This is a genomic window from Ruegeria sp. CDSC054, assembly GCF_059610645.1.
The window spans coordinates 1-212,550 of sequence record NZ_JBXWOA010000007.1 but is presented as its reverse complement, the minus strand read 5'-3'; the positions used below and the strand labels follow the sequence as shown (position 1 = coordinate 212,550).

Here is a 212,550-nt window from a genome sequence, read left to right as displayed (position 1 = left end):
GGTCGCTCAAGCTGGGCTACAATCAGGCCGAGGTGACCAAGGGCATGACACATCAGGTCATTTGCGCCGGGCAGACATCTGTGGACGAGAACGGCGCGCCCCAGCACCCAAATGATATGCGCGCGCAGATCGCCTTGGCCCTGGACAATCTGGAAGCCGTAATCAAAGGCGCCGGCATGGATCTAAGCAATGTCATTAAGTAGTCACCAATAAGGAGGGCCTATGTCCGCTATGCGGACTTAGTTGCCGTTCGCATTTTGCCTCTGCGAGACCCAGATACATAGGCCTCCAACTATCAAAGTGAATGTCATTAACACCCACATCGCAGAGAAGAACACCTCATTCCCGCTTTCCTGGAATGGCATTCCTTCCAAAAAAGTACAGGCCGTCTGACCATTCACCAGTAGGGAAACACTGAGTTGATACGTGAAAACGGTTTGCCAAACCCATATCGGCCAGAGTGGTAGAGTTCCTAGCAACACAACGCGCCTTTGAGTGGTGAAATATAAGCTAATCAACGCGATACAGTACAGCCCGGCTGAGACAGCCGCACCAGCCAATCGGTCCGCATCACCCTGAGTACACGTACCCGCAAATCTCGCAAGAATAGCGTTCAATCCGCCAAGGTAGAAGGCAAATATCGAAGACAGTTTCCAGAAATGTTTTATGCTTCACCTGCCAATGGTAGATATTGAATTGCCGCATTGGAGCCTGCGCTGATCGTTCGATCTTAGACGGTTGCAGGGGTTTATGTCACGCCCGCTTCGGGCTCACAGCAGACGTTCGATAGTCAACAATGAGGAGCACCGATGTCCGCTGAGCCGGGCAAACCTCTTGTTCACGAGGTGTTTTCTTATGTTCGAATTGAATAAAATGTACAAATCGAGATGTCGCTTCTTTCCCTTGCACACGTCGTCAAAGATCGTCTCTACTTTCTTTTACGACCTCAACAAAAGCGACCGCCGCAGGGGATGGCGTTGCGTGCGGATGCATCGCGAGACCAATCTTTCGTGTCCTGACTGAATTCAGCGGTTTGCTGACCCAGCCCTCTTTTCCGTTCGTTGGCGGCAAGGCCATCTCGGCCACCACCGAGACGCCTTGATTGCGTGCCACCATGGTCAAAGTACTTAGCATCTGCGATGTCCGATACCGAACATTTGGACTAAGACGGGACTGCGTGAACAAACGGCGAATGATCCGGGAAGAACCAGATTCCGGCATGATGAAAGGCATTTCGCAAAGCTCTTCCAATCGGATTGAAGATTGCCTGGCCAAAGTACTGTCAGCTGCAACCAAGGCGACAAACTGGTCCTGTGCCACAGGCCAGGTCCGGAAGCGTTCATCTGGTAACACGACAAAACCAAGATCAATGCGCCGGTCTTCGATCCAACGGATAATCTCATCGTCCGCAGCTTCTTCAATCAGCACTTCGATACCGGGATAGGCTGCGTGAAATGCCTCGAGAAGGCGCGGCAATATCTGCAATGATGATGTCGCACCAAAAGACCCGATGCGCAGTCTGCCGGTCTGCACTCCACGATACTCCGAGGCCTCCTGATGCATAGCATCGGCCAGCCCAAGAATTTCACGTGCGCGGGATAGAAGTCGTTCGCCCAACGGGGTCAGTTCGATTGGGGAGACGGTGCGATTAAAAAGCGTGATGCCAAGCTCATCCTCAAGACTCTTGAGGGCATGAGACACTGCGGGCTGACTTATCCCAAGTCGCAATGCAGCAGCCGTAAACCCGCGCGTTTCGGCAAGAGTGACAAAAATATCAAGCTGACCAAAAGTCATAAGTAAATACTCATTTGACTATAACATAGTATAACTGAAATTCGGCATGGGCAATCCGATGTTTTGGGTGTTTCCATGTCCCAAGCCCTGTCATATCCCATAGCGTCGCAGAGCGCTTTGCTTTACGTCCGGCTCTCAATGGTGGCCTTCCTGTGGGGCGGCACATTTGTTGCCGGCCGCGTAGTTTCGGGTGAAATGCCCCCTCTGGTCGCGGCAACTGCGCGGTTTGGCCTGGCGTCTCTGGTATTGCTTTATCTTGTCTCGAAAGCGGAAGGTGGTTTGCCCCGCCTCAACTGGCGGCAGAGTGTATTGATTGTGCTTCTGGGACTGTCCGGCGTCTGCCTTTACAACCTGTTCTTCTTTGCCGCTCTGGCTGAGATGCCAGCTTCGCGAACGGCACTGTTTGTTGCCTTCAATCCGATAGCCGTGGCTCTAGCCGGGGGGCTGATTACGCGACGGCTCCTACCGATTGCGCAAGTTGCCGGGATTTGTGTGGCACTAGCCGGGGCCGTGATCGTGATTAGCGGAGGGGACGTTGCCGGACTGATGACTGACGTCCGGCAGAGTTTTGGGCAGGGAGAACTGTTCATGCTGGCAGCGGTGGGTAGTTGGGTGGGCTATACGCTTCTTGGACGCAAAGCCTTAGGAAGCCTCTCGCCACTGGCGGCAACTACCTGGGCTGCACTAATTGGGTTTGTGTTTCTGGTATTGGGGTTGCCGCTCGCCGGTCCCGTGCAACTGTCGCATTTGCCCACGTTCACCTGCACTTTGGCCATCATCTATCTGGCCATTGGTGGAACAGTCGTGCCATTTGTTTGGTACTATCGGGGGGTACACTCGCTTGGACCTGAGCGTACGGCAGTATTCACCAATCTCGTCCCCGTCTTCGGGGTAGCCCTTGGGGCGGTTATCTTGCGCGAACCGGTTGAGGTTTCCATGCTGGTGGGCGGTGCGCTGGTGATCGCCGGAGTTTCACTCACCAACCGAGGATGACATTATATATGCCAAGAAACAGGCGGCAAGACAGTTTTTCGTAGATTGATTGCTGGCTGTCGCAGCGGACCTCAACGTGTTCAAACATCCGGGGCAATAACGGCAGATCGTTGCTTGGCCGAGGGCCGAAATCTCCCAAAGGGTAATTGGCAGAAGAAACGATCAGATTTGTGTCGCTTCAAAGGGCAGCTTAAATCCCGACGCTTCTCTATGACGAAAGCAATCCCGATAATTTGTTTGCTCCAAACTGCAAGAGCGATAGAAACTGCACTAAACTTTGCATTTCGTGACGCTGGGTTGGCGCGTGAACAGACAGTGTTGCCACAAGCCGATTGTGTTTATCCAGGACGGGGACAGCTATTGCGGTCATCCCGGGCATGAATTCCTCGTCGTCCGTTGAGTATCCTTTTTGGGCGATACCCAAGATTTCTGCGCGCAATGCTTCCGGGTCAGTTATTGTTTTTTGGGTGTTCGGGTTCAGCTTACGGGCGGAAAGAAACCCATCCAGCGTGTTTTGACGAAGCGTGGACAGGTACATCTTTCCGCTGGCAGTGCAATGAAACGGAACCTGAGTGCCAATCGGCAATTGAATCCTCAAGGGCCATTCCGTTTCCACCCGGTCCAGATAAATCATTCCTTCCCGATCCGGGATGGCGAGGTTGCAGGTTTCGCCAATTTCGTCGGCGACGCCCCGAAGGATCGCGAGACGAGCCGTTCGAATGTGCTCCGATGACACCGTATTTACTGAAAGCTCTCGCAACCGTGGTCCTGGTCCATACGATCGGCCATCGAGGTCTCGTTGAAGGAACCCTTCGGCCTCGGCCGTTTGAAGCAACCGATGGACCGTTGGTTTTGCCAGACCCAATGATTCAATCAGGTCTGACGGTTTGACTGCGACACCGCGCCTTGCAACCTCTTCAAGGAGAAGTAGCAAACGCAGGTTCGTCGGGATTTGGGTTTCTTTCTCTCGTGTATCTGCGTTTGCCATTCCGCTAAACTCTAGTTGTTTGGCAGAAGTATCAAGGCCAGATCAGGCACTAGAGAAACCAAAATCCATACAGAGAGCAGAGCCACAAGGTACGGAACGGTGTAGCGCAGCAGCCGGAAGTACGGCACACCTGTCACACCTGACGCAACATAGAGGTTCAGACCATATGGCGGCGTGATGAACCCAATCGAGGCACCCACAAGGAAAATCACCGAAAAATGGATCGGGTCGACCCCTACGGACGCAGCAATCGGTGCGAGGATCGGCGCAAGGATGATCGTCACCGGTAAGCTTTCCAGAACCATGCCTGAGAAAAAGACGATGACCATCGATGTGAACAGAACCGCGTAATACCCACCCATCGAGGTCACGAAATCTCCGATCGTTTGTTGTGCGCCAAGCAAAGACAAGATCTGTTGCATGACAACCGAGATCGCAATCAGAGGGGCCAGAATGCCGGTAATCTGGGCTGAGCGGATCACGATCGAGGGGATCTCAGGAATCGTGAAGCCTTCGACAACCAGCATTTCGGCAAAGCTTTTGTCTGTGGGAGATACATCATCCCGCGCGCCCATGATCCGGTTGATCGGATAGCTGACCAAGCCCGCGATGACACAGAAACCAACGGTGACCCCCGCCGCCTCAGTTGGTGAGAATTTGCCTGTATAGATGCCCCAAAGCACGAGACCAATGGCGAAAAAGCCGAGCCATGCACCAAATGCCGTTTTGAGAACCCGGTTCAGTTGCAGCGGGATCAGGTGCCCCCACCCGTTGATCCGACAGATGATCCAGCACGCAAATTGCATACCAAAGACCATAAGCGCGCCGGGTAGAATACCGGCCACGAACAACTCGGAAATGGGAAGGTTCATCAAGAACCCGTAGACGATGAAGATGATGGATGGAGGAATGATGATCCCAACCGTACCGCCCGCCGCCGCCGTGGCCGCGCTAAAGCGTTCGTCATAGCCGCCTTTGACCATCTCAGGGTGCAGCATTGAACCGATGGTTGCGGTCGTTGCAGAGTTCGACCCAGAAATCGCGGCAAACAATCCACATGCCCCAAGGGATGCCATAGCCAGCCCGCCGCGTATCCAGCCTAAACAGGAATAGGCAAAATCACTCAGCCGCCGCGCGATCCCCGACTTGTTGATTAGGTCCCCGGTCAGGATGAACAGCGGCATCGCCAACAGGGCGAAGCCTTTGTTGAACACGTTCAGCAGCTCTGCACCCATGTTGTCGAGTGTCAGGCCCAGAACGAATGAGCATCCGATCACCCAGTATCCGATGACAAGCAGTACCGGTACGCCCAACATGAACAGAAACGTCACGCCCAGCGAAATTAGTGTAACCAAAGTTCCGTCTGTCATCAGTCTGCCCCTATCACGGCCTGCTTGATCAGCGGCTCTCCGGTTTTCCAGTTGTGCAAGTCGTCAGCAAGGTTTTGAAACACTCGGCCAACCATCAGAAAGAAGGACACGGGCGCGGCCAACAGAAACCACCACTGCATGATGTTGTCTGTCCCAAGCACGATCTGGAAGTTCGAGGCTGACAGCGCCACGAGGCGTGTTGTGGTCACGATGACGATTACTGCAAAGATGAACCACAAAATGGCATCCAAAAACAAACACGCCAGTTGACCGCCGCGCGGCATCGCGGTGCGAAACTCGCTGAAGCTAAGGTGCGTGCGCAGGCGGACATTATAGGACGCACCAAACCAGGCCATTATCATGAACAAAAGCGGAGGAATGGTGGTGGACCAGGGTTCCTGATCGTTGAAGACAAAGCGGTCAATCACACCCCAGAAGATGATCAGCGCAATGGCAAGGTAGGAATAGACCATGATCGACCGTTCGAAGTGGCGTTCAACAAAGGGCACTTTGCGATAGATCAGCATTACAAGAAAACCGCCGAGCGCGGCGGCAACAGTGCCGACAACCCAGGCGGCGTCAGATTCCAATGCGGATTGGATTTCGAATGAATCGCGAGTGAGCAAGGCGCTGAATATTGCCCCGATATCTGCCCAAAATGACATGAACCCCGTCCTCCCAGTCGGTGTTTAGAGAAACCGGCCCACGAGGGGCCGGTTCGAAATGTTAGATCAGGCCGCGCCTTTCCACCAACGGCGGGGCTCGACGTTTTCTGGCAGTGTGTCTGCCGGAATTTCGCGCGCGATGTCGTAGATTTCCTGATAGGTGTCGATGCCACCTGCCCATTTGTTCAGTCGCTCACGCCACTGCGCCCATGGTTCAGGATTGAAGTTCGGCGCGCACATCTCTTCGGCCAGTTTGATCTGGTCGTCAGCCAGGAACGCCGCACGTACACCGTTTTCGGCAAAGATCGTGTTGGGCAGCTGCGGATCCGAGAAACCGACCGTGTTCAGTAGTGCAGCTTCGTTCGCACCCTGAATAAGGGCCTGCGTGAAATAGGACGATTCCATAACGGCGTCCTGCAGCTCTCCACCTAGTCCGTCGAACACCTTGGCTGACATCGACGTGTGTTCGGTTCCGCAGAAGAACTTGAGGTTCACAGATTGGGAAACGACCGGAGCCATGTTCGCGTATGCAACGGCTGATGCCCAGGTCTCCGCCCCGTCAATCAGGCCGGTTTTTAGGGCATCCAGGGTTTCTTCCCACGCCACCGGTACCGGATTCAGGTTCAGTAGCTGCATGGCGATCCGGCCAAGCTGTGTCCCAGTCACACGGTTCTTTGTCCCGAACAGTTCTTCCAGTTTGGTGACTGTAGGTTTGTCAGAGAAGGTCGAGCCCATTTGCAGGCCGCGCAGTTCACAATGGGTGAACAGGAACTTCAGCCCGTGGCGCTTTTCGAGGGGGTCTCGCAGAATGCGCTGGCTTTCGGGACTGTAGAAGAAATGATATTGGGCCGCCCTGCTGGGGAACATATAGGCATAGTCCAGCACGTTCAGATATGGCGCACCGCCCGCAGAGTTCTGGGTCGACGCCGCATAGATGTCGACGATTCCCTGCTGCGTCTTCTCAACACAACTCAGCTGTCCGCAGATCTGGTTGTCGCCAATGAACTCGATCCGAATCTCACCGTCAGTGCGTTCTTCCAGATCTCGGGCGAATTCGATGGCCCCTGCCCGTTCGATCAGCAGGTTGCGCGTATTGAAACCTGATGCACCGAATTTCAGCGTGTGCTTGGGTTCTTTCGAGAACCTTTTTTCATAAGTTGATTCTGCGGCTTGCGCCAAATTGGCCAAACTCATCGCGCCGCCAAATCCACCTGCCGCCAGCAGCGTTGAACTCATGCCATAGCGCCCGGCTACGCGGAAAAAATCCCGCCGTGAGACACCGCTTAGTTTCTTACCGATCTCCATTGCTTACCTCCCTGATCGCAACTATTGAGACGTTTTGTATCAAAAAATGCTAGTATAGTTCCGGCAATTTGCATAGTGTTTTTTTCAGTTACCTTGGGAGGAGACCATCATGGAGGTGGATTATGCAGTCGTCGGAGCAGGCTCTTCGGGCTGCGTCATTGCCAATCGGCTAAGCGCTGACCCCAGCACAACAGTGGCATTGTTGGAAGCTGGCGGACCTGACACAAACCCGTGGATTCACATACCGGTTGGATACTTCAAAACCATGCATAACCCCTCATTGGATTGGTGTTACCGCACTGAACCAGATCCAGGTTTGAATGGACGCTCGATTGATTGGCCGCGCGGAAAGGTCCTTGGCGGATCTTCCTCGTTGAACGGGCTTTTGTATGTTCGTGGTCAGAAAGAGGACTACGACCGCTGGCGTCAGATGGGTAACGTCGGCTGGGGTTGGGATGACGTCTTGCCTCTGTTCAAACGCAGCGAGGATCAAGAGCGCGGCGAAGACGCATTTCATGGTACAGGCGGCCCGCTGTCGGTGTCCAACATGCGCATTCAGCGACCGATCTGCGACGCCTGGGTAGCCGCCGCCCAAGAGGCGGGTTACCCGTTTAATCCTGACTACAACGGGGTCGATCAGGAAGGCGTTGGCTACTTTCAACTGACCACTCGGAATGGTCGTCGTTGCAGTGCGGCCGTTGCATACCTCAAACCGATCAGGAACAGGCCGAACCTGAACATCATCACCCGTGCATTGGTAACCAAGGTCGAACTGGACGGCAAAAAAGCAACCGGGCTTCTTTATCGCGACCGATCGGGTGAAGTGAAGTCGGTCAAAGTGCGCCGCGAAATCATCTTGTCCGGTGGTGCCATCAACTCACCTCAGATTTTGATGTTGTCAGGCATCGGAGACCCGGATCACTTGAAGGCCAACGGCATTGAACCCGTTCATTCGCTGCCCGGCGTCGGCAAAGGGCTGCAGGATCACTTGCAGGCACGCCTGGTCTTCAAATGCAACGAGCCAACGCTGAATGATGAAGTGCGCAGCCTGTTCAATCAGGCACGGATCGCGCTGAAATACGCGCTATTCCGGGCCGGACCTATGACAATGGCAGCCAGCCTGGCCACCGGATTTCTGAAAACCCGCCCCGAGGTTCAGACTCCTGACATTCAATTCCACGTTCAACCCTGGTCTGCCGACAGCCCCGGAGAGGGCGTGCACCCGTTTTCTGCCTTCACAATGTCCGTCTGTCAGCTGAGGCCGGAAAGCCGCGGAGAACTGCGTCTGGATGGCCCCGATCCGGCCAGTTACGTCAAGATCATTCCAAACTATTTGTCGACGGAAACTGATTGCAGAACGATCGTCGACGGCGTGAACATCGCGCGGGACATCGCCCGGCATAATCCACTGGCTTCTAAGATTTCAGAAGAGTTCCGGCCAACCTCTGATCTGTCCCGCGATGACTACAAAGGCACTTTGGATTGGGCGCGCTCGAATTCCGTCTCGATCTATCACCCGACAGGAACCTGCGCGATGGGTACCTCGGAAAGCTCTGTTGTGGACCCAAACCTGAAGGTCAAAGGAATCGAAAATCTGCGCGTTGCCGACTGTTCAATCATGCCGGAAATCGTCAGCGGCAATACCAATGCGCCAGCGATTATGATCGGAGAAAAAGCCAGTGAGTTGCTAAGCGCAAACAAGTGAGTTTTGGGCTTTTCGTATCATTTTGCCGGTCCGACATAGGTAAGTTCCGCAAGTTGGGACACGTCGCAGAAATTGGCCCAAACACGCACATTGATCGCGGTACAACGAAAGTCTGCTTTGAATCGTTTAGCTATACGGATCAAAAAGCGGCTTACTTGTTAGACAGAAATACAGAGATGACATTGAGAATGCCAAGGTCGGCCTTTTGACCAATATGGTTGGAAAGTTAGTCACGCTGTACTGCTCAAGATCGACGACAATGGGTAATGGCTGTCTGCAACCGGCTGAGACTTATTTCTTTGGGCCGCAACCGTAGGAAAAGAGCGCGGTTGGAATGTAACAGTTTTTGAAACAAAAGCTGGTGAAACCGAATTGCGGAATTTCGAGTTTCCTTAACAAGATCAGTATCTGAAATGAGTGAGTTATCGCTGAAGTCAGATTGCAAAATTGATATCGCACAAACTTTACGGTAGTGAAGACTACAATAATTGAATGAGGTCTGCAGGTGTCGGGAACCCATCCATCTCCGACTGGTCTCATAAAAAAATTTCCAACAGTCCGGACTATCGAGGGCTGAGGCTTCCGTAAACGTTGCACTTATTTTGACGACGATCCGCAAACATCGTTCAGCTTTGCTTTACTTGGTTTTTTGAAGCCCAGTACCCAACCAGCATCAGATTGAGTGCCGGAACCAATGGGACATTTGACCTTTGGATATGGCTCCGCTCTCACCGGTTTTTCGCCTCGTTGATAGGTCCGGAGGCAATAAGAAGTAGAGTATTGTCATGTCTGGCATGGTTCGTGTTCTCGGCCGCGTAGAGATACAAGCTCAAGGTGGTGAAAACCTACCAATTACCAGTATCCGCTCGAAAGAGCTGATCGCGGCCTTGGGGAACCGCCCGGGGCATCCGGTTGAGCGCCGTCAGGTGATGTCCTGGATTTGGCCGGACAAGGATCCAGACAAAGCACGGCGCGCGTTGAACACCGAGGTCTGGCGCCTGAAGAAAGTAGTGGAAACGGCAGGAACTGACCCTTCTGCGCTTATTGATTCAACACCTCGAACACTGACTTTGCGCAATGATGCCGGCTATATCGTTGATATCGACATGCTGGCCCAGGGCGGAAACACTGCGCTTGAGAGTCTTCTTGCAGGTGAAATCCAGATCGGGCGTTTTGCAGAAGGGGTGGAAGCTGAGTGGATAGAAGAGTTGCGCCACGAGACGCAGGCGCGGATTTTCAGGTTTCTGGAAAAGACGATCGAGGCCGCGTTGGAAACCAACCGACTGGCAGAGGCTCGATGGGTCGCTGAAAAGTTCCAGCGCGACAATCCCTATGACGAGGCCGCGACGCGCTGGCTGATGAAGATTGACATGATGACTGGCCAGAATGGCAACGCGATCCAGCATTTCAACATACTCAAAACCGTTCTGAGCGATGAGCTTGGTGTCGTCCCGTCGCCGGATACGGTAGCTTTGGCGCAAAAGCTTCAATCGGAAGATCTGCCGGCGCCCAGACCGGGTTTCAGGTTTGAGCCGGCAACTGATCCGCGCATCAGAGCGGCCTTGCGGCGCGTTGATGCGCTCCATGGGTTGGTGGGCGAGTTACGGCAAGAGTTGTCAGCGTTGACAGACGAGTTAGACCGCCTGGACGAGTGAAACTGCCCTGGCATACTTTCCAAACCTCTTTTGCTGCGAGATATCGACCCCCACTCACAAATTAAACAACGTCGTCTCGAAGTCGCCAGTGTTGAGGCGATGCAGGCCAGTCCCGAAAAGGCTGATCTACCTGCTCTGAATGCCTGTGCTAGCGGCCGTGTCCTTTTTTCCGCCCAGCTCCTTCGCTCCCACTGAGGTTTTTTCCCAAACCTCCTTTTGTGATCGTTCGCTTGATTGCGTCGTGATTGGCCTGTGATTGCGCCATGCAATGTCTGGAAAGAACGGCAAACGCTGCGCAAGAGAGCAAGGGTGATCAACATGTCCCGCGATGCACGAAACCGGTTTTGGAATGCACCGGCTGAAGACGATTTTGAAGACTTCTTTGACGAAGAGTTCGCGCCAGAGTTTATCGATGCTGATAGCGCGTTCCCGGAGGAAATGGAAAGCGACGCCGAGTGGGGCGCGATTTTCGACGCAGGCTTCTCGCCGGAAGATGTCGCGCGCGAGGCTTTTGCCGAGATTGCTGATGCCGACGACACCGAGGTCAACGAGTTTCTTTTTCAGATGACCGAAGGCATGAGCCCCGAAGAACTGGAGAGCTTTTGGCGGGGTCTGGCCCGGTTCGGGCGCAAGGCGCTCAAGGTTGCGGCACCAGTCGTACGCACCGTCGCCCCGGTGGTTGGCACAGCGATCGGCGGCCCGATCGGCGGTGCTGTTGGTGGATTGCTTGGTCAGGGCGTAGGCGCACTTGCCGGGCAGCTCGGATCGCGTGGGCGGTCCAGACGTGGGCGAAGACGGCCTTTGCGGCGTGGACGTTCGGTGATGACGCGCAGACCTGCGCGTGGTCGAGTCCGTCGCGCACGTCCTAGAAGACGCGGACGCCGCAGAGCAGGGTTGGCCTCGATTGGTCAGCAGGCAGGAGCCATTCTACGCAATCCACAGATTCAGTCGATTTTGGCGGGCCTCATTGGCGGGCGCTCGCGCGAAGTCGTAGGCCGTTCGGGCGAGACGATGTCTGGGCCCGTTGCAATCGCAGGGCTTATTGAAGGGTTGACCGAGGCGCTAAGCGAAGCAGAAGCCGCTGGAATCGACCTTGATGATTTTTCCGCAGATTTCGAAGCGGAGGATTTCGAAAGCGCTGCAGATGCATTTGCGCTTTTGGTGGAAATGATTGGAATTGACGAGGACGCCGGCGAGCGTGCCGGCCCCTGCCCCGAGACCGGTGAAGCCATTTGCCGGTGCAACACATGACCGCGCTTAACGAAATACTGCTGAAGGCGCTGACGAGTTCGGGTGAGATCGACCAGGCAGAAATTCTGGCGCATCTCACCGGGGCTGCTCAGGCAGAACAGCCTCACGAAACGCCTGCAGCTATTGATCTTGATGCTTGGCGCGAAGAGGCTGCCCGATCCGAGAAGGTGATCGAAAGCATGAGTGCACAGCTCGACATGCTGGCCTGTGCCTTAGGCGCGTGCCCGTCATGTTGGGGCGACAGCGAAGACTGCGAAGACTGTGGCGGGCAAGGTGCCGGAAGCCCCGGCACATTCCTACCCGACCCTGATTGTTTCAGGGCTTTGATTGTCCCGGTTCTCGAAGTGATGGTGGACCAAGGAAACCGTCGCCGCCGTCCCAGACGGCGTGCGAGGCGGCGTCCTTCGCCTCACGTCTCCGACAAGGTGGCGCATCCATTGACCATAGACGCCACGGTCATTCAACAGAAGGAAAGGTCTGACCCATGAGCTCATCAGGATTGATGGAACAGGACGATCTTTTGCGATTTGCGCTCGCTCAGAGCCAAGTCGCGGAGTTCGACGACGATGATGATGAAGATTTCGATGACGATGACGAAATGTTCGAGTTCGACGACGACGATGATGAAGATTTCGACGACGATGACGAAATGTTCGAGTTCGACGACGACGATGATGAAGACACCGACATGCTGGACATGGCTGATGACTTCGAAAGCGACGGCGAGGACTTTCCTGAACGCCGTCGCCGCCGTCGCCGCCGCCGTCGCTCCTTCCGTCGCCCGCGATTTCGCAGGTTCAGCCGCCGGCGTCGCATGGGCAAGGTCAAGGGGTCACGCTCGACCACAATGCGTGGGCGAAATGGCCGCCGCATGCGGGTGCGCTTTGGCAAGAGCTTTGCCACATCGGCAGAGGTCAATAAGCTGATCGCTTCTACCAACAAACGGTTTGCAGCCGCCATGAAGGAGCGAAAGGCGAACCACAACGCTCTGTCCAAGCGAATTGCATCGGCCACGAAGAACTTAGACGGCAAGGTTTCGTCGCTGCGCAAGTCGGTCAAGACACTTGAGCGGCAAGCCCAGACTTCCAGCCTCTTGGGGCTGTTAGGTGGTGCACCAAAGGCCGAAAAGATCAAGCTTTCGGGTGCAGCGGCAGGGACTCTTGCTGGTCAGGAGATTGATGCCGAGATCACGTTCAAGAAGCAGGACATCCTGCTGCCGATCCTGGCTTCTGGCGCGTTTGGCAAGTCAGGCGGCGGGGATGACACGCTGATGTACGCCCTTCTCTTGGGCCGGAACTAAGGGGGGGCGAACAAATGCGACAGAAAGCACTACTGAATATCGTAGCCACACGCGATCTGATCCCGGATCTAACGACCGAGGCATTTCTGGCCTCCCGTGATGGAGTGCTCGGTGTCATGGGGCTCCAGCGTATCGCAGAAAGCCACGCCGAAGTGACCAAAGCACGCGACACGGCCATTGGAGAGGCTTCCAAATGGTACAAGGCATTGGAGAATGGCGTGAGGCTGCTTGAGCAGATGCCCGGTGGCACAGCGGTCACGCCAGCTCAGGTAGATGCGCTTGTTCAGCGGCTCGCTGAAACAGTGGCGCTGGATCCCGATAAACGGCCTGACGGTGTTGGAGATCCAGACGACGACAATCCTCAAAACCCACCTGCTGGTGGCCCCGGAGATTTATCCAATCCCGATCCTGATTGATTATCAAATGCTTTCAGACAGGGCGGCGCTGTCGCCCTGTCTTTCTTTTACGCAGGAGGACCGGCCATGTGCGGGTGTCAGTTGATACGTCTGGAGGATGTTAAACCGGTTGCACGGCACAAGCCCCTGAAACCTGGTGACTTCGGCGGGCCTTTGAAATCGTCGCCGCCAGTGCCCAAACCGCTTCCAAAAGGTCGGTTTTTTAGCTCGGGAAAATTGCCCAGGCCGCGCGCGACAATCGAGGCCGTGGCCACCGCTTTTCGTGCGCGAGAGGCCTTCGCGCGGGTGATGCAGCTTTTTCGTCAGGACAAGATCGAAAACGATGATGTTGACCAGGTGGCCCGCGCCATTTTGGCGGTGCCCGAGATGAGCCGCGACGAGATTGCAAAGACTCTTGGTGTTTCGGTCGATCAGATCGAAGAACTAAGCGCGGGCCTGAAAGCCCACGAGACAGCACTTCATGACGCATTAAAGAGTTTGCGAGCGTCAGAGAATCAGTTGACGACGATTAAAGGGATAGGCCCGAAAATTGCCAAACGGCTTCAGGAACAAGGCGTCAAAGATTTGCGCCATCTCGCAGGCATGGACGATGCCGCTGTCGAGGCATTGGATCGGGATATCGATGCGCCCACTCAGGCCAAAAGTTGGCGCAACGAAGCGCAGCAGATCCTCGAGGAACCCTAGCCATGGACCCGGCGCTGCGTGAACTTCTGGGCAGCGGGCGGCGGCGCGACAGCGTCGAGGCGATCCTCCGCCTGCACCCTGGAGCCAAAGTGCCAGAGAAATGGGTCAGACCGGTGACACGGTTCGGCGACATTCTGACGGTTCGGCTCAGGCGCGGCGACATTTTCCAAGTTTGGTCGCACCCATCGGTAAAATCACTGAAAGCAGCGCGTGTCTTTGGGCAAAGTCGAGAGACACCTCCAACGCCTGAGGTGTTTTCGCGTACGCGCGCGCCCACCCGTCAGGCCCACCCGCGCCACCGTGGGCAAGGTGTTGTGCTTGGAGTGATCGATTGGGGGTTTGATATTGCTCATCCGGCCTTTCGAGACGCCGCAGGTCAAAGTCGGGTACTGGCATTGTGGGATCAACGTGAACCGTCGCGCGGCGTGCAGCCAAAGCCATACGGATACGGTCGCGTCATTACCCGGCGAGAGATCGACCGAGCACTTACAACGTCTCGGCCCTATGAACGCCTTGACTACCATCCCGGTGACGCGGATCGGGGGCGGGGCGCGCATGGAACGCACGTTGCGGATATTGCTGGTGGTTCGCCGCGTTCAGACGGTGAAGGCGGATTGGCCCCAGAGGCTGATCTGGTGTTCGTACATCTCTCGGCGGCGCGTCTGGGCGGGCTTTCAGATCTTGGAAATTCTGCGCGGATCATCGAAGCGGTGGATTTCATTCGTCGTTTGAGCCGGGGGAGAGGTTGCGTCATTAACATGAGCCTCGGTCGACAGGGAGGAGCAAAGAACGGCACCAGCTTGGTGGAACGCGCACTTGATGCCTTTGTTACTGAGCGGGACGATGCAGTTATTGTGCAATCGGCAGGCAATTACTTCCTGGCCAATTGCCATGCCGCAGGAGTGCTGCCTCCGGGTCATATGCGCCGGATCGGGTGGGATATTTCCCGTCACGACCCAACCGACAATGAGATGGAGATTTTTTATTCGGCGCGCGACCGGATGCGTGTAAGTCTGCGGCCGCCAGGACAAGAGACGATTACGGTCCCCTTGGGTGACACACGCAGCCTTCGCGATGTATTTGGGCGCGAAATTGCGCGGGTTTATCATCGCGCGCTTGAGCCGAACTCGGGTGATCATCACTGCGATATTTTTGTCTACGCGAATGCACCCGGCGGGCGCTGGACAGTGGAAATCAGCGCGGATGTCGTAACCGACGGGCGCTATGATGTTTGGATCGAGCGGGACGGCTCTGGCCCGCGCCGTCAGTCCCGATTGGCCCCCGGCGAGGCCGATCAGACCTGCACCATCGGGTCGATCGCTTCGGGCTACCACTCAATCGTAGTCGGCGCCGCGCAGCAAGGCCGGGTGGGCGCTCGGCCTGCGCGTTTTGCCTCGGCTGGTCCCACCCGCGATGGCCGGACAAAGCCGGACGTTGTGGCACCTGGTGTGGCGGTGCGGGCCGCCCGCAATACACCGCTTGGCGAATCCCACCCGCGACCACGTCATACCCATATGTCTGGCGCAAGCCAGGCTGCCCCGTTTGTCGCGGGTCTTTTGGCAGCCTGTTTATCGGCTGCTGGCCCGGGGCAAGGCATTCACGATTTACGCAGAATGATCATTGGTACCGCCCGCCCGCAAGCGGCGCACAAGCTGGTTGACCGTCTGCGTCTGGGTGCGGGTCTGGTCGATCCGCAAACCGCGCTTCGTGTTGCTGAGCACAGTTCCTCACACCCCATAAGAGACAGAGGATTGGTACGATGAAATATGACAGAAGTTCATTCGGACATCGCAGACGCACCTATCGGCGCGGACGAATGGGAACTGCTGAGGCCGGTGGCCATGCTCATCATGGGGGGCACTCCATGACCTTTTGGGTTGATCCCAATCTTATGCGAGACAGGCCAGCGGAAGTGCGTGGATTTGAAGAATCCGGGCCACGCCAATTTACCCATTCGCGATTCAGAAACGATAGCTTTCTGACCCAGGTCCTGAATGGTCGACGTACCATGCGACGTGGGGCACGAGGCGCGTCTGTGCGCAAGGTACAGCAAGCGCTGATCGATCTTGGTTTCCAACTTAGGTTCGGCGCAGATGGTGATTTCGGGCGCGAAACAGATCGAACTGTCCGGGCTTTCCAGACAAATGTCAGAGCGCACAATTCCAGCTTCCTTGTCGATGGAATCGTGGGCGAGAATACCATTGCGGCCCTTGATGCGGCAATCAATCGCTTGCGGTTGCGAAAGGATGTCACTGCGCTGACCGCGACGGAGCAGGCCGCACTTGCTGGAGCGCTTCAGGCGCTGAATGCTGCGGATGAACGCAGGCAGTTCGTCGTTGACCATGCAAGGAGGGCTATCCATGGAAACGCAGGGTTCCTGCCCTGGCACAGGCAGTTCATCCTGAATTTTGAAAGCCGTCTGCGCCGCCATGATGACCGCGTGTCGCTGCCTTACTGGAACTGGTTCACTGACCCCGGGCAACGCGGAGGTGTGCGTATGTGGAACCGCGCGATGGAGCGCATATTGGGTGGCGATGGAGATCGGACCAGACCGGGGAATCGCCGCATCGGCTTTCCTGTCGTGTCAGGACCAATTGGGAGTGGATGGTCAAGCTTCACCGCGACTGGATCAGTCGATGAACCTTTTCTGCGAAGGGTATTTGGGGAACATCGCGGACGACCAAGCGGAGGCGTAACCCGCACCCGTGTGATGCGGGAAAGAGTGTACGACGTGACGCCATTCGACTCGAGCGACCGACGCGGCTTTCGGCATGTTCTTGAATTTGGCCCGCATGGTGCCGGGCATATGTGGACCGGTGGGCAAATGGCCGATATCACACTGTCGCCAAATGACCCGGCATTCTTCTTCCATCACTGCATGGTGGACAAAGTCTGGGCGGACTGGCAGGCAGGGAAACCGGCGGCTGCGGGCTATTTGCCCAATACTCCTGTGGGTTCGGTGCCGGGGCGGAACACTTCTATGGAGGTGTTTGAAACCAATCGGCCAAGCCCTGGCAGCGTGACGCCTGCAGCGACACTGGATCTCACCAACCAAAGCGATAATCTGGGAAATACAGGGCTCATGGTTCGGTACGTGTGAAAGCAGCATTGAGTTCTTGGATTATGTATTGGAGGCGAATGGCAACCCGCTATGCCCGGTGCACCAAAACCTTCTTTTCTGCTATCGCTCTCGCGGCAACCGTCATCTATTGGGCATGAATATTGACTGTAGTACGTCGAATGTGTCTTGAGTTCAGGATGCTGCACCGTGGGCCAACGTTCGACATGGAAACAAAAGAATGGGTCCAAGCATCCAGTTGAAACCTGCCGCCTGTTCGGACACGCCCCACAGCTATGTGAAGACCGCTTATTCGTCAGCGTGGGGATGCAGAGTGCCTTTACCGCTTTAAAATCAAGCCGGAAAACGATGCGGTGCGATTTAGCTTTTTTGATTTCGTTGCATATTCAGTGACCGATGAAATGTTTGCTCAACATTGCGATCATGAAGATTCTGAGGGTGATTGGCTTCAAATCTTTTCGAAGTCGTTCTTCATAACATTTGTGGAACGAAGTACTAAAGCGACGCCAGAATTCCCCGGCAAATTGACACACTATCAGATCACTACACTTGATCACACGATTAACATCACACGATTAACAGCACAACGCCCTGCTCTCCTAAAATTCTCAAGTTTGCACATTGAGGCAAGGTAAGTTCGGACCCGGTGCAGACGTTCACCAAATTTCGCTCACCATCTGATTTGCGGGCAACGTTGTTTGGGGTACCAGCGGCGCGGTTACCAGATCGACCGTCGCCTATTACAATCCAATTTTGGCTGTACAAATTCGGGCGGGCCGAATTCCTAGGACAGTTTGGAGTTTTTTTGCTACCCTAGCTTATTGTCACTGCACTTGGCTTTGCGTGGGGGCGCTGGTCTATTGAAAAAACCAATTTTTACAGCAGCGGTCATTTTGAGTACATTTTGTCCGCTTAGTTCAGATGATGTAGCGGCGGAAACCGCAGAAGAAGTTGAGACGGGCAACCGACTAGCAGCGGTGTTGCGAGCCGGTAGAAGTGTCGTGTCGAACAGTCAGGACCTAATCAACAATCCGGATGTCACGGACAAAGGGCTGTCCGGTGAAGTGTTTTACGAGAAAGTTATTGAGGCCTACTCGGAGGCTAACGGTGAACCACCGCTGCATGATGGGCTGGACCCACTAGAGCGTAAACTTACAGAAACGCAGCTGGACGCTATGGTCACGGTAATCGACGCAAACCAAGAGATAATAAATGCCGAGGGAGTGGCATTTAAAGGATTTATTCCAGCCGTATTTGCGCGGCTGGTAAATGAACAGTTCGCAGATGAAATTGGCACGTCTGCTGTGGTCAAGGTAACGGCGCCCTCGGAACTTGTCCGCAATCGCATGGCCCGTCCGGATTCCTGGGAAAACGCGATCATCGAGGAAAAGTTCAAGGACTCCTCTTGGGCCGAAGGGCAGCCATTTTTCGAAGAAACTGACGTTTCAGGAACACCCGCTTTCCGTATGCTGATCCCCGAATACTACTCTGAGTCCTGTCTTTCATGCCACGGATCGCCAGCGGGTGAAACGGATGTGACCGGTTTCCCAAAGGAAGGTGGGCAACTTGGGGATCTGGCAGGTGCAATCAGCATAACCCTTTTTAGATGAAACAAGATTCTGTTTTGAGTAACAATTGGAAGTGGGTGTCCGAAAACACTATTCCGGTGCGCATTGGGTCACTGTCAGCGCTATTGTTAACCGCTTTGGTCGTGAGCACCATTGTGATGGTCTACGATCTGGCGCGTAACCAAGCCCGCATACAAGACGCAAATACTGAGTTTCACCGGCTGGAAGTAGCTGGCCAGGCCGACCGTCATTTTGGCGAGATGAGGTATTGGCTGACGGATCTTTCTGTCAGTTTACTGACCCTTTCGGAGCGGCGCGCCAACGAAGCAAGGACGATGCTCAATAGCAGCCTCGAACAGCTCGCCGCTTTTGCACCAGAGTCCGCAGCCAGTGTACAAGAGCAGGCAAACTCCTACTACGAAACTTCTATGCAAGCAGCCGATGCTTACACAGATGGTAACAGGGTGCTGGGAAATACTTTGCTTGCACAGGCCCGAGTGGCCAGTGATGCAGTCGACAAGACGCTTACGCAATTGGTCGATGACCTATCTGAAAGCGCCGACCGAACCAGAAATGAAGCAACGGTTGCCGCCAAGGCTGCAATGAACCGAGCGATCATTGCATGTGTTGTCATCGTGATATTGGGAGCGCTTCTTACGTGGCGCGCTCTGAGGTCGATCGTTGTGCCGCTGCATGCAATCAACATCGCGATTTCAGGACTGATCCGGGGTGAACGGGATGTTACTCTGCCGCCCGAAGGCCCTGATGAGCTGGGCCGGATGTCCCAAGCGCTAAGAGCGCTTCGCGACAGCCAGGACAAACGGCGCGAACTAGAAGAAGAAGCGCGTGCGCAGCGCAATACGATTCTGACAGCAATTGAAACAATTCCAGACGGATTTGCGTTGTTCGACAACGAAGACCAACTCATACTCTTCAATGACCGGTTCCGCAGCATTTTTGCACATGTAGACGACATACTTGGGCCGGGCACGCGGTTCGAGGATATCTTGCGGCTGCAACTGGAACGAAAATCGGTTGATACCGATGGTGTGCCTGACGAAGAGTGGATTAGCAGCCGGCTTGCACGACATCGCAGGCCTGACGGAGATCGCCAAGAAGTCTTGCTGGGTGGCGCATGGATTCAGGTGTCAAAACGCCAGACCCCCGACGGGGGCACGGTCGCTGTTTACAGCGATATTTCTGACCTTAAGTCCAAACAGGAACAACTTGAAGAAGCCAACGCGCAGGCGATCGCTGCCAGCTCTGCAAAAAGCCAGTTCCTGGCTTCCATGAGCCACGAGTTGCGCACTCCTTTGAACGCGATCATCGGTTATAGCGAAATGCTGTCCGAGGATGCGCAGGACATGGGATTCGAGACTGCGACGGATGACCTGGAGAAGATCATGGCATCCGGGCGACATCTGCTCTCGCTCATCAATGACGTTCTTGATCTGTCCAAGATCGAAGCGGGCAAAATGGAAATGTACCCGGAACGCTTCGCACTGCGGCCCTTGTTGGACGAAGTCGCGTCGACCGTGGTTCCCTTGGTGAGCAAGAACAGAAATGAACTGGTTCTCTCTTGTGATCTCGCAGACACTGACGAGATCGAAACTGATAAAACCAAGCTCCGGCAGAACCTTTTCAACCTGTTGTCCAACGCGGCGAAGTTCACCGAAGGTGGTAAGATTGAGCTTCTCGTCTCTAAACTCCGGAAAAATGATACAGATTTCTTTCGATTTGCGGTGCGAGATGAAGGTATCGGAATGACGCCGCAGCAACGCGACAAGCTGTTCCAAGCGTTCGTGCAAGCTGATCAGTCTACTACGCGGAATTTCGGAGGCACAGGGCTAGGGCTCGCCATTGCGCAGGAATTTACGCGTATGATGGGCGGGCATATTACTGTCGATAGCAAAGAGGGTGTTGGATCGACCTTCTCTTTCGAAATCCCAGCCCGCTACGATACCATTTCTACGTCGACTAACGAATACAGCGAAACGTCACCGGACACTGCTTTGGGCCGCGTTCTGATAGTGGATGATGAAGAAGACGCACGGAACGCGGTGGCAAAAATCGTGCGCGAGGAAGGGTATGATGTCTTGCTGGCATCGAACGCAGCGGCGGGCATGGAAATCGCGCGCTCGCAAAAGCCTGACGTCATTCTTCTGGACGTTATCATGCCTGAACGCGACGGCTGGTCTATGTTGAAGGAACTCAAGGCAGACTCGAAGCTGTGCGAAACGCCCGTTGTCCTAGCCACGATTGTCGCGGATCGCGACATGGGCCTTGCCTTCGGAGCGATCGAACACCTAATTAAACCAATTGATCCAGCGCGGCTGATCGCAACGTTGGATGCTATCGCCTCCGGACGCGACAAGGACGTGCTGATCGTTGACGACGATATGTCAACGCGAAACCTGTTTCGCCGCATCCTAACGCGCAACGGATGGACGGTACGCGAGGCGGCAGACGGTCACGGCGCGCTCAGCCAATTGAAATCCAAAAGACCGACACTGATGGTATTGGACATTATGATGCCGAATGTGGACGGTTTCGATGTTCTCAAAACGGTTCGCACAACTGATGAGCTTGCAGATTTGCCGGTTATCGTAGCCACGTCCAAGGACCTGACGCGGGACGAACTGGATTGGTTGAAAGCCCATTCAGATGAGGTCATCCGCAAAGGAGATACCGGTCGAGGTGATCTGATTGCGGCACTGAAACGCCAGTTACAAGATTATTCATAAGTCGGAAAGATTAAGGCGATGGCAAAGATACTTATTGTGGAAGACAACGATATGAACCTCGATATGCTGTCGCGCCGGCTGCAGAGAAAAGGCTACGAAACCGTATCTGCCCGCGATGGTCAGGCCGGCGTTGAACAAGCCCTATCGGATAAACCGGATCTGATTTTAATGGACATGAGCCTGCCCGTAATCGACGGGTGGGAGGCGACCAGACAGATAAAAGCAAACCCAGATACAAACGCTATCCCAGTTGTCGCTTTGACCGCCCATGCGATGCAGAGTGATCGTGACAAGGCCATGGATGCCGGTTGCGACGAATTCTATACCAAACCGATCGAACTGCCCGGGTTGCTGGAAATTATTGAAAAACTGCTGGACGGGTAGCGCGGCATGGTTTCAGAGACCCGAAAAGACAAGTTGGCATTAGCCACCCGCATTTCCCAGAACCTCAATGGGCCGTCAGAAGCGATTGTTGGGTTTCATAATCTGCTGATCGAGGAAGTACGCAGATCAGGACCAGAGGCTGCGCTAGAGGATTTGCAAAAGATTGGCGCCGCCGCCAGCAACCTTGTTCAGTTGGTCGAACTGTTAGGGAAAAGTGCGCACCAAGTCACCGCCGACAAAGACGCGCAGGCAAAATTACGGCATGATTTACGCTCTCCGATCAATGCGATCATTGGGTATTCGGAAATGGTTCTGGATGATTTCGAGGCAGATCTGAAGCCTTCCGCTTGCAGCGACATAAACGCGATCCTGAGCGAAGCGCGCAAGCTGGCGCTACAGATCGACAGCACCATCAGTGATGCAGACATTCAGAATAACGCTGAGGACAGTGAACGGGATCAGGAAATTGCGGCCAACCTTGAACGCAGCCTTGCGAACTCTGATGCCGGTCGCGAAGCCCTGACCGGACGTATCTTGGTGATTGATGACGAGGCGGCCAATCGGGAAATCCTGACCAGGTTACTAGAGCGCAGAGGGCATAGTGTGCGGTCCGTCGGCTCGGCCAGGGAAACTTTTGAGGCACTAAACCGCGAGGGATTCGACCTTGTTCTGTTGGATATTCTTATGCCAGAGGTGAATGGCATCGATGTCCTCGAAAATATGAAAAAAGATCCGTCTTGGCGCGAAATGCCCGTGGTCATGGTTTCTGGTCTTAACGAGACCGACGCAATCGCCAAGTGCATTAGTGTCGGCGCCGAGGACTATTTGCCAAAACCTATCGATCCGGTGTTGCTGCATGCGCGCGTCGATGCCTGCATGGAACGCAGCCGTTGGCGCGCTAAGGAATTGGCGCTCGCAAATGAGATAAAATACGAACGTGACAGGGCAGACAAATTGCTACACTCGATGTTGCCCGCGCCAGTTATCAAACGCCTAAACGATGGTGAGACAAACATCGCTGATCGCTTCGCTGGCGCAACCATAATATTCGCGGATATCGTAGAATTCACTCCGCTGGTTGCCCGCATGGACGCTGGTGACTTAATCCTGGAATTGTCAAAACTGTTTACTGCATTTGATGACCTGGCCACCCTGCACGGCATCGAAAAAATCAAGACAATTGGAGACGCCTATATGGCGGCATCGGGGATCCCCGTGCGACGCGAAGACCACGCGCTGGCGGCAGTAAGCTTTGCACGTGACATCCTAAGGACGATGTCTGACAGCACAGTAAGCAGCGCGGGGCTGCATATCCGCATAGGTATCCATTCCGGTCCAGTCATTGCCGGTCTGATCGGGCGAAAACGGTCAATTTATGATGTTTGGGGGGAAACCGTAAACCTTGCCAGCCGTCTCGAGGCCACAGGCAGGTCGGGGCACATTCACATCTCTGCCCAAACCAAAGATGCGCTGGGTGACCATTTGCCCAACGCGGAAGCACAAACTCATTTTGTCAAAGGAGTGGGTGAGATAACATCCTACTTCGTATCCTAAGGCTTGTGATGCAGCATTGCGTCCTAATCGTTTCGGCGGTTTGATAGCCGAAAACGTCGAATTGGAACTTCGCCGTTCGGCCCAATTTGTGCTGCTAAAATGGGATGATTGCGGTCCAAAACCCTATGCTCAGGATCCACTGAATACCGTTAGGCTTCATTATCCCCGCTTCGAATTTCGAGCGGTGAACATGACTGATCCTGCGATCCGCCATACCCGCCCACAATGACAACCCGACAGTGACGCGAGACACTTTCACTGAATGTTTCCTCACCCCTGAGGCCCGCTTTGAGCCCAAACTAACGGCTTCTGCGGTGTGAACGAATTGGCGCAAACCATTACGATTCAGACATTCAAACCTTTAGCCCTGGCCGGGAGAACACCCACTGTTAAAATGTCACAGTTCCATTTATTCGCCGCATTTCTGCGCGTCAGTTCAGGGCGCTCCAGGTACCCCAAGTTTTTGTACTTTTCAGCGATGTATTGCCATCCATTCACCCGAATTTTTCGACCTCTATTATCCGTTCTTATTAGTTCCATTTGTTGCGCCGACGACCCCGGTATTCTGACGTACATCTTGCGCAACGAAATTTTTCGTCTACTCGATCGTCAGTTTCCCACTGTCGGGAGTTGTAGATGTTGGGCAAGACGCTGCCATGCCCGTTCAGCATGCTCGGACTGCGCCTCGCGGAGACGTACCAGGCGAATGATCAGAAGTTGCGACGGTAAGACGTCGTCGATCCGCACCAACCGCCCTTGTGAAAGGTGTTCGACAATCAAGGAGTGCGGCAGCCAGGCAACCCCAATATCCGTTAGCACCAGTTGCAACACCGCCAGTGTCAGGGCGGTTTCTGCGACCATTGACACGGTGGTGTCCTTGGGCAGGCGCGGATTGATCATTCGGGCGAAAACCTGCCCCAAAAAGACCTCTGACGGGTAGCTAATCGTTGGAAGAACCGCTGAATTGGCCTTGTTGCGGCCGTTCGGCGTTGCGACCGGGATCAAAAGGTCCGTTCCAAGATCCACCGTTTCAAAGGCATTAACTGGTACGGGTGCATCATCACCCGGAAGCGCATACATGATCGCAAAATCGACCTCTCTGGAGATCAAATGCATCAGACATTCATCCTGGTTGCCCGAACGCACCCGTGTCAAAACGTTACCATCCGTACTCAACGCCAGAACCACCTGTGGCGACACTGTGGTGGTCAGCGCATGCTGGCAGACAAAACCCAGTGATTTCGAAGCCTGATCGCTTGCGGTCTGCATGGTTTGGCGCAATTTGTGCATTCTTGCACTGAGATCACGTAACTCGGGCTCAAGCGCCCGTACGCCGGGCAACAGGGTAACCGGTTTGCGGCGGCGATCAAACAGTGCCGCGCCTATGCTGTCTTCAATGAGCCGCACCCGGCGAGTAAAGGCCGACTGCGTCAGAAACCGTTTTTCTGCCGCACGCGCCAAGGAGCCGCCATCAAGCACAGCTAAGATATCGTCTATCCATTCAAGCCGCATGGAACACAGATAGAGCAACCCACAATAACTTGCAATTCTTGCAATATATGGTCGGTATTTCGCATTAGGAACCGCAATATTAGGCAGATAAGTTGAGGAAAGCCAAAATTAGGAGTCTTCTTATGCATCTCGCCCGCTTTCCCCGGCTGCATCTTGCCCATCTGCCCACACCGCTTGAGCCGATGAAACGGCTTTCCAAAGAGTTGGGTTGTGAAATCTGGATCAAACGCGACGATTGCACCGGCATGTCAACGGGCGGCAACAAGACCCGAAAGCTTGAATTCCTCATGGCCGAGGCCGAGAAACAGGGCGCCGACATGGTGATGACGCAAGGCGCGACCCAGACAAATCATGGCCGGCAGACCGCTGCTTTCGCGGCCAAACTGGGTTTTGATTGTCATATCCTACTCGAGGACAGGACTGGCTATCAGGACGGGAACTACAACACCAACGGCAACGTCCTGTTGGATCACCTGCATGGTGCCACAACCGAGAAGTTTCCCGGTGGTCACAACATGGTTGAAGAAATGCAGAAGGCCGCCGAGAAGAAGCGTGCCGAAGGACGCAACGTTTACGTTATCCCTGGCGGTGGCTCAAACCCGACTGGTGCGCTTGGTTACGTAAATGCAGCCTTCGAACTTTTGTCTCAGGCTAATGAGCGGAGTCTTCGGATTGATCGGCTGGTACATGCGACAGGGTCTTCAGGCACTCAGGCCGGGCTGGTCACGGGCATGTGCGCGATGAATTCCATGGTCCCTGTTCTGGGCATAGGCACGCGGGCACCGCAAGCCAAACAGGAACAGATGGTTTATGATCTTGCCTGCAAAACAGCAGAAAAGCTGAGCTGCGCCGGCATCGTCAAGCGTGAAGACGTGATGGCCAATACCGATTATGTTGGCGAAGGCTACGGGTTGCCGACGGAAAGCGGCATTGAGGCGATCCGGATGTTCGCCGAGTTGGAAGGCATACTGCTTGACCCCTGCTATTCGGCTAAGGGCGCAGCGGGCCTAATCGACCTTGCTCGCAAGGGAGAATTCAAGGATCAGCGGGTTGTATTCCTTCATACCGGTGGCGCGGCGGCCCTGGGCGGCTACGAATTTGCCTTCGACCACGCAAATCGCTGGGTTCATATCTAAGCCATGGGCGCGCTACGTCCTGTAGGCATACTTGGCGGCATGGGCCCCGAGGCGACAATCCTCCTCCAACGCAAGTTGGTGGAGGCCGTCCCGGCGCGGGATGACAACGACCACATTCCCCTTTTGATCGATATGAATCCGCAGGTCCCGTCACGGATTGCCCACCTGATCGAGGGGACAGGCATTGATCCAGGGGACACTCTGGCAACTATGGCGCGTCGGCTTCAAACCGCCGGGGCCGAGGCTCTGGCGATGCCCTGTAACACTGCGCACCACTATGCCGGGGCAATCACAGAAGCAGTGGACATCCCCTTGCTAAACATGGTCGAGCTGGCGGCGGATCACGCCGCACAAAAGCTTGGAGCCGGAGGTTGTGTCGGCATGCTTGCCTCACCAGCGGTACGCCACACCCGACTTTTCGATACCGCTCTTTCAGAACGCGGGCTGTCTGTTGTCTGGCCTGCGAAAGACGATGCCCTGCTGGCGGCCATCCGTACGATCAAGGCCAAGGGTCCCTGCACATGTGCCCGTGACTCGGTGTTCGCAGCTTCGAAAGATCTTGTCAGCGCCGGAGCGGACCTGCAAATCATCGCCTGCTCAGAATTTTCGCTTGTTTCCGACAGTGTCGCTTGGGATGCCAACGTCAGCGATACAGTCGACCTCTTGGTCCAGGCTATCATCGAGGCGGCAACGGCCGACAGCTCCAAAGACATTGGGTAGCGAACGAATGCCTGCTTGATTCCAACCGTTCACCGGGCGCCGAATTCGCCTGCGTCGAAGCTGCATGAGCGCGTCATGGGCGCAATGTTGAAATTCTCATCACTGCTGCCCGCCGAAACAACAGCGCGTAATATGCAGTTCCGCTAAAGCAGGTCCCACAATTTGCGTGCGGTCGCATCAAAGGCGTCAGGGTTAGACAGGGCAGATATGGTTAAAGAGGTGCACCACGTATCGTCGCCAATCGGCACCAGTACTCCATCGGCAAGTTCGGTCGAAATCGCAGTTTCTGGCATCCAGGCAAATCCACTGCCTTTCAAAAGCCGCCGCTTGATCGTTTCGACCAATCCATCGACATAGATCGTCTCGGCATTCAGCATTTGCCGTTCGACTGTGTTCTCAACCACCATTCCTAGAAACGATGATCGCTCATACGCCAGATGTGGAATGGGCGGGCCGTCTGTCTTGCCAAGATCCCACCCGTTGGCCCGGGTTGTTTCAGCGGCGGCGACAGGGACAAGGCGGTCTATTAGTAGGTCTTTTTTTTCGAATGCCGCCTCATCGATCAATGGCGAGACTGAATGGTGATAGTAGCACAGCAAAACGTCGACCGCCCCTTCAACAAGAAGCTCGCAGCAAGTGCTGAGGGAATCAGACACCACACGTGTGCGCAATTCGGGGATTTGCTGCTGCAGTTCTTCAATTCGCGTTGCGAGATAATTGACCGAAATTGTGTGAAGTACCGAAAACCGGATGAACCGGCTGTCCCCGCGATCCGCATCCCGTAACAATTGACGGGTCTCGGACAGTTGTGAAATCGCAGCCAAGGCCACCGGCAGAAACTGTTCTCCGGCGTCGGTCAGACGCACAGGATAGGTGGCACGATTAACCAAAGGAAGTCCAACCCAGTTTTCCAAGGCTCTGATTCTTCGGCTGAAAGCCGATTGCGTGATGTTTCTCTCGTCCGACGCCCGGGTAAAATTCAGGGTTCGGGCAAGGCATTCAAAGTCACGGAGCCAATTCAAATCCATTGTGCGTCCCAGTCTGTCTGCTGTGGTTGACGAGTGTAATCATAACTATGCAATGTTGGAATAGTTTGATGAAATGTTCGAATTGGCCTGCGGAATTCGCTTTGCTCTAGACTTTCAAGCAGGAATCGAAGGCCCGGCCTTGCATCGGACCACTGTCCAACAGCCATGAGGAGGTAATTGCTTTCCGGTCAAAGCCATGAGTTGGAGGCACAAAGAGATCAAAAAACTGACGTCGGAACACGGCGCATCTCAACAGAGGAGACTACCATGAGAACCAAACTGAAAACACTGGGTCTGGCGGCTGCAGTCGGCGCGTTTGCGATACCTGCTCTCGCCGCCGAAGAGGTCAAAATCGGCGTGCCCTCCTGGACTGGCGCACAGGCGATTGCTCATCTTCTGGGTGCTGTGGTTGAAACGCGCATCGGTGGTCAGGTTGAATACGTACCGGGCAACAACGCGACGATTTTCCAGGCGATGGATCAGGGCAAGGGAGACATTGATGTGCACCCCGATGTCTGGCTGCCGAACCAGGAAAGTTTCACCAAGAAATACGTTGACGAAGCGGGTACCGTAACCTTGTCGTCCAACCCCTATGAAGGAAACCAGGGCTTCTGCGTTTCGCAGGACTTCGGCAATAAGATGAACATCACCGATATTGCTGATCTGGGCCGCCCGGACGTCGCCTCAGCGATGGATAGCGATGGCAACGGCAAGGGTGAGATGTGGATTGGCGCCCCCGGTTGGGCTTCGGCCAATGTCAACGAGGTTAAGACCCGTGACTATGGCCTTCTTGATTTCATCGATCCGATCCGTGCCGAAGAAAGCGTCAAGACCGCGCGCATCAAGGACAGTATCGCCAAAGGCGAAGGTTATGCTTTCTACTGCTATAAACCACACGCGGTTTGGTACATGTTCGACGTCCAGATGCTGACCGAGCCGACCTTTGATCCGGCCAAATACGTGATGGTACAGCCGTCGGATGACCCTGATTGGTACAGCAAATCCTCGGTTGCCACCAAGGACGCTCTGAAGAACGTTCAGATTGCATGGTCAAATTCGCTTGAAGATCGCTCGCCTGCGATTGCGGAATTCTTTGCCAACTTTGCTCTGACTGCTGATGACGTCAGCGGTTTCGCCTATGAAATCAGTGGCAAGGGCCGTGATCCAGCAGAGGTTGCCCGTGAGTGGGTTGAAGCCAATCCCGACCGGGTCGACGCTTGGTTGGGCCTCTGATCCGGCGTCTGTTAATCATGCCGACACCGTTGATACCATTCGGTGTCGGCTTCTTTCCCCTTTCGCTTTTGCCCCTCAAACTTTGAGATGTCTCGCATGTCCTCTGAACCTGCCGATACCGTTGTCGAAATTTCGAATGTCTGGAAGATTTTCGGCGCGAACCCTCAAGTCGCTTTGCAGGCGATCCATGACCGAGGCCTCAGCAAGGCCGAGATTCTGGCAGAGTTGGGCGCGGTGGTTGGCGTCGCCGATGTCAGCTTGTCGGTGAACCGTGGCGAAATCTTTTGCATTATGGGACTGTCGGGCAGTGGCAAATCCACGCTGGTCCGCCATTTCAACCGCCTTTTGGAGCCTACGGCAGGTAAAATCGAAATCGAGGGCACCGATGTCATGGCCCTTGGCCCGAAAGAGCTTCAGGAATTTCGTAACCGAAAGATCGGAATGGTGTTCCAGAACTTTGCCCTGATGCCGCACCGTTCGGTTTTGGACAATGTGGCGATGCCTCTGGAAATCCGCCAGATTGCCAAGAACGAGCGTATGCGACAGGCGGCAGCCATTCTCGATATCGTTGAGCTGGGCGCTTGGGGATCAAAATTTGCTCATGAATTATCAGGCGGCATGCAACAGCGTGTCGGCTTGGCGCGCGCCCTGGCAGCAAACCCAGATGTTCTATTGATGGACGAGCCATTTTCGGCTCTTGACCCTCTGATCCGACGCCAGTTGCAGGACGAGTTTATTCGCCTGTCCAAAATTTTGAAAAAGACCACGATCTTCATCACCCATGATTTGGATGAAGCGGTTCGTATCGGTGACCGGATAGCAATCATGCGCGACGGCAAGATGGTGCAGATAGGCACCGCTGAAGATATCGTTATGAATCCTGCAGATGACTACGTTGCCGATTTTGTCGCCGGGATTTCGCGGCTTAAAGTCGTGCATGCCCACGCCGTAATGCAACCGCTTGAACAATATACCGCCGCCAACGGACCGGTTCACAGAGATGCTCCACGGGTCGAAGAAGGCGAAACCCTTAGCAATCTGATCAACATGGCGATTGACGACCAAAAACCCATACTCGTGCAGGACGGCGACAGGGACGTTGGCATCATCACACGCGCCGACTTGCTGCGCACCGTGATCGAAGGGACAGAAGTATCATGAGCGAACTCAATGATCTTGGCGTCAACCCACTTGAAGACACGGAAAGCGAAGCTGCCCTTGCCTATGCCGAGGAACGCCGCGACAACATCCATGCCTTTGTCCGCACCAGCCCGGATTACTATATACGGAATTTTGATAAGATCGGTGCCTCGTCCCGCTTCACACCGACCTTCAACATTATGGCCGGATTATTCGGTCCTATCTGGTTCGGCGCGCGTGGGTTGTGGAGCTGGGCGCTGCCGTTCCTGATCCTTGAAACCCTGGGCTTTGTTCAAATCGCGCGTGGTTTGTTTGGGGAACTGGCCGCCGACGCCATGCAGCGTATAGCATCCATTGAAGGCACACTTGAACTGCGCCGCAAACAGCTTGCCGCAGCAATCGAAAGCGGCTCGGACAAGATCGACGTCTATCAGCGCACGGTCGAGTCCCTTGAACAAAACATCGGTGGCATTCGGGCCGAAGCCGATGCGCTTGCCGCCCAAGGCCCTATGATCGTTCTAACCGGGATCGTGATCTTGTTGCTGGTTAAAGCAGTGCAATCCATAGTGGCCAATTGGGCGCTTGAGGCGCGGTTTTCCGATTGGCTGTCGGATCGTTCGATCCGGTCGGCAATGCCAATCACTCATATTGTGTTTAGCGCGGTTTTCATGTTTCTGATCGTCACCGCCGCAATGCTGCACTACAGCTTTCCGGGCCGTTTTTCCCTGCTCAGCCATTTTCCCACCGATCCGGCAATTCGCCTGACCAGCATCCAAGGGGTCGAAGACTTCATCGCTTGGTGTGTACGCAACAGCGAGGCGTTTTTCGACGGGTTGACCTTTGGCATTCGCGCGCTTCTTGACGCGCTTGAGGTCATCCTGGTTCAGACGCCGTGGATCGTGATTGCCAGCCTGATCGTGCTTTTGACATGGCTCACGGCAGGCATCCGCACGGCCATCTATTCAGGGGCTTTTCTGGCGTATATGGGGCTTTTGGGGTTTTGGGAGGGGGCGATGACAACGCTGGCCCTATTGGGTACGGCGGCCTGTCTGTCCATTGTCATAGGGATTCCCTTGGGCATGTTCGCCGCACGCCGCCCACGTTTTTACGCCTTTATCCAGCCGATCATGGATTTTATGCAGACTATGCCTGCCTTTGTCTTCATGGTCCCGGTAATCGCATTTTTTGGTGTCGGCAAACCGGCAGCGGTGGTTGTCACCATGATTTTTGGTGGCACCCCAGTAGTGCGTTTAACCGTCCTGGGCTTGCGGGGTGTGCCCGAAAGCGTGCGTGAGGCGGCAATCAGCTTTGGTGCTAACAAATGGTATCTGTTGACCAAGGTTGATCTTCCTCTGGCGTCCCCATCAATCCGCGCCGGGATCAATCAGACAATTATGCTGTCACTGGCAATGGTCGTCGTGGCTTCGTTGATCGGGGCCAAGGGATTGGGTGAAGATGTCCTAGAAGCATTGCAATATGCCAATGTCGGACAGGGTATACTCGCTGGCTTCTCGATCCTGTTCTGCGCTATGATCCTTGATCGTATCGTGCAGGGCGGGCGCAAATGACACCGGTCGTTTTTGTGCATGGCTTCATGGGCGGAAGCCGACAATGGCAGGGGCAGGCCGATTCAGCAGTCGGGCACGAGATCATCAGCTTAGATTTGCCGGGATTTGGCGAAAATGCTTGTTGGAAAGCGCTGGACAGTATTGGCGACTATGCTGAATGGGTCCTAGGCCAACTGAGCACGCGCGGCATCGGGCGTTTTAACCTGGTCGGCCATTCGATGGGCGGGATGGTCGTGCAAGAAATGGAGGCGCGCGCGCCAGAGAGAATAGGGCGATTAGTGCTCTACGGTACCGGCGCCACAGGAGTCCTTCCGGGCAGGTTCGAGACCATCGGTACATCCAAACGCCGCGCTCAATTGGACGGACCGCAGGCCACCGCCAGACGGATCGCAGCGACCTGGTTTCTAAATCGGGAATATGCCGATGGCTACAAAGACTGTGCCGCCATCGCCGAGCAATGCAGATTGCCGACCATGCTAAATGGGCTAGACGCGATGGAGAACTGGAGTGGTGTCAAGCACCTGGAGAATATCGAGGCCAGAACACTGGTAGTCTGGGGTGACCGTGATCGAACCTACTCATGGAGCCAGACCGAACAATTGTGGCAATCCATTCCCAACGCCAACCTTCTGGTTATGCCGGAATGCGCCCATGCTGCGCATCTGGAAAAGCCTTGGCTCTTTAACAGTGTATTAAAGGATTTCTTTTCGATCTGATGTGGTGTCGATGTGGACGCTGTGTGTAATCAAGCTGTCATTGACGCAATCACGGCGAAAGTCTGTTTCGTCTGCATCGAGTGTTCGACCTTTCTGGCTGTTACGCCTGCAGCCAATGTTCGGTTTGACCGGCCGCAGCGCGTCGTGGGTTTGGTGTGGCAAAGGTATGAAAAGGGCCGCATGTTCAACAGTGCGAAGCGTCTGGCAAATTTACTAAGGTTAGATACGGCATTTAGTGTTAAGGCGCTCGCTTCAACAGAGTCCTTTGCTTCCGCCTAACAGTTGCGTGAGATTTCGGGTCTGGGTTTAAGAAAACTTTGCTCTCTTAGCTGTCTCAATTCAATACTGAAACAAGTAGCTTTTCGGCGGAGATTTAATTGCGATTTAGTGTAGGCATTGCGGTGTCAATTCTGGTGGCTGTGTCTATCGGAGTGTCGACGTTTATTGTCCATTCCCTGTGGTGGACGACCGCGCGCGACAATAGCCGCATGCTTGCGGCAGAAATCAACGGCCAGATCGCAAACACTGTCCGTATCGAGGTGGGCGTGACACTCAGGTCAGCCGAAGCCGCCTGGGCGGCCGTTCGTACGATCTTTGTTCAGAACGTCATCGCGACGCGACAGGCCGACAAGCGGGAGTTTGTTTTTCTGTCACAATTGCAGGCACAGCCGAATATCTCATGGATGTTCTTCGGTTGGCCTGACGGGAATTTTTTTGCGTCACATCGCCTGGGTGACGGTGGGCTTGAGATGATTGAAATCGATGAGGGAATCCGCGACCGAATGCTGCGGAAAGACCGCTACATCTTCATTCCCGGTGACATACAGTTCGAAGAGCGGACTTTTACCGAAACATCCTATGATCCGCGCGAACATGCCTGGTTTAAAAACTTCATGGGCCTCAACTCCTCTGGGTGGATCGAAGCGCGCGACCTCCCGGATAGTGACAGAACCGTTTACGCCTATGCCGGTCCGATAGACGTCAATAGAACGCGGCAAGGCGTTCTGGCCGTTGCGATCGAAACGGATCGTTTGTCACGGTTTCTTGCCACGCTTGCGCCCGGCGAATTTGGCGCGGCGTTTATTCTGAACGCCGACGGAGAAGTTATTGCGGTCCCCGATGCCGAAGCAGATGAGGTTACTCCGGCGCGCATGGGCGAGGGCAAGCTTTATGAAGTCGCCATGATCTCGGGCGAAAGGTTGTTGGCGGACCCACAGGAAAATGCCTCTGGCACATTGACGCAACGTGTCGTCATTGACGGCGTGCCTTATGCGGTGGCGCTGACTCCCCTGGGGTTTTACGGCTGGCGCGTTGCCACAGTCATACCCGAAGCAGCCTTTCTTTCGGGCATCGACGAGACGCTGATCAATCTGATCTACGTTTTGATCATTGTGGTGATAGTGGCAACCGGATTAGCGATCTGGCTGATCCGCAAAGTTGTGGCGAATCCGCTGGCACGCATTGCCGAAGACCTCGGCAAAATTGAGCGCTTTGACGTCGAGCAGATTGAACGCAGACCGTCCAAACTGTCTGAGCTTTCCAATCTTTCTGCGGCCACCGCCAGCATGGCTGCTGGTTTGTCGGCATTCCGAAAATACGTACCCACAGATCTCGTGCGCATGCTGCTTGCTGAGGGTATCAAGATACAGCCAGGTGGAGAGGTGAAGCAGATCTCTGTATTGTTCTGCGACGTCACGGGTTTCACTGGGCTGTCCGAGAAACTTGGCCCCAAGATTACCCAACTGATGGAGCCCTTCTTTAGCGCGGCCTCCACGGCTATCGCCAAAAATGGTGGGACGATCGACAAATTCATGGGTGATGCTGTGATGGCGTTTTGGGGGGCGCCGCGCAAGGATGTGAATCACGCTGAAAACGCCTGCCGCGCAGCATTGGACCTTGTCGCTGCAGTGGGCGCGTCCGGAATTGAAGATGATGACGGCAATCCCTTGCGTGTCAGGATCGGGCTGAACAGCGGCGAGGCTTTGGTCGGAAACATCGGATCAGAGCAGCGGTTGAACTACACCGCGATTGGCGATGTTGTGAACGTTGCCAGCCGGTTGGAAGGAGCAAACAAAGACTATGGCACGCTGATCCTCATTGGGCCGGAAACGAGACAACAGGCGGCCGGCACAATTGTGGTGCGCGAACTGGACACGCTTACCGTATTCGGACGCATTGAAGAGCTGGTGGTCTACGAACTGATAGCGATGGCAGATGGGTGTGAGGGAGCATTTGCCTGGATAGAGACCTATGAACAAGGCCTTGCGCACTACCGGGCAGGGCGATTTGAAAAAGCTGTTGCCGCATTTGAGGTTGCGGATCGAACACGAAACGGAGATCCCGCCTCAGTCGCCATGATGGCCCGAGCCCAAAGCCTGTTAGACAGGCCTCCACCGGAAGACTGGCGCGCAATTACAAGCACCAAAAAATAGTAGTAGTAATATCCGATCAAATTAAGATGTTTAGGTCCTGGTCTTTTTCGCGGACAAGATACCAACTGATTGCGCGCATGAGTGACGGCGATTTGGGCCGCGTTTCGGGAAAGTCCGACAAGCCGCGTGTTTTATTTGCTCAGCACGCCGCGGTCTGCACAGTTGCAGCGAATGTCCAAAAAAACGGGACGCGACCGCAACATAGTCAAACTTGGCCGAGTGGCCGGTATGGGCCGAAAGTGAATTACAACACGTTAATCAGCGTGCACTCGGCAATTAGGCTTAAACCACCGAAAGCGCGTCATCCTCAAGCCTGGTTACGTTGACCACGACATCCTCGAAATCGGAGTCGCCCCCTCCCGTCAAGTCCTCGAAACCGATGGTCATTGACTGGCCACCCGACACGACACCCGAAAGCGCGTGTTGCTGATCGTCACTGTTCAAGGCCGCCTTTTCGGCATGAAACGTGGTCACGCCAGCAGAGTTTCCGTTCACCGTCAAAACAAAATCAAATTCGTCGTCCACGTCTGCCATGCCACCGTTGCTGGCAACAAAATTCAAGTCATCGCTGTCTGAAAGTGAATTAGCCCAATCTGCACCATCCTGAACGATGAAGAACCCTAGACGGTTTCCGTCCGCCAAATTACTTAGCTCTACCGCGCCATTCGCTTCATTGGTGTTTTCAAACAGCAGGCGCACATTCGCGATTTCGCCGTTACTTAGAATATCATAAACGCCAAGGACATTGTTGAAGTCAGCGGTTCCGAGGTCGACCATCTGTATCCGAAAATCCGTCGCGCCATCGCCTTCGAGAAAGGATTTGTTCACGATGCCATTGATCACGCTGCTGTCAACGCGGACCCCGGGCGCAAGGTCAGGCAGAAATTTAGCATAGCTGACCACGGTGTTTCCATCCTTGGTGATGGCAAAAAAGTCACCGCCCGACTGCCCGCCGTCCAACGAAATCGTCAGATCCGCCCTACCGTCACCATCAACATCGAATTCAACGTTCGAGTTATCGGTCAGGCGAATGTTGGATCGACTAAGCTCGACACCTTCGATAACGAGGGACTTGCCCACACCAAACCCGCTGATAACACTTTGATCCAGTTCTTCCGGCGTCACTCTAAGGGTATCCCCGTCGCCAAATGACAGATTCTCTTGCGAAGATGTCGAAACCGGATCTGCCGGTTCGCCCGGATCGGGAACGACCGGTATCGGATCTGCTGGCGTATCGGAACCACCGGCATCCGAACCGGCGCCGGTATCCAACTGGACACTCGCCGTGGTGCGGGCAAAATTCTGAGTCACAATGACGGCAGGAACGCCGCCGAATGATCCAATTTCAATTCCGATTCCGATGTATGCCAAGTTCGGGTTCAGGATGTTGGCGCGGTGATTGGGGCTGTTCATAAGCGCATTGTGCAAATCGACGACATCGTCTGAAAATCCCGGCTCTCCGCCCTGACTTTGCCAGGCTATGTTCTCGGCAGTCGCCCAAGATCCGGACAATACAAAACCCGCGTCTCGCATGCGCTGGGTGGCCGAGCTGCCACCCTCACCCGTGTGCGAGAAATTGCCGGATTCCAGCATCCACTGGCTGTGCTCTTCGGCCGAAGCGTTCAAGCGGAGTTCCAGCTGAACGGAGTCAAGGCCGCGCGATGCACGTTCTGCATTGATCAAATTAAGCATTTCACGCTCAAGCGTGCTGGCCTGCGACATCGTCCATCCCCTGATTCAGCGCAATCGTCGAAGCAATCTCGTTCAGATTTCGACAAACTGCAGTCGAAAAAGCGCGCGCAAGCTTTAAACGGCAGAGTTTCGCTCGACGGGCTGGTGCGAACGGCGATATTTTGCGGAACACGTGTCCGTTGGATGTAATAGGTTCCCACGTTTACTTTGATAGCTGCCCACTAAAGGCGGCTTAGATCAGGCGATCGATGCGACGATGGTGCCGGGAATGGGGATAATGGTTGGCGATCCCGGAAGGACTCGAACCCTCAACCTGCTGATTAGAAGTCAGCTGCTCTATCCAGTTGAGCTACGGGACCGCTGGGCCCTTCTTGCAGTTTTTAGTTCCCGGGTTCAAGAGCCAAGCGCATAAAGGCGCTGTTCGGGTCGCTTTCATATCCGAAAATCGGACCGCAATAGGAATACCCAAGCCGTTCATATAGCTTACGGGCAGCCGCATATTCCGGCAGATGTTCAGCACCAGTTTCCAGAACCAAAGCCGCCACCCCTTGGATACGGGCCTCAGCTGTCAGGTGGTTCATCATCTGACGCGCCAGACCGCGTCCACGCACCTCCGAGATGATGTGAACGGACTTCACCTCGGCCGTTCCGTCCGGCAACGCCTTTAACGCTCCGCAGCCGACGGGCTGTCCGTCGTCAAACATGGCCCAGAACCTGATGCCCTCGGCAGCCAGAGCCTGGGCATCCATGGTATGGTTGCTTTCCGCAGGTCCGGCAGTTTCGCTATGGGCGAAATGCGCCTCGATCAATGGGCGTAGCGCGTCCGAGGTCGGGTCGGCCTCATGGATTTCGATCATTCAGTGGGTCCAAGGCGCGCGCCGATCGGTGGCGAAATTCTCACCATAGCCGCGCGAACGCAGGTTGGGTTTGCGCTTGTGCGGTTCGCTGACCTGGACTTCGATGCCATTGTCTTTGGCATAATCCAGGGCCTCTTCTTTGGTGTCGAACTTCAGGCGCACTTGAGTTTGCGTATCGTCGGAAGACGTCCAGCCCATCAGCGGATCAACCTCACGCGACGACGCGGGCGCGTATTCCAGAACCCACTTGCGGGTCTTGGCCATCCCCGAAGTCATTGCGTTCCTGGCAGGCTTGTAAATCCGTGCGCGCATGTCGCCCCTCCGTCCTCACTTGGCTGAGATTGTTTATGCGTCAGAGTACAGGCTGGGACAAGATGGGAATTGTCGCGGCTGGTCGCGCCCTGATGTCAGAAACTGTCATCAGGGCCTTTTATAAATCGTGCAACGCCATCAAGAGGACACCAACATGATCCACCATAGAAAAAGCCTGGAAATCGACGCCCGGCCCGAATCCCTTTGGGCCATTCTAAGCCGTTTCATGCAAATCGACGAATTCGCACCACAAGTCGCCTCGGTGGATGCGCTGACGACTGGGCCAGACGGCGTCGGGTCGAAACGGCGTTGCCACTTTGAAAACGGCACCTCGCTGGTCGAGGAAGTGACGGATTGGCAAGTCAACAAAGGCTATCGCGTACGCTTGTCCGAGATGCCGGCGATGCCTTTGACCCAAGCACATGCGGCCATCACCATCGAACCCCTCGCGAATGGCCATTCGCGAGTCGTCTGGAGCATGGATTACCAGATGAAATATGGCCTGCTGGGCTGGCTGATGGGTCAAACGCTGATGAAGGCGATGATGGGCCGGGTTCTGGAGAGCAATCTGAAAGCGCTGGCCGACAAGGTGCAATCGGTTCAAATCCCCGATGCACAGTATGCCTATTACTGAAACTGAGTTTCTGAACCGGATCAGGCCTTGCAGTTGGACAAAATAAGAACAAATGTAAGGGCCTGACCCGGAGCCTGCCTATGCCCTATGCCCATTCCGACAAGACACAGCTGACCGCTGATGACGTTCGCGCGCGCCTGAAACTCGAAGGCGGCAAGCAGTTCGTCATGCATACCGAGTTCGCGCCTGCTGGTGATCAGCCAACTGCGATCAAGGAACTGACCAGCGGTATCTTTGACGGCGAAAGAGAACAGGTTCTGCTGGGCGCGACGGGGACCGGTAAGACGTTCACTATGGCCAAAGTGATCGAAGAAACCCAACGCCCTGCGATCATCCTTGCGCCCAACAAGACGCTGGCGGCCCAGCTTTATGGCGAATTCAAAGGCTTCTTCCCGGAAAACTCGGTCGAATACTTCGTCTCCTACTACGACTATTACCAGCCCGAGGCCTATGTCGCGCGGTCGGATACCTATATCGAGAAAGAATCCCAGATCAACGAACAGATCGACCGGATGCGCCACTCGGCCACCCGAGCGCTTTTGGAACGCGATGACGTCATCATCGTCGCCTCGGTGTCTTGCATTTACGGTATCGGTTCGGTCGAAACCTACGGGGCGATGACGCAGGACCTGAAGGTCGGCAATGAATACGACCAGCGGCAGGTGATGGCCGATTTGGTGGCTCAGCAATACCGCCGCAACGATCAGGCGTTTCAACGCGGCTCGTTTCGGGTGCGGGGCGATTCACTGGAAATCTGGCCTGCCCACCTAGAGGACCGGGCGTGGAAGTTCTCGTTTTTTGGTGAGGAGTTGGAAACCATCACCGAATTCGACCCGCTGACCGGCGAGCGTGCCGCGTCGATGGAACAGGTGCGGGTCTATGCGAACTCGCACTACGTGACGCCGAAACCGACGATGAATCAGGCAATCATCGGGATCAAAAAGGAACTGCGCATCCGGCTGGACCAGCTCGTCGGTGAGGGCAAGCTACTGGAGGCCCAACGTCTGGAACAGCGCACCAACTTCGATCTGGAAATGCTTGAGGCCACTGGCGTCTGCAACGGGATCGAAAACTACTCGCGCTATCTGACGGGCCGCGCACCGGGTGAGCCGCCGCCAACCCTGTTCGAATTCATCCCCGACAATGCTATCGTTTTCGCGGACGAAAGCCATGTCAGCGTGCCCCAAATTGGCGGCATGTACCGGGGCGACTACCGCCGCAAATTCACGCTAGCCGAACACGGGTTCCGCCTGCCGTCTTGCATGGACAACCGCCCCCTCAAGTTCGAGGAATGGGACGCCATGCGCCCGCAATCCGTCTTCGTCTCGGCAACCCCGGCCAAGTGGGAGATCGAACAGACCGGCGGTGTCTTCACCGAACAGGTGATCCGCCCCACAGGCCTGCTGGACCCCGAGGTCGAAATCCGCCCTGTCGGCATGCAGGTCGACGATCTGCTGGACGAGGTGCGCAAGGTCGCCGCCGATGGCTATCGCACGCTGGTCACCACCCTGACCAAACGCATGGCCGAGGATCTGACCGAATACATGCACGAACAGGGAATAAAAGTCCGCTACATGCACTCGGACATCGACACGCTGGAGCGCATCGAAATCCTGCGCGACCTGCGGCTGGGGGCCTTCGACGTGCTGATCGGCATCAACCTGCTGCGCGAGGGGCTCGACATCCCTGAATGCGGGTTGGTCGCCATTCTGGACGCGGATAAAGAGGGCTTCCTGCGATCTGAAACTTCCCTGATCCAGACCATCGGCCGCGCCGCGCGGAACGCCGATGGCCGGGTGATCATGTATGCCGACAAGATCACCGGCAGCATGGAGCGGGCACTGAACGAAACAAACCGCCGCCGGGCAAGGCAGATCGCCTATAACGAGGAAAATGGCATCACGCCTGCGACGGTGAAGAAAAATGTCGAGGACGTTCTGGCCGGTCTCTATCAGGGCGACGTCGACATGAACCGCGTCACCGCCACCATCGACAAACCAATGCACGGCGCGAACCTCGAGGCGCATCTGGACGGTCTGCGCGACAAGATGCGCAAGGCAGCCGAGAATCTGGAATTCGAAGAGGCCGCCAACATCCGGGATGAGATCAAACGTCTGGAAGCAGTCGATCTCGCCATCGCCGACGACCCCATGGCGCGCCAATGGGCGGTCGAGAAAGCCTCGGAAGACGCAGTAAAATCACGTGGACGGTCAACGGCCGGCAGGCCGGGGCAGCGGGGTGGGAATGTGAAGCGGCGGAAGCGGTGAGTAACCACCGCCATATTCTTGCCTAAGGTGCATGCTGGAGTATAACGCTCACAGTTATTGCAACCATAGGCATTGAAATGAACTGGGCTCTTTTTTAAGTGATTTAGCTGGCCGAGCATTCGGCCTAATTGGTCTCGTAGCCACTGCTGTCGTTGTCAATGCCTCGTCGGTACATTGGGAGATCGGCAGCGAGGACTTTGTTCTCGTCGCAGGCATCAGCTTGTTTATGTTTGCAATTACAGCGGTGTATCTCGTCCCCTCGCTCTATAATCGGATGCTGAGAAGGTGCGTGTCAGTCGGCCCAAAAGTGGCTTTTGTTATCGCCACTGGAATATGGGTTATCTTGTTGCTTATCGCTGTGAATCAAGGCTTCAAACCACCACGCGGTCTGTACTCGCAGTATTTCCCTCAATCGATTGCATTGTACATAATGGCGTCCTTGTGCTTGCTGTTTGTCGTTTCTATATGTCCATTTGGCCTTACGTTTCGCTCATCTCGTAGGTTTTTCATTGATTCCGGCGACTACGTTGAGCCCCAAAGAGCAGCGGAAATACCTAATGAGCAACTCCGGAAGCGAGATGTTTGGGACCATTTGGTCGAACTCCCATTTTACGTTTTCCTAGTTTTGCCCGGCTTGGCAATGTTCTTCGGAAACGCTGTGCCCACGGCGGAATGGAACGATTGGGTTGGTTCATACTTTTGGATTGCATTCGCTGCGGTTGGCGCAATGACAGTATTGCCCGCGTTCTTGCGAACTCAGCTTAGGCCCCCGCATAATAAACAAAGGCAACAGAGCACTACAAAACGGATCCTGATTTTGATCCTTGGCGGCCCGATAGTTTCATTCTTGGCGCTATGGGCGCTTTGGCATCATGGTGTTCCGTTCGCATGGAATTACCTAACGCAGAATCCTGTAAAGACGATCGAGTACGAAGTTGTGAGTGTTTCTACCAGCCGCAGAACTCGTGGCTGCGTGGACTTCAAGCCCGTACATGCACCCGACCTTGAAGTGTTGAACTGCGGCGTTGACAGTTACTGGGCTTCCAGATTGCAGCCCGGTGACACTGTTAATATTTCGGGTGAACTCAGTTGGTTTGGGCACAGCTTTGATCACATTGAATTGGAAAGCAAACAGTTGGATTGATGTCGCATCATGCCCGCCACACTTCAACCTTGCAGCCCAGCACGGGCTGCGTCACCTTTGAAATCACAAATTGTGATTCCAAACGGTTGCCATGACGAACCCCAAAAACCTGCCCAGCACGCATGAGGTCCAAAGCGCCATTCACCGAGTGCGCGGCACCCGTGTGGTGCTGGCCGAGGATCTGGCACAGTTCTACGGAAAATCCGTCAGCGCGTTCAATCAGGCCGTATCGCGCAACAAGGATCTGTTCGAGGGCTACCGCTTTCAGCTGACCGATGCCGAGGTCGGTGATTTGCAATCACAGAATGTGATCTCTAAGCCCAAGGGTCGCGGTGGGCGGCGGGTCAATCCGTGGGTCTATACGGATTACGGCGTGGCCATCGCCTCGGCCCTGTTCAAGGACCCGCGCGCCATCAAGATCACGCGGATGATTACCGAGGCCTTTGTCGACGGCGCAAACGCTCTGGCCGAGACCCCGCGCAGCGTGCCGGAAATCCTACCGCCCGCGGACGCCCTCGCCCCGCTGCTGCCCAATGGCGATCAGCTGCGCGATCTGGCCGAAAACATCCTCGATTCCGGGCAACAGAGCCTTGTCGACTATATCGCCAACCCCACCACCAAGCGTCAACAAGCGGTGGCGATGATCATGAAAACTCTGGCTGAGACCGCAGGCGAAGAGGTGCGCACCCAGCAAGAACGCCTGCGCCTGCGCATTGCCGAGCGTCTGGCCACCGGTGACTACACGGATGACGGCGACCGAAAACAACTGCTGGAATTGCTGCAGGCGATGAAGGGCTAAACACCCAATTCCGCCCGCAATTTCTTGGTCAGCTTGGCCACGACCAGATCATAGGACGTCACGATATGCTCGCGCAGCGACGCATCGCTCATGCCGCGTTCGTCATAGACCTGTAGCCATTTCATACCCCGCGACGCCAGATAGGGCGCTGGGCGGATGCCGGGTTCGCCCCCCAGCACTTCAAAGGCCAGATCGGTTGCTTTGAAGGTGAAGGCATCCTTGCCGTCATTCCAGCCACAGAGCGCAAAGACCTTGCCACCCACTTTCCATACATCCGCATTGCCCCATTGCACTACATGGGTGGTGGCCTTGAGGTTGGCACAAAAGCTGTTGAATTCATCGCGGGTCATCAGCCCAATTTTGGCGATTGCGTGTCTTTTGGCAAGCGCTGGGCGAGGTATTATCCCTTGTCCCAGTGGACCACGACGTCATACCCTGCAGGCGACGGCGGACCTTCGAGAAACTCGGCAAAATGTCCCCAAAGTTTGGCCACTTTGGACGCGTTCGCGTTTGATGTTTCCTCGCTTTGGACAACTGCGACGACAAATCCGGTACCGTCTTCATTCATGACATTGGTAAAGCTGTGCATGCCTTCCATGCCCATAATCTGATCTTTCAATTCATTCATTTTGGCCTCGGCAGCATCCCGCATGCCAGGCTTCATTTTAAACTGCGTAATACGTGCAAACATGACTTTCCTCCCTTTCAGGGCGAAATCCCCCACAGACGGCCGAAGCGGCGCGTCACGCGCACTATAGCATAGATTCGAATGTTTCGGATCGAGGTGATCAGGGCCGGACGAACTTGGCCGAACCCACCTGCCGTTGAGGCGCCGTCGCAGCCGGTTGAGGGTCCGCAGCCGGTTGGGGGATTGCGAACTGAGGAGCCGTCGCCCCGCAGGCCACACCATCTCCATCCGTATCGTTGCGCGTGTGGTATCCCGGCTCACCGTCCCAGTACGGCCCCGGCACCAAGGCTTCGGCGGCCTGGCAGCCAGCCAAGGCCACCAGATGCAACAGGGCATCGGGGCCTTCGAATTCTGATGTCCGCAAAAAAACACCCACCGCGATCGCCGCAGTGGTCGCGGGCAACATAAGGATCATGATAATAATACGAAAAGGCGACAGCGCCCGTCTGCGCTGCGCATCCGCGCGCCGATGTCGCGCTGCGGCTCTTGAGTTTTTCTTATTCGAGCCTTGCTCGGAATCATTGAGCGCCATACCGGACACCTAACCCGGATTTGTGGCAAAACCGAGACCCGAATGTCCCTCTCGCGTATAGGTCGCTATGCGGATAATGTTGCATCCGGATGTACCTCCAGGGCTAAAATACCGATGACCAAAACCGACCCGTATCGCCCGGTTGATGAAACAGCCTGCCAAATGGCCCGCGACCTGATCGAAAACGCGACGTTCGGCGCGCTGGCCGTGTTGCACCCTGATACGGCTTTACCTTCTGTGTCGCGCGTAGCCCTTGCAACGGATGATCGGGGGCGGCCGGTCACGTTGATCTCAACCCTGGCCGACCATACCCGGGCACTGACCACCAATCCGGCCTGTGCACTGTTGATTGGTGAACCCGGTGATACAGGCGATCCGTTGACGCACCCAAGGCTGACGCTGCATGCCAACGCGCAGCTCGTCGCCAGAAAGACAGAGAAACACGCCGCGCTGCGCGCCCGGTATCTGAGCCTGAGGCCCAAAGCCAAGCTTTATGCGGACTTCACCGATTTCGGGTTTGTCACGTTCACCATTTCCGATGCCGTTTTGAACGGCGGCTTTGGCAAGGCATGGCGCCTTGCCCCAACCGATATCTGGACCGATCAGCGCACCACATGAACGGCGCAGGCCGCATGGCGCACCACATGGTTGGTCGTAGAACCCAGCAACAAATCCTGCATCCCGGGACGGTGAGACGCCATGATGATCAGGTCGGGCTTATGTTCGACCGCCCAATCAAGAATTGTCCGGCCCGAATGACCCTCGACCAGAACACCATTGGCGTTGGGCAGTTTTTCGGCAAGCGCGTCCAGTTCCATCTGCAGCGCCTTACGTGCCTCGGCCAGATACTCTGGCGGCATGTAGGAAATGGCGTAACTCGGGATGTGTTCGACCACGTGCAGCAACGTGACCTGCGCATCCGATGTCGCCAGTATTTCGGCCAGCTTCAACGGCCCCGAGATATCCCTTTCGGCATCAAAGGAAATGGGGACAAGAATATTGTGATACATGACGCGCACCTCCGTTTTCACGCCTGAATCCTGCACCATCTCAGGCTGTTAGGCATTGATTCAGATCAGGCTCCACCAAAAGTCCCGGCCACCTCATACATCACCGGCTCAAAACTTTTGCACAGCTCGTTAATCTGCCGATTGCGGTTTCGCATTTCCGTGGTGCGCAGCATGGCCAGAAAATCCTCGCGGCGTTCCCATTGCGAATAGTTGGCGATCCGCGTCTGCGCGTCATTCACGTGCAGTCCCGCAGCGACAAATCCGGGCTGTTTCGAGATGAATTCCGCATAAGCGTCCGTCAGAGCTTCCAGCAAGTCCTGGCAGGTGCCGGGCGTCATCTCAAAGGTCGTGATAACTGTCTGGACGCTGGCGTCTTTGGCAATCTTCGGCATCTGGATTCTCCTCTATCTGTTTCAAACTTAACATAGGTTTTGAAAAGGTCTTGTGTTTCCTTTGTCATTTAGCGGCATCAAGTTCCTGCGGATTTGGGTCAAATCCTAACGATCTGTTAACCATGCTGGCGGATGCTGCGCGCATGCGCCGGGTTTCAATCCTTCTGATTTTGTTGTTGGCAGCCTCACCAGCCTGGTCTGGCGCTTGGTTGCGGGACAAGGGCGCAGCTTTTGTATCGACTGCCGTAACGGCGTTTAAGGATCCGGATTACGGATACGACTACAAAGGGTCATTTTATGCCGAGTACGGGTTGCGGGAGAAGCTAACGCTTGGCCTGGACGTTGAAGAGCACCGCGACATTTATGGGCATGCTCTGGTGTTTGCCCGCTTGCCTGTCGCCGAATTCGAAAAGTCAGGGCGCTTTGCTGCCGAGATTGCAATCGGAGCCCATCATCGCCAGATGCGAGCCTGGGCCTTGTACAAAGCCACGCTTTCGTACGGCAAGGGGTTTCAGACCGGCTGGGGCAATGGCTGGATTGCCATTGACGCTGCGCTGGAATTTCGAACGCATGATGCGGTATATCGCAAGTTGGACCTTACTGCAGGCCTGTCATCCCCGCGCCTTATTAACCCCCTGCTGCAAATCGAAACCGCGTACCAAAAAGACCAACCCCTGCACTGGAGGATCAAGCCCTCGATCATGATCCGCACCAAGGACAGCCCCACCACATGGGTTCTGGGCTTAGAGCGCAATGATGCCCGCAAAAATACGGGCATCAGGCTGGCTATCTGGAATACATTCTAAAACGCCCGTGATCGGTGCCGTTTAGTATTCCATACGCATGATGGCCGACACCGACCCACTGACGGGCAAAGGCCAGCGCATTTGGATAGTGTCTTGAATTGCGCCCTGCTCTAGCTCGACATAGGGCGTGGCGTGAACGATCTGCCCGCCCGCATTTCTGAGCGGCCCCAACACCGTAACCGCATCGCACCCGCGTGCCTTGCCGCCAAAGGGCAACCGGCCGTCAGCAGGAATGGTCCAAACCGAGGATGCCGATTGCTGCGAGCGTCGGATTCGCAACGGGTTTTCCACCTTTGCGTTGATGCCATTGAACGTGTTGTCTTCGAAAATCACGTTCAGATGCGCGGAATGGTTCAGATCGGCAAAGCTGGTATCAACGCGGTCGGCCCGGTCGATACGACCGCTGCTTGACCTGAATTTGTTCCCGGTCACGACCACTCCGTTCAGATAGTGCCCGGCCCCATGCGGGCGAATGACGATCTGACTGAACCACGGCGCGACTTCGCTTGCATAAAAGATGTTGTCCGAAATTGTCATCGAACTGAAGGAATATCCGCTTGTGTAGACCGGGTTTGCATCCCGCTCGTTGGTCCACTCGACAAAGCAGTTGTCGACATAATTTTCGGAAATGGTCGAGCTGTTATAAGTCCCGGTCATGATCAGCCCGGCACTGCGGATACCCTGCGGAATGCTGTCTCCTTGGAAAAAGTGGTTGCCTAAAATCAGGTTGTTGGATCCGGCCAACACAGCAAAATGCAGGAACCGCACGGCGCGATTGTGCCGTAGTTTGATATCGTTTGCATTGGCATTCAACGCAATGGATTTGCGGTCGGACACGTTGAAGGATTCTTCGGTCGACAGGAACTGGCAATTGTCGATCAACATCCCCTGACATCCGGTCCCGTGCGAGCTGATGCCGCGATCTTTGGGCCGGCTGATAAAGCAATTCGTCACCGCGAAGGTACTGCCGGACGGCGCAAGCCGGATCGCGCTGCTGCGGCCGTTGCACTGAAATTCGATCTCTTCCATACCAAATTTGCGCAACGTACTGAAACCGCTGAAATCCAACAGGTATTTGAACGACTGGAACGTGAAGGTTTGCGTCCCCGCCGCATCAAAGAGCGGGTCATTCAGCCTGATCTCTCCGGCACCGACATCCTTGGAGCGCACATAGATTTCACGCCCAACACCATTGCCCTGCACCAGCGCGCCAACCGGAATATTGGCGATGTTCTCCACATTGGTCAGCTTGGTCGAATCCGCCGGGTTGTAGGTTGCGACCGAGGTGAACGTCTCGGTATCCCAGGCCGCACTGCTTTTGACATCGAACTGCCCGTTACGGATGATGCGCCGGGTCGAAAAACCGCCCTGCCGGTTCGGAACGGCGGCGGCCATGTTAATCGGCGCCGTAACCGAGATTTTACGCCCGCCCATATCCAGCGATTCATGGTCCGAATTGTTCAGCAACGCCTGAAACGCTTTTTTGAACGCCAGTTCTTCATCCCCAAATGCCGCGATATACGCTGGAAGGTCGAAGTTCTTTGTCAACAATAACATCTTGTCGTCAGGCATGGTGATGGTGCCTTCAAAATCCATCTCGGACGACATCGATGTGTTCTGCGCCAGCAAATACGTCCCCTTCGGAACATAGATCCGGCGACCGCCGGCCGCCTGATCCGCTGCTTCGAACGCTACGGAATCGTCGACGACGCCATCGCCGATTGCACCATAATCACGCACGTCGACAGTGCTGATCATTTCGCGCAGGAAGATGCTGGTGACATCGGTGATCTCGATATCATCGACCCGAACGAGCGAACCGTTGGCACCATCGATATTCAGGCCGAAATGCCCATAAAGCGCAGCAACGCCCCAGGGCATGTCGACGCCCGAGCGTTGACCATTGCCAACGATAGCTGTGATTTCATGGACGGTGCCATAGCCCGATAGCTGCGTGACCGGCCCCTGATCAACGACGCCGTTTACCTGCTGGTCACCTGCCCCGCCAGCCCAGGCCGCAATACGAACCTGGGGCAAAGGACCGCTGATGGCTTTGACACGTGCTTTGATTTGCAAATAGCACCCCGGGATCAGGGGCGTCTGTCCCATGTAGCGAAGCTGCTGGGTTGCCTGCACCTTCAGGATTTCAAGGCAACCGCCGAAATCCGGGTCTGCCGGAACGAATGCCCCATTCGGTGCCCCATTATAGGTTGGCGAACCCGGTGTCCCGTCGCCTCTGGACCAGACGCTCAGACCATTCGCGAAAGCAGGCGGCATGAAGACGATGCCGTCGGTGATTGCCTTGTTCATAGAAATCCCTTTCCCAATCGCCCGCAGCAGGTCGCCGCGCGCACAAACCCAGTGTCCGGGGCTGCCCGAACGCAAAAGTCTGAGTACCGAATAGGGATTAACCGCCGCTCATATCACCGTGACGGTGGTGTTGCATCATGCAGCTGGATCTGAATTTCCCAAAAGCTGCACACCATTGATCTTCCAGCCGTTTTCCTGCCGAACCATCTGATAATCCAAAACGTGCACTTGTCCATTGCCATCCGTGACCATAACCTTCTGCCACAATGCGCCAGCAACCTCTCGCAGTTCCAGAAAGCGAACATCTGCAGGTCTCCAGACCATGGGATAGCCATTGCGAACCATCGCTCCGAAATTCTCAGGCGTTCCGAAAAAGCTCTGGATGTTGGGGCTTGCGAAGGTAAAGGCAGTGGCAAAATCATCCGCCTTAAACGCCTGTATTTGCGCCGCAATATTTGCCTCGATCTCGGCACTTTGGGCAAACGCGCCCGTAGCCAGTCCGGCACTGAGTGATACAGCAAGTAGTAAACGACGCATGGGGTCACCTCCTGATGAAAGGGTAGCCCCATGCGGTATTAGGTCAAATCAGACCAGCTCTCCGACCAATGCTTTTTCGATCAGTGCGATGGTTTCGGGCACGCCGTACAGGGCGATGAAACCACCAAAGCGTGGACCCTGCGAGGCACCAAGCAGCACCTCATAAAGCGCAGTGAACCAACCGCGCATCGGGTCGAACCGTTCGCGTCCGATGGAATAAACCACGGATTGTAGCGCCTCGTCCTCAATCGGACCATCATAAGCCTCAAGCGCGGCTTTCAGTGCTTCCAGCGCTTCGCGTTCCTGATCGGTCGGCGCGCGGTGCTGGCGGGTGGGTTTGACGAAATCGTTGAAGTAGCGCACCGCAAACCCCGCAGCCTGATCCAGATCAGGATGGGTGTCGGGCGTGGCCTCGGGTGCATAGCGACGGATAAAGCCCCACAGCGCCTCTTTGTCCTCGGCCCCGGAAACCGACGCCAGATTCAACAACATCGCAAACGGAACGATCAGAGTGGATTCCGGAACGTCCCCACCGTGAATATGCCAGACGGGATTGTTCAGCTGCGCTTTCAGCTCCTGCCCTGGATAGGCTCGCAATTGCTGGTGGTATTCGTCGTAAGCTTTCGGGATCACGTCAAAATGCATACGCTTCGCCGTCTTGGGCTTTTGATACATGAAGTATGCCAGCGACTCCGTCGGCGCATAGGTCAGCCATTCATCAATCGACACACCATTGCCCGACGATTTGGAAATCTTCTGACCGTTTTCGTCCAGGAACAGCTCATACGAGAAATGCTCGGGCGCACGCCCGCCCAACGCACGGCAAATCGCGTCATAGATCTTTTCGTTCGTGGCGTGTTCCTTGCCGTACATCTCGAAATCAACGCCCAGCGCAGCCCAGCGCGCGCCGAAATCCGGCTTCCACTGCAGCTTGACGTGGCCGCCTGTGACAGGAACCGTCCATTCTTTACCGGTCTCATCGTCAAAGGTCACGGTGTAGGTCTCAGCACAGACCTTTTTCATCGGCACATACATGACCCGCCCGCTTTCGGGGTGCAGCGGCAGGAAGATCGAATAGGTCTGCTTACGTTCGTCCCGCAGGCTTTTGAGCATGATCGCCATGATCTCGTCATAACGCTCAACCGCACGCTTCAGGATCTCGTCAAACCGTCCGGACTCGTAGAATTCCTTGGCCGAGTAGAATTCATACTCGAAACCAAACGTATCCAGAAAACGGCGCAGCATCGCGTTGTTATGTTCGCCAAAGCTGTCATGCGTGCCGAAGGGATCTGGCACCGAGGTCAGCGGGCGCTGCAAGTGCTGTTCCAGAATCTCGGGGTTTGGCACATTGGTTGGCACCTTGCGCATGCCGTCCAAATCATCCGAGAAACAGATCAGCTTCGTCGGGATGTCCGACAGCGCCTCGAACGCGCGTTTGACCATCGTCGTTCGCGCCACTTCGCCAAACGTGCCGATATGCGGCAGACCTGAGGGACCATAGCCCGTTTCAAACAGCACGTATCCCTTTTCCGGAGCACCTTTCTGATAGCGTTTGAGCAACCGGCGCGCCTCTTCAAAAGGCCAGGCCTTGGACGACATCGCGGTTTCACGCAGTTCAGACATCAGATTTGCTCCATCGGGAAAAACAGTGTCGGTCGCCCGATGCAACCGACCGACCCCTCCTATTGTGCCGGTGCAGCATGAGTCAATAAAGCGCGCTGTTTTTCCTGATGGAAAGGACGATTTAAGCTGTCAACTGGTCCAGTTTCGCAGCCCAGATAAAGTCATTTTCGCTGAGGCCGCCGATTTCGTGGGTCGTCAGTTTGACATCCACATATCCCCACCCGAAGCAGACATCCGGATGGTGCCCCTGCTGATCGGCCAACCAAGCGCAGAGATTTGCAAGATAGGTCGCCTTGGCAAAGCCTTTGAACTTGAAGTGCCGGCTCAGCATCTTTGCATCCACGTCCAGTTGCCAGTCGGACGAGAGCTCCGCAAAATGGGTGTTGGCCTCATCGCGAGTCAAAGCCGGGACGCCGCCGGAACAGGGCACACAAGTACGGTCCGACAGACTGCAGGTTTCTCCTGATGTGGTCATGATCCGTTTACTCCGCTGCGGTTGCTTTTTCCGGAAACTTGTTCGGCAGCAATCCAAGGGATTGAGCTTTGCGCACGTCCTGCAATAGGTCGCGCTCGGCAGCTGCAAACAACTCCTCAGGTGAGTTTAACACGAAATAGCCCATTTGGTGCATGTCGATCCGATAGGGCGTGCGCAGGATTGCCATAATGTCGAACGGGCCCCGATCGGGGATATCGCTCTCGACAGCATAGACAAGCTCGGTCGGCGAAGACGCAAGCCCTGAGCCCAGTGCCCTGATCTCACCATCCTGACGACGCAGACCAAATTCGATTGAGAACCAGTACAGTCGGATCAGCCAAGAGTAATCCTTGTCGTTGGCCTGTACCCCGGCCTTCCCAATGGCATGGCTGAAAGCCGCAAAGCGGGGATCGCTCAGCAGGGGCGTATGACCGAATATCTCGTGAAAGATGTCAGGCTCTTCGATATAGTCGAAATCTTCGCGCGAGCGGATAAAGGATGCGGCGGGAAAGACCCTGTCCGCTAGCATGCCGAAAAAAGTCTTGAACCCGATCAGCGCAGGCACCGGTTGGACCCGCCAGCCAGTCATATCCAGAAGCCGTTCAGAGATATCGGCACAAGACGGCACGGTGGTTTTTGGCAGGTCCAGTCTTTTCAACCCGTCCAGATAGTCCTGCGCCATATAGCGCTGAACGTTTTCCTCTTGGGCCGCGTAAAGGTCGGCCCAAACAGCATCCTCTTCCGGCGTATACGCGATATGGCCGCGCGCATCGGCAACCTTTGCGGCGTATTTGGTCGACTTGGGCATCACTTTTCCTCCCTTATGAAAAGAATACGCCCTCTGATTGAAAAATTTGGTTTGGATTAACGGTGAAACTCCAGTAATTTGGCAAATACATATCATTGAGTCATGATTTATGAGACAAACACTTCAATCCGCCGATATCGCCATATTGCAAGAACTTCAGAAGGATGGCCGTCAATCCATGCAGGACCTTGCGGATCGCACGGGGTTATCCGCTTCGCAGTGCTGGCGGCGTGTGCGTGACCTTGAGGCCGCTGGTATCATTTCCGGCTATACCGCGCAGATACGCGCCAAGTCTGTTGGGTTGAACGCCATAGCCTACGTTCACGTAGCTTTGCGCGAGCATCAGGAGGAAAGCATCAACGCGTTCCTGCGCCTGATTGAAACCGAACCTCAGATCGTCGAGTGCGCCTCAATCACCGGGGATCACGATTTCATACTGAAAGTCTATGCCAAGACACCGGAAGAGCTTGAGCACTTCATTATGCAGCGACTTTTGAAATCCGGCCTTGTGCGCGACACGCGCAGCAATTTTGTATTGCGGCAAACCAAAACGCGCGGTCCTTTGCCCATTCTCTAGCCTCGCCGAAGCGAAACTCGTTGAACCTGCCCGCTTGCCCACCTATCGTGCTGACGCAGAAAGCCTAATCAGGACGACACCATGACCGAACAAGTACCCCACCCAATGTCCCCTCAGGATTGCCTTGTTGCGATCATGGTTGCGATCTCTGCGTCTGATGAAACCATCCGTACAGCTGAGCTGGTCAAGATCGAAGGCGCGGTCAATATGCTGCCGGTTTTTGCCGAGTATGACATCGACCGAACCCGCCGCGTTTCGCAAACTGTGTTTGACCTGTTTGAACAAGAAGACGGGCTGGATGCGCTGTTCGGCCTGATCCGCGACAATCTGCCCGAACGGCTGAACGAAACCGCCTATGCACTGGCCTGTGATGTGGCCGCCGCCGACGGCTCGCTGGCGGAATCCGAGCTGCGCTTGCTTGAAGAAATTCGTTACGAGCTGAGCATTGATCGCCTGCATGCCGCCGCGATCGAACGCGGCGCGCGGGCACGTCACACCACCTGATCTTAGCTTCCGGCCATAGACCCCCAGCGCTCGATCAGTGCGCGTTGGAGTTTGCGCGAGCGATTGTTCCAGCTTCGCGCGCCTTGCGGTCGTTCGCGCTGCGCGCGCGGGATCGTGGCCCGATGGTCGACATCGGCGGTGAAAATGGCAAAGGCCAATTCGGAGCCGTCCGGCGTTGTGATGAAGCCGCCAAGACCAGAAACAAAATTCAGCGTACCGGTCTTGGCATCGACCTTGATCGGGTGATCTTTGACCGGCCGCCCCTGACTGTCCGCAAGGGTGAATTTTTTCAGCAATGGTTTCAATGAGTCCGCTTGTTTCGCCGCGACCAGTGCTGTCACCAAAGCGCCCGGTGCCATTCGGGACGCATCGCTTAGACCCGAGTGGTCCACCATCGCGATCCCCGTTACGCCATATGTCTCGGTCGCCCAACGGTTCATTTCGGCCGCAGAATCCGCCAAGGTTTGCAGATTTGCACCGCGCGCTTGCGAGGCCGCCATACCAACCATCTCAGCCGTCAGGTTGGTCGAGTACTTCAACATGCCGCGCAAGATACTGTCCAGCGGATCACTGTGATGCACCACAAGCAAGGTTCCCTTCGGCGCTTCGCGCATGACCTGTACGCGACCCAACTGGATCCCATTCGCGCGCGCCAGCGTCCTGAACACATCCCCCGCATAAAGCGCAGGCTTGCGCACCGGCAACCACCGCGCCCCACCAGTCCCAAGCGCCCCTTGCGCCACGGTCCAGCGGTCCTGCCGCGCGCTGGATTCATAGGTGTAGATAGGCGCTTTTCGTTTCTCAATCTGCATAGAGGCCACATCGACCGACGGTTTGTACCGCGCGCTGCGCGCATCCATGGACACGTCATAACGGGTACCATCACGTTTCCACTCAAAATGCACCCGGTTGAAATTCAACGATATGCCGCTGATGGAAGGGCTATAGCCCAAATGATCCGGCTGCCCCGGATCGATGCTGAACACATAAGGCAGCGCCCCCTCGTATACTTTGAACGCACCCTGAACCTCGGAAATCCCAGCCTCGCGCAGATTGGCTGCCATATTGGCCAACGCATCGGTGTCCAGCAGCGGGTCGCCACCTCCCACAAGGATCAAGTCACCTTTCAGGATACCATTTTCGATCGGTCCATCCGCCATCAGGGCGGTCTCGAACCGGTAGTCCGATCCCAAGACATCCAACGCATAAAGAGCTGTCAGCGCCTTGGCCACGCTTGCTGGCGGCAGCCCCTGATCGCCGCTGAACTCTTCCAGCTGCGTGCCCGTTGTTACATCCGCCACCGCGAACACCACCTCACCACGCAGCCCGGCCGCTTGGACAAGTCGCTCGACCCCGGTCGGTACGTCGCCGCGCAATTGAGGGCGCAACGAGACCAAAGGCGCCTCGGCCAGCACAGCAGAAGGGATCAAAGCTGCCCCCAGCCCCGCTAAAAATCCACGTCGAGAAAATCGGTCAGTCATAAGTCGAATAAAATCTCACAGATTAAATACGCACAACCACAGATATGGATTATGCGCGCATGTGGCTATTCCGGCAACACCTCAGCGCCCCAACCTCCCCGCTCCCGGATTTGGCTGGAACTTACATCGACCATCGGTACGTTCACGAAACACCACGCGGGCGCATCGGCGCGCCCCAACAGACGCCGCGCCTGCCCATCTATGCGGTACTTGGCATAAAGCCGCGCAGCCGGGGACATCCGCGCAGAAATCCGGTCGCCGGGGCGCGCAATCACACCCACAGGCACGCTGTCCATGATCAACCGCCAATCTTTCCACTTATGGAACTGCGCCAGATTATCCGCGCCCATGATCCAGACAAACCGCACTTTGGGATAAAGACGCCGCAGTTCGGCCAACGTATCCGCCGTTGCCCTTGTCCCCGTTAACGCCTCAATGTCCGTCACTTCGACCCCGGGGTGCTGCATCAGAGTCCGCGCCGCCGCCATTCGCTGCTCAAGAGGCGCAGGACCTCGTTCCTTCAATGGGTTGCCCGGAGACACCAGCCACCACACCCGATCCAGCCCAAACGCCTTCATCGCCTCGAGCGTGACATGCACATGCCCCTGGTGCGGCGGGTCAAACGACCCACCGAACAGCCCGATGACCTGCCCGGGCCGCGCGTATGGAATGCTAAAACGATCCATGCCTTGCTGATGTTCAGAACTGGACAACGTTGTCAATCAACCGGTTGAACCTCATCGCCCAACGTGACTCGCCCCGGCCGCACCACCTCTGCGCACCACCCACCATGCCCCCGCACGGCGGAATAGCCGCCTTTGCCCAGCGCCTCCTCCATCCGGCTGCACGGCGCGCAGATAATGGTAAAACGCAGAACGGCCTCACCTACCTGCACCTCACGCCCCTTGAGCGCCGCCAGATTGATCCCTGACACCACCAGATTGCGACGCAGGATGTCCGGATTAACCGGCCCCTGCCCAAGATATGACCCAATCGCCACCAGATGCTCTTGCTGGATCAGCGTCACCGCCCGCTTGCCTGCGCGGCCCCGGTCGCCTTCAAGCCCATTGGTGGAGATCATGCCTTCCTCAACCGCGACCATCTCCGCACGACGCTCAGGTCGCAGACCGATCCAGCCAATACGGCCAGGTTTGCACCAGTTGGATATCAATACACTCAGGGACAAATAACCTCCGGTTTATCCGTTCATACATGTTTTGAATTCGGCGGATTCAGCAATCTCTTTCAGCGGCAAAAACGGAACGTCACTTTCGACAATACACTTAATATGAAGCTTGGAATCCGCTGACTGCTGCTTCCATTTAATCTGAGGATAATTAACGCTCTTTGGCAATTCCACCTTCGGTTCGATGAAAAATTCAAAGTATGCCAAATAGACTTGAGCTCTGATCTCATCACCAGTCAAAGCTACATATTTAAGCATCTGGTGCAAAAGTGACTTTTTGAGCTGTCGGTAGTCTTCGGTCAGTGCGAACTCTTCCTCGATATTTGCAAGTGATTTAATGAACTTAAAGGTAACGTAGTACCTGATATCGTGCTCTGACTTATTCGAAACCCTAAGCATAGTCAGAATACTTGCAGAAGCAAAATCACCCCCTTCGATTTGAGACGTCGACATCTGCGCCACATTGTATGTTGAGCAATAAGTTGCGTCTTTGTACGCCTTGCAGTCCGGCAAATTTTCAGCACGAGCCGCCATTGAACTGATCGCCCCGAAAGCAAAAAAAGCCATCGAAATTATCACATAACTGCTCATCTTCATTTACCAATCTCCCGTTTGGGTTGTGTGTATACAGCAAACCTTGCAGAGGGAATCCCCAACATCTTGACCCCGCTGGTCTTAACCACTCGGCGTTTCGTCCTTGCAAACTGCGCAAACAGCTTCATCCGGCCTTATTGTTCTTGATTGCCCCTAATCGAACCATCCGCTATCACCCCGCCCAACCTGATTTCCCCGACCCAGAGGACGCGACATGGCCGCCTATCAATATGTCTACCACATGCAGGGTGTCTCCAAGACCTATCCCGGTGGCAAGAAGTGCTTTGAAAACATCCACCTGAGCTTTCTGCCCGGCGTGAAAATCGGTGTTGTCGGCGTCAACGGCGCCGGCAAATCGACGCTGATGAAGATCATGGCGGGCCTCGACAAGGACTTCACAGGCGAGGCCTGGGCCGCCGAGGGCGCCAAGGTCGGCTATCTGCCGCAGGAACCGAAACTGGATGAAACCCTCAGCGTTCGTGAAAACGTCATGCTGGGCGTGGCCGAAAAGAAGGCGATCCTTGATCGCTATAACGAACTGGCGATGAACTACAGCGACGAAACTGCTGATGAGATGGCGAAGCTGCAGGACGAGATCGACAGCCAGAACCTGTGGGACCTCGACAGCCAGATCGACGTCTCGATGGAGGCGCTGCGCTGCCCGGCCGACGACGCCAACATCGCCAACCTTTCGGGCGGTGAGAAACGCCGCGTCGCGCTCTGCAAATTGCTGCTGCAGGCCCCCGACATGCTGCTGCTCGATGAACCGACCAACCACCTGGACGCCGAAACCATCGCCTGGCTGCAGCAGCACCTGATCGACTACAAGGGCACCATCCTGATCGTCACCCACGACCGCTATTTCCTGGACAGCATCACCGGCTGGATCCTTGAACTCGACCGTGGCCGGGGCCTGCCCTACGAGGGCAACTACTCCGCATGGCTGGAACAAAAGGCCAAACGGCTGGAGCAAGAGGCACGCGAGGACAAGTCCAAGCAGAAAACTCTGCAGCGAGAACTGGATTGGATGCGTCAGGGCCAAAAGGCCCGTCAGGCCAAATCCAAGGCCCGGATCAACGCCTATAACGAGCTGGCAGACCAGTCCGAACGCGAAAAGCTGACCCGCGCCCAGATCGTCATCCCCAACGGCCAGCGCCTTGGCGGCAAGGTGATCGAGGTCGAGGGCCTGTCGAAGCACATGGGCGACAAGCAACTGATCGAAGGGCTGGATTTCGCCCTGCCCCCCGGCGGAATCGTAGGCGTTATCGGCCCCAACGGTGCTGGTAAATCGACCCTGTTCAAGATGCTCACCGGTCAGGAACAGCCCGACAACGGCACCATCACGCTGGGCGACACGGTCGAGCTGTCTTATGTCGATCAGTCCCGCGACGACCTCAAGGACAACGACACCGTGTGGGAGGCGATCACCGGCGGTGCCGAGATCATCCAACTGGGTGACGCGCAGGTCAATTCCCGCGCCTACTGCTCGTCCTTCAACTTCAAGGGCGGCGACCAGCAGAAGAAGGTCTCACTGCTGTCAGGCGGTGAGCGCAACCGCGTCCACATGGCGCGCCTGCTGAAAGAGGGCGGCAACGTCCTGCTGCTCGACGAACCGACCAACGATCTGGACGTTGAAACCCTGCGTGCGTTGGAAGACGCGCTGGTCGATTTCGCCGGCTGCGCCGTGGTCATCTCACACGACCGCTTTTTCCTGGACCGTATTTGTACGCATATTCTGGCGTTCGAGGGCGATGCCCATGTGGAATGGTTCGAGGGCAACTTCGAAGACTACGAAGAGGACAAAAAGCGCCGCCTTGGACCGGATGCGCTGGAGCCCAAGCGGTTGAAACATAAGAAGTTTGCGCGATAAAAACTATGTTTGAAGCCCGGAACCAACGGATATGATTTCGGGCCTCAAATAGCCTACTTGGAGTGAGTACCGGCGTAGATATCGGTAATACGGTTTGACTGGTGTGTGCGGCTATCTTTCTTAGCTTCTCAAGACCATTTGTGAGCCTTATGCAGCCGGTCGGAGTTCTGCCTCTCACAACTAAAGTCACGTTGTCAGCGCATTCTCGATCTGTGCCTTACAACAGCCCGCGGAAATCAGTTACTTTTGCGACTGGCCGACTGGCTGTTGGTTTTCACCACTCCGTACCTGCTTCTCGTTCAGAACATCTCCAAAAAGCACAGTCAGTTCTTTTTTGTTAACCGCTCCAGAATTTCCAATTTGCGTTTTCCCGGCAAGCTCTTTGGGCACCGAATTTGCCTGCTCCGCTGATTTGAGAATATGGTCTAGGATCGACTTGAAAAACATATCTTTCACCGTGCGTGTTGGGTTTCTGGAAATTGTTTGAAACTGAACATTCGTTGCAATGTTCCGCTGCGGGCCGATCCGAGCGTGCGGTGGACGTCGGCTCAAGGACCGTATTTCCGTGAGTGGCCACCCGCAGCGGTGCAGCGTACATATGAAAGAAAGATCAAGCGCCAACGGGGAAGAAAACCGCGTTCCGCGTCATTTTTGAACAGCCAGTCAAAAAGTCTTTTTGTGATGCGGCATTGCGAACTAAAGCTCATGCCACTGCCCCTATCGTGACGTTACGGCACTATTTTTTTGATGACAATTTTGGGTGCTTCTTTTGCGGATTGTCGGGGTTCTAAACTGAGGTTCTGCAGAGGAGTGATGGGTGAAATCACCCATCCTTCGGTTCCCCAAGCTTCCCTTCGCTGACGCTGCCACTCCATTCCGGATCAACGCGACCTGCACCAATATCGCGGTGTATGGACGAATTCGGCCAATGGGTAGGGGGCTCTACAAACCCGTGTTTGACAGGATTACCCCAGCAATGTGCCATGAGATTACGATAATCTCGCTCATCACGGATCCAGTGCTCCAAAAACCTGCGTTGCCAATTCCCACGTTTCTATTCGACAATTTTCGACCCGCCCCGCGGACCGAATGCGCCGACACCCCGTACAAACCGAATTTTGGTCAACCGCCACCGTGTCGAATAATCCACATCTCCCGGCGGCAAGGTTCAATCCGCGTGCCGATGATCCGGCAATACAACAAACGCGTCACCACAAAGGCCGCGCGCAATTGCTACAACTCGCGCACTAACAAATCCGATAATCAATCGGCCAGAGACACGGTAAAAAAAGTACTTGGCTCCGGGAATGCGGATGCGGCAGCAATTGCTCATGCCGCAACCTGATCACAGACTTGGTTAGAGTTTTCTAGATGCCCACTCAGCGCACAGATCGCATGGCCTTTCCTTTTCAAAGGCCGCTGAACCAATAACCAAACCCGTCGGCGGATTCTTGTGCAAATCGGGAAACTGGCCCTCAAACCCTTGTACGAAACGCACAAAATCCCTTGTCACGCGCCCACCCCGATGCCATATCAATGGGGCTTACGTTTTTCTATTTCGACCCACTGTCACCGTTTCCGGCGCTCAGTCTATCGATACAGACAACGACGCCGGGCTGCCGCAACTCCGTGGGCAGCACAAAACAGGAGACAACGGATATGCCCACAGGCACCGTAAAATGGTTCAACACCACCAAAGGTTTTGGCTTTATCGCACCTGAAGATGGCGGCAAAGACATCTTCGTTCACATCTCGGCTGTCGAGCGTTCGGGCCTGACCGGTCTGGCCGACAACCAGAAAGTCACGTACGAGCTGCGCGCTGGTCGTGACGGCCGCGAAAGCGCCGACGATATCGCACTGGCCTAAGGCCATGAAAGGGCAGAGGTTACCTCTGCCCTTTTCACATCACGCGGGACAAAACTGCAACAGAAGTGTGTCTCTGCGATTACATCACAATACGGTTACTCTTGGCAGATGATTGACCAGATCGGTTATCATTCCGACACTGGTTTACGATTTTCCTGTTGTCCTTAAGAGAACCGATATGTTCACACGTCGCACTTTCCTTGCAGCATCTGCTGCCGCTGGCCTGACACCCGGTATTGCTTCGGCCAAGAAAAAAGCCGTTGAATACGACCCCACGCCCCAGTTCGTTCGGGTCAAGAAACAATTTCTGCCGGGGCAGCTTCTGGTCGCGCCACGGTCCTTCTACCTGTATCTCATCACCGAACCGCGCAAGGCGATCCGCTATGGGTGCGGCGTTGGCAAGGCAGGCTTGGAATTCACCGGCACAGCCACGATCGACGTCAAGAAAGAGTGGCCGACATGGCGCCCCACGAACGAGATGATCGAACGTGAACCGCTGACTTACGCCAAGTTCAAGGACAATGATTATGTTCAACCGGGCGGAGATGGAAACCCGCTGGGGGCACGCGCGCTCTACCTGTTTCAGAATGGGGTCGACACCTATTTCCGTATCCACGGCACGACGCAACCGCAAACCATCGGGCGCGCGGCCTCAAACGGATGCATTCGGATGCTGAACGCCCATGTCATCGACTTGTATGAGCGTGTACCGGTGGGAACTGTGGTCACGGTTGTCTGAGGCGGTCACGACCCGGACCAGTCGACGTCCGTCGCCTCTTCGATCTGCAACAACCCGTCCGGCCAAGGTTGCGCCAGCGCTTTGGCGTCATCCTCGGCTCCTGTGACCCATGTCTGAATGTCGGCAGGTTGTAGCAGGACGCCCATTCGATGGTGTATCGGCTCCAGATCAGCATTAGGTGGGCAGGTCACAGCTGCAAACTGGTCAACCCGCAGACCGCCCGGAGCCTGCCAACTGTCGGTGATCGCGGCGAAGAACAGAGGTGAGCCATCCGCCGAGGCGATGCGCCATGCGGTTTTTCGACGTTTTTCGCCTGTCCACTCGTACCACCCGTCGACTGGAACAACGGCTCGGCCAACGCCATCGAAGGCGGTTTTGTCAAAGACGGTTTCGGACCGGGCGTTGATTATAGTTTCCATCACAGGCCGACCGCGCGCATTGACGCGCCCAACCGGGATCATGCCCCATCGCATGGGTGTCAGGCCGTGGGCAGTCAGAACGATCAGTTCCTGACCCGGTTGAATGTTCCTTCGCGGCGGCTGTGGGTCCACGTCACACCGGACATTCAAAAACTGGGCGATCTCAGACATTGGCCGTGTCAGAAAAAATCGCCCGGGCATCTTCTCAATCCTGCTTGGTCGAGGTTTCGACCAGCTCCAGCACGTAAGGCCCAAGCGCTGCTACAATCCGCGCCACGCCTTCTTTGTTGGGGTGAATTCCGTCCGGTTGCATGAACTGCCGGACTGCGCTCGGGTCGCCGTTTGGCTGCAACCCTTCAAAAAAGCTTTCCGCAAACACAAGCTGATATGCCTTGGCCAGATCCGGGTACATCGCATCAAAGGCCTGCTTGTAATCGACCCCGTAATTCCCCGGTGCCTGCATTCCGATCAGCAACACCTCAACCTCCGCCGCCCGGGCGGAGGTTACGATTGTCTCAAGGTGCGCGCGCGAGACAGCCGGGTCGATACCGCGCAGCAGATCGTTGCCGCCCAGCGCTACGATCATCGCGTCCACGTCAGGTGTAAGCGTCCAATCCACACGGGCCGCGCCGCCGGCTGTCGTATCCCCGGAAACTCCGGCATTGATCAATTGCACGTCTGCGCCCTGATCCTTCAGCCATTGATCCAACTGTGGTACGAACCCGTCCTGTTCCGGCAGCCCGTATCCTTGTGTCAGCGAGTCCCCGAGGGCCGCGATGACCAACGGTTCCGCTGTGGCGGCAAAGCCGCAACACGCAAACAGTAAAGCCATCAGAGCCTTGCGCATTTTTTGAACAACTCCATATCCCAAAATGACCGTCTCCTTTTGGAAGTACTTATGACGACACCAGTTCTTTCGCTCCAAAATGCCACCTTGTCGCTGGATGGCAATGCCGGCCGGGTCAATATCCTGCACGATATTACCCTGACCGTCGCCAAAGGCGAAACGCTTGGGCTTGTCGGACCGTCCGGGTCCGGCAAATCCTCGCTGTTGATGCTGATGGGCGGGTTGGAACAGGCAAGCGCGGGCAAGATCACAGCCCTTGGCCAGGATCTGACTGGCATGGATGAGGATTCTCTGGCCCGTTTCAGACGCAATGCGATGGGGGTCGTCTTTCAGAACTTTCATCTGATCCCAACAATGACCGCCCTGGAAAATGTGGCCACGCCGCTGGAATTGGCCGGACACAAGGATGCGTTTCAACGCGCTGCGGCAGAACTTGACGCGGTTGGCCTGTCGCACCGCCGCGATCATTATCCGGCGCAATTGTCGGGCGGCGAACAACAACGCGTTGCGCTGGCCCGGGCCGCCGCGCCGCGTCCGCAAATTTTGCTGGCGGATGAACCGACAGGAAATCTGGACGAAACGAACGGCGCGGCTATCGTCGATTTGTTGTTCGGCCTGCGCGACAAACACGGCGCCACTCTGGTGCTTGTAACCCACAGTCATAGTCTGGCGCGCAAGTGCGATCGGGTTGTACGCTTGCGCGACGGGCGAATTTCGGAAGACAGCCAGCAAAAGGCTGCGGAATGAGCTTTCGGCTGGCCGGGCGTCTGGCACGCCGTGAACTTCGGGGCGGGCTGCATGGGTTTCGCGTTTTCCTCGCGTGTCTTGCGCTGGGTGTCGCCGCAATCGCAGCAGTTGGATCGGTGCGCCACGCGATCCAAGCTGGCTTGGCCGAAGAAGGCGCGGCCCTGTTGGGCGGGGATGCGCAACTGGAATTCACCTACCGATTTGCCACAGATGACGAACGCGCCTGGATGGACCAGACCGGGACAGCTGTCTCTGAAGTGGTCGATTTTCGTTCAATGGCCGTTGCTTATCAGGGCGCTGAAACGCAACGCGCGCTGACACAGGTTAAATCAGTCGACGACACCTACCCGTTATTGGGGTCTCCGGTTTTGAAGCCTGCAATGCCGCTGTCGGCGGCTTTAGGGACACATCAAGGTCTTCCCGGCGCGGTAATGGATCCGTCGCTGATTGACCGGTTGGATCTTTCCGTCGGAGATCGCTTTGCACTGGGGACGCAAGAATTCATCCTGACCGCCGCATTGATCCATGAACCGGACGGGGCGGCAGATGGCTTTGGTCTGGGCCCTCGCACGCTGGTGCGGACCGAAGATTTGCAAGCATCCGGCCTGTTGGCCCCGGGAACCCTGTTTTCCACCAAATACCGCCTGGCCCTGCCATCAGGAACCGAGCTGCAAGATCTAGCGGTAGAAGCGCGCCAGAATTTTGAGGGCACCGGTATGCGATGGACTGATGCTCGCAACGGTGCGCCCGGTATTGCCGAGTTTGTCGGGCGGCTCAGCGCATTTCTGGTTCTGGTCGGGTTATCAGGCCTTGCAGTCGGCGGCATCGGAGTTTCCGCAGCCGTGCGCGCCTATCTGTCCCAAAAGACAGAGACCATCGCGACACTGCGCACACTGGGCGCTGACAAGGCGACAATATTCCAAACTTATATGATCCAGATCGGTGTCCTGTCCGGGATCGGCATCTTGCTGGGCCTTGCCTTGGGCGGGTTGCTGCCGCTGCTGCTGGCCCCCTTGATTGAAGCCCGGTTGCCTGTACCCGCGGTTTTCTCATTTTATCCGGCACCGCTTGCCGAAGCAGCGTTGTACGGTTTACTGACGGCCTTTCTGTTCACGCTCTGGCCCCTTGCCCGCACCGAAGACGTCCGCGCAGCGACCCTGTTTCGGGATGCTCTGACCTCGGCACGTGCGGTTCCACGAGGGGTGTACCTCATCGCAACTGGTTCCGGCCTCGCGCTGCTGATCGCGTCAGCTGCCTGGTTCAGCGGCTCGGCGCGCCTGACGTTCTGGACCGCCGGAGGGTTGGTGGGCGCGTTGCTGCTGCTGTCCGCTGCGGCCTATGCGGTGCGCCGGCTGGCTCGGCTTAGCGCCCCATCAGCGCGCAGGCGTCCGGCCCTTCGGTGGGCCTTGTCGGCCATTTCCGACCCTCGCGAGGGCGCTGCATCCGTTGTACTGTCTCTGGGTCTTGGGCTTTCGGTTCTGGCGGCCGTTGGGCAGATCGACGGCACCTTGCGCAATGCAATTTCCGGCAACTTGCCGGACGTTGCCCCGTCTTACTTTTTCGTCGACATCCAGAAGGACCAAATGCCGGGTTTTAACGACAGGTTAACCACCGACCCCGGCGTCAGCCGGATCGAAAGCGCACCGATGCTGCGCGGGATCATGACGCAGATCAACGACAAGCCCGCCCGCGAAGTGGCAGGCGATCATTGGGTACTGGATGGCGACCGGGGCATCACCTATTCCGTCCGGCCACCTGATAACGCGCGCATAACCTCGGGCGAATGGTGGGCCGAAGACTATACCGGTACCCCGCAGGTGAGTTTCGCAGCTGAAGAGGCGGAAGAAATGGGCCTTAAACTCGGCGACCAATTGACCGTGAATATTTTGGGCCGGGACATTACCGCAGAACTTACATCAACGCGCGAGGTTGATTTCTCAAACGCAGGTATGGGCTTTATCATGTCCATGAATCCATCGGCCCTTGCAGGTGCCCCGCACAGCTTTATCGCGACGGTCTACGCCGAAGAACAGGCCGAAACTGCAATTCTGCGCGATTTGGCCGGGACGTTCCCCAACATAACGGCGATCCGCGTTCGCGATGCGATTGATCGGGTCTCGGGCCTGCTGGCAGGCATCGCAGCGGCGACGTCTTACGGCGCAGGGATTTCCCTTCTGACCGGTTTTTTGGTCCTCATCGGTGCTGCCGCGGCTGGGGAACCCGCGCGCCGATATGAGGCCGCGATCCTCAAAACACTGGGCGCGGACCGGCGGCGCATCCTGTTCAGCTTTGCCCTGCGCGCCGCGCTGTTGGGCGCGGCTGCTGGTGGCGTTGCGCTACTGACCGGCATCCTAGGTGGGTGGGCCGTTGCCACCTATATTTTCGACACGAAATTCTCGGTGATCTGGCCGTCTGCAATCGGAATTGTTCTGGCTGGCATCATCGTGACACTTGGCGCGGGGCTGATCTTTGCCCTGCGTCCTCTGGCCGTCCGCCCGGCCCGCATCCTGCGTGCCAGCGATTAACCTGCGCGCGCGCAGGCAACCGGTTGCAGAATCTGCAGCAAAGGATCGTTGTCGCAGATCAGGGCGTCCAGCGTAATCTCGTCCAGTGAGGCATAGAAGACCTCAGCCGCGTCCTGAAGCGCCATCCGCAATCGACATGCATCCGTCAATGGGCAGGTGTTGTCGGCATCCGCAAAACACTCGGCCAGCGGCAGGTTGCCTTCGACATCACGAAACACCGATCCGATCCGAATCTGTTCGGCCGGCCGAGCTAGTACCATACCGCCGTTACGACCGCGCTGAGTGCTTAGATAGTCCAACTGGCTGAGCTGATTGATGACCTGTGCCAGATGGTTCTCCGAGATATTGCACACTTCGGCAATCTCGGACTTGGTGACCAGCCTGTCCTGATGCGCTGCACAATACATCAGCAGCCGCACCGCAATGTTCGTCCGTTTGGTTATCCGCATCGTGACCTCCCAAATTTCAAGATGCAGACTTATTGCATGTCCGGCATAAAAGCGGTTTGACATACATCAATCGTCAGGAAAGGACACGCAGGCCCATGGCAGATCCCTATTTCTTTGGCTACGGCAGCCTTGTGAATCTGTCGACTCATGACTTTCCCGATCCGCATCCTGCCCGTCTCAAAGGCTGGCGGCGCGCTTGGCGGCATACTGACCTGCGACCGGTCGCCTTTCTGACTGCGGTACCAGACCGCGCGTCCGAGATCGAAGGCATGATTGCGCATGTGCCGAAAAATGATTGGATCGCGCTAGACGAACGGGAGTGGGCCTATAGCCGAATTCCCGCTACACAATCCGTCACGCACCCGATAAAGCACGAGGTCGAGATTGCCGTCTACGCTGTGTCTCCTGACCGGCACAGCGCTCCAAGCAATCACCACCCATTGCTACTGAGTTACATTGATGTGGTCGTGCAGGGATACCTGCGCGCATTTGGTGAAGAGGGTGCAGATCGTTTCTTTGCCACCACAGATGGATGGGATGCACCAATCCTGAACGACCGGGCCGAGCCCCGATACCCGCGCCATCAGCAATTGAAATCGGTTGAGACAAAATTCGTGGATGACCGTCTCAGCCGTCTTTCAGCCCGAATTGTGCAGAACGCATAGAAAAAGGCGGGATCGAATGATCCCGCCTCTCTTCATTCTATTACAAAACGCTCAGGCTTTTGCGCGAATAACCTGCAGTAGCGGCAGCAGCGTGGCCATCTCAGGCCCACGCTCCATGCCGGTCAGCGCTTTTCGCAATGGCATGAACAGGCCTTTGCCCTTACGCCCGGTCGCCTCTTTTACTGTGCTGGTCCATTTGCCCCAGGTTTCGCCATCGAACGAACCTTCGGGCAGCAGCGCCATAGCCTCGGCGATAAACTCACGGTCCTCATCCGCGATCAGCGGCTCAGCCCCATCGCGACACAGTTCCCACCAGCCCTTGAGATCAGCCAAAGTGGTGATGTTCTCGCGTGCCATCGCCCAGAAGGGTTCGGCCAGATCGGCTGGAACACCAGCATCAGCCACGGCCTCGGCCACGTCGGCCAAAGGCAGGGACTGCAGATGCTTTGCCGTCAGCGGGAACAGGTCCTGCACATCGAACTTGGTCGACGCGGCCCCAAAACGGTTCACATCGAAACCTTCAATCAATTCCGCCATTTCAGAGCGCAGCTCAACCGGGTCGGAGGAGCCCAGACGCGCCATCAGGCTCAGCAACGCCATCGGCTGCACGCCCTGTTCACGCAGATCACGCAGAGCAAGCGTGCCAAGTCGCTTCGACAGGGCCTCTCCTTGCGGACCGGTCAACAGCGAATGGTGCGCAAAACGCGGGCAGGTGCCGCCTAGCGCCTCGATGATCTGAATCTGGGTCGCGGTGTTGGTCACATGGTCCGAGCCACGCACCACATCGGTGACGCCCATTTCGGTGTCATCCACCACAGACGCAATCGTGTAGAGAACCTGACCGTCGCCACGGATCAGAACCGGATCGGACACCGATGCCGCATCGATCGAGATGTCGCCCAGAATGCCGTCATTCCACTCGATCCGCTCGTGATCCAGCTTGAAGCGCCAGACGCCGCTGCCGCGCTCGGCCCGCAGCGCTTCTTTCTCAGCATCGCTGAGGTTCAGCGCCGCGCGGTCATAGACCGGCGGCTTGCCCATGTTCAGTTGCTTCTTACGCTTGAGGTCCAGCTCGGTGGGCGTCTCGAATGCCTCATAGAACCGGCCCATCTCGCGCAACTTGTCTGCGGCTTCGGCATAACGGTCCAGACGATCCGACTGACGCTCAACCCGGTCCCAGTGCAGGCCCAGCCACTCCATATCCTGCTTGATCGCATCGACATATTCTTCCTTCGACCGCTCAGGATCGGTGTCATCGATGCGCAGGATGAACGTACCGCCGACCTTGCGTGCGATCAGATAGTTCATCAGGGCGGTGCGCAGGTTGCCCACGTGGATGTAACCGGTGGGCGACGGGGCAAAACGGGTGGTTGTCATAGGTGTCTCCTGTTGGCGCGGCTCATGTCACAGGATTGGTCGATTGTCCAGCAAAGGCGTTCAGGTCGGTTGGACCGGCCAGTGCTGATTCAAGTCCTTTAGCCCGGCGCAGATCAGTTCAGACAGAACATTCGTGTTAATATCCGCCAGCTTGTTCACATAGAGACAGGACTTGCCCAGCTTGTGTTTACCCAGTCTGGATAGAATATCCCCGAAATCCGCGTAGCCGGGCATGATGTAGATCGACAGAGCCGTTTTGCGCGGGGAAAACCCGGTTGCCAGAAACTCTCCTTCGCGCCCGGACTTGTAGCGATAATGGTAACGACCATAGCCCACAATCGACGCCCCCCACATAACGGGTTCAAACCCGGTCGCGTGCCGAAAGAGGGCATCCAACGCCCGGGCATCATCTGCCTTCTTCGCCGGTTGAACAGCCGCCAAAAAGCCCTCGACGCTTTGCCCTGTGGGGGCAGTTTTATTCCCAGATCGCGCCATAAACAAAAATTAACACGTAATGTTCATCCACGCAGCCCATTTGAAAAGGGTATACACTGGCAAGAGACTCGCGCCGATCTAATTCACCTATTGGTGTTCTGACAGGGAGAACCAACATGACCATCAAATTGACACGCCGCGCAGCACTGGGATCAGCGGCAGCTTTACCTTTTGCCGCAGCCGCCGCACCGGTTCTGGCAGCCGGAGCCGAGACCAAGGCAAATTCTACCATCGCCAAATCGTTCACTTTGGGCGATTTCACCGTCACGACGTTGCTGGACGGCAGCCTGCCCCGTGACGGAGCGCAAGAGATATTTGGCGGCGGGGCATCTGATGAAGACTTTGCAAAGGTCTCAGCAGACAATTTCATCTCACCAGATGTCGCGCAATTCTTCTTTACCCCGACTTTGGTCAATACCGGGTCAGAGTTGGTCTTGTTCGACACAGGGCTGGGCCAAGGTGGTATTCAAGCGGCACTGGCTGATGCGGGTGTTACCCCGGATCAAATCAATGTCGTCGTCATCACCCATATGCATCCCGACCATATCGGCGGCATGACAACAAATGACGCGCCGACATTCCCGAACGCGCGCTATGTTACATCCTCTCCGGAATATGACTTCTGGGCGGCGCAGGACGCAGGCAATCGTGTCGGGGATCTGGTCGCTGCCAAGGTCACGCCATTGGTCGAGAAGATGACCTTTGTTGAAAATGGCGGCGAAGTCTCGTCGGGCATCACTGCTGTTGCAGCTTATGGCCATACGCCTGGTCATACGGTCTATCATCTGGAAAGCAATGGGCAGCGTCTGGTTCTGACGGCCGATCTGGCCAACCACTACGTCTGGTCCTTTGCCCACCCCGAGTGGGAGGTTCGCTTTGACATGGATAAGGCCGCAGCCACGGCGTCGCGCCGCGACGTGCTGGGCATGCTGGCCGCCGACAAAGTTCCGATGATCGGCTATCACATGCCATTTCCGGCGGCTGGCTTCGTTGAACCCCGTGGCGATGGGTTCCGCTTTGTGCCGGTCAGCTATCAGATGATGGGATAGTACCCTAGTATCCCGGGTCCGGCCGCACCTTTGAACCATCCGTAAATCGGGACAGGCGAAAGGCGGCCGGATCAACGCATGGCGTGGTTTCACAAACCAGATCAGCCATTAAACGCCCCGCTCCGGGGCCGATCCCAAATCCATGACCTGAAAACCCCGTGGCGATGAACATCCCTGGCATGGTATCGACTGAGGATATTACCGGAATGGCGTCCGGGGTGACGTCGATCAAACCTGCCCAGCTTTGAATGATCTCTGCCTGCTCCAATACCGGGAACCCTTTACGCGCGCGTGCCCATGTCTGCCTGAGGACCTTGGCAGAGGGCTCAGGGTCTAGCACCCGGCAATGTTCGAATGGCGTGACGTCGGTGTGCAACCATGATCGGTCCTCGCCCGCCTCTGCCGCCCAGCGCTTGGAAAGCCTGAACCGCAGGGATCGCCACTCCTGCCGGAACGCCGGAACAAACTGCATTGCAAGCCGAAAACTGTCCGGGACAATATCCACGGTGTTCTCGTGCCCGGACGCAATTGTATAGCCGCCATCGGCCCTTTTTCGCATCGCAAAGTCATCTGACCATATTGCCGTTTCCGGCCCATCCACCGGGGATGTGCGTAAGACCGTGTTGAGAACCTTAAGCTGTGGCAGGTCAATCCCCGCATTTCCCGCAAAAAGGCGCGACCACGCACCCCCGGCCAGAACCACTCGCGCACAGGCCACCCGACCACGCTCAGTAAACACACCCGAGACATGACCGTTCTCAACATCCACGCTGCGCACAGCGCAGTTGGTCATCAGGCACGCCCCTTTGTCACGTGCGCCTTCAGCGATCGCAGGGGCGGCCCATTGCGGCTCGGCTCGTCCATCCCTTGGCATGTGCAGGGCAACTTTCAGGCCCGATTGATTGTCGGGCAGTAAGCCATCCAGTTCAGCACCCGAAACCATCTGAGCGCCAGTTTGCAAACCTTCAACATGGCGCATCCAGCGTCCAAGATTTGCATGATCCCGTTTCCCCGATGCGCCAAAAAGGATGCCGGAACACGTAAAACCGGTTTGGCGTCCGGTGCGTTGATCCAGGCCCTGCCAGATCTGCTGCGCCTCTAACATGAGCGGGATTTCCCGGGGGTCTCGCAGCCCCAATCGCACCCATCCCCAGTTTCGCGAACTTTGTTCGCCCGCGATATGGCCTTTTTCGCACAGCAAAACCGACGCGCCCCGCTCTGATAGCTCTAGAGCCGTTGATGCGCCGATGATTCCGCCGCCTATGACCACAACGTCAACAGACTTGGGCAGATGCAGATCGGGTTCTACAGGAGTTGGTTTTGGACCGGGCATCCGCCGCTCTTACTTCATTGCTCGGACCGCAATGAATGCGCGGTATCAGACAATAGGCAACATGTCGCCTGACGCGCCGATCACAATTTTCAGAAGCTGTGGTTATAGTGCCAGAATGATCTCTGGCACTGTTCAGTTCAGCGGGCTCGGGCCGTCAAGCAGCGCCGCAGAGTTCCGCCCATTTCTGACGCAATGTGGCTGTAAGCCCAGCATCGTTGTCGGCAGAGTCTTCGGACATGCTTTCTTGTGAAAGCAGTTCAGGAAGAATCGAAAAAGCCACTGATTGCCCTGGTGCCGTTTTCTGCTCTGGCGGCGTCTCAGCCCCCAAGAGGTCGGCAATGGCAGAATCGACCTGATCTTCGTCTATTTCATGACCCTCAGATTCCATCGAACGCCAAGGAAGCGGCGAGTGGAGTGGTCTATCGTATTGCTCACGCATTTTCACACCAAATCGTTAACACAGACACGCAATTCACGATGCGTAACAAACAAACCTCGATCATAAACATCGAGACACTTAAGAATGCGCCGCATCTACCCCACATGAGGCGGCAATTAAGCTAAAATGTGTCAGAAAAATGTCCTGATTTCAAGCGTGTTAAACGGCCTAAGCCGAATCTAGATATGCACTGTCCCCACCACAGGGACAATGAATAAAAGCGTGCCCTCAAGCACCCTTTTTGGGAAACGATCGGAGACTTAAGAAAATACGCGTGGTTTCAGCTCAAGACCGGTCACGCCAACGATTCACAATCGGGTATCTGCGGTCCAGCCAGAAGGCTCGCTTGGTCAAGCGCGTACCTGGCGCGGACTGAAACCGCTTGTATTCGCTGATATAGATCAGATGCTCTACGCGGCGGGCCACACCTGCTTCGAATCCTGCCGCTTCGCAATCAGCGATCGAGCCATCGCGGTCGACCAGGATTTCCAGGATCGCGTCCAGTTCCGGGTAGTCCGGCAGGCTGTCACTGTCTTTCTGGTCTTCGCGCAGCTCAGCACTGGGGGGTTTATCAATGACCGACGGTCGGATCACCTCACCTTCGGGGCCCATCATCCAGTCACGGTGATTGGCATTGCGCCAGCGGCATGTTTCGAACACGCGCGTTTTATACAGATCCTTGATCGGGTTATAACCGCCATTCATGTCGCCATAGATGGTCGCATAACCCACTGCTACCTCGGACTTGTTGCCCGTGGTTAGCAGCATTTCACCAAACTTGTTTGAGATCGCCATCAGCAGCAAACCGCGCAGGCGGGATTGGACGTTTTCCTCGGTCAAATCCGCCTCGCGCCCTGCAAACAACGGGGCCAGAGTGTCTGTTACCGCCGCCCGACTGTCCGAAATCGGAACATAGTCGTAATGCACGCCCAGCGCCTTGGCGACGGCTTCGGCGTCATCCAGCGAGGCCTGGCTGGTGTATTCCGACGGCAGCATCACGCAACGGACGTTTTCCGCACCGATTGCGTCAACGGCAATTGCCGCGACCAACGCCGAGTCCACTCCACCCGACAGCCCCAACAACGCCTTTTTGAACCCGGTCTTGCCCATGTAATCGCGCAGGGATTGGACCATAGCGCGATAGTCCTGCTCCCATTCATCCGGCTGCGGCACAACTTCAGCAGGCACAATACGCCAACCTTCATCACCGCGCTCCAAATCGACATGTGTTACGGCCTCATCGAAGACCGGCATTCGAAAGGCCAGTTCTCCGCCCGGATTCAGGCCGAAAGTCGCGCCATCAAAGACCTGATCGTCCTGACCGCCCACCATGTTCAGATAGATCAGCGGTAAACCGGTCTCGACCACACGGGCGACCATATGGTTCAGGCGCACATCATATTTGTTGCGGAAGTAAGGTGAACCATTGGGGATCAGCAGAAACTCGGCCCCGGTCTCTTCCAGTGTTTCCGAAACATCCGGGTGCCAGCTGTCTTCGCAAATCGGGCTACCGATCCGCGAGTTGCCAACCGAGTACGGCCCCCCCAACGGGCCCGCGTCGTACAGGCGTACCTCGTCGAACACGGTTTCATTCGGCAGGTGATGTTTCAGCACCTTGCTGCCGATGCGACCCCCTTTGAGGATCAAGTAGGCGTTGAAAAGTTTACCGTTTTCCGTCCACGGACCACCGATTGCTATGGCGGGTCCATCGGCACATTGCGCAGCCAGCGACTGAACCGCCGCCATGGCCGCTTGATGGAACACCGGCTTCATCACCAGGTCCTGGGTGTTGTAACCGGTAATGAACATTTCGGGGAAAGCCACAAGGTCGGCACCAGCTTCGCGCCCCTGCTCCCACGCCGCAAGCGCTTTGTCCAAATTGCCTTGGATGTCCCCAACAACGGGATTGAGTTGTGCCAGAGTAATGCGGAAACGGTTGGCCATGCTGCCCTCTTGCCCTCGTCAGTCCTAATGCCATTTAGCAGATCGCACCGCGAGTGAAAGTCAAATGCGGCAAAACACGTTGCTCTGTCCGCACGGGTATCTTAGTTTTGCTTTAAAACGTGACAACCGGGCAAGGCAGGAAAAACCATGAACGCTATCCGCATTTCTTTGGCCGCCACGGCGATGGCTTTGCTGGCCGCATCCGCCTTTGCGCAGGACGGGCAGGTCATCGTTGCGGATGATGATGTTGGCGGCGTGTACGAGGGCACATTCCTGAACGGCCTGCGCCATGGCGAAGGCACTTACCGCCTGCCAAACGGGTTCGAATATGTCGGCGAATGGGTCGAAGGCGAAATTCAGGGCAAAGGCATAGCGCGCTATGTCAACGGCTCGGTCTACGAGGGGATGTTCGCGAAGGGGCAACCCGAGGGGCAGGGCAAGATCATCTACCCCGACGGAGGCAGCTATGAGGGGGATTGGGCCGAAGGGTCGATCAACGGAACCGGAGTTGCAATATACACCAACGGCGTCCGATACGAAGGCAGCTTCAGCGACGCCCGCTATCACGGCAAAGGCGTTCTGACCGACCCCAGCGGTTACGTCTACGATGGCGACTGGAAGGATGGCGTCAAGCACGGCGAGGGCAAGATCACCTCGACGCAAGGCAGCGTCTATGAAGGGCAAATCAACAACGGATTGCGCGATGGCCAGGGTACTCTGACCGTTCCGGATGGCATGACATATACCGGTGATTGGTCTCAGGACCGCATGACCGGCAAGGGCCGCTTGTTGCAGGCCAATGGCGACCTTTACGAGGGCGATCTGGTTGATGGCCGCCGTCAGGGCAATGGCAAGGCCACCTATGCCAACGGTGCGACTTATGAGGGCGAATATGCCGATGACCGCCGCCACGGAAAAGGACGCTTTCTTGGGACCGACGGGTTTGATTACACCGGCGAATGGGTGGACGGCCAGATCGAAGGACTGGGTGAGGTCACCTATCCTGATGGCGCGACCTATACCGGTGATTTCAGCGCAGATCTGCCGCATGGCAAAGGCGTTCAGACTTATCCGGATGGCACCGTCTATGACGGCGAATGGACGGCTGGCATCTTTGAGGGCAACGGCAAGGCCACGTATCCCAACGGTGTTGTTTACCAGGGACAGTTCAAGAATGGCCTGAGCCATGGCACGGGCGTTCTGACATTCGCAAACGGGTATCGCTACGAAGGCGACTGGGTAGATGGCGCGCGTCAGGGCAAAGGCAAGGCGACATTTCCGGACGGAACGTCCTATGAAGGCGATTTCCAAGACGGTCAGCGTCACGGCGAGGGAACTATAAAAACCCCACGCGGTTTCAGCTATACCGGCGGCTGGGCCGAAGGCAAAATCAGTGGCCAGGGTGTGGCAACCTATGCCACCGGCGACGTGTACGAAGGCACCTTTCTGGATAACAAACGCCACGGCAATGGCACGATGCGTTATGCCAACGGCCTGGAAGAAACCGGCGTTTGGGAAAACGGCGTCCTACCCAGTGAGAACGTAAGCGCGCCCGACGCGACGGATACCGAAACCGAGCCTGATACATCCGCCTCTGACGGGTAATCAATCTACCAGGGCACTGGCTTTCCCGCCCAGTCAAAAAAACCACCCGTATCAGCCGCATTTAACGCGGCTGATACGGATAGCAGGTTCCGGGCGGCCTCATCAGGCGTAACCGCAGGGTGCCGCCCAACATATTTCCGGGTGAATGCTGTCGTGACCGTACCGGGGTGCAAGGCGACACAGATCGCCTGTTTATGGCTCCGGGCAAGCTCGATCGCGGATGTGCGGACAATCTGGTTCAGCGCCGCCTTGGACGTCCGATAACTGATCCATCCACCAAGTCGGTTGTCACCAATCGACCCCACTCGCGCAGACAACACGGCGAAGACGGCGCGCCGGTCGCGCGGCAGCAAGCGCGCGGCATGCGCAAGAACTAACGCAGGTCCGACCGCATTCAGCGCGAACTGATCCATCATCGCCGGAGCGGATAGCAGTCTGATGGTTTTCTCGGGGGTGGCACCATTAACCTCAAGAGCGCCAGCCGCGACCAGGATCAGGTCGAACGGACCGGAAACGCCCGCCAGCGTCCGATCTACGATCTCGGGGTCGGTCAAATCAAATCCGTCCTGTGACCGGGACAATGTGGTGACGTCGACCGACTGTTGCCGAAGCCGGTTGGCAATTGCACCTCCGATCCCACCCGAGGCGCCGATGATAAGTGCTGTTTCCATGCGGGTTGAACTAGCCGTCGGCAATGCGTGATCAACACATGTGGGAAAAAAGAAATCTCTTCATATGCCGGAGGAAAATTCGTTCTTTTCATTCCCGCCGCGCGATGTATAACCTCAACCCCATGATCAACCGCGCAGATATCCTGATTGCCGACACCGCCCTTCGCGGTGCGTCTCTGCGTGGCCTACTGATCCTAATCCGCCTCTGAGCGTGCCATCCGGCGCGCCCGCTCAGAGGAGGACGCCCGCGCGCCATAGGCTTTAGGACAGACAAGAAAGAGATTCCCATGACCAATGTGACCGACCAAGACCGTGTCTTGATCTTTGACACAACCCTGCGCGACGGCGAGCAAAGCCCCGGCGCAACCATGACCCATTCGGAAAAGCTGGAGATTGCCGAGCTGTTGGACGACATGGGCGTCGATATCATCGAGGCCGGGTTCCCCATCGCCTCCGAAGGTGATTTCAAGGCCGTGTCCGAAATTGCCGAACGGTCAAAGAACAGCCGCATCTGCGGTCTGGCCCGCGCCAATTTCGCCGATATCGACCGGTGTTGGGAAGCTGTGAAACATGCAGGTAAAAGCCGCATCCACACCTTCATCGGCACCTCGCCGCTGCACCGTGCCATCCCGAACCTGACACAGGACGAGATGGCCGACAAAATCCACGAAACCGTGAGCCATGCGCGCAATCTGTGCGAAAACGTGCAGTGGTCGCCTATGGATGCGACGCGGACCGAATGGGATTATCTGTGCCGCGTGATCGAGATTGCGATCAAAGCCGGTGCGACGACGATCAATATCCCAGACACGGTCGGCTACACGGCACCGATGGAGTCTGCCGATCTGATCAAACGTCTGATCGAAACGGTTCCGGGCGCGGATGAAGTGGTCTTCGCGACCCACTGCCACAACGACCTTGGCCTGGCGACCGCAAACTCGCTGGCTGCTGTTGCGGGTGGTGCGCGTCAGATTGAATGTACCATCAACGGCCTTGGCGAACGCGCCGGTAACACCGCGCTGGAAGAGGTGGTGATGGCCCTGCGCACCCGCAATGACATCATGCCTTGGAATACGGGCATCGACACGACCAAGATCATGCATATCTCGCGCCGGGTCGCGACGGTGTCGGGCTTCAACGTGCAGTTCAACAAGGCCATCGTCGGAAAGAACGCGTTCGCGCATGAAAGCGGTATCCATCAGGACGGCATGCTGAAGAACCGCGAAAACTTTGAGATCATGCGCCCTGAAGACATCGGTCTGTCCGGCACGTCTTTGCCGCTGGGCAAGCACTCGGGCCGTGCGGCGCTGCGTGATAAGCTGAACACGCTGGGTTATGAGGTTGGTGACAACCAGCTCAAGGACATTTTCGTTCGGTTCAAGGAACTGGCCGACCGTAAGAAAGAAGTGTTCGACGACGATCTGATCGCGTTGATGACGCTGGATGATGACGACGGCAACGATCACCTGCAACTGGTTTCAATGAAGGTTACCTGCGGAACCGTCGGCAAAGCCGAAGCCACTATCGAAATGGAAGTGGGCGGCAAGGAAATCATCGCCACCGAACAAGGCGACGGCCCGGTCGACGCTGCCTTCCGCGCCATTCGCGTTGTGCATCCGAATACGGCGCACCTGCAGCTTTATCAGGTGCACGCCGTGACTGAAGGTACGGACGCGCAGGCCACGGTATCGGTGCGTCTGGAAGAGGACGGCATGATCGCAACCGGCCAATCCGCCAACACCGATACGGTTGTGGCATCGGCCAAGGCGTATATCCACGCGCTGAACCGCCTGATCGTGCGCCGTCAAAAGGCGGGTCCGGGCGCAGATACCCGGGAAATCAGCTACAAAGATCTTACTTGAACAAAAAAGGGGCGGTCGATTGTCGACCGCCCCTTCTCAAATATCTCCAGCCGCTTTACGGCCAATAGAACAAGGTCAGATCTGCTGGCTTCTCTGTCCCGATCAACGAGTAGTCATACACCGGCGTGTCGTTGAGATCGTTCAGCCCCGATACTGCATACCCTTCGGTTGGTATGTAGTTCGCGTCATAGTTCAGATCATAATCCCCGTTTTCGTCGTGAAACGCGATAACAGCAAAATACCCGCTGTCGAGGTCGTGAAAGTCGAAGCGGAGCGGGTCCTCGGACGCTGGTGCCTCAAGATAACCAGCAGCTTTGGTGTAATCCATGTTGTCGAAGGCTGTCGCCTGATCAAAGGCCATGACAATCACGTTGCCCTTGGTGCTGCGCGCACCATGAAGATTGACGGTCAGACCTTTGTCTTGCGAAGTCCCTGTGGTGGAAGCCGCTGCTTGGTCAATATCTGTGGTGAACCCCGAGGCGACCCAGGCGCCTCCGACAAACAGACCTGCCGTAACGATGGCCGCCACGATGCGTTGTGTGTTGCTTGGCATCTTTTGCGCTCCTACGCCCTACTTAGCGGGTTTACTCTGTTTGCGACCGTTCTTTGGCTGCCAGCCCGGAGGTCCGAAGAAAACACCCAGCTTGTTGCCGAACCCCGGCATGTTCCGGACATCCTTGAACAGGCGGGCAAAGCCGTGAAGGAAGGCGACGAAGGGATTGATCGAGTCGATCGGTTTGACGAGGCCATAGACCACCTCTTCCTTTTCGTCCTCGAACGTTCCGAACATGCGGTCCCAGATGATCAGAATCCCAGCATAGTTCTTGTCCAGGTATTTCGGGTTTGATCCATGGTGAACGCGGTGATGCGACGGCGTGTTGAAGATGTATTCAATCGGGCGCCACAGCTTTTTGATAACTTCGGTATGCAGGGCCGTCTGATACAGCTGCACCAGCAGTTCCGCGACCAGCACCATGAATGGGTTGAACCCCAAAAGCACAAGCGGCAAGTGGAAAAACAACGGCCAGAAGCCATCCAGCGGACCATGGCGATAAGCCACTGATATATTGAAGAAGGGAGAGCTATGGTGAACCGAATGCGTTGCCCAGAGGAAGTTGATCCGGTGCAGAATCCGATGCTCCCAGTAATAGGCCAGGTCTGCAAGGATCAGCACGATGATGAACGAAGCCCATGTTGTCGGAATATCGAACACGGCAAATTGCGAAGCCCAGACATAGGCACCGATATAGAAACCAGCCAACAGAACAAAGCTGATACCGATGAAGAAAACGAGCGTAATGAAATTGGTGACGGTGTCACCCATCATCTTCCAGTTCAGTTTTTTAACGACTGCGTATCGGATCAATTCGAAGGCCAGAAAGGCCATGGCGAAGACGAAGAACCAGTCGTTGATCAAGGTTTCCCAGTAACTCAGGTGAAAGTCACTGATATGGCGGCTTAGGAAGTCCATCGAAGCAATCCGATTCCCGTTTGTTGTCATGTATGACAGCTTATTTACGAGATCACCGCCGGAAATCAAGGGCCCGGCTTTGAAAAAACGGTTTTTCCTGCAAATCCATTGCTGTCACAGCAGATTTTTCACCTGCGTGGCATACTTTAGGAAAACCCCATGTGATCACTGATTGCTCATCCGCGCAGTTTGCCGAACAGGCCGTCCAACGATTTGGCGCACTCGTTCAGACCATAGGGCGCGTTCACAACAAACATTCCCGATCCAACCATTCCGTGCCCTTCACGCGCAGCCGGAAAGTGGACCTCGTGGTGCAGAACCTTGGGGAAATCCCGTTTCGCCAAAGCGTTGCGCATGGCCTGATGCCGTCCATTGGCCAATATCGGATACCACAGCGCGATCACACCCACGTTCCATTTCCGATTCAGCGAAGCGATGATGCCGGGCAGCCTGTCATAATCGGATTTGACCTCATAACTTGGATCAATCAGCAAAACGCCACGGCGCGGCGTTGGCGGCAGCAGGGACTGGGCCAGTTCAAAGCCATCCTGCTGATAGGTCCGGGCACCGGTCGTGATCATGGCGTCAGACAGCGCGCGGTATTCCTGCGGATGCAATTCAGCAAGGTGCATCTTGTCCTGCGGGCGCAAAAGATTCGCCGCGATCAGCGGCGACCCCGGATACGCCGTTTTGCCATGCCGATCATGCACAGCGGCGATGGCCCTGCTCAGGGGATGATCGGCGTCAAACCAGCCTTCGGTCAACGCACGTTCAATTCCCGCAGCTGCTTCACCGGTCTGAACGGCCTGATCCGAGTCCAACTGGTACAACCCCCGCCCCGAATGGGTTTCGATGTAGCTTAGCGGTTTGTCCTTTTGGGTCAGATAGGCCAGCGTTTCTGCCAAAATTGCGTGCTTATGGACGTCCGCAAGGTTACCTGCGTGGTAAATATGTTGATATGAGAGCATGATGCCTTCTAAAGTCCCTGCAATTAAGGCGGAAAGGTGCTGATTGTCGCGGAATCAGCCCTTTTACCGGGCGAGTTGGCACCCTATAAGTCATCCGTCCCGGAACCGTCGAGTCGCGGGCAGTAGAAAACTGACATACAGGATCAGGAAAAAATATGGGGATCTTTGGCAATCTGGGCGGCCTGTTCACAGCGGACATGGCTATCGACCTTGGTACAGCGAACACGCTGGTTTACGTCAAGGGTCGCGGTGTTATCCTGTCTGAACCCTCCGTGGTGGCGTATCACGTCAAGGACGGCGTAAAAAAGGTTCTGGCTGTTGGCGAAGACGCCAAGCTGATGCTGGGCCGGACCCCTGGATCGATCGAAGCCATCCGCCCAATGCGCGAAGGCGTGATTGCCGACTTTGATACGGCAGAGGAAATGATCAAGCACTTCATCCGCAAAGTGCACAAGCGTTCAACTTTCTCGAAGCCCAAGATCATCGTCTGCGTTCCCCATGGCGCGACCCCTGTTGAAAAACGCGCGATCCGTCAGTCGGTTCTGTCCGCAGGCGCCCGCCGCGCCGGTCTGATTGCCGAACCTATTGCAGCCGCGATTGGTGCAGGCATGCCCATCACCGACCCGACCGGCAACATGGTTGTCGATATCGGCGGTGGTACCACCGAGGTTGCTGTTCTGTCGTTAGGTGACATCGTATATGCCCGCTCGGTCCGCGTCGGTGGTGACCGTATGGATGAGGCGATCATCTCGTACTTGCGCCGCCAGCAGAACTTGCTTGTCGGTGAATCCACGGCCGAGCGGATCAAGACCACCATCGGCACTGCGCGCATGCCCGACGACGGCCGCGGCCAGTCGATGCACATTCGCGGACGCGACTTGCTGAATGGTGTGCCCAAGGAAATTGAAATCAGCCAGGCCCAAGTGGCCGAGGCGCTGTCCGAACCCGTCCAGCAGATTTGCGAGGCGGTAATGACCGCACTGGAAACCACTCCGCCTGATCTGGCGGCTGATATCGTGGACCGGGGCGTGATGCTGACCGGCGGCGGTGCACTGTTGGGCGATCTGGACCTTGCCCTGCGCGAACAGACCGGCTTGGCCGTGTCGATAGCCGACGAAAGCCTTAATTGTGTGGCTTTGGGCACCGGCAAGGCGCTGGAATACGAAAAACAACTGCGCCACGCGATTGACTACGAAAGCTAAGGCGCGCACCCTTTACTACATTGGGTAAATTCGGCACGAGCAGCACGGGAAGGAGTCCTGTGGCAAAAGACCGATCACAGCGCGATGAATACACAACCCCCTTGCGCCGCCTGTTGCTGGGGATTGTTGTGTTGTGTCTGCTAGGCATCTTTCTGATCTGGCGGATCGACAGCCCGCGCGTGGAACGGTTTCGTGCACAGGTCGTGGACAGTGTTGTGCCGTCGATGGAATGGGCCATGGTTCCTGTCACCGCCGCCGTCAATCTGGTGCGCGATTTCCAAAGTTACCAACGGCTGAGTGATCAGAACCAGGAATTGCGCAGCGAATTGCGCATCATGCGCGCCTGGAAAGAGGCCGCGTTGCAGCTGGAGCAGGAAAATGCCCGGCTTCTGGACCTGAACAACGTGCGTCTTGATCCGCGCCTGACCTATATCACCGGGGTGGTCATGGCCGATAGCGGCTCGCCCTTCCGCCAGTCGGTCCTGCTGAACGTGGGTGAAAGGGATGGGATCAGGGACGGCTGGGCCACCATGGACGGGATTGGCGTCGTCGGGCGTATCTCGGGCGTTGGCCCCGACACCGCGCGTGTCATCCTGATGACAGATGCATCCAGTGCAATTCCTGCCACAATTCAACCGTCTGGCCAAACCGCTCTGATCACCGGCGACAACACGCAATCCCCGTCGGTGGAGTTTCTGGAAAACCGCGAACTGGTACGTCCCGGCGACCGCGTTGTAACCTCGGGTGATGGCGGCGTGTTCCCCGGAGGGTTGCTGATCGGGCAGATCACTGAAGACCCAGGCGGGCGTTTGCGGGTGCGCCTCTCCGCAGATTTTGAACGACTGGAATTCCTTCGCGTTCTGCGCTTCCACTTGGCCCCGGTGATCTCGGATCCTGGCGGCATCGTGGGCCCACGGCAACCCGAGGCTGCCCTGACCCCACCGGAGGTCGGCGATGGATAGGCAAACCTCGCATCTTTGGCTCAAACGCTGTTTGTACGTGTTTCTGGCGTTACTGATTATGTTCCTGCATCTTCTGCCTCTGGATACAAAGCCGGACCGGTGGCCGTTTCCGGACATGCTTATTGCGTTAACGTTCGCCTGGGTTCTTCGCCGACCGGAATACGTTCCCATTTTTCTGGTTGCTGCGGTGATGCTGATGGCCGATTTGCTGCTGCAACGACCTCCCGGCCTGCTGGCAGCACTTGTGGTTTTAGGATCGTCGTATCTGCGCTCGGCCGCGCCCGGAATGCGCGACGCCGGGTTTATGGCTGAATGGACAACGGCCGCTGTGGTGATCGCGGGAATTTTCATCTTGAACCGTGTCATTCTTGCTATTCTATCGGTACAGCAAGCGGCGTTGGGTCCTGTGGTGATACAAGTGGTTCTGACAATTGCGGTTTATCCTCTGGTCGTTCTTCTCAGCCAGAATGTGCTCGGCGTTCGGCGCGTATCAGTGTCGGACCCCGGCACAAGAGGGGCCCGGGCATGAAACAACGCAATCCCAAAGCGCAAGGATTGGCCTATAAACGCCTGCCGCGCCGCGCGTTGATCCTGGGCGGGTTGCAGACTGCGTTTATCGGCGGCCTGGCAGCGCGAATGCGCTTTATGCAAGTGGATCAGGCTGACGAGTACCGTCTGCTGGCCGAAGAAAACCGGATCAACATTCGCCTGATCCCGCCAACGCGCGGGCGCATCTATGACCGCAACGGCCAGATCATCGGACAAAACACGCAGTCGTATCGTATTGTTATGGTCCGCGAAGATGCGGGCGACGTCGACAAAGTCATCGCCAAACTTTCAGAGCTTATCCCGCTGACTCAGGAAGAGATTAATCGCGCCAAGACCGAGATGCGCCGTTCTGCCCCGTTCCTGCCAGTCACACTGGCCGATCAGGTCACGTGGGAGGATATCTCCAAGGTCGCTGTCAATGCGCCCGCCCTGCCCGGCGTTACGCCTGAGGTGGGCATGGCCCGTCAGTATCCCCGCTACGAGGATTTCGCTCATGTCGTTGGTTACGTCGGGCCGGTCAGTGACTATGATCTCAGCCTGATCGAAGATCCCGAACCGGTGCTGCGTATCCCCCGGTTCCAGATCGGCAAGGTCGGTCTGGAGTCCAAACAGGAAATCAGCCTGCGCGGAAAAGCTGGCGCAAAACGTGTCGAGGTCAACGCTACAGGCCGCATCATGCGCGAGCTTGACCGGCAAGAAGGCGAGGCAGGGGCCGATCTGCAATTGTCCGTTGATGCGGACCTGCAGCAATACGCCCAAGCGCGCCTGGCCGGTGAAAGCGCGGCTGCAGTCGTCATCGACTGCGAAACCGGGGATATCCGGGCCATCAGTTCTGCCCCCAGTTTCGACCCGAACCTATTCGTGCGCGGGATATCGGTCGCGGACTACCGGGCATTGACTGAAGATAACTACCGCCCGCTGGCAAACAAGACGGTACAGGGCACCTATCCGCCCGGCTCAACCTTCAAGATGATCACCGCACTTGCCGCGCTTGAGGCCGGAGTTGTTGGTCCCGGCAACACCGTCTATTGCCCCGGGCACCTGAAGGTCGGCAGTCGCCGCTTCCATTGCTGGAAGCGTGGCGGGCATGGGACTGTGGATCTCAATCTGTCGCTTAAGCGCAGCTGTGATGTCTACTACTACGATGTGGCGGTGCGCACCGGCATCGACAATATCTCGGACATGGCGCGTAAGTTCGGGCTGGGCGTAAAACATGACATCCCGATGTCAGCTGTCGCTGCCGGTTTGGCCCCCAATCAGGAATGGAAAGAGCGGGTCCACGGTGAAGGTTGGCTGGTGGGCGACACCGCAAATGCCTCGATCGGGCAAGGGTTCATGCTGGCCTCTCCCCTGCAGCTTGCGGTCATGACGGCAAGGATCGCTACAGGCCGGGCCGTGAAGCCACGTTTGGTGCGCTCCGTCAATGGCGTCGAGGAACCGTCAGGAGCAGGTGAGCCGCTGGACGTCAACCCGTACAACCTGAATCAGGTGCGCAAAGCGATGTTCTCGGTCTCAAACGATAGGGCTGGCACCGCCTATCGCAGCCGCATCATCAATGATGAATTCCGCATGGCCGGTAAGACAGGGACCAGCCAGGTGCGCAACATCACCAAGGCCGAACGCGCGGCTGGCGTAATCCGCAACGAAGACCTGCCGTGGGAACGGCGCGACCACGCGCTGTTCGTCAGCTATGCGCCGTACGACAATCCGAAATACGCCGTGGCAGTGGTGGTGGAACACGGCGGTGGCGGATCCAAGGCAGCGGCCCCGGTCGCGCGGGATATCATGCTGCAGGCTCTGTACAACGGCACGCCACCGCTCGAGGCTTATCCGGTTGCAGATCGTGACCGCATCAAGGAACAACAAAAACGGCTTGAGGGCGACCGCCGCCCCAAAGCGCGACCTGATGAAAAGGACCGCGCATGAGCTATCTTGAGTACGCCGTCAAATCCACGCCAACGGGGTTTCGCAAGTTCCTCTACATGAACTGGCCGCTGACTTTGTTGCTGATCAGCGTCGCCAGCGCCGGATTCCTGATGCTGTATTCGGTCGCGGGCGGGTCCTGGATGCCCTGGGCCGAACCCCAGATTGAGCGGTTCGGACTGGGATTGACCGTTATGTTCATCATCGCGTTGGTACCGATCTGGTTCTGGCGCAACATGTCCGTCTTGGCCTATCTCGGCTCGATCGTTCTGCTAATTTTTGTGGAACTCTTCGGCACCATCGGCATGGGTGCGCAGCGTTGGATCGACCTTGGTTTCATGAGGCTCCAGCCTTCCGAAGTCATGAAGATTGCGCTGGTCATGGTTCTGGCTGCCTACTACGATTGGTTGCCGTCTCATAAGACATCGCGACCGCTCTGGGTGCTTATACCGGTCATCCTGATCCTGATCCCTACGGCTATGGTCCTAAAACAACCCGATCTGGGCACCTCGATCCTGTTGTTGGCGGCGGGCGGGGGACTGATGTTCCTGGCTGGTGTGCACTGGGCTTATTTCGCCGCCGTTATCGCGGCGGTGGTCGGCCTAATTGCCACCGTGTTCAACAGCCGGGGCACCGAGTGGCAGTTGCTCAAGGATTACCAGTTCCGCCGAATAGATACCTTCCTTGATCCCTCCACCGATCCGCTGGGTGCAGGCTATCACATTACCCAGTCGAAAATCGCGCTGGGGTCAGGCGGCTGGAACGGGCGCGGGTTCATGCAAGGGACACAGTCGCGCCTGAACTTCCTGCCCGAAAAGCACACGGACTTCATCTTTACCACGCTGGCCGAGGAATTCGGGTTTGTCGGAGGCATCACTTTGCTGACCCTTTACGCCCTGATTATTATCTTTTGTATGGTCACGGCTTTGGCGACAAAGGACCGGTTCTCATCCCTGGTCACCTTGGGCGTTGCGCTCAACTTCTTCCTGTTCTTTGCGGTCAATATGTCCATGGTCATGGGCCTTGCGCCGGTTGTGGGCGTACCCCTGCCGATGGTCAGCTACGGCGGGTCCGCCATGCTGGTTCTGATGGCTGCCTTCGGCATTGTTCAAAGCGCGCATATTCACCGCCCCCGCTGAATTGAAAGGCCCATCATGCCCGTAAACGTCCTGTTTTCCGCGCGCCCAGAACAATGGCCGGTGTATGAACCTCTGCTTACAAAAGGGCTGTCGCAGGCCAATCTGGACTTCCGTCTGGCAACTGAGTTTGAGCCTGACCAGGTCGACTACGTCGTTTATGCACCAACAAGCGGGTTGCTGGATTTTTCACCCTACACACGATTGAAGGCGGTTCTGAGCCTTTGGGCCGGTGTTGAAAAAATCGCGGGCAACGAAACGCTGACCGTGCCGTTGGCCAGGATGGTTGACCACGGGCTAAAGCACGGCATGACGGAATGGGTCGTCGGTCAGGTGCTGCGCTATCATCTGGGCATGGACCGCTACATCACGGTGCAGGACGGTGTCTGGACACCTGACGCCCCGCCGCTTGCCAGCGAGCGGGATGTGTGTGTGCTGGGCCTTGGTGCATTAGGAGAAGCCGCCGCAACGGCGCTGGCCGCGCTGAATTTCAAAGTCACGGGTTGGAGCAGAACCGCAAAGGACATCCCCGGCGTGACCTGCCTGCACGGCACTGACGGCTTGCGTACCGCTTTATCTAGTGCCGAGATCGTGGTTCTATTGTTGCCCGATACACCGGCGACGGTGAATGCACTGAATGCGGACACTCTGGCCTTGCTGCCCAAGGGCGCGCGGATCATCAACCCCGGGCGCGGACCATTGATCGACGACGATGCACTGCTGGCCGCGCTGAATTCGGGGCACATTAGCCACGCCACGCTAGACGTGTTTCGCGTGGAACCCCTGCCGTCAGAGCACCCCTACTGGGCGCATCCCAACGTGACTGTCACGCCGCATATCGCTTCGGAAACCCGCCCGGCGACCGCAGCCCAGGTGATCTGTGAGAACATTATCCGAGGCGAGGAAGGAAAGCCCTTCCTGCACCTCGTTGACCGCCATCTGGGCTACTGATCCGGTCAGGCCGCGACTAGCCCGCGGCCTTTCAACAGCGCTTCGACCCCTGGCAAACGTCCGCGGAACGCAAGATACAGGTCTTCGGCTTCGCGGGACCCGCCTGTGGATAAAATATTGTCCTCTAGGGCCTTTGCCCGTTCCGCATCAAAGGCTCCGCCGGCTTCTTCGAATGCAGCAAATGCGTCTGCATCCATGACCTCGGACCACATGTAGCTGTAGTAGCCAGAACTATAGCCGTCGCCCGCGAAGACATGCGCAAAATGCGGTGTCGCATGGCGCATACCAATGGCTTTTGGCATTCCGATACCGGCCAGTACCTCGGCCTGTTTTGCCATCGGGTCAGATGGTGCTGCGCCATCATGGAACGCGAGATCAACCAGTGCCGAGGCCACGTATTCCACGGTCTGGAACCCTTGATCGAAATTCGCCGCCTTCAATACCTTGTCCAGCATGTCTTGAGGCATCGGCTCACCGGTTTCAACATGGGTCGCAAATTCCGCCAGGACCTCGGGTACCTCCAGCCAGTGTTCATAGAGCTGACTGGGAAGTTCTACGAAATCACGTGCAACGCTGGTGCCCGAGATGCTTTCGTAGGTCACGTTGGACAACATCTGATGTAAGGCATGGCCAAACTCGTGGAATAGCGTGCGCGCATCGTCATACGACAGCAGCGCGGGGTCACCTTTGGCAAAATTGCAGACGTTGATCACGATTGGGGCCTGTTCCTTGGGGAACTTTGCCTGACCCCGCATGGCGCTGCACCATGCGCCCGAGCGCTTGGACCCACGCGCAAAGTAATCGCCAATGAAAACCGCAATATGCTGCCCGTCGCGCGTCACCTCCCAAGCCCGGCAATCGGGGTGATAAAGCGGCACGTCCAGCGGGGTGAACTCTAGCCCGAATAGCCTGTTGGCACAGGCAAAGGCAGCCTCGATCATGCGATCAAGCTGCAGGTAAGGTTTCAGCGCTGCCTCATCCAAATCATGTTCGGCCTTGCGGCGTTTTTCGGCGTAGTAGCGCCAGTCCCAAGCCTCGAGCGGGCCATTCACGCCATCCTCCTGCATCATGGTGGTCAGGATTTCTGCATCCGCGTCCGCCCGCTTTTTTGCCGGTTCCCAAACCTGCATCAATAGATCGCTAACACGGTCTGGCGTTCGAGCCATTTCGGTTTCCAACTTGTAGTCCGCGAAACTGGAATAGCCCAAAAGCTTGGCCCGCTCTTCGCGTAGGCTCAGGATCTCGGCAGCAATCTCGCGGTTGTCCGTTTCACCGCCATTGGCCCCGCGTGCTGTCCAGGCGCGGTAGGCTTTCGCTCGCAAATCCCGGCGGGGAGAGAATTGCAGAAACGGAACGATCAGCGACCGGGATAGAGTGACGACAGGTCCATCAGCCCCCTTCTCATCCCCGGCGGCCCGTGCCGTATCCACAACGAATTCCGGCAACCCTTCCAAATCATCTTCGGACAAGTCCATTGACCATTCCCGTTCGTCCGCCAGAAGATTTTGGGTGAACGAAGTCCCCAGCGAGGCAAGGCGCGACTTGATCTCCTGCATGCGGGTGTCATCGTCGCCATCCAATGCGGCACCTGCACGCACGAAACCACGATGCGTTAACATCAGAACGCGGGCTTGTTCGTCGGTCAGCTTCAACTGATCCTTGCGCGCCCACAGGTCCGCGACCCGCTGAAACAGTGCTTTGTTCGAAGAAATCCCTGAAAAATGCGCCGACAGTTTGGGCGAAAATGCACGCTGCAGCTCTTCCCGCGCCGGGTTGCTGTCAGCCCCAGCAACGGTGAAAAAGACAGACAAAACCTTGTCCATCTGCTCTCCGGCCGCTTCAAGTGCCTCGATTGTATTGGCAAAACTGGCCGGTTCGGGGTTGTTTGCAATCGCGTCGATCTGCGCGTTATGGGCTGCCATCGCCTGTTCCAAAGCAGGGGCGAAATCGTCATCCGAAATCCGGGCGAATGGCGCGATTTCAAATGGGGTGGTCCAGTCGGACAGGATCGGATTGGTCATGCGCATCTCCTTTGCTGGTCAAGCTAGGGAGGCGGGGTGGAATGGTCCAGAGGCCGTGCCTGCAATACATCGAAATTCTACTGCAATGCTGGCGCGACGATTGCCCTAAGCGTCTTCTGCTCCGCATATGGGGCAATCTGAGCGTCGGGTCAGTGTGATCTTGCGGCTTTCGCCATAAAGCGCGTCATAGATCAGCATTTCGGCGCGCAGCGCCTGCCCGGCGCCCGTGATTACTTTGATCGCCTCAACCGCCATCATCGAGCCCACCACGCCGGGCAACGGGCCAATGACACCGGCCTCGGCACACGATGGGGCCAAGCCAGGAGCCGGGGCCTCGGGGAAGATACACTGATAACACGGGGCACCGTTGGCCGGGTCAAAGACGCTCAGTTGGCCTTCCCATTGTGACAGAGCACCCGAAATCAGCGGTTTACCCAGCGCCACCGCAGTGCGATTGGCCAAATAGCGTGTGTCGAAATTGTCGGTCCCGTCGAGGATCAGGTCAAAATCGTCGAACAGGTCCGCTGCGATTTCATCGGTCAGGCGGCGATGGTAAGGCAGGACAACGACGTTTGGGTTCTGGGCCTGCATGGCCTGCTGGGCCGAGAAAACTTTAGGCATCCCGATATCGGCGTCGCGATGGATCACCTGCCGCTGCAGATTGGCGTTTTCAACAATATCGTCGTCGATCACGCCGATGGTGCCCACCCCAGCCGCCGCAAGATACTGCAATGCAGGCGCACCAAGACCGCCCGCGCCGATCACCAGCACACGGGCCTGTTTCATCTTTTTCTGCCCCGGCCCGCCCAGTTCGCGTAGGACGATGTGGCGGGCATACCGCTCCAACTCGATCTCAGAGAACTTGTCAGACTGCATCGCGGTTTCCTCGGCTGGCTGTGGCGCGGCACGGTTGCGCAGCGTTTTGAGCACCTTGCCATAGCTCAATACCAAAACCGCTGCGCCCCCCAGGATCAACCACAATGCCGCAGACCCGCCGGTTGCCTCGCGCAGCGGGTGCCCACCCGGCAACGTCAGTTGGATAACAAGTACTCCGATCAGCAAAACGCTGACCGACACGGAGCGAGCAGTTCGGGACACCCCCGCTACGTACCCAATGCCCCACAGAGCACCGGCAAGGATCAGAACTAGAAGCATCAACCGCGTCCAGTCGAGCCAAAACCGCCTGCGCCGCGATCTGTGTCGCTGAGCACCTCAACGGGTTCAAACGCAGCCTGCACGACTGGGGCGACGACCAGTTGCGCGATGCGTTCACCATGCGCAATCTCAAAACTTTCCTGACCGGCGTTCAGCAGAATCACCCCCAGCGGGCCGCGATAGTCACTGTCGATCGTGCCGGGCGTATTAGGCAGGGTAATCCCGTGTTTCAGCGCAAGGCCAGACCGGGGTCGAACCTGCACCTCGTACCCGTTTGGGATCTCGATCCGTAACCCCGTGGGGACCAAGGCGCGTTGTCCCGGCGCCAGCGTGATAGGCGCGCCATCGGGCAGGTTTGCCCGGACGTCCGCCCCCGCCGCTCCGGTCGTTTCATAAGACGGCAAAGCGATGGCCGGATCAGCCCCGTCTTCGCGGATCACACGAATTGCTACCATCACTGCACCTCTTGTTCAGCTTGCCAAAGCGTCGGCGATCTTTTGCGCCAGACGTTGCGCCACGGCATCCTTGCCCATACGCGGCCATTCTTCAGCCCCATCGTCCGAGATCAGGGTAACCGCGTTTTCCGAGCCCCCCATGATGCCGGTCGCCGGGCTGACATCATTGGCGACGATCCAATCACAACCTTTTCGCGCACGTTTTGCGGTCGCGTGTTCAAGCACGTTGTCAGTTTCTGCGGCAAAGCCAACTACCAACGTCGGCCGCCCCGCATCCAGCCTAGACACGCGTTTGAGGATGTCTGGGTTCTCAGCAAACTCAAGCACCGGAAGACCATCGCGGCTTTTCTTAAGCTTCTTGTCCGAAGCAGCCGCCATGCGCCAATCCGCAACCGCAGCAGCAAACACACCCGCATCTACCGGCAGTGCAGCGTCGACCGCGTCAGACATCTGCTGCGCGGTTTCCACGCGGATCACCTGCACACCTTCGGGCGGCGAAACATCGGCAGGGCCGGTAACAAAAACCACATCAGCGCCCAGCGCAGACAACGCCCGTGCCACCGCGGTGCCCTGCGCGCCCGAGGACCGGTTGGCGATGTAGCGCACAGGGTCGATCGGTTCATGTGTCGGGCCGGAGGTGACCAGAATGCGCTTGCCCTTTAGCGGACCGTTGCCAAGTTGCGCCTCGACCGCGGCCACAATCTCAAGAGGCTCCGACATTCGACCTGGGCCGTACTCTCCACAAGCCATGTCACCCTCATTGGGTCCGACAAACCGGATGCCATCTTCTTGCAATTGCTTGAGGTTGCGCTGTGTTGACGGGTGATCCCACATGCGAACGTTCATCGCCGGAGCGCACAAAACCGGGGTATCTGTCGCCATCAGCAGCGTCGAGGCCAGATCGTTGGCCAGCCCAGCCGCCATCTTTCCCATCATGTCCGCCGTTGCCGGTGCGACCACGATAAGGTCGGCGGACCTCGACAGCTGAATATGGCCCATCTCGGCCTCATCCGTCAGGTCGAACAGATCGCGATAAACCTTCTCTCCAGCCAGCGCCGAGACCGACAGCGGGGTTACGAACTCTTCTGCCGCGCCTGTTAGAACCGGTGTTACCGAAGCACCACGTTCTTTAAGCCGCCGGATCAGATCCAGCGACTTATAGGCCGCGATTCCAGCGCCGATGATTAGAAGAATGCGTTTCGATGCCAGCATATTGTGCCCTTCCCGTCCCGGTCGGCCCGACATTAGGCAAGGCCAACGGACAGTTCCAGCGGTTAATTCTGTGTCTCAAACGCCAGACAAGGGTCTTCACGTTCGATGCCGGGGCTGTCGATCACAGCGTCGAACTCACCGTCGATGACGCCATCCTCGGACTGACCCAGCACGAAAACTTTTAAACCGGGGCGTAGCCGGGACAGAAAGGTTGGAATCCCTCTGTCCTTACGGGCATGACCATTGCCAGTGATCACTGCAACAGGTCCGCCGGTATCAGCCGCCGCGCGCAATATGGCCCTTGTTAGAACCGCATCCCGCAACCGTTGGATTGCGACCAGTTGCGACAAGGCGGTTTCGGGTATCGCATTGCAATGGGCGGCCAGCTGATCGGCTTCGCGCGCCGCCTGCTCATCCCGTGGCAAGGGGACGGTCAGACCATATCGCGCAGCATCTGCGCCTAGGGCCGTCGCAGCGCCGCGTTCCATAGCCGCTCGGGCCGCCGCACGCGGAACCATGGCACCGTAAACCGGCGCGTCTGAGGCCTGAAAGACCGGGTAGTACATGCTAAGCGGCGGCCAACCGGATTCGAGCCACTTCAGAATTCTGGCAAGCTCTTCCGGATCGGAAATGGCCTTGTCCGCCAATCTCTGAGCACCTTCTTCAGTCACCATTTCCCAGACAACCGCCGAGGGATTGATGGCCTTCAACGCCTCGGCCTGAATTATGTGGTGCTGCGGGTTGTCGTGAATTTCGCCTAATATGACGACGTCCGCAGACGTCATCGCAGACACAGCGTCGTCGGGTATCAACTCATCGGCATGGCCAGAGTTGGCCATAACCACCAGTACACAAAGCAGAATCGCAAGATGTTTCATGCGATGAAGTGTTGCACCTCACGCGATTGGGCTTCAAGGTTCTTGCGCATTTTCACAAAAGCCGCAGCCTCAAGCTGACGCACGCGTTCTTTGGACAGGCTAAGTTCCTGCCCTAGGCTTTCCAGCGTTCGGGCGGGTTCGCGCAGCTTGCGTTCGCGGACAATGAACCTCTCGCGATCATTCAAAGCCTGCATTGCCGTCACCAGCCATTCACGCAATTGCTGGGTATCGTGACTGTTTTCGACAGCTTCAGCGGCTTGTTCGCGCTCATCTTCCAGCGCGTCGATCCATTCCCGGCCGTCTTCATCTGCCGATTGAACGGCATTTAACGAGAAATCGGAGCCGGACAAACGACCTTCCATCATTTCCACGTCCCGCAGCGGAACGCCGATCTCTGCGGCAATCATCTGATGCAATTGATGACGGTCAAGATCCATGCCATCGGACGCGGCCTCACGCTCTAGCCGGGCCTGCACACGTCGCATGTTGAAGAACAGGGATTTTTGCGAAGACGTGGACCCGGTGCGCACCATTGACCAGTTGCGCATCACATAGTCCTGAATGCTCGCCTTGATCCACCAGACCGCATAAGTCGAAAACCGCACGCCCCGATCGGGGTCGAACTTGTCGGCGGCTTTCATCAAGCCTAACCCGGCTTCCTGGATCAGATCATTCATCGGCGCCCCATAGCGTTTGAACTTGGCCGCCATCGAAATGGCCAGCCGCATATAGGCCGTGATCAATCGGTGAAGGGCCTGTTCATCGCGGTCGTCCCGCCACGCATATGCCAACTTTAATTCGGTTTCCGCGTCCAGAAGCTCGGCTTTCATTGCCCTCCGGGACATCGAGAAGTCGTTCGCATTGTCCAGTGCCATTGAAATCTCCCCTTTTCACAGGCGCGGGCCGGGGTTGCTTTGCCGACCTATGAACGATACGCAAAACAAAACCGGGTGGATCACATGGAAGGTAATTATCGTGAGTCCGGATTTAACCTTTGTGTTGGGCGGCGCGGCCTCGGGCAAGTCGGCTTTTGCCGAACATCTTGTTGTTTCATCAGGAAAAAAGAGGGTTTATCTTGCAACATCACAAGTGTTTGATGACGAGATGCAAGATAAGGTCCAGCGCCATGTTTCCCAACGGGGCGAAGACTGGAAGACGATCGAGGCACCGTTTGACCTTGGCCCGACATTGGCGGATTTGCCCCCGAACTCTGTCTGTCTGATCGACTGTGCCACCATGTGGCTGACCAATCACCTGCTTGCAGAAAACGATCTGGAACAGACGCAAAGCGCGCTTTTACAATCGCTACGCCTGTGTTCCGCACAGGTCGTCATCGTCTCGAACGAGGTTGGACAAGGGATCGTCCCTGACAACGCGCTGTCCCGCCGGTTTCGCGAAGCGCAGGGACGGCTGAACATCGCATTGGCCGCCGAGGCCGATCTGGTGGTGCAGGTAACGGCCGGATTGCCAATTGTATTGAAGGGACAAGTGGATTGACACGTCTGCATCTTGTGCGTCATGGCCCAACTCATGCCAAAACGATGGTCGGTTGGTCCGACCTTCCCGCCGATCTGAGCGACCGCGCAGCCGTTGCCCGCTTGCATGATCACCTACCCGCAAAGGCACTTGTTGTTTCCTCTGATCTGAGCCGGGCCGCAGATACCGCCTCGGCCATACAGGGCCGCCGCCAGCGACTACCGCATCGACCCGCGCTGCGCGAAATCAATTTCGGCACGTGGGAGTTGCGTGCCTTCAAAGAGATCGAGGCCGAAGACCCCGAGCTTGCATTCGCATATTGGGACAACCCCGGCGACGTACGCCCCACCAACGGGGAAAGCTGGAACGAGGTTCGCGGACGCGTCAACGCAGCCGTTGACGAACTGATCACGCAACACAGCGGGTGCGATATCGTGGTCGTAGCGCATTTTGGCGTGATCCTGACACAGGTCCAAAGGGCGCTGGACGTCGACGCGCAAGAGGCTTTTAGCCATCGCATCGACAACCTTTCGGTTACCGAAATCACGCACAACGGAAAACACTGGTCCGTTGGGCGGATCAATCATCTTCCGTGATGCAACCGCGCACAAATCACTGATTTACTGAACGGGTCGGCCACGCCATCCTTCCCGTATGACTTATGATTTGTTTATCGGAGACCGCTTGTTTTCCAGCTGGTCCATGCGTGGCTGGCTGATGCTGGAAAAGTTCGGTCTGCCCTATCGTTCCCATATGATCGGCCTTTATTCGGGCACCATGGCCGAGGATATGAAACCCCTCGCCCCTGCCCGCCTTGTCCCTGCCCTGCGATTGCCTGACGGCACCGTGGTTGGGGAAAGTCTGGCGATGGCGGAAACGCTGGCCGAGTTGCATCCGGAAGCCGGGTTGTGGCCCGAAGATCCTGCCGCGCGCGCCACCGCGCGATGGCTTTGCGCGGAAATGGTAGCTGGATTTGGCGCATTGCGCGGACAGTGTCCGATGCAACTCAAACAGTGTTGGCAAGGGTTCGTTCCCTCGTCTGAGACGCGCACCGATCTGGCAAGGATCGAGACCTTGTGGGCTCATGCCCGTGATGTGTCAGGCGCGAATACCGGTCCTTTGTTCGGTCGCTATTCGCTGGCTGACGTGGTCTACACACCAGTCGCGGCGCGGATCATCGGCTACGGCTTGCCCGTGTCTAATGCCAATCGCGAATACTGTCTTGAGTTGCTGTCAGATGGACCCATCCGCCAATGGCGTGCGATGGGACTGACGGTCGAATACGACCCATTTCCCTACCCAATGGATCTGCAATCAGAACCTTGGCCAATCGGCGGCACGTCGCAGGCAAAGGCGGTTAATGGCACGACGTCAATCAATGACACCTGCCCCTATTCCGGCAAAGCCATTACTGCAGTTCTTGAACTCGACGGCCAACGCTGGGGGTTCTGTAATTCGTTCTGCCGTGACAAAACTGTCGCTGATCCCGGAGCCTGGCCGAAATTCACCGAAATGACCCGCGTTGTTAACGATTCTTAAACCGCGACCGTGGCAGCAACGACCTGTTAACCAAAAAGGTCATTCATGGTTGCCCGCGCCCATACCGTTGCTTTTCAAGGGGTTGATGCCCGCCCGGTCGAGGTGCAATGCGCCGTCTCGCCGGGATTGCCCGCCTTTTCCATCGTAGGATTGCCCGACAAAGCTGTGTCCGAAGCGCGGGACCGCGTCCGCAGCGCGTTAAGTTCCATGGCCATCGCATTGCCGTCGAAACGGATCACGATCAACCTGTCACCCGCCGACCTGCCCAAGGAAGGCAGCCATTTCGACCTGCCCATCGCGGTCGCGCTGCTATCTGCGTTAGAGATCATTCCTCGGGACGCCGCCGAAGGGTCGGTGTCGCTGGGCGAACTGTCTCTGGACGGCTCTCTGGTACCTGTTGTTGGCGCCTTGCCTGCCGCAATGACCGCTGCAGCAGAGGATCGCGCTTTGCTTTGCCCGCGCGCGTCAAGCGCCGAGGCTGCTTGGGTCGATGCGACGCAGGTCATCGGGGCTGGGTCGCTTGGGGACGTGGTGCGGCATTTCTCGGGCCAGTCCCCTCTGCCCGCCGCGCAACCCGGCGAAGTTACACTTGAGCCCAGCGCGAGGGATCTGCGCGACGTCAAAGGGCAAGAGCGCGCCAAACGCGCCTTGGAAATCGCCGCGGCCGGGCGACATCATCTGATCATGACCGGCACGCCCGGATCAGGGAAATCTATGCTGGCTGCTAGGCTGCCCGGAATTTTGCCGCCGCTCACGCCAGCAGAGGCCTTGGAAACCTCAATGATCCAATCTCTGTGCGGGCTCTTGGACGAAGGCGGAATCAGTCGCAGCCGCCCGTTTCGCGAACCTCATCACACGGCGTCCATGGCTGCGATCGTTGGTGGCGGCAGGGGGGCAAAGCCGGGCGAGATTTCGCTGGCCCACAACGGCGTTCTGTTCATGGACGAGTTCCCGGAATTTCCGCGCACGGTTCTGGAGACACTACGCCAGCCGATTGAAACTGGAGAGGTCATGGTCGCGCGTGCAAATGCCCATGTGAAATACCCCTGCCGGTTCATGCTGGTCGCGGCGGCAAACCCCTGCAAATGCGGGTACCTGACCGATCCCGGGCGCGCTTGTTCCCGCGCACCTGTTTGCGGAGAGGATTATCTGAGCCGAATCTCCGGGCCGCTGATGGACCGGTTTGATTTGCGGATTGAGGTGCCCCCGGTCAGATTCACCGATCTGGACCTACCACCCTCGGGTGACGGTTCCGCCACCGTTGCCGCGCGCGTCGAACAAGCCTGGTCGATTCAGGCAGAGCGGTTTTGCGATACACTGTCCACCCGTCAGAACGCCGATGTCGAGGGTAAATTGCTGGATGAAATCGCTGCCCCGGATGCTGAAGGCAAAGACCTGTTGCTGAAGGCAGCCGAGCGATTTGGCCTGTCTGCCCGCGCCTTTCACCGAATCCTGCGTGTGGCGCGTACCATCGCTGATCTGGACGGGGCACCGGATGTCCGGCGCCCTCACATTGCCGAGGCGCTCAGCTTTCGTATCAGCGCCAAGGCCGCGTCTTAAAGCTTGGCCTCAATCGCCTGCCAGATCTTTTCAGCGACGTTCACGCCGTTAAACCGCTCAAGTTCCTGAATGCCGGTCGGCGAGGTCACGTTGATCTCTGTCAGGTAGTCGCCGATCACATCGATACCCACAAAGATCTGGCCTTTTTCTTTCAGCAACGGTCCAATCGCGGCACAAATTTCCAAATCGCGCTCAGACAGGCCGATTTTCTCAGGGCGACCGCCCACATGCATATTCGAACGCGTTTCGCCCGCGGCCGGTACGCGGTTGATCGCACCGACTGCGTCACCATCGACCAGAATCACACGCTTATCGCCATTGCTGACATCCGGCAGGAATTTCTGAACAATCAAAGGCTCACGCGAGAATCCGGTGAACAGTTCATGCAATGAGGTCAAGTTGCGATCATTCGCATCCAGTCGGAAAACTCCTGCACCACCGTTTCCATAAAGCGGTTTGAGGATGACGTCGCCGTGCTTTTCCTTGAACGTCTTGATGGTCTGCAGGTCGCGCGCAATTGTTGTCGGCGGGGTCAATTCCGGGAAATCCAGAACCAGCAGTTTCTCGGGGTAGTTCCGTACCCAGAACGGATCATTCACAACCAACACCTGGCCCTTAAGACGGTCCAGCAGGTGGGTCGATGTGATGTAATGCATGTCAAACGGCGGGTCCTGACGCAGCCAGATCACGTCGAACTCTGCCAGGTCCACTTCATGTTCCGGGCCAAGTTCAGCCGGATTGCCTGCCACGCGCTGAACTTTCATGTCCTGACCGCGTGCGGTGATCCGCCCCTCTTGATAGGCTAGCTGATCCGGGCTGTAGAAAAACAGCGAGTGTCCGCGCGCCTGCGCCTCTTCGGCCAGACGGAATGAGCTGTCGGCATTGATATCCACGGCCCCGATCGGGTCCATCTGAAAGGCGATTTTCATGGCGTGTCCCTCAGTTTCACGCCAGATACATGGCCCAGCCACGTCGGGGGTTCAATGGGGATCAGGTTAAACCGAAGGCGTTTTCGATAATTTGAACGGCGCCCGAGGCATCCACCAAAGCCGCGTCAAACCGCACATTGGTCAATTGCCCGTCTGGTTCGGTTTCCAGGAATTGGGCCGCAGATGCGCAGATGCGATCCATCTGGCGGCGATTGATCCGGGCGGCGGCCGCATCGAAACTGATGCTTTTCTTAACCTCGACAAAGACAACTCCGCGAGCGTCGCGCGCAATAAGATCGATCTCCCCACCGGCGCCGCGCCAGCGGCGATTTAGGATGGAATAGCCGCGTTGTTCGTAATTTGATGCAACCTGCTGCTCCGCAGCCTGCCCGGCATGAAAAGACACCGAACTTCGAACGGATCGTGCGGCCATGTCATCCCTTTCCCAATTTCAGAGCCTTCTGATAGATCGGGCGGCGTGGCAGCTTGTACATCTCTGATACCAGATCGGCCGCGTCGCGAACCGAATGGGTTTCTAAGGCTCGTTTCAACGCCTCTTCTACGTCAGATTCGTTAACAGTTTCCGAATGTCCGCGGTCCACGAGCAGAACAATTTCACCTTTGACTGTCTGCCCTTGCAGGTCGGCCGCCAGTTCTTCCAACGTCCCGCGACGAACTTCTTCGAATTTCTTCGTCAACTCGCGGCAGATTGCGGCCTGACGGTCATTGCCCAGCACGGTTGCAAGATCCGACAAGCACGCCGCCACGCGTTTCGGAGATTCGTAAAACACTAATGTGCCCGGCACGTCCCGCAATGCCTCGATCCGCGACCGGCGCGCGCCGGTCGCGTTCGGCAAAAAGCCCGCAAAAAAGAACGCATCTGTCGGCAGCCCGGCCAGTGTCAGCGCCATCAGCGCCGCTGACGGTCCCGGTGCACAGGTCACCGTATGACCCGCTTCTGCGGTCTGCTTCCCCAAATCGTATCCCGGATCGGCAATCAGCGGCATTCCGGCCTCGGAGGCATAAGCGACAGACTTCCCGTCCTGCAACGCATCAAGGATTTTGCCGCGCGCGCCTACGCCGCTGTGATCGTGATAGGCCAGGATTCGCCGCCCATCCAGCGGGACTCCGTGAATTTCCATCAACCGGCGCAAGCTGCGCGTGTCTTCGGCGGCGATGACATCCGCCGAAGCGAGCACATCCAGCGCTCTAAGCGTGATATCGCGCGCCGCCCCGATCGGAGTGGCAACAAAATACAGGCCAGCGCCCAATCTTACTTTTTGGAAATTCAAAGCTGGACCCTCACAGCGTGACGTTTATTATCGCGGCATAACAGATTGGTGGTACCCCAAGCCGCCGGGACAGGGAGTTTTCATTTAGATGTTTACCGTTTGCAAGCCCGTTCGCAAGCTGGCGAAATCCGCCGCGATCCTGGCAGCCGCCGCATTCCTCGCTGCATGTGAGCCCGGCGGCCTTGGTGGAGGCCCATCCATTAACACGTCGAAACCCGTTCCGGTCGCACTATTGGTTCCGGCGGGATCGGGAAATTCGGGCGACGCTCAACTTGCACGGAGCCTTGAGAACGCAGCGCGTCTGGCGATGGCCGATTTGCAGAATGTTACGATAGACCTACGTGTTTACGACACGCGGGGCAGCTCGAACACGGCCGCGACAGTGGCGCAACAAGCCGTCGCGGATGGGGCGAAGATCATCATTGGCCCGGTTTACGCGCAGGCAGCAAACTCGGCAGGTCTCGCTGTGCTAAACAACAAGGTCAACGTGCTATCCTTCTCGAACAATACCAGCATTGCAGGTGGCAACGTCTTTGTTCTGGGCCCGACCTTTCAGAATACGGCTAACCGTTTGGTCAACTTTGCCGGATCACAAGGCAAGACCAGCATGGTCATCGTCCACAGCAACGATGCAGCCGGGCAGCTTGGTCAATCGGCGATTGCAACTGCGCTTGCCGGCAGCCGCGTAGCGAATGCTGGTACGATTGGTTATGACCGGTCCCAGCAAGGCGTCATCAACTCGGTTCCGACGATCAAGGCAACCGTGGATGCTGCCGGTGCAGATTCGGTGTTTCTGACAGCGACGACAGCTGGTGCGCTGCCGCTATATTCGCAACTGTTGCCAGAAGCTGGTGTGTCGTCGGCCACCACCCAATTCCTCGGCCTGACGCGCTGGGACATACCGGCACAGACGTTAGAACTGCCAGGTGTTCAAGGGGGCTGGTTCGCCCTGCCCGACCCGGCAAAGGCGCAGGCATACCGCCAGCGGTATAACAACACCTATGGCGAGGCTCCGCACCCGATCAGTGGTCTGGCCTATGACGGCATTGCAGCAATTGCGGCTTTGGTCAGCCAGGGCAAATCCGATGCGTTGACCACGTCAGCCCTGACCCAGAACGCCGGATTCCAAGGCGTTGGTGGCATCTTCCGCCTTCGGTCCGACGGTACGAATGAACGCGGTCTGGCCGTTGCCACGATCCAGAACAAACAGGTAGTAGTGATTGACTCCGCCCCTCAAAGCTTCTCTGGCGCCGGTTTCTGATCAGCCGGTGCTGACACTCACCCCCAAGGGTGAGCTGATCTGCGCGGCCGATGAAATTTTCGACAGTACCGCCATCCTGGCGCAACTGTCGGAAGCCTTTGAAAATATTAAGGACAATGCCGCGCGGCGGAATGAAACCGTGCGCATCCTGCGCGATGCCCAAAAGGCTGGGCGCAAGACCATTGCGGATGCCTTCGCTAAACGCCCCTTTGACGCCAGACCTTTGACACGGTCCTACACCTATCTTACCGACGGGTTGGTCTGCACAGCAATGCAGGTGGCCAGCACCTATCTGCATCGACTGGCAACGCCGACGCAGGGCGAAAAGATTGCGGTTCTTGCTGTTGGTGGATATGGCCGCGGCGAAATGGCCCCGGCCTCGGACGTCGATCTGCTATTTCTGACCCCGTACAAGATCACCGCCTGGGCTGAGAGTGTCATCGAGTCCATGCTCTACATGCTTTGGGATCTGCGCCTGAAGGTTGGCCATTCATCCCGAACGATCAAGGATTGTCTGCGACTGGGCACCGAGGATTTCACCATCCGCACCGCCATGCTGGAGCAGCGTTACCTGGCTGGCGACGCGGCCCTTGCCGAAGAGCTTGATAGCCGCCTGAAAACCGAGCTGTTCAAGGGCAGCGAGCGTCAATTCATCGAGGCCAAGCTGCAGGAACGTGACGAGCGCCACCACAAACAGGGCGAGCGCTATATGGTCGAGCCCAACGTAAAAGAAGGCAAGGGTGGGCTGCGCGATCTTCAATCGCTCTACTGGATTGCAAAGTACATCTATGGCGTTCAGGACGTGGCTGAACTGGTCCCTCTGGGCCTGTTTGAACCCGAGGAATTCGACACCTTTGTAGAGGCCGAAGAGTTTCTGTGGGCTGTACGCTCTCATCTGCATCTGCTGACCGGTCGTGCGACAGAACAACTGACCTTCGACCTGCAGGTCGAGGTTGCCGACCGTATGGGTTATGAAGACAGGGCCGGACGACGGGCTGTTGAAGTGTTCATGCAACGCTATTTCCGCGAGGCAACGCGCGTTGGTGAACTGACCCGGATCTTCCTGACCAAACTCGAAGCGTCACACGTGAAAGGTGCCGCCCTACTGGAACGCATCTTTCGGCGCCGACCGCGTGTCAAAGCAGGGTACAAGGTCGTTCACGGTCGCTTGGATGTAGCGGACGCCAAGAAGTTTCTGTCCGACAAGCTGAACCTTCTGCGTCTGTTCGAGGAAGGTCTTCGCACTGGCATGCTGATCCACCCGGATGCGATGCGGCTGGTGACAGCCAACCTAAACCTCATCGACGACGACATGCGCCAAAACAAAGAGGCGCAGCGCATTTTTCTGGACCTGATGCTGAAACACGGCAACCCGGAACGCGCCCTGCGCCGTATGAACGAATTGGGAGTATTGTCGGCGTTTTTGCCAGAGTTCGAACACATCGTGGCGATGATGCAGTTCAACATGTATCACAGCTATACAGTGGACGAGCACACGATCCAGACCATCGTCAACCTGGCCCAGATTGAACGCGGTGAACTGGTTGAATCGCTGCCGCTGGCCTCATCGATCCTGAAACGCGGGGTTAATCGCAAGGTCCTCTATGTGGCCTTGCTGCTGCACGATATCGCCAAGGGGCGACCCGAAGATCACTCGATTCTGGGCGCTCAGATCGCACGCAAGGTTGCTCCACGGTTGGGTCTGAACAAATCAGACTCTGAAACCGTGGAATGGCTGGTGCGATATCACCTGTTGATGTCCGACATGGCGCAGAAACGCGACATCTCGGACCCGCGCACCGTGCGCGATTTTGCCAAGGCGGTTAAGACGGTCAAACGGTTGGATCTGCTCACGGTTCTGACCGTGTGTGATATTCGCGGCGTTGGGCCCAACACCTGGAACAACTGGAAGGCCACCCTGCTGCGCGCCTTGCACGCTGAAACCAAACGGGCGCTTGAAACCGGTATGGAAGACCTGAACCGGGCCAACCGTGGCGCAGAAGCCAAAAAGGCGCTGCGTTCGGCGCTTGACAATTGGTCGAAGGCTGACCTGAAGGCCGAAACAGGACGACACTATGCGCCCTACTGGCAGGGCCTGAACCTGTCTACACATATTGAGTTCGCGAAAATGCTACGCGCTCTAGAACACAGCGGCGACCCCGGCGCGATGGAAATTCACCTGCACCCGGATGACTATCGCGACGCTACCCGCGCGTGTTTTGCCATGGCAGACCATCCAGGGATTTTCGCCCGCATCGCCGGCGCGCTTGCGTTGGTTGGGGCCAACGTGGTCGACGCCCGTAGCTATACCACCAAGGACGGGTACGTCACCGATGCGTTCTGGATTCAGGATGCCGAGGGCCACCCTTTTGAGGACAGCCGATTACCGCGACTGACACAGATGATCCAAAAGACGCTCAAGGGCGAAGTCGTGGCGCGTGACGCTCTGAAATCGCGCGACAAGATCAAGAAACGCGAACGCGCCTTCAATGTGCCGACCCATATCATCTTCGATAATGACGGGTCCGAGATCTACACCATCATCGAGGTTGATACACGCGACCGCCCGGGCCTGTTGTATGACCTGACCAGAACGCTGGCGGCGGCCAATGTCTATATCGCCAACGCCGTGATCGCGACCTATGGTGAACAGGTTGTCGATACGTTTTACGTCAAGGACATGTTCGGCCTGAAATACCATTCCGAAAGCAAACAACGCGGTCTTGAGACCAAGCTGCGCAAAGCCATCACCGAAGGTGCGGAGCGCGCAATCTCATGAAACAGATCCGTTTGTTTTCAGGCCTGTTCACGGTCGGATTCTGGACTCTGGCCAGTCGAATTTTGGGATTTCTCCGAGAGATTCTGCTAACCGCCTATATCGGGCCCGGTCCGGTGATGGACGCCTTTGTCGCCGCTTTCCGCCTACCCAACATGTTTCGCCGCTTCTTTGCCGAAGGGGCCTTTAACGCCGCTTTTGTGCCAATGTTCTCGAAACGACTGGAAGGCGAAGAAGACGCCGAAGGGTTTGCTCAGGATGCCTTCAACCTGCTGGCGGCGGCTGTTTTGGCACTGGTTGGATTGGCGATGGTTTTCATGCCTGGACTTGTCTGGCTGACCGCCGAAGGGTTCTATGGCGATGAACGCTTCGACATGGCCGTCGACTATGGTTACGTCGTTTTTCCCTATATCCTGTTCATGTCGTTGGCCGCACTGTTTTCCGGCGTTCTGAACGCCACCGGTCGATTTGCTGCCGCCGCCGCTGCGCCTGTCTTGCTGAATATTTTTGCTTGCACTGCGTTGATCGCAGGCGCGTTGTCCGGCGGCGAAGTGATCCGGTGGCTGATCACTGTCATTCCGCTGGCAGGAGTCGCGCAACTGACGCTGGTCTGGGTGGCGACTGAGCGTGCGGGTATTCGCATTCGCCCCGGATTGCCCAAGCTCAACCCGGAAATGCGGCGCATGGTTCGCATTGCAGTACCCGCCGCCCTGGCGATGGGTGTAACACAGGTCAATCTGGTTGTTGGCCAGCTGGTCGCGTCCAAAACCGAAAAGGCCGTCAGTTGGCTGTTCGCTGCAGACCGGCTGTATCAACTTCCCTTAGGCGTCGTCGGCATTGCGGTGGGAATCGTCCTGCTGCCCGATCTGTCACGGCGCCTGCGCGCAGGGGACAAAGACGGTGCGCGCAATGCTTATTCCCGCGCCGGAGAGTTCACACTGCTGCTGACCCTGCCGTCCACTGTTGCCTTTCTGATCATTCCAATACCTCTTGTGTCGGTCCTGTTCGAACGTGGCCAGTTCAGCCCCGAGGACACGGCAGCCACTGCCTTGGCCGTAGCTATCTATGGCGTCGGTCTGCCCGCTTTCATGATACAAAAACTTCTGCAACCGTTGTTCTTCGCGCGCGAAGACACTCGCTCTCCGTTTCGCTATGCCGTGGTTGCGATGATCATCAATGCTGGGCTGGCCTTTGGCCTTTACCCGTTGGTCGGATGGATCGCACCTGCGATCGCGGCCTCGACTGCGGGCTGGGCCATGGTCGTTCTGCTGGCTATAGGGGCGCGGCGTTTTGGCGATGAGGCGGAGTTGGATGACCGCTTCAAGCGCCGCGCATGGCGGATTGTAGCCGCCTCTTTAGGTATGGGTGTGGTTCTGTATGCGGCGCTGTATGTCTTTGGTTGGACGTTCCAGCTGCCAGGCTGGCGTTATCTGGCGCTGCTTGTCCTGATCATATTTGCAGCAGCCGCCTATTTCTTCCTCGGTCACCTCTTCAAAGCGTTCGAACTGTCCGAGTTCAGAAAAGCGTTGCGCCGATCCTGATCAGTCGCGGCGAATACGTCCCACGATCCGCGCCCATCCGCCGGGTGCCAGGAAAAACGACAGCCCGAAACCGGTGGCAAATCCGCCCAGATCGGCAACCCAATCGGACGTGCCGCCAAACAAAAGCCCAAACACCAGCTGGATGCCCATCAAAACCGCGATCAGGCTGAAGGCACGGGACTGGTTTTCACCGACCAGTGACAACTTGCGCCACAGCAACCACGTGAACGCACCGATCAGGCCATAGACCGGCGGGAACCCTCCGACCAGCGGGTAATTTGGGTTCAGCAGCAGCGCATAAACCAACGCGCCGCCAACCCCAGACAAAACGAAAATGATCAGCATCTGCAGGCCACCGAACACTTCGGCCACCATTTTGCCCATGGCCAGAACGAAGACGCTGACAAAAACCGCCTGGGTAAAACTGCCCGATACGAACGGATAGGTCACGAAACGGATCACATGTTCAAACGGCCAACGGCCATTCTCGATCATCCAGTGAAAGATATCCGGGGAAAAGGTGTAATTCTGCAGGGCATCCAACCGCCAACCTACCGCTGATGGCCCACCCACAAGACCACGTGCACCCAGCGTAAACGCCAATTCGATCCCCATGATGAACAGGACCAACGCCACCACAACGGGCGGCAAGGGGTTTACGGCGGGTGTATAATGCTCACTGCTCATTGGGCTGGCCTTTCGCGGCTGTTGACGTCCCTTGGCCTCATGGGTAAGCGACGGGGGCTGATTTTTCCAGACGGGAGTTCCCTTCGATGACCGAAACCAAGTTCACGCCGCGCGTGTTTTCCGGCATCCAGCCTTCGGGAAACCTGCACCTTGGTAACTATCTGGGTGCGCTCAAGCGTTTTGTGGATATGCAGGGCGAAAATTTCGAGACCATTTACTGCATGGTCGACCTGCACGCGATCACCGTCTGGCAAGACCCTGCCCGTCTGCGCGAAAAGACCCGCGAAGTCTGCGCCGGTTTCATTGCCGCCGGTCTGGACCCCGAAAAGTCCATCCTGTTCAATCAGAGCCAAGTGGCCGAGCACACGCAGCTGGCGTGGATTTTCAATTGTATCGCCCGCATGGGCTGGATGCAGCGGATGACTCAGTTCAAGGACAAGGCGGGCAAGAACGCACAGAACGCCTCATTGGGTTTGTTCGCCTATCCGGCGCTAATGGCGGCGGATATCCTGACCTACCACGCGACACATGTGCCGGTGGGCGAAGACCAGAAACAGCATCTGGAACTGACCCGCGACATCGCCATCAAGTTCAACCATGACTACGGCGTGGAGTTCTTCCCGGTGACCGAACCGGTCATCGGCGGCCCCGCGCCACGTGTGATGAACCTGCGCGACGGCTCTCGTAAAATGTCATCTTCGGACCCGTCCGACATGACCCGGATCAATATGACCGACGATGCCGACGCGATCGCCAAGAAAATCCGCAAGGCCAAGACTGACCCGGATGCGCTGCCTTCAGAAACCGATGGTCTGTCCGAACGCCCCGAGGCCCGCAATCTGGTCAACATCTACGCCGCGCTCAGCGATCAAACGGCGGAACAGGTTCTGGCCGAAGTCGGCGGCAAGCAATTCGGTGAATTCAAACCGATGCTGGCCGAGCTGGCGGTCGCCAAACTGTCGCCGATCTCAACCGAGATGGCGCGCCTGATGGGTGAAGAGGCCGAGATTGACCGGATTCTCGCACGCGGCGCGGAAAAGGCGCGGGCGATAGCGGCCCCGATCCTGCAACAGACCTACGACATCGTGGGTATGGTTGGCGCAAAACAAGGCTGATTGCGCTGGACCTTCCCGTGACGCCTTCCTAGGTTGCCCCAAGGGCAAAGGAGGGCGTCATGGCAGTCGGCAAAAATATCCGCACCTATTTTGATGGTCAGTGGCACAACGGGGACGCCCCGATCATGCGGGCGGCAGACCATGGCGCTTGGCTGGGATCTTCGGTCTTTGACGGCGCGCGATTTTTTGACGGGCTTACCCCGGATCTGGTGGCCCATTGCGAACGGGTCAACCGCTCGGCCGAGGCGCTTTTGCTGACTCCTACCGTGACGACCGAACAGATGGTCGAGATCGTCCGCGAAGGGCTGGATGGCTATGCCAAAGGTTCCGCCGTCTATATTCGACCGATGTATTGGGGCATCGACGGTGATGCCACGGCCATTGTGCCTCAGCAGGACAGCACCGGCTTTGCTATCTGTCTGGAAGAGATACCAATGGCACCGGAAACAGCTTCGGTCACGCTGACCACCACGCGATTCCGCCGACCGGTTCTGGAATCAGCCGTTGTGAATGCCAAGGCCGGATGCCTGTATCCCAACAACGCCCGAATGCTGAAAGAGGCCAGGTCCAAAGGGTTCTCGAACGCACTGGTTGCGGACGCCTTGGGTCATGTGGCGGAAACCGCCACCGCAAACATCTTCATGGTTCGCGATGGCGAGGTCTTCACCCCTACGCCCAATGGAACTTTTCTGGCCGGAATCACCCGAGCGCGACATATCAAAAACCTGCGCGCCGACGGCGTGACGGTCCACGAATCCGTCCTCAGCTTTGAAGATTTTCATAAGGCGGACGAGGTGTTTATGACCGGTAACATGAACAAAATAACCCCCGTCACGGCGTTGGAGGACACTCAATATCAGGTCGGACCGATTGCACGCCGCGCGCGCGCGCTCTATTGGGACTGGGCTGCAAGCACTCGGTAGTCATACGCCGTGTTGCCAGCCCGCATTTGGTCGGGCATGATCCCCCTAAATACACGAGGACACCCATGCGTAAGTTTCTAGTCATTCTGGATGACAGCCGCGAATGCCTTAACGCGATGCGTTTTGCTGCAATGCGTGCAGCCCATACCGGTGGAGGGGTAACGATCCTGTCCGTCATCCCACCCGATGAATTCAATCACTGGATCGGTGTGGCCGAAACCATGCGCGAAGAGGCGCGCGAACGCATCCATGCGCATTACGAAGTTTTCGCCAAATGGATGCGCGACAAACAAGGGATCGACCCCGAGTTGTCCATTCGTGAAGGCGAACCCGTCCCTCAGATCATCGAACATGTCCAGTCAGACCCGGACATCGGCGTTCTGGTCCTGGGTGCTGGCATCGAAAAGAAAGGGCCTGGCCCCCTGGTGACGCAGCTGACCAAAAACTCGGGCAGCCTGCCGATTCCGATCACAATTGTGCCCGGCGACCTAAGCAAGGAAAAGCTGGAAGCCATCACCTGAGGCCACCCAATGCAATGCCGCATCCAGTTCTGGTTCGAATTCGCATCGACCTATTCCTACCTCAGCGCCATGCGAATCGAACAGGCTGCGGCACAGCATAACGTCGCCGTAGAATGGCATCCCTTTCTTCTGGGGCCCATTTTCGCGGCGCAGGGCTGGAACAATTCTCCGTTTAACATTTACCCGGCCAAAGGGCGCTATATGTGGCGCGATATGGAGCGTTTGACGGCGCAGCGCGGCCTGCCCTTCCGGCAGCCGGACCCGTTTCCGCAAAACGGCCTGAAGGCTGCGCGCCTCACGCTGGCTATTGAAAATCAGACCGACAGGGCGCGATTTGTTCGGGCGGTCTATAAAGCCGAATTCGCACAAGGTCAGAATGTGTCGGAAGATGCAGTTCTGGTTGATTGCCTGAAATCCGCCGGTTTGCCTGACGACCTTTTGGACAGAACCCGAGACCCCGAGATCAAGTCAGTTCTGATCGAGCAGACCAAAACCGCACAGGCCAAAGGACTGTTCGGTGCGCCGAGTTTTCTGGTCGGCGACGAACTATACTGGGGAGATGATCGGTTGGATGATGCGATCCGGTTGGCGGCCAACATTTAGAATCGTTCCAAATCTTGACTTATCCGGCCCGGACCCGCATATCAGAAGCAACTGAAACGGAGCCGTGACATGTTCATCCAGACCGAATCCACGCCGAACCCTGCAACCTTGAAATTTCTGCCCGGCCAAACCGTGCTGGAAGCGGGCACTGCGGATTTCCCATCGGCTGAAGCCGGTGAAAAATCACCTTTGGCAAAACGGATTTTTGCGGTTAGCGGAGTAACGGGTGTATTCCTCGGCAATGACTTCGTGACCGTCACCAAGTCCGATGATGTCCAATGGGATCACATCAAGCCTGCGATTCTGGGTGCGGTGATGGAGCATTATCAATCCGGCCAACCGGTCATCGGCGCTGGTGAAACAGCCGCATCGGGCCATGCAGAGCACACCGGCGAGGATGCAGAAGTAGTTAATCAAATCAAAGACTTGCTTGATAGCCGCGTCCGTCCGGCAGTTGCTCAGGATGGCGGCGACATCACGTTCCACGGGTTTGACCGGGGCGTTGTCTACCTGCACATGCAGGGTGCTTGCGCGGGCTGCCCGTCTTCGACCCTGACGTTGAAGATGGGTATCGAAAACCTGCTGCGCCACTACATCCCCGAAGTGACCGAGGTTCGTCCTGTTGCCGTCTGACCCCATTATTTTGGCGTTTGATACATCGGCCGCGCATTGCGCGGCCGCTTTGTTGTGCGGCAACCGGATCGTGACTTCGCGCATCGAAGCCATGTCGCGCGGTCAAGCCGAACGTCTGATGCCGTTGCTGGAAGAAGTTCTGGCCGATGCCGGATATGGGTGGAAAGACCTGTCCGCGATCGGTGTCGGCGTTGGACCCGGAAACTTTACCGGCATCCGAATCTCGGTTTCTGCGGCGCGCGGCCTAGCCCTAGGGCTTGGCGTTCCAGCGGTAGGCGTGTCCGGGTTCGACGCTTTGGCCGAAATGCCTACGGACGCCCTGCCTGCGATCCGCGCCCCGCGTGATCAGGTTTACGTGGCGTTCCCGGACCAAGGTCCGATGCTAATGCCTCAAACTGAGGCAGAATCACTTGGCCCTCTGATCCTGAATGACGACGCCGATGCACAGGTTCGTGCTATTGCCCGGGTCGCCGGGCAAAGGTGGCAAACCGAAACTGCGCAGCCAGCGCCACTCTATGTTCGGCCTGCGGATGCGGCCCCTTCCAAAGACACACCCCCGGTTTTGCTGGACTGATGAGCCCCGAGGAACTTGCCAAAACACACGCGGCGGCATTTACCCAGTCACGGTCGTGGGCTGCGGTCGAATTTGCGGATCTTCTGAACAATCGGTTCATACATATCGTTGGAAATACTCAATCTTTTTCGCTGTTCCAGGTGATCGGCGATGAGGCTGAATTGCTGACAATCGCCACGCATCCAGACGTTCAGCGGCAGGGCCTGGCCCGAGCGTGCATGCAAGAGTGGCATTCCAAAGCAAAGGCTTTGGGCGCGACGCGCGCTTTCCTGGACGTCGCTGCGGATAACCTGCCCGCCATCGCGCTGTATGAACACAGCGGTTATCGCGCCTGTGGTTTGCGCAAGGGGTATTACCTGCGCGAAAACAATCAGAAAATCGATGCTATCGTGATGGAATCCGCGCTGGATTGACCGCTTAAGACATATTTTTTCGACCAAATGGTCAAAAATCTGTTGACCACGGCGGTTGCAAACGTCCTTAATTCCCGCCATCACAACAGTTATGCTCGCTAACAGTGGGTGAACGGGGCTATCTTCGCCCCGACCGATAATAACAAACGGGAGTATAAAATGACCCTGATGAAATCCTTGATGGGTGCCACCGCCGCAGTCGCACTTACGGCTGGCGCTGCGCTGGCAGATCCTGCCCTGATCTTTGATCTCGGCGGCAAGTTCGACAAATCGTTTAACGAAGCCGCCCACAATGGCGCGTCGCGTTGGGCCGAAGAAACAGGCGGCACCTACAACGAGATCGAAATCCAGTCCGAAGCACAGCGCGAGCAAGCTCTGCGCCGTTTCGCTGAATCCGGCTCAAACCCAATCATCACGATGGGATTTGGTATGGCAGATCCGCTGTCCGCCGTGGCTGCTGACTACCCGGACACCAAATTTGTTGCAGTTGACGTCAACTGGTTGGACATCCCCAACATCCGTCAAATCGGTTTTGCCGAGCATGAAGGATCATATCTGGTCGGCATGATGGCCGCGATGGCATCGGAATCCGGCACCGTTGGCTTTATCGGTGGCATGGATATCCCGCTGATCCGACACTTTGGCTGCGGTTATGCGCAGGGTGCCAAGGCTGTAAACCCTGACATCAATGTTGTTGCCAACATGACCGGTACCACCCCGGCAGCATGGAACGACCCGGTGAAGGGTTCGGAATTGACCAAAGCACAAATCAGCCAGGGCGCTGACGTGATCTATGCAGCCGCTGGTGGCACCGGTGTTGGCGTACTGCAGACCGCGGCAGACGAAGGCATCCTGTCGATCGGCGTGGACAGCAACCAGAACCACCTGCACCCGGGTAAGGTTCTCACCTCGATGCTGAAACGCGTTGATGTTGCCGTTTATGATGCGATGTCAGCGGGCGAAGGCCTGGAAACCGGCGTGTTCCAGATGGGTCTGGCCGAAGAAGGTGTTGGCGTAGCCATGGATGACAACAACGCACCTCTGGTCTCGGACGAGATGAAAGGCGCAGTCGACAAAGCGCGTCAGGACATCATCGACGGTAACGTCTCTGTTGTCAGCTATTATGAGAACGACAGCTGCCCGGCACTGCAGTTCTGATATCGCGCAAGGCGGGGGTACAACCTCCGCCTTGCCCCCGACTCTGCCGCGTATGACACCGCGGCCCTTTCGGCAATTGAGGACAAGACATGACCGTCCCCGCCATTGAGCTCAAAGGGATATCCAAAGCCTTTGGGCCGGTTCAGGCCAATAAAGACATTTCTATCAGCGTCGCCCCCGGTACGATCCATGGGATCATCGGTGAAAACGGTGCGGGCAAATCCACGCTGATGAGCATCCTCTACGGCTTTTACAAAGCCGATAAAGGTGAAATCTGGATTAACGGCAACAAGACCGACATCCCTGACAGCCAAGCGGCCATTGCTGCCGGGATCGGGATGGTTTTCCAGCATTTCAAACTGGTTGAGAATTTCACCGTTCTGGAAAACATCGTTCTCGGTGCCGAGGACGGCGGGCTGCTGGCCCCGTCCTTGTCCAAAGCGCGCAAAGAATTGAAAGCGCTGGAAGAGGAATACGAGCTGTTCGTCGATCCCGACAAGCGCATCGACGAGATTGGCGTCGGAATGCAGCAAAGGGTCGAGATCCTGAAAGCCCTGTATCGCAAGGCCGAGATTCTGATTCTGGACGAACCCACCGGGGTCCTGACCCCGTCCGAGGCTGACCAGCTTTTCCGCATCCTTGACCGCCTGCGGGCCGAAGGGAAGACAATCATCGTAATCACGCACAAGCTGCGCGAAATCATGGAAAACACCGATACGGTTTCGGTCATGCGTCGCGGCCAGATGACGGCAACGGTGAAAACAGCCGACACCAGCCCCGAAGAACTGGCCGAGCTGATGGTGGGCCGCAAGGTGCTGCTGCAGGTCGACAAAGTACCTGCGCAACCCGGTAAGCCCGTTTTGGAAATTGAAAAGCTCAGCGTTTTCGATTCGGCCGGGGTCGAACGGGTCAAGGGTATCGACCTGACCGTTCGGGCCGGTGAAATCGTCGGTATCGCTGGCGTGGCCGGAAATGGCCAATCGGAACTTCTGGAAGTTCTGGGCGGCATGCGTCCGGGTCAGGGGTCGATCAAACTGAACGGTGCCCCGCTGGCGCTTAGCGGCCCGGGATCGGACGGTCAGGCCCGTCGCGCCCAGCATATTGCGCATGTTCCGGAAGACCGTCAGCGCGAAGGTCTTGTGATGGACTTCCACGCTTGGGAAAACGTGGCCTTTGGCTATCACCGTGATCCTGCCTATCAGAGCGGGATATTCATGAACAACGCCGCCCTGCGCGCCGATACCGAGCGCAAGATCGAAAAATTCGACGTCCGGCCACCTGACGCGTGGCTTCCGGCCAAAAGTTTCTCGGGCGGGAACCAACAAAAGATTGTTGTCGCACGCGAAATTGAACGGAACCCGGATCTTCTATTGGTCGGACAACCAACCCGCGGCGTCGACATCGGCGCGATCGAGTTCATTCACAAGCAGATCGTCGCGCTGCGCGATCAGGGTAAAGCAATCCTGCTGGTCTCGGTCGAGTTGGAAGAAATCTTCTCGCTATCGGACCGCATCGCTGTGATGTTTGACGGACATGTCATGGGCGAAAGACTGCCCCATGAAACAGATGAAAAAGAACTTGGCCTGTTGATGGCCGGCGTTGCGGGAGAGGCCGCGTAACATGGAAAAGATGCCCAAATGGGCCGATGTGGTGCTGATCCCGCTGATCAGTCTGATATTGGCCGCAATCTTGTCCGCTTTGGTCATTCTGGCCATCGGTGAAAACCCGATCGAAGCGGTGAAACTGATGGTGACCGGTGCGCTCGGGTCGACCTACGGTTGGGGGTATACGCTGTATTATGCCACCAACTTTATGTTCACCGGGTTGGCCGTGGCTGTCGCCTTCCACGCCCGACTGTTCAACATCGGGGGCGAAGGTCAGGCTATGCTGGGCGGGCTGGGCGTTGCCATGGTATGCCTTTACATCCCGTGGCCGCATTGGAGCATTGCGCTGTTGGCGGCTTGCGCAGGTTCGATGCTGTTTGGCGCCGCATGGGCCGCCATTCCGGCCTATCTACAAGCCAAGCGCGGCAGTCACATCGTGATCACAACGATCATGTTTAACTTTATTGCGGCGGCATTCCTGAACTACGTGTTGGTCAATCTTATGCGACCACCGGGCGCGCAAGACCCCTCGTCTGCGCGTTTCCCCGAGGCCGTTCACCTGCCCACATTTCAGTCGATGTTCTCAACCGCCGAAAACGTGGTGTTTAAAGGGACCCCTGTTAATATCACGTTCTTCATTGCGGTTTTGGCCTGTTTTGTCGTCTGGGCACTGATCTGGCGGACAAGGTTGGGCTATGAAATCCGATCTTACGGCAAAACCGAAACCGGCGCCGTCTACGCAGGCATTTCACCTGTGCGGATCACGATCATAGCGATGCTGATATCAGGCGCGCTGGCGGGGCTGATGGCGATCAACAACGTGATGGGCGAGGCAGAGCGCTTGGTCTTGAACGCGACCGAAGGCGCGGGTTTCATCGGCATCGCCGTGGCGCTGATGGGCCGGTCGCACCCGTTTGGTGTATTCCTAGCGGCGATCCTGTTCGGGTTTCTCTATCAGGGCGGCGCAGAATTGGCTTTCTGGACGTCGATCCCGCGCGAACTGATCGTAGTCATTCAGGCCCTGGTGATCCTGTTCACCGGAGCATTGGACAACATGGTCCGGATGCCGCTTGAAAAGCTGTTCCTGAGCCTGCGGAAGGGAGCGCAGTGATGGAGTTCTTCATTACCTTCATCCAGGTCCTGGATTCGACCATCCGTCTGGCCACACCGCTATTGCTGGCTTGTCTGGCTGGGCTCTATTCCGAACGTGCAGGCATTTTCGACATCGGTCTGGAAGGCAAGATGCTGATGGCCGCCTTCTTCTCGGCAGCCGTCGCGGCCGTGACCGGATCAGTCTGGTTGGGCCTGCTGGCGGGGATCGCCTCTTCTCTTGTTCTTTCCGGACTTCACGGTTTGGCCTCGATCACCTTCCGGGGCAACCAGTTGATATCCGGGGTCGCAATCAACTTTCTTGCGGCAGGTATGACGGTCCTTGTCGCGCAAAGCTGGTTCGAACAGGGCGGACGCACGCCCTCACTGTTTGGTGGCGGTCGTTTCACACCGATCAACTTCCCCTTTGCCGAGTCGCTGAGCGGAGTGCCGATCATCGGACCGATCTATTCCGAGCTACTCTCGGGCCATTCGATCCTGGTCTATGTCGCGTTCCTGATGGTGCCGGCAACCTGGTGGGTTCTGTACCGCACCCGGTTCGGGTTGCGCCTGCGCGCCGTGGGTGAAAACCCGGCTGCCGTGGACACAGCTGGTGTCTCGGTCGTTGGCTTGCGCTACGCTGCTGTCGCCATTTGTGGTGTGCTGTGCGGCATTGCCGGGGCTTATCTGGCCACTGCGCTGCAGGCCGGCTTCGTCAAGGACATGACCGCGGGCCGTGGGTTTATCGCACTGGCGGCCCTGATCTTTGCAAAATGGCGGCCCTGGCATGCCATGGGAGCATGCCTTTTGTTCGGATTGCTGCAAGCCATCGCACTGCGTTTCCAGAACATCGATCTGGGCGGCGTGGTCATCCCTGTGCAGGCGATGGACGCCCTGCCCTACGTCCTCACCGTGGTCATTCTGGCTGGCTTTGTCGGCAAGGCGGTCCCGCCCCGCGCCGGTGGTGAGCCTTACGTGAAAGAGCGCTGATAAGTCCAGTTTCGGACTCAGTTCAGTCCTGTTCGCTGCAGAGCGGCATGCAGAGTTGATTTTGCATGCCGCAACCGTTCTAAAGGGGTATGCAAGTGTCTCCAAACATACCCCGCGACTCGGAAGCGGTCCGGATCGTGAATTTGGGAACGCTTGTAAACCTCAACACTGGGGATAATCAGATCACCAGCCTTATCAGGCAGCTGGCATGACGCCCAGCGAACCGACATTCGCCATGTGGTCACGGGGCATTGCCGCCGCGCGCTGCATTAAACCTATACCACTTTGCCTTGAGGCGACCGCGGTCACCCTCTGTGACCCGCCCACCCTCATCCAGTAGCTCGATATGCAAATTTACCTTCCTATCGCCGAAGTTTCTGTAAACGCCTTCCTTCTATTGGGGCTTGGGGGGATGGTCGGCATTCTTTCGGGCATGTTCGGTGTCGGCGGCGGCTTCCTGATGACGCCCCTGCTGTTCTTTATCGGCATTCCGCCGGCCGTTGCGGTTGCAACTGAAGCCAACCAGATTGTTGCCTCTTCCTTCTCTGGGGTTCTGGCGCATTTCCGACGAAAAACCGTCGACCTGAGAATGGGGACCGTCCTATTGATGGGCGGCTTAACGGGTGCCGCACTTGGGGTGGTGATATTCAACTACCTCAAAAGCCTCGGGCAGGTCGATCTGCTTGTGACGTTGTGCTACGTCGTGTTCCTTGGCGTCGTAGGCGGCTTGATGTTCATCGAAAGCCTGAATGCGCTCCGTAAATCCAAGAAAGGCGTGTCCGCACCCCCCAAGCGTCGCCAACGCGGCTGGGTGCATGCGATGCCGTTCAAAATGCGGTTCCGGACTTCGGGCCTGTATATCTCGGTCATTCCGCCTGCGCTGGTTGGCCTGTTCGTTGGCGTTCTGTCGGCCATTATGGGCGTTGGTGGCGGGTTCATCATGGTGCCTGCGATGATCTATCTGTTGGGAATGCCCACCAAGGTCGTGGTCGGAACATCCCTGTTCCAGATCATCTTTGTCACCGCCTTTACGACCATGCTGCATGCCACTACCAACTTTACAGTTGATGTCGTTCTTGCCGTATTGCTTCTGGTTGGCGGCGTCATCGGTGCACAGATCGGAACGGTGATCGGCGCGCGCATGCCTGCCGAGCAGTTGCGCGTTTTGCTCGCAGCGCTAGTTCTTGCGGTTTGCGGAAAGCTGGCTTTGGATCTGCTGATTGAACCATCCGAGCTGTTCTCGCTTGGCACCGGCGGAGGGCACTAATCATGCTGAAACGCTTGCTTGTTGCGCTGGCCCTTTGCGCCAGCCCCGCTCTGGCCGTTGAGGAAGAGGTCGTTCTGGGCCTCAGCCAGGATCGCGTGGCCATCACCGCCAATTTTGACGGATCTGAGATCCTGGTCTTTGGCGCGGTCAAACGCCAAGCTCCCATTCCGCCGGGACCACCACTTGAAGTGATTGTCGCAGTGTCCGGTCCATCCAGTCCTGTCACCGTTCGGCGAAAAGAGCGCAAGCTTGGAATCTGGGTCAATACCGACAGTGTCCTCGTAGACGAAGCCCCCAGCTTCTATGCGGTTGCGACCAGCGCGCCCTTGAATGAGATTCTGTCAGATACCGAAGACCTGCGGTACAGCGTGTCAATCGAACGTGCCATCCGGTCTGTTGGCGCTGCGATGAACATCCGCGGCGCGCAGGAATTCGCGGACGCTGTTATTCGTATCCGAGAAAACGAAGGTCTGTATTCCATTCGCGAAGACACCGTGGCCGTTGATGAACAAACCCTGTTCCGTACCTCAATCGACATGCCTGCGGATCTGACCGAAGGCGACTATGTGGCGCGCATCTTCCTAACCCGCGGCGGCGAGGTCGTTTCACAATTTGAGACCACCATCGACGTGCGCAAAGTAGGGTTGGAGCGGTTCTTGTACAACATGTCCCGCCAGCAACCGGTCTGGTACGGCCTGATGTCTTTGGTCATTGCCATTGCGGCGGGTTGGGGTGCGTCAACCGCGTTCCGCCTATTGCGCGAGTAACTGATCGTTACCCGCGTCCGATATAGGGCATTGTCGTGGCCATCACGGTCATGAACTGAACGTTTGCCTCAAGCGGCAGGTTTGCCATGTGCAAGACGGACCGCGCTGCATCTTCGACGGCCATTGTTGGGTCGGGCTGCTGCCCGTCGGCAATGGCCGCCTCGACCAGGCCCTGCACCATCTGTGTTCGCGCATTGCCGATATCGATCTGCCCACAAGCGATATTGAAGCCCCGCCCGTCCAAAGACAGGCTGCGGGTCAGGCCCGTAATGGCGTGTTTCGTCGCCGAGTAATGCACCGAGTTGGGGCGCGGCACATGGGCGGCAATTGAGCCGTTATTGATGATGCGCCCGCCTTGCGGCGATTGGTGGCGCATGATCCGAAAAGCCTCGCGAGCACACAGGAACATGCCGTTCAGGTTGACGGCGACGCTTTGGTACCAATCGTCCAACGCGATCTCGTCAATCGTTCCCCCCGGCGCGAATACTCCCGCGTTGTTGAACAGAACATCCAAATGGCCCGCCTTACCCTGAAAGTCTCCAAAGGCGGCCTCAACCGCTTGTGCATCGGTGACATCCGCGACCAATGGAATTGCGTTTGCGTGCTCTTCAGCGATTTCATTCAGCTTGTCAGCACTGCGCGCCAATAGACCAACCGTCCATCCTTGGGCCAGAAACAATTCAGCAGTAGCGCGCCCTATGCCAGAACTTGCGCCGGTCACAATAATGGATGTCATGTCTCTTCTGCCTCCAAGGTCAGTGAGGCCGCCGGGACAGCGCGCAGGTCGTCCACACGCAGCGGATAAGTCGGCTTGGCAAGCCGGTTGCGTACGACCCAGATCAGCCTTTCCTGCGCGCGCGTGATGGCGACATAGGCCAAACGTTTCCACAGTGGTTGTCCAGCCTCGGTGCGGCCCATACGGGCAGCGGCATAAATATCCGGAGCGAAAACCTGAACAGTGTCCCACTGCGACCCTTGCGCCTTGTGAATGGTGACTGCTGCACCGTGCAAAAAGGTGGCGCCCATGCGCGCGGCAAAGGGAATGAACGGCTCTTCCTCGTCCGGTTTTTCAATCTTGACGATGGATGCGGCGCTGACCTGAGGGTCTACTGCCCCCATCACGTGCAACCTGGAAAACCCCGGTTTGCGGCCAGGACCCAGATAAATGACCTGAGCGCCCTTGATCAGGCCGCGCGCCTCAAGATCCAGCCGTTTCTTGCGATGTTTCAAAGGTAATTCGATACCGTCGCAGATAAGCGGTTCGCCTTCCAACAATTCGGTATCCGGCGCGCCGTGAACATTCCGAAAAGCCTGAATCAACCGAATACGGGTTGCATTGCGCCAGACCAGAACGGGACTGCGGGCCATCAGATCAACCTCGACCCGCTGCCCCCAGACCACACGGTCGTCCTGACGGGCGGTCTGTTCGACCATGCGCTCAAAATCTTCGAACCCCATCTGCGGGTCAGACAGCGCATGGGCAAGGTCCAATATCGGGTTATCCGCATCCTGTCGGTGAACCCGGTGAAGGATCTGTTTGCGCGGTTCGGGTAACGCTTCGAACACCATGCTGCCCGACTGATTGACCGGCGCCAACTGTGCCGGGTCACCAAACAGCAGAAGTGTTGGGAAGATTTCTTGCAAGTCTTCGAATTGCCGGTCATCCAGCATCGAGGCTTCGTCCACAAACCCGATGTCCAACGGCTCGTCCCGGCGCTTCCAGCCGGTGATAAAATCGGAGCCCCGCAACCCTGCCGCGGCCAGAGCGCCCGGAATGGACTTGTTGTTCTGGTAAAACGCCGCTGCGCGATCCAGCGCCTCGTCGGTCAGGCCTTCGATTTCGGGACGCTCGTCATTGCCTGCCAGCCATTCGGCGATGCGCTCGTATTCCGGATCGTAGACGGGTGTATAAAGGATGCGGTGGATCGTGGTGGCTGGCACCCCGCGCAGACGCAATACGCTGGCCGCTTTGTTCGTCGGGGCCAAGATCGCCAGACTGCGTTTTTCACGAGCTTTGCGGCTTTCGAAATCGCCTGACACAATCTGCACGCCGGTGTCCGCGATGGCCTTATAAAGCTCGGCCAGCAGCAGGGTTTTTCCGGACCCTGCCTTTCCAATCACAGCCATCACACCGGATTTACTCGATCCCGGAAGCTTCAGCAGCGCGTCATCGTCAAGGTCAACACCTGCCGATTTCAGCATCTCAGAGATGCTGTCATACGCGGCGGCCTGGTCGTCAGAGTAAGTCACAGAGGGCAAAGACATGGCGCGACCCTACAAGCCCGCGCCAGCTATCACCAGATGTGGAATTCGGTTTTCACCCTGTCAGGCTGACAATGCAAACGGGTGCTGTCTGCCAACGCCGAAAGCCGTCTTGAACCACAGCCGCGACAATTCACGCGGGATGCCCGCGCGCTTGGCTACGCGGTTGCAGTCGTCCGCCGAATACGGCCACATCCCGACCGAGATTTGATCACGCCCTTTACCTTCGGTGCCCAGCACGATCGGAGATGATCCGATCAGGCGATAGATGCGAATCATACGCGCATCGAAAACACCCGCAATGTGGGTTAGACCAAACCCCTCCATCATCTCGCCGCCGCTAAGCATGATGGCCCCGGCCGTCTGCGGGCTTGCCGTGCGCGACAGGCAAAAGCGCGTCACTTCCCAGATCAAGGGGCTGTTGATTGGTTTGCCGCCCGTCAGGTGTCCAAACACCTCGTTCACCATAACCGGACCGGTGGTCGGCATCACGCGCATGGAGCCGCCGTGGCTGCCATCCGGTTCTTCCCAAATGACATAGATCGGGTTCAGATCATCGTACTGATCTCGCTCTTCCCCCTTGTCGTTGACATGAACATCCCAGCCCAGCCGGGTTTTGAATTGATCGGCGCGGTCCCGAAACATCCCCTCAGCCAGTTTTGGATATTTGTGCAATTCGTCAGCATAGACATAGCGCAACATGACTCTTTTCCCCTTGTCGTCCTGTGCAAGAACGAAGGGGGTACAAAGTCGTGGTTAATTTCCGGTTTTTAGTGCGGGCGCGCTTTAAACGACTATTAACCCTCGGCTCAGGGCCGTTGCGATAGCATGAGTTGTGTTTTGCGCACCCAGCTTGGCGCGGGCGCTTTCGATATAAACCCTCAGCGTGTGTTCCGAGATCGACAAGGAATGAGCGACCTGTGCCCTGCTATAACCCAGGGCGAGCAAGGTCATGGCGTCCACTTCACGCGGCGACAATCCACGTGCAGAATCGGGCTGACGGTCACTTTCAAACTCCAGCGCCTTTCGGTTGAAGTAATGCGCAATCAGGATCAGTTCGCGCCCATGCGTTTTGATGAACTTCTGCCAGGTGTCATCGTCACAGGTATGATTGACGGTAAACAAAGCGAATTGGCCATTCGGGCCGCGGATCGGAATGGAATAACCTTGATTGCCAACGCCGTGCTCTAATGCATCCTTCAAAAACGTCTTGGCAACCTTGCCCGACCAATCCAGCGTCTTCCAGTCCACCGGATGAAACCGTTGGAAACAGCCCAGTATGACCGGATCAATTCTGTGATAGTTACGCTCGCGGTACCGTTCGGCCCAAACGTCGGGATAGGTGGTATAGCCGTATTGATCACCGGCCCCGTCGACCCAATGGTAAATCAGGTTTTCAATCTGCAGCCTGTCCCGCAGGCGAATGGCGACTTCGCTTAATTCGTCAAGCGAGCTGGTGTTTTCCAAGTCCTCCAGAACCTGGCTCATATCGAGTTTTGTTGCCATCCGCTGGTGCCCGAACCTCATTCTTTCTGGACGAGATTTCGGCTGCGGCGATCAGCTTGGTGTCATCCAACTGCTCGGCAAGCGCGGTCAAACCGTTTTCAACAGCAAAGGCGCTGAGGTCCGACAGTACGTCCAGTATCCACTCATTTTGCGCCATCAGCGTCTCTCCGAAACGGTTAACGAAGGGTTAACACAACCATAGCATGAGGAAGTTTTTTTGGCCTATTCACTGATTTCTACTCCCCAAAAACAGCGGGGTATTCTCGCTTAAGCCTTTAAAAAGGCTAAGACCACCGCCCAAAAAGAAACACCCGCGAGCCAGAAAACCGATTCGCGGGTGTTTTGGATTTTGTCTGAGACGAAGTTAGTCGCGTGCGGCCAGAACCTCTTCCAAGGTGCGCATCCCGGTCTGTGGAGCCTGAACCAACACCGACATGTTGCCCGGCTTATGCTCGTTCCGCAGCATCTTCATGTGCGCCTCGGGCAGATCATTCCAGGTGAACACTTCGGACATGCAGGGATCCAGGCGACGTTCAACCATCAGCTGGTTTGCAGCCGCTGCCTGCTTGAGGTGGGCAAAGTGCGAGCCCTGCAGACGCTTCTGGTGCATCCACATGTAACGCACATCGAAGGTCAGGTTGTAGCCGGTTGTACCAGCGCAGATCACAACCATGCCGCCCTTCTTCACAACAAAGGTCGAAACCGGGAAGGTGCTTTCGCCGGGGTGCTCGAACACCATGTCGACGTTGTTGCCTTTACCGGTGATGTCCCAAATGGCCTTGCCGAATTTGCGGGCTTCTTTGAACCACTCGGCATATTCTGGTGTGTTCACTGTGGGCAGCTGACCCCAGCAGTTGAAGTCTTTGCGGTTCAGAACGCCCTTGGCACCCAGACCCATGACAAAGTCACGCTTGCTTTCGTCTGAGATCACACCAATCGCGTTTGCACCTGCGGTGTTGATCAGCTGGATCGCATAGGAACCCAGACCACCCGACGCTCCCCAAACCAGAACGTTCTGGCCCGGCTTTAGGTCGTGTGGCTCATGACCGAACAGCATCCGGTAGGCAGTCGCCAGCGTCAGCGTGTAGCAAGCGCTTTCTTCCCAAGTCAGGTGCTTGGGCCGCGGCATCAGTTGCTGGGCCTGAACATTAGTGAACTGCGCGAACGAACCATCGGGGGTTTCATAGCCCCAAATCCGCTGGCTGTCCGAATACATCGGATCACCGCCGTTACAATGCTCGTCATCGCCATCATCCTGGTTGCAGTGGATGACGACCTCGTCACCAACTTTCCAGCGGGTCACTTTTGAACCAACGGCCCAAACGATGCCCGACGCATCAGAACCGGCAATGTGGTAAGGGGCCTTGTGGCCATCGAACGGCGAAATCGGCTTACCCAGCGACGCCCATACGCCGTTGTAGTTGACGCCGGCTGCCATGACCAGAACCAGCACTTCGTGACTGTCCAGCTCGGGGACGTCCACGACTTCTTGAATCATCGCGGTGTCCGGGTCGCCGTGGCGCTCCTTGCGGATCGCCCATGCATACATTTTCTTGGGCACAAAACCCATCGGAGGGATTTCACCCATCTCATAGAGGTCTTTTTCCGGTGCCTCGTACGACGCGATGCCGCTGTCGGTGTCCAGAGCCATGTTGGCCTCCTTCAGTTCTAAACCTTTGCCGCGATGCAGAATCGCGTGCATTAACCGATGGAATATTGGCCTTTAGGAAATAATGCAACCGAAATCGGTGCTGTTTTGTAACTTTATGACCCAGCGGATGCAGAAATTTCCTTCGCATCTGCAGCATTTCCCTCGTCTGGTCCCATCGGAACCGAGGCTGCATAATACTCCAGAAGATCAACCCTTTGACCGGACAGGCATATTTTCCCGTCACTGCGCCTGAGAATTCGCCGTTCGACCAACTGATCAATCGCGGCTTCAACCGACGTCTGGTTCTCTTGGTCCGTCATTCCATTGCGACGCATGAGCTCGACAATCACCTGAACGGCATCGGCCTCCGACATCTCTTTATGCTTTTTCATGAGCCAACAGGCGGCAGGAACGGGAACCAGCGGGATAGCAGCGCGGAGTCGCGTCATCAGGTCACGCGCCAAATCGGTCATCAGTTCGCGCTGATGATCTGCCCGAAACGCCCGCAAGGAAACGGGCTGACCATATCGGACCGAGGCTAGGCCAAATCGTTTGTAGCGCCCGATCCCGCGCCGCCAGAGTTGTTTGAGGATCCATCTGGTGATTACGCCGATCCGCGCGCGAAACCGTCGTTCATTGCCTAATGCGGCACGCGTCAGAACAGTATCTTCGAGCACACGATCATAGTTCAGCGCCACGGGGACGAATACAACATCGCGGCCCTCTTCCGAGGTCCCGTCAATAATATATTTGAGCAAACCCAGCTTTGGACGACCCAGGGCACCAGTCAGACTTAGCCCACCTTCGGGGAACATGGCCTGCGTCACTCCTGCCGCGGTCGCGTGGCGCACATAACAGGACAACACCTGACGATAGAGATCATTGCCGGACTTTCGCCGGATAAAATAAGCCCCCATCGCACGGATCAGACGGCTAAGGGGCCAGACACGGGCCCATTCACCCACCGCATAAGAAAGGGCCGAATGTTGCGCTGCGAGGTAGGTAACCAGCACATAGTCCATATTGCTGCGATGATTCATGACGAAAACCACCGTGGCGTCGGGGTCGATGTTTTCGACAGCGTCTTCGTCCTGATAGCTAAGCTGCACGTGATAAAACGCATTGCTCAGCAAACGAGCCAGACGGATCGCAATGCTGAAATAGGCAACGGCTGAAAACGAGGGAACGATCTCACGCGCGTATCGCTGCGCTTGCTCGAACGCCACAGCATCGGGGACACCCGTTTCGCGTGCGTGATCCTGAACGGCCTGACCAACCTGCGGGTCATAGATCAGGCGCTGAATCATATCGTGACGGTGTGCCAACTTGAACGGCTGGATCGGCCGCTTCAGGCGCGTGTTCAATCTTTTCACCGCTCGTTCGAGTCGACGCCTGAAAAACCACCGCACCGACGGGAACAGAAAATGTGATGCCAGAGTGACCACGGCAAACACCAGGATCAGCAAAAAAAGCCAAAGCGGAAGTTCCACGGTCTGAGTCATGCGTGCACCCTGCCACCAAACGCTGCGTCCTACAATCTGAAGAACCTAATATGCCGCGACGCAGCGAATTGACATGTCCCGAAAATTGCGCTTTAGAGGCCGGGAACGTAATTTTCTTGCCCAACCGAGACACGAGGTCCAGCTATGACGCAGACGCAGAAAGATCGCCCCTGGCTCATCCGAACCTATGCCGGTCATTCCACCGCCAAAGCGTCGAATGCGTTGTATCGCGGGAACCTCGCAAAAGGCCAGACGGGCCTTTCAGTGGCCTTTGATCTGCCCACGCAGACCGGATATGACAGCGATCATACACTTGCGCGCGGCGAAGTCGGCAAGGTTGGCGTACCCGTCGGCCACCTGGGCGATATGCGGGTTCTGTTCGACCAGATTCCGTTGGAACAGATGAACACCTCGATGACGATCAACGCGACAGCGCCTTGGCTGCTTGCGCTCTACATCGCTGTGGCCGAGGAACAAGGCGCAGATATCTCCAAGCTGCAGGGCACAGTTCAGAACGATCTGATCAAGGAATACCTGAGCCGCGGCACCTATGTCTGCCCGCCTAAACCCTCGCTCAAGATGATCGCCGACGTGGCCGAGTATTGTTATACTAACGTGCCGAAATGGAACCCGATGAACGTGTGTTCCTATCACCTGCAAGAAGCTGGCGCGACACCGGAACAAGAGCTGTCTTATGCGCTGGCCACAGCCATCGCCGTTCTGGACGAACTGCGCCCTCGTGTACCCGCCGACGATTTCCCAGCGCTTTGCGGACGGATTTCGTTCTTTGTGAACGCAGGTATCCGGTTTGTCACCGAAATGTGCAAAATGCGCGCTTTCGTCGATCTTTGGGGCGAAATCCTGCACGAACGCTATGGTGTTGAGAATCCGAAATTCCGCCGATTCCGGTATGGCGTTCAGGTCAACTCGCTTGGGCTGACCGAGCAGCAGCCCGAAAACAACGTCTACCGCATCCTGATCGAGATGCTGGCCGTGACTCTTTCGAAAAAAGCCCGCGCCCGCGCAGTTCAGCTGCCCGCATGGAACGAGGCACTGGGCCTGCCCCGCCCGTGGGATCAGCAATGGTCGATGCGGATGCAACAGATTCTGGCCTATGAGACCGACTTGCTGGAATATGGCGACCTGTTCGACGGCAACCCCGCTGTTGACGCGAAGGTTGAAGAATTGAAAGAGGGCGCACGCGCCGAACTCGCCAATCTGGATTCAATGGGCGGAGCAGTAGCGTCGATCGAATACATGAAGTCACGGCTTGTTGATTCAAACGCTGAACGCCTGAACCGCATTGAACGGAACGAAACTGTCGTTGTCGGTGTGAACAAGTGGATCGAAGGCGAACCCTCGCCCCTGCAGACCGAAGATGGCGGCATCATGGTCGTTGACCCTGCTGTCGAACAAGAACAAATCGCGCGCCTGAATGAATGGCGGCAAGATCGCGATGACGCAGCTGTCGCGGCGGCTCTGGCCGCGCTGCGCGAAGCGGCGCAAAACGGCACCAACGTCATGGAGCCCTCAATCGCAGCTGCCAAGGCTGGCGTAACCACGGGTGAGTGGGCCGAAGAAATGCGCAAAGTCTACGGTACCTATCGCGGGCCCACGGGCGTATCGGGCTCGGTCTCGAACAAGACAGAAGGCTTGGAAGATCTGCGGGCTGCAGTGGATGCGGTCAGCGACAAGCTTGGTCGCCGTCTGAAGTTCCTGGTCGGCAAGCCGGGGCTGGACGGTCACTCGAACGGGGCCGAACAGATCGCATTCCGCGCCCGGGATTGCGGGATGGATATCAGTTACGAAGGTATTCGCTTGACTCCCGAGGAAATCGTAACCGCCGCTGCGGATGACGACGCACATGTGATCGGTCTGTCTATTCTGTCAGGCAGCCACATTCCGCTTGTGCAGGACGTCATGAACCGGCTGCGCGAGGCCGGGCTGAATCATATTCCGGTGATTGTAGGTGGCATCATCCCCGATGACGACGCCGCAAAGCTTACTGCAATGGGTGTTGCAAAGATCTATACGCCCAAGAATTTCGAACTGAATGCAATCATGGGCGATATCGTCACTCTTGTAGATCCTCAAAACCTGGCTGCCGAGTAACGCCGGTCAATTTGAACTGATCCTGTTTCTATCCCTGAATAAAAGGGGATAGATAATCCTTTTCTTTGGAATTACGGTGTGCCATCGGTGACGCCGTTAATGACTATTTCCTAGGAGAGGGTGAATGTCGGGGACAAATCTGGAAAATATGTCGCGCAAGGATCTACTTGAATTGCGCGATCAGGTGGAAAAGGCGCTTATTGGCGCAGAAAAACGCGAACGCAAAGAAGCGCTGAAAGCGGCGGAAAAAGCCGCAGCTGAATTCGGGTTCTCTTTGTCGGAACTGTCAAAAGACAATCCGACATCTGGAAAAGCCACAAAAGCGAAATACAAAAACCCCGCCAATCCAGAACAAACATGGTCGGGTCGTGGTCGAAAGCCGCAATGGATTCATGACGCATTGAATTCCGGCGCAGATATTTCGGATCTGGAAGTCTAATTTCTAATTGGAACGTACCCCAACATGACAATTCATATTGGAGCCGAAAAAGGCGATATTGCAGAAACGGTTCTTTTGCCTGGCGATCCCTATCGTGCAAAATGGGCGGCTGAAACGTTCCTGGACGACGTGAAGAAAGTCAATGACGTGCGCGGCATGTTGGGCTTTACGGGACGCTGGAAAGATAATCCTGTCACCATTCAAGGTAGCGGCATGGGCATGCCATCCTTGTCGATATACGTCAACGAACTGATCCGGGACTATGGTGCCAAAACGCTGATCCGTATCGGCTCTTGCGGGGGCATGCAGGACAGTGTGAATGTCCGCGATGTGATCCTGGCGATGACCTCGACCACGCTTAGCACACCGTCACGCGGCATCATGAAAGAGCTCAATTTCGCACCCTGTGCTGATTGGGGGCTGCTTCAGGCGGCGGCTCAGGCGGCTGCGGCCAAAGGCACGCCAACCCATATCGGCGGCATCTATTCGTCGGACGTTTTCTATGACGAACGCCCAGATCTGAACGAACAGATGGTACGGCACGGTATTCTCGGGGTCGAGATGGAAGCTGCGGAGCTGTACATTCTGGCCGCGCGGCACAATTGCCGCGCATTGGCTGTTCTAACCGTTTCCGATCACTTGCTGACCGGCGAATCTTTGCCCTCAGCTGAACGCGAAAGCAGTTTTGGCGATATGGTTGAAGTCGCACTGCAGGCGGCATTCCCGGCAGCATAAATGCAAAAACGTAGGGTGGGAAGCCGCCCTGCTATTGACCCTTCAGACATTGAGTTGGCGCGTCGCTGCCCTGCTGCTGCGCGCCACAGAATGCACACACCCAAACGCCTTCTTTGCGGTGCTGCCGCCAGCGGCAGTCCCGGCTCAGGGACGAGGCGCGCGAGCGCCACAGAAAATAGGCAAACACTCCGCCTGCCAAGACAAGAAGCAAAATGGGCATGACCAATGCATGACCCATTTTGAGTGCCGGCCGCAAGCCTGACGTCGACTTAGGCTGCGTTTGCGTATTCGAAAAGCTCAGGTTCGTGCATTTCTTCCACCTCTACAGGCTCGGGCGTGTAGTAGGCCCACGCTTGATTTAGAAGCTCCAGAGCTTCAACAGCGCTCGTTTTGGATTGTTGTCTTTGATTTTGCATCGGAGCGGTCCCGTTTTCGGTTTCATCACTCCTCCCTGATCACAAAGATAGTCTGGATCAGGGACCATCGCATTACACAAATCTGCAACTGCGACATGCACTTACCGCAAGGCGGCAAGTGCATGATTTCCATACGCTTTAAACTGCGCGATCAACCATCATCTTTTTGATTTCGGCAATCGCCTTGGCCGGGTTCAAACCCTTCGGACAGGTCTTGGCGCAATTCATAATCGTGTGGCAACGATACAGTTTGAACGGATCTTCCAACTCATCCAATCGTTCACCGGTGGCTTCGTCACGGCTGTCGATGATCCAGCGATACGCATGCAAAAGCGCAGCGGGCCCAAGGTAGCGATCGCCGTTCCACCAATAGCTGGGGCACGAGGTCGAGCAGCTGGCGCACATTACGCATTCATACAGCCCATCCAGTTTCTTGCGATCTTCGATGGATTGCTTCCACTCTTTCGCAGGACGGTTGGTCTTGGTTTCCAGCCACGGCATGATGCTTGCATGCTGCGCATAGAAATGCGTCAGGTCAGGGATCAGGTCCTTGACGACAGGCATATGCGGCAGCGGATAAATTTTAACATCACCCTTGATTTCATCCATGCCGTAGATACAGGCCAGCGTGTTGATCCCGTCGATATTCATCGCGCAGGAACCGCAGATACCTTCGCGGCAGGATCGGCGGAAGGTCAAGGTTGGGTCGATTTCGTTCTTGATCTTGATCAGCGCGTCCAGAACCATCGGGCCGCAGCTGTCCATGTCGACAAAATAGGTGTCTACACGTGGATTTTGACCGTCATCCGGGTTCCAGCGATAGATCTGAAACTTACGAACATTGGCCGCGCCTTCAGGCTTCGGCCAAGTTTTACCTGTGGTAATCCGAGAGTTCTTTGGCAGGGTGAGTTGTACCATTTCCGACCTCGCTAAAATCCTGCGTATAGATATACTCGGCAGGCCGGAAAGCCAACCTTTTAACCTTGAAAACACCCAAGAAAATTGGGCAAGTTCACTACAAAATTCCCGCGGTGCACATGGATCGTGCCGCCAAAGAAACGAGTTGAGTTCAGGACAGTGAATGCCGATTAATGTCGTCAACATACCCTACGGCAATAAGAACCCTTACCAGAACATGCTGTATTCGGCCTGCAAGCCAGAGTTCTGCTTGATTGCTTCCAGAAGCGCTCCTTTGTCCGCGTTTGCAAAGGCTGATTTTCAACCCGATCAAAGCATCATTCATATACATTGGGACGACCGGTTGTTCCCCACGCCGGAAACGGAAGAGCAGGCTTCTGATTTTCGGGCCACCTGTGACGGCATGAGACAGTATCAGGCCAATGGCGGGAGATTGATCTGGACCATTCACAATCAGTTTGCGCATTCCGAAGGTTTCAAGACAGATTATTTCCGCAATATCCGCCAGGAATTGGCGGATATTGTCGACCTAGTTCACGTTCACACGCCCCATGCCCGGCAACATATGATTGATGATTATGGCACTGACCCGGAAAAACTGCGTCTCATTCCGCATCCGAGCTATCTTGGTGTTTACGAACCGGCAGAGCAAACGTTGAAACGCCCCCTTCCTCTGCGCGAGCGTACCCATTTCTTAAGCTTTGGAACAATGCGAGGCAGCCGTGAATTGGGGCGGTTGGGAGATGCCGCAAAAAAATTGACTAGTCGCGGGCACGACTTTCAGGTGTCAGTCGTCGGGCGTGTGTATCCGTCCGGCCGCCGCCTGATGCGCCGCTTGCGGTCAAACCGCAATACTACGGTTATGCCTGAACGAATTCCCGATTCCGAAATAGCCCAAGTGTTTTCAAATGCGCATGCATACATGCTGCCGTCGACGACCACTTTTACCTCGGGAACGGCGATGCTCGCGCAGACCTTTGGCTTGCCGATTATCGGCCCCGACATTGATGCGCACAAGCATACAACACCAGAGGCCTGTCATGATTTGCTCTATCCCGCGCAAAACCCAAGAGGCTTGATCCGCATGATGATGCGTGTTCTCAGCATGTCCGATGAGGAGTTGGCCAAAAAACGTCAGGCCTGTCTCGACTTTGCGGTTGAACGCAGCCCGCACCGAATATCCGGCGACCTGAAACGTGCGCTGTCTGAGCTGACCTAGATGCGGTCACCCGTTACACGATACCCGTCGTACGCGTCAAAAACCTGATTTCATCCAAACCTGGCGCGTCTTTCTGGTAAAAGTCATGAAGAATGTTTCGTGCTCACCTTCGGTGGGCACGCGCCGAATAAATCCGCTGTTCTCGCGATCGATGACCCAGCTTTCAATGCCGTTTTCATACAACAAACGCGCATAACACACATCCACGAATTTCTGGCTGGTTTCCACGTACTCGTAGGGCGCAATGTTGCGGCCAAGCGCAACCAATGCCCCTGTTCACAGTTGGTCCACACGCTGCATGTTTTGTAACGGCTGGCCAAACTTAATTGGTGTTCTTTGATGAACGTTTTCCGGAGCCGTACTGGAATAAGTGGTCCCATGCGTGCCGATGACCACTTTGTCCGCGTCGTGGTTTTCTAGGCATTTGACCATGCGCTGAACATAATCATCGCTTTAGCTCAAATCGTCGTCGCCCAAAAACGGGCAGTTAGACAACCTAAATTTTGCAAGCATTTAATGGCAGGCTGGCTGACCCACAATAAAGGGCCGCAGACATCATGTCAGCGACCCTTTCTATTCTTCGTTTCACTAATCCGCCGCATGTGCCGTCCGATTAGCGAGCCATTTTAAGGCGGGGTCCGCTTGATCAGAACGTCCGCGCTTTGGGCGCGATTTTCTTCAGGCTGATGCCGCCTTCGGCTTCGGTTGTCAGCGGATCGGCAATGACCGGACGATAGCTGAGATCAACCTGGTTGCCATCAACACGCGACACCGTATGAACGCGCCAATTCTCATCATCACGCTCGGTGAAATCTTCATGCGCGTGCGCGCCGCGAGATTCCTTACGCGCCTCGGCGCCGACAATCGTGGCCAACGCACTTGGCATCAGGTTGGTCAGCTCCAGCGTTTCCATCAGGTCGCTGTTCCAGACCAGCGAGCGGTCGCTGACTTTCAGGTCGTCCATCTTGGCGGCGATCGCCGTCATCTTGTCGACGCCCTCGGCCATGGTTTTTGCTGTCCGGAAGACCGCTGCGTCTTCCTGCATGGTCTTCTGCATCTCAAGACGCAGATCGGCGGTAGCGATTGCACCGCTGGCATTACGTACCGCGTCAAAGCGGTCGAACGCCTTATCGACTGACGCCTGATTCAGCACCGGGTTTGGTGCCTCGGCATCCACTACCTTGCCCGCTTTGATTGCAGCAGCGCGGCCAAAGACCACGAGGTCGATCAGTGAGTTCGAGCCCAAACGGTTCGCCCCGTGGACCGAGGCACAGCCCGCTTCTCCCACAGCCATCAATCCGGGGACAACGCCTGTCGGGTTGTCTGCGGTCGGATTCAGAACCTCACCCCAATAGTTGGTTGGAATGCCGCCCATGTTGTAGTGCACGGTCGGCAGAACCGGGATCGGCTCCTTGGTGACGTCTACGCCCGCAAAAACGCGCGCCGATTCCGAAATACCTGGCAGACGTTCGGCCAGCGCCTCGGCCGGCAGGTGGCTGAGGTTCAGGTGAATGTGGTCGCCACCGTCACCATGGCCACGACCTTCGCGGATCTCCATTGTCATCGACCGCGAGACGTAATCGCGAGGTGCGAGGTCCTTGTACTGGGGCGCATAACGCTCCATGAACCGTTCGCCTTCGGAGTTGGTTAGGTAACCGCCCTCACCACGCGCGCCTTCGGTGATCAGACAGCCAGAACCGTAAATGCCGGTCGGGTGGAACTGAACAAACTCCATGTCCTGCAGGGCCAGCCCTGCGCGGGCCACCATGCCGCCACCGTCACCGGTGCAGGTGTGGGCCGAGGTCGCGCTGAAATAGGCGCGGCCATAGCCGCCGGTTGCCAGAACAACCATCTTGGCGTTGAAGACGTGCATCGTGCCGTCGTCCAACTTCCAGCAGACGACACCCTGACACTGCCCGTCTTCGGACATGATCAGGTCGATGGCGAAGTATTCGATATAGAACTCGGCGTTGTTCTTGAGGCTTTGACCATAGAGCGTGTGCAGGATCGCGTGACCGGTCCGGTCCGCAGCAGCACAGGTCCGCTGCACGGCAGGACCTTCGCCGAATTCGGTGGTGTGACCACCGAACGGGCGTTGGTAGATCTTGCCCTCTTCAGTACGGCTGAACGGAACACCGTAGTGTTCCAGCTCATACACGGCCTTAGGTGCCTCACGCGCAAGGTATTCCATTGCATCGGTGTCACCCAGCCAGTCCGAGCCTTTGACGGTGTCGTACATATGCCACTGCCAGTGGTCCGGGCCCATATTGGACAGAGATGCGGCGATCCCGCCCTGCGCGGCAACCGTGTGCGAGCGTGTCGGAAACACCTTCGTGACACATGCCGTGCGCAGACCTTGTTCTGCCATGCCCAGCGTGGCGCGCAGACCAGCGCCGCCAGCGCCGACAACAACCACGTCATATTCGTGTGTTTCGTATTCGTATGCAGCTGTCATTTGATTATTTCCTTACCGCGCGTTTCACAGAGCCAGCTTGATCAGGGCAAACAGCCCGGCAGCTATCAATGTGTAGCCAAACGCCGCGACGGCCATGAGGCTCAGCTTTTCTGCGACACCATGGACGTAGTCTTCGATCGCAACCTGCGTCTCACGTACCAGATGGATGATTACGACGACCAAAGTCAGGCCAGTTACAATCGCCGGGAATGGGCGGCTGTAGTAGGTCAGAACCTCTTCGTATGATCTGCCCAAGCCGCTTGCGAAGACAAAAACGAAAAGTGGCACCAGAACGACCAGAGCGGCCGAGCTGACCATCATCTGCCAATGATGATGCGTACCTTCGCCTCCGGCACCGGTACCCTGCGCGCGTTTGCGGTCAGTGAGGTAATTCATGGCCAATCTCCTTAAACCGCAATTGCCGTGATGAAGGCGAGGATGGTGGCCAACACCAGCATGCCGATCCCCATCTTTTCGGAGATACCGACATCTACGCAATACCCCAGATCCCAGATCACGTGACGCAGACGACCCAGCATGTGATAGAAGATCGCCCAGGTCGCAGCGAACATCACCAGATCACCCAGCCAGCTTCTCATCAGCCCATCGATGAAGTTGAATGCCGTTTCGGATGTTGCCGCCGCCAGGAACCACCAGACGACAAAGAATGCGATCGCTAGCGACGCAATACCCGTGATGCGCACAAGGATCGATGTCATCGAAGTCAGTTGGGGGCGGTAGATCGTGAGGTGAGGTGAAAGAGGGCGGTTGCCCCGATTTACATCGGCCATGTTGGCTCCTTTACGGTTGGCTTCCGAAGGTTTTACTGTTTTTTGCGGTTCTGTCACGTGCTGCAGATGCAAAAAAGTTCACAATTGGCGCAAAATGACGGATATTTGCATTATGTGATCACACAAAATAAGCTCGTGATCACAAAAGTTTTCCATCCTTTATGATGTTAGCGCCTACAGACCCGATTCTGTTGTGTGGCTATTTCAGATCAGCGGTTTGCTGGGTCACCTCGCGCAGCAGTTTCTTACGAATCCGCTCGGGATAATCAGCAAACCCTGAGGCTGAGACGACAAACGCCCCCTCGCCCACGATCACATTTTCAAAGAAATACGCGGTCAGATCCGGTTCGCTTTCTTCGATTGCAATCGCGTTCACCGTCACACCGCGTGTCCGCAGAATTCTGTGTACGTCCGCTGGTTCGACCCCCTCGTTCGACACCCCATCGCCAGAGATATCGATCAGGTGGCGTTTGCAATCCGACACCATATCAAAATAGGACATGGTCGATTCCAGCGCCTCGCCAATTGCGGTGGAAAAGTTGCGCCAGACCCTTGGATCGTTGGCCACTTTTACAGCAAACTGATCAATTGCCTCGAAACTGTCGATATGTGTCCACGGAACGGTGACCATCTGACGAGAGGACCCTGTCCACTGCACCAGCATCACGCGGGCTTTCCCGCGCACCAAGGCCTCGGACACGATCGGGTCACGCAAACCGGCTGCTAGGCCATCCATTTGTATTCGATACTCAGTCGAATCGACCGACCCCGAGACGTCTACAGCGAGTGCCAATGCCAAATCGCAAGCATATGCAGGTGGCGTCAGACAGACGCAGGCAGCTATTGTGCGAAGTAAGGTCATGACCACAGCCTAACACGATTGGTGCTGGCTGCGATCAAATGAATGTCACCACGAGTATCAGATCGGCATCAAAGCCCAGTAATCCAGATCAAGCAGGACATTGGGCAGATAACGACCGTCTTCGTTTTTCAACTCAAACGGCGCGCCGCCCTTGGTTGCGACCAACCGTAGGCGCACGGCGCCGACGCCCGGAATGGCAGTTTCCGCCTTGTCCAGAACTTCGGACCAGGCCTTGATCGTGTCGCCCGCAAAACAGGGGTTAGCGTGCGCGCCACCGTTCAGGCCAACGATCATCTGTGCATTAGCCAGCCCGTTGAACGACAGGGTCCGCGCCATGGAAATCACGTGACCGCCATAGATCAGCCGCCCTTCGGGGCGGAAGGTCAGATCGAAATGCACCTTGGCGGTGTTCTGCCACAGGCGGGTCGCCAGCATATGTTCGGCCTCTTCGACCGTGACGCCATCGACGTGATCGATTTTCTCGCCAATCTCATAGTCGCCCCAGCGATGCGCCTCACCAGCCTGAGCGAAATCGTACTGAGAGAAATCAAGGCCCTCGGGCGCGATCAGATCCTTCGCGTCCAGCGCCTTTTTCAGTTCCGGCACCACAGTCTCGGGTGCGGGCGCATCCAGATCCGATTTCCGCACCATGACCCAGCGCACATATTCGATGACTACTTCATCGCGCTGGTTCAGGCCGCGCGTTCTCACCCAGACGACGCCTGTTTTACCGTTCGAGTTCTGTTTGAGACCGATCACCTCGGATTCCGAACGCAGCGTATCGCCGGAATAGACCGGCTTTAACCAGCGCCCCTCGGCATAGCCCAGATTGGCCACGGCATTAAGCGAGATATCGGGGACAGTCTTGCCAAACACGACATGAAACGCCGCCAGATCATCAATGGGACTTTGCGGCAGACCACAATTCCGGGCGAATTCGTCCGAGGAATACAGCGCATGCCGCGCCGGATAGAGCGCATGGTACAGCGCCCTCTCGCCATTGGTCACCGTGCGCGGCACGGCATGGTGCAACACCTGACCGATGGAATAGTCCTCGAAAAAGCGGCCCGGATTGGTTTTTGCCATTATTGCTGTCCCAGTTTCATGTCAGGTGAATAGTCGGCCTCGACCTCTTTGGTCACGGCCTGCGCGCAGCGCATCATGCGGCTGTTATCGTCATAGGCATAGGACGGGTCGCCATACAGATCCCACCCTTTTGCCAATGCGTCTGATACTTTGTGGCAGAAGGCGGATGTGTCTTCTTCGGTCAACAAACGATAGAGTTTTGCCATGATGTCAGATCCTTACGAGGCGAACGGTGACGGACCAACCAGCCCGTGAATGTATCCGATGATTCCCATCAGCACGATCGAGGCCACAAAGAACATCGCGTCCTTGCCATAGGTGCCGGGTTCACCGGGCGTCCAGTCAGGTTCAGACTTGTTGATCACGATCACCTCAACCACAGCCCAGGCCAACAATCCGCCAAACAGGATGATCGAGGCCAGATCTCCATTCACCAGCAAATGCGCAAAAGCCCACAGCTTGAACCCGCCAAGCATCGGATGGCGGAGCTTGTTCAGAAGACGGCCCTTGGTTCCGGCGGGGCTCAACATGAAGATCGCGATCAACACCAGCAGGTTGTTGATGTGAATCATAAAGGCAGGCGGGGCCCAAACATAGATGAAGTCGGTCATGCGATAACCGAAGATCATCAGCAAGATCGACGCGACCAGAGCTAGCGCAACCGCGCCCTTGCCAGCGTCGCCCATTGCGGCGCGCCGCGCCGGCATCACACGTTTGAACAGATGAGCGGCCCACCATAGTGCCACGCCGAGAATCAGAAGAACAAAGCCCATGCTGGCTTACCCCGCTTGCAAAGCTGTAATCGCCTCCGCTTTTGCCAGAATTTCGCGGGCAGTTACAACGTGCAGATTTTCCACGATCTTGCCATCGACCACGGCAACGCCCTGCCCTTGTGCCTCGACCTCTTCAAAGGCGGCAATCTGGCGGCGGGCCAGATCAATCTCGGTCTCGGACGGTGCATAGGCTGCGTTGGTGACATCGACCTGCGCGGGGTGGATCAATGTCTTGCCGTCAAAGCCCATGTCTCGGCCTTGCGCACATTCGGTGGCCAGACCTTCGGCGTCCTTGAATGCGTTATAGACACCGTCAACAATGATCAGCCCCTCGGCCTTGGCGGCCAGCAGGCACAGACCCAGCGAAGTCATCAGCGGCAGGCGGTCCGGGCGGAAGCGGGTTTGCAGTTCTTTCGCAAGATCGTTAGTGCCCATGACAAACCCGGCCATCAATGGATGAGCGGCGATCTCGGCCGCGTTCAGCATCCCGCGTGGGGTTTCCATCATCGCCCAGATTGGCAGGTCACCGGTAATCGCGGCCAGCGCGTCCACATCGGCAGCCGAATTCACCTTGGGCAGCAGGACCACATCGGCATCCATTTCACGCACGGCCTCTGCGTCTGCACGGCCCCATTCGGTATCCAGACCGTTGATGCGCACGATTTTGACCCGTTCGCCATAGCCGCCCGCGGCCAGAGCCGCCTTAAGCGTTTCGCGTGCATTGCCCTTCTCATCGGCAGACACCGCGTCTTCAAGATCAAAAATGATCGCGTCCACAGGCAAAGTGCGTGCCTTGTCCAGCGCCCGGTCTTTCGAACCGGGGATATATAGAACAGAGCGATAGGGGCGCTGGCGCGGGTCCATTGGCTTCTCCGGAAGAAATAAAGTTGCGCGGAATGGGGCATTTTTTTTCGGAAAGTTCAAGCGCAAAATCGCCGCATCGCAGCATTCGCGACGCAACGTGCGTTCCTTTAACCGGATTTCGGTCCAACGGCGGCACCCTGACCGGCAAATGAAATCGAAAAGGGTCGAACATGCACAAGACACTGCTGAAGATGACGATGGGCCTCGGAATCATGGTTTTGGCTGCACAACAGGCCCACGCCCGCAACTGCGCCCCACGTGACGAGGTGATCAAACGGCTGACCGAAACTTACGGCGAAACGCGACAGGGGTTCGGCATCGCGCGTCAAGGCGCGGTGATGGAGCTCTTTGCGTCGGACCAAAGCGGCAGCTGGACGATCACTGTGACGCTGCCGGATGGCATGACCTGCCTTGTTGCCTCGGGTCAGGCTTATGAAATGACCGCCGAAGCCCTGCCGCCCAATGTCTGATCAGGTCAGCGCGTCCCAGATCAACTTACTGCCCGTGAGCGTCAGCAGAACGTAAGCAATGCCAAAAAACAGGCGCTCGGACAGCATGAAATGCGCCCGCACACCCAGCCACGCCCCAAGAATCGCGAACGGGGTAAGCAACAGATCAGCCCAAGCGGTGTGCCATGTGAAAAGGCCAAGATAGGCGTAAGGCACAAATTTCGTGATGTTAATAACCCAGAAGGCCAATACAGTGCTGGCCTGAAACTCGGTCTTCGACAGGCGTTGCGACAGCAGGTAAACGGCCGCAGGCGGGCCGCCCGCATGGCTGACAAAGCTGGTGAAGCCAGCAACCAGCCCAGCGAACAGTCCTGCGGGGGCAGGCAGTCTGTTTTTAAAGCCGCGCACCCAGCCTTTGGATTGACTGACGTGCCAAACGACAAAACCAATGGAAATCCCCCCGATCAGTAGGCGCAGCAGATCATCATCGGTGGCGCGATAAAGCCATGCGCCCAACGCCACGCCGGGCACGGCCCCAAGGATCAACAGACGCGAATCCGGCCAGCTCCATCGTTTCCAATAGGGTCCAAGAGTTGCAACATCGATCACCATAAGGATCGGCAACATCAAGGCCAGTGCCTGCCCCGGTTCCAAGATCAACGCCAGAATCGATGAAGACGCAAAGGCCACGCCTGAGCCGAAGCCACCCTTCGAAATACCCGCAAAGATCACAGCCGGGACTGCTACAACAAAAAACATCAGGTTCAATTCGAACATGCAGCGCCCCGGTTTCGGCCTGTATCCTTGGCCGTTTAGCGCAATCAGCCCAAGCAGTGCAAACGGTATGCGGTTGCATGCCGCGCCGCTGAACACTTGCGCGAAAGCCATTTAGCGACTAGCACAGCCGCGATTTCAATTCCGACCGGAGATTTTCCAAATGGCCAGACCCAAGATTGCGCTTATCGGCGCTGGGAACATCGGCGGCACGCTTGCGCACCTCGCAGCTGTCAAAGAACTGGGTGACGTTGTCCTGTTCGACATCGCAGACGGGCTGCCGCAGGGCAAAGCGCTCGACATCGCTGAATCCGGCCCTTCGGAAGGGTTCGACGCAGCCATGTCCGGCACCAGCGATTATGCCGATATCGCAGGCGCAGACGTCTGCATCGTCACCGCTGGCGTCGCCCGCAAACCCGGCATGAGCCGCGATGACCTGCTGGGCATCAACCTGAAAGTCATGAAGTCGGTTGGCGAAGGCATCGCAGCTCACGCACCCGACGCGTTCGTGATCTGCATCACCAACCCTCTGGACGCGATGGTCTGGGCTCTGCGCGAGTTCTCGGGCCTGCCCCACAACAAAGTCTGCGGCATGGCTGGCGTTCTGGACTCGGCTCGTTTCGCCCACTTCCTGTCGGAAGAGTTCAACGTTTCGATGCGCGACGTCACCGCGTTTGTTCTGGGCGGTCACGGCGACACCATGGTACCTTCGGTGCGTTATTCGACCGTTGCCGGTATCCCCCTGCCCGATCTGGTCGAGATGGGCTGGACCACGCAGGACAAGCTGGACGCCATCGTTCAGCGTACCCGTGACGGCGGCGCCGAGATCGTTGGCCTGCTGAAAACCGGTTCGGCCTACTACGCGCCCGCAACTTCGGCGATCGAAATGGCCGAAGCATACTTGAAAGACCAAAAACGCGTTCTGCCTTGCGCCGCATACTGCAGCGGTGAGCTGGGCGTCGACGGCCTGTATGTAGGCGTACCTACCGTGATCGGTGCCGGTGGCGTCGAACGGATCGTCGACATCAAGCTGAACGAAGACGAACAAGCCGGGTTCGACAATTCGGTCAACGCCGTCAAAGGCCTGATCGAAGCATGTAAGGGCATCGACAGCTCGCTGGCTTGATCCCTCTGCAGAGGTAATTCAGAACCCGGTTCACCATTGGTGAGCCGGGTTTTTCTTTGGACAATTACGGCACCATTGAATCGACATGTCACCGGCAAAGCTGACATGTAAACGTTTGAATCCGCCATCTCGGCGGACCTGCCAAGTTTAGCGCTAGCTGAATTCTCTCTTTATTCTAAAGGCCGTCATAGACGACGAATCAAACGGGTGACCTTCATTGCATTTTGTGATCACACCCAAAAAAACCGTGATCACAAATAATGAAAATCTTCGTGAAAAACTGCTTCCCTGTCAAAAAACCCTTTAAACTTGCCCCCTAGACACCCCTATAACGGTGTAACGCAGTCAGACAGGACAGTTTCGATGAACATTCACGAATATCAGGCCAAGGCGCTTCTTCGCAGCTATGGCGCTCCGGTCTCCGAAGGTCGCGCGGTTCTGCGCGCTGAGGAAGCCAAAACCGCAGCCGGTGAACTGGATGGCCCGCTGTGGGTTGTCAAAGCACAGATCCACGCGGGTGGCCGCGGCAAAGGCTCCTTCAAAGAGGCTGACGCCGGTGAAAAAGGCGGTGTTCGTCTGACCAAGTCGGTGGAAGAAGCATCCGAGGAAGCCAAGAAGATGCTGGGCCGTACGCTGGTCACGCATCAAACCGGCCCCGCGGGCAAGCAAGTCAACCGCATCTACATCGAAGCCGGTTCCGGCATCGAGCGTGAACTGTATCTGGCCCTGTTGGTGGATCGCCAGACAAGCCGCATCTCGTTTGTCTGCTCGACCGAAGGCGGAATGGACATCGAAGAGGTTGCCGCGGCAACGCCCGAGAAAATCCTGTCCTTCTCGGTCGATCCGGCAACAGGCTATCAGCCCTATCATGGCCGCCGCATCGCCTTCTCGCTGGGTTTGGAAGGCGCGCAGGTCAAACAGTGCGTCAAACTGATGAGCCAGCTGTACGCTGCCTTCGTCGAAAAGGACATGGAGATGCTGGAAATCAACCCGCTGATCGTGTCCGACAAGGGCGACCTCAAAGTGCTGGACGCCAAAGTCGGCTTTGACGGTAACGCGGTCTACCGCCATCCGGATATTGCCGAGCTGCGCGACACGACCGAGGAAGACCCCAAGGAATTGGAAGCCTCGAAATACGACCTGAACTACATCGCGCTGGATGGTGAGATCGGCTGTATGGTGAACGGTGCCGGTCTGGCGATGGCGACGATGGATATCATCAAGCTCTATGGTGCTGAACCGGCCAACTTCCTCGACGTGGGTGGCGGTGCCACCAAAGAGAAAGTGACCGAAGCGTTCAAGATCATCACTTCTGACCCGCAGGTTAAAGGCATCCTGGTCAACATCTTCGGCGGCATCATGCGCTGTGATGTCATCGCCGAAGGCGTTGTCGCCGCAGTGAAAGAGGTCGGCCTGCAGGTTCCGCTGGTCGTGCGTCTGGAAGGCACCAATGTCGAGAAGGGCAAAGAGATCATCAACACCTCTGGCCTGGACGTGATCGCAGCGGACAACCTGAAAGACGGTGCCGAGAAGATCGTGAAGGCGGTTAAAGGCTGAGTTAGATAAGCCGGTTCATTTCTCGGGATCCGAAGAAAGTGTGTGATGCGTAGCGGTGTTAGAAATGCGTTCGAGAGCAAGAGTTGGGCGGGGCGGAATGTCCCCCGCTCGGGCAATGGCTCAACGCTTGAGGCAACCGCGCCGCTTCGCCGGGCTCTTCCGGATATCTTTGAGCGGTACAAAGTGAAGACATTTCTTGACGCGCCCTGTGGTGACTGGACGTGGATGCAGGAAATGGACCTGACTGGTCTGAGTTACATTGGCGGAGATATATCTCTCGAGGTGGTTCAGTCCGTTCAAGAAAAACACGCAGCGCCGGGTCGCGAGTTTGTCCATCTGGATGTAACTTCCGACCCGTTGCCCCGGGTTGACATGATGATGTGCCGGGATTGCCTGTTTCACTTGAAATGGTGGCTGCGGTGGGCGTTCTTTGAGAACTTCGTCAGAAGCGAGACACCCTACTTGCTGACCACGATGCACTACGTCCCAATCAATGAACGGCTGAAGAACAACGCTGGGTTCAAAAGGTTCAACCCCTGCGTCGCGCCTTTCAATTTCTCCGATCCGATCGAAACGATTGAAGAGACTGGTGAGATCAACCTCGATCCTGAATTTCTTCAATCGACCGAAGGCAGAGATCAACGGTCGTTGGGGATTTGGTCCAGAGATCAGGTAATTGACGCATTGGACCGGCGGAAGAATAGCTCATGAAACAAAGACAACACGAATTGCGACACCGGTGAATTCACTCGTCGGCGCGCTTACACAAATCAAAATGGAGGCCTAGAATGGCAGTCCTCATCGACGAAAATACCAAAGTGATCTGTCAGGGCTTTACCGGCTCGCAGGGCACATTCCACTCTGAACAGGCCATCGCCTATGGCACCAAGATGGTCGGCGGCGTGACCCCCGGCAAAGGCGGGATGACCCATCTTGACCTGCCCGTGTTCAACTCAGTCCACGAAGCCAAACACGTGACCGAAGCCAACGCCTCGGTGATCTATGTTCCGCCGCCCTTCGCGGCTGACTCGATCCTCGAAGCGATTGATGCCGAGATGGAAGTGATCGTCTGCATCACCGAAGGTATCCCGGTTCTGGACATGATGAAGGTGAAGCGCGCGCTGGAAGGCAGCAAGTCACGCCTGATTGGCCCGAACTGCCCCGGTGTCATCACGCCGGATGCTTGCAAGATCGGCATCATGCCCGGCCACATTCACAAACGCGGGAGCGTGGGTGTCGTTTCCCGCTCGGGTACGCTTACTTATGAAGCCGTGAAACAGACAACAGACGTAGGCCTGGGCCAGTCCACCTGTGTAGGCATCGGCGGCGACCCGATCAAAGGCACCGAGCATATCGACGTGCTGGAATGGTTCCTGGCCGATGACGAAACCGAGTCGATCATCATGATCGGTGAAATCGGTGGCTCGGCCGAGGAAGAAGCTGCGCAGTTCCTGGCGGATGAGGCCAAGAAGGGCCGAAAGAAGCCGACCGCCGGTTTCATCGCAGGCCGCACAGCCCCTCCGGGCCGCCGCATGGGCCACGCGGGCGCGATTGTCGCCGGTGGCAAAGGCGGTGCCGAGGACAAGATCGAAGCCATGCGCTCAGCCGGTATCGTTGTGGCGGAAAGCCCGGCAACGCTGGGTGAGGCCGTGCTGGAAGCGATTGGGTAAGGCATGACCCTCGACCGGCTCAGCATCCATTGGGGTTTGACCATTTGCATAGGTGCTGTCGTGAACTTCACGAGTCCAGCAGTTGCACAAACCGCCATTGAGCGTGCCGCATTCGCGTGCATGCAATTGGATGAAGAGTCGGCTTACGCCAAATTGCAACGTCTCGGCTGGCAACGATTAATGCCAGTCGAACTCTCGGCAGAAGAAAAAGAAGTGCTTTCGACCGAGCATTTCCTGTTTAAAGCCCAGAGACCTAATAACCCCCATAGGCAGCAATCCTTCGAAGAAACCGCCAAGATTGCGACTAAGCGCGTCGAGCAACAGATGGCTCGCAACGCTTCCGCTTCAGACTTTTCGGGTGGCGCTGTTTTGAGGAACCGTTCCACGCAAGATTTAGTTAGTGTGCAAACTGAAAACCATAGAAAGTTTGAAAGAACATCTTGCACCTTTTTCTATACGCAACAAACTTCGCCGGGTCTCTTCGCACATGTGCAACGAAATCTTAAGTCATCTGGCTTTGGGAACTCACTTGTGGCTCGGATTGGAGCTTGGGACAACTACAAAAATGGTATTGAGCAAAGCGTAGAAGTTTACCTTTGGGACACTGCGCGCATCAGCGTGGCACTCCAACGAGAGTTTCCCGGAGAACTCATGGTTGTAGCCTCGGTTTGGCAACATGCTGAAAACAAGAAGGGGGATGAATAATGTCTCTCGGTCTTGAGATCAGATTGGGACTGCTATGACCTTCTCTGACGCCATCCGCACCTGTTTCTCCAAGTTCTTCACCTTCTCGGGGCGTGCCTCACGGCCCGAATACTGGTTCTTTTTCCTGTTCATCGTGATCTGGAACATCATCGCCGGGATCATCGACTGGCAGTTCTTCACGCAAGTCTCGGTCAGCCAGACCGACGAGGTTAAAGCCGTCACCGCCACGTCCTCTGCGCCAGTACAAAGCATCGTTGGCCTGATCGTATTTTTCCCGCATCTGGCCGTCGCGTGGCGGCGGATGCATGATACCGGGCGCAGCGGGCTTTTTGCCTTGCTACCGATCCTGCTGATCCTCGGTGCCGGGGCGGTTCTGTTCTTCGGCATCGGCCTTGCCTCCAGTTTCCAGCATGGCGGCAATCTGGACATCCTGTTCACCCGCGCCACGTTGCTGGTCGTTATCCCGACACTGCTTGTTTTGTTTGTGTCGCCCCTCCTGGTTCTGTGGTGGCTGACCCGCCCCAGCCAGCCAGGCACCAATCAATACGGTCCCAACCCACATGAGGTAGCCCAATGACCGAACATACGCCCAACTCTGCCTTTCATGCCTCAAGCTTTATGCAGGGGCATAATGCCGAATATCTGGAGCAGCTATATGCCCAGTACACCAAGGACCCGAACGCGGTGGATGCTGCCTGGGTCGAGTTCTTCCGGCAGATGGGCGACGCCACACCGGACGTCCAGCGCGAGGCCGAAGGGCCGTCCTGGGCACGGACCGACTGGCCTCCGATGCCGGCGGACGATCTGACTGGTGCATTGACGGGCGAATGGGCCGAAATCGATGCCAAGGCGGCAGGCGACAAGATCAAGGACAAGGCCGAGGCCAAGGGCGTTCAGGTAAGCGAAGATCAGATCAAACGTGCGGTTCTGGACAGTCTTCGCGCCCTGATGCTGATCCGGGCCTATCGCATCCGGGGCCATCTAGCCGCTGAACTGGACCCGTTGGGCATGCGTGCCGCCAGCACTCACCCCGAGCTGGACCCAAAGACGTATGGCTTTACCGAAGCCGACATGGACCGCCCGATCTTTATCGACAACGTGCTGGGTTTGCAGATGGCCAGCATGCGCCAGATTGTCGAAATCGTGAAACGGACCTATTGCGGTACGTTCGCGCTGCAGTACATGCATATCTCAAATCCGGAAGAAGCCGCATGGCTGAAAGAGCGGATCGAAGGTTATGGCAAGGAAATCCAGTTCACCAAGGAAGGCCGAAAGGCGATCCTGAACAAAATGGTCGAGGCCGAAGGCTTCGAAAAGTTCCTGCACGTGAAATACATGGGCACCAAGCGGTTTGGTCTGGACGGAGGCGAGGCGTTGATCCCCGCGATGGAGCAGATCATCAAGCGCGGCGGTGCGCTGGGTGTCAGTGATATCGTGATCGGCATGCCTCACCGTGGCCGTCTGAACATCCTGGCCAACGTGATGCGCAAACCCTATCGCGCTATCTTCAACGAGTTTCAGGGCGGCAGCTTCAAACCCGAAGATGTCGACGGTTCCGGCGATGTGAAATATCACCTCGGCGCGTCCAGCGACCGTGAGTTCGATGGCAACAGCGTCCACCTGTCGCTGACGGCAAACCCGTCTCACCTTGAGGCGGTGAACCCGGTTGTTCTGGGCAAGGTCCGCGCCAAGCAGGATCAGTTGGGCGATGAAGATCGCACCAGGGTCATGGGTATCCTGTTGCACGGTGATGCGGCTTTTGCTGGTCAGGGTGTTGTGGCCGAAGGGTTCGGCCTGTCCGGCCTCAAGGGCCACAAGACCGGCGGTACGATGCATATCGTGGTGAACAATCAGATCGGCTTTACCACCGCACCACATTTCAGCCGTTCCAGCCCCTACCCCACAGATATCGCCCTTATGGTTGAGGCGCCGATCTTCCATGTAAACGGTGACGACCCCGAGGCTGTGACCCACGCTGCCAAAGTGGCGACCGAGTTCCGTCAGAAGTTCCACAAAGACGTTGTCATCGATATCTTCTGCTATCGCCGGTTCGGGCATAACGAGGGCGACGAGCCCATGTTCACCAACCCGATCATGTACAAGAAGATCAAGACCCATAAGACCACGCTGTCGCTGTACACCGAGCGTTTGGTCAAAGACGGCCTGATCCCCGAGGGCGAGATCGAGGATTTGAAGGCCGCCTTCCAGGCCCATCTGAATGATGAGTTCGAGGCGGGCAAGGACTATAAACCCAACAAGGCCGACTGGCTGGATGGGCGTTGGTCGCATCTGGACAAAAACAAAGAAGAATATGTCCGCGGCGACACCGCAATTAAACCAGAAACACTGGCCCAGATTGGCAACGCGCTGAGCCACGCGCCTGAAGATATCGCAGTGCACCGGACCGTCGCGCGTCTTCTGGATCACAAGAAACAGATGTTCGAAAGCGGCAAAGGATTTGACTGGGCCACGGGCGAGGCCCTGGCCTTCGGCTCGCTGCTGACCGAAGGCTATCCTGTCCGCCTGTCAGGGCAGGATGCGACACGCGGGACGTTCAGCCAGCGTCATTCGGGTTTTGTGCATCAGGAAACTGAAGAGCGGTACTATCCGCTGAACAACATTCGCGAAGGCCAGTCGAAATACGAAGTGATCGACTCGATGCTCAGCGAATATGCGGTTCTGGGTTTTGAATACGGGTTTTCGTTGGCCGAGCCGAATGCACTGACCCTGTGGGAGGCGCAGTTTGGCGACTTTGCTAACGGCGCGCAAATCATGTTCGACCAGTTCATCAGCTCGGGCGAAAGCAAGTGGTTGCGCATGTCCGGTCTGGTGTGCCTGTTGCCACACGGCTTCGAGGGTCAGGGGCCTGAACACTCGTCAGCGCGTCTGGAACGGTTCCTACAGATGTGCGGTCAGGACAATTGGATCGTGGCCAACTGCACGACCCCTGCAAACTATTTCCACATCCTGCGCCGTCAGCTGCACAGGACCTTCCGCAAGCCGCTGATCCTGGTGACGCCCAAATCGTTACTGCGCCACAAGCTGGCGGTCAGCACAGCAGAAGAGTTCACCACTGGTTCAAGCTTCCACCGCGTGTTGTGGGACGATGCACAGCACGGAAACTCGGAAACCAAATTGGTCAAGGACGACAAGGTCAAACGCGTGGTGATGTGTTCCGGCAAGGTCTACTACGACCTGCTGGAAGAACGCGATGCGCGCGGCATCGATGATGTCTACCTGATGCGGATTGAGCAGTTCTATCCCTTCCCAGCTCATTCGCTGATCAACGAGCTGGAGCGCTTTAAGGGTGCCGAAATGATCTGGTGTCAGGAAGAACCCAAGAACCAGGGTGCATGGACCTTTATCGAACCGAATATCGAATGGGTTCTGACCCGCATCGGCGCCAAGCACACGCGGCCGCGTTATGTCGGCCGCGCCACATCGGCCTCGCCCGCGACGGGTCTGGCCAGCCAACACAAAGCCCAACAAGAAGCGCTGGTCGACGAAGCGCTGAGCATTGAAGGAAAATAATCGATGTCCATTGAAGTTCGAGTTCCCACGCTTGGCGAGTCGGTTACCGAAGCCACGGTTGCGACATGGTTCAAGAAACCCGGCGACGCCGTCGCGGTTGATGAAATGTTGTGTGAGTTGGAGACTGATAAGGTCACCGTCGAAGTCCCCTCTCCTGCCGCTGGCGTGATGGGCGAAATCGTCGCCGCCGAAGGTGAAACCGTTGGCGTTGACGCTCTGCTGGCCACCATCGCTGCAGGTGAAGGCGCAGCTCCTGCCCCGGTAGCCGCACCGGCCCCGGCGGCTGCGGCTGCTCCGGCGGCGTCTGGCGGCAGTGTTGACGTCATGGTGCCGACCTTGGGTGAATCCGTGACCGAAGCGACCGTTTCGACATGGTTCAAACAGGTCGGTGACAGCGTCGCGCAGGATGAGATGCTATGCGAGCTGGAAACAGACAAGGTCTCGGTCGAGGTTCCCGCCCCGGCTGCAGGCGTTCTGGCAGAAATCGTCGCCCCCGAAGGCGCGACAGTCGAAGCTTCGGCCAAACTGGCGGTGATTTCGGGCGCAGCGGCTGGAACTGCTGCTGCTCCGGCTCCTGCGGCGGCAGCCCCGGCTGCAGCAGCAAGCACCGGCAAGGACATCGCCAACGCGCCATCCGCTGAAAAAGCTATGGCAGAGGCCGGCTTGTCTGCGGATCAGGTCACCGGCACCGGTCGTGATGGCAGGATCATGAAAGAAGATGTCGCCCGCGCAGCAGCAACATCGGCTGCCCCAGCACCTGCGGCGGCTCCGGCCCCGGCACAAGCGCCACGGGCACCGGTTGCTGCGCAGGATGCAGCCCGTGAAGAGCGCGTGCGGATGACCCGCCTGCGCCAGACCATCGCCAAGCGTTTGAAGGATGCACAGAACACGGCTGCAATCCTGACCACCTTCAATGAGGTGGACATGACCGAGGTGATGGCCCTGCGCAACGAATACAAAGACCTGTTCCAGAAGAAACACGGTGTGAAGCTGGGCTTTATGTCCTTCTTCACCAAGGCGTGCTGCCACGCGCTGAAAGAGGTTCCCGAAGTCAACGCCGAGATTGACGGCACAGACATCGTCTACAAGAACTTCGTTCACATGGGCGTCGCCGCCGGTACGCCTCAGGGTCTGGTTGTTCCGGTCATCCGAGACGCCGACAGCATGTCCTTTGCCGATATCGAAAAGGCCATCGCCGAAAAGGGCAAGCGCGCCCGTGATGGCAAATTGTCCATGGCAGAGATGCAGGGCGGCACCTTCACCATCTCGAACGGTGGTGTCTATGGCTCGCTGATGTCTTCGCCGATCCTGAACCCGCCGCAATCGGGTATTCTGGGCATGCACAAGATACAGGACCGACCGATGGTCATCAATGGTGAGATCAAGATCCGCCCGATGATGTATCTGGCACTGTCCTATGACCACCGGATTGTTGACGGCAAGGGCGCGGTGACGTTCCTTGTACGTGTGAAAGAGGCGCTGGAAGACCCGCGCCGCCTGCTGATGGATCTGTAATCATGGCAACACATGTACTCTGGCAAGCTGACGTGGCCGACTTTGATGTCTGGCTGAAGGTGTTCGAAGAAGACAAACCGATGAGGGAGGCCGCGGGCATCCGCGACCTCCATATCTGGAAAGACCCTGATCGCAAGGACCACGCGGTCGCGTTGTTCGAGATCACCGATCTCGACCGAGCCCAGAGCTTCATCGAATCCGAAGAGCTGGCCATGCACCACGAACGTGGCGGCGTGGCGCATATCCAGACCAAGGTTCTGACACCTGTCTGACAGCATAAGGCAGCGCCCCTACCGGGGACGTGGCACAAACGGGTAACGCGATGACTTTCGACTGCTCAATGGGAACCGCTGGATGACCACGGAACTGACCGTCCTGACCCTCGCCGCACTGCTTTGGGTCGCGCAATTCGTGGCATATTTGGCGGCCGGGCACGGGAAGATTGACTTCGGTCACGCGATAGGCCCCCGGGATGTCCCCTTTGACAAACCCGGGGTTTCGGGACGGCTGCACCGCGCGCTGAGCAATCACACCGAAGGTTTGGTTCTGTTCGCAATTGCGGCGCTTGTCGTGACGGTTTCGGGCCAGTCGAACGGGCTCACTGCGGCCTGTAGCTGGATCTATTTGATCGCCCGCATCCTCTACGTCCCCGCCTACGCATTGGGTTGGACGCCTTGGCGAACTGTGATTTGGATTGTTGGCTTGTTGGCCAACACCGTAATGTTGCTGGCGGCTGTCTTTTGATTCAGTCGCTGGCGTGGATAAAGTAATGGGGAAACGCCCTGGCGCGCATACAAATGCCGCCATCCCCGTAATCGATAAGGACCTGACACATGGCAAATTATGACGTTATCGTAATCGGATCAGGCCCCGGCGGCTATGTTTGCGCCATCCGTTGCGCTCAGCTGGGCCTGAAGACTGCCTGCGTCGAAGGGCGTGAAACTCTGGGCGGCACGTGCCTGAACGTCGGCTGTATCCCCTCGAAGGCGCTGCTGCATGCCAGCCATCAACTTCATGAGGCCGAGCATAACTTTGCCAAGATGGGCCTGAAGGGCAAAAGCCCCTCGGTCGATTGGAAACAAATGCAGGGCTACAAGCAGGAAACGATCGACGGCAATACCAAGGGTATCGAGTTCCTGTTCAAGAAAAACAAGATCGACTGGTTGAAAGGCTGGGGCTCGATCCCTGCCGCGGGTCAGGTCAAAGTGGGTGATGAGGTTCACACCGCAAAGAACATCATCATCGCATCCGGGTCCGAACCGTCCTCTCTGCCCGGTGTCGAGGTGGACGAAAAGGTTGTGGTGACTTCGACCGGAGCTTTGTCCCTGAACAAGGTTCCAAAGAAGTTGGTGGTGATCGGCGCGGGCGTGATCGGGCTGGAACTGGGCTCGGTCTATCAGCGTCTGGGCGCTGAGGTGACTGTGGTCGAATTCCTAGATGCGATCACTCCCGGCATGGACCCTGAGGTGCAGAAGACCTTCCAGCGCATCTTAAAGAAACAAGGCCTGAAATTTGTCATGGGCGCGGCGGTCCAAAAGACCGAAGCCACCAAGACCAAGGCCAAAGTGACTTACAAGCTGCGCAAGGATGACAGCGAACATGTGATCGAAGCTGATACAGTTCTGGTCGCCACCGGGCGCAAACCGTACTCGGATGGTTTGGGTCTGGAAGCGTTGGGTGTTGAAATGACACCGCGTGGTCAGATCAAGGTGGGGGCCGATTGGCAGACAAACGTGCCGGGCATTTACGCCATCGGTGACGTAACAGAAGGCCCCATGCTGGCGCACAAAGCCGAAGATGAAGGTATGGCCGCAGCCGAGCAGGTTGCGGGCAAGCATGGGCACGTGAACTACGGCGTCATCCCGGGTGTGATCTACACATGGCCCGAGGTCGCAAATGTGGGCGAAACCGAAGAGACCCTGAAAGAACAGGGCCGCGCCTATAAAGTCGGCAAGTTTATGTTCATGGGCAACGGCCGCGCCAAGGCGAACTTAATGACCGATGGGTTTGTCAAAATCCTGGCCGACAAGGAAACTGATCGCATTCTGGGCTGCCACATCATCGGCCCGGGTGCGGGCGATCTGATTCATGAAGTCTGTGTGGCGATGGAGTTCGGCGCCTCGGCCGAAGATCTGGCCCTGACCTGCCACGCCCACCCAACTTATTCGGAAGCCGTGCGTGAGGCTGCGTTGGCCTGTGGCGACGGACCGATTCACAGTTAATATTAAACCCCGGCCGCCGTCAGGTTGCCGGGGTTAACCACGCGTCCAGATAGATTTCCAACCTGTCTGAAAAACTCTCTGCTTCATGCAGAGCGCAGAACTTCAGCGACATTGACTGAATAGCAAAAGCCTGAACCCCCTCGGCCAACAAGTCGGGGGAAATGTCCTTGCGCACCTTCGCGGTTTCCAACCAACCAGCGACCAGTCGGACATAGCGTTCGAAGCAGCGCGCTATGGGCCCGATCTCGGTGATTGCGGTAGCGCCTGAGTACCGGATGATCAGATCGAACACATAACGCTCGGACGTCATGAAGGCGTGGATCGGTTGCAGGGCATCGGCGATTTCGGGGGCCGTGCGTGGGGCGGGGACCTGTTCAATCTGATCGAAACAGGCAACCAGCCTCTCACCAATCAGCATTTCCATAAGCGCGTCTTTGTCCCGGAAATGCGAAAAAAAGGTTCCCTTTGCGACCCCGGCTGCCTGAACCACGTCTTCCACCCGCAAAGCCTGATAGCCGTTTCTTTCGATAACGTCCTCTGCCGCCTCAATTAATCGGGCGCGCGTTTTAAGGGTTCTCTTTTGAACTGTCTTTTGCATATGCCCTGTTCGCATGTTTTTTGACCATGGTCAAATTTTGTAATTGACCGTGGTCATTTTTTTCACTTATAAACTGACCACGGTCATTTTTGGAGATTCGCGATGCAACCTAAGAAAATCCTGATCCTCGATGGACACCCAGGCGAAAGCAGCCTGTCCCGGACATTTGCAGAAACCTATGCCGACGCGGCCAAACGACAGGGGCACGACGTTCGCATGATTCACCTGAGCGACTTGCAGTTTGACCATGACTTCGGTCAGGGAAACTATGAGGACTTCAAACCGTTGGAACCCGCATTGGAACAAGTGCTGCAGGATTTTGAATGGAGCGAACACCTTGTCCTGACAGCACCGATGTGGTGGGGCGGCTTGCCGGCCAAGCTGAAAGGTTTGATTGACCGGGCATTCATCCCCGGACGCACCTTCGACACGCGAAATACAACAAGGATCGGCTTTCCAGCACCTATGCTGACAGGGCGCACAGCGCGGGTCATCCTGACCTCGGACACGCCGGGCTGGTTCATGCGTTTGATCTACAGGCAAGCCCTGATCCGCCAGATCCGCGATCAGATTCTGGGATTTGTCGGCTTCAAACCGACCCGGTTCACTTACTTTTCGGGCGCCAGCTATCCCAAACCCGGCAGCGTGGATCGTTGGATATCAAAGGTAGCCCGGATCGGTGCCGCGGCAGCCTGATCCCGTGCTTACCCGACCTATTCAAGGCCGCTCGTAAAGTTGCGCTCACCTACGGCGGCAGGTCGATCCAATAGTGAATTCAATATGGGACAACCCGGGCGTAACCGGGTGGTCGACCGATTAACATTATTCCGCTGGCTCGTTGGTGACAGAGTTAGTTTGAGCCGACGGCTTTTTGGGCCGGAACAGACGCCACGCATCCTGGAACGGCAACACGTACAGTTTCAGGCAAGAGTCCAACCTCAGGCCGTTGTCCTTTTCCGTTACACCAAATTTCACGTCCCTGTTGTCTTCAGGCATCACGTAAGTGCCGAAAACCACATCCCAGAATGGGAACATGAAAGCAAAGTTCTTGTCCAGGTGATCCGGGTGACAGCTGTGATGCACGTGATGATGCGCGGGTGACGGAAATACTTTTGACCAAACACCGGGCCAACGCAGCCAAATATGGGAATGGCGCAAATTATAGCCCGCGAAGTTAAACAGGAACATAAAAACCGGAACGCCCAGAATAACAGGAAGGTTAGGGTGATATCCCAAGATCCGGAAAGTGAAGCCGGTGATAGCCCCCCCGCCCAGACCAATCAAAATATTGTAAAAAAAATTATCAATCGGATGCTCGCGGAAGTTGGAAATCGGGTGCATCACTTCAGCGCTGTGATGGACTTTGTGAAATTGCCACAAAAGCGGGATTTTATGCTGTAGATAGTGCGCAAAAAAGCCAAGAAAATCTGCGACAAGGAACAGTACAGCCATATACGCAACGGTGATACCGGCGCCTGTCCAACCCTCTAAGGACTGTGCCGGAGCAGCTTCATTGATACTGAACCCGCCGCTCGCCCAATAGTAGGACAGAGCCGCTGCAGCAGCGGACAGGCCAATCATCAAGAAGTGACCAATAAACATATGAAAAAAGAAATATCGGACATCAAGCCAAGCTGAAGGGTGCCTCCAGACCTTTTTAGGGAACAGAAAACCAACAAAGCTCTTTTCGCCCAAAACCTCAGATGTGTTTTTTCGATTTCTGACGTAAATCCAGAACGCGATCAAAACCGAACTGCACAAATAAACGTAGTAGATTCGATTAACGGGATCGAACGGATACATAAGTACATTCCGAACATGTTCAAAAAACGAGTTCAGAAGGGATTGTAACTGCTGCATTGTGGCCTCGGATCGTTTTTTACATCCTTAATTTTGGCCGAGCATTTGTCCACACTAGTGACAATTCCGTGACGATTTGTGGTCAGTTCACCACATCGTCTTCGCGGCGCGCGCGCCCCATTCCTGATCATATTGCGTGCCGCCTTCGTCGCCGTCTGACGCCTCGGCGAGGATTTCACCGACGGTCGGCACATGCGCAGTCTCGTCGCCGCTGACCCAAGTACGGGCCCGCATCAAGGCGCGGGCGCATTGGGTGTAAATCTCAGTGATTTCGAAAACGATCACTGTTGCTGGTCTTTTGCCCTGCTTTTCGAACCGCGCGCGCAAATTTTCATCAGCTGTCACATGCGCCGTGCCATTCAATCGCACGACACTGTTGGACCCCGGCACCATGAACATCAACGACACTCGCGGGTCGCGAACGATATTACGCAGGCTGTCCAGCCGATTATTTCCGCGCCAGTCAGGCATCGCCAGTGTGTGCGGATCAAGTTCCAGTACAACCGGGCCGTCGTCACCTCGCGGGCTGCCATCGACACCCTCGGTCCCGACGGTGCTGAGGATGCACAGGCGCGACGCCATGATCCATTTGCGATAAAGCGGAGTGAGCTGTCTGGCCACTTTGCGCAGTGAAGGCGCGCCCGGTGTGCCGTAGAGCGCCTCAAGCGTTTCGATGTTCTTAATGAGCTCCATCCGGTTCAAACCCCACTTCTCGCATCAATGCATTGGATCGTGTTTCGATCACGTCTTCCAGACGTCCAAGAAATTGATCCCGCCCCACACCCGGTTCGATCGGGTCAAGAAAGTCGACAATTGCAAGACCAGGTTTGCGCATAACCCCGGTACGCGGCCAGAAAACACCAGCATTCGTCGCAACCGGCACACAAGGAAAGCCCAGCCCTTCATACAGAACTGCCGTCCCAACTTTGTAAGGTTTCTTCGCCCCCGGTGCGACGCGTGTGCCCTGCGGGTAAATCACAAGCTGCCCGGGTTCAGAGAACTCTTTAGCCACGTCTTTGACCATCTTGGCGACGGCAGCGCCCTTTCTGCCGCGATCAACCGGTATGCACCCAAGGCGACGGGCATAGAGACCGATAACCGGGGTATACAGCAGTTCCCTTTTCATAATGAACTTGCCGTGCGGAATGGCGCTGAAAATCATGATGATGTCGAGAAAGGACTGGTGTTTGGCTCCAATTACGACCTCGTCCACTGGAACGTTTCCGCGAACCTCACAACGGATGCCAACCATCCAGCTTGCCAACCAGATCGTCGATCGCGCGTAGGTTTTACAGGCCTGCAATGCCCCACGTTTTGCAAACAACGCGTAAGGGGCGAAGACGATACCAAGGATCAGCATCCACGCATAAATCACGATCATGAAGATCAAAGAGCGCACCCATTGGACCGCTGTAGCCATCACGAAAGCTCCTTCAATTTGCGCACGGCCGCTGTCCAGGTGGCCAAGAACGCCACCGCAGCCCCCAGCAGAGGTATCAGCGCAGGCAACAGCCAGCCAACCCCCTGAAAACCCAATCCAGTCAGAAACCCGCCCTCTACCGAGGCTTCGGGCAACAGAAGAACACCGGTCATGCCGAACAGCACCCCGACCAGCGCACCGAAGAAAGCGCGATATGTGAACCGCCGTACAAATGCGCTGGCGATAAAACGATCACGGGCACCGACCAGACGCAGGACTTCGATGATCTGCGCATTGGCCGCCAATGAAGCATTGGCCGCCAGCGTAATCATCGCCGCGGTTGCGCCTCCGATCAGCAGGATAGACACCCAGCCCAATCGCCGCAGCGAGTTTGCCGCCTCGACCAGCGGCTCGCGCCAGCGTGAATGGTCGTCCAGCACGGCGCCGGGCACTTCGGCACCAAGTCGCAAGCGCAAGCCAGCGGTATCTAGACCCGGTTCGCCCTCGATGATTTCTATTAGTTGCGGAACAGGCAGAGTATCCAGCGGCAAATCAGGACCGAACCACGGGGACAAAAGCGCGACCTGTTCCTCTGCGGCCAGGGCGCGTGCCGACGCAACGCCAGGGGTTTGGGCCAGCACGGTCAGCGCGGCCTCGGTCTGGGCGGAAAGTTGTTCGGCGGGCGCGTTAATACGCAATGTGGCAGCCCCCGCCAGTTCCGATGCCCAACGGTCGGCCAGCCGGCCTGATGCCAGCGACAAGGCAAGCGCGAAAACGGCCAGAAAGGCCATCGCACCGGAAACGAACAGGGTCAGTTGCGCCGTGTAGCCGGATGGCGGAACAACCCGATCTGCGCGTTTGTCGCGCACCAGCATGCTGCGGATGGTGCCCTTGTTCATAGATCCGCCCCCGCCAATTGAATCTGGCGCTGCGATATCCGAAGGACGCGGGCCTGAACCTGGCTTTTGGCCGCGCGGATCAGGCTCAGGTCATGGGTTGCGATCAGCACGGTCTTGCCCATTTTGTTCAACTCGACCAGCAGGCGCAGCAATCGCTGGGACATTTCCCAATCCACATTGCCGGTCGGCTCATCTGCCAGCACAACGTCCGGTGACAGGATGACAGCCCGCGCCAATGCCGCGCGCTGACGCTCACCCCCGGAAAGTTCCGGCGGAAGCGCATCGAGCCGTGTGCCCAGCCCGACCCAGTTCAGCAATTCCAGCAGGTCCTCTTTCTGCGCATTCTCGCCTTTGCCGGACACCATCAATGGTAACGCGACGTTCTCAGCCAAGGTCATATGGTCCAGAAATCGGCAATCCTGATGCACGACCCCGATCCGGCGACGCAGCAGCGCCATCTGATCTCGGTCCAGGCGTGCAATATCCTGCTCAAATGCGCTCAGCCGTCCTGATGTGGCCAGCAACGCGCCATAACACAGCTTGAGCAAGGTCGTCTTGCCCGCACCCGACGGACCGGTCAGAAAATGGAACGACCCCGGCTGCAACTGAAGCGACACGTCGCTCAGCAACTCACCATCACCATAGGTGTAGCTGACGTTTTCCAGCTCGATCACAAGGGCCCCCAATTATTGTTGCCGCCCTTCTTGCCCGAGCGCGGTTGTGGTTTCAATGCCTGCACCGGGTCGAATTGGTGACACTTGCCGTGTGAAACCGAAAACACCCTTTGCGGTCAGGTCTTAACGGAATAACATCCCTGAAAAAACTATTATCAGGTCGGGCCCCCGACCGGGAGGCAGCATGCGTCTTACTTGTCCGAATTGTGGTGCTCAGTACGAAGTGCCAGACGAGGTCATTCCCGAGGAAGGCCGCGATGTGCAGTGTTCCAACTGCGAAAAGACTTGGTTTCAGGCCAAATACCCCGAAACCGCATCTGAACCGGTAAGGCCGGAACCGCCCGCGGACGAACCCGCGGCAAAGGCGGAAACGCCAGAGATTGTCGCGAAACCTATCGAAGAGCCCGAACCTGCCGCAGCTTCCTCGACCGGCAATGTCGACCCGGCGGTTGCCAACATCCTCAAGGAAGAAGCGGCCCGCGAAGCAGACCTGCGCGCCCACGAAGGCAGCAGCCTTGAGACGCAGACCGATTTGGCTCTCGACGCACCGCCCGAAGTGGAAAAAGCCGCCAAGGACCTGATCGCGACGGAAACCGCAAAGGATTTCGGTCAGAAAGACGAGCTGCCGGATGTCGAGGCAATCAATTCCAGCCTGCGCAGCGACGATCCCTTGCCAAAGCTGGACGAGGACATGCCCCCGCCCCGCAAGTCTGGCGGGTTTCGGCGCGGATTCTTGCTGATTCTGGTTGTCGGCGTGGCCCTGCTGCTGATCTACAGCAATTCCCAGAAGATTTCCGAAGCGGTGCCGCAGGCTGATCCGGTTCTCAACAGTTATGTCTCTCTGGTGGATCAAGCGCGTTTGTGGCTTGAAGCACAGACCGGGTCTGGCACCTCTCAGAACTAACTGAGATCAGAACCTTTCTAACAGGCGTTTGAGGTATTCCAGTTCAATCTGGGGGCGATCCGATTCCCCAGTCCGGCGGCGGATTTCGTCCAGCAATTCGCGGGCGCGACGATAGACATCTTCACCCTGCAACAGGTTTTCATCGGTCGAGATTGTGCCATTGGCCCCCGGGCTGCGGCCCAGCGGATCACGGTTGTCGGCTTGCATGTCGCCTTCCTGCGACCCTTGGCCCGGCTGGTTCTGCTGATTTTGGGCCAGTGCTTCGCCCAGAGATCGCATGCCCTCGCGCAGGGCCTCCATCGCTTCGGACTGTTGGTCGATTGCTTCGGCCAGATCATCGCCGCGCAGGGCTTCTTCGGCACCCTCCATCGCGCGCCCGGCACGGTCCAGTGCATCGCGTGCCGCATCGCCCTCGGGGGTTCCGGCGCCCGGCAATCCCTGCTGCTGGCGGTTCAGCTCATCACGTAATGCCTGTTGGCGATCCGCAAGGGACCCCTGGCCTTGCTGGCCGCCGCCCTGTTCGTCAGTCCCCTGACCCTGGCCGCCCTGCCCTTCATGGCTTTGGCCCCGGCCCTGCCCACCCGAACGGCCTTCGTTGCCCTGGCTTTCGCCGGCTTGCGCGCCCGGGTTGAACTGTTCTTGCAGGTCACGGAAGGCCTGATCGCTCAGGCCCTGCTGTTCGCGCAGAGTTTCGGCCAATCCTTCCATCGCCTGCTGGCCTTCGGACTGTTGCCCCTGACCCTGGCCCTGGGTGACGCGCATATTCTCCATCATCTGCTGGAACTCTTCCAGCGCTTGCTGCGCTTCGGCCATACGGCCCTGTTCCATCAGCTCTTGAATGCGGTCCATCATGCGCTGCAGGTCGTCCTGCGTCATTTGCATGGACTCGCCGTCCTGACCTTGCTGGTTCTCGTCGAACTCGCCGTTTTCCTGCGCCAGACGCTGCAATTGGCGCATGTAGTCCTGTGTCGCCTCGCGCAGTTCCTGCATCAACTCGGCGATCTCTTCATCGGTCGCACCGTTTTTCATCGCCTCAGTCAGGCGCTCCTGCGCACGGCGCATGCGTTCCAACGCGTCGGCAAGGGTGCCGTCTTCGATCAGAACGCCTAGCTCCCAAAGCGCCTCGGCGATTTCTGCCTGCTGTTCCGGCTTCAGGCCGTATTCATTAAACATCTCCAACCGGCGCAGGATCACGCGCAGGCGCAGATAGGCGGTGTCTGACCGGAAAAGCTCTTCGGGCAGGTGCGATACCGCCCGCAGCATCTGCGAAACTCGGGTCGCGTTTTCGCGCGTCCACAGTAGATCGCGACGCTGTTCGATCACGGCAGCCGCCAGCGGATCAAAGAACCGGCGTGCGGGCAACGCAGTCGCATAAGGCTCGGATTGCCCCTCTTGATCCGCCGCGTCTCGGGCCATCAGGGTGACTTTTACCGGCAAATGCGCCCATGGATGCTGTGAAAAATCCTCGATAAGATCTTCGGTGAAATCCGCCCGGTCGCCGGTGATCGGCATGGGTAGTTCAACCGTTATGACCTCGCGCGGCTCAGGCGCAGCCGTCAGACCGTACTGCCGGTCGACTGAGGCCAGATCCAACTCGATCACAGCCGAGCCGGATACCACTCCGTAATCGTCGTTGGCCGCAAATGGCAGTTTCATCTGACCGCCAGCCTCCGACTCGGCCGAACCAGCCACGGCCACCTGTGGGCGGGTATCCGCGATAACATTCAGCGCCCAGTTCCGTCCCGATGGGCCGTCGATTTTAAACTGGCCCGAGCGTTCGACGACAAAATCCTGTTCCGGCTCAGTCGCGGCCTCAGTACCCAATGGCGTGGTGGTTTCCGTCAAACTGTGCGCGCCAATTTCTCCGTAGAAACGCAGTGTGATACGGCTGCCCTGCGGGACAGACAGTGTTGGATCGGATTGATCAGCCAGATAGAGCGTCGGTAGCCCGGTGTAACGCGGCGGCTCAACCCAGCCTTCCCAGCTGGGGCCTTGCCCTGCCACGGCAGCGCCCGGCGTCATCTCGGCCACCGAGCCGATGCGCCAGAACGATCCGAACATCGCTGCGATCACCAGCGCAAGCAGTGCCGAATAGCGCAGCGCATAGGGGTCGCGATCGGCCAGCCGCAAATCGGGTTTGACAGGTTCCGCCTGCGCAACACGTCGCGCCATCCGATTCTGGTGTGCGTGCCACAGTGCAACGGAATCCGCGTCCTTCGCGCCGATGGCTTGATCGTCGATCAAAGCTTGAATCGGCCGACCGGGCAGTGCCGCATCCAGCCGCATCAGCGCTTCGGCCCGTGTGGGGAAATGGAATCGCCTTGCGCCTACAAACAGCGTCGCGGCCAATCCCAGCAGTGCTACCGCGCCCACGCCCCAGACGATTTCAACGCGGACCTCGTCCTGCAAGCCCAGCATCAAAGCCGCCAGAATCGCCATTAAAACCGAGAAAAACGGCCAAAACGCGCGCAAAAACTGCTCGGCCAGCATCCCTGCGTGCGTCAGCCACAGGGACAGTCTTGGGATCGGCAGGTTGTGTTTTGCGCGCAAGGCGGGCCTCCTGGTCGGGCCCGCGCGCCTATCGCGTCAAAGCCACTCAGGTATGGTATCGCGGTTTATGATTTCGTCAAAGCTTGGGCGTTCACGAATAACTGCAAATTGATCCCCATGCACCAGAACCTCTGGGATCAGGGGACGGGTATTGTATTCGCTGGACATCACCGCACCATAGGCACCGGCACTGCGGAAGGCGACCAGATCGCCTGGCGCAAGGGGCGGCATGTTGCGTTCCTTTGCAAAAGTATCACCGCTTTCGCAAACCGGGCCGACAATGTCATAGGGTTGCTGTTCGACGCCTGGAGCAGGTTCATTTACGGCAACGATGTCATGATGCGCCTCGTACATCGCCGGACGGATCAGGTCGTTCATCGCGCCGTCGAGGATCAGAAAATCACGGCCCTCGCCGGATTTCACGTAGATCACTTTGCTGACCATCAAACCCGCATTACCGGCAATAAGACGCCCGGGTTCGATTTCAATCTCGCAGCCCAGATGGCCCAACGTTTTCTTTATCAACGCGCCATACTCCACCGGCAAGGGCGGTGCGTCATTGGCGCGGGTGTATGGAATGCCCAATCCCCCGCCCAGATCAAGGCGTCGGATTTTGTGGCCCTCGGACCGCAGCTTTTCCGTGAGTTCGGCGACCTTGGTGTAGGCCATCTCGAACGGCTCTAACTCGGTCAGTTGCGAGCCGATATGGACGTCGATACCGATCACCTCCAGCCCAGGAAGGCTGGCTGCATGTGCATAGACCTCAGATGCGCGCGCGATCGGGATGCCAAACTTGTTCTCGGACTTGCCAGTCGCGATCTTGGCATGGGTCTTGGCGTCCACGTCCGGGTTCACCCGAACGGTGATTGGTGCGACCACTCCCAGCTCCAACGCGATGGCGTTGATCACTTCCATCTCGGGTTCGGATTCGACGTTGAACTGGCGGATACCGCCGTTCAGCGCAGCGCGGATCTCATCCGCAGTCTTACCAACGCCCGAGAACACGATCTTGTCGCCCGGAACGCCGGCCGCCTTGGCACGCAGATATTCCCCGCCCGAGACCACGTCCATTCCCGCACCGGCCTGTGCCAGCGTCTTCAGGATCGCCTGATTGCTGGCCGCCTTCATCGCATAACAGACCAGATGATCCATGCCGTCCAGCGCATCATCGAAAAGCTGGAAATGCCGCAATAACGTCGCGGTGGAGTAAACATAGAATGGTGTTCCGACCGCAGTTGCGATTTCGGAAATCGGGACATCCTCGGCGTATAGCGCGCCGTCGCGGTAGAGAAAGTGATCCATGACTGCGCGCTTAGACCAAAATGGCCACGCGGATCAATGGATTCCGCGCAAGATCAGTTCGATGTGGAAACACCGACCCGGCCATAACCCGAGATTTTGATGCCGTTCCCGGTTGATGTCTCTGCGGGCTCGGGGCGGGGTTTAAATGTTGGGTCGCAGGCTGCCAGTACGACTAGCGAGAGGATCAGGCCGATGATTTTCATTGTCTTGACTTCTATTTTGAATTTGGCGCTCGGCCACTATGCTGCTCAATTAGGCACGGTAATTCGAGATTGCTATCGACGATTACAGCCCCAGGAAAACGCCGAGCCCGCCGCGTCGCAGACCGACCCCGACACCGCCATAGGTGCCGCTGCTGCCGACACCGATATTTGCGCTCATCGTGGGTTGGATGGGTTCGCCGTCCGCTCCGCAGCCGACCAGAAGAGCCCCGGCCGAAATAAGAAGCACCACACGTAGTATCCGCATCACACCAGCGCCTTCCACCGCTTGACCTGGGCACGCACCTGATCCGGCGCGGTGCCACCATAAGACTGGCGTGAGTTTACCGAATTTTCGACGGTAAGGACAGAATAGACATTGTCGGTGATGTCCGCATGGACCGATTGCATGTCTTCCAGCGTCAGATCAGGCAGGTCACAACCCTTGCTTTCCGCCATGGCGACTAGCGATCCGGTAACGTGGTGCGCGTCGCGGAACGGCAGACCCAGCACACGGACCAGCCAATCGGCCAGATCGGTCGCAGTCGAAAAACCAGACCCTGCTGCGGCAGCAAGGCTTTCGCGGTTGGCCGTCATGTCCTTGACCATGCCTTCCATCGCGGCCAGAGCAAGCATCCAGTTGTCTGCGGCATCAAAGACCTGTTCCTTGTCTTCCTGCATGTCCTTGGAATACGCCAGCGGCAATCCCTTCATAACCATCATCAGCGCAGTATTGGCGCCGTAAATCCGACCCACTTTGGCACGGATCAGTTCTGCGGCATCAGGGTTCTTTTTCTGCGGCATGATTGACGAACCGGTCGAGAACCGATCGGACAGCGTAACAAACCGGAACTGAGCCGAAGACCAGATGACCAGCTCTTCGGCAAAGCGCGACAGGTGCACAGCGCAGATTGAGGCGGTCGACAGGAACTCGAGCGCGAAATCACGGTCGCTGACCGCATCCAGTGAGTTGGCGGCGGGGCGGTCAAAGCCCAGCGCCTCAGCCGTCATCTGACGATCGATGGGGAAGGACGTTCCAGCCAGCGCGGCTGCACCCAAGGGGGATTCGTTCATCCGGGCGCGGGCATCGCGAACGCGGGACAGGTCGCGGCCAAACATCTCGACATAGGCCATCATGTGATGGCCCCATGTGACGGGCTGCGCAACCTGCAAATGGGTAAAGCCGGGCATGACCCAATCAGCACCAGCCTCAGCCTGCGCCAAAAGCGCGCGGATCAGGGCCAGCAGGCCGGATTCAGCCGCATCAAACTGATCGCGGACCCATAGTTTGAAATCGGTCGCCACCTGATCATTGCGCGACCGGCCTGTGTGCAAACGGCCTGCGGGTTCGCCAATCACCTCTTTCAGGCGCGCCTCGACATTCATGTGGATGTCTTCCAGCGCGGTCGAGAACTGAAATTCTCCGTTCTGGATTTCTGACAAAACAGTGAGCAGCCCTTCCCGAATAGCCTGCGCATCACTATCAGTTATAACACCTGTGGCAGCCAGCATGGCGGCATGGGCACGCGAGCCTGCAATGTCCTGGGCTGCCATCCGCTGATCGAACCCGATCGAGGCATTGATCGCCTCCATGATCGCGTCTGGACCGGCGGCAAAGCGGCCGCCCCACATCTGGTTCGAAGATTGATCGGTCATGTAAGAAAACCCGGAGTTGATATGCGCCTATTTCGTCTGATCCCCCTTTATATGGCCCTTGCGTTGGGTGCAAACGCGGCTTTGGCCACGGATGCCGAAACTCTGGCACCGCTTCGGGAGGACTCCTTAAAACGGCTGATCCTGCACAAAGAGCCAAAGCCAGTCGAAGCAGTTGAATTTCAGCTTGAGGATGACGGCGGCACCGCGACGCTTGCGGATTACAAGGGCAAGTATGTTCTGTTGAACTTCTGGGCCACCTGGTGCGCGCCGTGTCGCAAGGAAATGCCCCAGATCGCCGAGCTGCAAGAAGAATTCGGCGGCGACAAGTTCGAGGTCGTGACACTGGCCACCGGGCGCAACTCGCCAGCCGGGATCAAGAAGTTTTTCGAGGAAAACGGCATCGACAACCTGCCACGTCATCAGGACCCCCAATCGGCAGTTGCACGCAAAATGGGCGTGATCGCCCTGCCAATCACTGTCATTCTCGACCCCGACGGCAACGAGATTGCCCGCCTGATCGGAGATGCCGAGTGGAATTCGGACAGCGCCAAGGCCATCGTTTCAACCCTTGTCGAGGGCAACAGCTGAAGCATCAGGCCTTCCTGAACGTTTTGTGTTATGCTGAAACCGGCCCAGATGGGCCGGTTTTCGTTTGCAACCTGAAGGAAGGGGAGACGACGATGAAACCGGTAGTTCTGTTGATTGGAAAATTGCCCAACGTGATCGGTGATGTTGCGCGTCAATTGGATCACCTTCCGATCCAATGGCTTGGCGCGCATGATCAGGAAGAAGTCAAACGGCAGCTGGACGAAGAGCCGCGCATCGCCTGCGCGATCATGGGTGCCGGTCTTGATGACAGGATACGCGGCGAGATGGTGGGCATCATTGCGGCGCGCAGGCCCGATATCTGTATTCACCTAAAGGATCGCGCCTCGGGCCCGGACGGGTTGGTGCCGTTTGTCCAGCGAGTTGTCCAGTATGAGGTTCTGGACAGTCTGGAACATAGCTGACGCGACGCCACCTTTGACAGCCTGCCTGCCGCTTTGCACTCTGCCGCGCAGGAGGACGGAATGCCGCTTGAAATTCTATTGGTTCTGGTGGTCGGAGGCATCGCCGGGATAACCCTGTTGCTGCACCTGACAGGCAGATCCCGATTGCGCGTGCTATCGCCCGAATTGGCGTGGTCAGAATGGCTGCGTCATGCGCCGGATGATTCGATCATCGATGTCACCGTTGCACATGACGGGCACGCGGCCCTAATCCGAACCGAAACAGGAAATGGTCTGCTTTGGTCTTTCGGTGCAGACACCGTGGCCCGGCATCTGCTGGACTTTGATCTGCTGGATCACCCGCAAGGGTTCGAGGTTCAATTCCACGACTTCGGAACGCCCAAGGCCATAATCCACCTTGACGAACGCGAACGCCGCCACTGGCAGCACCTTATGGAGCCCGCATGACCGACCACGTGACTTTCCCGGACGCCGTGCAGTGGGCCGTCCCCTTTTTCATAGCTGCCATTCTGGCCGAGTTTCTGTGGATCGCCGTCAAAGGACGCGGTGGCCGCTATGAGACGCGGGACGCTGTCACATCGCTGATCATGGGGGCTGGCAACATCGCATCCGGCTTTCTGTTGGGGTTCATCGCCTATGCATTCTTCATGTGGCTGTGGCAGATCACGCCGCTGAACCTGGGCACCTCTATCCCCGTTATCCTTCTGTGCTTTGTGCTGGATGATTTCCGCTATTACTGGGTGCACCGCTTTGGTCACCGCATTCGCTGGGTCTGGGCCAGCCACGTGAACCACCACAGCTCGCAACACTACAACCTGACCACCGCCCTGCGTCAGACATGGACCTATACGTTTACCTTCATGATGGTAGTTCGCGCGCCTTTGATCCTACTGGGTTTCCATCCGGCGATGGTACTGTTCGTCGGTGGTCTGAACCTGATCTACCAGTTCTGGATTCATACCGAAGCCATCGGCAAGATGCCCCGCTGGTTTGAGGCGGTGATGAACACGCCCAGCCACCACCGCGCCCATCACGGTCGCAACGCGCGTTATCTGGATTGCAACTATGCTGGCGTTTTCATCATCTGGGACAAGATGTTCGGAACATTTGTCCCCGAACAGGAAGATGACCGCGTCGACTATGGGCTGGTGCACAATATCGGCACCTTCAACCCGCTGCGCGTGGCCTTTCACGAATGGGTTGGAATTTGGCGCGACGCGACACAACCGGGCCTGACAATTCGTCAGCGACTGGCTTATTGCTTTGCACCGCCGGGCTACAGCCATGATGGCAGCCGGGACAATTCCGAACAGATCAAGGCCAAGCATCTGGACCGCCACCCGGAAGATCGTGGAACGCCCGGATTCGAACAATTCGACACCAAACAGCCTAATACGCAAGCAAGACAGGCCTGATACCGCCGACCCAATCGACCCGTTTCTTGAAATCCGGCCCTCGCGTCCCATATCCAATCGATGTGTGCAGTGCGAGTAACCGGAGGCAACATGACCAGATTGACAACCCTTTCCACCGTTATGGGTCTTACCGGAGTGGTGCTCGCAATGTTGACCGCGCTGGCTGGCGGTGCGACGGGAATCGTCGCGTTGGGCTTTGGCATGATGCTTTTGGGCTTCATGGGTGCGCTGGTCGGTGGCTTTGCCGCGCTGGGACGTATCTGGGAAACGACACGCTGACCCAAGCCTGACCTCCATCAATTGCGTTTGTCTTAACCGCAGATTCATACCTTTCCTCTGAAATCGTCATCGGACCGACGGCGCTAAAGGAAACGGGTTGCACATGCGGAAGAAGGTACTGGCAGATTTGCCCGAAGGTGGGGACAGCCCCTTGAACGCGGCTGTCAAATCCCGCGATGCCTCGACGATTGAAATGGCGACCGAAGCGGTGAAGCACAAACAGTGCAAACTGGCCTTTCAACCGGTGATGCAGGCGAACAGGCCGCATGACGTGGCCTTCTACGAAGGCTTCATCAGAGTGCTGGACGAAACCGGTCGGGTCATCCCCGCGCGCGAGTTCATGCCACAACTGGAAAACACTCCAATCGGGCGCGAGCTGGACTGTGTCGCGCTTGAAATGGGATTGCGGACGCTGACCAAAAACCCCGACATTCGCCTGTCCATCAACATGTCAGCCCGTTCGATCGGTTACGCGCGATGGTCACGTGTGCTGGAGCGGTTTTTGAAGAAAGATGCCAATATCGGCGAAAGGCTGATTTTGGAAATCTCAGAAAGCTCGGCTATGACGGTGCCTGAGCTGGTGATCGATTTCATGGACCGGCTGCAGCCGCGCGGCATCGCCTTTGCGCTTGACGACTTTGGGGCCAGCAATTTCAGCTTTCGCAATTTTCGCGAGTTTTTCTTTGATGCTGCCAAGATCGACGGCCAGTTCATCCACGGAATCGGCGAAAATCGGGACAATCAGGCTTTGGTACGGGCCCTGATCGCCGTGGCGCGAGAATTCGAGATTCTGGTGACCGCCGAATCAGTCGAAACACAGAAGGATGCCGAATTCCTAATTGCCAACGGCGTCGACTGCCTGCAGGGGTTCCTGTTTGGCGCCCCTACCGTTTCCGCCCCGTGGAAGGCGGAAAAGCGCAAACATACAGCCAGTTAGAGTGATTTATCCGGTCCACGCCCGACCTGAGGCAAGCTGACCGTTGCTGCAACTGCAGCGTTGCGCTATGCCATGTGGAGTTGGAGCGGGGAACATGAGGCGCTCTTACTGCCACAGAGTTGTCTCTGTGCGATCCGCGCCGTCGAATATCCCGCAGGACCTTGACGGTAAAGGATTGTCTAAATGACCAACGTAGTAATCGCATCCGCCGCGCGCACCGGAGTGGGCAGCTTTGGCGGCTCGTTTGCAAACACACCCGCGCATGATCTTGGGGCCGCCGTACTGGAGGCCGTAGTCGAACGCGCAGGCGTGGAAAAGGGCGAAGTCAGCGAAACCATTCTGGGACAGGTTCTGACGGCAGCTCAGGGTCAGAACCCCGCCCGTCAGGCGCATATCAATGCCGGTCTGCCACAAGAAAGTGCGGCCTGGGGCCTCAACCAGGTTTGCGGCTCGGGTCTGCGGGCCGTTGCTTTGGGCGCACAGCACATCCAACTGGGCGACGCTGATATCGTTGCTGCAGGTGGTCAGGAAAACATGACTCTCTCGCCCCACGCCGCCGCTCTGCGGGCCGGTCAAAAAATGGGCGACATGAAATACATCGATACGATGATCCGCGATGGTCTGTGGGATGCGTTCAATGGCTATCACATGGGCCAGACCGCTGAAAACGTCGCCGAGAAATGGCAGATCAGCCGTGACATGCAGGACGAATTCGCCGTCGCCTCGCAGAACAAAGCTGAAGCCGCGCAAAAGGCTGGCAAGTTCGCCGACGAGATCACGCCCTTCACCATCAAGACCCGCAAGGGCGACATCGTGATGGACGCTGACGAATACATCCGTCATGGCGCCACCATGGAAGCGATGGCAAAGCTGCGTCCGGCCTTCGCAAAGGACGGTTCGGTCACGGCCGCAAACGCATCCGGCCTGAATGACGGCGCGGCGGCGACCCTGCTGATGTCCGCCGAGAATGCTGAAAAGCGCGGGATCGAGCCACTGGGCCGTATCGCATCCTATGCAACCGCCGGTCTGGACCCGTCGATCATGGGCGTAGGCCCGATCTACGCTTCGCGCAAAGCGCTGGAAAAAGCGGGCTGGTCCGTTGAAGATCTGGATCTGGTCGAGGCGAACGAAGCGTTTGCCGCACAGGCCTGCGCCGTGAACAAGGACATGGGCTGGGATCCGTCAATCGTGAACGTGAACGGCGGCGCCATTGCCATCGGTCACCCGATCGGCGCTTCGGGCTGCCGTGTTCTGAACACGCTGCTCTTCGAAATGAAGCGTCGCGACGCGAAAAAGGGTCTGGCGACCCTGTGTATCGGTGGCGGCATGGGCGTCGCCCTGTGCGTGGAGCGCGACTAATTGCGTTGATAACCAAATAAAAAAGGGCGTCTATTGGGCGCCCTTTTTTGTTACATTGGGCCCTTAACCCAAAGATGCGACGATATTGCCACGCGGAATTTAGAGAATCATGACGAAACAATATTGCGCACGATCACCTCTCAAAGTAACAGCATTACCAAGACGACTTAAATTGGAGGATTCCTAAATGGCACGTACAGCACTCGTCACCGGCGGCTCCCGCGGCATCGGCGCAGCAATTTCCAAGGCGCTCAAGGCCGAAGGGTACAATGTTGCAGCCACCTATGCGGGGAACGACGAAGCCGCCGCGAAGTTCACCGAAGAGACCGGCATCTCCACCTACAAGTGGAACGTCGCTGATTACGACGAATCCAAAGCCGGAATTGAAAAAGTCGAATCTGAAGTCGGCCCTATCGACATCGTGGTCGCCAACGCGGGCATCACCCGCGATGCACCGTTTCACAAAATGACCCCGGAACAGTGGCACCAGGTCATCGACACCAACCTGACCGGCGTGTTCAACACCGTGCACCCCGTCTGGAACGGCATGCGCGAGCGTAAGTTCGGTCGTGTCATCGTCATCAGCTCGATCAATGGTCAGAAGGGTCAGTTCGCTCAGGTGAACTATGCCGCGACTAAAGCAGGCGATCTGGGTATCGTGAAATCGCTGGCGCAAGAAGGCGCGCGTGCAGGCATTACCGCCAACGCGATCTGCCCCGGCTATATCGCAACCGAGATGGTGATGGCTGTTCCCGAAAAAGTCCGCGAATCCATTATCGGCCAGATCCCAGCAGGTCGCCTGGGTGAGCCCGAAGAAATCGCGCGCTGCGTGGCGTTCCTGGCATCCGACGATTCTCAGTTCATCAATGGCTCGACCATCTCGGCCAACGGTGCGCAATTCTTCGTCTGATCTGAAGCGTAGAAAAGACAACGGGCCGGTCCATTTCGGACCGGCCCTTATTTATCCCGTAAGAACGCGCGCGCTGCGCTCAGCGGGAACCGAATAGCCACATAAGGGCGTGTTTGATCATCTTGCCACGTTCAGCATGGGCCCGCTGAAAGGCGCGGGCAGCTGCGGGGTTGGTCGTCATTTCGATCATGGCAGTCTTCCTTTCAGTTCAGCTGCGTTTGACTTGAACCCAATATGCGCCTTATCAATCAAGACGGCAAACGAGCTTTCTTTGGGTTTCAGTTAAGATATTCTTGTGTATCTATGAGCGACTACCTTCCCCCGCTAACTGCCCTGCGTGCCTTTGACGCCGCAGCACGCCACATGTCCTTTGCCAAAGCCGCAGAGGAGTTGCGCGTGACCCCGGCAGCCCTGTCTTTCCAGATCAAATCGCTGGAGGAACATCTGGGCCGGCCCTTGTTTCACCGCTTGAACCGCGCGGTTGAGCTGACCGAGGCCGGACGCGCCCTTGCCCCCGGCGCGGCCGATGGATTCGCCGCATTGCAGACGGCGTGGCAAGCTGCGCGCCGACAGGGCAACGATACCTCGCTGACCGTGACAGCAGGCCCGGCGCTGACAGCCAAGTGGCTGGCACCGCGCCTGTATGAATTTGCAAGGGCGCATCCCGAAATTGATCTCAAGTTCTCGGCAACATTGCGGATCATGGACCTTGAACGTGATGACGTGGATGTCGCCATTCGGTTTGGTTACGGTGGCGATGAAGGGCTGTATTCCCTACAAGTTCGCAAGGAATGGCTGACCCCGGTGATGACACCAGATCTGGCCGAGCAATTCCCCACCCCCGACAGCCTGCGGGACGCACCATTGATCTTCGACGATTCGATTGCGTTCCTGCAACCGCCCAGCGATTGGCCGACCTGGTTTCGCGCGGTCGGAGTGGATTATGCCCCAACGCATGGGGCGCATTTTTCGAACGCAGACCACGCAATTGATGCTGCGGTTGCGGGCGTGGGCGTGGTACTGGGTCGCCGGGCTATGATCTTGAAGGACCTTACCGAGGGGCGTCTTGTTGCTCCGTTCAAGACGGCTATCGAAACACAAGGCCGGTTTCGGTTTCTGTGCTTGCCAGGTGCAGAAGACAGACCCCAGATCGCCGCTTTCCGCGACTGGTTCATGGCCGAAATTGAAAAGACCGCGCATATCTCGGACGAATTCAACATTATTCCGGTAGAAGAAGTTCAAAGCCCATGACCAAATCGCGCGCTACAGCCATCGGGTTTGCCGCCGTCTTGCTGTGGTCGCTGCTCGCCTTGTTCACAGTCGGGTCATCCCCCACGCCGCCATTATTGCTGAATGCAATATGCTTTTCTATTGGTGGAACACTTGGCCTGATCTGGACCTGGCGCAGCGGTGGGCTACAGCAGTTGCGTGACGTGCCGTGGACCACCTATCTGTTCGGCACGGTCGGGTTGTTCGGCTATCACGCACTATATTTCTCGGCCCTGCGCATGGCTCCGGCGGCCGAGGCTGGTCTGATCGCATATCTCTGGCCATTGCTCATTGTGCTGTTTTCCGGACTTTTACCGGGCGAACACCTGCGCATCGGACATTTGTTCGGCGCGTGCCTTGGGTTCGCAGGGGCCGCCGTGATCATCGCCGGGGGTGGCAGCACCGGGTTTCAGACCGACCACCTGCCAGGCTACGCGTTGGCCTTGTTATGCGCGCTGACATGGTCTGGATACTCGGTCCTGTCGCGTCGGCTGGGCGATACACCAACCAGCTCTGTCGCCGTTTTCTGCATTGCGACTGCCATCGCGTCCGCCGCGCTGCACCTAGCTGTCGAAGATACCGTCTGGCCTGACAGTGCATTTGGCTGGGCGTCAGTGATCGCCCTAGGTCTGGGGCCGGTGGGGTTGGCGTTCTATGTCTGGGATGTTGGGGTCAAGCAAGGCGACATACAACTCTTGGGGACGGCGTCGTACGCGGCACCCTTGTTGTCTACGCTAGCTTTGGTTGTGGCCGGGATCGCCGCCCCGACCTGGGGTCTGGCGATCGCGGCCCTTTTGATTACTGGCGGCGCGGCCATTGCCGCGCGGGCGAGTATGAAAACCTAGGCTGACAGGCGTTCGATCTCTTCTTTTAGCCTTAGTTTTTGTTTTTTGAGTTGAGCAATATGGAGATCATCGATGCCTGGCGAGCGTTGGGCTTGTTCAACTTCAAGACCGAGAGTTTCGTGCTTTTTCTTCAGTTCGGTCAGATGTGCGCTCACGCTCATGGCGATACTCCTTCGTTGGTGTCTCAGGTTCACGTAAGAAGTTGACCACATCGTTTCCAGCCTGTCACGCCGCAGACGCACAGAATCTGTAATAAATCCGACAAATTCGGCTGGTTAATGCCTATTGATCAGTAAACCCCGGCAGCGAGGCCCCTTTGCGCAATACGTCTGAGACCTGTGGCGTATAGCTTTCCCCATCACGTTCGTGTCGATCCCCGTCGTGTAATACGACTGGCGCACGCAGCTGAAAATCGGCGCGCCCACCCTTTCTGGCCCGTAAAATTACCAATTCTGCCTTGCGACCGGCTCTGGCGGCCAATGGCAGGATTTCAACCGATCCCAACCGCCCTTCGCATGCGATCAACATGTCGGGAAGACGGTTGGCTTTCTGGATCATATGCAAGTACCCACGCGGCGCGAGGCGCTTGGCCGCGCAGTCAATCCATGTCTCCAAAGGCGTTTGCTCACCCAACGCAATACTACGCCCCGTGTCATCGGCCGGGCTATGCGCGCCAGCACGGTAATAAGGCGGGTTTGCGAGTACATGATCGAATTGCCGCTGTTTGAGCGTAGCTGGCAATGCACTGATATCGGCCTCGACTACCTCCAGCGGCGCGTCATTTTCCGCGGCGTTTCGGCGTGCCAATTCTGCATAGCTTGCCTGTAACTCGACCCCAACGGCCTGCAGACCCGGCACGCGGGCCAGCAGGCACAGGATCGCGGCACCCGCGCCGCAGCCCAGTTCCAACACGGTGTGACCACGTGTCGCCGGGACCGCCGCCGCCAGCAGAACCGGGTCAACACCTGCACGATACCCTGCGCGTGGCTGCAGCAAACGCACGCGCCCGCCCAGAAAATCATTTTGAGTCAATTCACTATCGGAAAACAGGTTCATCTGCCCAGAGGGATTTCGTTGTCACGCATTACCCGTTCTGCGCGGGTCAGGTCATCGGCCCGCACCATCAGGCGGCGCGGAAAGATTCCTATGCCTCCTTCGAGGATGCTCATATTTACGTCCATCTGAAAGCAGTCTATATCCTCGCCCTCAAGAAGGGCGGAAGCAAAGGCCAGAATCGTCGGATCGGTGCTGCGCAAAAGTTCTTTCATGGGGATGGATGTAAGGGCAAGGCAAGGCGGAAGTCGAGCCTTGTATCAGGAGAGTGATGAACATCGACACGATCTCGAAACCGCATGAGCGCCTGGCCGAGATTCTGGACGGCGAAATGGACGCCGTAAACCAGTTGATCCGCACGCGCATGGCCTCGGAACACGCTCCGCGCATCCCGGAAGTGACTGCGCATCTGGTTGAAGCAGGCGGCAAGCGTCTGCGCCCAATGCTGACGCTGGCGGCGGCCCGGATGTTTGACTATCCGGGTGATCATCACGTGCGCCTGGCCGCGACGGTTGAATTCATCCACACTGCGACCCTGTTGCACGACGATGTCGTTGATGAAAGCGCACAGCGGCGTGGCCGCCCCACGGCGAACTTGTTGTGGGACAATAAATCCAGCGTTCTTGTCGGCGACTACCTGTTTTCTCGCAGTTTCCAACTGATGGTTGAGACCGGTTCGCTGCGGGTGCTGGACATTCTGGCCAATGCCTCGGCCACCATTGCCGAGGGCGAAGTGTTGCAGATGACCGCTGCCACCGATCTGGGCACTACCGAGGCAATCTATTTGCAGGTCGTGCGCGGCAAGACCGCCGCGCTGTTTTCCGCCGCAACCGAAGTGGGCGGCGTGATTGCTGGCGCGGCTGAGGATCAGGTTAAAGCGCTATACGAATACGGCGATGCGCTGGGAATTGCGTTCCAAATTGCCGATGACCTGTTGGATTATCAGGGTGACAGCAAGGCGACCGGAAAGAATGTCGGCGACGACTTCCGCGAGCGCAAACTGACCTTGCCCGTCATCAAGGCTATCGCACAGGCCACCCCGGAAGAGCACGCCTTTTGGGAGCGTACAATTGGTCGAGGCCGTCAGGAAGACGGCGATCTGGACCATGCGCTGAGCCTGATGAACAAATACGGCACGCTGGACGCCACACGGTCGGATGCATTTGGGTGGGCCACCAAAGCCAAGACCGCGCTGGATGCGCTGCCGGATCACAAGATCCGGTCGTTGCTGCGCGATCTGGCTGACTACGTGGTTTCGCGCCTCAATTAAGCTGCGTGGCGCGGCACCACCAATCGGGGTGCGCCGCGCCAATCTCGTAGGCTGCGAAATGGGCGGCTTTCATCGTCGGGTAGAGCGCAAAACAGGTCGAACCCGAACCTGACATCCGAGCCAGTAGAACATCTTTCGTATCCGACAGATCATCCAGCACCCGGGCAACCTCGGGTGCAAGACTCTTAGTCGGTGGCTCCAAGTCATTGCGTTGTTCCTGCACCCAATCCGCGCATGCCTTGGGCGTTTCAAAGACGGGGATATCATCGGGCATTGGCGGGTTGTCGCGGTTCTGCAAGGCAGAGAATACGGCGCCGGTTGGGACTTCGACACCAGGATTGACCAAGAGCGCTGGCAATTGCGGCAATGAGACCGGCTGCAACCGCTCGCCGATGCCCCGCATCCGGGTGGCGCTGGCAACCATGCAAACCGGCACATCCGCACCAAGGGTCAGGGCAGTTTCGCTGGGGATAGCCACACCCTGATCTGCGATCATGCGCAGTGTCGCCGCGGCATCGGACGATCCTCCGCCAATGCCGCCGCCATGGGGCAGCACTTTGTTTAGGTTGATATGCCCTGTCCATCCAGCGGCGACGGCAGCTTTCCAGACCAGATTTCTGTCGTCCGCCGGGACGCCCTTGGCGTGTTCACCGGCGACTGACATCGACAGCTCTGGCCCCGGCGTGAATTCCAACGTGTCACCGACATTCGCAAAAGCCACTAGAGAATCCAACAGGTGATACCCGCCGTCACGGCGGCCAGTTACATGCAGGGTCAGGTTGATCTTGGCGGGCGCGAAGGCCTTAGTTGCCATTGGCGACTTTCAGGGGGTCGGCGCCTTCTTCGGCCAAGACCGCGTCCAAGCCCACCTCAATCTTGCGACGAATGCGCTCGGGGTCGGCCTCACCGTCCGTGTCGTCGGGATCAACAAAGGACAACGCGCGCTTCCACTGAAATTCAGCTTCGCGCGCGCGGCCCACGGCCCAATAGACATCACCCAGATGATCATTCACCACAGGATCAACCGGCATCAGCTCGACCGCACGCTCCATATGTGAGACCGCTTCGTCGTAGCGGCCCAATCGGAACAAAACCCACCCCAGACTGTCGACAATATAGCCGCTGTCGGGGCGCGCCGCGACAGCGCGTTCGATCATGTTCAGTGCTTCGTCCAGCTTTTCCTGCCGCTCGACCAGCGAGTAGCCCAAATAGTTCAGAACCTGTGGCTGATCGGGGTTCAGTTCCAGCGCGCGACGGAAATCGGCCTCAGCCGCTTCCCAGTGCTTGAGACGCTCATGCGAAATACCGCGGGCGTAATATAGAAACCAGTTGCCGCTGACACCCTGCTCGGTCAGTTCGATAGCAGTGTCATAGGTCCCAACGGCATCGACATAGTTTTCTTGCCGCCGTTGCAGATCAGCCAGGGCTACATGCACACTGGGCAGGCTGGGGCTTTGCGCCGCGAGGTTCTGCAGAACTTCGGCGGCTGCATCCGTTTTTCCCGAACGGCTCAGAACTTCGGCCCGGCCCAACTCGGCCGCGTGGTAATCGCTGCTCGTGGACGGCACCATACGATAGGCTTCGACGGCCAGGTCATATTGTTCCAACGCATCCAGCAATTCGGCACTTAGAAGGATTGCGTCCACGTGGTCCGGGCGCAGAAAAGCGGCAATCCGGGCATAGAGAAGCACATAGTCCTGTGACGCCTCACTGCTGAGCGCGGCACCGACAGAAAAGAACACCTCGGCCATACCGTCCTGCGCCGACTGTATGTGTGTAAACGGCAACGTTTCACCCGCCTTCAAACGCGCCACGTAACCTTCAATGGATGGGTCGCTGCCCGCCGCGAAAACGTCTTTCAGATATTGCAGGGCGTCTTCGTTGCGGTCCAGCTGCGACAATACTTCGGTCCGGGCCAAGGCCGCCCGGCGCGAGAACCGCGACACCGCGCCGTTGTTTGCCGCAAAAATCTCTTCGGCCCCTTCGAAGTCACCAATCGACGCCAGCGCCAACGCCTTGTGATAAAGCGCGAATTCCAGAAGCCCCTCCTGGGTGCCGACTTCGTCGAACTTTTCCATCGCTTTGGTCATGGCACCTTGCGCCACATAGACCCAACCCAGAACCAAGCCATCTACTAATGGCCCAACGCCTTGGGTTTCAGGATCACGAGCAAGCAGCTCATCCAGCTTTCCGTCGTCAACCAGGTTGGCCATGATGACCATCTTTGCCGCCTGACTTGGCAGTTCGAGCGCCTCAATTGACTGCGCAACCGGCAGCGCGCGCTCAATCTCACCCAATGCAAGACGCGCTACGACAACGTTTTCCAGAAGCTTGCCATTTTCAGGGTCGGCGCGCAGGGCCTGCGCATAATATTTCTCGGCAGAAATATAGTCGCTTTGATATATCGCCTGACGCCCGGCCAGATACGACCCAGAGCCAGAATCCGACAGCGCCGGGAATGCAAATGACGAGGTTAACAGCGCGGCAAATGCCGCGCGACGAACGAGGGAAGCCACCAAAATCCTGCCTTGCTATCGTTGACTGGACAACAAGCTAGGGCTTTGACCGGAAAGAGGCAATGGCAGAGCCTTCACGACCCCGCCATTGCCCATGTTTTCGCTTACATGTTGGGATAGTTCGGTCCATCCCCGCCCTGCGGCGTGGTCCAGGTGATGTTCTGGCTGGGGTCCTTGATATCGCAGGTTTTGCAGTGAACGCAGTTCTGGAAATTGATGACGAATCGCGCGCCATCTTCATCCTCGACCATCTCGTACACGCCTGCCGGGCAATAGCGCTGCGCCGGTTCATCGTATTTGGGCATGTTTACTTTGACCGGGATTTCCGGATCGGCCAACTTCAGGTGGCAAGGCTGGCTTTCCTCATGGTTGGTCATCGCAAAGGACACGTTAGTCAGGCGATCAAAGGACAGCTTTCCATCGGGCTTTGGATAATCGATGGGCTTGTGCTTGCTGGCCTCTTCGGTCGATTCAGCATCGTTCTTGCCGTGACCCAGCGTGCCCAGCAACGAAAAGCCCAGCGTGTTGGTCCACATGTCCATGCCGCCCAGCATCAGGCTGGCGGTCAGGCCGTATTTCGACCACAGCGGCTTGACGTTGCGCACCTTCTTCAGGTCTGCGCCGATTGCACCTTCGCGCACTTCGGTTTCATAGGCGGTCAGTTCATCACCCGAACGCTCGGCCTTGATGGCGTCAAACGCCGCTTCAGCCGCCGCTTTGCCCGACAACATCGCGTTGTGGTTGCCCTTAATGCGCGGCACGTTGACCATGCCTGCGGAACAGCCCAACAGAGCCACGCCCGGCGCAACCAGCTTGGGCATAGACTGATAACCACCCTCGGTGATCGCACGAGCACCGTAAGCGACGCGCTTGCCGCCTTTCAGCAGCTCGGCCACCATCGGGTGATGCTTGAAGCGCTGAAATTCCATGTACGGATACAGATGCGGGTTCTTGTAGTTCAGGTGAACCACGAAACCGACGTAGACCTGATTGTTTTCAAGGTGGTAGATGAATGACCCGCCGCCCGCGTTGCTGCCCAGCGGCCAACCCATGGTGTGCGTGACCGAGCCTTCTTTGTGCTTGGCCGGGTCGATCTCCCAGATCTCTTTCATGCCCACGCCGTATTTCTGCACTTCTTTGCCAGCAGAGAGATCATACTTGGCGATCACTTCCTTGGACAGCGAACCGCGCACACCTTCCGACAGGAAAACGTATTTGCCATGCAGCTCCATGCCCGGCTCGGTCTGTGGTCCGTATGATCCATCAGGCTCCAGACCGAAGACACCGGCGACGACGCCTTTGACTTCGCCATTGTCGCCATAAACCAGTTCCGAACACGCCATGCCGGGGAAGATTTCCACGCCCAGCTCTTCCGCCTGTTCAGCCATCCAGCGGCAGACATTGCCCATCGAAACAATGTAGTTGCCGTGGTTGTTCATCAGCGGCGGCATTGGGAAGTTGGGAATGCGAATCTTGCCCGCCTCGCCCAGCATGTAGAAGTTGTCTTCGTGCACCGGCACGTTCAGCGGCGCGCCTTTTTCTTTCCAGTCCGGGATCAGTGCGTCCAGCCCGCAAGGGTCCAGAACCGCGCCCGACAGGATATGCGCGCCCACTTCCGAGCCCTTTTCCAGAACCACGACGTTCAGGTCGGCATCCAGCTGTTTCAGACGGATGGCCGCCGACAGGCCCGCGGGGCCTGCGCCCACGATCACCACGTCGTATTCCATCGCTTCGCGTTCAATCTCGGCCATCGCGGGCTCCCTAGCTAACTTTCCGAATTGGCGCTTTCACAGCATGCTCTGCGCAATTTTGTTTCACGGCTGATTACATGGTCGCAAACACCTTGGTCAATCAAAACACGGCGTAACTTTGCTGCAATGCGGCAGTTATGCCTCTGGTGAGTCCCCCATCAGGTACCTGGGACCGCTACCATTGGATTTTGCGCGGTCATCCGGGTTGTAGAGGGCGCATTTCGGCAGGCTTAGACATCCGCAGCCAATGCAGCCATCCAAATTGTCGCGCAAGCGCGTCAGGGTATCGATTCGCTGGTCCAGATGGGCCCTTAGCCCCTTGCTGATGTCCTGCCAATCCTGCGGTGTTGGCGTGCGGTTTCCAGGCAGGCCAGACAGGACCTCGCGGATCTCGGGCAAGGTCAGGCCGAACTGCTGCGCAATCATCACAAAACTCAGGCGCCTGATATCTGCGCGCTGATATCGCCGCTGCCCGCCCGCATTGCGCCAGGGCGATATCAGACCTTGCGCCTCATAGTACCGGATCGCCGAAACGGCCAAGCCTGTGCGTCGGGCCAATGCGCCAATTGCCAACCCTTCCGAAGCCGCCATCACATCCTCCTGAAAAATCCCTTGATCTAAAGTTAGGTTTAGGAATTATGGTGAGTCGGGACAAGCCTCAAAACACGAAGGAGATCCCATGATGGCGACACTTGAACACACCAACTTCACCGTTCGCGACCCGCAGGCCTCGGCTGCGTGGATGCACAAGGTGTTCGGTTGGAAAACACGCTGGGAAGGCCCGGCAATTGCAGGCGGTTACACGGTTCACGTGGGCTCCAAGCACACCTATCTGGCGCTTTACGCGCCCAGCGATCCACAACCGTCCGGGGAAAGCAGCTATGACATCGTCGGAGGGCTGAACCACGTGGGCGTTCTGGTCGAAGACATCGACACGACCGAGCAGAAGGTGATCGACGCCGGTTTTACGCCCAAGTCCCATGCTGATTATGAACCGGGTCGGCGGTTCTATTTCAATGACGACAATGACATCGAATTCGAAGTGATTAGCTACGATTAAGGCGTTCTGGGAAACACCCGATAGATTCTTCATCGCCAATGCCCCGAGAGCCACGAGCGTGGCAGGGTATTGGCGATTCAGACTTTTCCCGAACACCATAGGCCGTAATCCGCGCGTTGTGCGACCGAGCCCCCTTGCAATTCACGCCTCATTTGGGTCAGTTAATTGACGACCCATCAAATCGCCCCGACGCGTGTCTCATGCGGCGGGGCGAACCAATTTATGCGTGGACGACAAGAACATGGAAAAAATTCCAATGACGCCTGCGGGTAATGCCGCGCTTGGGGCGGAGCTCAAAAACCTCAAGTCCGTCGAGCGCCCGGCGATCATCGAAGCTATTGCCACAGCGCGCGAGCTGGGCGACCTGAAGGAAAACGCCGAGTATCATTCGGCCCGCGAAAAGCAGGGCTTCATCGAAGGGCGTATCAAAGAGCTGGAAGGCATTCTGTCGCTGGCTGATGTGATCGACCCGGCCAAGCTGAACGGCGCGATCAAATTTGGCGCCAAGGTCACCCTGGTGGATGAAGACACCGACGAAGAAAAGACCTGGCAGATTGTTGGTGAGTACGAAGCCAACATCGAAAACGGCCTGCTGAACATCAAATCCCCCATCGCGCGGGCATTGATCGGAAAGGAAGAAGGCGACAGTGTCGAAGTACGCACCCCCGGTGGTGTGCGGTCCTATGAAGTTCTAAGTATCGAGTATGCCTGACCGGAGCCTTGACCATGTCAGAGCCCAATCCCGAACAAGATCCCGAACGGCCAACCCCTTTGGGGATATATGACAAGCCTTCGCATCCTTCGGTAACCGAGATCGAGATCGTTGCCGTCGCGCTTAGCGTGGTTTGGCTGATCGTGTCGATTGTGTTTCTGGTGCTTCCCGACAAGGTCGATGGCGGCGGATTCGTCGTGACTCTGCTGGCTGTTTTCATGCCGGTGGCGATGATTTGGGTCGCCGCTATGGCTATGCGCGCCAGCCGCGTCATGCGCGAGGAAAGCGCCCGGCTGCAGACCGCAATAGATGCAATCCGTCAGGCTTACGTAATTCAGCAACAGCGCGCCGCCAGTTTGCAAGAACCCGGTGTCAGCAAAAAGCTGGACGAAATCGCCGAGACCGCCAAAAAAGCAGAAACCGCGCTGGCGACGTTTTCGTCGAAACGGACCGAGCCGGTTCGCGGCGAAGCATCAGTTGCCACAGGCGACCAGACATCTTTGGAACTGGGCACTCCGGCCGAAGATATCGCGCCGCCATTGACGACCGATACCTTCATTCGGGCGCTGAACTTTCCTGAAACACAGGATGACGCCGAAGGGTTCGATGCCCTCAGGCTGGCGCTACGGGATCGCAAGACCGCCCAACTGGTGCAGGCTTCGCAGGACGTGCTTACACTGCTGAGCCAGGAAGGCATCTATATGGACGATCTGCGCCCGGATATGGCGCGTCCCGAAATCTGGCGACAGTTCGCACAGGGCGCGCGCGGCCGCGCGGTTGCCGCGTTGGGCGGGATCAGGGACCGGTCTTCGCTGGCACTGACGGCAGCGCGGATGAAGCAGGACCCGATATTCCGGGACGCCGTGCATCATTTCCTACGCCGTTTTGATCACATGATCGTTGAATTTGAACCGGTTGCCAGCGACGCGGACCTGACTGCATTGGGCGACACACGAACCGCCCGCGCTTTCATGCTGCTTGGGCGCGTCGCGGGTACATTTGACTGATCACAACCCAAAGCTGCCATAAGGAATGAACCGCACCAGATCACCCGGCCTGATGTGACATGCGCCATCCTGAATCTCGACCAGCCCTTCGGCCCAGCTAAGGCCGCTGATACGACCCGATCCTTCCGATGCAAAAACCTCGACCTGACCGTCTCGGACACGGGCGCGCAAGTATTCGCGCCGCCCCGGTTTTTTTCGTTTTTCGAAACCAGCAGGCAAATTGAACGCCTGCGGTTCGGACCAGCCCTCGCCCGCCATCAGACCCAGTGCAGGTCGGGCAAAGATCAACGTACAGACTTTGGCTGCGACGGGATTACCCGGCAGGCCAAATACGGGCGTTTCGTTCCACATACCCAGCGCCAATGGGCGGCCGGGCTTTAGCGCAATGCGCCACTCCTGCATCGCACCGGCCTCTCGCAATAGGGCTGAGACATGATCTTCATCCCCGGCGGACGCGCCGCCGCTGGTCAGAATGACGTCGGCCTGTTCTGACGCCTTGTCCAGCCTGTCACGCAGATCTTCCCGGTCGTCGGACACGCGCCCCATATCCACCGGCTCATAGCCCAGTCGCGCGATCATCGACAACAGCATCGGACGGTTGGCGTCAAATATTTGGCCGGGTCCGGCAGAGTTTCCAGGCTCGACCAGCTCATCCCCGGTCGAGAGAACCGCAACGCGCAGCGTCTTGCGTACCGCGACCTCGGATATCCCGGTGGCCGACAAAAGGGCCATGTCAGCAGGGGTCAATCTGCGCCCGGTAGGCAGAACCAAATCGCCCTCGGCCACGTCTTCGCCAGCTTTGCGGGTATTGGCGCCCTGTTTCAGCGGGCCGTGAAAGGCGATGTGACCATCCTGAACGGTCACGTCTTCTTCCAGTATGACCGTATCCACACCGGTAGGCAGCGCTGCGCCGGTCAACACGCGCAGTGCCTTGCCGTGTGGCACCGCGCCATCAAACGGAATACCAGCCGCAGCGCGCCCATCCTGCAGCGGCATCACTTGGGGACCCACGGGGGCGGCCCCGGAAAACCCATAACCATCCACGGCCGTGTTTGGCTGCGGTGGGTTTGAACGTTTCGCAAAAACGTCTTCTGCCAGTATCCGCCCCACAGCCTGCCCGATCAAAGCCGTTTCGACCAAAGTCACCACCGTCAACCGAGATCGCAACAAGGCCAGCGCGTCGTCCACTGGTGTCCAGTTGACCCCGGCAGGCAAGGCAAAACAATCATTTCGCAGGGGCGGAGGCGTGATGTTTGGCGGCGTCATAATCCGACCTCTTTCAAGATGAAATCCGCGACTGCGGCGGTGTTGTCCAGATCAAACACCGGAACCTGTACCTGCAGGGGCGTATCGCTGGCGACAACGCGGATCGTACTGTTTTCCGGGGCCATCAACGCATTGCCGGCCTCGGCACGAAACGCTTCGACCTTGGGGTGGCTTTCTCGTTTGAAACCTTCGATCAGTACGAGATCGACCGGAAGCAGCCGAGCCAGAAGATCAGCCAAAGGCGGCTCAGGTGCCCCGCGCAGTTCTTGCATCACGGCAATACGCTTGCCGGATGCCAATAGCACCTCGGACGCACCGGCTTCTCGATGGCGGAAACTGTCGGTTCCGGGCTGGTCGACATCGACGGCGTGATGCGCGTGTTTGACTGTCGAAACCGTGAAGCCGCGCCCGGTAATCTCGGCCACTAATCGCTCCATTAGGCCGGTTTTGCCCGCGTTTTTCCAGCCGGTGACGCCGAAGACCCTCATGCCTGCTCCAGCAGCTTTTGCGCCCGCGCCAGATCGTCGGGCGTGTTGACGTTGAAGAAAGGATCGAATGGGTCCGCCGGGAACAGGGCCTCACGCCCGTCATGTTTGTCGGTCCACAGCACAACCTTGCGCAACCCGTCATTCAAGGCATCCCGCAGATCATCGCGCAGGGCGACAGGCCAGAGCCCAAATGTCGGATGCCTGTTGACCCGCTTGCCGCCGCCGGACTTTAGCGCTTCATCCCCGGTGCGCGGCGTGGTGGCCAGCACCAGAGGATGTGTTTGCCCTTGGGCAGCGTCGGTCAGCCGCGCCACAAGATCGCGTGGAAAAAACGGCGTATCAGCAGCGGCTGTGACTATGCTGTCGGCCCCTTGTTCAGCTGCCCAATCGAGCCCCGCCAGCACACCCGCCAGAGGCCCGGCGAAACCTTCAATCGTATCGGGCAGAACCGGCAGGTTCAGATCGGCGAACCGCTCGGGGTCGCCATTGGCGTTCAGCGCCAGACCGTCGACCTGCGGGCCAAACCGGTCAATGACATGAGACAGCAGGCTTTGGCCCCCGATCTGCAACAGACCCTTGTCGCCGCCGCCCATACGGGTGGCGAGGCCGCCTGCGAGGATTACGCCCAAAGGGGTGTTCATTGCTGCACCTTGTTGCTTGCGTCCAAGTGATCAATAGATCGCAACTTTGTAGAGCGAACTCAATTCAATTGGAACGCGGTAGGATGCAGATGATGCAGGACAAACAGCCACAGGATCAAAGTCCCGACCGCCAGGAACGAGGTCGCCGACACGATGTGAGCGGCGAGCTGCGGCTCCTGATCATAATGTTTGGCCAGCAAAAAGATGCTCTTTGCCGTGGGCGCTGCTGCAGAGACCGTCGCCGCAATGATCCAAAGCGGATCCAGGCCGATCAAATGCCCCGCAAGCAGCACCACCCCCGGAACAACGAGAAGTTTTACTACCGTCAAGAACAGGATCATCGGTCCAGTCTGAACAATCGTGCGAACACTTGTGGTAAACCCGATCGCAAACAGCGCAACAGCTGCAAGCGCCTGGCTCATAAGCTCTAGATAATCCGAAACGGCGTCAGAAAACCCAATACCTGTGAAAGAGTAAAGAACGCCCAACAACGTTGCAGCGATTATCGGGTTTTTCAAAACATTCAGAAGGATCTTGTAAATGGGTGTCTTGACGCTTGCCTTGTGCCCGGCCGAGGTCTCTAGAATGGTGGTCATGATCAACAGCAGAATGGCGACCACCAGATTTGCCAATACGGCCGGCAGCGCCCCCTTTGACCCAAAAATCGCATGGAGGATGGGCAGCGCAACCAACGCTGTGTTCGAGGCAACGCCAGCAAAGGCCAAAACGGTTGCTGATCCGACCTGAAAACTCGTCAGCGCCTTCAAACCGATGAACAGGACGGCAAAAAGAGCCAGTATCGTACCGCCATACGACACGTAGAAACCGTAGTTTAGAAGGTTCTCAAACTCCTCCTGACCAATCAGGTAGAACATCATGGCGGGGATCAGGACGTAAACCGCAAATTGCACCAGAGCTTCTGACGTGTCTTCACCCAGAAGATTCGTCCAAGAAAACACGTACCCCGTCAAGATCACCGCGAAGACCGGTGCAATTAAACTGATTAATTCCATAGCTTCCCTACGTGGCAACCATCCAAAATTCCACTCTGAGTTGCTCCACCTTAGTGTATATCTTCTGGAACTTGCAGAATTTTCTCAGAACGACTGGTTACCCAACGGATTTCAGGACTGGGAACTTTTCCTTTTGTGTTTCTTATCTTCGACCGCCACAGTCGCCGGATCCACATCACGCATCAGTCGGTCCTCACCTGAAAGACATACAAAGCGCTGCCCACGCATCCGACCGATCAATGTCAGTCCGACTTCGCGGGCAATCTCTACGCCCCATGCGGTGAAGCCCGATCGCGACGCCAGAACTGGTATGCCCATCATCGCGGTCTTGATCACCATTTCCGAGGTCAGGCGTCCGGTGGTGTAGAGGATTTTGTCTTCAGCCCCCTCACCTTTTGACAGCATCCAACCCGCGATTTTGTCGACAGCGTTGTGGCGGCCCACGTCTTCCATATAGACCAACGGGCGGTTCTCGTGGCACAGCACAGTGCCGTGGATCGCCCCAGCCTCAAGATACAGCGACGGGGTGCGGTTGATCTTGGCCGCCAGATCGTACAGCCACGAGGTGCGGACCGAGACCTGCGGCAGGCGCACGTTCTCCAATCCTTCCATCATGTCACCGAACACCGTGCCGACCGCACAGCCGCTGGTGCGGGTCTTTTTCTTCAATTTGTCCTCATACGAGGTCTCGCGCGCGGTGCGTACCACCACGGTTTCCAGATCTTCATCGTAATCGACGCGCGTGATGTCGTCATCGACCAGCAGCATCCCCTGATTGCGCAGGAACCCCAGCGCCAGATACTCGGGGTAGTCACCGATCGTCATCGCTGTCACGATCTCTTGCGAATTCAGGAAAATCGTCAGCGGGCGTTCCTCGACCACCGAGATCTGGCTGACTTCACCATTCTGGTCCACGCCTTCAACGGCGCGAGTCAGGCGGGGCGCACCGGGATCTGGGGCGATGATGTAGTCTGACTGGTTCTGTTCCGTGGCCAATTGCAACCCTTTCCCAAGACCGCTACTGCTGCGGGGATCACCATAGGATTTAGCCATGGCAGACACCACATCCAAGTCATACTTCTGGAAGGGTTTTCGCGACGGGACCCCGTTCATTTTTGTGGCGATCCCGTTTGGCACCCTGTTCGGCGTGTTCGCGACTGAGGCTGGGTTGAATATCGTGCAAACCATGGCGTTCACGTCCACGGTCTTTGCGGGTGCTGCGCAGTTTGCCGCGCTGCAATTGCTGCAGGATCAGACACCGACGGCCATTACTCTTGTTTCTGCCCTGGCGGTAAACCTCCGGATGGCGATGTATTCAGCGTCACTGACGCCCTATCTGGGGGCTGCGCCGATGTGGCAGCGGGCATGTGCAGCCTACCTGACCGTCGATCAGTCTTATGCCTGTTCAATCGTGCAGTTTGAAAAAGAACCCAGGATGACGGTGCCCCAGCGCATGGCTTATTTCGTGGGCTCGGTCACCCCCATCACGCCGCTATGGATATTTGCGACCTATCTGGGCGCGGTTCTTGGCACGCGCATTCCCGAAAGCTGGGCGCTGGACTTTGCCTTGCCGATTACATTTCTGGCAATGATCGGGCCGATGATGCGCACCCTGCCCCATGTGGTGGCTGCGCTGGTGGCCATTGTCGTTTCTTTGATGACCGCTGGCATCTCATACAATCTGGGCCTGCTGATTGCCGGCTGTGCCGGCATGATGGCCGGCGCTCAGGCCGAATTGTTCGCCGAACGCAGAAAGGCCACACAATGACCCCTGTTGATCCGGTCACGATCTGGTCCATCATCATTGGACTTGCCATTGGCAGTTATAGTTTGCGGTTTGTCTTTATCGGCCTCGTCGGGGATCGCCCGATGCCTCCCTGGCTGTTGCGCCACTTGCGCTATACCGCTGTCGCCATCCTGCCAGCCCTGATTGCACCGCTGGTTGTTTGGCCAACCGCAACTGAAGGGCAGCCCGACATTCCACGGATGGCGGCCGCCGCGGTTGCGCTAAGCGTTGGAGTGATCACAAAGAATGTGCTGGCAGCAATCTTCAGCGGCGCCGCAACACTGTACGGGTTGCTGTACTTATTGGGTTGAGACCGTTTCCAGTTGGTTCAGTGCCGCATTGTTGGCGGCCAGACCTTTTTGCAGGTCGGCATCGTCGTTCTCACGATACTCCGTTGTCACAACACCCGGAAGCTGACCGAATTGATCCGACAGCTTGACCGGAAAAAAGGTCACGTCGATCTGTTCGAACCCCGGAACCTGCTTCAGCAGCGACGCGGTGGAATTCGCACAATAAGCGCCAGCGACCGGACCGGATTGTTTGGCCAGCTGCAAGGCAATCTCGGCCTGTTGCGGGCTTACCTGAATCGTCTGGATACGCGCATAATGTGTCTCGCGTGCGTGCGAACTGCGATAGGCGCGCTCGACATTCGGGGTGATACCGTACAGCACGTCGTCCTTGATCGGAACCACATCTGCGCGGAAAGACCCCGCAGGATCAAAGATCACTCGCTCGCTGCCGCTGATCATCAACGAAGTATGGGCACCAGACCCGGTGCGCGTGCTGATCATCGTATACAGCGTCAGGGTCGAAGGCCCCGGATCACGATAGGATCGGGCAACGACCTCGGCCCGCTCGGCTTGCGGACGCTGCGATCCCGTGCAGCCAGCAACAGTTGCTGCCAGCAGGCAGGCAATCAAAATCCGGATCAAGGTCAACCCCGTTTTGGATTATGCGGCGAAGACCGCCAGGAACAGGCAAAGGAGGGCGATGGCAACCACACACCATGTGGTGGCTTTGACGAACCCATCAAAGGTTTTGGTTTGAACAGTGATATCCATTTCGCCGTGCTTGTGTTCAGCCATGAGTCTCAGAATCCTAATTCGCGTGTTTGAAATGTTGGATAATGGAAAATCCGGGGCCTGTCACCACGTCATTCGCGCGCAGGGGCCAAAGGTGGGAACACCGAGCACCCCGGATACCCAAAACCCCAACGCCAGGGCAGGCCCGAACAGGGGCCGCCGCCGAATCGGACCGCCGCATACATCGCCTCGGCCGTGACGGAATGAGCGATGCGAATCTGTTCGGCCGTCATGTCATAGCGCTCGGCATATTCCTCGGCATGGTCTGTCCCATGCTTTTTGACGCAAGCACGCAGAGTGTCGTCTGCGGACAGGCGTGCGTCATAGCTGTCTTCGGCCCGCAAAGCCCCGCCAGCATGGTGATAGGCGCGATCATGGGTCACACAGCAGTATTCCCACGGTGGGTGCGCCTCATACAGCCCCCGAAAGCTGGGGAACGTATCCGCCACAAAGCGCCAACTGGCCGAAAGACCACCCGAACAGCCATCCGTTTCAAACGGGGTCAACTCTGCGCTACTGCGCTCCGCCATCAGGGCGCGATGTGCTGGTAGCTCAAAGCTGCGCATGACGTCTTGCGCGAAGGCTGGCGCGGCACTCGCCAAAAGGATTGCCGCCAGATTAAGGGCTTTCATCGCGCATCGCCTCAGTATCAAAGGACATGCCAAAGGTCGTCGCCAGCCATAACAACAACCGCTCTGCCGGCCCCAATTCGGCGCGCACACGCAGAACTTCATTTGCCATCGCTGGTCGGTCCGTGATCAGCCCATCCACCCCCATCGACGCCATCGCCGACATTTGCAGCGGATCATTCACTGTCCAGACATAGATGTCCTTACCCGCCGCATGGACCGAATTGACCAAGCCCGGCGTCGCCATCGCGGCGTTCACCGCAACAAAATCACCTTCGAGACCCGACAGATCACCCACAGCAGTCGCGGCCAGAACACCAGCGCGCCAGTCGGGGCGAATCGTCTTCATCTTTTGCACTGCCGGGTATTTTAGCGACATCGTTGCAATGTCGTCCTGCATGCCCAACTCTTCGACGAGGGCGACAACCCTATTCTCAAGGTCTACGTCGTGGCCGTAGTATTTCAGTTCGATAATGACCTTGGCCTTGCCCTTTGCGGCCTCCAGCACATCACGCAACGTCGGCGTCCGCTCATCTGCGTATTCAGGGCCAAACCAGATGCCGATGTCGATCTGATCGATATCCTCCATCGTGGCATCCCACACCTTTAGGTTAACACCGGCCAGTTTCATGAAATCACTGTCATGGGCGACGATGACTACATCATCCGCTGTTTCCTGCACGTCGATCTCAACCCAGTCGGCCCCGTCCTCAATCGCCTTGAGAACCGAGGCCATCGTGTTTTCGGGCTTCAGCGCGGCAGCGCCGCGATGACCGATAACCTCTGCGCGGTCCGGTGCCTGCACCCTTTCCAGAAGGTGCTGCCCGAACCAAATCCCAACAAGAACAGCAACGATGGCGGCCCCAACAGCCGTAACCATTGTTCTGCGCAGGTTTCGCGGCTTTGGAGGGGTTGGTTCTGATGTCTGGATATCAAAGAACCCATCGAGCAGCACTGCCAGTGCGCCCAGAGCCGTGGCTGCCAATACCAGTCCGGCCAGTGACCAGATACCGGCAACGGCGAGGCTGTAAATCAGGGCCAATCTCAGGTTGGCTGCGCCTTGCAGCGGCACCAGCGCGAACAAAAGCCCGGCCAACCAGGCGATCACGGCGGCGATGATAAGGCGCACAGCCAGCCAGATGGCCAGCTCTATCTTGAGGCGTCCGCGCTTACCTTCCATCCGACTGGCGCTGATGCCAAACGCATGTCCGGGGTGAACGCCCTCGAACAAAACCAAATGCAGCGACAAAGCCCAGGCTGACAGGCGTCGGATCAACACCCAAGCCATAGCCAGCGCAACCGCCCCGATCAGCACCACAGCCACCCAGAATGAGGGCGGGTGGAAGGTCAGATAATAGTTGATGTCATACTCAGTCAGCGTCCACCACGCGATCACGGCAGAAACGATCGCAAAGGGCAGAACCAACAGCAAAACCCGCACAACAAAGCGCACCGCAAATCCAAACAGGGATGGAAGCCGCGACAGGATCAGCCTGATCGAAGAACTGCCGGCGCGCCATGGGTCCGGCTCTGCCATCCGCAGCGACCCGGCCATGACCGAGAAGACAAACACCTCGGCCAGTAGAAACAGGCTGAGAACCACAACGGCCGCAATAAACCCGGCAGGTGAGAGGATGAATGCAGCGATCGCCTGATCAGTCAGCGCCGTCTGATTGGATAGCGATACGGCAAGATTCACCGTGATCGCCACGCCGGGCGCAATCAGCGCAACCAAAAGCAGGCGCACAACAAGATAGATCGGCACAAAGACACGGCGACGGGCCCACGCACCTTTGTAGGCACTTGTAACGGCAGAGAAAGTGGTCACGTGAGGCCCCCTTGAATGGTAAACTCATTCAAGGCTGCACAGACGTGAATTGCAAGTCAGGTGATCAGCTTTCTTCCAGATCCGCCGCCAGACGGAACCCGATCCGGTTGGCAGGTTTATCCTCAACCGATTTGGGCAGGGCCCGCAGCATCACGTTCAGCTGGCTGACATGTTGTACAAGCTGAGTGCGCGCGCCGGTCGCATCCGATCCGTAAAAGGTGATGATATCGGGATCAAAATACCCCATCCCCTCGATCCGCATGACGCCTGCGTCGCCGCCGGTGAATCCCATCGCAACCTCTTGGTCGCCTGTCAGGGTCTTCTCGAAATTCTGGATATAGAGGATCAGACGTTCATACGCCCATTGCGCGGGGCTTTTTGTTTCAACCGGTTTTTGCAACGGACCGGGCAGGTCTTTTGCGCCTGACTTTGCTTCGGGGTCGGAATGCACTTCGTAGCAGCGCGGCAAAGCTGCGGCTTCGGCGGCCTCGGCCGAGGTTTCGATCTGATCCTGCATAGCTTTACCCTTTGCGCTGAAACTCCCACGCCCCGTCCGCGCGGCGCGTCCGGGTGACAGCTCCAATGTGGTAAAGATGGTTCAGATGTGCAACCGCTTCGACCAGCGCAAGCCCATACTCGCCACCGCTGATCTGCCGTTTGAACAAGGGCATGAAACATTCGGCAGCGGTCTTTGGCTGGTCCAAATACTTTTCCAAACGATCCAATGCGCTGTGGTGATTGTCGATCAGTTGCCTCATCCGGATGGGCAACCCGGTGAATGGCAACTTATGCCCGCCCAGCGCCAGATGATCGGGTCGCGCCAGCCCCTGAAGCCGTTCGCAGGCCTCAAGCCATTCAGCAACCGGATCCGCCAGAGGTTCGGTGACATAGACACCCAGGTTGGGACTGATCGAACTGAGGATCTGATCGCCGGTGATCACCAGATTGTCGTTTCGGCTCCAGAACGTGGCGTGTTCTGGTGCATGACCATTGCCCATATGAACATCCCAATCGCGCCCACCCATGCGGATCACACTGCCTTGTTTGATCCGAGTGAAACCCAGTGGCATCGGATAAACAGTGTCGCAATAATTGAACGGGCGCTCGGCCATCCGCTTGGCCAGAACGTCGGGCGCCATTCCTGCACTGCGGTAATAGTCTAGCGTCTCCTGGGGCCAGCTTTCCTGAACATCCAGCTGTAGCATCCGCGAAAACAGCCAGGCCGTTCGCGACGCCACCAATTCCACGCTATGTTCGGATTGGAACCAACCCGCATTGCCCACGTGATCGGGGTGATGATGAGTCACAACCACCCGCGTGATCGGCTTGCCAGCCAACGGGCCTGCCATCAGCTTTTCCCAGATGCGCCGTGTTTTGTTCGACGACATTCCTGTGTCGATCACGGTCCAGCCGTCGCCATCGTCCAGCGCATAAATGTTAACGTGATCCAGCGCCATGGGCAGCGGCAAACGCATCCACAGAACACCTTCGGCAATCTCGGTCGCCTCGCCCTCGGCCGGAGGCTCTGACCAGGGATATCTGATCGCCAAAGGGGTATCTCCGTCCATCAGGATACAAACTCCTCAGCGCTGAGCCCGAATACATCATCTGCCCCGTTCTGTGCTTGAACAAGCAGCCCAGCATATTCAGGCAACAGCGCGTTAATGTAATACCGGGCCAGCTTAAAGCGCGGGCCACTCGGTTCAGCCAAAGCCGACTTCAGGTGGTAATGTGCACCCAAAACGCGGGCAAAGGCATGCAGATAGGGCAACGCCCCGGCAAACCGGTTGTTCATATCAGACTGCGCCACCATCCACTCGGTCGTCTCGCGCAAGCTTTCGGTCGCTTCCCAAACCGGGCCAGCCAGTTCGGGCATGGTCGCCCGGGCCTGTTCTGCATGATCTTCGATCTCATCCAGCAGGCGCGCGGCCGCCTCTCCGCCATCCATCATCTTGCGCGCCACCAAATCCATCGCCTGAATACCGTTGGTGCCTTCGTAGATCGCGGTCACGCGGACGTCGCGATAATACTGAGCCGCACCGGATTCCTCGATGAAGCCCATACCGCCATGGACCTGAACACCGGTCTCAGATACGCGCATTCCCGTCTCGGTGCCAAAAACCTTGCCAATCGGCGTCAAAAGAGCGGCACGAGACATCCAATCGGCGTCGCCCGTTGCGTTGGCCATATCGATGGCTGCGGCGTTGGCCAGCATAATCGCACGCGCAGCGAAAGTGTCAGCACGCATGCTCATCAACATCCGACGCACATCCGCGTGGTCGATAATGGTGCCCGAGGGAGTTTTGCCCTGTTTCCGCTCCAACGCATAGGCCAGCGCGTGCTGATAGGCACCTTCGGCTGCACCCACACCCTGACCACCGACGCCCAGACGCGCGTTGTTCATCATGGTGAACATCGCGGCCATGCCGCCATGTTCCTTGCCTACAAGCCAGCCTTTGGCACCGTCAAACTGCATCACGCAGGTTGGTGAGCCGTGCAGGCCCATCTTGTGCTCGACCGATACGACCTTCAGGTCATTGGCCACACCGGGATTGCCGTTCTCATCTGGCAGCAGTTTGGGCACCAGGAACAGCGAAATACCCTTGGTTCCGGGAACGCCATCGGGCAGGCGCGCAAGTACCAAATGGCAGACATTCTTAGCAAAATCGTTGTCACCCCATGAGATAAAGATCTTCTGCCCCGTGATGGCATATGTGCCGTCACCATTCGAGATCGCTTTTGATGTCAACGCCCCCACATCTGACCCAGCCTGCGGCTCGGTCAGGTTCATCGTCCCCGACCATTCACCCGCCATCATCTTAGGCAGATAGAGCGCCTTGAGCTCATCGCTGGCGTGATGTTCCAGAGCTTCGATCTGGCCCTGTGTCATCAGCGGCGCAAGTTGCAGCGAAAGGCAGGCGGCAGACATCATTTCATTCACGGCGGTGGTCAACGTCATCGGCAGACCCATGCCGCCATAATCCGGATCACCACTCATTCCGACCCAGCCGCCTTCGGCTATGGCTTTCCAGCAATCAGCATACCCGGTCGAGGTACGCAGCACGCCGTTTTCCAAGCGCGCGGGCTCAAGATCACCGGGGCGTTGCAGAGGGGCCATTACCTCTTCGCACAGTTTTCCGGCTTCGGTCAGAATGGCACTGACCACATCGTCGCTGGCTTCCGAGAATTTCTCGGTGGCAGCGATCCTGTCATAATTGACCGCGTGGCGGAACAAGAATTCATAATCAGAGATTGGGGCGCGATATGGCATGTCTTCCCTCTAGGCTGTCTGATTGCGTTTACGCCGACGGGCTTGGAATTTCCACCGCCCACCTTTATGCATCTGGGTTCCACCGATTAGGTATCGGTCCAAATGCTATACGCAATCAAAACGCGGCGTCACCACCAATGATCCCCAACGGCACTCTGACATTAAACGCCGATCCTGCCGGAATCGCGCAGGCGGCAGACTTGCTGCGCCAGGGTCTTCTGGTGGCTTTCCCGACCGAGACGGTCTACGGCTTGGGCGGCGATGCCCGTAACGGAGAAGCGGTGGCAAGCATCTATGCCGCCAAGGGACGACCCAGCTTCAACCCGCTGATTGCGCATGTGGCTTCGGTCGAAGCAGCCCAGCGGTTCGTGACATGGTCCGATCAGGCAGAGGCTTTGGCAGGGGCATTCTGGCCCGGACCGCTGACCCTGGTTCTGCCACTGCGACCGGATCACGGGATTTCATCGCTGGTAACGGCTGGGCTGGACACGCTCGCGGTGCGGGTTCCTGCCCACCCCGCAGCGCGTACGCTGCTGTCCGAATTCGACGGCCCGGTCGCCGCGCCTTCGGCCAACCCATCCGGACAAATCAGCCCAACGACCGCCGCGCACGTCCTGTCCGGGTTGAATGGGCGCATTGCCGCGGTGCTGGATGATGGGCCTTGCGGGGTCGGGTTGGAAAGCACCATCGTGGGCGTTGCGGGCGAGCCTGCCCTTTTGCGCCCCGGCGGTGTTGCGCTGGAGCAGATTGAGGCGGTTCTGAAAACTCAATTGCACCACCACCAGCCGGGTGATGCGCTGAACGCGCCCGGTCAGTTGCAATCGCATTATGCGCCGGACGCGCCCGTTCGTCTGAACGCCAGCACCGCCCAAGGCGACGAAGTTCTGCTGGGGTTTGGCGCGGTAGACTGCGATCTGAACCTGTCAGCGAAAAGTGATCTTGCCGAGGCCGCTGCCAACCTGTTCGCCGCGCTGCACAGCCTGAATGACACTGGCAGACCAATTGCTGTGACGCCCATTCCGATACATGGTTTGGGTGCGGCCATTAACGACCGCCTACGCCGCGCCGCAGCCCCGCGTAACGGCTGATTAGGCGCGTCCAGACTCGGCTGACAGGATCAAGGGATCAACGCCCAAAGTCGCAAGCGCACCTCCCCATTTTTCATCATCAGCTACATCGAAGACCAGCTTGGACGACGCCTCGGTCGTGAGCCAGCCGTTCATCGCTATCTCATCCTCAAGCTGCCCAGGTCCCCAGCCCGAATAGCCCAGCACCAAAGTGGAGTTCAAAGGCCCGCGCCCCGAGGCAAGATCCTCGAGGATATCCAGCGTTGCGGTCATGCTGAACTCATCCGTGATGTGCATGGAATGCAAGTTCGCCTCGTAATCCGAGCTATGCAGGACAAAACCACGCGACATCTCAACCGGGCCGCCGAAATGGACCAAACGTTCACCCACGACCGGAATCCGGCAAGGGATGTTGAGCTGACTCAACAGAGTTTTCAGCCGCAGATCCGAAGGTTTGTTGATAATCAACCCCATAGCACCATCTTCGCCATGGCTGCACAGGTACACCACCGAATGATCAAAACGCGGATCGCCCATGCCGGGCATCGCAATCAACAGTTTTCCGGTAAGATCCATGGGCGGACATCTCTTAACAGGTCTGTTTCAACAATGACCCTTGCTCACCCGGAATGGCAAGGGATCAGCACACATTTCCGCAGATTTCATCCTAGTGACCGGAACGTGACTTGGAATCTGCGCCGCAACCGCGCATTTATGAACCATGAGCGTTAAAAAGATATTGTCGGCGATCGCCCTTGCCATCGGCGTGGCCTTACCTGCGGCAGCGCAGGTAAAAGGCCCTGTTGCTGAGTTGGACATTCTGGACGGCGGACGTACAGCGAAGGGTACATATTTGAGCGCCGTGCGCGTGACGCTGAAAGACGGTTGGAAAACCTATTGGCGTGCGCCGGGGGATGCTGGAATCCCACCGGAATTCAACTGGAACCGCTCGGACAATGTTGGCGATGTGTCGATTACGTGGCCCGCACCGGATGTCTTTGACCAGAACGGGCTGCAATCGATCGGCTATGAAAACCAACTGGTTCTGCCGGTCGAGATCACGCCGAAAAACCCGGCGCGGCCCGTACGGCTGCAAGGAACAATGGATCTCGGCGTCTGCAAGGATGTCTGTATCCCCGAACAACTGGAATTCGACCATACTCTGGACGCAGAAGCCGGGCGCAACCCGACCATCGCCGCAGCGCTTGCCCAGAGACCCTTTTCTGAACGAGAAGCCAACGTGGCCCAGGCAAGCTGTCACCTGTCGCCAACAGCCGACGGGATGCAGATCGAGGCACGGGTGACAATGCCTTCTGCCGGCGGGCGCGAGGTTGCGGTGATTGAGCCGGGGAACCCTGCGCTGTGGGCATCGCAGACCGAGACAACGCGGACCGGGAATACTCTGATCGCAACCTCTGAGGTGATCAACGCAACAGGCGGGCCATTTGCGCTGGATCGGTCGGAAATTCGTATCACCGTGTTGGGTGCAAATCACGCAGTCGACATTCGGGGATGCAGCGCAAGCTGAGCCCGGTGATTTCATGACACAAACCCCGAAAATCGGCGCTTTGGCAGTAGTCCTGCATCAGGACCAAGTGCTGCTGGTTCAACGCAGCAAGCAACCTGATGCTGGGCTATGGGGGTTTCCTGGGGGTCACGTGGAATGGGGCGAGACTGTTTTGCAAGCCGCGCAAAGAGAGCTGCGCGAAGAAACCTCGGTCATTGCAGACCCACAGCACTACTTAGACAATCTTGATTTGCTGCGCTGGAACGAAAACGGCGACGTCCAGACACACTACCTGCTGGTAGGCGTGGCCTGTCAGTATCAAACCGGCGACCCCATTGCAGGTGACGACGCGCTCGATGCGCGTTGGTTCCCTGTGGATCAGATCCGCCGCGGCGAACTAGAGATGAGCAACCGCGTCATCGATCTGCTGGAAACCGCCCTGCGCCGGACTTAGGTCGCGGGCCTTTTGAGCCGGGTATAAAGCAAGCCTGAGACTGCCACGCTGAGGAACAGTATCAGCGCGGCACCTGTAACGAATGCGCCCAAGCCCATCCGAAGAATAGCCATGCCTTCCTCGCCCGCATAAAGCCCGGACAAGAACCCGATGGGCGCGCCGTAAATTGCGGGCCACACCATCGTGACCGTAAACCATGAAAGCAAGGCGAGGCCCGAACACGCCAACGTCCCCTGCACCACACGGTCCGGGGCACGTGCCGCCCGACGCATCGCGGTCATTGGGCGAGACAGATCGTTCAGAATTGCAAGCAACGCCGGGACTAGCAGCAGGACCAGCAACATTCCAAAGCCCAGCCCATAGACCAAAGTAATGACTGTGGGTTTGAGAAACTGCGCCTGCTGCGACCCTTCATACAGTAACGGGGTCAGCCCCAGAACCGTGGTCAGCGTCGTCAGCATCACAGGCCGCAACCGGTCTGCGGTGCCTTCAACTATCGAAGGCACAAGCCCGCGCTCTTTCTGGTAGTCGTCGATGGTCGTCACCAAAACAATCGAGTCGTTGATGATGATCCCCGTCATCCCCAGCAGACCAACGACCGTGAACATGCTTAGCGGAACCTCCCACAGGTAGTGCCCCCAGATCGCGCCGACCAACCCAAATGGGATAATCGCCATCACCACCAGTGGCCGCGTCCAGCTGGCAAACACCCAGGCCAAAACAAGATAGATGCCCGTCAGGCACAGGATCAGGCCAGTGCGCGCCTCGGACAGGAACTCGTCTTCCTGTTCGCTCAGACCGGCCATCCGCCATTCGACCTGTCGTTCCGAGGCGATTTTCGGCAGGATTTCCTCGCCCATGGCACGTGCAATCTCAGCCGCGCGCGTCGGGTCATCTTCCGAGATGTCGCCATTCACCGATATCACCCGCAGGCCATTTTCACGCCGGACGGTCGAGAAGCCGGACTTTCGCTCGACCGACACGATATCGGCCAACGGCACATACACTCCATCGGGTGTACGCATCAGAGTGCGCTCCAGGAAATCGGCGGTCAGCTCTCCTTCGGGCAGTTCAACCCTGATCTCGGCACTGCGCGGGCCATCCGGGAAGGTCGCCGCCTCGATCCCGTTCAACCGGTCGCGCAACACGCGCCCCAGCGTTTCGATCCTGAAACCCAGCGACTGACCCTGCGCTGTCAGGTCCAGAATGTACTCTTCCTTGTCATAGGCAAGATTGTCTTCCAGCGCCGAAACTTCAGGGTATTTCGAAAGCTCGGTCTGCAAGTCCTCTGAGGCGGATTTGAGCGTGTTCACATCCGCGCCATAGAACTGGACATCAATGGCATCACCACCGGGACCCGACCGCCAACCGCGGAAACTGAGCAGTTCAACCTTCGGGTGGCGCGGTACAAAATCTTGTAGCTCACCCACAAACTCAAAGCTGGAATAGGGGCGCAGATCCGCGTCGATCAGCTCGATGGAAATACCACCCAGCAAATCTGCGTCTTTTCCATCAGCGGCCGCCAATCCCCAACCTGCGGACCCGCCCACCTCGGCCAGCACATAGTCGATCGGGTTACGACCGTGGCGGTCTTCATAGATCTGGCCCAGCTCTTCGGTCGCCCGCTGCAGCTCATGCATCATGGCCACAGTCTCGGCGCGGGTGGCGCCTTCGACCATTATGAAATTGCCCGTAACTGAACCGCGCTCGGGTGCGTTGAAAAACCGCCAGTTCACATCACCTCGAATGAACAGGGCAACCTGGCTGGCCAGGATCACCACCATCAATGCGACCACCACATAGCGCGCCCAGACGACCCAGGCGATCAGCGGTCGGAACAGATGATCGCGCACCCAGCGGAACCCGCGATTGACCACGCGATTGGGCAGGTCATACCAGTGCTCTTTGGTGGAATGCGCGATGGCGTGCGCCATGTGGTTCGGCAAGATCAGGAAACATTCGATCAGCGACGCAATCAAAACCGCGATAACGGTAAAGGGGATGTCACGGATCAACTCGCCAAACCGGCCGCCGACAAGGGTCAGGCCAAAAAAAGCGATCACTGTCGTCAGAGTCGCCGCAAAGACCGGCATCGCCATGCGCCGCGCCGCGCGTTCAGCGGCCACCATTGGGGCCTCACCTAATCGGCGCGCGCGGAAATCGGCATGCTCACCCACGACGATGGCGTCATCCACAACAATGCCCAATGTGATGATCAGGCCGAACAGGGACACCATGTTGATCGACAGCCCGCCGATATACATGAAGGCAATCGCGGCAGACATGGCAACCGGAATACCTGCTGCGACCCAAAAGGCAATCCGCGCGTTCAGGAACAGAAACAGCAAACAGACAACAAGGCCCAATCCGACGAGACCATTGTCGACCAGAATATCCAGACGATCGGTGATCGCCTGGGCGCGGGTTCGGATCAATTCGATCGTCACCCCTTCGGGAACGCTGGCTTGCATTTCCTTTACGACGTCTTCGACGGTGTGCTGAATTTCGATCGCGTCACCTAGATTCGAGCGATCTACGCGCACGGACATCGCCGGATTTTCGCCCACGAAGTAGCTGCGATTGCGATTGACCCCCTCCACACGGATCTGCGCCACATCACCCACCAGCAACTTGGATCCATCCGCAAAATTGCGCAGGGCGATGCCTTCGATTTCCTCGGGCGTGCGCTTTTCCGTGCCTGTGCGGATACGGGCGTTCGCGCCAGTCACATCACCCGCTGGGTTTGCGTTGACCTCAGCCGCTACGGCCGATGCGACCTCGGACAGTGTGATGTCGTTGGCAATCAGTTGTGCGGTCGGTATCTCGACCACGATGCGTGGCGCGGCAAGCCCCCGGATTGTGGTGCGCGTCACCCCGACCGCGAACAATCTGTTGATCAACTCGTCCGTGAACTTGGCCAGTTGATCAGGATCGACAGGCCCTGTCACAACCACATCTGTAACCCGATCCCGCCAGGCGCCCCGCCGGATTGTCGGTTCTTCGGCATCGTCGGGCAGGCTGGTTACACTGTCGACGGCAGTCCGGACCTCCTCGACAGCGCGGGACATGTCCCAGTTCGGCTCGAACTCCAGCCGAATGCTGGCGCGCCCCTCGCGCGAGGTTGCTTCGGTGCTGGCGACACCCTCGACCGCCAGCAAGGCAGGCTCGAGCACCTGAATGATCCCGTTGTCCACATCTTCGGGACCAGCCCCATCCCAGTCCACACTCACGTCGACACGTTCCAGAACCACATCGGGAAAGAACTGCGCCCGCATATTCGGGATTGCCGCCGCACCCAGTACCAGCATCACCAGCAGCAGCAGGTTTGCCACCGTTTTGTGACGCGTGAAGTAACTGAGGATGCCGCCTGCCGCGCTGGGGATCTCGCGCATCATGGCGCTTAACCCCCTGCCCGGTTTTCAAGCCGCTGAACTAATGAGGCCGGTACTTTGGCCTCACTCAATTGGCCCAGAACCCGTTCTTTGACGTCCTTTGGCATTCGCGTACTGGCCTCGACCTGAGCCACCAGCCGGGCGCGCTGTTCCTCGGACAGCTCAACCAGATCCGGTGCAGCCCCGGCGCTGTCATCTATCCGCAGGGGCCGGACACGTACGCCCGATCCCAGTAGAGGTGTCCGGCCGATCACGACCTCACGCCCCACCAGCCCATCGCCGCGCAGCAAAACCTCATCGCCCTGGCGCCGGATCAGTTGCACCGGAAGCGCTTCGAGCCTGTCATTTTCATCCAAAACCAACACCGTTCCGACCGCATCCAAGGCCGACGATGGCAACCGCACTACGTTGTCCAACGGTTGTTCCTGCACGGTGACAGTAACAAAGTCACCCGGCTTGAACCCCGACGCCTCATCCAGTCGGGCATAGATCAAACGCCCGGTCTGCCCTTCGCCCGCCGATCCGCTGTCGCGGCTAATGCGGCCTTGTGCGGTCAGGTCGGTGCCCGTGACCTCAAGCGAGATTGTCACCGGTGCGTCGATCAGATCACCGGCTGCGTCCAGCAATCGGACGTATTGCGCGGTTGAGACGCGGAATGCCACCTCCAACGCATTGGGGTCGACAAGTTCCGCCAGCTTTTCGTTCGCGGACACCAGCCGTCCTTCGACCAGCGTTACATCCGTCAATGTACCCCCGAACCGAGCGCGGATTGTCATATCATCCAGATCGCGTTCAGCAGCCTCAAGCGCAATGCGGGCTCGTGACAACAGGGTGGTCGCCTGATCGACGCGGGATTCTGCCTGAGCCAGCGCAATCCGCCGCGCCAGCACGGCCTGCTGCGCAGCTGCTTTTGCAAGCTCTGCCTCTTCCACAGATGCTGCGGCCCCGACGCCACGTGTCTGCAAATCCTGCTGACGCTGCAGGGCGCGACCACGCAGCTCTGCCTGTGCCTCGGCCGAATTCAATTCATCCTGCGCCAGCAGCAGCGACCGCTCCGCGTCACGCTCTTCAAACTGCGCGTCCAACAAATCAGATTTTGCCCGGTCCAACGCGGACTGGGCGTCTGCGGGATCAAGTTCAACCAGGACTTCGCCTGTTGTTACCACACCGCCATCTTCAAAATCTTCGGCCAGCCCGACAACACGCCCGCCCAGCGCGGCGCGCAGTTCTAACCTGCGACGGCTTTGAACCTCGCCAAAGGCTTCGAGATATGGGGTGACGGTTTCCAATTCCGCGGACCGAACAGAAACGGCAAAGACACGCTCGCGCGTCTGCGGTGCGGATTCTTCCCGCGTCAGAACGTCTTGCACGGCACCCGAAATCATCTGCGCAGCCACAAACAACAGGGCCACCGTCAACGACGTCAAAAAGACTCCAACAAGGCTTTGCCTCAGAAATCGCATATATAAATCACCCCGGTTGCATCAGGCTGCCATTAGCAAAAGGTAGCTGGGCAGCAAAAAATGCCAAGCCACAAAGCGGTTATGATCGGTTTAACGTGCGACCAGTCTACTTCCGTCGCAAATGTTCGTCCAATCTGGGCATTATTTCGACGAAATTGCAGGGACGGTGGCGATAATCGAACTGTTTCTCCAATATCCCGTCCCAGGCGTCCTTGCAGGCACCGGGACTGCCGGGCAATGCAAACAGGTAGGTGCCACCGGCCACCCCACCCGTCGCACGTGATTGCACGGCCGACGTACCAATCTTTTCCATGGATATGATTGTGAACACGGTGCCGAAAGCCTCGATTTCCTTCTCATAAACATCGCGATGCGCTTCGACCGTTACGTCGCGGCCCGTCAAGCCCGTACCACCGGTCGAAATCACCACGTCTATCTCAGGATCCGCGATCCAGACACGTAACTGTTCGGCGATCTGGGTGCGCTCATCCTGTATGATGCGGCGATCGGCAACCCTGTGCCCTGCTCCTTCGATGCGATCAACAAGTGTCTGGCCGGATTTGTCCTCATCCATCGACCGCGTATCCGAAACGGTAAGCACGGCGATACGGACCGGAATGAAGTCTTTGGTCTCATCAATGCGCGACATGTTTCCTCAGGCCCTTTCCAAGATGGCAAGCCGGATGGCGAGGGCTGTGAAGATCCCCCCGGTCACCCAGCCCATGATGCGTGAGGCGCGCGGGTTCGCGATCAGCACCCGCCCCGCACCACCGGCAAATATTCCAACAAGCCCGTTCACCACAAATCCGCCCAACGCAATGATGGACCCGAAAATCAGGAACTGCAGCAGGATCGATCCCGCCGCCGGGTCTACGAATTGCGGAATGAAGGCCAGTACGAACAGAATTACCTTGGGATTGGTCAGGTTCACCACCAGCCCGTCCCGGAATGCCAATTGGGTGGGACCGGACGGAGCATCCGCAGAGACCGCCCCATTGCGAAACGCCCCCCAGGCGAGATACAGCAGATAAGCAACACCCATCCAGCGGATCACATCGAACAGCCAGGGCATCGTGGCCACCGCCGCTCCTAGACCAAGACCCGCTACCAGAACGTGAACCATCGATCCGGCGGAAATACCTGCGCTGGCGGCGATTGCAGGCCGCGCCCCGGACCGCAGCCCCTGCCCAAAGCAGAACATCATGTCGGCCCCGGGGGTCAGATTCAGGGCAATTGCCGCCGGGATAAACGCCAGCAGTGTAACTGTATCAATCACGTGGTGACCTCGAACCAATTTACCGTGGGGCCAAGATTGGCGATCTGCGTCACGCCGATTGCGCCTCGGTAGCCCCAACTGTCATGGATATGGCCACAAAGGGCAATTTGCGGCTGCAACCGCTCGATTGCGTCACGGACCGCCACCGAACCTACCGCATCGCCCGTCGATGTAAGATCGCCGTGACCCTTGGGCGGAGAATGGGCAATCAGGATGTCAGCCCCTTCACACCGGTCCAGCAACTCAGCCGCTTCGGGGTCCGTCAGATCACAGGACCACTCACCGAATGGTGTCACCGGCACGCCGTAACCAAGGCCAAACAGACGCAGCCCATCCACGGTCATGCCTGTGCCGTGCAAAACATGCACGCCTTCAGGCGCAGCGTCGGTCAGTTCACCTGCACTTTCGGCATTGCCCGGAACCAGAACCAGCGGCGCATTGATACCAGAGAGCATCGCCATCGCGTCATCCAGCCCTCGCCGCATGTTGCAATAATCTCCGGCTCCGATAACCAGATCAGCCTCATCGCTGGATGCAACGACGTCTGCGGCACGGTTTCGCGCCATATGCAGGTCCGAGAATGCGAGGATTTTCATGCCTTGCCCTCCAGCCTTGCTTTAAGTTCCAGCAAATCAGCCCATGCCTGCCGCTTCATCTGTGGCTGTCGCAGCAGATATGCAGGATGGAACATCGGGATAGCCGGCAAGTCCATCGCCTGATCCCACTGACCCCGAAGCCGCGTGATCCCCCGTTTGCCCAGAACAGCCTGACAGCTGATATTGCCCATCACCACCAGAACCTCGGGTTTGGCCAAGGCCACGTGCCGTTCGAGAAACGGCTTCATCATGCCAATCTCTTCGGGCTTGGGATCCCGGTTCTGCGGCGGACGCCAAGGCAGGACGTTGGTGATATAGACGTTTTCGGTTCGGTTTAGATCAATTGCCGCCAGCATCCGGTCCAACAACTGACCGGCGCGTCCGACAAAGGGCTTGCCCTCGCGGTCTTCATCGCGCCCCGGAGCCTCTCCGATAATCATCACCCTCGCACCCGGGGTGCCGTCGGCAAAGACCAACTGCCGCGCACCGCGCTTCAACTCGCAATGATCAAACGCGTCCATAGCCGCCTGCAACTGATCGAGCGTCCCTGCAGCCTGTGCCGCAGATTTCGCAACCGCAACCGGATCAAGCTGCTTGGTTTTTTCTGGTGCGGACTGGGCCTTTGCGGGTTTCTTGGCTTTGGGCGCGGAATCCGGCAACGCATAGCGATCCACCGGTGCATCACCGATCGCATCCGTCGCACCCAGTTCGATCTGCCATTCCAGCAGGGCGCGGGCAGTATGATAGTCCAAAGCCGATTCCATAACCCTCAATCTAACCACCTTTTGAAGGAGGGAAAGCGAATAGGCCTTGATTGGTCGGTCCGTCGCACCGACCATTGGCGTATTCATGTTGTTTGTATTGCGATTCTTTCTCATCAGTTTGCTGCTGACCATGCTCAGTGGCCCGGCCTCTGCGCAGTTTCAGGACCGATACGGGCAGTGCCGTGCCGGTCAGTTCAAATGCGGCAGTACCTGCTGTTCGGGCGGCCAAAGATGCAGCTTTGACGGGAACTGCATTCCGCTGGGCGGCACCTATTGCGGTGGCGGCAGAACCTGCGGCCCATTCGAGCGCTGCGTGGCGGGCGGCACCCGGTGCGCCCCAGCCGGGCAAAATAAGTGCAGATCGCGTCTGGATTGCCCCGGCGGTAGCATCTGCAACGCGCGCGGGGAATGCGAGAAGATAACGCCCGACATTCAGGAACTGCCTTCTCTAACGTGTGACGACGGTCGCATTTGCGGATCCGGATCGTCTTGCCTGCCGGGTGGCGGATGTACACGCCCTGGCTGGTATCTTTGCGAAAAAACCGGGTCTCAGTGCCGTCAGGGATTCAAATGTTCAAAAAACCAGGGATGTGTTCCTGTTAAGGCCATCGACTGCGGATACGGCAAGTGGTGCAAGCCCGGCGAACAGTGTCTGCCCGAAGGCGGGTGCGAGAAACTGCCAGAAGGATCTGATCCTTAGGTTGCCTTGGGCTGCGTGGCTTCTTATAAGCGGCGCGATTGTCAGACAGGAGCCCGCCAATGCGTTTCGCCCATCGTCACCTTCTTGGCATCGAACACCTGTCGCAATCCGATATCACTGCCATTCTCGATCTGGCCGAGAAATATGTCGACATGAACCGCCAGTCGACCAAGCATTCCGACGTGCTGTCAGGGCTGACGCAGATTAACATGTTCTTCGAGAACTCGACCCGCACGCAGGCCAGTTTCGAAATCGCGGGCAAGCGGCTGGGCGCGGATGTGATGAACATGGCGATGCAGGCCAGTTCGATCAAAAAGGGCGAGACGCTGATCGACACAGCGATGACGCTGAATGCGATGCACCCTGATCTGTTGGTGGTGCGCCACCCCCATTCCGGCGCGGTCGACCTGCTGGCGCAGAAGGTGAATTGCGCGGTGCTAAACGCAGGTGACGGCAAGCACGAACACCCGACGCAGGCTCTGCTGGACGCGCTAACCATTCGCCGCGCCAAAGGTCGCCTGCACCGGCTGAACATTGCGATCTGCGGCGATGTCGCTCATTCCCGCGTTGCCCGGTCAAACCTGATCCTGCTGGGCAAAATGGAAAACCGCATTCGCCTGATCGGGCCGCCGACATTGGTTCCGTCGCAATTCGCAGATTTTGGGGCCGAAATTTACGACGACATGAATGAAGGTCTAAAGGACGTCGACGTCGTCATGATGCTGCGCCTCCAGAAAGAGCGGATGGACGGCGGCTTTATCCCGTCGGAGCGGGAATACTACCACCGCTATGGCCTCGACGCTGCGAAACTGGCACAGGCCAAACCCGACGCCATCGTCATGCACCCCGGTCCGATGAATCGCGGGGTCGAGATTGACGGAACACTGGCAGACGACATCAACCGGTCCGTTATTCAGGAACAGGTCGAAATGGGCGTCGCCGTTCGTATGGCCGCAATGGAACTGCTGGCCCGCAACCTTGGTGAGGCCGCATGAGTGATCTGAACGTCGCCCCACATGAACACGGCGTCCTGCGCTTATTTCAACTCGGCATGCGCCCGGAAGAGGCAAAGTTCCTGCACGAACCCGGGGCGGCAGACCAGATTCTGGGTGTCGAGGGTCTGGATCTGACCCAGATCGACGTATTTCCTGTCTCGGACCTCGAGGAACTGGGTCTTTTTGGCTATCTCAACGAAGGGTGCGGCGTCCCTAAAGATCAGCTGGACCGGGCAGCGCTGGAAAGCATTGAAGGCTGGGTCATGGTCGTGCGCAGTGCTGCGTTTCAGGGACGTGCCGCCACTTTGCAACCGGACCCCAAAGTGCACCTGATTGGCCTTTACACTGAAGAGGCGACAAACTGGACCGGTGGAGCAATTAAAGCAGAAAGCGCGAAACCCTTCTCGGCCCCGCAAACCCCGCCAAAGGACGACAAACCCGGCCGTATTGGGTCGGCCATGCTGGCAGTGGTGGCGCTGGTGGTCATCGGAGGCATCCTGTGGCTGATCCTGTGACGTTCACCCCCGACAAAGGCGCGTATATCCGCACGAATACATGGCTGGCCGCCGGGGCCATGGCTGTCGCGATGATCGTGCTGTGGCTGGTCGGAAACCCCTACGTCTGGACCGGGGCGCCCGCGGGTCTTGCGGCCGTCGCCTTTCGCGCATGGTACCTGGCCTCAGAAGAACTGACCACCACATGGCAGATGACGGACACCACCCTAACCGGCCCGGGCCCGCGCAATGTGGCGCTGAACCAGATAGAGGCGGTCAACCTCATGGGCAGTTTTGTCCAGATCGTCACCAAGGGTGGCGACAAGCATCTGATTAAATATCAGGCTGACCCCGCAGCCACCAAAGCCGCCATCGAAAGAGCAATGGGATGAACAACACTATTTTCACCAACGCCCGCCTGATCGACCCGGAAACCGGCACCGACAGCCCTGGCTGGCTACATGTATCCGATGGTAGGATTACTGCGCGCGGCGAAGGGGTTGCTCCGGCGTCTGCGGCGCAGGTCGTCGATTGTGGTGGGCAATGCCTTGCCCCCGGTATCGTCGATATCGGCGTCAAGGTCTGTGAACCGGGTGAGCGGCACAAGGAAAGCTATAAATCCGCCGGTCTGGCCGCCGCCGCCGGTGGCGTGACCACGATCGTGACGCGCCCCGATACCAGCCCTGCCATCGACACGCCGGAAAGTCTGGAGTTCGTCACACGCCGGGCTCAGGCCGACACGCCGGTCAACGTCCTTCCAATGGCCGCGTTGACCAAAAGTCGCGAAGGTCGCGAGATGACTGAGATCGGGTTCCTGCAGGATGCGGGTGCCGTGGCCTTCACCGATTGTGATCACGTGATCGCCAACACCAAGGTGTTTTCCCGCGCCCTGACCTATGCCCGAGCCTGCGGCGCGCTGGTCATTGCTCACCCGCAAGAATCCATCCTCAGCAATGGTGCCGCAGCCACCAGTGGTAAGTTCGCCGTGTTGCGCGGCCTGCCCGCTGTTTCGCCAATGGCCGAGCGGATGGGGCTGGATCGCGACATCGCTCTGCTTGAGATGACCGGAGCCGCCTATCACGCGGACCAGATCACCACCGCCCGCGCCCTGCCCGCGTTGGAACGGGCGAAGCGGAATGGTCTGGACATCACCGCAGGCACGTCAATCCACCACCTGACGCTGAATGAACTGGACGTGGCCGACTATCGCACCTTCTTCAAGGTCAAGCCGCCGTTGAGATCCGAGGATGACCGACAAGCGGTGATCGAAGCGGTGCGGACCGGCCTGATTGATACGATCAGTTCCATGCACACGCCTCAGGATGAGGAAAGCAAACGCCTGCCGTTTGAAGAGGCGGCCTCCGGCGCGGTAGCGTTGGAAACCCTGCTGCCCGCCGCCTTGCGTCTGTATCATGCCGGGCAGTTGGACCTGCCGACACTGTTCCGTGCAATGGCCCTAAACCCGGCGAAAAGATTAGGGCTGGACAGTGGCCGTCTGTCCGAAGGCGCGCCTGCGGACCTGGTGCTGTTTGACCCGGATGTGCCCTTTGTGCTGGACCGGTTCTCGCTCAAATCCAAATCTCAGAACACACCGTTTGACGGCCAGCGCATGCAGGGTAAGGTCACCGCAACTTTCGTTGCAGGACAAGAAGTTTTCCGGAGACCCTGATGCCGATCATCGACAGCACAATGACCCAGCTGATCCTGTGGGCGGCACTTGGATATCTGATGGGATCGATCCCGTTTGGCATGGTCATGGCCAAGGTGATGGGGCTGGGCAACCTGCGCAACATCGGATCGGGCAATATCGGCGCAACCAATGTTTTGCGGACAGGCAACAAGACCGCCGCTGCCCTGACCCTGATCTTCGACGCCGCAAAAGGCGGAGTTGCCGTACTGTTGGCGCGTGCACTGGCGGGCGAGGATGCTGCGCAGATTGCCGCGCTGGCAGCACTTTTGGGCCATTGCTTTCCGGTTTGGCTGGGATTTAAGGGCGGCAAAGGGGTTGCCACGTTTCTGGGGATCTGGCTGGCGTTGGACTGGCGCGTCGGTGTGGCCTGTTGTTTGACTTGGTTGGTTGCTGCTGCAGTCTGGCGCATCTCATCCCTTGCGGCACTTGCGGCGGTGGCAACGTCCACTATCTGGGCCCTTCTGCTGACAGGTTCGCAAACGCTGCTACTGGCTGGCGTCCTGACCCTGTTGGTCTATTGGCGCCACAGCGCGAATATTGCCCGCATCAAATCCGGCACTGAACCAAAAATCGGGCAGTCTTGAGCGCCCCGAACGCCTTCCTTACCGCTTTTTTTGCCATCCCCAAGGGGTCATCGACCGGGCGTGCCCACGGCAGGCGGTATATCGTCAGTCGAACGGAATTTTCAGACGGCAAGTCGCAGAAACTTGTCGCACGCGCACTGGACGGCAGCGACTACATCAGCCTGAACCTTTATCTGACCAAACGCGGATCTCTTCTTCGCCCCTGCGAAATGCCCGCGGAAAAAGTCACCGAATTCGTTTTGGATCTGACGCCCGATACCTAAGGCCTACCCTGCATTTGTGAACAATGCCTCTTCGCCCCTGCACATTCACAATTGATTGCTTTGAACGTGATGAGCCGCCTGCCCACTTGGGTTCCGTGACGGCCAATTGCGGGTCTCACGGACAAAAAAACTCTTGGGTCGTCTGGGCGCAATTTTCTGCGCCACGTGGCGGCCCCTTCACGAAAGGTGAAAACAATGAACAAGTTCAAATCTCTTATCGGCGGCGTCGCTCTGTCTGTTGCCATTGCAAGCTCGGCTCTGGCCGCTGGTGTTGAACTGAACGCAAGCTCGACCGGTCTGGCCATGCAGGGCTATGATCCCGTTGCCTACTTCACCGCTGGCGAGCCGACCAAAGGTGACTACCGCATCACCACACTGCACAACGACGCAATGTATCGCTTTGCCAATGAAGAAAACAAAGCCGCGTTCGAAGAAAACCCCGAGGCCTACCTGCCTGCATATGGCGGCTATTGCGCATTCGGCGCTGCGATGGGCTTCAAGTTTGACGGTGACCCGACCTACTGGAAGATCGTCGACAACAAGCTGTACCTGAACCTGTCGCAAGACATCCAGCAGCGCTGGGAAGGTGACATCCCTGGTTTTGTCGAACAAGCCAGCGCCAATTGGGAAACTATCGCGGACAAAACACCGGCGGAACTGCAGCAATAATTTCTGACATTCCTAATAAAGGCGGCGGCAGAGTATTCTGCCGCCGCTTTTCGATTCAAGATCAACCACTAACGGGCCGGGTTCAGTCGGTCTTACGGTTCAAGAACCGTGCTGCCTGTGGTTTGACGCGCTTCAAGAACCCGGTGCGCCTCGGCTACCTGATCCAACGGGAACCGCTGATCGATGTGGATTTTGACCTCACCGCCTTCGACCTTGCCGAAAAGCCGCCGTGCCATTGCCTGACAGACGGAAGGGTCGGCGATATGGGTAAACAGGGTCGGTCGAGTGATTTTCAAGGATCCTTTCTTGCCCAGAATCCCGATATCCATCAAAGGAACCGGCCCTGAGGCATTGCCGAATGAGATCATCATTCCCAAAGGCTTCAGGCAGTCCAGCGAGCCATTGAACGTGTCCGCACCGATGGAATCCATGACTACATCCACGCCCTTGCCGCCGGTGATTTCGGCCACTCGATCGGCAAAGTTCTCAGTTCGGTAATTGATGCAATGCGCAGCCCCGTTGAACTGCGCAAGGCTGCATTTTTCGTCTGTTCCGGCTGTTCCGATCAGCGTGATGCCCTCGGACTTGGCCCATTGGCAGGCAATCAGACCAACGCCACCAGCAGCCGCGTGAAACAAAACCGTGTCACCCCGTTTCAAAGGCGTTGTCCGGTGAAACAGATACTCGACCGTCATCCCCTTGAGCATCATCGCCGCAGCCGCGTCAAAAGAAATCCCTTCGGACAACGGACATACTTGCGCCGCTGGCATCACGCGCGCCTCACAGTAGGCCCCGGCGGGTGCTGCGGCATAGGCCGCGCGCTGGCCCGGTTTCAGATGGGTAACACCTTCGCCAACGGCCTCAATCACACCTGCCGCTTCCATGCCCAGCGCGTGCGGTAAATCCATCGGGTACAACCCGGTACGCTGGTAGACATCAATGAAGTTCAGCCCACTGGCCCGGTGGCGGATGCGAACCTCGCCGGGTCCGGGGTCGCCCAAGGACCGGTCTTCGATCTTTAAAACTTCGGGGCCGCCGTGTTCGTGAATGACGACGGTTCTTGCCGTTTGCTGCATGCTGACCTCCTGTTGCCTGACGCCAAGCTAACACGACTGTGAAACAGGGCAATTGGAAGGTTTTTGCCGCCACGCAACCACAGCGCGAAAAACTGTGCTATACTGGGGTCTGAGCGTTGCCGGCTGGTCCGGCCAAAGGCAACCACCGCCGGATTCAACCCGTTGCGCACTGGCAAAGGGAGGGGATCAAGATGGCCAAAACAATAGGAAATCCGATCAGTTGGGCCGCCCGAAACATCGGCGCGACCGGCGATCATATTACCGAAAGCGTGCACCATATCGGCAGCGCGGACACCCGGCATCTGCCACAGGTGCAAACACTGACGATGCAGGACCTGAAGGCCTGTTTGCAGGCCGGGTACAATGATTTTCTGGAAACACGGGCGGATGCGATTTTCATCATACTGGTTTACCCGATCGCAGGTCTGCTGATGTTCGGGTTCGGCCTAAATCGCAACATGGTTCCCCTTCTGGCACCGCTGATCATGGGTTTCGCACTTGTCGGCCCGATCGCAGCCGTGGGCCTTTACGAAATCAGCCGTAAACGCGAGCAAGGCGGCGAGGTGCATTGGCTGGACGCCTTGGGCGTCTTCCGGTCCCCGTCCTTTGGAGCAATTCTGGCCTTGGGATTCTATCTGGTCATGCTGCTGCTGATTTGGCTGATGGTCGCGCAGAGCATCTATGTGCATACGCTTGGGCCGGATCTGCCCACCTCACTCGGGGCTTTCGTGACTCAGGTGTTCACCACGGGCGCAGGCTGGTCCATGATCATTTTCGGCAATGCGATCGGGTTTCTATTCGCGCTGGTCGCATTGGCCATGAGCGTCGTCAGCTTTCCATTGCTGCTAGACCGTCCAGTCGGTCTGCCTGTGGCGGTCGTGACGTCGGTCCGGGTGTTGCGGCATAACCCCGGGGTCATTTTGGCATGGGGATTCATCGTAGCGGCCCTGTTGATCATCGGAGCCATCCCGATGCTACTGGGGCTGATCGTTGTCATGCCAGTCCTGGGCCATGCAACCTGGCATCTTTACCGCCGCGCAGTGGTCTGATCGGAAAAAGCGCGGGATTTACCCGCGCCAGAGTTTTAACCAGCGACCTTGAGGACAATCTTGCCGATGTGACCCGAGCTTTCCATCCGCGCATGGGCGGCTGCCGCCTCGGCCAGATCAAACTCACTGTCCATGACGGGGGCCACCTTCCCAGCCTCCAGCAATGGCCAGACAGCCTCGCGCAAATCCTGCGCAATCTTTGCCTTTGCCAGATCGCTTTGCGGGCGCAGGGTGCTGCCAGTAAGGGTCAGGCGTTTGACCATCATCATTGCAAAGTTCAATTCGACCTTCGGCCCTTGCAGGAAGGCGATCTGAACCAGACGCCCATCTTCGGCCAAGGCTTTGACGTTGCGGGGGATATAGTCGCCACCAACCATGTCGAGGATCAGGTTCGCCCCACCTTCGGCGCGCATGACGCCCACAAAATCCTCATCCCGGTAATTGATCGCCTTCTCGGCGCCAAGGTTCACACAGGCCTCGCATTTCTCAGCAGATCCGGCGGTTGCAAACACCCGCGCACCAAACGCGTTCGCCAGCTGGATCGCTGTTGTGCCAATGCCGCTGGACCCGCCATGCACCAGAAAACGCTCACCTGCCTTCAGACCGCCGCGCGTGAAAACGTTGGACCACACAGTAAAGAAGGTTTCGGGCAGACACGCGGCCTCTTTCATCCCAATTCCCGAAGGAACTGGCAGACAATGCGCAGCGGGTGTGGCCACATATTCCGCATAACCGCCACCGGGCAGCAAGGCACAGACCTGATCGCCGATGGCCAGACCATCGACCCTCGCACCAACGGCAACAACCTCGCCCGATGCCTCAAGCCCCGGCAAATCGCTGGCACCCGGAGGCGGATCGTATGCCCCCGCACGCTGCAGCGCATCCGGGCGGTTCACGCCGGCATAGGCCACTTTCAGGATCACTTGTCCGGCTTGCGGTTCGGGCACGGGGCGGTCCGTCAGTTGCAGAACATCCGGGCCACCGGGTTTGGTGATTTCGACAGCGCGCATCATCTGGGTCATGGGCAAATCTCCTTTGCCCAATGCCTAGCAGGCAATTTATGGAAGGCCCAGACGCTTACTTGCGTGGGTTCAGCATCCCCGGCAAATCGGCCCGCATTTTCACGGGTGGCTTCACCTGACCGGCCAGCCAGTTTGGAACTGCCAGAAACGGTTTGAACAGCGGGTTACCATTCACCTGCGCTTTGATCTTTTCGATCTGCATGACGTTGTCTATCCGCCGATCCAGAAACTCCCATGTTTTCTGGTGATCGGGGGAATCGTCGCCCAGCCAGAACAGCAGGGTCGAGGAATAGACGCCCGACAATGTCGCCCGTTTCGTGTACCAGTTCACATCGTTCGATGTATCGCCCAGCGTGTCCCAGATCAGATCACAGGTCTGCCACAGCGCTTTTGCCCCATCGGCTGCATGCGTAGGCAGGGAAAACAACGTCATGCCCCGTCGTACCAGTTCCTTGTCCGGAACGGCCTCAAGCCGGAAGCGAACTGCGGCAGCGATTCGCTCTCGGAACTTCAACTCGCTCAGGTCTGAGGACTTCAGCCGATCCTCCATCGCCGCGTCACCGCGCGCATGGAACGCAAGCGCCAAATCAACTGCGCCGCGCGGACAGATCGCGCGCGCCAGAGTGTCATCCATATCGCAATCTAATATAGCCGCGCGAAAGCTGGCTTCGGACCAGCCGTCAAACGGCACATGGATCAAGACTGCGTCCAAAAGCTGCTGTTTTGCATCTTCGTAAGTGGTGGTCATGGCGGTTCTCCGGTTCTCAGAGCCAGTACTAGACAAGATAGAGGCGCTTTGCTATACGGCCAACTCCTGCAATTTCCTTGCAACTCTATCTAGAAAGGTGGTGACAACCACATGCAGGTTAGTGTTCGCGACAATAACGTCGATCAGGCGCTTCGTGCCCTGAAGAAAAAGCTGCAGCGCGAAGGCGTGTTCCGTGAAATGAAGCTTAAGCAACATTTCGAGAAACCGTCCGAGAAAAAAGCGCGCGAGAAGGCTGAAGCGATCCGTCGTGCCCGTAAACTGGCACGTAAGAAAGCACAGCGCGAAGGTTTGCTCTAAAACCTCGCTCGTCCAGCTTTGGATGACACTATTTGACGACCCCCGAGGCATCGCCCGGGGGTTTGTCGTTTCTAGGGTCGGATGATTTACGCCGACTCGGACCGCCCACGCGCGACAAGCTGCCATTTCCCCCTCAGCAACATTTTGCCCGGCATTTTGCAGCGCAGCGAATCCCGTGTCGGTAGCACTGACCTGCCAAAACTCGCCTCTGAACACGCCATCCCTATCAACGCGACACCGAGCCTTTGTAACTGGCGCCGTCTACCACGACAAAAACCAATCGGAGGCAAAAATGTCGACTGCAAGTAGTATCGAACGAGAAATGCTGGCGCTTATCAACCAAGAGCGCACATCGCGCGGGCTGGACCCCCTACAGCTTGAAACGCGCCTGAACGACTCGTCCGAGGATCACAGCGAATGGATGCTGGAAACGGACAGGTTCAGCCACACCGGCTCGGGTGGCAGCAGCGCCACACAGCGGATGGAAATGGCCGGTTTCGATTTCTCGGGCAACTGGCGGTCAGGTGAAAACATCGCCTGGCAATCCGAGCGCGGCGCGCCCGGTATCAGCGATGATGTCGCGCAGCTTCATCAGAACCTGATGAACAGCCCCGGCCATCGCGCAAATATTCTGAACCCCGACTTCAAATATATCGGAATCGGAATTGAAACCGGCGACATGCAAGGTTTCGACGCTGTGATGGTGACGCAGAACTTTGCTGCCACCCAGGGTGAGGTCATGCTGGACAACGGATCCACTACGCCGCCGGCTCCGACACCACCGGTTGAAGAAACCCCGCAGCCCGAAGAGCCCGTGGCCGAAGTACCTGATCCCGAGGTTACCGAGCCAGAGGAACCCGTAGCCGAAGTACCTGACCCCGAAGTTACAGAGCCCGAGGAACCGGTGGCCGAAGTACCTGATCCCGAAGTCACCGAGCCCGAGGAACCGGTGGCCGAGGTACCTGACCCCGAAGTCACCGAGCCCGAGGAACCGGTGGCCGAGGTACCTGACCCCGAAGTCACCGAGCCAGAGGAACCGGTGGCCGAGGTACCGGAGCCAGAAATCACCGAGCCCGAGGAACCGGTGGCCGAGGTACCGGAGCCAGAAATCACCGAGCCCGAGGAACCGGTGGCCGAGGTACCGGAGCCAGA

216 protein-coding genes, 1 tRNA gene and 2 pseudogenes are annotated in these 212,550 nt (G+C 57.3%); 113 read left to right on the top strand and 106 right to left on the bottom strand.

The features are described from left to right. The coding region (locus tag AC2FGC_RS15355) for a RidA family protein (protein ID WP_496782769.1) at positions 1-203 on the top strand (203 nt) is incomplete at its 5' end. Between the two features lie 712 nt (positions 204-915). Here the strand turns inward: AC2FGC_RS15355 and AC2FGC_RS15350 are convergent. Continuing rightward, positions 916-1,794 carry a LysR family transcriptional regulator gene (locus AC2FGC_RS15350; RefSeq protein WP_496725943.1) on the bottom strand — a complete coding sequence of 293 codons (879 nt, stop codon included), beginning with the start codon at positions 1,792-1,794 and terminating at the stop codon, positions 916-918. Between the two features lie 75 nt (positions 1,795-1,869). Here AC2FGC_RS15350 and AC2FGC_RS15345 point away from each other — a divergent pair, with 75 nt between their 5' ends. Next, the gene (locus AC2FGC_RS15345; RefSeq protein ID WP_496782766.1) at positions 1,870-2,787 is read left to right on the top strand and encodes a DMT family transporter; all 918 of its coding nucleotides are present in this window, start codon (positions 1,870-1,872) and stop codon (positions 2,785-2,787) included. Between the two features lie 208 nt (positions 2,788-2,995). Here AC2FGC_RS15345 and AC2FGC_RS15340 read toward each other — a convergent pair whose 3' ends face one another. From AC2FGC_RS15340 to AC2FGC_RS15325, 4 genes are all read right to left on the bottom strand, one after another. Then, positions 2,996-3,775 (bottom strand): IclR family transcriptional regulator, encoded by a 780-nt coding sequence (locus AC2FGC_RS15340; RefSeq protein WP_496725941.1) that lies wholly within the window; start codon positions 3,773-3,775, stop codon positions 2,996-2,998. Between the two features lie 11 nt (positions 3,776-3,786). Beyond that, entirely contained in the window at positions 3,787-5,145 is a 1,359-nt protein-coding gene (locus tag AC2FGC_RS15335) for a TRAP transporter large permease (protein ID WP_496725940.1), read from the bottom strand. Next, a complete protein-coding gene (locus AC2FGC_RS15330) occupies positions 5,145-5,810 on the bottom strand; it encodes a TRAP transporter small permease (protein ID WP_496725939.1) in 666 nt (221 codons plus the stop codon). Before AC2FGC_RS15330 ends, AC2FGC_RS15335 begins: the two co-directional genes overlap by 1 nt. A gap of 66 nt (positions 5,811-5,876) precedes the next feature. Further along, on the bottom strand, positions 5,877-7,115 hold the full coding sequence (locus AC2FGC_RS15325) for a TRAP transporter substrate-binding protein (RefSeq protein WP_496725938.1): 1,239 nt from the start codon (positions 7,113-7,115) through the stop codon (positions 5,877-5,879). A 109-nt stretch (positions 7,116-7,224) separates the two neighbouring features. Between AC2FGC_RS15325 and AC2FGC_RS15320 the strand changes: the two genes are divergently transcribed. The 14 genes and pseudogenes from AC2FGC_RS15320 (at position 7,225) to AC2FGC_RS15255 (ending at position 23,455) form a co-directional block, all read left to right on the top strand. Further along, positions 7,225-8,820: a GMC family oxidoreductase gene (locus AC2FGC_RS15320; protein ID WP_496725937.1), complete on the top strand. Its 1,596-nt coding sequence runs from the start codon at positions 7,225-7,227 to the stop codon at positions 8,818-8,820. Between the two features lie 785 nt (positions 8,821-9,605). Next, complete coding sequence (locus AC2FGC_RS15315) at positions 9,606-10,475, top strand: AfsR/SARP family transcriptional regulator (protein WP_496725936.1); 870 nt, start codon at positions 9,606-9,608, stop codon at positions 10,473-10,475. Between the two features lie 318 nt (positions 10,476-10,793). Then, positions 10,794-11,726 carry a hypothetical protein gene (locus tag AC2FGC_RS15310; protein ID WP_496725935.1) on the top strand — a complete coding sequence of 311 codons (933 nt, stop codon included), beginning with the start codon at positions 10,794-10,796 and terminating at the stop codon, positions 11,724-11,726. Then, complete coding sequence (locus AC2FGC_RS15305) at positions 11,723-12,214, top strand: hypothetical protein (protein ID WP_496725934.1); 492 nt, start codon at positions 11,723-11,725, stop codon at positions 12,212-12,214. The genes AC2FGC_RS15310 and AC2FGC_RS15305 overlap by 4 nt, the downstream gene beginning before the upstream one ends. After that, the gene (locus tag AC2FGC_RS15300) at positions 12,211-13,026 is read left to right on the top strand and encodes a hypothetical protein (RefSeq protein ID WP_496782764.1); all 816 of its coding nucleotides are present in this window, start codon (positions 12,211-12,213) and stop codon (positions 13,024-13,026) included. Before AC2FGC_RS15305 ends, AC2FGC_RS15300 begins: the two co-directional genes overlap by 4 nt. Positions 13,027-13,040: 14 nt before the next feature. Then, positions 13,041-13,442, top strand: coding sequence for a hypothetical protein (locus AC2FGC_RS15295; RefSeq protein ID WP_496782760.1), 402 nt, complete (start codon positions 13,041-13,043; stop codon positions 13,440-13,442). A gap of 216 nt (positions 13,443-13,658) precedes the next feature. Further along, on the top strand, positions 13,659-14,126 hold the full coding sequence (locus tag AC2FGC_RS15290) for a helix-hairpin-helix domain-containing protein (protein WP_496782758.1): 468 nt from the start codon (positions 13,659-13,661) through the stop codon (positions 14,124-14,126). Positions 14,127-14,128: 2 nt separating this feature from the next. Continuing rightward, positions 14,129-15,889, top strand: coding sequence for a S8 family serine peptidase (locus AC2FGC_RS15285; protein ID WP_496725930.1), 1,761 nt, complete (start codon positions 14,129-14,131; stop codon positions 15,887-15,889). 101 nt (positions 15,890-15,990) lie between these two features. Further along, positions 15,991-17,226 (top strand): tyrosinase family protein, encoded by a 1,236-nt coding sequence (locus tag AC2FGC_RS15280; protein ID WP_496725929.1) that lies wholly within the window; start codon positions 15,991-15,993, stop codon positions 17,224-17,226. A 29-nt stretch (positions 17,227-17,255) separates the two neighbouring features. Then, positions 17,256-17,345 (top strand): annotated as a pseudogene (locus AC2FGC_RS15275) (IS5/IS1182 family transposase); the annotation flags it as partial. 720 nt (positions 17,346-18,065) lie between these two features. After that, a complete protein-coding gene (locus AC2FGC_RS15270; RefSeq protein ID WP_496725928.1) occupies positions 18,066-18,815 on the top strand; it encodes a Tll0287-like domain-containing protein in 750 nt (249 codons plus the stop codon). 14 nt (positions 18,816-18,829) lie between these two features. Next, a complete protein-coding gene (locus tag AC2FGC_RS15265) occupies positions 18,830-21,517 on the top strand; it encodes a response regulator (RefSeq protein ID WP_496782756.1) in 2,688 nt (895 codons plus the stop codon). An 18-nt stretch (positions 21,518-21,535) separates the two neighbouring features. Beyond that, positions 21,536-21,901, top strand: a complete 366-nt coding sequence (locus AC2FGC_RS15260) for a response regulator (protein ID WP_496725926.1) — start codon at positions 21,536-21,538, stop codon at positions 21,899-21,901. 6 nt (positions 21,902-21,907) lie between these two features. Further along, positions 21,908-23,455 carry an adenylate/guanylate cyclase domain-containing protein gene (locus AC2FGC_RS15255; protein ID WP_496725925.1) on the top strand — a complete coding sequence of 516 codons (1,548 nt, stop codon included), beginning with the start codon at positions 21,908-21,910 and terminating at the stop codon, positions 23,453-23,455. A gap of 609 nt (positions 23,456-24,064) precedes the next feature. On the opposite strand, the gene AC2FGC_RS15250 is transcribed toward AC2FGC_RS15255, so the two are convergent. Further along, positions 24,065-24,967 carry a LysR family transcriptional regulator gene (locus AC2FGC_RS15250; RefSeq protein ID WP_496725924.1) on the bottom strand — a complete coding sequence of 301 codons (903 nt, stop codon included), beginning with the start codon at positions 24,965-24,967 and terminating at the stop codon, positions 24,065-24,067. Between the two features lie 122 nt (positions 24,968-25,089). On the opposite strand from AC2FGC_RS15250, the gene cuyA reads away from it, so the two are divergent. Together cuyA and cuyB are read left to right on the top strand one after the other, a co-directional pair. Next, positions 25,090-26,103: a D-cysteate sulfo-lyase gene (gene cuyA, locus AC2FGC_RS15245; protein ID WP_496725923.1), complete on the top strand. Its 1,014-nt coding sequence runs from the start codon at positions 25,090-25,092 to the stop codon at positions 26,101-26,103. A 3-nt stretch (positions 26,104-26,106) separates the two neighbouring features. Next, positions 26,107-26,823 carry a cysteate racemase gene (gene cuyB / locus AC2FGC_RS15240; protein WP_496725922.1) on the top strand — a complete coding sequence of 239 codons (717 nt, stop codon included), beginning with the start codon at positions 26,107-26,109 and terminating at the stop codon, positions 26,821-26,823. Positions 26,824-26,966: 143 nt separating this feature from the next. On the opposite strand, the gene AC2FGC_RS15235 is transcribed toward cuyB, so the two are convergent. Then, the gene (locus AC2FGC_RS15235) at positions 26,967-27,851 is read right to left on the bottom strand and encodes a LysR family transcriptional regulator (protein WP_496725921.1); all 885 of its coding nucleotides are present in this window, start codon (positions 27,849-27,851) and stop codon (positions 26,967-26,969) included. Between the two features lie 267 nt (positions 27,852-28,118). On the opposite strand from AC2FGC_RS15235, the gene AC2FGC_RS15230 reads away from it, so the two are divergent. From AC2FGC_RS15230 to AC2FGC_RS15210, 5 genes are all read left to right on the top strand, one after another. Beyond that, positions 28,119-29,084: an ABC transporter substrate-binding protein gene (locus AC2FGC_RS15230; protein ID WP_496767362.1), complete on the top strand. Its 966-nt coding sequence runs from the start codon at positions 28,119-28,121 to the stop codon at positions 29,082-29,084. Between the two features lie 96 nt (positions 29,085-29,180). Next, a complete protein-coding gene (locus tag AC2FGC_RS15225) occupies positions 29,181-30,245 on the top strand; it encodes a quaternary amine ABC transporter ATP-binding protein (RefSeq protein WP_496725919.1) in 1,065 nt (354 codons plus the stop codon). Then, positions 30,242-31,792: an ABC transporter permease subunit gene (locus AC2FGC_RS15220; RefSeq protein ID WP_496725918.1), complete on the top strand. Its 1,551-nt coding sequence runs from the start codon at positions 30,242-30,244 to the stop codon at positions 31,790-31,792. Before AC2FGC_RS15225 ends, AC2FGC_RS15220 begins: the two co-directional genes overlap by 4 nt. Next, a complete protein-coding gene (locus AC2FGC_RS15215) occupies positions 31,789-32,508 on the top strand; it encodes an alpha/beta fold hydrolase (protein ID WP_496725917.1) in 720 nt (239 codons plus the stop codon). Before AC2FGC_RS15220 ends, AC2FGC_RS15215 begins: the two co-directional genes overlap by 4 nt. Positions 32,509-32,885: 377 nt before the next feature. Continuing rightward, positions 32,886-34,940 (top strand): adenylate/guanylate cyclase domain-containing protein, encoded by a 2,055-nt coding sequence (locus AC2FGC_RS15210; protein ID WP_496782754.1) that lies wholly within the window; start codon positions 32,886-32,888, stop codon positions 34,938-34,940. A gap of 282 nt (positions 34,941-35,222) precedes the next feature. Here AC2FGC_RS15210 and AC2FGC_RS15205 read toward each other — a convergent pair whose 3' ends face one another. From AC2FGC_RS15205 to AC2FGC_RS15190, 4 genes are all read right to left on the bottom strand, one after another. Continuing rightward, positions 35,223-36,662, bottom strand: a complete 1,440-nt coding sequence (locus tag AC2FGC_RS15205) for a CAP domain-containing protein (RefSeq protein ID WP_496725915.1) — start codon at positions 36,660-36,662, stop codon at positions 35,223-35,225. A gap of 252 nt (positions 36,663-36,914) precedes the next feature. Beyond that, a tRNA-Arg gene (locus AC2FGC_RS15200) sits at positions 36,915-36,991 on the bottom strand. Positions 36,992-37,012: 21 nt separating this feature from the next. Then, the gene (locus AC2FGC_RS15195) at positions 37,013-37,489 is read right to left on the bottom strand and encodes a GNAT family N-acetyltransferase (RefSeq protein ID WP_496725914.1); all 477 of its coding nucleotides are present in this window, start codon (positions 37,487-37,489) and stop codon (positions 37,013-37,015) included. Then, positions 37,490-37,801, bottom strand: coding sequence for an ETC complex I subunit (locus AC2FGC_RS15190; RefSeq protein WP_109312827.1), 312 nt, complete (start codon positions 37,799-37,801; stop codon positions 37,490-37,492). Positions 37,802-37,955: 154 nt separating this feature from the next. Between AC2FGC_RS15190 and AC2FGC_RS15185 the strand changes: the two genes are divergently transcribed. The 4 genes from AC2FGC_RS15185 to AC2FGC_RS15170 all read left to right on the top strand — a co-directional run bounded on the left by AC2FGC_RS15185 (position 37,956) and on the right by AC2FGC_RS15170 (position 42,645). Continuing rightward, positions 37,956-38,435, top strand: coding sequence for an SRPBCC family protein (locus tag AC2FGC_RS15185; RefSeq protein ID WP_496782752.1), 480 nt, complete (start codon positions 37,956-37,958; stop codon positions 38,433-38,435). An 80-nt stretch (positions 38,436-38,515) separates the two neighbouring features. Beyond that, positions 38,516-40,702, top strand: coding sequence for an excinuclease ABC subunit UvrB (uvrB, locus tag AC2FGC_RS15180; RefSeq protein ID WP_496725912.1), 2,187 nt, complete (start codon positions 38,516-38,518; stop codon positions 40,700-40,702). A gap of 226 nt (positions 40,703-40,928) precedes the next feature. After that, entirely contained in the window at positions 40,929-41,846 is a 918-nt protein-coding gene (locus AC2FGC_RS15175; RefSeq protein ID WP_496782749.1) for a hypothetical protein, read from the top strand. 91 nt (positions 41,847-41,937) lie between these two features. Then, positions 41,938-42,645, top strand: coding sequence for an ORF6N domain-containing protein (locus AC2FGC_RS15170; RefSeq protein ID WP_496725910.1), 708 nt, complete (start codon positions 41,938-41,940; stop codon positions 42,643-42,645). Here AC2FGC_RS15170 and AC2FGC_RS15165 read toward each other — a convergent pair. The 3 genes from AC2FGC_RS15165 to AC2FGC_RS15155 form a co-directional block, all read right to left on the bottom strand. Continuing rightward, complete coding sequence (locus AC2FGC_RS15165) at positions 42,642-42,995, bottom strand: MmcQ/YjbR family DNA-binding protein (protein ID WP_496725909.1); 354 nt, start codon at positions 42,993-42,995, stop codon at positions 42,642-42,644. The genes AC2FGC_RS15170 and AC2FGC_RS15165 overlap by 4 nt on opposite strands. A gap of 50 nt (positions 42,996-43,045) precedes the next feature. Next, positions 43,046-43,336 carry an antibiotic biosynthesis monooxygenase family protein gene (locus AC2FGC_RS15160; protein ID WP_170414756.1) on the bottom strand — a complete coding sequence of 97 codons (291 nt, stop codon included), beginning with the start codon at positions 43,334-43,336 and terminating at the stop codon, positions 43,046-43,048. A 97-nt stretch (positions 43,337-43,433) separates the two neighbouring features. Beyond that, positions 43,434-43,865: an excalibur calcium-binding domain-containing protein gene (locus tag AC2FGC_RS15155; protein ID WP_496767385.1), complete on the bottom strand. Its 432-nt coding sequence runs from the start codon at positions 43,863-43,865 to the stop codon at positions 43,434-43,436. A gap of 114 nt (positions 43,866-43,979) precedes the next feature. Here AC2FGC_RS15155 and AC2FGC_RS15150 point away from each other — a divergent pair, with 114 nt between their 5' ends. Further along, entirely contained in the window at positions 43,980-44,483 is a 504-nt protein-coding gene (locus AC2FGC_RS15150) for a HugZ family pyridoxamine 5'-phosphate oxidase (protein WP_496725907.1), read from the top strand. Here the strand turns inward: AC2FGC_RS15150 and AC2FGC_RS15145 are convergent. Both AC2FGC_RS15145 and AC2FGC_RS15140 read right to left on the bottom strand, forming a co-directional pair. Further along, positions 44,468-44,875, bottom strand: a complete 408-nt coding sequence (locus AC2FGC_RS15145; protein WP_496725906.1) for a universal stress protein — start codon at positions 44,873-44,875, stop codon at positions 44,468-44,470. The two genes, AC2FGC_RS15150 and AC2FGC_RS15145, sit on opposite strands and share 16 nt — an antisense overlap. Before the next feature lie 65 nt (positions 44,876-44,940). Next, positions 44,941-45,267, bottom strand: coding sequence for an antibiotic biosynthesis monooxygenase family protein (locus AC2FGC_RS15140; RefSeq protein WP_058278712.1), 327 nt, complete (start codon positions 45,265-45,267; stop codon positions 44,941-44,943). Positions 45,268-45,389: 122 nt separating this feature from the next. Here AC2FGC_RS15140 and AC2FGC_RS15135 point away from each other — a divergent pair, with 122 nt between their 5' ends. Further along, complete coding sequence (locus AC2FGC_RS15135) at positions 45,390-46,073, top strand: hypothetical protein (protein WP_496725905.1); 684 nt, start codon at positions 45,390-45,392, stop codon at positions 46,071-46,073. Positions 46,074-46,094: 21 nt separating this feature from the next. On the opposite strand, the gene AC2FGC_RS15130 is transcribed toward AC2FGC_RS15135, so the two are convergent. The 5 genes from AC2FGC_RS15130 to phhA all read right to left on the bottom strand — a co-directional run bounded on the left by AC2FGC_RS15130 (position 46,095) and on the right by phhA (position 51,826). After that, a complete protein-coding gene (locus AC2FGC_RS15130; protein WP_496725904.1) occupies positions 46,095-48,383 on the bottom strand; it encodes a glycosyl hydrolase family 28-related protein in 2,289 nt (762 codons plus the stop codon). A 135-nt stretch (positions 48,384-48,518) separates the two neighbouring features. After that, entirely contained in the window at positions 48,519-48,920 is a 402-nt protein-coding gene (locus AC2FGC_RS15125; protein WP_496725903.1) for a DUF4864 domain-containing protein, read from the bottom strand. Between the two features lie 48 nt (positions 48,921-48,968). Then, the gene (locus AC2FGC_RS15120) at positions 48,969-50,543 is read right to left on the bottom strand and encodes a lysine--tRNA ligase (protein WP_496725902.1); all 1,575 of its coding nucleotides are present in this window, start codon (positions 50,541-50,543) and stop codon (positions 48,969-48,971) included. A 121-nt stretch (positions 50,544-50,664) separates the two neighbouring features. Further along, complete coding sequence (locus tag AC2FGC_RS15115) at positions 50,665-51,018, bottom strand: 4a-hydroxytetrahydrobiopterin dehydratase (protein ID WP_496725901.1); 354 nt, start codon at positions 51,016-51,018, stop codon at positions 50,665-50,667. A 7-nt stretch (positions 51,019-51,025) separates the two neighbouring features. Then, a complete protein-coding gene (gene phhA / locus AC2FGC_RS15110) occupies positions 51,026-51,826 on the bottom strand; it encodes a phenylalanine 4-monooxygenase (protein WP_496782748.1) in 801 nt (266 codons plus the stop codon). A gap of 109 nt (positions 51,827-51,935) precedes the next feature. On the opposite strand from phhA, the gene AC2FGC_RS15105 reads away from it, so the two are divergent. Beyond that, positions 51,936-52,403 (top strand): Lrp/AsnC family transcriptional regulator, encoded by a 468-nt coding sequence (locus AC2FGC_RS15105; RefSeq protein ID WP_496782746.1) that lies wholly within the window; start codon positions 51,936-51,938, stop codon positions 52,401-52,403. A gap of 81 nt (positions 52,404-52,484) precedes the next feature. Then, on the top strand, positions 52,485-52,907 hold the full coding sequence (locus AC2FGC_RS15100; protein ID WP_058273455.1) for a tellurite resistance TerB family protein: 423 nt from the start codon (positions 52,485-52,487) through the stop codon (positions 52,905-52,907). A 2-nt stretch (positions 52,908-52,909) separates the two neighbouring features. On the opposite strand, the gene dacB is transcribed toward AC2FGC_RS15100, so the two are convergent. The 4 genes from dacB to AC2FGC_RS15080 all read right to left on the bottom strand — a co-directional run bounded on the left by dacB (position 52,910) and on the right by AC2FGC_RS15080 (position 56,171). Beyond that, positions 52,910-54,388, bottom strand: a complete 1,479-nt coding sequence (gene dacB / locus AC2FGC_RS15095; protein ID WP_496782743.1) for a D-alanyl-D-alanine carboxypeptidase/D-alanyl-D-alanine endopeptidase — start codon at positions 54,386-54,388, stop codon at positions 52,910-52,912. Between the two features lie 65 nt (positions 54,389-54,453). Beyond that, positions 54,454-55,074, bottom strand: coding sequence for a nicotinate-nucleotide adenylyltransferase (locus AC2FGC_RS15090; RefSeq protein WP_282120172.1), 621 nt, complete (start codon positions 55,072-55,074; stop codon positions 54,454-54,456). 32 nt (positions 55,075-55,106) lie between these two features. Then, a complete protein-coding gene (locus AC2FGC_RS15085; protein ID WP_496782741.1) occupies positions 55,107-55,574 on the bottom strand; it encodes an MOSC domain-containing protein in 468 nt (155 codons plus the stop codon). A gap of 12 nt (positions 55,575-55,586) precedes the next feature. Then, the gene (locus AC2FGC_RS15080; protein WP_496725895.1) at positions 55,587-56,171 is read right to left on the bottom strand and encodes a hypothetical protein; all 585 of its coding nucleotides are present in this window, start codon (positions 56,169-56,171) and stop codon (positions 55,587-55,589) included. A 211-nt stretch (positions 56,172-56,382) separates the two neighbouring features. Between AC2FGC_RS15080 and ettA the strand changes: the two genes are divergently transcribed. Next, positions 56,383-58,038 (top strand): energy-dependent translational throttle protein EttA, encoded by a 1,656-nt coding sequence (gene ettA, locus AC2FGC_RS15075; protein WP_496773530.1) that lies wholly within the window; start codon positions 56,383-56,385, stop codon positions 58,036-58,038. Positions 58,039-58,278: 240 nt separating this feature from the next. On the opposite strand, the gene AC2FGC_RS15070 is transcribed toward ettA, so the two are convergent. After that, positions 58,279-58,590 (bottom strand): hypothetical protein, encoded by a 312-nt coding sequence (locus AC2FGC_RS15070; RefSeq protein WP_496782739.1) that lies wholly within the window; start codon positions 58,588-58,590, stop codon positions 58,279-58,281. 1,107 nt (positions 58,591-59,697) lie between these two features. On the opposite strand from AC2FGC_RS15070, the gene AC2FGC_RS15065 reads away from it, so the two are divergent. Both AC2FGC_RS15065 and AC2FGC_RS15060 read left to right on the top strand, forming a co-directional pair. Continuing rightward, a complete protein-coding gene (locus tag AC2FGC_RS15065; RefSeq protein WP_058273677.1) occupies positions 59,698-59,904 on the top strand; it encodes a cold-shock protein in 207 nt (68 codons plus the stop codon). Positions 59,905-60,082: 178 nt separating this feature from the next. Then, positions 60,083-60,643, top strand: coding sequence for a L,D-transpeptidase (locus AC2FGC_RS15060; RefSeq protein WP_058278724.1), 561 nt, complete (start codon positions 60,083-60,085; stop codon positions 60,641-60,643). 5 nt (positions 60,644-60,648) lie between these two features. On the opposite strand, the gene AC2FGC_RS15055 is transcribed toward AC2FGC_RS15060, so the two are convergent. Beyond that, a complete protein-coding gene (locus tag AC2FGC_RS15055; protein ID WP_496725892.1) occupies positions 60,649-61,263 on the bottom strand; it encodes an SOS response-associated peptidase in 615 nt (204 codons plus the stop codon). Positions 61,264-61,267: 4 nt separating this feature from the next. Continuing rightward, positions 61,268-61,909, bottom strand: coding sequence for an arylesterase (locus AC2FGC_RS15050; protein ID WP_496782737.1), 642 nt, complete (start codon positions 61,907-61,909; stop codon positions 61,268-61,270). 51 nt (positions 61,910-61,960) lie between these two features. Between AC2FGC_RS15050 and AC2FGC_RS15045 the strand changes: the two genes are divergently transcribed. Both AC2FGC_RS15045 and AC2FGC_RS15040 read left to right on the top strand, forming a co-directional pair. Beyond that, positions 61,961-62,656, top strand: a complete 696-nt coding sequence (locus tag AC2FGC_RS15045; RefSeq protein WP_496725890.1) for an ABC transporter ATP-binding protein — start codon at positions 61,961-61,963, stop codon at positions 62,654-62,656. Then, positions 62,653-65,181 carry an ABC transporter permease gene (locus AC2FGC_RS15040; RefSeq protein ID WP_496782734.1) on the top strand — a complete coding sequence of 843 codons (2,529 nt, stop codon included), beginning with the start codon at positions 62,653-62,655 and terminating at the stop codon, positions 65,179-65,181. Before AC2FGC_RS15045 ends, AC2FGC_RS15040 begins: the two co-directional genes overlap by 4 nt. On the opposite strand, the gene AC2FGC_RS15035 is transcribed toward AC2FGC_RS15040, so the two are convergent. After that, a complete protein-coding gene (locus AC2FGC_RS15035) occupies positions 65,178-65,630 on the bottom strand; it encodes an RrF2 family transcriptional regulator (RefSeq protein WP_496725888.1) in 453 nt (150 codons plus the stop codon). The two genes, AC2FGC_RS15040 and AC2FGC_RS15035, sit on opposite strands and share 4 nt — an antisense overlap. Positions 65,631-65,725: 95 nt before the next feature. Here AC2FGC_RS15035 and AC2FGC_RS15030 point away from each other — a divergent pair, with 95 nt between their 5' ends. Further along, positions 65,726-66,295: a gamma-glutamylcyclotransferase family protein gene (locus AC2FGC_RS15030; protein ID WP_496725887.1), complete on the top strand. Its 570-nt coding sequence runs from the start codon at positions 65,726-65,728 to the stop codon at positions 66,293-66,295. Between the two features lie 51 nt (positions 66,296-66,346). Here the strand turns inward: AC2FGC_RS15030 and gltX are convergent, their stop codons facing one another. Next, a complete protein-coding gene (gene gltX, locus AC2FGC_RS15025) occupies positions 66,347-67,672 on the bottom strand; it encodes a glutamate--tRNA ligase (protein ID WP_496782732.1) in 1,326 nt (441 codons plus the stop codon). Positions 67,673-67,732: 60 nt separating this feature from the next. After that, on the bottom strand, positions 67,733-68,167 hold the full coding sequence (locus tag AC2FGC_RS15020) for a DUF1801 domain-containing protein (protein WP_496725885.1): 435 nt from the start codon (positions 68,165-68,167) through the stop codon (positions 67,733-67,735). Between the two features lie 116 nt (positions 68,168-68,283). Between AC2FGC_RS15020 and AC2FGC_RS15015 the strand changes: the two genes are divergently transcribed. Continuing rightward, entirely contained in the window at positions 68,284-69,216 is a 933-nt protein-coding gene (locus AC2FGC_RS15015; RefSeq protein ID WP_496782730.1) for an MBL fold metallo-hydrolase, read from the top strand. A gap of 4 nt (positions 69,217-69,220) precedes the next feature. Here the strand turns inward: AC2FGC_RS15015 and AC2FGC_RS15010 are convergent, their stop codons facing one another. The 3 genes from AC2FGC_RS15010 to AC2FGC_RS15000 all read right to left on the bottom strand — a co-directional run bounded on the left by AC2FGC_RS15010 (position 69,221) and on the right by AC2FGC_RS15000 (position 72,932). Continuing rightward, complete coding sequence (locus tag AC2FGC_RS15010) at positions 69,221-70,549, bottom strand: NAD(P)/FAD-dependent oxidoreductase (protein ID WP_496725883.1); 1,329 nt, start codon at positions 70,547-70,549, stop codon at positions 69,221-69,223. 154 nt (positions 70,550-70,703) lie between these two features. After that, positions 70,704-70,988, bottom strand: coding sequence for a hypothetical protein (locus AC2FGC_RS15005; RefSeq protein ID WP_496725882.1), 285 nt, complete (start codon positions 70,986-70,988; stop codon positions 70,704-70,706). 285 nt (positions 70,989-71,273) lie between these two features. Continuing rightward, positions 71,274-72,932, bottom strand: coding sequence for an NAD+ synthase (locus AC2FGC_RS15000; protein WP_496782728.1), 1,659 nt, complete (start codon positions 72,930-72,932; stop codon positions 71,274-71,276). Positions 72,933-73,079: 147 nt separating this feature from the next. On the opposite strand from AC2FGC_RS15000, the gene AC2FGC_RS14995 reads away from it, so the two are divergent. Then, a complete protein-coding gene (locus tag AC2FGC_RS14995) occupies positions 73,080-74,537 on the top strand; it encodes a 2-isopropylmalate synthase (protein ID WP_496725880.1) in 1,458 nt (485 codons plus the stop codon). A gap of 5 nt (positions 74,538-74,542) precedes the next feature. Here AC2FGC_RS14995 and AC2FGC_RS14990 read toward each other — a convergent pair whose 3' ends face one another. Continuing rightward, positions 74,543-75,208, bottom strand: a complete 666-nt coding sequence (locus tag AC2FGC_RS14990; protein ID WP_496725879.1) for an SDR family NAD(P)-dependent oxidoreductase — start codon at positions 75,206-75,208, stop codon at positions 74,543-74,545. Positions 75,209-75,495: 287 nt separating this feature from the next. On the opposite strand from AC2FGC_RS14990, the gene AC2FGC_RS14985 reads away from it, so the two are divergent. Beyond that, positions 75,496-77,070 (top strand): 2-isopropylmalate synthase, encoded by a 1,575-nt coding sequence (locus AC2FGC_RS14985; RefSeq protein WP_058273476.1) that lies wholly within the window; start codon positions 75,496-75,498, stop codon positions 77,068-77,070. Between the two features lie 55 nt (positions 77,071-77,125). On the opposite strand, the gene AC2FGC_RS14980 is transcribed toward AC2FGC_RS14985, so the two are convergent. From AC2FGC_RS14980 to AC2FGC_RS14970, 3 genes are all read right to left on the bottom strand, one after another. Beyond that, positions 77,126-77,623, bottom strand: a complete 498-nt coding sequence (locus AC2FGC_RS14980) for a DUF2141 domain-containing protein (RefSeq protein WP_496725878.1) — start codon at positions 77,621-77,623, stop codon at positions 77,126-77,128. Positions 77,624-77,641: 18 nt separating this feature from the next. After that, positions 77,642-78,541: a sterol desaturase family protein gene (locus tag AC2FGC_RS14975; RefSeq protein WP_496725877.1), complete on the bottom strand. Its 900-nt coding sequence runs from the start codon at positions 78,539-78,541 to the stop codon at positions 77,642-77,644. A gap of 176 nt (positions 78,542-78,717) precedes the next feature. Further along, positions 78,718-79,509, bottom strand: a complete 792-nt coding sequence (locus AC2FGC_RS14970) for a 23S rRNA (adenine(2030)-N(6))-methyltransferase RlmJ (RefSeq protein ID WP_496782726.1) — start codon at positions 79,507-79,509, stop codon at positions 78,718-78,720. Between the two features lie 155 nt (positions 79,510-79,664). On the opposite strand from AC2FGC_RS14970, the gene AC2FGC_RS14965 reads away from it, so the two are divergent. Genes AC2FGC_RS14965 through AC2FGC_RS14940 form a run of 6 tightly spaced genes read left to right on the top strand, consistent with a single transcriptional unit; the run spans position 79,665 to position 86,232 of the window. Beyond that, a complete protein-coding gene (locus AC2FGC_RS14965) occupies positions 79,665-80,711 on the top strand; it encodes a rod shape-determining protein (RefSeq protein ID WP_039523195.1) in 1,047 nt (348 codons plus the stop codon). Between the two features lie 59 nt (positions 80,712-80,770). Beyond that, the gene (gene mreC, locus AC2FGC_RS14960; RefSeq protein WP_108860807.1) at positions 80,771-81,673 is read left to right on the top strand and encodes a rod shape-determining protein MreC; all 903 of its coding nucleotides are present in this window, start codon (positions 80,771-80,773) and stop codon (positions 81,671-81,673) included. After that, the gene (locus tag AC2FGC_RS14955; RefSeq protein ID WP_496725875.1) at positions 81,666-82,202 is read left to right on the top strand and encodes a rod shape-determining protein MreD; all 537 of its coding nucleotides are present in this window, start codon (positions 81,666-81,668) and stop codon (positions 82,200-82,202) included. The genes mreC and AC2FGC_RS14955 overlap by 8 nt, the downstream gene beginning before the upstream one ends. After that, positions 82,199-84,148, top strand: a complete 1,950-nt coding sequence (mrdA, locus tag AC2FGC_RS14950; RefSeq protein WP_496725874.1) for a penicillin-binding protein 2 — start codon at positions 82,199-82,201, stop codon at positions 84,146-84,148. Before AC2FGC_RS14955 ends, mrdA begins: the two co-directional genes overlap by 4 nt. Then, complete coding sequence (gene rodA, locus AC2FGC_RS14945; protein ID WP_058273483.1) at positions 84,145-85,284, top strand: rod shape-determining protein RodA; 1,140 nt, start codon at positions 84,145-84,147, stop codon at positions 85,282-85,284. The genes mrdA and rodA overlap by 4 nt, the downstream gene beginning before the upstream one ends. Positions 85,285-85,299: 15 nt before the next feature. Continuing rightward, entirely contained in the window at positions 85,300-86,232 is a 933-nt protein-coding gene (locus AC2FGC_RS14940; RefSeq protein ID WP_496782724.1) for a 2-hydroxyacid dehydrogenase, read from the top strand. 5 nt (positions 86,233-86,237) lie between these two features. On the opposite strand, the gene AC2FGC_RS14935 is transcribed toward AC2FGC_RS14940, so the two are convergent. The 6 genes from AC2FGC_RS14935 to AC2FGC_RS14910 all read right to left on the bottom strand — a co-directional run bounded on the left by AC2FGC_RS14935 (position 86,238) and on the right by AC2FGC_RS14910 (position 92,828). Then, complete coding sequence (locus tag AC2FGC_RS14935) at positions 86,238-88,253, bottom strand: M3 family metallopeptidase (protein WP_496782722.1); 2,016 nt, start codon at positions 88,251-88,253, stop codon at positions 86,238-86,240. Between the two features lie 105 nt (positions 88,254-88,358). Continuing rightward, positions 88,359-89,408 (bottom strand): HesA/MoeB/ThiF family protein, encoded by a 1,050-nt coding sequence (locus AC2FGC_RS14930; RefSeq protein WP_496725871.1) that lies wholly within the window; start codon positions 89,406-89,408, stop codon positions 88,359-88,361. After that, entirely contained in the window at positions 89,408-89,863 is a 456-nt protein-coding gene (dut, locus tag AC2FGC_RS14925) for a dUTP diphosphatase (RefSeq protein ID WP_496725870.1), read from the bottom strand. Before dut ends, AC2FGC_RS14930 begins: the two co-directional genes overlap by 1 nt. Before the next feature lie 15 nt (positions 89,864-89,878). Further along, positions 89,879-91,075: a bifunctional phosphopantothenoylcysteine decarboxylase/phosphopantothenate--cysteine ligase CoaBC gene (gene coaBC / locus AC2FGC_RS14920; protein WP_496725869.1), complete on the bottom strand. Its 1,197-nt coding sequence runs from the start codon at positions 91,073-91,075 to the stop codon at positions 89,879-89,881. A gap of 62 nt (positions 91,076-91,137) precedes the next feature. Then, complete coding sequence (locus AC2FGC_RS14915; RefSeq protein ID WP_496725868.1) at positions 91,138-91,953, bottom strand: ChaN family lipoprotein; 816 nt, start codon at positions 91,951-91,953, stop codon at positions 91,138-91,140. Further along, positions 91,950-92,828, bottom strand: a complete 879-nt coding sequence (locus AC2FGC_RS14910) for an RNA polymerase factor sigma-32 (RefSeq protein WP_058273490.1) — start codon at positions 92,826-92,828, stop codon at positions 91,950-91,952. Before AC2FGC_RS14910 ends, AC2FGC_RS14915 begins: the two co-directional genes overlap by 4 nt. Before the next feature lie 100 nt (positions 92,829-92,928). Between AC2FGC_RS14910 and cobU the strand changes: the two genes are divergently transcribed. From cobU to AC2FGC_RS14890, 4 genes are read left to right on the top strand one after another with little or no spacing between them, the layout of a single operon-like run. Further along, positions 92,929-93,450, top strand: coding sequence for a bifunctional adenosylcobinamide kinase/adenosylcobinamide-phosphate guanylyltransferase (cobU, locus tag AC2FGC_RS14905; protein ID WP_496782720.1), 522 nt, complete (start codon positions 92,929-92,931; stop codon positions 93,448-93,450). Beyond that, positions 93,447-94,025, top strand: coding sequence for a histidine phosphatase family protein (locus AC2FGC_RS14900; protein WP_496725866.1), 579 nt, complete (start codon positions 93,447-93,449; stop codon positions 94,023-94,025). The genes cobU and AC2FGC_RS14900 overlap by 4 nt, the downstream gene beginning before the upstream one ends. A 58-nt stretch (positions 94,026-94,083) precedes the next feature. Beyond that, positions 94,084-94,968, top strand: coding sequence for a glutathione S-transferase (locus tag AC2FGC_RS14895; RefSeq protein WP_496725865.1), 885 nt, complete (start codon positions 94,084-94,086; stop codon positions 94,966-94,968). A gap of 45 nt (positions 94,969-95,013) precedes the next feature. Then, the gene (locus AC2FGC_RS14890) at positions 95,014-96,528 is read left to right on the top strand and encodes a YifB family Mg chelatase-like AAA ATPase (RefSeq protein ID WP_496725864.1); all 1,515 of its coding nucleotides are present in this window, start codon (positions 95,014-95,016) and stop codon (positions 96,526-96,528) included. On the opposite strand, the gene gshB is transcribed toward AC2FGC_RS14890, so the two are convergent. The 3 genes from gshB to rsmI all read right to left on the bottom strand — a co-directional run bounded on the left by gshB (position 96,525) and on the right by rsmI (position 98,749). After that, positions 96,525-97,457: a glutathione synthase gene (gshB, locus tag AC2FGC_RS14885; protein WP_496725863.1), complete on the bottom strand. Its 933-nt coding sequence runs from the start codon at positions 97,455-97,457 to the stop codon at positions 96,525-96,527. The genes AC2FGC_RS14890 and gshB overlap by 4 nt on opposite strands. 61 nt (positions 97,458-97,518) lie before the next feature. Further along, on the bottom strand, positions 97,519-97,890 hold the full coding sequence (locus AC2FGC_RS14880; protein ID WP_496725862.1) for a YraN family protein: 372 nt from the start codon (positions 97,888-97,890) through the stop codon (positions 97,519-97,521). A gap of 1 nt (position 97,891) precedes the next feature. Next, a complete protein-coding gene (gene rsmI / locus AC2FGC_RS14875) occupies positions 97,892-98,749 on the bottom strand; it encodes a 16S rRNA (cytidine(1402)-2'-O)-methyltransferase (RefSeq protein WP_496725861.1) in 858 nt (285 codons plus the stop codon). Positions 98,750-98,837: 88 nt separating this feature from the next. Here rsmI and AC2FGC_RS14870 point away from each other — a divergent pair, with 88 nt between their 5' ends. From AC2FGC_RS14870 to murJ, 3 genes are read left to right on the top strand one after another with little or no spacing between them, the layout of a single operon-like run. Further along, a complete protein-coding gene (locus tag AC2FGC_RS14870) occupies positions 98,838-100,010 on the top strand; it encodes a penicillin-binding protein activator (RefSeq protein WP_496725860.1) in 1,173 nt (390 codons plus the stop codon). Next, positions 99,970-102,789, top strand: a complete 2,820-nt coding sequence (locus AC2FGC_RS14865) for a [protein-PII] uridylyltransferase (RefSeq protein ID WP_496725859.1) — start codon at positions 99,970-99,972, stop codon at positions 102,787-102,789. The genes AC2FGC_RS14870 and AC2FGC_RS14865 overlap by 41 nt, the downstream gene beginning before the upstream one ends. Continuing rightward, a complete protein-coding gene (gene murJ / locus AC2FGC_RS14860) occupies positions 102,786-104,327 on the top strand; it encodes a murein biosynthesis integral membrane protein MurJ (RefSeq protein ID WP_496782718.1) in 1,542 nt (513 codons plus the stop codon). The genes AC2FGC_RS14865 and murJ overlap by 4 nt, the downstream gene beginning before the upstream one ends. Here the strand turns inward: murJ and AC2FGC_RS14855 are convergent, their stop codons facing one another. Next, complete coding sequence (locus AC2FGC_RS14855; protein ID WP_496782713.1) at positions 104,328-105,014, bottom strand: rhomboid family intramembrane serine protease; 687 nt, start codon at positions 105,012-105,014, stop codon at positions 104,328-104,330. It abuts the gene before it with no gap. An 86-nt stretch (positions 105,015-105,100) separates the two neighbouring features. On the opposite strand from AC2FGC_RS14855, the gene trpS reads away from it, so the two are divergent. The 13 genes from trpS to AC2FGC_RS14790 all read left to right on the top strand — a co-directional run bounded on the left by trpS (position 105,101) and on the right by AC2FGC_RS14790 (position 116,671). Continuing rightward, entirely contained in the window at positions 105,101-106,129 is a 1,029-nt protein-coding gene (trpS, locus tag AC2FGC_RS14850) for a tryptophan--tRNA ligase (RefSeq protein ID WP_496782711.1), read from the top strand. Between the two features lie 59 nt (positions 106,130-106,188). Next, a complete protein-coding gene (locus tag AC2FGC_RS14845) occupies positions 106,189-107,052 on the top strand; it encodes a branched-chain amino acid aminotransferase (RefSeq protein ID WP_496725855.1) in 864 nt (287 codons plus the stop codon). A gap of 65 nt (positions 107,053-107,117) precedes the next feature. Next, complete coding sequence (locus AC2FGC_RS14840) at positions 107,118-107,573, top strand: universal stress protein (RefSeq protein ID WP_113792095.1); 456 nt, start codon at positions 107,118-107,120, stop codon at positions 107,571-107,573. Between the two features lie 9 nt (positions 107,574-107,582). Next, a complete protein-coding gene (locus AC2FGC_RS14835) occupies positions 107,583-108,176 on the top strand; it encodes a 2-hydroxychromene-2-carboxylate isomerase (protein WP_496725853.1) in 594 nt (197 codons plus the stop codon). Positions 108,177-108,245: 69 nt separating this feature from the next. Next, a complete protein-coding gene (locus AC2FGC_RS14830) occupies positions 108,246-108,809 on the top strand; it encodes a NifU family protein (protein ID WP_058273506.1) in 564 nt (187 codons plus the stop codon). Continuing rightward, a complete protein-coding gene (tsaB, locus tag AC2FGC_RS14825) occupies positions 108,799-109,383 on the top strand; it encodes a tRNA (adenosine(37)-N6)-threonylcarbamoyltransferase complex dimerization subunit type 1 TsaB (RefSeq protein ID WP_496725852.1) in 585 nt (194 codons plus the stop codon). The genes AC2FGC_RS14830 and tsaB overlap by 11 nt, the downstream gene beginning before the upstream one ends. After that, a complete protein-coding gene (locus tag AC2FGC_RS14820; protein WP_496725851.1) occupies positions 109,383-109,796 on the top strand; it encodes a GNAT family N-acetyltransferase in 414 nt (137 codons plus the stop codon). Before tsaB ends, AC2FGC_RS14820 begins: the two co-directional genes overlap by 1 nt. Before the next feature lie 159 nt (positions 109,797-109,955). Next, entirely contained in the window at positions 109,956-110,954 is a 999-nt protein-coding gene (locus AC2FGC_RS14815) for a BMP family lipoprotein (protein WP_282152454.1), read from the top strand. A gap of 89 nt (positions 110,955-111,043) precedes the next feature. After that, entirely contained in the window at positions 111,044-112,573 is a 1,530-nt protein-coding gene (locus AC2FGC_RS14810) for an ABC transporter ATP-binding protein (RefSeq protein ID WP_496725850.1), read from the top strand. Between the two features lies 1 nt (position 112,574). Then, positions 112,575-113,669 carry an ABC transporter permease gene (locus AC2FGC_RS14805; RefSeq protein ID WP_108860780.1) on the top strand — a complete coding sequence of 365 codons (1,095 nt, stop codon included), beginning with the start codon at positions 112,575-112,577 and terminating at the stop codon, positions 113,667-113,669. After that, positions 113,669-114,637, top strand: a complete 969-nt coding sequence (locus tag AC2FGC_RS14800; RefSeq protein WP_496782709.1) for an ABC transporter permease — start codon at positions 113,669-113,671, stop codon at positions 114,635-114,637. Before AC2FGC_RS14805 ends, AC2FGC_RS14800 begins: the two co-directional genes overlap by 1 nt. A gap of 346 nt (positions 114,638-114,983) precedes the next feature. Continuing rightward, on the top strand, positions 114,984-115,904 hold the full coding sequence (locus tag AC2FGC_RS14795; protein WP_496782707.1) for a sulfite exporter TauE/SafE family protein: 921 nt from the start codon (positions 114,984-114,986) through the stop codon (positions 115,902-115,904). Between the two features lie 2 nt (positions 115,905-115,906). After that, a complete protein-coding gene (locus AC2FGC_RS14790; RefSeq protein ID WP_496782705.1) occupies positions 115,907-116,671 on the top strand; it encodes a TIGR02186 family protein in 765 nt (254 codons plus the stop codon). 7 nt (positions 116,672-116,678) lie between these two features. On the opposite strand, the gene AC2FGC_RS14785 is transcribed toward AC2FGC_RS14790, so the two are convergent. The 7 genes from AC2FGC_RS14785 to AC2FGC_RS14755 form a co-directional block, all read right to left on the bottom strand. Continuing rightward, the gene (locus AC2FGC_RS14785; protein WP_496782703.1) at positions 116,679-117,407 is read right to left on the bottom strand and encodes an SDR family oxidoreductase; all 729 of its coding nucleotides are present in this window, start codon (positions 117,405-117,407) and stop codon (positions 116,679-116,681) included. After that, on the bottom strand, positions 117,404-118,936 hold the full coding sequence (locus AC2FGC_RS14780; protein WP_496767498.1) for an ATP-dependent DNA helicase: 1,533 nt from the start codon (positions 118,934-118,936) through the stop codon (positions 117,404-117,406). The genes AC2FGC_RS14785 and AC2FGC_RS14780 overlap by 4 nt, the downstream gene beginning before the upstream one ends. Before the next feature lie 60 nt (positions 118,937-118,996). Further along, complete coding sequence (locus AC2FGC_RS14775; RefSeq protein ID WP_496767500.1) at positions 118,997-119,635, bottom strand: acyl-homoserine-lactone synthase; 639 nt, start codon at positions 119,633-119,635, stop codon at positions 118,997-118,999. Between the two features lie 84 nt (positions 119,636-119,719). Next, the gene (locus tag AC2FGC_RS14770; protein ID WP_496725845.1) at positions 119,720-120,439 is read right to left on the bottom strand and encodes a helix-turn-helix transcriptional regulator; all 720 of its coding nucleotides are present in this window, start codon (positions 120,437-120,439) and stop codon (positions 119,720-119,722) included. Beyond that, positions 120,378-120,596 carry a hypothetical protein gene (locus tag AC2FGC_RS14765; protein ID WP_058278773.1) on the bottom strand — a complete coding sequence of 73 codons (219 nt, stop codon included), beginning with the start codon at positions 120,594-120,596 and terminating at the stop codon, positions 120,378-120,380. Before AC2FGC_RS14765 ends, AC2FGC_RS14770 begins: the two co-directional genes overlap by 62 nt. Positions 120,597-120,803: 207 nt before the next feature. Beyond that, entirely contained in the window at positions 120,804-122,090 is a 1,287-nt protein-coding gene (gene ccrA, locus AC2FGC_RS14760) for a crotonyl-CoA carboxylase/reductase (protein ID WP_496725843.1), read from the bottom strand. 113 nt (positions 122,091-122,203) lie between these two features. Then, complete coding sequence (locus AC2FGC_RS14755) at positions 122,204-123,592, bottom strand: 1-acyl-sn-glycerol-3-phosphate acyltransferase (RefSeq protein ID WP_496725842.1); 1,389 nt, start codon at positions 123,590-123,592, stop codon at positions 122,204-122,206. 141 nt (positions 123,593-123,733) lie between these two features. On the opposite strand from AC2FGC_RS14755, the pseudogene AC2FGC_RS14750 reads away from it, so the two are divergent. The 3 genes and pseudogenes from AC2FGC_RS14750 to deoD form a co-directional block, all read left to right on the top strand. Continuing rightward, positions 123,734-125,704: pseudogene (locus AC2FGC_RS14750) on the top strand (protein meaA); the annotation flags it as partial. A gap of 124 nt (positions 125,705-125,828) precedes the next feature. Continuing rightward, a complete protein-coding gene (locus AC2FGC_RS14745) occupies positions 125,829-126,143 on the top strand; it encodes an H-NS histone family protein (RefSeq protein ID WP_496725841.1) in 315 nt (104 codons plus the stop codon). Positions 126,144-126,167: 24 nt separating this feature from the next. After that, a complete protein-coding gene (deoD, locus tag AC2FGC_RS14740) occupies positions 126,168-126,878 on the top strand; it encodes a purine-nucleoside phosphorylase (RefSeq protein ID WP_496725840.1) in 711 nt (236 codons plus the stop codon). Between the two features lie 554 nt (positions 126,879-127,432). On the opposite strand, the gene AC2FGC_RS14735 is transcribed toward deoD, so the two are convergent. Further along, the gene (locus tag AC2FGC_RS14735; protein ID WP_058273522.1) at positions 127,433-128,212 is read right to left on the bottom strand and encodes a succinate dehydrogenase iron-sulfur subunit; all 780 of its coding nucleotides are present in this window, start codon (positions 128,210-128,212) and stop codon (positions 127,433-127,435) included. Between the two features lie 163 nt (positions 128,213-128,375). Here AC2FGC_RS14735 and AC2FGC_RS14730 point away from each other — a divergent pair, with 163 nt between their 5' ends. Then, entirely contained in the window at positions 128,376-129,431 is a 1,056-nt protein-coding gene (locus tag AC2FGC_RS14730; protein ID WP_496725839.1) for a glycosyltransferase family 4 protein, read from the top strand. Positions 129,432-129,467: 36 nt separating this feature from the next. Here the strand turns inward: AC2FGC_RS14730 and AC2FGC_RS14725 are convergent, their stop codons facing one another. The 9 genes from AC2FGC_RS14725 to AC2FGC_RS14685 all read right to left on the bottom strand — a co-directional run bounded on the left by AC2FGC_RS14725 (position 129,468) and on the right by AC2FGC_RS14685 (position 136,262). Continuing rightward, entirely contained in the window at positions 129,468-129,698 is a 231-nt protein-coding gene (locus tag AC2FGC_RS14725) for a hypothetical protein (RefSeq protein WP_496725838.1), read from the bottom strand. Positions 129,699-130,077: 379 nt separating this feature from the next. Next, positions 130,078-131,886 carry a succinate dehydrogenase flavoprotein subunit gene (sdhA, locus tag AC2FGC_RS14720; protein WP_496725837.1) on the bottom strand — a complete coding sequence of 603 codons (1,809 nt, stop codon included), beginning with the start codon at positions 131,884-131,886 and terminating at the stop codon, positions 130,078-130,080. A gap of 24 nt (positions 131,887-131,910) precedes the next feature. After that, the gene (gene sdhD, locus AC2FGC_RS14715) at positions 131,911-132,282 is read right to left on the bottom strand and encodes a succinate dehydrogenase, hydrophobic membrane anchor protein (RefSeq protein ID WP_170562777.1); all 372 of its coding nucleotides are present in this window, start codon (positions 132,280-132,282) and stop codon (positions 131,911-131,913) included. An 11-nt stretch (positions 132,283-132,293) separates the two neighbouring features. Then, positions 132,294-132,677 (bottom strand): succinate dehydrogenase, cytochrome b556 subunit, encoded by a 384-nt coding sequence (gene sdhC, locus AC2FGC_RS14710; protein WP_058278905.1) that lies wholly within the window; start codon positions 132,675-132,677, stop codon positions 132,294-132,296. 199 nt (positions 132,678-132,876) lie between these two features. After that, positions 132,877-133,539, bottom strand: coding sequence for a DUF1194 domain-containing protein (locus tag AC2FGC_RS14705; RefSeq protein WP_496725836.1), 663 nt, complete (start codon positions 133,537-133,539; stop codon positions 132,877-132,879). A 57-nt stretch (positions 133,540-133,596) separates the two neighbouring features. After that, positions 133,597-134,625 carry a MaoC family dehydratase gene (locus tag AC2FGC_RS14700; RefSeq protein ID WP_496725835.1) on the bottom strand — a complete coding sequence of 343 codons (1,029 nt, stop codon included), beginning with the start codon at positions 134,623-134,625 and terminating at the stop codon, positions 133,597-133,599. Next, positions 134,625-134,831, bottom strand: a complete 207-nt coding sequence (locus AC2FGC_RS14695; RefSeq protein WP_496725834.1) for a DUF1737 domain-containing protein — start codon at positions 134,829-134,831, stop codon at positions 134,625-134,627. Before AC2FGC_RS14695 ends, AC2FGC_RS14700 begins: the two co-directional genes overlap by 1 nt. 12 nt (positions 134,832-134,843) lie before the next feature. Beyond that, the gene (locus AC2FGC_RS14690) at positions 134,844-135,398 is read right to left on the bottom strand and encodes an NnrU family protein (protein ID WP_496725833.1); all 555 of its coding nucleotides are present in this window, start codon (positions 135,396-135,398) and stop codon (positions 134,844-134,846) included. Positions 135,399-135,404: 6 nt separating this feature from the next. Further along, the gene (locus AC2FGC_RS14685) at positions 135,405-136,262 is read right to left on the bottom strand and encodes an HpcH/HpaI aldolase/citrate lyase family protein (RefSeq protein ID WP_496725832.1); all 858 of its coding nucleotides are present in this window, start codon (positions 136,260-136,262) and stop codon (positions 135,405-135,407) included. A 170-nt stretch (positions 136,263-136,432) separates the two neighbouring features. On the opposite strand from AC2FGC_RS14685, the gene AC2FGC_RS14680 reads away from it, so the two are divergent. Beyond that, positions 136,433-136,732 (top strand): hypothetical protein, encoded by a 300-nt coding sequence (locus AC2FGC_RS14680; RefSeq protein WP_496725831.1) that lies wholly within the window; start codon positions 136,433-136,435, stop codon positions 136,730-136,732. On the opposite strand, the gene AC2FGC_RS14675 is transcribed toward AC2FGC_RS14680, so the two are convergent. Beyond that, positions 136,733-137,488 carry a sulfite exporter TauE/SafE family protein gene (locus AC2FGC_RS14675; RefSeq protein ID WP_496725969.1) on the bottom strand — a complete coding sequence of 252 codons (756 nt, stop codon included), beginning with the start codon at positions 137,486-137,488 and terminating at the stop codon, positions 136,733-136,735. It abuts the gene before it with no gap. A 160-nt stretch (positions 137,489-137,648) separates the two neighbouring features. Here AC2FGC_RS14675 and mdh point away from each other — a divergent pair, with 160 nt between their 5' ends. The 11 genes from mdh (at position 137,649) to lpdA (ending at position 149,811) form a co-directional block, all read left to right on the top strand. Next, positions 137,649-138,611, top strand: a complete 963-nt coding sequence (gene mdh / locus AC2FGC_RS14670) for a malate dehydrogenase (protein ID WP_058273532.1) — start codon at positions 137,649-137,651, stop codon at positions 138,609-138,611. A gap of 363 nt (positions 138,612-138,974) precedes the next feature. Then, positions 138,975-140,168 carry an ADP-forming succinate--CoA ligase subunit beta gene (gene sucC, locus AC2FGC_RS14665; protein ID WP_058273533.1) on the top strand — a complete coding sequence of 398 codons (1,194 nt, stop codon included), beginning with the start codon at positions 138,975-138,977 and terminating at the stop codon, positions 140,166-140,168. 45 nt (positions 140,169-140,213) lie between these two features. After that, positions 140,214-140,879 (top strand): class I SAM-dependent methyltransferase, encoded by a 666-nt coding sequence (locus tag AC2FGC_RS14660; RefSeq protein ID WP_496725830.1) that lies wholly within the window; start codon positions 140,214-140,216, stop codon positions 140,877-140,879. A 77-nt stretch (positions 140,880-140,956) separates the two neighbouring features. Further along, the gene (sucD, locus tag AC2FGC_RS14655) at positions 140,957-141,838 is read left to right on the top strand and encodes a succinate--CoA ligase subunit alpha (RefSeq protein WP_496725829.1); all 882 of its coding nucleotides are present in this window, start codon (positions 140,957-140,959) and stop codon (positions 141,836-141,838) included. Between the two features lie 3 nt (positions 141,839-141,841). Next, positions 141,842-142,543: a hypothetical protein gene (locus AC2FGC_RS14650; RefSeq protein ID WP_496725828.1), complete on the top strand. Its 702-nt coding sequence runs from the start codon at positions 141,842-141,844 to the stop codon at positions 142,541-142,543. Positions 142,544-142,577: 34 nt separating this feature from the next. After that, positions 142,578-143,120 (top strand): DUF805 domain-containing protein, encoded by a 543-nt coding sequence (locus tag AC2FGC_RS14645; RefSeq protein WP_496725827.1) that lies wholly within the window; start codon positions 142,578-142,580, stop codon positions 143,118-143,120. Beyond that, positions 143,117-146,074, top strand: a complete 2,958-nt coding sequence (locus AC2FGC_RS14640) for a 2-oxoglutarate dehydrogenase E1 component (RefSeq protein WP_496782700.1) — start codon at positions 143,117-143,119, stop codon at positions 146,072-146,074. Before AC2FGC_RS14645 ends, AC2FGC_RS14640 begins: the two co-directional genes overlap by 4 nt. 3 nt (positions 146,075-146,077) lie before the next feature. After that, entirely contained in the window at positions 146,078-147,589 is a 1,512-nt protein-coding gene (odhB, locus tag AC2FGC_RS14635; protein WP_496725825.1) for a 2-oxoglutarate dehydrogenase complex dihydrolipoyllysine-residue succinyltransferase, read from the top strand. A 2-nt stretch (positions 147,590-147,591) separates the two neighbouring features. Beyond that, complete coding sequence (locus tag AC2FGC_RS14630) at positions 147,592-147,861, top strand: hypothetical protein (protein ID WP_496725824.1); 270 nt, start codon at positions 147,592-147,594, stop codon at positions 147,859-147,861. Between the two features lie 82 nt (positions 147,862-147,943). After that, on the top strand, positions 147,944-148,333 hold the full coding sequence (locus tag AC2FGC_RS14625; protein WP_496725823.1) for an MAPEG family protein: 390 nt from the start codon (positions 147,944-147,946) through the stop codon (positions 148,331-148,333). Positions 148,334-148,422: 89 nt separating this feature from the next. Next, a complete protein-coding gene (gene lpdA / locus AC2FGC_RS14620) occupies positions 148,423-149,811 on the top strand; it encodes a dihydrolipoyl dehydrogenase (protein ID WP_496725822.1) in 1,389 nt (462 codons plus the stop codon). Between the two features lie 19 nt (positions 149,812-149,830). On the opposite strand, the gene AC2FGC_RS14615 is transcribed toward lpdA, so the two are convergent. Next, on the bottom strand, positions 149,831-150,409 hold the full coding sequence (locus AC2FGC_RS14615; protein ID WP_496725821.1) for a TetR/AcrR family transcriptional regulator: 579 nt from the start codon (positions 150,407-150,409) through the stop codon (positions 149,831-149,833). A 102-nt stretch (positions 150,410-150,511) separates the two neighbouring features. On the opposite strand from AC2FGC_RS14615, the gene AC2FGC_RS14610 reads away from it, so the two are divergent. Continuing rightward, positions 150,512-151,105: an NAD(P)H-dependent oxidoreductase gene (locus AC2FGC_RS14610; RefSeq protein WP_282169812.1), complete on the top strand. Its 594-nt coding sequence runs from the start codon at positions 150,512-150,514 to the stop codon at positions 151,103-151,105. A gap of 126 nt (positions 151,106-151,231) precedes the next feature. On the opposite strand, the gene AC2FGC_RS14605 is transcribed toward AC2FGC_RS14610, so the two are convergent. The 5 genes from AC2FGC_RS14605 to AC2FGC_RS14585 all read right to left on the bottom strand — a co-directional run bounded on the left by AC2FGC_RS14605 (position 151,232) and on the right by AC2FGC_RS14585 (position 155,262). Continuing rightward, positions 151,232-152,269: a sterol desaturase family protein gene (locus AC2FGC_RS14605; protein WP_496782698.1), complete on the bottom strand. Its 1,038-nt coding sequence runs from the start codon at positions 152,267-152,269 to the stop codon at positions 151,232-151,234. Between the two features lie 87 nt (positions 152,270-152,356). Further along, positions 152,357-152,962: a pyridoxamine 5'-phosphate oxidase family protein gene (locus tag AC2FGC_RS14600; RefSeq protein ID WP_496725819.1), complete on the bottom strand. Its 606-nt coding sequence runs from the start codon at positions 152,960-152,962 to the stop codon at positions 152,357-152,359. Continuing rightward, a complete protein-coding gene (locus AC2FGC_RS14595; RefSeq protein ID WP_496725818.1) occupies positions 152,949-153,689 on the bottom strand; it encodes a lysophospholipid acyltransferase family protein in 741 nt (246 codons plus the stop codon). The genes AC2FGC_RS14600 and AC2FGC_RS14595 overlap by 14 nt, the downstream gene beginning before the upstream one ends. After that, the gene (locus tag AC2FGC_RS14590) at positions 153,689-154,588 is read right to left on the bottom strand and encodes a cell division protein FtsX (protein ID WP_496725817.1); all 900 of its coding nucleotides are present in this window, start codon (positions 154,586-154,588) and stop codon (positions 153,689-153,691) included. The genes AC2FGC_RS14595 and AC2FGC_RS14590 overlap by 1 nt, the downstream gene beginning before the upstream one ends. Then, positions 154,585-155,262 carry a cell division ATP-binding protein FtsE gene (locus AC2FGC_RS14585; protein ID WP_496725816.1) on the bottom strand — a complete coding sequence of 226 codons (678 nt, stop codon included), beginning with the start codon at positions 155,260-155,262 and terminating at the stop codon, positions 154,585-154,587. The genes AC2FGC_RS14590 and AC2FGC_RS14585 overlap by 4 nt, the downstream gene beginning before the upstream one ends. A 184-nt stretch (positions 155,263-155,446) precedes the next feature. On the opposite strand from AC2FGC_RS14585, the gene AC2FGC_RS14580 reads away from it, so the two are divergent. Next, positions 155,447-156,166 carry a zinc-ribbon domain-containing protein gene (locus AC2FGC_RS14580; RefSeq protein ID WP_496725815.1) on the top strand — a complete coding sequence of 240 codons (720 nt, stop codon included), beginning with the start codon at positions 155,447-155,449 and terminating at the stop codon, positions 156,164-156,166. A 6-nt stretch (positions 156,167-156,172) separates the two neighbouring features. Here the strand turns inward: AC2FGC_RS14580 and AC2FGC_RS14575 are convergent, their stop codons facing one another. From AC2FGC_RS14575 to argH, 5 genes are all read right to left on the bottom strand, one after another. After that, positions 156,173-158,716 carry a TIGR02302 family protein gene (locus AC2FGC_RS14575; RefSeq protein ID WP_496725814.1) on the bottom strand — a complete coding sequence of 848 codons (2,544 nt, stop codon included), beginning with the start codon at positions 158,714-158,716 and terminating at the stop codon, positions 156,173-156,175. Between the two features lie 36 nt (positions 158,717-158,752). After that, positions 158,753-160,018, bottom strand: coding sequence for a diaminopimelate decarboxylase (gene lysA, locus AC2FGC_RS14570; protein WP_496725813.1), 1,266 nt, complete (start codon positions 160,016-160,018; stop codon positions 158,753-158,755). A gap of 53 nt (positions 160,019-160,071) precedes the next feature. After that, on the bottom strand, positions 160,072-160,221 hold the full coding sequence (locus AC2FGC_RS14565; protein WP_496725812.1) for a hypothetical protein: 150 nt from the start codon (positions 160,219-160,221) through the stop codon (positions 160,072-160,074). An 82-nt stretch (positions 160,222-160,303) separates the two neighbouring features. Continuing rightward, the gene (locus AC2FGC_RS14560; protein ID WP_496725811.1) at positions 160,304-160,486 is read right to left on the bottom strand and encodes an argininosuccinate lyase; all 183 of its coding nucleotides are present in this window, start codon (positions 160,484-160,486) and stop codon (positions 160,304-160,306) included. Beyond that, positions 160,486-161,874 (bottom strand): argininosuccinate lyase, encoded by a 1,389-nt coding sequence (argH, locus tag AC2FGC_RS14555; protein ID WP_496725810.1) that lies wholly within the window; start codon positions 161,872-161,874, stop codon positions 160,486-160,488. Before argH ends, AC2FGC_RS14560 begins: the two co-directional genes overlap by 1 nt. Before the next feature lie 21 nt (positions 161,875-161,895). Here argH and AC2FGC_RS14550 point away from each other — a divergent pair, with 21 nt between their 5' ends. The 10 genes from AC2FGC_RS14550 (at position 161,896) to yddG (ending at position 169,898) form a co-directional block, all read left to right on the top strand. Continuing rightward, positions 161,896-162,462 (top strand): TlpA disulfide reductase family protein, encoded by a 567-nt coding sequence (locus tag AC2FGC_RS14550; protein ID WP_058273552.1) that lies wholly within the window; start codon positions 161,896-161,898, stop codon positions 162,460-162,462. A gap of 92 nt (positions 162,463-162,554) precedes the next feature. Then, complete coding sequence (locus AC2FGC_RS14545) at positions 162,555-162,884, top strand: hypothetical protein (protein ID WP_058278908.1); 330 nt, start codon at positions 162,555-162,557, stop codon at positions 162,882-162,884. A 60-nt stretch (positions 162,885-162,944) separates the two neighbouring features. Next, positions 162,945-163,331: a hypothetical protein gene (locus AC2FGC_RS14540; RefSeq protein ID WP_472722833.1), complete on the top strand. Its 387-nt coding sequence runs from the start codon at positions 162,945-162,947 to the stop codon at positions 163,329-163,331. Then, a complete protein-coding gene (locus AC2FGC_RS14535; RefSeq protein WP_496725809.1) occupies positions 163,328-164,299 on the top strand; it encodes a sterol desaturase family protein in 972 nt (323 codons plus the stop codon). Before AC2FGC_RS14540 ends, AC2FGC_RS14535 begins: the two co-directional genes overlap by 4 nt. A gap of 90 nt (positions 164,300-164,389) precedes the next feature. Further along, the gene (locus tag AC2FGC_RS14530) at positions 164,390-164,578 is read left to right on the top strand and encodes a hypothetical protein (protein WP_113792041.1); all 189 of its coding nucleotides are present in this window, start codon (positions 164,390-164,392) and stop codon (positions 164,576-164,578) included. Between the two features lie 103 nt (positions 164,579-164,681). Further along, positions 164,682-165,515, top strand: a complete 834-nt coding sequence (locus AC2FGC_RS14525; RefSeq protein WP_496725808.1) for an EAL domain-containing protein — start codon at positions 164,682-164,684, stop codon at positions 165,513-165,515. 183 nt (positions 165,516-165,698) lie between these two features. Next, the gene (locus AC2FGC_RS14520) at positions 165,699-166,874 is read left to right on the top strand and encodes an acetyl-CoA C-acetyltransferase (RefSeq protein ID WP_496725807.1); all 1,176 of its coding nucleotides are present in this window, start codon (positions 165,699-165,701) and stop codon (positions 166,872-166,874) included. A gap of 187 nt (positions 166,875-167,061) precedes the next feature. After that, entirely contained in the window at positions 167,062-167,784 is a 723-nt protein-coding gene (phbB, locus tag AC2FGC_RS14515) for an acetoacetyl-CoA reductase (RefSeq protein ID WP_496725806.1), read from the top strand. A 303-nt stretch (positions 167,785-168,087) separates the two neighbouring features. Beyond that, the gene (locus AC2FGC_RS14510; protein WP_496725805.1) at positions 168,088-169,035 is read left to right on the top strand and encodes a transcriptional regulator GcvA; all 948 of its coding nucleotides are present in this window, start codon (positions 168,088-168,090) and stop codon (positions 169,033-169,035) included. Continuing rightward, a complete protein-coding gene (gene yddG / locus AC2FGC_RS14505) occupies positions 169,032-169,898 on the top strand; it encodes an aromatic amino acid exporter YddG (RefSeq protein WP_496725804.1) in 867 nt (288 codons plus the stop codon). Before AC2FGC_RS14510 ends, yddG begins: the two co-directional genes overlap by 4 nt. Here yddG and AC2FGC_RS14500 read toward each other — a convergent pair. From AC2FGC_RS14500 to AC2FGC_RS14490, 3 genes are all read right to left on the bottom strand, one after another. Next, positions 169,895-170,059 carry a YdcH family protein gene (locus AC2FGC_RS14500; protein ID WP_082637184.1) on the bottom strand — a complete coding sequence of 55 codons (165 nt, stop codon included), beginning with the start codon at positions 170,057-170,059 and terminating at the stop codon, positions 169,895-169,897. The two genes, yddG and AC2FGC_RS14500, sit on opposite strands and share 4 nt — an antisense overlap. A 121-nt stretch (positions 170,060-170,180) precedes the next feature. Continuing rightward, positions 170,181-170,954 carry a tRNA1(Val) (adenine(37)-N6)-methyltransferase gene (locus tag AC2FGC_RS14495; protein ID WP_496782695.1) on the bottom strand — a complete coding sequence of 258 codons (774 nt, stop codon included), beginning with the start codon at positions 170,952-170,954 and terminating at the stop codon, positions 170,181-170,183. Next, complete coding sequence (locus tag AC2FGC_RS14490) at positions 170,951-171,166, bottom strand: putative signal transducing protein (protein WP_037316655.1); 216 nt, start codon at positions 171,164-171,166, stop codon at positions 170,951-170,953. Before AC2FGC_RS14490 ends, AC2FGC_RS14495 begins: the two co-directional genes overlap by 4 nt. A gap of 56 nt (positions 171,167-171,222) precedes the next feature. Here AC2FGC_RS14490 and AC2FGC_RS14485 point away from each other — a divergent pair, with 56 nt between their 5' ends. Continuing rightward, entirely contained in the window at positions 171,223-172,221 is a 999-nt protein-coding gene (locus AC2FGC_RS14485; protein WP_496725802.1) for a polyprenyl synthetase family protein, read from the top strand. Here AC2FGC_RS14485 and AC2FGC_RS14480 read toward each other — a convergent pair. The 4 genes from AC2FGC_RS14480 to soxR form a co-directional block, all read right to left on the bottom strand. Continuing rightward, on the bottom strand, positions 172,214-173,035 hold the full coding sequence (locus tag AC2FGC_RS14480) for a 4-(cytidine 5'-diphospho)-2-C-methyl-D-erythritol kinase (protein WP_496725801.1): 822 nt from the start codon (positions 173,033-173,035) through the stop codon (positions 172,214-172,216). The genes AC2FGC_RS14485 and AC2FGC_RS14480 overlap by 8 nt on opposite strands. Continuing rightward, positions 173,025-174,737, bottom strand: coding sequence for a tetratricopeptide repeat protein (locus tag AC2FGC_RS14475; RefSeq protein ID WP_496725800.1), 1,713 nt, complete (start codon positions 174,735-174,737; stop codon positions 173,025-173,027). The genes AC2FGC_RS14480 and AC2FGC_RS14475 overlap by 11 nt, the downstream gene beginning before the upstream one ends. A gap of 104 nt (positions 174,738-174,841) precedes the next feature. Further along, positions 174,842-176,488 carry an electron transfer flavoprotein-ubiquinone oxidoreductase gene (locus tag AC2FGC_RS14470; RefSeq protein WP_496725799.1) on the bottom strand — a complete coding sequence of 549 codons (1,647 nt, stop codon included), beginning with the start codon at positions 176,486-176,488 and terminating at the stop codon, positions 174,842-174,844. A 135-nt stretch (positions 176,489-176,623) separates the two neighbouring features. Beyond that, the gene (soxR, locus tag AC2FGC_RS14465; protein WP_058278822.1) at positions 176,624-177,079 is read right to left on the bottom strand and encodes a redox-sensitive transcriptional activator SoxR; all 456 of its coding nucleotides are present in this window, start codon (positions 177,077-177,079) and stop codon (positions 176,624-176,626) included. 88 nt (positions 177,080-177,167) lie between these two features. On the opposite strand from soxR, the gene AC2FGC_RS14460 reads away from it, so the two are divergent. From AC2FGC_RS14460 to AC2FGC_RS14450, 3 genes are all read left to right on the top strand, one after another. Next, complete coding sequence (locus tag AC2FGC_RS14460; protein WP_058273569.1) at positions 177,168-177,548, top strand: VOC family protein; 381 nt, start codon at positions 177,168-177,170, stop codon at positions 177,546-177,548. A 241-nt stretch (positions 177,549-177,789) separates the two neighbouring features. Beyond that, positions 177,790-178,260, top strand: coding sequence for a transcription elongation factor GreA (greA, locus tag AC2FGC_RS14455; RefSeq protein WP_058278909.1), 471 nt, complete (start codon positions 177,790-177,792; stop codon positions 178,258-178,260). A gap of 14 nt (positions 178,261-178,274) precedes the next feature. After that, positions 178,275-179,267, top strand: a complete 993-nt coding sequence (locus AC2FGC_RS14450; RefSeq protein WP_058273571.1) for a hypothetical protein — start codon at positions 178,275-178,277, stop codon at positions 179,265-179,267. Here the strand turns inward: AC2FGC_RS14450 and AC2FGC_RS14445 are convergent, their stop codons facing one another. The 5 genes from AC2FGC_RS14445 to AC2FGC_RS14425 form a co-directional block, all read right to left on the bottom strand. After that, positions 179,268-180,533: a molybdopterin-binding protein gene (locus AC2FGC_RS14445; RefSeq protein ID WP_496725798.1), complete on the bottom strand. Its 1,266-nt coding sequence runs from the start codon at positions 180,531-180,533 to the stop codon at positions 179,268-179,270. Further along, positions 180,530-181,021: a molybdopterin-guanine dinucleotide biosynthesis protein B gene (gene mobB, locus AC2FGC_RS14440; protein ID WP_496725797.1), complete on the bottom strand. Its 492-nt coding sequence runs from the start codon at positions 181,019-181,021 to the stop codon at positions 180,530-180,532. The genes AC2FGC_RS14445 and mobB overlap by 4 nt, the downstream gene beginning before the upstream one ends. Continuing rightward, positions 181,018-181,662 carry a molybdenum cofactor guanylyltransferase MobA gene (gene mobA, locus AC2FGC_RS14435; protein ID WP_496725796.1) on the bottom strand — a complete coding sequence of 215 codons (645 nt, stop codon included), beginning with the start codon at positions 181,660-181,662 and terminating at the stop codon, positions 181,018-181,020. Before mobA ends, mobB begins: the two co-directional genes overlap by 4 nt. Before the next feature lie 59 nt (positions 181,663-181,721). Further along, positions 181,722-182,675 carry an AEC family transporter gene (locus AC2FGC_RS14430; RefSeq protein ID WP_496782693.1) on the bottom strand — a complete coding sequence of 318 codons (954 nt, stop codon included), beginning with the start codon at positions 182,673-182,675 and terminating at the stop codon, positions 181,722-181,724. A gap of 111 nt (positions 182,676-182,786) precedes the next feature. Beyond that, the gene (locus tag AC2FGC_RS14425; RefSeq protein ID WP_496734307.1) at positions 182,787-183,728 is read right to left on the bottom strand and encodes a formate dehydrogenase accessory sulfurtransferase FdhD; all 942 of its coding nucleotides are present in this window, start codon (positions 183,726-183,728) and stop codon (positions 182,787-182,789) included. Here AC2FGC_RS14425 and AC2FGC_RS14420 point away from each other — a divergent pair. After that, positions 183,727-184,443 (top strand): AzlC family ABC transporter permease, encoded by a 717-nt coding sequence (locus tag AC2FGC_RS14420; protein ID WP_496782691.1) that lies wholly within the window; start codon positions 183,727-183,729, stop codon positions 184,441-184,443. The two genes, AC2FGC_RS14425 and AC2FGC_RS14420, sit on opposite strands and share 2 nt — an antisense overlap. Continuing rightward, complete coding sequence (locus tag AC2FGC_RS14415) at positions 184,440-184,772, top strand: AzlD domain-containing protein (protein WP_058273577.1); 333 nt, start codon at positions 184,440-184,442, stop codon at positions 184,770-184,772. The genes AC2FGC_RS14420 and AC2FGC_RS14415 overlap by 4 nt, the downstream gene beginning before the upstream one ends. On the opposite strand, the gene AC2FGC_RS14410 is transcribed toward AC2FGC_RS14415, so the two are convergent. The 7 genes from AC2FGC_RS14410 to AC2FGC_RS14380 all read right to left on the bottom strand — a co-directional run bounded on the left by AC2FGC_RS14410 (position 184,761) and on the right by AC2FGC_RS14380 (position 191,271). Next, positions 184,761-185,393, bottom strand: coding sequence for a hypothetical protein (locus AC2FGC_RS14410; RefSeq protein ID WP_496725791.1), 633 nt, complete (start codon positions 185,391-185,393; stop codon positions 184,761-184,763). The genes AC2FGC_RS14415 and AC2FGC_RS14410 overlap by 12 nt on opposite strands. A gap of 18 nt (positions 185,394-185,411) precedes the next feature. Further along, positions 185,412-185,546: an aa3-type cytochrome c oxidase subunit IV gene (locus AC2FGC_RS14405; RefSeq protein WP_058273578.1), complete on the bottom strand. Its 135-nt coding sequence runs from the start codon at positions 185,544-185,546 to the stop codon at positions 185,412-185,414. 68 nt (positions 185,547-185,614) lie between these two features. Further along, a complete protein-coding gene (locus AC2FGC_RS14400) occupies positions 185,615-186,175 on the bottom strand; it encodes a hypothetical protein (RefSeq protein WP_496782689.1) in 561 nt (186 codons plus the stop codon). After that, complete coding sequence (locus AC2FGC_RS14395; RefSeq protein WP_496782686.1) at positions 186,162-188,000, bottom strand: glycerophosphodiester phosphodiesterase; 1,839 nt, start codon at positions 187,998-188,000, stop codon at positions 186,162-186,164. Before AC2FGC_RS14395 ends, AC2FGC_RS14400 begins: the two co-directional genes overlap by 14 nt. A 64-nt stretch (positions 188,001-188,064) precedes the next feature. Then, the gene (locus AC2FGC_RS14390) at positions 188,065-188,517 is read right to left on the bottom strand and encodes a DUF6173 family protein (protein WP_058273581.1); all 453 of its coding nucleotides are present in this window, start codon (positions 188,515-188,517) and stop codon (positions 188,065-188,067) included. Positions 188,518-188,521: 4 nt separating this feature from the next. Then, complete coding sequence (locus AC2FGC_RS14385) at positions 188,522-189,568, bottom strand: MBL fold metallo-hydrolase (RefSeq protein WP_496725788.1); 1,047 nt, start codon at positions 189,566-189,568, stop codon at positions 188,522-188,524. After that, on the bottom strand, positions 189,568-191,271 hold the full coding sequence (locus AC2FGC_RS14380) for an acyl-CoA dehydrogenase family protein (protein WP_496725787.1): 1,704 nt from the start codon (positions 191,269-191,271) through the stop codon (positions 189,568-189,570). The genes AC2FGC_RS14385 and AC2FGC_RS14380 overlap by 1 nt, the downstream gene beginning before the upstream one ends. A 137-nt stretch (positions 191,272-191,408) precedes the next feature. On the opposite strand from AC2FGC_RS14380, the gene AC2FGC_RS14375 reads away from it, so the two are divergent. Further along, complete coding sequence (locus tag AC2FGC_RS14375; protein ID WP_496782684.1) at positions 191,409-192,359, top strand: L-threonylcarbamoyladenylate synthase; 951 nt, start codon at positions 191,409-191,411, stop codon at positions 192,357-192,359. Here the strand turns inward: AC2FGC_RS14375 and AC2FGC_RS14370 are convergent, their stop codons facing one another. Beyond that, positions 192,360-192,914 carry a YqgE/AlgH family protein gene (locus AC2FGC_RS14370; protein WP_109312945.1) on the bottom strand — a complete coding sequence of 185 codons (555 nt, stop codon included), beginning with the start codon at positions 192,912-192,914 and terminating at the stop codon, positions 192,360-192,362. Positions 192,915-193,059: 145 nt separating this feature from the next. On the opposite strand from AC2FGC_RS14370, the gene AC2FGC_RS14365 reads away from it, so the two are divergent. Both AC2FGC_RS14365 and AC2FGC_RS14360 read left to right on the top strand, forming a co-directional pair. Beyond that, positions 193,060-193,866, top strand: a complete 807-nt coding sequence (locus AC2FGC_RS14365; protein WP_496725785.1) for a protein-disulfide reductase DsbD domain-containing protein — start codon at positions 193,060-193,062, stop codon at positions 193,864-193,866. A 13-nt stretch (positions 193,867-193,879) separates the two neighbouring features. Next, positions 193,880-194,299 carry an NUDIX hydrolase gene (locus tag AC2FGC_RS14360; RefSeq protein WP_058273587.1) on the top strand — a complete coding sequence of 140 codons (420 nt, stop codon included), beginning with the start codon at positions 193,880-193,882 and terminating at the stop codon, positions 194,297-194,299. Here AC2FGC_RS14360 and AC2FGC_RS14355 read toward each other — a convergent pair. From AC2FGC_RS14355 to AC2FGC_RS14330, 6 genes are all read right to left on the bottom strand, one after another. Then, entirely contained in the window at positions 194,296-197,694 is a 3,399-nt protein-coding gene (locus AC2FGC_RS14355; protein WP_496725784.1) for an efflux RND transporter permease subunit, read from the bottom strand. The genes AC2FGC_RS14360 and AC2FGC_RS14355 overlap by 4 nt on opposite strands. A 5-nt stretch (positions 197,695-197,699) precedes the next feature. Then, complete coding sequence (locus AC2FGC_RS14350) at positions 197,700-199,154, bottom strand: efflux RND transporter periplasmic adaptor subunit (RefSeq protein ID WP_496725783.1); 1,455 nt, start codon at positions 199,152-199,154, stop codon at positions 197,700-197,702. A 106-nt stretch (positions 199,155-199,260) separates the two neighbouring features. Continuing rightward, positions 199,261-199,803: a molybdenum cofactor biosynthesis protein B gene (gene moaB / locus AC2FGC_RS14345; protein WP_496725782.1), complete on the bottom strand. Its 543-nt coding sequence runs from the start codon at positions 199,801-199,803 to the stop codon at positions 199,261-199,263. Positions 199,804-199,809: 6 nt separating this feature from the next. Then, the gene (locus AC2FGC_RS14340) at positions 199,810-200,430 is read right to left on the bottom strand and encodes a LysE family translocator (protein WP_496767633.1); all 621 of its coding nucleotides are present in this window, start codon (positions 200,428-200,430) and stop codon (positions 199,810-199,812) included. Beyond that, entirely contained in the window at positions 200,427-201,026 is a 600-nt protein-coding gene (locus AC2FGC_RS14335; RefSeq protein ID WP_496725780.1) for a metallophosphoesterase family protein, read from the bottom strand. Before AC2FGC_RS14335 ends, AC2FGC_RS14340 begins: the two co-directional genes overlap by 4 nt. After that, positions 201,023-201,790: a uracil-DNA glycosylase gene (locus AC2FGC_RS14330; RefSeq protein WP_496782771.1), complete on the bottom strand. Its 768-nt coding sequence runs from the start codon at positions 201,788-201,790 to the stop codon at positions 201,023-201,025. Before AC2FGC_RS14330 ends, AC2FGC_RS14335 begins: the two co-directional genes overlap by 4 nt. Positions 201,791-202,549: 759 nt before the next feature. Here AC2FGC_RS14330 and AC2FGC_RS14325 point away from each other — a divergent pair. The 7 genes from AC2FGC_RS14325 (at position 202,550) to AC2FGC_RS14295 (ending at position 207,185) form a co-directional block, all read left to right on the top strand. Beyond that, complete coding sequence (locus AC2FGC_RS14325) at positions 202,550-203,485, top strand: aspartate carbamoyltransferase catalytic subunit (protein WP_170562579.1); 936 nt, start codon at positions 202,550-202,552, stop codon at positions 203,483-203,485. Continuing rightward, positions 203,482-204,000 carry a hypothetical protein gene (locus AC2FGC_RS14320; RefSeq protein ID WP_496725777.1) on the top strand — a complete coding sequence of 173 codons (519 nt, stop codon included), beginning with the start codon at positions 203,482-203,484 and terminating at the stop codon, positions 203,998-204,000. The genes AC2FGC_RS14325 and AC2FGC_RS14320 overlap by 4 nt, the downstream gene beginning before the upstream one ends. Beyond that, positions 203,985-204,371 (top strand): hypothetical protein, encoded by a 387-nt coding sequence (locus tag AC2FGC_RS14315; protein WP_496725776.1) that lies wholly within the window; start codon positions 203,985-203,987, stop codon positions 204,369-204,371. Before AC2FGC_RS14320 ends, AC2FGC_RS14315 begins: the two co-directional genes overlap by 16 nt. Next, positions 204,368-205,648 (top strand): dihydroorotase, encoded by a 1,281-nt coding sequence (pyrC, locus tag AC2FGC_RS14310; RefSeq protein ID WP_496725775.1) that lies wholly within the window; start codon positions 204,368-204,370, stop codon positions 205,646-205,648. Before AC2FGC_RS14315 ends, pyrC begins: the two co-directional genes overlap by 4 nt. After that, a complete protein-coding gene (gene plsY / locus AC2FGC_RS14305) occupies positions 205,648-206,253 on the top strand; it encodes a glycerol-3-phosphate 1-O-acyltransferase PlsY (protein WP_496782682.1) in 606 nt (201 codons plus the stop codon). The genes pyrC and plsY overlap by 1 nt, the downstream gene beginning before the upstream one ends. Continuing rightward, a complete protein-coding gene (locus AC2FGC_RS14300; RefSeq protein ID WP_282169849.1) occupies positions 206,250-206,516 on the top strand; it encodes a hypothetical protein in 267 nt (88 codons plus the stop codon). The genes plsY and AC2FGC_RS14300 overlap by 4 nt, the downstream gene beginning before the upstream one ends. A 195-nt stretch (positions 206,517-206,711) precedes the next feature. Beyond that, positions 206,712-207,185, top strand: coding sequence for a YHS domain-containing (seleno)protein (locus AC2FGC_RS14295; protein WP_058273690.1), 474 nt, complete (start codon positions 206,712-206,714; stop codon positions 207,183-207,185). A 92-nt stretch (positions 207,186-207,277) separates the two neighbouring features. On the opposite strand, the gene AC2FGC_RS14290 is transcribed toward AC2FGC_RS14295, so the two are convergent. Continuing rightward, positions 207,278-208,261 carry a quinone oxidoreductase family protein gene (locus AC2FGC_RS14290; protein ID WP_496725773.1) on the bottom strand — a complete coding sequence of 328 codons (984 nt, stop codon included), beginning with the start codon at positions 208,259-208,261 and terminating at the stop codon, positions 207,278-207,280. Between the two features lie 191 nt (positions 208,262-208,452). Between AC2FGC_RS14290 and AC2FGC_RS14285 the strand changes: the two genes are divergently transcribed. Continuing rightward, positions 208,453-209,310 (top strand): DUF2189 domain-containing protein, encoded by an 858-nt coding sequence (locus tag AC2FGC_RS14285; protein ID WP_109313012.1) that lies wholly within the window; start codon positions 208,453-208,455, stop codon positions 209,308-209,310. Between the two features lie 35 nt (positions 209,311-209,345). Here the strand turns inward: AC2FGC_RS14285 and AC2FGC_RS14280 are convergent, their stop codons facing one another. Beyond that, complete coding sequence (locus AC2FGC_RS14280; RefSeq protein WP_496725772.1) at positions 209,346-210,332, bottom strand: NAD(P)H-quinone oxidoreductase; 987 nt, start codon at positions 210,330-210,332, stop codon at positions 209,346-209,348. Between the two features lie 55 nt (positions 210,333-210,387). Next, positions 210,388-211,080, bottom strand: a complete 693-nt coding sequence (locus AC2FGC_RS14275; RefSeq protein WP_496782680.1) for a COQ9 family protein — start codon at positions 211,078-211,080, stop codon at positions 210,388-210,390. Positions 211,081-211,191: 111 nt separating this feature from the next. Here AC2FGC_RS14275 and rpsU point away from each other — a divergent pair, with 111 nt between their 5' ends. Next, positions 211,192-211,398 carry a 30S ribosomal protein S21 gene (gene rpsU, locus AC2FGC_RS14270; protein ID WP_005614280.1) on the top strand — a complete coding sequence of 69 codons (207 nt, stop codon included), beginning with the start codon at positions 211,192-211,194 and terminating at the stop codon, positions 211,396-211,398. A gap of 292 nt (positions 211,399-211,690) precedes the next feature. Continuing rightward, a partial coding sequence (locus AC2FGC_RS14265; protein WP_496782677.1) for a CAP domain-containing protein occupies positions 211,691-212,550 on the top strand: 860 nt, incomplete at its 3' end.

What these genes read in the sequence shown, in the direction of transcription:
- AC2FGC_RS14795 (WP_496782707.1), top strand. Translation starts at nt 114,984, where the DNA reads ATGCAAATTTACCTTCCTATCGCCGAAGTTTCTGTAAACGCCTTCCTT.
- sdhD (WP_170562777.1), bottom strand. Translation starts at nt 132,282, where the DNA reads ATGAATTACCTCACTGACCGCAAACGCGCGCAGGGTACCGGTGCCGGA.
- AC2FGC_RS14595 (WP_496725818.1), bottom strand. Translation starts at nt 153,689, where the DNA reads ATGGCTACAGCGGTCCAATGGGTGCGCTCTTTGATCTTCATGATCGTG.
- AC2FGC_RS14840 (WP_113792095.1), top strand. Translation starts at nt 107,118, where the DNA reads ATGCGTAAGTTTCTAGTCATTCTGGATGACAGCCGCGAATGCCTTAAC.
- sdhA (WP_496725837.1), bottom strand. Translation starts at nt 131,886, where the DNA reads ATGACAGCTGCATACGAATACGAAACACACGAATATGACGTGGTTGTT.
- AC2FGC_RS14700 (WP_496725835.1), bottom strand. Translation starts at nt 134,625, where the DNA reads ATGGCAAAAACCAATCCGGGCCGCTTTTTCGAGGACTATTCCATCGGT.
- AC2FGC_RS14480 (WP_496725801.1), bottom strand. Translation starts at nt 173,035, where the DNA reads ATGGCAACTAAGGCCTTCGCGCCCGCCAAGATCAACCTGACCCTGCAT.
- AC2FGC_RS14280 (WP_496725772.1), bottom strand. Translation starts at nt 210,332, where the DNA reads ATGACCCAGATGATGCGCGCTGTCGAAATCACCAAACCCGGTGGCCCG.
- AC2FGC_RS15065 (WP_058273677.1), top strand. Translation starts at nt 59,698, where the DNA reads ATGCCCACAGGCACCGTAAAATGGTTCAACACCACCAAAGGTTTTGGC.
- dut (WP_496725870.1), bottom strand. Translation starts at nt 89,863, where the DNA reads ATGGTAGCAATTCGTGTGATCCGCGAAGACGGGGCTGATCCGGCCATC.
- AC2FGC_RS15125 (WP_496725903.1), bottom strand. Translation starts at nt 48,920, where the DNA reads ATGCGTCGTTTACTACTTGCTGTATCACTCAGTGCCGGACTGGCTACG.
- AC2FGC_RS14600 (WP_496725819.1), bottom strand. Translation starts at nt 152,962, where the DNA reads ATGGAGCTCATTAAGAACATCGAAACGCTTGAGGCGCTCTACGGCACA.
- cuyB (WP_496725922.1), top strand. Translation starts at nt 26,107, where the DNA reads ATGGGCGCGCTACGTCCTGTAGGCATACTTGGCGGCATGGGCCCCGAG.
- sucD (WP_496725829.1), top strand. Translation starts at nt 140,957, where the DNA reads ATGGCAGTCCTCATCGACGAAAATACCAAAGTGATCTGTCAGGGCTTT.
- AC2FGC_RS14815 (WP_282152454.1), top strand. Translation starts at nt 109,956, where the DNA reads ATGACCCTGATGAAATCCTTGATGGGTGCCACCGCCGCAGTCGCACTT.
- AC2FGC_RS15325 (WP_496725938.1), bottom strand. Translation starts at nt 7,115, where the DNA reads ATGGAGATCGGTAAGAAACTAAGCGGTGTCTCACGGCGGGATTTTTTC.
- AC2FGC_RS15285 (WP_496725930.1), top strand. Translation starts at nt 14,129, where the DNA reads ATGGACCCGGCGCTGCGTGAACTTCTGGGCAGCGGGCGGCGGCGCGAC.
- AC2FGC_RS14745 (WP_496725841.1), top strand. Translation starts at nt 125,829, where the DNA reads ATGTCGGGGACAAATCTGGAAAATATGTCGCGCAAGGATCTACTTGAA.
- AC2FGC_RS14535 (WP_496725809.1), top strand. Translation starts at nt 163,328, where the DNA reads ATGACCGACCACGTGACTTTCCCGGACGCCGTGCAGTGGGCCGTCCCC.
- AC2FGC_RS15345 (WP_496782766.1), top strand. Translation starts at nt 1,870, where the DNA reads ATGTCCCAAGCCCTGTCATATCCCATAGCGTCGCAGAGCGCTTTGCTT.
- AC2FGC_RS14285 (WP_109313012.1), top strand. Translation starts at nt 208,453, where the DNA reads ATGGCCAAAACAATAGGAAATCCGATCAGTTGGGCCGCCCGAAACATC.
- AC2FGC_RS14965 (WP_039523195.1), top strand. Translation starts at nt 79,665, where the DNA reads ATGGGGATCTTTGGCAATCTGGGCGGCCTGTTCACAGCGGACATGGCT.
- AC2FGC_RS15230 (WP_496767362.1), top strand. Translation starts at nt 28,119, where the DNA reads ATGAGAACCAAACTGAAAACACTGGGTCTGGCGGCTGCAGTCGGCGCG.
- AC2FGC_RS14380 (WP_496725787.1), bottom strand. Translation starts at nt 191,271, where the DNA reads ATGCCATATCGCGCCCCAATCTCTGATTATGAATTCTTGTTCCGCCAC.
- AC2FGC_RS14355 (WP_496725784.1), bottom strand. Translation starts at nt 197,694, where the DNA reads ATGATGCGCGAGATCCCCAGCGCGGCAGGCGGCATCCTCAGTTACTTC.
- AC2FGC_RS15350 (WP_496725943.1), bottom strand. Translation starts at nt 1,794, where the DNA reads ATGACTTTTGGTCAGCTTGATATTTTTGTCACTCTTGCCGAAACGCGC.
- AC2FGC_RS14590 (WP_496725817.1), bottom strand. Translation starts at nt 154,588, where the DNA reads ATGAACAAGGGCACCATCCGCAGCATGCTGGTGCGCGACAAACGCGCA.
- AC2FGC_RS15005 (WP_496725882.1), bottom strand. Translation starts at nt 70,988, where the DNA reads ATGCGTGAGCAATACGATAGACCACTCCACTCGCCGCTTCCTTGGCGT.
- AC2FGC_RS14940 (WP_496782724.1), top strand. Translation starts at nt 85,300, where the DNA reads ATGCCCGTAAACGTCCTGTTTTCCGCGCGCCCAGAACAATGGCCGGTG.
- AC2FGC_RS15300 (WP_496782764.1), top strand. Translation starts at nt 12,211, where the DNA reads ATGAGCTCATCAGGATTGATGGAACAGGACGATCTTTTGCGATTTGCG.
- rodA (WP_058273483.1), top strand. Translation starts at nt 84,145, where the DNA reads ATGAGCTATCTTGAGTACGCCGTCAAATCCACGCCAACGGGGTTTCGC.
- AC2FGC_RS14560 (WP_496725811.1), bottom strand. Translation starts at nt 160,486, where the DNA reads ATGCGGATACTACGTGTGGTGCTTCTTATTTCGGCCGGGGCTCTTCTG.
- AC2FGC_RS14290 (WP_496725773.1), bottom strand. Translation starts at nt 208,261, where the DNA reads ATGCAGCAAACGGCAAGAACCGTCGTCATTCACGAACACGGCGGCCCC.
- AC2FGC_RS15310 (WP_496725935.1), top strand. Translation starts at nt 10,794, where the DNA reads ATGTCCCGCGATGCACGAAACCGGTTTTGGAATGCACCGGCTGAAGAC.
- odhB (WP_496725825.1), top strand. Translation starts at nt 146,078, where the DNA reads ATGTCCATTGAAGTTCGAGTTCCCACGCTTGGCGAGTCGGTTACCGAA.
- AC2FGC_RS14855 (WP_496782713.1), bottom strand. Translation starts at nt 105,014, where the DNA reads ATGAGCAGTGAGCATTATACACCCGCCGTAAACCCCTTGCCGCCCGTT.
- AC2FGC_RS14385 (WP_496725788.1), bottom strand. Translation starts at nt 189,568, where the DNA reads ATGGACGGAGATACCCCTTTGGCGATCAGATATCCCTGGTCAGAGCCT.
- AC2FGC_RS14640 (WP_496782700.1), top strand. Translation starts at nt 143,117, where the DNA reads ATGACCGAACATACGCCCAACTCTGCCTTTCATGCCTCAAGCTTTATG.
- AC2FGC_RS14405 (WP_058273578.1), bottom strand. Translation starts at nt 185,546, where the DNA reads ATGGCTGAACACAAGCACGGCGAAATGGATATCACTGTTCAAACCAAA.
- AC2FGC_RS14370 (WP_109312945.1), bottom strand. Translation starts at nt 192,914, where the DNA reads ATGGATCTTACCGGAAAACTGTTGATTGCGATGCCCGGCATGGGCGAT.
- AC2FGC_RS15010 (WP_496725883.1), bottom strand. Translation starts at nt 70,549, where the DNA reads ATGCCCGGTCCAAAACCAACTCCTGTAGAACCCGATCTGCATCTGCCC.
- gltX (WP_496782732.1), bottom strand. Translation starts at nt 67,672, where the DNA reads ATGACAACCACCCGTTTTGCCCCGTCGCCCACCGGTTACATCCACGTG.
- AC2FGC_RS14990 (WP_496725879.1), bottom strand. Translation starts at nt 75,208, where the DNA reads ATGGAAACAGCACTTATCATCGGCGCCTCGGGTGGGATCGGAGGTGCA.
- AC2FGC_RS14880 (WP_496725862.1), bottom strand. Translation starts at nt 97,890, where the DNA reads ATGGCCGCACGATCCGTTCGAAGTTCGGTGTCTTTTCATGCCGGGCAG.
- AC2FGC_RS14565 (WP_496725812.1), bottom strand. Translation starts at nt 160,221, where the DNA reads ATGAAAATCATCGGCCTGATCCTCTCGCTAGTCGTACTGGCAGCCTGC.
- AC2FGC_RS14450 (WP_058273571.1), top strand. Translation starts at nt 178,275, where the DNA reads ATGTCAGAGCCCAATCCCGAACAAGATCCCGAACGGCCAACCCCTTTG.
- AC2FGC_RS14755 (WP_496725842.1), bottom strand. Translation starts at nt 123,592, where the DNA reads ATGACTCAGACCGTGGAACTTCCGCTTTGGCTTTTTTTGCTGATCCTG.
- AC2FGC_RS15015 (WP_496782730.1), top strand. Translation starts at nt 68,284, where the DNA reads ATGACCATCAAATTGACACGCCGCGCAGCACTGGGATCAGCGGCAGCT.
- AC2FGC_RS14625 (WP_496725823.1), top strand. Translation starts at nt 147,944, where the DNA reads ATGACCACGGAACTGACCGTCCTGACCCTCGCCGCACTGCTTTGGGTC.
- plsY (WP_496782682.1), top strand. Translation starts at nt 205,648, where the DNA reads ATGCCGATCATCGACAGCACAATGACCCAGCTGATCCTGTGGGCGGCA.
- AC2FGC_RS14295 (WP_058273690.1), top strand. Translation starts at nt 206,712, where the DNA reads ATGAACAAGTTCAAATCTCTTATCGGCGGCGTCGCTCTGTCTGTTGCC.
- soxR (WP_058278822.1), bottom strand. Translation starts at nt 177,079, where the DNA reads ATGGCGGCTTCGGAAGGGTTGGCAATTGGCGCATTGGCCCGACGCACA.
- AC2FGC_RS15295 (WP_496782760.1), top strand. Translation starts at nt 13,041, where the DNA reads ATGCGACAGAAAGCACTACTGAATATCGTAGCCACACGCGATCTGATC.
- AC2FGC_RS15330 (WP_496725939.1), bottom strand. Translation starts at nt 5,810, where the DNA reads ATGTCATTTTGGGCAGATATCGGGGCAATATTCAGCGCCTTGCTCACT.
- AC2FGC_RS14810 (WP_496725850.1), top strand. Translation starts at nt 111,044, where the DNA reads ATGACCGTCCCCGCCATTGAGCTCAAAGGGATATCCAAAGCCTTTGGG.
- AC2FGC_RS14780 (WP_496767498.1), bottom strand. Translation starts at nt 118,936, where the DNA reads ATGTCTTTGCCCTCTGTGACTTACTCTGACGACCAGGCCGCCGCGTAT.
- AC2FGC_RS15100 (WP_058273455.1), top strand. Translation starts at nt 52,485, where the DNA reads ATGACCGAACAAGTACCCCACCCAATGTCCCCTCAGGATTGCCTTGTT.
- AC2FGC_RS14705 (WP_496725836.1), bottom strand. Translation starts at nt 133,539, where the DNA reads ATGACCTTACTTCGCACAATAGCTGCCTGCGTCTGTCTGACGCCACCT.
- AC2FGC_RS15320 (WP_496725937.1), top strand. Translation starts at nt 7,225, where the DNA reads ATGGAGGTGGATTATGCAGTCGTCGGAGCAGGCTCTTCGGGCTGCGTC.
- AC2FGC_RS14650 (WP_496725828.1), top strand. Translation starts at nt 141,842, where the DNA reads ATGACCCTCGACCGGCTCAGCATCCATTGGGGTTTGACCATTTGCATA.
- AC2FGC_RS15145 (WP_496725906.1), bottom strand. Translation starts at nt 44,875, where the DNA reads ATGTATCACAATATTCTTGTCCCCATTTCCTTTGATGCCGAAAGGGAT.
- AC2FGC_RS14895 (WP_496725865.1), top strand. Translation starts at nt 94,084, where the DNA reads ATGACTTATGATTTGTTTATCGGAGACCGCTTGTTTTCCAGCTGGTCC.
- AC2FGC_RS15045 (WP_496725890.1), top strand. Translation starts at nt 61,961, where the DNA reads ATGACGACACCAGTTCTTTCGCTCCAAAATGCCACCTTGTCGCTGGAT.
- AC2FGC_RS14935 (WP_496782722.1), bottom strand. Translation starts at nt 88,253, where the DNA reads ATGACCAATCCGATCCTGTCCGACTGGACCACCCCATTTGAAATCGCG.
- AC2FGC_RS14470 (WP_496725799.1), bottom strand. Translation starts at nt 176,488, where the DNA reads ATGGCCGAGATTGAACGCGAAGCGATGGAATACGACGTGGTGATCGTG.
- AC2FGC_RS14350 (WP_496725783.1), bottom strand. Translation starts at nt 199,154, where the DNA reads ATGCGATTTCTGAGGCAAAGCCTTGTTGGAGTCTTTTTGACGTCGTTG.
- AC2FGC_RS14610 (WP_282169812.1), top strand. Translation starts at nt 150,512, where the DNA reads ATGCAACCTAAGAAAATCCTGATCCTCGATGGACACCCAGGCGAAAGC.
- mobA (WP_496725796.1), bottom strand. Translation starts at nt 181,662, where the DNA reads ATGAACACCCCTTTGGGCGTAATCCTCGCAGGCGGCCTCGCCACCCGT.
- moaB (WP_496725782.1), bottom strand. Translation starts at nt 199,803, where the DNA reads ATGTCGCGCATTGATGAGACCAAAGACTTCATTCCGGTCCGTATCGCC.
- phhA (WP_496782748.1), bottom strand. Translation starts at nt 51,826, where the DNA reads ATGCCCAAGTCGACCAAATACGCCGCAAAGGTTGCCGATGCGCGCGGC.
- cuyA (WP_496725923.1), top strand. Translation starts at nt 25,090, where the DNA reads ATGCATCTCGCCCGCTTTCCCCGGCTGCATCTTGCCCATCTGCCCACA.
- AC2FGC_RS14605 (WP_496782698.1), bottom strand. Translation starts at nt 152,269, where the DNA reads ATGCAGCAGTTACAATCCCTTCTGAACTCGTTTTTTGAACATGTTCGG.
- AC2FGC_RS14430 (WP_496782693.1), bottom strand. Translation starts at nt 182,675, where the DNA reads ATGGAATTAATCAGTTTAATTGCACCGGTCTTCGCGGTGATCTTGACG.
- lpdA (WP_496725822.1), top strand. Translation starts at nt 148,423, where the DNA reads ATGGCAAATTATGACGTTATCGTAATCGGATCAGGCCCCGGCGGCTAT.
- AC2FGC_RS14425 (WP_496734307.1), bottom strand. Translation starts at nt 183,728, where the DNA reads ATGGCTAAATCCTATGGTGATCCCCGCAGCAGTAGCGGTCTTGGGAAA.
- uvrB (WP_496725912.1), top strand. Translation starts at nt 38,516, where the DNA reads ATGCCCTATGCCCATTCCGACAAGACACAGCTGACCGCTGATGACGTT.
- AC2FGC_RS14870 (WP_496725860.1), top strand. Translation starts at nt 98,838, where the DNA reads ATGTTTACCGTTTGCAAGCCCGTTCGCAAGCTGGCGAAATCCGCCGCG.
- AC2FGC_RS15050 (WP_496782737.1), bottom strand. Translation starts at nt 61,909, where the DNA reads ATGCGCAAGGCTCTGATGGCTTTACTGTTTGCGTGTTGCGGCTTTGCC.
- AC2FGC_RS15155 (WP_496767385.1), bottom strand. Translation starts at nt 43,865, where the DNA reads ATGGCGCTCAATGATTCCGAGCAAGGCTCGAATAAGAAAAACTCAAGA.
- argH (WP_496725810.1), bottom strand. Translation starts at nt 161,874, where the DNA reads ATGACCGATCAATCTTCGAACCAGATGTGGGGCGGCCGCTTTGCCGCC.
- AC2FGC_RS15260 (WP_496725926.1), top strand. Translation starts at nt 21,536, where the DNA reads ATGGCAAAGATACTTATTGTGGAAGACAACGATATGAACCTCGATATG.
- AC2FGC_RS15255 (WP_496725925.1), top strand. Translation starts at nt 21,908, where the DNA reads ATGGTTTCAGAGACCCGAAAAGACAAGTTGGCATTAGCCACCCGCATT.
- AC2FGC_RS14360 (WP_058273587.1), top strand. Translation starts at nt 193,880, where the DNA reads ATGACACAAACCCCGAAAATCGGCGCTTTGGCAGTAGTCCTGCATCAG.
- AC2FGC_RS14325 (WP_170562579.1), top strand. Translation starts at nt 202,550, where the DNA reads ATGCGTTTCGCCCATCGTCACCTTCTTGGCATCGAACACCTGTCGCAA.
- AC2FGC_RS14820 (WP_496725851.1), top strand. Translation starts at nt 109,383, where the DNA reads ATGAGCCCCGAGGAACTTGCCAAAACACACGCGGCGGCATTTACCCAG.
- AC2FGC_RS15150 (WP_496725907.1), top strand. Translation starts at nt 43,980, where the DNA reads ATGACCAAAACCGACCCGTATCGCCCGGTTGATGAAACAGCCTGCCAA.
- AC2FGC_RS15020 (WP_496725885.1), bottom strand. Translation starts at nt 68,167, where the DNA reads ATGGCGCGATCTGGGAATAAAACTGCCCCCACAGGGCAAAGCGTCGAG.
- AC2FGC_RS15335 (WP_496725940.1), bottom strand. Translation starts at nt 5,145, where the DNA reads ATGACAGACGGAACTTTGGTTACACTAATTTCGCTGGGCGTGACGTTT.
- mrdA (WP_496725874.1), top strand. Translation starts at nt 82,199, where the DNA reads ATGAAACAACGCAATCCCAAAGCGCAAGGATTGGCCTATAAACGCCTG.
- AC2FGC_RS14490 (WP_037316655.1), bottom strand. Translation starts at nt 171,166, where the DNA reads ATGAAAGAACTTTTGCGCAGCACCGATCCGACGATTCTGGCCTTTGCT.
- AC2FGC_RS14400 (WP_496782689.1), bottom strand. Translation starts at nt 186,175, where the DNA reads ATGAAAGCCCTTAATCTGGCGGCAATCCTTTTGGCGAGTGCCGCGCCA.
- AC2FGC_RS14690 (WP_496725833.1), bottom strand. Translation starts at nt 135,398, where the DNA reads ATGGGCTTTGTTCTTCTGATTCTCGGCGTGGCACTATGGTGGGCCGCT.
- AC2FGC_RS15235 (WP_496725921.1), bottom strand. Translation starts at nt 27,851, where the DNA reads ATGGATTTGAATTGGCTCCGTGACTTTGAATGCCTTGCCCGAACCCTG.
- AC2FGC_RS14845 (WP_496725855.1), top strand. Translation starts at nt 106,189, where the DNA reads ATGGCAGTCGGCAAAAATATCCGCACCTATTTTGATGGTCAGTGGCAC.
- AC2FGC_RS15055 (WP_496725892.1), bottom strand. Translation starts at nt 61,263, where the DNA reads ATGCCCGGGCGATTTTTTCTGACACGGCCAATGTCTGAGATCGCCCAG.
- AC2FGC_RS14415 (WP_058273577.1), top strand. Translation starts at nt 184,440, where the DNA reads ATGACCCCTGTTGATCCGGTCACGATCTGGTCCATCATCATTGGACTT.
- AC2FGC_RS14735 (WP_058273522.1), bottom strand. Translation starts at nt 128,212, where the DNA reads ATGGTACAACTCACCCTGCCAAAGAACTCTCGGATTACCACAGGTAAA.
- AC2FGC_RS14930 (WP_496725871.1), bottom strand. Translation starts at nt 89,408, where the DNA reads ATGCTTCTAGTTCTGATCCTTGCCGGTGCTCTGTGGGGCATTGGGTAC.
- AC2FGC_RS14955 (WP_496725875.1), top strand. Translation starts at nt 81,666, where the DNA reads ATGGATAGGCAAACCTCGCATCTTTGGCTCAAACGCTGTTTGTACGTG.
- AC2FGC_RS14540 (WP_472722833.1), top strand. Translation starts at nt 162,945, where the DNA reads ATGCCGCTTGAAATTCTATTGGTTCTGGTGGTCGGAGGCATCGCCGGG.
- AC2FGC_RS14830 (WP_058273506.1), top strand. Translation starts at nt 108,246, where the DNA reads ATGTTCATCCAGACCGAATCCACGCCGAACCCTGCAACCTTGAAATTT.
- AC2FGC_RS15130 (WP_496725904.1), bottom strand. Translation starts at nt 48,383, where the DNA reads ATGAACAAGGCAATCACCGACGGCATCGTCTTCATGCCGCCTGCTTTC.
- mobB (WP_496725797.1), bottom strand. Translation starts at nt 181,021, where the DNA reads ATGAGGGTCTTCGGCGTCACCGGCTGGAAAAACGCGGGCAAAACCGGC.
- AC2FGC_RS15035 (WP_496725888.1), bottom strand. Translation starts at nt 65,630, where the DNA reads ATGCGGATAACCAAACGGACGAACATTGCGGTGCGGCTGCTGATGTAT.
- AC2FGC_RS15170 (WP_496725910.1), top strand. Translation starts at nt 41,938, where the DNA reads ATGACGAACCCCAAAAACCTGCCCAGCACGCATGAGGTCCAAAGCGCC.
- AC2FGC_RS15120 (WP_496725902.1), bottom strand. Translation starts at nt 50,543, where the DNA reads ATGTCTGAACTGCGTGAAACCGCGATGTCGTCCAAGGCCTGGCCTTTT.
- phbB (WP_496725806.1), top strand. Translation starts at nt 167,062, where the DNA reads ATGGCACGTACAGCACTCGTCACCGGCGGCTCCCGCGGCATCGGCGCA.
- AC2FGC_RS14520 (WP_496725807.1), top strand. Translation starts at nt 165,699, where the DNA reads ATGACCAACGTAGTAATCGCATCCGCCGCGCGCACCGGAGTGGGCAGC.
- AC2FGC_RS15305 (WP_496725934.1), top strand. Translation starts at nt 11,723, where the DNA reads ATGACCGCGCTTAACGAAATACTGCTGAAGGCGCTGACGAGTTCGGGT.
- AC2FGC_RS15040 (WP_496782734.1), top strand. Translation starts at nt 62,653, where the DNA reads ATGAGCTTTCGGCTGGCCGGGCGTCTGGCACGCCGTGAACTTCGGGGC.
- AC2FGC_RS15280 (WP_496725929.1), top strand. Translation starts at nt 15,991, where the DNA reads ATGACCTTTTGGGTTGATCCCAATCTTATGCGAGACAGGCCAGCGGAA.
- AC2FGC_RS15250 (WP_496725924.1), bottom strand. Translation starts at nt 24,967, where the DNA reads ATGCGGCTTGAATGGATAGACGATATCTTAGCTGTGCTTGATGGCGGC.
- AC2FGC_RS14790 (WP_496782705.1), top strand. Translation starts at nt 115,907, where the DNA reads ATGCTGAAACGCTTGCTTGTTGCGCTGGCCCTTTGCGCCAGCCCCGCT.
- AC2FGC_RS15140 (WP_058278712.1), bottom strand. Translation starts at nt 45,267, where the DNA reads ATGCCGAAGATTGCCAAAGACGCCAGCGTCCAGACAGTTATCACGACC.
- AC2FGC_RS14985 (WP_058273476.1), top strand. Translation starts at nt 75,496, where the DNA reads ATGACCAATGTGACCGACCAAGACCGTGTCTTGATCTTTGACACAACC.
- pyrC (WP_496725775.1), top strand. Translation starts at nt 204,368, where the DNA reads ATGAACAACACTATTTTCACCAACGCCCGCCTGATCGACCCGGAAACC.
- AC2FGC_RS14980 (WP_496725878.1), bottom strand. Translation starts at nt 77,623, where the DNA reads ATGCCAAGCAACACACAACGCATCGTGGCGGCCATCGTTACGGCAGGT.
- AC2FGC_RS15340 (WP_496725941.1), bottom strand. Translation starts at nt 3,775, where the DNA reads ATGGCAAACGCAGATACACGAGAGAAAGAAACCCAAATCCCGACGAAC.
- AC2FGC_RS15090 (WP_282120172.1), bottom strand. Translation starts at nt 55,074, where the DNA reads ATGGATCGTTTTAGCATTCCATACGCGCGGCCCGGGCAGGTCATCGGG.
- AC2FGC_RS15190 (WP_109312827.1), bottom strand. Translation starts at nt 37,801, where the DNA reads ATGCGCGCACGGATTTACAAGCCTGCCAGGAACGCAATGACTTCGGGG.
- AC2FGC_RS14275 (WP_496782680.1), bottom strand. Translation starts at nt 211,080, where the DNA reads ATGACCACCACTTACGAAGATGCAAAACAGCAGCTTTTGGACGCAGTC.
- AC2FGC_RS15030 (WP_496725887.1), top strand. Translation starts at nt 65,726, where the DNA reads ATGGCAGATCCCTATTTCTTTGGCTACGGCAGCCTTGTGAATCTGTCG.
- AC2FGC_RS14975 (WP_496725877.1), bottom strand. Translation starts at nt 78,541, where the DNA reads ATGGACTTCCTAAGCCGCCATATCAGTGACTTTCACCTGAGTTACTGG.
- ettA (WP_496773530.1), top strand. Translation starts at nt 56,383, where the DNA reads ATGGCCGCCTATCAATATGTCTACCACATGCAGGGTGTCTCCAAGACC.
- AC2FGC_RS14320 (WP_496725777.1), top strand. Translation starts at nt 203,482, where the DNA reads ATGAGTGATCTGAACGTCGCCCCACATGAACACGGCGTCCTGCGCTTA.
- AC2FGC_RS14695 (WP_496725834.1), bottom strand. Translation starts at nt 134,831, where the DNA reads ATGGCAAAACTCTATCGTTTGTTGACCGAAGAAGACACATCCGCCTTC.
- AC2FGC_RS14365 (WP_496725785.1), top strand. Translation starts at nt 193,060, where the DNA reads ATGAGCGTTAAAAAGATATTGTCGGCGATCGCCCTTGCCATCGGCGTG.
- AC2FGC_RS14420 (WP_496782691.1), top strand. Translation starts at nt 183,727, where the DNA reads ATGGCAGACACCACATCCAAGTCATACTTCTGGAAGGGTTTTCGCGAC.
- dacB (WP_496782743.1), bottom strand. Translation starts at nt 54,388, where the DNA reads ATGACTGACCGATTTTCTCGACGTGGATTTTTAGCGGGGCTGGGGGCA.
- AC2FGC_RS15215 (WP_496725917.1), top strand. Translation starts at nt 31,789, where the DNA reads ATGACACCGGTCGTTTTTGTGCATGGCTTCATGGGCGGAAGCCGACAA.
- AC2FGC_RS14445 (WP_496725798.1), bottom strand. Translation starts at nt 180,533, where the DNA reads ATGACGCCGCCAAACATCACGCCTCCGCCCCTGCGAAATGATTGTTTT.
- AC2FGC_RS14580 (WP_496725815.1), top strand. Translation starts at nt 155,447, where the DNA reads ATGCGTCTTACTTGTCCGAATTGTGGTGCTCAGTACGAAGTGCCAGAC.
- AC2FGC_RS15135 (WP_496725905.1), top strand. Translation starts at nt 45,390, where the DNA reads ATGCTGGCGGATGCTGCGCGCATGCGCCGGGTTTCAATCCTTCTGATT.
- AC2FGC_RS14660 (WP_496725830.1), top strand. Translation starts at nt 140,214, where the DNA reads ATGCGTAGCGGTGTTAGAAATGCGTTCGAGAGCAAGAGTTGGGCGGGG.
- greA (WP_058278909.1), top strand. Translation starts at nt 177,790, where the DNA reads ATGGAAAAAATTCCAATGACGCCTGCGGGTAATGCCGCGCTTGGGGCG.
- AC2FGC_RS14765 (WP_058278773.1), bottom strand. Translation starts at nt 120,596, where the DNA reads ATGGCGCAAAATGAGTGGATACTGGACGTACTGTCGGACCTCAGCGCC.
- murJ (WP_496782718.1), top strand. Translation starts at nt 102,786, where the DNA reads ATGAAACAGATCCGTTTGTTTTCAGGCCTGTTCACGGTCGGATTCTGG.
- AC2FGC_RS15175 (WP_496782749.1), top strand. Translation starts at nt 40,929, where the DNA reads ATGTTTGCAATTACAGCGGTGTATCTCGTCCCCTCGCTCTATAATCGG.
- AC2FGC_RS14390 (WP_058273581.1), bottom strand. Translation starts at nt 188,517, where the DNA reads ATGCAGGATCAGATCGAAACCTCGGCCGAGGCCGCCGAAGCCGCAGCT.
- AC2FGC_RS15225 (WP_496725919.1), top strand. Translation starts at nt 29,181, where the DNA reads ATGTCCTCTGAACCTGCCGATACCGTTGTCGAAATTTCGAATGTCTGG.
- rpsU (WP_005614280.1), top strand. Translation starts at nt 211,192, where the DNA reads ATGCAGGTTAGTGTTCGCGACAATAACGTCGATCAGGCGCTTCGTGCC.
- AC2FGC_RS15315 (WP_496725936.1), top strand. Translation starts at nt 9,606, where the DNA reads ATGTCTGGCATGGTTCGTGTTCTCGGCCGCGTAGAGATACAAGCTCAA.
- AC2FGC_RS14785 (WP_496782703.1), bottom strand. Translation starts at nt 117,407, where the DNA reads ATGACATCCATTATTGTGACCGGCGCAAGTTCTGGCATAGGGCGCGCT.
- AC2FGC_RS14375 (WP_496782684.1), top strand. Translation starts at nt 191,409, where the DNA reads ATGATCCCCAACGGCACTCTGACATTAAACGCCGATCCTGCCGGAATC.
- AC2FGC_RS14805 (WP_108860780.1), top strand. Translation starts at nt 112,575, where the DNA reads ATGGAAAAGATGCCCAAATGGGCCGATGTGGTGCTGATCCCGCTGATC.
- AC2FGC_RS14775 (WP_496767500.1), bottom strand. Translation starts at nt 119,635, where the DNA reads ATGTTGCGCTATGTCTATGCTGACGAATTGCACAAATATCCAAAACTG.
- ccrA (WP_496725843.1), bottom strand. Translation starts at nt 122,090, where the DNA reads ATGGCTCTGGACACCGACAGCGGCATCGCGTCGTACGAGGCACCGGAA.
- AC2FGC_RS14800 (WP_496782709.1), top strand. Translation starts at nt 113,669, where the DNA reads ATGGAGTTCTTCATTACCTTCATCCAGGTCCTGGATTCGACCATCCGT.
- trpS (WP_496782711.1), top strand. Translation starts at nt 105,101, where the DNA reads ATGACCGAAACCAAGTTCACGCCGCGCGTGTTTTCCGGCATCCAGCCT.
- AC2FGC_RS15195 (WP_496725914.1), bottom strand. Translation starts at nt 37,489, where the DNA reads ATGATCGAAATCCATGAGGCCGACCCGACCTCGGACGCGCTACGCCCA.
- AC2FGC_RS15000 (WP_496782728.1), bottom strand. Translation starts at nt 72,932, where the DNA reads ATGGCCAACCGTTTCCGCATTACTCTGGCACAACTCAATCCCGTTGTT.
- lysA (WP_496725813.1), bottom strand. Translation starts at nt 160,018, where the DNA reads ATGGATCACTTTCTCTACCGCGACGGCGCGCTATACGCCGAGGATGTC.
- mdh (WP_058273532.1), top strand. Translation starts at nt 137,649, where the DNA reads ATGGCCAGACCCAAGATTGCGCTTATCGGCGCTGGGAACATCGGCGGC.
- AC2FGC_RS14915 (WP_496725868.1), bottom strand. Translation starts at nt 91,953, where the DNA reads ATGAAACATCTTGCGATTCTGCTTTGTGTACTGGTGGTTATGGCCAAC.
- AC2FGC_RS14890 (WP_496725864.1), top strand. Translation starts at nt 95,014, where the DNA reads ATGGTTGCCCGCGCCCATACCGTTGCTTTTCAAGGGGTTGATGCCCGC.
- AC2FGC_RS15060 (WP_058278724.1), top strand. Translation starts at nt 60,083, where the DNA reads ATGTTCACACGTCGCACTTTCCTTGCAGCATCTGCTGCCGCTGGCCTG.
- AC2FGC_RS15220 (WP_496725918.1), top strand. Translation starts at nt 30,242, where the DNA reads ATGAGCGAACTCAATGATCTTGGCGTCAACCCACTTGAAGACACGGAA.
- AC2FGC_RS14645 (WP_496725827.1), top strand. Translation starts at nt 142,578, where the DNA reads ATGACCTTCTCTGACGCCATCCGCACCTGTTTCTCCAAGTTCTTCACC.
- AC2FGC_RS14995 (WP_496725880.1), top strand. Translation starts at nt 73,080, where the DNA reads ATGAACGCTATCCGCATTTCTTTGGCCGCCACGGCGATGGCTTTGCTG.
- AC2FGC_RS14485 (WP_496725802.1), top strand. Translation starts at nt 171,223, where the DNA reads ATGAACATCGACACGATCTCGAAACCGCATGAGCGCCTGGCCGAGATT.
- coaBC (WP_496725869.1), bottom strand. Translation starts at nt 91,075, where the DNA reads ATGCTGGCATCGAAACGCATTCTTCTAATCATCGGCGCTGGAATCGCG.
- AC2FGC_RS14500 (WP_082637184.1), bottom strand. Translation starts at nt 170,059, where the DNA reads ATGAGCGTGAGCGCACATCTGACCGAACTGAAGAAAAAGCACGAAACT.
- AC2FGC_RS14525 (WP_496725808.1), top strand. Translation starts at nt 164,682, where the DNA reads ATGCGGAAGAAGGTACTGGCAGATTTGCCCGAAGGTGGGGACAGCCCC.
- AC2FGC_RS15105 (WP_496782746.1), top strand. Translation starts at nt 51,936, where the DNA reads ATGAGACAAACACTTCAATCCGCCGATATCGCCATATTGCAAGAACTT.
- AC2FGC_RS14510 (WP_496725805.1), top strand. Translation starts at nt 168,088, where the DNA reads ATGAGCGACTACCTTCCCCCGCTAACTGCCCTGCGTGCCTTTGACGCC.
- AC2FGC_RS14550 (WP_058273552.1), top strand. Translation starts at nt 161,896, where the DNA reads ATGCGCCTATTTCGTCTGATCCCCCTTTATATGGCCCTTGCGTTGGGT.
- AC2FGC_RS15115 (WP_496725901.1), bottom strand. Translation starts at nt 51,018, where the DNA reads ATGACCACATCAGGAGAAACCTGCAGTCTGTCGGACCGTACTTGTGTG.
- sdhC (WP_058278905.1), bottom strand. Translation starts at nt 132,677, where the DNA reads ATGGCCGATGTAAATCGGGGCAACCGCCCTCTTTCACCTCACCTCACG.
- deoD (WP_496725840.1), top strand. Translation starts at nt 126,168, where the DNA reads ATGACAATTCATATTGGAGCCGAAAAAGGCGATATTGCAGAAACGGTT.
- AC2FGC_RS14530 (WP_113792041.1), top strand. Translation starts at nt 164,390, where the DNA reads ATGACCAGATTGACAACCCTTTCCACCGTTATGGGTCTTACCGGAGTG.
- AC2FGC_RS14730 (WP_496725839.1), top strand. Translation starts at nt 128,376, where the DNA reads ATGCCGATTAATGTCGTCAACATACCCTACGGCAATAAGAACCCTTAC.
- AC2FGC_RS15185 (WP_496782752.1), top strand. Translation starts at nt 37,956, where the DNA reads ATGATCCACCATAGAAAAAGCCTGGAAATCGACGCCCGGCCCGAATCC.
- AC2FGC_RS14335 (WP_496725780.1), bottom strand. Translation starts at nt 201,026, where the DNA reads ATGAAAATCCTCGCATTCTCGGACCTGCATATGGCGCGAAACCGTGCC.
- AC2FGC_RS14615 (WP_496725821.1), bottom strand. Translation starts at nt 150,409, where the DNA reads ATGCAAAAGACAGTTCAAAAGAGAACCCTTAAAACGCGCGCCCGATTA.
- AC2FGC_RS14970 (WP_496782726.1), bottom strand. Translation starts at nt 79,509, where the DNA reads ATGCTCTCATATCAACATATTTACCACGCAGGTAACCTTGCGGACGTC.
- AC2FGC_RS14545 (WP_058278908.1), top strand. Translation starts at nt 162,555, where the DNA reads ATGAAACCGGTAGTTCTGTTGATTGGAAAATTGCCCAACGTGATCGGT.
- AC2FGC_RS14685 (WP_496725832.1), bottom strand. Translation starts at nt 136,262, where the DNA reads ATGGACCCGCGCCAGCGCCCCTATCGCTCTGTTCTATATATCCCCGGT.
- gshB (WP_496725863.1), bottom strand. Translation starts at nt 97,457, where the DNA reads ATGAAAATCGCCTTTCAGATGGACCCGATCGGGGCCGTGGATATCAAT.
- AC2FGC_RS14835 (WP_496725853.1), top strand. Translation starts at nt 107,583, where the DNA reads ATGCAATGCCGCATCCAGTTCTGGTTCGAATTCGCATCGACCTATTCC.
- AC2FGC_RS14630 (WP_496725824.1), top strand. Translation starts at nt 147,592, where the DNA reads ATGGCAACACATGTACTCTGGCAAGCTGACGTGGCCGACTTTGATGTC.
- sucC (WP_058273533.1), top strand. Translation starts at nt 138,975, where the DNA reads ATGAACATTCACGAATATCAGGCCAAGGCGCTTCTTCGCAGCTATGGC.
- AC2FGC_RS14675 (WP_496725969.1), bottom strand. Translation starts at nt 137,488, where the DNA reads ATGTTCGAATTGAACCTGATGTTTTTTGTTGTAGCAGTCCCGGCTGTG.
- AC2FGC_RS14910 (WP_058273490.1), bottom strand. Translation starts at nt 92,828, where the DNA reads ATGGCACTGGACAATGCGAACGACTTCTCGATGTCCCGGAGGGCAATG.
- AC2FGC_RS15205 (WP_496725915.1), bottom strand. Translation starts at nt 36,662, where the DNA reads ATGTCGCAGGCCAGCACGCTTGAGCGTGAAATGCTTAATTTGATCAAT.
- yddG (WP_496725804.1), top strand. Translation starts at nt 169,032, where the DNA reads ATGACCAAATCGCGCGCTACAGCCATCGGGTTTGCCGCCGTCTTGCTG.
- AC2FGC_RS14770 (WP_496725845.1), bottom strand. Translation starts at nt 120,439, where the DNA reads ATGGCAACAAAACTCGATATGAGCCAGGTTCTGGAGGACTTGGAAAAC.
- AC2FGC_RS15080 (WP_496725895.1), bottom strand. Translation starts at nt 56,171, where the DNA reads ATGAAGATGAGCAGTTATGTGATAATTTCGATGGCTTTTTTTGCTTTC.
- AC2FGC_RS15165 (WP_496725909.1), bottom strand. Translation starts at nt 42,995, where the DNA reads ATGACCCGCGATGAATTCAACAGCTTTTGTGCCAACCTCAAGGCCACC.
- AC2FGC_RS14495 (WP_496782695.1), bottom strand. Translation starts at nt 170,954, where the DNA reads ATGAACCTGTTTTCCGATAGTGAATTGACTCAAAATGATTTTCTGGGC.
- AC2FGC_RS15160 (WP_170414756.1), bottom strand. Translation starts at nt 43,336, where the DNA reads ATGTTTGCACGTATTACGCAGTTTAAAATGAAGCCTGGCATGCGGGAT.
- AC2FGC_RS14680 (WP_496725831.1), top strand. Translation starts at nt 136,433, where the DNA reads ATGCACAAGACACTGCTGAAGATGACGATGGGCCTCGGAATCATGGTT.
- AC2FGC_RS14330 (WP_496782771.1), bottom strand. Translation starts at nt 201,790, where the DNA reads ATGGAATCGGCTTTGGACTATCATACTGCCCGCGCCCTGCTGGAATGG.
- AC2FGC_RS14460 (WP_058273569.1), top strand. Translation starts at nt 177,168, where the DNA reads ATGATGGCGACACTTGAACACACCAACTTCACCGTTCGCGACCCGCAG.